Below are 225,839 nucleotides of genomic sequence, written 5' to 3'. Positions count from 1 at the left end.
GCCCGCCGCGATCTCGCCGTCAGCGGCTACCTGGAGCTGCGGGAGCGGGTTCGCGCCGAGGGCCCTGGCGCGCTGGAACCACTGCACGACGCGGCGGCCCGCCTCGTGGCGCCCAGGATCGACGAGTGGCGGTCGAGGTGGGAGCGGGGCGCGGCCGCCCAGGCGGATCACACCGGGCGCGCGTTGGCGGACCTGGCCAGCGGGCGCGGCCCCCACCTCAGGGACGCGCGGGTGCGTTCGGTGCTCCCGAGGACCGGGCCCCTCGGATACGGGATGTGCGGCCGGCTGCGGGTCTGGGACCTGGATGGAGCCGTGGTAGCGGGCGGCGGCGACTGAGACCGGCGGCCGGGGCGCGGGCGACGGCCCCGTTCCGGCCGCTCCCCGCGACCGGGCCGGGAGGGCGTGCTCCGCCGCGCGCTGGTCCCGAGGTCAGTCGGTGGCGGCGGCGCGCGCCGCGCGGACGAACTCCTCGATCAGGAGGTGGTCCTTCACACCCCGTTCGCGCTCCACGCCGCTGGAGACGTCCACACCCCAGGGGCGGAGCACCCGGACGGCGGTTCCGACGTTGCCGGGGCGAAGTCCACCCGCGAGCAGCCACCGCCGGCCCGCGAGGAGTTCCGCGTCGGTCGGGGACCAGTCCCAGCTCTCGCCGGAGCCCGCGACCGGGGAGTCGACCAGCAGCAGGTCCGCCCGGGGTTCCTCGCCGTCGGCGGGACCACCGCGAACCGAGTCGATCGGCACGGCCCGCACCAGCCGAACGGGGAGGTCGCGCACCTCGTCGAAGGCCGACGCCGGGTAGTCGCCGTGGAGCTGGAGCGCGCCGACCCCGGACTCCACCGCCAGTTCGCGCGCACCGGCTGCGGACACACCCCGGACCACTCCGACGGTGAGCACCTCGGGGGGAACCAGTTCGGCGAGCTCACGCACCCGTCCGGGCGCGAGCTGGCGCGGGCTCTCGGTCAACACGAAACCGATCGCGTCCGCTCCCGAGGACACCGCCACCTCGACCGCGGCCTCGGTCGTGAGCCCACAGATCTTGACGAACACCCCCCAAGCCTAGTGCCACCGGGCGGAACCCGGTGGCGCCCGGTCCGGCTCCCGAATCCCGGGGACCCGTCCTCTCGGGGGCGCCCGGTCGCGGGGCCCGCACCCCAGCGGACGGGAATGGGAATGCCAACCCCATTCGTGGTCGGACCCGTTCCTCGGAAAACACCTCCGCCGACGGGATGCGGAAACGGGTCGGGCAGGTCCCCGCGCCGGCTGGGAACAATCCGTCGAGGAGTCGTGCGGGTTCTCGTGGCGGGCGAGCGGTCGCGGGTTTTCCGCCGCCGCCGGAACCGGATCACGTTTCGCGCTCCGCCCTTTCTCGATAACGGGACGCCGTTTCTCCGGAAATGGGCGGCGCGCGCTCCTCGGCTCGTGCCGCCCGTGGCCGGGATGGGCGCGCCCGTGCTCGGCGCGGTGCCGGGCCGGGACGCCGTCACCCTGCGTGGGGGAGGGGCGCCGTCGACGCGCCCGTCGCCTTCGAACACCTGATCGACCGCGACATCCCGTGGAGTGTCCCCCATTCCGGGGGCGGGCCGCCCGGGAACCGGGTGAGTCGATCGCTCGAGCCCCGGGTGGTGGCCGTCGTCGGCCGAGCGGTCCCCCGGCCGGGTTATGGATCATTCGTCAGGACCGCACCCGATGTGGCCGATGTCCGCTCTGCCGTGATCGCGACGTGATCTCGCCTGGTCGTCGCGTCGTGACTCCTCCGGGACGGACCGCCCCCGGCCGCTCCGGTCGCTCCGCTCGGTGGAGGCACAACGGGAATCGTCGACGGTGTTAGAATCGTGCGATGGCGCGCGAAGAGGATGGAGAACTGATCCCTCTCAACCCGCCCTTCGACGTCGTCTATCGCGGTTTCCACAGAACCCAGGTCCTGGATTACGTTCGGTCGCTGGAGGGCGACCTGCGCATAATCGCGGCCGACCGGGACGCCGCGTTATCGCAGTGCGCCGATTTACGGAACAGCCTGGAACTCACCCGGCGGGACCTGGACCAGGCGCGGGAGGCCGCCGACCGCATGGTCCAGGAGCCGGTCAGCGCCGCGACGCTGAGTGAACGCCTCCAGCGGATGCTCGCCCTGGCCGAGTCCGAGGCGGACGCGCTGCGGGCCCAGGCCGACGAGTACGTCGTCAACCGCAGGGCGGAGGCGGAGCGCGAACGCGACGACCTCTGCCGCGAGTACGAAGGACTCGTCGCCGGCCAGGAGGAGCACCGCCGCCAGGTCGAGCGGGACTACGAGCGCCGTGTCGCCGACATGGCCAGGGAGTACGAACGCCGGTACGCCGGCATGTTGGCCGAGGCGGAGGCGGTCCTCGCGGACGCGAAGGCCAAGGCCGAACAGCGGGTCTCCGACGCGACGGCCGCCGCGGAGCAGACGGTGGCCGAGGCCACCACCACCGCGGAGCGGATGGTCGCGGAGGCGACCGCGACCGCGGAGGGGATGGTCGCCGAGGCCACCCGCAGGTGCACCCACATCGAGTCCTCCTCCGCCGCCAGGCGACGCCAGGTGGAGAAGGACTTCGAGATCGCGATGGCCAAGCGGCGCAGCGACGCGGCGCGGAGACTGCGCGAGCACGAGGCCGAGGTCGAACGACGCCTCCACGCCAGGACCAGGCAGGTCGACGACCACGTCGAGAACCGACTGCGCCACGCCCAGGACAGGGAGGACGAGGTCCGGGACGCCCAGCGTTCCGCGCTCGCCCAGTTCGAGGTGGCCCGGCGACTGCTCGACCAGGCGGCGGACAGCGTCCACGTCCTGCCGGAGCGCCGGGACGCCGCCCGGCCGTCGCGGCAGCCCTCGGATGCTCGCCCAACACCCCCGGCCGAGCGGGGAACGGTGGGTGCCTCCCCGCCGGCGGACCTCCCCGCCCGGGCCACGACGGGACCCGCCAGCCGGGACCAGGCCCCCGGCGCGGTGACGGACGAGGCCGCCGAGGAGGGGGACGACGACGCCCCGCCCGCGCGGCAACAACCCGGGAAGTCGCTCGCCGCGCAGTCGGCGAAGAAGAACCGCAACGCACGCGCCCGGTCTCGGCGTCCGGCGAAGTCGCGCCGCTGAAGGGGGTCGCCGGACCCGCCACCCGTGGCGGGGCGTCCGGCGACCGTTCCTCGCCTCAGGCGCGACCGACGCCGACCCGTGCCCGCAGACAGGTGGAGAGCGCGTCGGCGGCGGTGAGCGCGTCGACGAACCGCGTGTACAGCGGCGCGAAGCCGAACCGGCAGACGTTCGGCGGGCGGTGGTCCCCGATGACCCCCTGGCGTTCCAGCGTCGCCATCACCGCCCGCGCGTCGTCGCACTCCAACGCCACCTGGCTCCCGCGTCGTCCGTCCTCACGGGGCGTCAGGAGGTGGAACGAGCCCGGTGGCGCCAGGGCGTCGAGGCAGGACACGAAGAAGTCGGTGAGGGCCAGGCTCTTCCGCCGGACCTCGGCGAGGTCCACGTCCGCCCACACGTCCAGCGCCGCGTCGAGCGAGAGCAGGGAGAGGATCTCGGGCGTACCGGTGCGGAGGCGGGTCGCCCCCTTGGCCGCCCGGTACTCCGGCTCCATGCCGAAGGGGTCGGCGTGCGAGCACCAGCCGGCCAGCGGTTGGTCGAGCCGGTCCTGGAGGTCGGAGCTGGCATAGCAGAAGGCCGGCGCGCCCGGGCCGCCGTTCAGGTACTTGTAGCCGCAGCCCACGGCGAGGTCGACCTCGGCCCGGTCCAGTCCGACCGGCAGGGCTCCCGCGCTGTGCGAGAGGTCCCAGAGGGTCAGGGCGCCCGCTCCCCGGGCGGCGGCGGTGAGCGCGGGGAGGTCCCACAACTCGCCGGTGCGGTAGTCGACGTGGTTGAGCAGCACCAGCCCGGTGCGGTCGTCGAGGCGGTCCACGAGCTCCGAGGGGTGGCACGGCACCAGTGTTGCCCCGGTGAGCCGGGCCGCGGACTCCGCGAGGTAGCCGTCCGTGGGGAACGTGGTCCCGTCGACGAGGAGTTCGGTTCGACGCGGGTCCCGCCCGACCGCCGCCCGCAGCCCCGCGACGGTCAGGCGGAACACGTTGACGCTCGTGGAGTCGCCCACCACGATCTGGCCGGGAGCCGCGCCGACGAGCGGTGCGATCCGGTCCCCCACCCGTTCCGGGGCGTCCCACCACCCGGCGTCGCGCCACGACCGGATCAGGCCCCGGCCCCACTCCTGCTCGACGACCTCGCGCAGGCGGCTCGGGACCGAGGTGGGAAGCGCCCCGAGCGAGTTGCCGTCGAGGTACACGAGCTCCTCGTCCAGGTCGAACTGGTCGCGGAGGTGGGCCAGCGGGTCGGCCGTGTCCGCGGCGGCCGCCCGTGCGGCCAGCCCCGCGACCGACGTGTCCCGGCCGTCAGCCACTCGCTGTGGCACCACGTGCCTCACACCCTTCCTCGCGCGGACCAGAGTTCGGGGAACACCGGCCGAGCCGCTCGCTTCGTCAACCAGGCGACCCCCGAGGAGCCACCGGTACCAGTCTTGTCACCCATCGCCCGCCGGGTCGCCATCAGGTGGTCCTGCCGCCACCGCCACACCCCCTCCGCCACGTCGGTGAGCACCTCGCCGAGCGAGAGGAGATCTCGCTCCTCGTCGGCCGTGCCCTCCGCGCGGTAGATGTCGGCCCAGGCGCGTTCGACGGCCTCCGTGTGCTCGTGGCGCAGCGAGGGCTCGCGGTCGAGCACCGACGCGGGGAGGCGGTGGCCGCGACGGTGCAGCAGCCGGAGGGCCTCGTCGTACAGGCTCGGGGTCGCCAGCTCCCGTTCCAGGCTGGCGTGGGCCACCGGATCGGCCCGGTGCGGGGTGAGGAAGTTCGTCGAGCGGTCTCCCAGCACGAACTCCAGGTGCCGGTACTGCGCGGACTGGAAACCCGACCCCTCGCCCAACGCCGACCGGTAGGAGTTGAACTGGGTCGGGGTGAGCCAGGCGATCGGCTGCCAGGAGGCGACCAGCGCCGCGAGGGTCGGAAGGCTCCTCCGCAACGAGGTCACGCCCGTGGCCACGTCGTCATCCCGGAGCGCCCGTCTCGCGTGGTCCCACTCGTGCGTCAGCAGGCGGAACCAGAGCTCCATCACCTGGGTGGTGACCAGGAACGCCATCTCGGCCGGGTCGCCGGAGCGGGGTTGCTGGAGGCTGGTCAGCACGGATGCGCGCACGTAGTCCTCGTACGGGGTGGCTCCGCCGAAGTCGAGCCTCGGTTCGGATTCGTCGTCGACCGGCATGGGGTCCTCCTGTCGGTGTCGGCGTCGGTGTCGGACCGCCGCGGGGTCGCCGCGGGGCCCGCCCAATTCCACCCGCTGGACGGAGAAAGCGGAAGGACCGCGCCGCGACTCACCCGCCGTTCGCGGCGCGGCCGCGTCCACCGGTGCCGGGTGGGGCGCGCGCCCACTGCCCCCGGGAGCCCACGGGCCGGGCCTCGACCGGTCGAGGCCGGCTGTACGGCACCTGAGCTGGGCCGGAACGCGCATCCGATGGTGCTTGATGTGCCACCTCGACGGGGAGCACCGCCTGGTTGGTGCCGCCGGCGGCGCAACCTCCCGCGTCAAGGCGCGTCTACTCTCCGTGGGGGCCGACCGGCCCGAATTCCGAGATGTAGCGGGTGCGAGGCGTATGAGTGGTAGGTGGGACGGTCCGCGGCAGCCCCCGAGACGACCCCCGCGACAGCCGCCGCCGGACCGGACGGCGATGATGCCCCAACCTCCGCACGGTCGACGTCCTCCGCCGCGCCCGGGGGGTGGACGGCCCCGCCCCGGCGACGCGGACCGACCTCGGGCCACCAGCACCGCCCATCCGCCGCCGAGGGGCCGGGCGCGCCGGCGGCCGCGCTGGGGCCGGCGGCTGATGGTCCTCCTGCTGGTCCTCGTGGTCGGCCTCGGTGCCCTGGTCTTCTGGTTGGACACCCGGTTGAACCGTGAGGAGATCCTCGCCGACTACCCCGGCCGTCCCGCCGGCACGGCGGGCACCAACTGGCTGATCGTGGGCTCGGACAGCCGGGAGGGCCTGGACGACGACCAGCGTTCCGACCTCGCCGCCGGGGACGCGGCGGGGCGGCGGACCGACACCATCATGCTGGTCCACGTCCCCGACAACGACACCCCGCCCACGATGGTCTCGCTGCCCCGTGACTCCTATGTGCCGATCGAGGGGTACGACGACAACCGGATCAACGCGGCCTTCGCCTTCGGCGGCCCCCAACTGCTGGTCCGGACCGTCGAAGGCGCCACGGGCCTGCGCATCGACCACTACACGGAGGTGGGGTTCGCCGGGTTCGCCGGGATCGTCGACGCGGTCGGCGGTGTCGAGATGTGCCCGGACGAGCCGATGCGGGACCCGTTGGCCGGACTGGACATCGAGGCGGGGTGCCAGGAACTGGACGGCGCCCAGGCCCTGGGCTACGTGCGGACCCGTGCGAGTGCGCGGGCGGACCTCGACCGGGTCGAGCGGCAGCAGGAGTTCTTCTCCGCGTTGATGGACCGGGCCACCAGCGCGGGCGTGCTCGCCAACCCCTTCCGGGTCTTCCCCCTCGCCTCCAACGGTGCCGAGATGCTGACCGTGTCCGAGGGGGACCACCTCTGGCACCTGGGTGGGCTCGCCCTGGCGATGCGGAGTTTCTCCTCCGGCGAGGGGGTGAGCACCACGGTGCCCATCGGGTCGATGGAGCGCCGGCGGGGCATGGCTGTGGTGCTGTGGGACCAGGCGGCGAGCCAGCAGCTGTTCGGCGCACTCGCCGAGGACCGCCCCGTGCCGCCGGAACTGGTGGGCGGCTGATGACGAGGGCGTCCGGGCGGGATCGCTGACGAGTCCCCGCCCGGACGCCCTTCGCGTGGAGCCTCGGTCAGATCTGGCCGCTCAGCTGGCTCTCCGGTTCGGTCCACTGCTGTTGGCGTTGGCGCACCTCCCAAGCCAACCGCTGCTCAAGCCATTCCTGGGCCAGGGTCGTCGGAGCGGTGTCCAGCTCCTCGGCGAGCTGGCGCAGCTGCTCGCTGGACTCCGGTCGCAGCCGGAGCTGGAGCACCTGGGCCTTGCCGAAGCGGAGCCCGGTCGCGGTCGTCTCCTCCTCGCTCTCCGGCGCCAGCGCGGCCAGGTAGGAGTCGAGTTCGTTGTCCGGACCCGCCTCCGTCCCCTGCTTCACCGCGGGGCGCCGCCGTCCTGAAGGTTTCGCTCGTCCGAAAGCCACCCGTCAACGATAACGACTTGGTTGCGGTCGCCCAAGGGGGCGGCGGCAAGCACATCGTCCTCAGTGGACTCGACGTGCCCGGGGCCGAGGGTGGCGCGAGGCCCAGGAATGCGGAGGCCCCCGCGCCAGGGGGAGGAACGCGGGGGCTGGAGGGGAATCTCCACAGTGCTGGCTGGGGGTTTGCCAGCGGGGAAATTGTCGCACGTCGGGCCGTGATACCGCATCGGATTCGTCAACTTTCCTTCGTGATCTTTCCGTGAGGTGACCAGCTGCCGCCGTTGGGCGGCAGCTGATGACCACCCAACGGTCGTGTGGGGAGGGCCGAGCGGAGCACTCGGTCCCGGACCGCCCTGAGCCAGGGCCCCGGCTGGTGCGGTCGGTCACCTCCGCCCGCCATGCGGCGACGATGGGGCCACGCGTTCCCCCGTTGTACCGGGAGCCCACCGCGCCTGTCGCCGACGACGCGTCACTCTTCGTGTTCGAAGCGGGTGGTGGGGACCAGGGGTCGGGAAGGCGGGGTCGGGAGGGTGTCTCCGGGGCCCGCGCGGGGTAAGCCCGGGAAAGCCACGCCCAACCGGGGTGGGCGACTCCGGGGAGCGGAGCCATTTGTCCCCGGAAGAGTGGTTTGAACTGACGTCAGCGCGGCACTCTACAGCGAAGACAGAGGTGCGTTAGCACACTACACACGGTAGTAATCGAATCACCCCTGCGGGGGGCTGCTGATGGGGTCGGCGGGCAGATACTCTGCGCCGAAACCAGATCGGGGAGGTGTCATGGCCGGCTCACTGGACATGCGGAAGTTCCTGTGGCAGAGCGATGAGCCGTTGTCGTCGACGCCGCAGGTGCCGGCGCCGCGGAACGGCGAACTGCCCAGGGTCTCCGAGGAACAGGTGCACCGGGCGCGGGTGGCGGTGGCGGCCGGCGCGACCGGAGCGGAGGACTGCCGGTTGCTGCTGGACATGCTCGGCCTGACACCCGGCGAGGACGGGGTGCCGCCCGTGCGGCGGTGACCACGACGTTGGTAGCGGCGGGGGTGGGCGCGTTGGCGCCCACCCCCGCCGCGTGTTCGGCGCCGGGGCGCCGAACCAGGCGCGCACCCCCCGGAGCGCGACTGATCTCGGGTTGGCGGCCGCGAAGGCATCGGTGATCTCGAAACGCGGCGACCGTCCCGGGGGAAACATACCGACCGGTCCCTTTCCCGGCAACGGGTCGCGTATCGGCAGTAATGGTTCCGGCGTGCGGCTTACTCGTTCGGGCCACCAATGTGGGTGACACGGTAACTTTGTTGATCACCGACCGATGTCGTCGGTGTGGGCCTCGGCCGGGGTCCACCTGTCCGTGTTTCCCCATGTTGGAGCCGCAATGCCGCAGCAACATCGGGCCAGGGTCACCCGCGAGGCCATAGTGCTGGCCGCCGCCAGGGAGTTCGCCCGTCTCGGGTTCGGGGCCACCTCGCTGAACATCATTCTGGAACGGAGCCGGGTTACCAAGGGCGCCTTCTATTTCCACTTCCCGTCGAAAGAGGCGCTCGCCCAGCACTTAATTGACCATTCAAGGAGGGGGTGGATGGAAATCGAGCGGCACCGGCTGCGTGCCGCGTCCGACCCGCTGCGCACCGTGGTCCTCATGGTCGACGACTACGCCCGCCTGTTGACCGAGGACGAGCTCGCCTGGGCGGGGATCCGCCTCCTGGGGGAGGACGGCGGACCCGGTGAGCTGTTCGGGGCCTGGTACGTCAGTTGGGAGGGGTTGCTGCGCCGGTTGTTGACCGACGCCGGGCGGAGGGGACTGCTGCGGCCCGGCGTCGACCCGGGGGATGTGGCCGGTGTGATCGCCGCCGGTGTCGTGGGGGCGAGAGCCGTGTCGCACGGCACCGCCGGGAGCGGCGATCTCGCGGATCGGGTCTCCCGCCTCTGGCGCGTGGTGCTGCCCGGTGTGGCCACGGCGGGGTGGTGGAGCGAGTTCCAGGGCAGCGACCCGGCTCTCGTCGGTGCCTGACGCCGTCCGCCCTCCCCGGTGGGGCAACGGGGCGCGGCCGGGTGGGGCGGGCGACGGGGCCGGGTGGCCGATCGGGGCCCGCGCCGGCACCGGGTCGCCATCCGGGCGGCCCCACTCGTTCCCTACGCCGAACGGAGTAATCTGGCGAGTGACCAGCGCCACGTTCGCGATGTTGTTCGCCCGTGGCACTTCGGGAGGGGGGCGCGCGCCGGGGCGCCGCGGAGGGCTTGAAGGGTCAAAATGCCCTCTGACCAGCGGAGATGCCCTCGATCGCCGGGACGGGGAAGGGGTTGTCGTTCGCGTGCCCCGAGGGGTCGCGGGCCTCTGACCACCCGTTTTGGCATTCACCTCGAACGTGTCCTAAGCTATGCGTGCTCCCAACGAGAGAAGTTAACAAAATCGTTGAGGGCGAGGCCGGGTCAGGCTAGTCCGGCCACGCTCCCATCGTCTAGCGGCCTAGGACGCCGCCCTTTCAAGGCGGTAGCGCGGGTTCGAATCCCGTTGGGAGCACGGCACAACACAAGGCCATCAAGGCCCCGTGGCGCAGTTGGTTAGCGCGCCGCCCTGTCACGGCGGAGGTCGCGGGTTCGAGTCCCGTCGGGGTCGCCAGAGCTATCGGTCAGCATGACCGGGAGCGAACGGCCAGGTAGCTCAGTTGGTACGAGCGTCCGCCTGAAAAGCGGAAGGTCGCCGGTTCGACCCCGGCCCTGGCCACAGCGGACGAGCAGCAACGAGAGGGCTCCACCCAGCAGGGTGGGGCCCTTCGTCGTGCGTGCCGGACGCGGCCCCGCCTGCGTGCTGGTCCCAGGCGGACGCGCGTTGCTGGCCCGGGGAACCGACTCGCGAAGGGTGCGGCTTCCGCACCCGACCTCCCCGCACCTCCGATCCCGCGCACCGGCCGTGGTGGGCCAGCTGGCGCCGCCGGCCGGTTCTCGCGCCACCCAGGGGCGGCCGCTGCCCGGCGGGACGCGCTCCCCCGCCGTCCGCTCGCGCGTGCGGCCCAGTGCGGGACCGTGCCGACACGCTCGTCCGGTCTCCCGTCCGGGGTGGCGGTGCCTCCCCGGCCCGTCCGAGCACGCCGAGTGGGATGCCACGTGCCCGGCGGTCGAGGAGCCCTCGCCCGCCCCCCGGTGCGAGGCGGTGACCCGCTCCGGCCACCCGCGGTGGCCCACTGGACCAACGCTGGTCGTGGCGCGCCCCCGTGTCCGGCTGGGCTCCGGGGAGGCGAGGAGGGGGAGGGAGCGAGCCGGGCGAGTGGCGGCGGGGCCGGCGAACCCGTCCACGGGAGCGCGTGTCGGCGTGGAGCGCCAGCCTCGACGGAGTAGCAGGTGTGACTCTGCGCTGATCGCGGGTCGCCTCGGTCGATCGCGCGGCCGGTTCGGCACCGCCGATGGCGGAGCGGGCTGAGCCGTTCGTCGCGCCCGCCTACGCTGATCGTTTCGATCCGATAACAGACGGTCACCGGCTTCTGGTTCCGCTGCGTGACGGCCCTCCGCCGAGAGCTCGACACCTGTCAGGACCGCGCGGAGTGCAAGTCCGAAGATCAACTCTGTCGAGGGACATGTTCGCAGCGGTGCGTGACTTGATCCGTCTCTTCGAAGGTTTTTTCTCGCCTCGAACGAACGATTGTCAGCCGTCTGATTCGGAACGCTGCGCCGTGAGCCGGGTGGTTGACTGCGCCCGGTGGTGCCGCGGGTCGCCGCTCGCCGTCGCGGACGTGCGGACACCGGGGCACCGCCGGGATGCCTGGCAAGAATGGGAAAGGCTGGGGGTTCATCAGCGTGCACACGCAGCGCACCGTTCGGTTCTCGCGAAGCTTCCAGGACGGGACGGGTACCACCGCTACCGGCGTACTGTCCGGACCAATCTCCCTCGACACCGCACAGGACACGACGACCCTGCCACTGGCGAGGCCCACGTTCGCCACCGCCGCAGCGGAGGAACCCCGGGCGAGCGCCCCGACGGGGCGACCCCCGACAGCGGTCGACGGTGGGCATCCGCATCCGCATCCGCATCCGACTCCACCGTGTCCGCCCTCGCCCTCCGCTCGACCAACGACGGGTTGGGAACGCCGGCACCGCACCGGTGTGGTGCTGGCCGACCAGCTGATCACCGTGGCGGTCGCGCTCGGGGCCGCCCTCGTCCTCGGTGGCGGTCCCTCCGAGGTGGCCCCGGCGGTCGCGTTCACCCTCGCCGGCGTCACCTGGGTGACGGTGACGCTCGCGATGGTGGGCTGCCGGGTGTGGGAACCGCGCGTACTCGGGCAGGGCGCCGAGGAGTACCGCCGCCTCGGTCGGGTGCTGCTCACCACGATGGTCTTCCTCGCACTGGCCGCGATGGCGCTCGACACGCCAGCCCTGCGGCCCTGGATCTTCGGTGTGGTCCCGGTTCTCGCCGGCGGGCTCATCCCGGCGCGGTACCTGCTGCGGCAGGCGCTGCACCGTCGGCGTCGTCGCGGCGAGTGCCTGTTGCCGGTGCTGGCCGCCGGTGGGGCGGGGGCGTTGGCCGACCTCATCGACCGGACCCGGCGGGAACCGCACTACGGCTGGCGGGTGGAGGCGGTGTGCCTGTCCACCGCACCGACCGCCCCACTCGACGGCTGTGTCGGTGAGGTGGGCGGGGTTCCCGTCGTCGGAACGGTGGAGGACGTGGCCGCCCGCGTCGAACGCGGTGGTTACCGGGTGGTGGCCCTGGCCCCCGACCCCTACTGGACACCGGCTCGGGTGCAACGGCTCGCCTGGCAGTTGGAGGACAGCACCGCGGAGATGGTGGTCGCCCCCATGCTGCTCGAGGTGACGGGCCCCCGGCTGCACGTCGCCCCGGTCTTCGGGCTGCCGCTCCTGCGGGTCAGCGCTCCCTGCCTGACCGGCGCCCGCCGGGTGGTGAAGAACCTGGTGGACTGCCTGCTCGCCGCGGTGCTGCTCGTGCTCACCCTGCCCCTCCTGCTGGTGATAGCCCTGCTCGTCGTCGTGGACTCCGGTGGCCCCGTGCTCTACCGGCAGCGACGGGTCGGGCGGCACGGCCGCATGTTCACCATGCTCAAGTTCCGCAGCATGGTCGTCAGGGCCGATGACCAGCGGGCCGCGCTGGTGGCGGCGAACCGGGGCGCCGGCCCGCTGTTCAAGATGCGTTCCGATCCGAGGGTGACGCGCCTCGGAGCGGTCCTGCGCCGGTACTCCCTGGACGAACTCCCCCAGCTGGTCAACGTGCTGACCGGGTCGATGTCGCTGGTGGGGCCCCGCCCGCCCCTCCCGGAGGAGGTGGCCTGCTACGACGCGGCGGCGCACCGGCGCCTGATGGTGAAGCCGGGGCTCACCGGGCTGTGGCAGATCAGCGGCCGGAGCGACCTGTCGTGGGAGGAGTCGGTGCGGCTCGACCTGCGGTACGTCGAGAACTGGTCACTCGCCCTCGACTTCGTGATCCTCTGGAAGACGGGCTGGGCCGTGGTGCGCGGCCAGGGGGCGTACTGATGGACACCTGCCGACTGTGCGAGCGCCCCGACCTGCGCGGCGTGCTCGACCTGGGAGCGACGCCCCCCTGCGAACGCTTCCTCGGACCGAGCGAACTCGACCTGCCCGAACCCACCTACCCGCTGCATCTCAGGGTCTGCTCCTCCTGCCTGCTCGCCCAGCTCCCCGCCTTGGTCACCCCGGAGGAGACCTTCACCGAGTACGCCTACTTCTCCTCCTTCTCGGTGTCCTGGGTGCGGCACGCCGCGCGGTACGTCGCCGACGCGGTGGCGCGGCTGGGCCTGGGGCGCGACTCCTTCGTCGTCGAGGCCGCGAGCAATGACGGTTACCTGCTCAGGCACCTGGTCGAGCGGGGCGTCCGCTGCCTCGGGGTAGAACCGGCGCGCAATGTCGGCGCCGTGGCCAGGGAGAACGGTGTGCCGACCCTCACCGAGTTCCTCGGACCGGAGACCGCCGCCCGGATCCGGGACGAGCACGGCCCGGCCGACCTGGTCGTGGCCAACAACGTCTACGCGCACGTCCCCGACATCCGGGGCTTCACCGCCGGCCTGCGCGGTCTCGTCGCGGACGACGGCTGGGTGAGCATCGAGGTCCAACACCTGCTGAGCCTCGTCAGGCACTGCCAGTTCGACACCATCTACCACGAGCACTTCCAGTACTACACGGTGCGATCGGCGCAACAGGCGCTGGCGACCGGCGGGCTCGTGGTGGTCGACGTGGAGCTGTTGCCCACGCACGGTGGGTCGATCCGGCTGTGGGCACGCCCGGCCGACGCCGCCGGACCGCCCTCGGCGGCGGTGCTGGAGGTGCTCGCGGCGGAGGCGGACGCGGGCCTGCACACGGCGGACGGTCACCTGGGGCTCGCCGAGGACGTGCACCGCATCCGGGCCGACCTCCTGACGTTCCTCCTGGAAGCGCGTCGGTCCGGGCGGACGGTCGTCGGGTACGGCGCTCCTGGCAAGGGGAACACCCTGCTGAACCACTGCGGGATCCGACCCGACCTGCTGCCGTACACGGTGGACCGCAACCCCTACAAGCACGGCCGTTACACGCCGGGCGCCCGCATCCCGGTGCACCCGCCGGAGCGGCTCGCGCTGGACCGCCCGGACTACGTGCTGGTGCTGCCGTGGAACCTGCGGGACGAACTGGTGGACCAGCTCGCCCACGTGGCCGACTGGGGCGGCCGGTTGGTGTTCCCCATCCCCAGGCTCGAGGTCGTCGATCCCCGGTCCGCGCAGGGCCAGCCCGTGGTGAGGAGCCAACGATGAAGGTCGTGTTGTTCTGCGGCGGCCACGGCATGCGGATGCGTGTCGGGACCACCGACGAGCTGCCCAAACCCATGCACCCGGTGGGCCCACGGCCGTTGCTGTGGCACGTGATGCGCTACTACGCCCACTTCGGGCACACCGAGTTCGTGCTGTGCCTGGGGTACGGGGCCGAGCACATCAAGAACTTCTTCCTCACCTATTCCGAGACCGCGTCCAACGACTTCGTGCTGCGCGGCGGACGGGTGCAGCTGCGCTCGTCCGACATCCGCGACTGGACCATCGAGTTCGTCCACACCGGACTGGACTCCCCCATCGGGGAGCGGTTGCGCCGGGTCAGGCACCTCGTGGAGGACGAGGAGCTGTTCCTCGCCAACTACGCGGACGTGTTGACCGACGCCCCGCTGGACCGGGTCGTGGAACGGGTCCGCCGCGGCGATGTCGCGGCCGGGATGATGGTCGTCCCCCCGCAGTCCTCGTTCCACTGCGTCGAGCTCGGCGAGGACAGCAGGGTGGGCGCGATCACGCCCGTCAGTCGGCTGCCGATCTGGGAGAACGGCGGCTACTTCGTGTTGCGCCCCGAGGTGTTCGATCACCTGCCCCCCGGCGGCGACCTCGTCGAGGACGCCTGCGGTGAGCTGGCGAAGCGGGGACGGTTGCTGGCCTACCCGCACCGGGGGTTCTGGGCCCCGGCGGACACCGTCAAGGAAAGGGTCGCCCTCGACCGCGCCTACGCGGCCGGAGAACGGCCCTGGATGCTGTGGGACGTCGACGGGGCGTCCGAGGCGCGGCGTCCGGTGGCGGCCCCGTGATCGGCCTGCGCCCGGAGCGGGTCGACCGGGTCCTGGTGCTGGGGGCGCACTGCGACGACATCGGCATCGGGGCGGGCGGGACGTTGCTGTCGCTGTGCTCGTCCCGTCCAGGGCTCGCGGTGGACGCCCTGGTCTGCACCGGCGGCGGCGGTGACCGGGAGGCCGAGGAGCGGAAGGCGCTGGCCGCCCTCTGCGGTGGGGCCGACCTCTCGTGCCGGGTCCTGGACCTGCCCGACGGCCGCCTCCCGGCCCACTGGTCCGAGGTCAAGGACGCGTTGGAGCGCCTCGCCTCGACCCTGGCCCCCGACCTCGTGTTCGCCCCGGCCGCCCACGACGCGCACCAGGACCACCGCACCCTCGCCGCCCTGGTGCCCACCGTCTTCCGGGACCACCTCGTGCTCGGTTACGAGATCCCCAAGTGGGACGGCGACCTCCTCCAACCGGCGGTGTTCGTGCCGCTGAGCGAGGAGTGCGCCCGGGCCAAGAGCCGGATCCTGGGCGAGTGCTACCCGTCGCAGGCGGACAGGCACTGGTTCGACCCCGAGACGTTCCTGGGCCTCGCGAGGGTCCGAGGGGTACAGAGCAGGGCCAGATACGCCGAAGGCTTCTTTGCGGACAAGTTCGTGCTGAACGGAGGCACCCCATGCGCGTGCTGGTGACCGGGCACCAGGGATATCTGGGCAGCGTCGTGGCGCCGATCCTGGCGGGGGCGGGGCACGAGGTGGTGGGTCTGGACTCCGGGCTGTTCGCCGACTGCGTGCTCGGCCCGGCGGTGCCCGACCCGGTGGGCTACACCACCGACATCCGCGACGTCACCCCCGGCCAGCTGGCGGGGGTCGACGCGGTGGTGCACATGGCGGCGCTGTCGAACGACCCGTTGGGCGCGCTGACCCCGGAGGTGACCTACGAGGTCAACCACAAGGCCTCGGTGCGACTGGCCAGGCTGGCACGGGAGGCGGGCGTCCGCCGCTTCCTCTACGCCTCCACGTGTTCGGTGTACGGGGCCGCGGGTGACGCACTGGTCGACGAGGACGCCCCGCTGCGCCCGGTCACGCCGTACGCGACGAGCAAGGTGATGGTCGAGGACGACGTTCGCGACCTCGCCGACGACGACTTCACCCCGGTGTTCCTGCGCAACGCCACCGCCTTCGGCGCCTCGCCCCGGATGCGCGCCGACATCGTGTTGAACAACCTGGTGGGTCACGCCGTGCTGACCGGTGAGGTGCGGGTCCTCTCCGACGGCACCCCGTGGCGGCCGTTGGTGCACGTCCGGGACATCGCCGCGGCGTTCCTTGCGACGTTGGAGGCACCGAGGGCCGCGGTGCACGGCGAGGCCTTCAACGTCGGTACCTCCGCGAACAACCTGACCGTCGCGGACATCGCCCGCCGGGTGGTGGACGCGGTGCCGGGTTCCCGGCTCGTCATCACCGGGGAGACCGGCGGTGACCCCCGGTCGTACGTGGTCGACTTCTCCCGCATCATGTCGCGGCTGCCCGCGTTCGAGCCGAGGTGGGGGGTGAGCGCCGGCGCCGAGGAGCTGTCCGCCAGCTACATGGCCTACGGCCTGACCCAGGACGGGTTCCGCCGGCGTTTCACGCGGCTCGCCAGGCTGTCCGAGCTGCGTGCCGACGGCGTGGTCACCGAGGACCTGCGGCCGGCTCCGGCGGGGGCCCCGCTGTGAGCGCCCCCGTCGACCGCTCGACGTCAGCCTCCCGCCACCAGCCTGTCGCGCAGTTCCTCCCACCCGCCGGCAGTCGCGTCACGTGCGCTGACGACGCTCACGGGCAGCGGCCACACCACCCCCAGGCCGGGGTCGTCGTAGCGCACGGCGACATCGGCCGAGGGGTCGTGGGTGGCGTCGATCCGGTAGCAGACGTCGGCGACGTCGGTGAGCGCCTGGAAGCCGTGCAGGAAACCGGCCGGCACGTAGAGCTGGGAGAAGGAGTCGTCGTCGAGCCGGAACGCCTCGTACTCCCCGAAGGTCGGCGAGTCGGGCCGGGCGTCGACCACCACGTCGTACACCGCTCCTCGGGCGCAGCGCACCAGTTTGGACTCGCCCCGGCCGATCCTGCCGTGCAGTCCGCGCAGCACACCTCGGCGGGACCGCGACTGGGAGTCCTGGCGGAACGCGGTTCCGTCGACACCGTGTTCGGCCGCGACGTCCACGTCGAAGGTGCGGGTGAACAGGCCCCGGTCGTCGTGGTGGGGAGTGGGCACGAAGAGCAGCACCCCTGGAAGCCGACCCGGCCGGACACGCATGGCCGCCATTGTCCACAGTGGTCCACCCGGGTCGGCGGCAGGGGTGGGCGGAACCGCCGTGGCCAGGGAAGGCGGCTCGCGCGATGACCCGGTTCGACTGCCGCTGGTGCGGCACCAGCGCGCCCCAGCCCGTCCTGGACCTCGGGGAGCAGCCGCCCTGCGACCTCTTCCCCTCGGTCGTCGACGGCGGCCCTGATCCCCGTTGGCCGCTGCGGATGGGCTGGTGCCGGGAGTGCGGGCTGGCGCAGCTCCTGGAGGACCCGGGCATTCCCGAGCGGGCCAGGGGGGTGGAGCCGGCGGCGCTCGCCCGCCAGGCCGAGGAGGCGGTGTCCCGGGTGGCCGCCGAGGGCTGGCTACCGGACCGTGGGGGTTTCCTGGAGTTCGGCAGCCCGCACGGAGGTTCCTGGTCGCTCCTGCTCACCCATCGGGGGCTCACGCCGACGGCTCCTGGCGCGGCCTCCGACCTGGTCCTGGACTGCTTCGGGATGATGCACCACCCCGACCAGGCCGCCGCCCTGCGACGCCGGGTGCGAGCCCTCGCGGAGGACGGGGTGCTCCTCGTGCAGTTCCACAGCCTGGCCGCGATCCTGCGCGGCGACCAGTGGAACGCGCTGCGGCACGGCCACTTCGCCTACTACTCCACGGCGGCGCTCGTGACGATGCTCGGCCAGCTCGGTGTCGTCGTCCGGAGGGCCTGGCGGTTCGACCTCTACGGGGGGACCGTCCTGCTCGCCTGCGCCCGACGTGGCACCCAGGACGACAGCGTGCGGGCGCTCCTCGCGGAGGAGGCGGCGCTGGGGGTCGGTGACCCACGACACCTGCGGGCGCTCCAGCACGCGGTGACCCGGGACGTCGAGAGCCTCCGGTCCTGGCTCGCCGAGGGCAGGGCGTTGGGCCGGCGCGTGGTCGGTTACGGGGCGGGCTCCCGCGCGGTGCCGCTGCTGTGCGCGGCCGGCGTCGGCCCCGACCTGCTGCCGTTCGTCGCTGACGCGTCGGTGTCGAAGGACGGTCGGCGGTTCCCCGGCAGCCGGGTTCCCATCGTCGCACCGAACCGGCTGCGTTCCCGGCGTCCCGACGTCGTCCTGGTGTTCCTGCCCGAACTGCTGCCCGAGGCCCGGGCCGCCCTGCCCTGGGTCGAGGAGTCCGGGGGCCGTTGGGGCGCTGTCGACCGGCTGCCGCCCTGGCTGCCGCGACAGCGGGCGGACACCGCGGCGGCCGAGGTGACCAGGGTGGGGAGGAACGGATGAGCGACCCGGTCGCGGCTCCTCCGATCAGCGTCGGCCTGCCCGTGCGCAACGGTGAGCCCTACCTGGAGGCGGCGCTCAGGTCGCTGCTCGACCAGCGGGACGTCGACTACGAGCTGATCGTGGCCGACAACTGCTCGACCGATGCCACCGCCGACATCGTCGGGGACCTCGCCCGAGGCGACGCCCGCGTCCGCTACCTGCGGCGGGCCCGGGACATCGGCGTGATGGGCAACCACAACCGGCTGGTGGGGGAGGCCCGGGGCGGGCTCTTCGCCTGGGCGGCGGCGGACGACGTGTGGCGCCCCGACCGCCTCGCCCGGCTCGCCGCCGCGCTCGCCGACCGACCCGAGGTCGTGCTGGCGTCGTCCTCGGCGACCGAGATCGGCCCGGACGACGGGGTCCTCGGCTCCTGGCACAACGAGTGCCGGGTCGACCACCCCGACCCGGCCGTGCGGGTGCGGGACCTGTTGGAGGTGCCGCATCACAACTACTACTGCTACGGCCTGGTCCGCCGGCACGTGCTGGCGAGCACGATGCTGAACCCGCCGATCAAGGCGGGGGACCGCGTGCTGGTGGCCGAGCTGGCTCTGCGGGGCCCGTTCGTCCACCTGGACGAGGAGCTGCTGCTGCACCGGATCCACCCCGACCGGATCAGCGAACGGGTCGACCCCCGCGAGTTCTACCGGAGCCAGCGTCCCGGTCGGCGGTCGCTCGTGCTCCCCAACGTGGAGGAGGGCGGCTGGTTCCTCCGGGCCGTCCTCCGATCGCCGCTGTCCCCGGGCCAACGGCTGGCGGCGTTGGCCGCGTTGCGGCCGTGGCTCCGGGACAACGCGGTGCCCATGGCCCGCAACGTCGCCAGGGCGGCGGTGGACGCGGGTCGACGGCTCGCCGGGGCGGCCGACCGGTCATCCAGGCCCCGGGGCTGAGAGAGCGGGCTCGGCACGGGACGACTTCCTGGTCCCGGCCGGGAGCCCGCCGACCTCGCGCCCGGGACGACACGAGAGGTACGGGAAGCGGAGATGGACGCGGTGCAGGTACTCCGGGTGCTCGCCCGCCGGTGGCGGCTCACCCTGGCGCTGGGTGCCCTGCTCGGCGGGGTGCTGGCCGCGGTGGCGGTCGCGGTTCCACCGCAGCAGCGGGTCACCGCCGTGCTGCTGGCCATCACGGAGCCGGGACCGGAGGGGGGCAACCCCTTCGCGCGAGTGGACCGAGCCCAGGAGCAGGCCGCGACGCTGGTCAGGACGGTGCTGACGGCACCGGGTGCCGATGAACGCCTCGCGGCCGCCGGGGTCGTGGGTGACGTGGAGGTCAGCAACGACGACGTCCAACTGGGTGGGGCGAGCGCGTTCCTCACCGTCACGGTGACGGCGGAGACCGGCCCCCGTGCGAACGCCTCGGTGGCCCGGGTGATCGATCTCGCCGGCGCCGAGCTCCGGGAACGCCAGGAACGGGCCGGTGTCACCGCCGGTGAGCTGGTCGTGCTCAGCGAGGTGGTCGCACCCGGGAACGCGGTCACGACCCGGGGCGCGCAGCTGCGCGCCCTCGGCCTGCTCGGTGCGCTGGGGGCGGCGGCGCTCACCGCCGTGGTCCTGCTCGTGGACCGCCGGAAGCCCGGACCCGGGGAGCGCGGGGCGGGGGACCCGCCCGAGCCGACCCCCCGGCGGGGCGGTGGCGAACGGACCGCCGCCTCGGCACCGGGGGACGGGGCCGTGGCGGACCGCGTCGGCGTGACCCCGGAGCGGGTGGCCGGCGGGTGACCTGGGGGCTGGCGGAGCGGCCGGTCAGCCACCCGCTCCCGCGCGGGGAAACGGGCACCGGCCGGTGGCGCGCACCGGTCGGTGCCGTCCTCGCGGTGTTCGCGCTGCTGCTGGCACTGCCCCAGAACCTCGTCGTGGTGGGGGGAGCGGGCGGGGTCACCCCGGCTCGGCTGCTCGCCCTCGCCTGCCTGCTGTGGTGGCTGGTCGCGGTGGTGGGCGGGCTCCGGAGGTCCACGGGCGCGAACCCGGTGACCCGCGCGCTGCTGGGGTTCCTGGTGCTGGTGCTCACGGCGCACGCCCTCGCCACCCTCGATGGTGGCGGAGTCGGCGCGGACCGGATCGTGGAGACCGACCGGGCGCTGTTGGCCCTCGTCCCGGCGATCGGGGTCGCGTTGCTCGCCTCGGACGGGGTTCGCGGTCGCCGTGAGGTGAGGTGGGTGCTGGGGGCACTCGTGCTCGGCACCACCGCGTCGGCCGGGGCGGCGGTGGTCCTCTTCACGGTCGGCGTCGACCCGCGACCGCTGCTGGAGGTACCGGGCCTGGAGCTCGCCCCGCTGTGGGACGCGGATCTCGCCAGGGGCGGCCTGGTCCGGGCGATGGGGTTCGCGCACCACCCCATCGAGCTGGCCGCGCTCGCCGCGATGGCACTGCCGCTCGCCATCCACCTGGCCGGTCACGGCCGGCGGCCCTGGCTGTGGTGGGGGTGCGCCGCCCTGCTGGCCCTCGGAGTCCTCACCACGATCTCCCGCACCGGGCTGCTCGGGGTGGCCGTGGTCCTCGTCGCCCTGCTCCCCCGGATAGGGCTGCGGCGGTGGGTGTCGTTGGGGTTCGGCCTGGTTGGGGCGTTGGTGGTGGTGGTCACCGCCTGGCCCCGGCTGGCGGAGGTCCTCGCCGCCACGGTCCTCGGGTCCCGAACGGACAACAGCGTGCGCGGCCGGTTGGAGGACTACACCTACGTCGCCGGTCGCCTCGCCGAGCACCCGTGGTGGGGGCAGGGCTTCGGGACCTACCTGGCGCCTCCACAGCCCTACCTCGACAACCAGTACCTGCTGACGCTCGTCGAATCCGGGCCGCTCGGGCTGCTCGGGCTGCTCGTCCTGCTGGCCACGCCCCTGCTGCTGGCCCGCCGGGTCGCGGGGGGCGCCGTGGGGAGTGGTGACGGGGACGCGACGGGCGAGGCGACGCGGGATCGGGACACCGGTTGGGCACTGGCCGTCGCGCTGCTGGTCGGCGTCTGCTGCCTCGGCACCTTCGACGCGCTGGCCTTCCCCCAGTTCCAGGGTTACCTGTTCCTCCTCATCGGCCTGGTCGGTGCCGTGTCCTCCCCGGCCGTGTCGGCCCGTGCCAGGTCTCCGCGCTCGACCGACCACCCCACCAGGAAGGGATGAGCACGTGCACGTTGGTCCAGACGTCCTCGTCGCCGTCGTGACCCACCAGTCGGCGGAGGACCTGCCCGGGTTGCTGGAGTCACTCCCGGCGGCCATGCGCGGTGTCGGGCGGTGGCGACTGGTGATCGCCGACAACCACTCGACGGACGGGACGCTCGACGTCGCCCGCCGCCTCGCGCCCTACGCCCACCTGTTGCCGTTGGGGGCGAACCTGGGTTACGCGAGCGGGGTGAACGCCTGCGCCGCGCTCGCCACCCCGGCGGAGGGCCTGCTGGTGCTCAACGCGGACGTGCGTCTCGATCCAGGCTCCGTCCTGCCCCTCGCGGCCGCGTGCCAGCCCGACAGCGGCGCCGTGATCCCGACGTCGTCCGGCCCGGGAGGCCGAGGTCGGAGCGGTGACCGAGCCCGCGATGAGGCGTGGGGCGGTGTCGGGGTGGCGGCACCCGCGGTCCGCGACGGTGCCGGACGGCCAGAACCGACGATGCGCCGCCGCCCCAGCCCGGGACGGGCCTGGGGTGAAGCCCTCCTCGGCGGGTGGGCGGGCCGCTTCCCCGCCCTCGGGGAACGCATCGACCCCACCGGCCAGGAGGAACCGGGCTGGGCGAACGGAGCGGTGCTCTTCGTACCGGCCCACGTGCGGCGGCGTATCGGACCCTGGCGGGCGGACCTCTTCCTCTACTCGGAGGAGGTGGACTACTGCCGGCGGGTGACCGACGCGGGTTGGCGGATCGCGCGGGTGCCGGAGGCGACCGCGGTCCACCTCGGCGGGCAGGTGTCCTCCACCCCGGCGCTGTGGGCGCAACTGGTCACGAACCGGGTGGTGCACGTGGCGCGGTGGGACGGCCGTCGGGCGGCGCGGTTGGTCTGGAGCGCCCTGCTCGTGGGGCAGTTGGTCCGGATTCCCCTCCGGCGGCGGGTCCACCGCCGGGCGTTGCGGGAACTCTGGGCGGGCCGTGGCCGGCTCCTCGCCGGGCACCCCACCCACCCGGCCGCCGGCCCGGACTTCGGGACCCACCGGCGGACCACCCCCTGGCCGTTGGAGGTGTCCCGGTGAGCGATCCCAACCGGCGGGCACCGGTGGAGTTCCCCCGCCTGGCGAAGGACCTGCTGCGACGGCTGGTCGGACGCCACGTCGTCGCGGAGCGCTGGTACCGGCTGCGCTACGCGGCCACCAGACGGGCGGCGCGGGCCGAGGAGGACGCCGAGGTGGAGCGGCTGTCGACGGTGGTGGCCCCCGTCCCGGAAGCCACCGTCGTGGTGGTCATCCCCACGTACCGCCGACCGGGTCGCCTGCTCGCCGCGGTGCGGAGCGCCCTCGGCCAGACGGTCCGGGACGTCGCGGTCCTCGTGGTGGACGACGGCGGCGGTGAGGTCGGAACGCTGCCACCGGACCCCCGGCTGCGCCTGATCAGGCTCGGGCGGAACCACGGGAGCTGTGGTCTCGCCCGCAACGTGGGGATCAGGCTGTCCCGGTCGCCCTTCGTGGCCTTCCTGGACGACGACAACACGTGGCGGCCGGACCACCTGGAGCGCGCGCTCCGCGCCCTGCGGGAGGAGCCCGGCCCGGGGCTGGCCTACACGGCGGTGCGCCGCCTCCGTGCGGACGGTTCCCAGCTGGACATCATCGGCCGCGAGTTCGACCGGCGCGCCCACACCGACGACTCGTGGGCGGACTCGAACTCCATCGTCGTGACCAGGAGCCCCCTCGTGCGCTTCGACCCGTGGGCCCGGCCCCGGTCGGTCAACCCGAAGGAGGACTGGGAGCTGGTGCACCGGCTCTCCCGGCGGATGCGGGTCACTTACGTACCGGTGGTGACGGTGGACTACGCCGTGCACCGGGGGAGCTACTTCACGGACTGGGGTGAGCGGTCGGGCGCCGGGGCGTGGAACGGGACCGGCCCGGGCGCGCGGCCGCCTGCCGCGGCACCCCTCGCGTTGCCGGCGGGACGGGAGGGGGCGGGCCCGCCTCGGCCGGCGCGAGCGCCCGAGGCGGGACCCGGGCGCGCCGGGTCCCCGGAGGCCAGGACGGGGCCGGTCGACGACGGGCGCGAGGACCCGAGGGTGGTACCCCGCCCGGGAGGGGTGCCCTGGTCACCGCCGTCCGGTCCGATGCGTCGGCCGGTGGCGCCACCCGTCCGCGTCGAGGAGGGGACGGCACCACCCGAGCTGACCGGGCGGTGCGGGGTCCCCGAGGGCGGGTGGCCGGAGGAGTGGTTCGCGGGCCCGGGCCAGGGTGGCCGATCGCCCGCCGGTGGAGCGCCGCCGGCACCCGGTGCCCCGGTTCCCGGGGCACCGGGGGACGGGCGCCGGCCACCGTTACCGGGGGAACCGGGATGAGGGGCCTGGAACGGGGCGAGGTGTCCGCCGAGTCGGGTCGGGACGGCTCCCCCGACCCTCCGACGTCCTCCCACCCGTCCGACGCGGCTCGTCACCTCGGCCAGGAGGACGGCGGTGCTGGCCTGGGGGCGCGAGTGCGCCGCGGCCTGGGCCTGAGCCTGGCCAACACCCTGCTGTCCAGGGTGGGCACCTTCGCGATGGGGATCGTGCTGGCCAGGCTGTTGGCGCCGGACGAGTTCGGCGTGTACGCGGCGGCCCTGGTCGTCCAGCACCTGCTGCTCGCGGTCAACGACCTCGGTGCGGCGGCCGCGCTGGTGCGGCAACCGGGCAGCGGCAGGAGCGCCGTCAGGCCGCTGCTGCCGACCGCCTGGACCCTGTCCGTCCTGTGGGGCCTCGTGGGTTTCCTGCTGTGCCTGCTCTCGGCGCCGCTGCTCGCCGAGGCGCTCGGTAGTCCGGAGGCCACCGGGGTGATCCGCCTGATGTCGGTCAACGTGGTGCTCGACGGGTTCGCCGCCGTGCCGGGAGCCCTGCTGACCAGGGAACTGGCCCAGGCCCGCCGGCTGGTGGCCGACGTGTCCGGGATGGCGTTGAACCTGGCGGTGACCGGGGCGCTCGCCGTCCTCGGCGCGGGGGCCTGGTCCCTGGCTGGGGGGAACATCGCGGGGACGGCGCTGGTGGTGGTGCTGTTGGTGGTGCTCGCCGGTACCCGGCCGCGTTTCGGCCTCCACCGCGCGCACGCGGCGACGATCACCCGGTGCGGCGCGGCGATGCTGGGTTCCTCGACGGTCCTGGTACTGGCGCAGGCCACCCCGCAGCTGGTCACGGGGACGCTGCTCGGGGCGAGCGCCCTCGGTCTGCTCTACCTCGCCTCCAACGTCGCCAACTGGCCGGCCGCCATCGTCACCGGCACGGTGGAGCGGGTGGCGCTCGCGACGTTCTCCCGGGTCAGGGAACGCGGTGGGGACCTCTCCCGCGCGGTCTCCGGTGTCTTCGGGTTGGTCGGGGTCGTCGTCCTGCCCGGGGGGATCGGTCTCGCGGTGCTCGCCGAACCGCTCGTCCTGGTCCTCTACGGCCCGGACTGGTCCCCGGCCGCGATGGCGCTGTCCGGTCTCGCGGTCGCCGCCGTCGCCCGCGTCGTCTCGGAGCTGGTGTTCAACCTCATGGTGGCCGCGGGTGCCCTGGCGTCCTCCGTCGGCCTGCAACTGGCCTGGCTCCTCGCGCTCGTGCCGTTCAGCTGCGTCGGCGCGTGGTGGTGGGGGTTGACCGGCGTCGCGTGGGCGCAGGCGTTCGTCGCCGCGACCGTCGCGTTGCCGTTGCAGGTGTGGGGAGCCCACCGGGCGGGGGTCCGGGTCCGGGAACTGGCGCGCGGTGTGTGGCCGGCCTCGGTTCTCGGCCTGGTGCTGCTGCTCGCGCTGCTCGCCCTGCGCCTCACCGGTCTCACCGCCGTGGTCGAGCTCGTGGTGGGGGTGGTGCTCGTCGGGGTGATCGTCGTCCTCGGGGGCCTGCGGCAGTACCGGCGCTGCCGCGGGCTGCTGGACGAACCGGCGCGGTGACCCCGCTGAGGAGTGACACCCGGTCAGGTTGTCAACCACGGTCGGACGCCCGACCGGGTCCGCCGTTCGGGGTGGGCCCGCGCTCCAACGGGTGTCACCTACTGCGGTTCCGCCCCGGCGCTGCCATCGTGTGGGCAGGGCGTGTGGAACGGGAGGCGGGTGGGACGAACGTGACCAGGTACGCGGGATGGACGGCGACGTTGTCCACGGCACTGCTCGGCGTGGCCCTCGCGGTCCCGGCGCCGCCCGCGGCGGCGGCGGAGGTCTCCGGGACGGCGGCCGTCGGCACCCCGGAACCGGCGGCGTCCAGCGAGCAGTCCCAGCCAGAGGACGCCGTGCACTGGTCCGAACTCCGCGCCCCCTGGTCCGGGTGGTTCCCGGCGGGGTGGCCGCTGTGGTTCTGGGACTGGGGCGACTGGTACCAGGACGACCGAGGGCCGGTGCCCTCCGGCGAGGTCGAGCCACCCGAGCCGACCCAGGCACCCGGCGGGGCGGGGAGCGATTCGGGCGGTCCCTCCGACGACGACCAGCACGTCGTCCCGGGCAGCGAGAACCCCTTCGAGGCCACCACCGGGATCTACGGAGATCCGGCGACCGAGGCGTGGAAGTGGATCAGCGACAACGCCGGCGACGAACGGGCGACCCTCTTCCTCCGGGACATCGCCTCCCAGCCGGTGGCCAAGTGGATCGGGGGCGGCGGCATCCGCGACGAGGTGAGCCGGTACGTCTCCCAGGCCGGCGCCCGGGGTGAACTGCCGGTTGTCGTCGGGTACAACGTGCCCCACCGGGACTGCGGGGGCCATTCCTCCGGCGGAGCGGCCAACGCGCGGGAGTACCGGCAGTGGCTGCGCGACGAACTCGTCCCGTCCTTCGGCGACACCCCCGCCGTGCTGGTCCTCGAACCCGACTCGTTGATCCACCTGACCTGCCTCTCCGAGGAGCGCCGCCAGGAGCGGCTCGACCTGCTGGGCGAGGTGGTGGCGGAGATGTCGGAGCGGGCTCCCCGGACGTGGGTCTACCTCGACGGTGGGGACGGGCGGCACAACCGCCCCTCCGAGATGGCGCCCCGTCTGGCGGCGGCCGGAGTGGCGGACGCGCGGGGCTTCGCCGTCAACGTGTCGAACTACAACAGCACCGAGGAGGCGGTGGCCTTCGGCGAGGAGGTTCGCGCCCTGTTGTCCTCGGACCACGGCATCGACGCGCACTACGTGATCGACACGAGCCGCAACGGCGCCGGCGCGACCGGGGACTGGTGCAACCCCCCGAACCGGCGGCTCGGGGAACCGCCTCGTCCCGCCACCGGCGACGAGCCGATGGACGCGCTGCTCTGGATCAAGCACCCGGGCACCTCCGACGGTGACTGCGGCTCGGGGGAGGGGACGGTGAGCGGCCTGTTCTACCCCCATCTCGCCCTCGACCTGATGGGCCTCCGCTAGGAGGGCGGTCCGAGGTCGTCGGCGGTCGTCGGCGAGGGCCACCGCCGGTGGCGCCGCGGGTGCTCGACAGCGTGGCCCCGGCGGATGGCACCCACTTCCACGCGGGTGCCGTGCCACCCCGCCGAGCGGAATCGGGGCGGCGCACGCTCATTCGAACCGTTCCGCGTGGACGCCCCGCGAGCCCCGGTGGACTTCCGAGCGCATTTCCACGATGTCGAATTCGTCGGTGACCGAGTCGAACTCCGGTTCTTACCGTGAATAACGGAACAATCACGGCTGTTTTCGGTGGTACGCCCCGTCGGTATGGTGCTGAGGGGTTTCCGAACCGCGGAGGACGGCGATGGTGGCGGAAGGCGAGTACGTCCCTGTTCCCGGTCGAGGTGCCACGTCTCGCCCTCGACGTCCCGGGACGGCGCGAACGTCGGTTCGTCCGAGCGGGGAACCCCGTTCCCGCCGGCGGTCCTCGGCGAAGCACCCGCGAGGTGGGCTGCGGTGAACGCGCCGATCTCCACCGGCACCGCGCACCTCACCCTGTCCCTGGTCGAGTTCGACGTCTGCTGGGAGGTGCTCGGCCTCAACGCGACACCTACGCACCTCGAGGTGCCGAGTCCCGGGAAGACCTGGGAGGAACGTCGGCAGATCGTCCGGGCGGTGCTGTCCGGTCTCACCGCCCGGGGGCTGGCTCGGGGTGGTGCGCCGCACCCCGACCTGGAGTCCTCACTCGGCTTGCTCGCCCACCCTGACTGGGGCCTGCACGGGGGGATCCGGGGGACACGCCAGGTGCGCGCCATCGGTGCCGCGAGGGAACGGCAGGGCGTGGTGGCCGCGCGGCGCGGGGACGAGGTGCGGCTGTGGCCGGCCCCGGTCTGGGAACTCGCGGACCAGCTCGTGGGCCTCGCCGGTGACCGGCCCGCCGGGCCCGGCGAATCGGTCAGCCTGCGCTCAGAGGTCCTCGAGGTGGCGAACAGGCGGGCCACCGACGCCCGGGCGCTGGCCCGCCACCTGGTCGCGGAGGGTGAGCCGCCGGGGCAGGCGCGAGCGCTGGCCGCGATGGTCGACGGGGCGTTCGGTGGCGGGCACTTCGGCGCGGTGGTCCCGGACGGCGGAACCGGGCGCCGGCGGGGCGCCGGCCGGCTCGTGGCGTTCCACGACACCCCCGGTGGTCGGTACCTCCAGCTGCGGCGCCGCACCCCGTCCGGGGCGGAGTGGGTGACGGTGACGCCGGCCGGCAACGCCAGGGTGGCCACCGCCCTGCGGGAGTTGGTCGACGAGGCGCGGGCCGACTGACCGGGGTTCCGCCAGCCGGCCCGCCCGAGCTCAGGCGCTGGTGACCGGGAGGACACCGTCCAACGCGGCGAGCGTCTGGCCGGCGTCCTGCGCGCGCACCCAGGAGCCGACGTCCGGGGACTGCCTGAGCCGCCACCAGCGGGCGATCGCCGCCGCCATCGAGTCCGTGTCGTCCGCCACCAGCCACGGGCCGGCGGGGTCGATCGCGGCCGCCAGCGGGCTCGGCACGAGGGCGGGCACGCCGTTCTCCGCGGCTTCGAGCACCTTCACGCTGACACCGGTGCTGGCCCCGAACCGGGGAACGACCACGAGGCCGACCCGGCGGTAGAAGTCCGAGATGTCGGCCACCCGGCCCGTCGCCACGACCCTCGGGTGGTCCGAGACGGCTTCGGTGCCCCGCCCGGCGAGCACGTAGTCCACGGGAACGCCCAACTGGGTCAGCCGGTGGTGGACGGGGCCGAGCAGCGCGCGGATCGCCCTGGTGTTCGGTGGCCACCCCGCCTTGCCGATGAACCCCACCACTGCCGGGGTTCTCGGTTGTTCCGGCAGCGGCGGCACCGGGGCCCGCCCCCAGCGCGGTTCGGGGGTCCTGGCGGCGGGAACCGAGGGCTCGGCCGGGGCGGGCGCGGCCGTCAGGGGGACGGGAAGCGCGGTGGCGGGAATCCCCCACTCCCGGAGGATGCCCGCATCCGTCCGGGAGAGGGCCAGCACCCGGCCGGCCCGTCCCAGCAGCCACCGTTCCGCGCGGCGGAGGCGCGGGACCTCCCCGAGCGCCCTGAGCGGGAGGGGGGCGTGCTCGGCGGCGACGGCTGACTCCACGTTGTGCGCGACGTGCCCTGCGACGGGGACCCGGGCCGCGTCGGCGAGCAGCAGCGCGGGCCAACCGCTGGTCAGCACCGTTCGTCCCGTCGACCGCTCGGCGAGCAGCCCCGCCGCCTGCGGCCAGCCCTCGAAGGAGGTGAACTTGTGGCACAGGTAGGGCTGCGTCGAGGTCATCATGGCGACGGCGACTCCCCACAGCCGCCGCCGGTCGTGCCGGATCTCCAGGGGGACGGAGCCGGCGGAGCGTTGGACCACGCCCTCGCTCGTCCACTGCCCGGGCGGGCCGGTGACGCACACCACCTCGACCTCGTGCCCCGCCGCCTGGAGGGTCCGCACGAGGCGCCGGTCCACCCAGCTGCCACCGCCCAGGTCCTGCCGTTCCAGCGGGTAGCTCGTGACGAAACAGATCTGGTTCGCGCTCATTGCTCGACTCTCCTGTGCGACGGACGGGCTGGCGGTTCGGAGATCTCGGGTGCGGGGAGCTGGCTGGTCCGCCGGGGGAAGCACCGTTCGCGCACCACCCGGGCCAGGAAGAGGGGGTTCCCGACGACGTACCGGTGGAAGAGGCGGCCGGGTTCCTGGCCGAGCCGGAAGACCCATTCGACCCCCGCCTCACGCATCCACCGGGGGGCGCGAGGAACCCGCCCCGCCGCGAAGTCGAGGAAGGCTCCCCCTGCGATGCCCAGCCGGACCCCGGTCCTGCGCAGGTGGGCGGCGAGGAACAGTTCCTGGGCTGGGCTGCCGAGTCCGAGGACGAGGAGGTCCGCCCCGCTCGCTCGCACCGCGTCGGCCACCGACCGCGCCGCCCCGGGCGGGAAGTAGCCGTGGGCGTGGCCGACGACGCGGAGGCCGAGGTGCCGCCCGGCCAGCGCGCTGGCCGCGCTCCGCGCGACCCCCGGGCGCCCGCCGAGCAGGAAGACCCGGTGCGACTGGCACGCGGCCAGGTCGAGCACGAGGGGGATGAGGTCGGTTCCGTTCAGGTTCGCTCGGAACCGCGTTCCCTGGAGGCGCGCGGCGAGCTCCACGCCGGACCCGTCGTTGAGCACCAGGTCGGCCGCGAGCAGCGTCCGGCGGTAGGCGGGGTCGCGGTGCGCCAGGTTGGCGGAGTGCGCGTTGACGAAGCACAGCACCGCGGGCTCCGGGTGGTTCAGGAGCCGGTTGGTCTCGGCGATCGCGTCGGGAACGGAAAGGTTCGCGACGGGAACACCGAGAACGGAGGTCGTCGGGATGGACGCGCGCATGCGAACATCGTGCCGCTTTCCCATGCGAAATCAGGCGTGCCACTCCTTCAACTATCGAGTGAGAGTGGAGAACCCAATGGGGGATGAGGCGATGAGAAAAGCAACTCACTGCTACCGAATTGAGAAGAAAAACCGACTGGATCGGCGATTCGGATGAAAAAGGGAGTGAACTTCGAGCCGTGGGTCCGGTCGGCAGGAGGGGCCGTCGTCACCGACCTCGCCCGGTCGAGGCGGCTACAGGCCCGGCTGCACGAGCTGGTGCCCGGCGGTGCCCACACCTACGCGCGGGGATCCGACCAGTACCCGGAGGACATGGCCCCCGTCCTGGTCCGAGGTCGAGGTGCCAGGGTCTGGGACGCGGACGGGAACTCCTACGTGGAGTACGGGAGCGGGCTGCGGTCGGTGACCCTCGGCCACGCCCACCCGCCCGTGGTCGAGGCGGTCCGGGCGTGCCTGGCCGACGGCGTCAACTTCAGCAGGCCCACCGCCCTGGAACTCGCGGCGGCCGAGGACTTCCTGGCCCTGGTGCCCGGGGCGGACATGGTGAAGTTCGCCAAGAACGGCTCGGACACGACGACGGCCGCCGTCCGACTCGCCAGGGCGGCCACCGGGCGTGACCTGGTCGCCGTCTGCCGGGACCAACCCTTCTTCTCCACCGACGACTGGTTCGTGGGGACGGTGCCCATGAACGCCGGCGTACCCTCCGTGACCCGCCAGCTCACCGTCGGCTTCGGGTACAACGACCTCCCCTCGCTGGCCGAGGTGCTCGATCGGCACCACGGGAAGGTCGCGGCGGTCGTGCTCGAACCGGCGACCGCCCTGCGCGAGCCGGAACCGGGTTTCCTGGCCGGCGTGCGCTCCCTGTGCGACCAGCACGGCGCGGTACTCGTGTTCGACGAGATGATCACCGGGTTCCGGTGGGCGGCGGGAGGCGGCCAGGCGCTCTACGGGGTGACCCCCGACCTGTCCTGCTGGGGCAAGGGAATGGGGAACGGGTTCCCGATCGCCGCGCTGGCCGGGAGACGCGAGCTGATGGAGCTGGGTGGACTGGCCACGGCCCGGCCGAGGGCCTTCCTGCTGTCCACGACGCACGGCGCCGAGTCCGTCGGGCTCACCGCGTTCCGCGCGGTGGCCCGCGTGTACCGCGAGACCGATCCGGTCGCCGTGATGGAACGGCGGGGCGCCCGGCTCGCGGACCTGGTCAACGGGGTGGCCCACGAGTTGGGGGTGGCCGACCACGTGGCGGCGGTCGGCCGACCGTCCTGCCTGGTCTTCACCACCTCGGACGCCAGGGGCGTGCCCTCGCAGGCCTTCCGCACCCTCTTCCTCGCGGGCCTGCTGCGGGGTGGGGTCCTCGGCCAGTCCTTCGTGGTCTCCGCCGCGCACACCGACGACCAACTGGACCAGACCGCCTCCGCGGTTCACTCCGCCCTCGTCACGTACCGGCGCGCCCTGGAGGCGGGGTCGACGGAGGGCCTGGTGGCCGGTCCTCCGGTGGCACCGGCGCTGCGGTCCCACGCCAGCCCGCGACAACGACCCGCCGCTCCGCCCTGACCGGGTTGAGGCGGTCGGTGCGCGGGTGGTGGTGCGGCGGGAGCCGGCGTTCCCGATGACCGGCGTGGGCGCCGCCTTCCAGGCGACCCCGGGTCACCCGAAGCGCAGAACGACGAGGCTCTGGTCGTCGTGCCGCTTGGCCCGGGGCCACCGCCGTCCGTCCGGGTCACCCTCCTCGGCGGCCCGGACCCGGTCGAGCACCGCTCGGGGCCCGTCCGTGGTCGCCTCGGCGAGGAGCTCCGGCCAGTCCCGGTAGAGGCCGTAGTCGTCGACGCCGCAGGACACGCCGTCGCTGGCCAGCAAGGCCGCTCGCACCTCGTCGCGGGGCCACCGGGCGACCACGGCGCGGTCGGCGGCATCCGGATCGGCTTCGGCCACCCAGAACCCGCCATCGACGTTGCGCGACCGCGCGGTCCCCCGCATGGCCGCGCGCAGCCGGGTCCAGTGCTCCTCGTCGTAGCCCGAACCGGAACGGAGCCGGTCCCGGAACCCACCGCGCCGCCCCGGTGAGCGCAGCCGCGCGAGTCGGTCGTCCGTCACGGGGTGGTAGCCGGTCCCGGTGAAGACCACGACCGGGCTGTCGGCCAGGACCAGCGCCTCCACGGCCGTCGACGTCCACCTGAGCAGCGCGGCGGTGCTGGATGGTGAGTCGCCGGGCACCAGGCCGTGCCGGGAGGCGGTCGAGGCGATGCCCGCGCGCAGGATGTCCCGGAGCCCCAACTCCTCGCGGGGGAGCAGCTCGGCGAGTTCGGCCGCGAGACGCTCCGCGTACCAGCCCCCGGTACGCGCCCCCGGTTCCAGTGAGGTGGCGCCGTCGAGCAGGGCGACGGAGTTCGGCAGCACCACCACCCGGTCCTCGGAGTGGTCCCGGCCCGGCCGCTCGGCCACCTCGACGTGGGGCATGGGATCAGCCTAGCCAGGGTCCGCTGGTGGAACGCGCGCTTCGGCGCACCAGGCAGGGAACGGGAGCCGGTGTCCCGGTCGGCACGGGTACCCGTGGAGCTCCCTGGAGGGCGGGCGAGGCCAACGGCCCGGTGGGTCGGGTGGGGCGGCCAGGCGGGCGTCGCTCCGGGCACCGGGTCCGCGTAGGAGCGGGGAGCGGGGGGAGCGGGGGGAGCGGGGCTGGCGCGGGTGCCCGCTCAGGACGCGGTCGCTCGGCAGCACCGCGTGCCTCGCGGTGTCGTGCGGGCGACGACGGCGCCCAGTGGCGGGACGGATTCGGTGTCCTGGCTGGTGGCGGGGTGGGGAGCGCGTGCTCCCCACCCCGCGTGGGCCCGGCCGGCACGGCCCCTCGACGTGCCGGTCGGCGAACCAGCCCTCGCCGGTTCGCTCCAGTCCCGACCAGGGTGGGTCTCGCGCGCGGGCGGGCTCTGGAGCAGCTCCGAGACACCCGCCCGTGGCGGAGGCTCGGAGGTTGGGATGTCTCGAGTGGAGTGGTGGCTCCCCGCTCGCCGAGCCGCGTTCTGGTGTGCCGAACGCCAGCCGACCGTACCCGCTGTCGACTGTCGACGGTGCCTCGTCAGCGGAGTGGGGGGTCTGGGCATCGGGCGGGGGAGCGGGAGCGGAACACCCGAGGTCTCAGTCGGGGGACGGCGCGGGGCGTCTCGCCAGGTGCGTCGACGGCGACATGTCCTCCAGTCGGGAAACCCGTACCAGGGTGGGCTCGTCGAGGTCCGGCGTGAAGGTGAGCATGGCGGTGATGGTGCGGTAGCCACCGTCGTGGCCAACGGCGGAGCTCGCCGGGCTGATGGCGTGCGCCGGTCGGCTGGCGGGTTCCCCCGGCGGCCCTGGGGTGTCGGGGTGGGCGTCCTCGCCGGCCGTCGAGCCGTCCGCTGAGGACGGGACACCCGGCGACGGGGAGTGCCGTGCCCTGCCGGCCGGCTGCGCTTCCCGGCGGACGGGGTCGGCCGGGAAGCCGGCGTGCGCCGGTGACGGGGCCGAACCGCCGTCCGCGTGACCGGACACCGCCTCCTCCTCGGTGGCGGTGCGCTCCTGTTCGGGATCCGTCGACGGGTCGCCGCTCGGGCTCGCGGTGCCGTCCTCGGCCGCGCCGCACTGGCTCGCCGCCGGTGGGGTGCCGTGTTCGCCCTGGTCCACCAGCTCGTCGGGCGATGGGTCGTCCGGGACGCCGGGGCGGGCGGTGAGGAACACCTCGGGCACGGTCGGAGCGGCGGGCGGGGCCTCCTCGGCGGAACCCCCCTCCCAGGGCAGCGCCGGTCCGGGCTCCCGGGCGGGTGGTGCGGTGACGAAGTCCACCGGGACAGGTTCGAGCGGGGGGAGGTCCGGCTGGAGGCCCTGGATTCGGTCGGGAAGACCCCGGAGGCGTTCCTCGAACGCCCGCGTCGCCGCCACGATCCGGTCCTCGACGGTGTGGCTCGCCGCGGGCACCGGCGGGGGATGGGAGGGCAGTGGCGCGGCGCCGGGCGCCGGCGGGGTGAACTCCTCGGCCGACGCGGTCACGCTCGTGCCGAGCCAGGCTCCGACGACGAGCCCCCCGGCGGCGAGGACCCGCAGCCCGATGGCCCGCAGCAGCCGCCCGCGACGGGCCGCGGTCGCGGTGCTGGCCACCCTCACCATTACCACCTGTTGGTTGCCTTCACCTGAGTTCGTTCCGCACGTGCCCTGGAAGGTCCGGCGGTGTCGTGTCGCCGGCGGGGTGGGGCACGTCGCGGAGGACATTCACATCGTCCGCTCCCGCCGTCCGCAACGCGAGCATCCCCTGTCCCAACCACTCGTACAGGCGGACGATCCGCACCGGTTGAGGGATAGGCGACATAGGGGTCACTGTGGGTTATCCACGCCCGGAAGCAGGCTTGATCGGTTGAGTGCGCCGGTCCGCCGCCCGGATGCCCACGCATCCCCACTCACCACCTCGGGTGAAGAGATCACCGGCCGGGCGCGTCCGGCCGATGACCGAAGATGATCTTGGCAAGCTGGCTGCCATGACGATCTCGAACCTGCCGGTGGGACCGGCCGCCGAGTCCCAGCGGCCGCTGCCCGACCTGGTGGAACAGCTTCGTCCCTACGACCCGGACCTCGTCGTGCACGACCCGGGCGGCCCGGCGGAGTGCGTGGTCCGGGGCGGTGAGCTGCTCGTCGCCGCCGACAAGGCCGAGCTGGTGCGGGACGGGCTCCGGCGTTGGGTGGACGGGGAACAGACGCACGACCAACTCGGCGTGACCCGCCTGCGGCTCCGCCCCGCGGAACGCGGTCACTGCGTCGAGCTCGCGGCGGAGGCCGCGACGGCGGCCGGCACGACCGGACCGTCGTCAGTGCAACCCAACCACGTGCACTTCGGCAGCCCGGTCCTCCACGGAACCCCCCTGCTCCAGGACACCCCCGCGCCGGTCGGCCCCGAGCTGGACCGACCAGGGGAACCGGTTCCCCCCGCGCCCGCCGACGAGGTCTGGGAGCCGGCGGTCACGGTGGCCGTGCTCGACACGGGCCTCGACCCCCACCCGTGGTTCGCCGGCCGCACCTGGTTCTCCGAGTGGGGTCTCTCCCCGGAGGTCCTCGACGCCGACGACGACGCCGGCCAGGACCGGCACGCGGGCCACGGCACCTTCATCGCCGGCATCCTCCTCCAGCACGCGCCAGGGGTGACCCTGCGCCACCAGCGGGTGCTGTCGTCCCTGGGGATCACCGACGACGTCACGGTCATGGGTGGGCTGCGCCGGGTCCGCCGCCGTGCCGCCGGCAGCGGGGAGCACGTGCACGCCGTCGTGCTCAGCTCCGGATGCCTGACCGCCGACAACGCCTGCCCGCCGCTCCTGCGCCGGGAGGTGCTCGCGTACCGGGACGCCACCGTGGTGGCCGCCGCCGGGAACCTCGGCTCCGACCGGCCGTTCTGGCCGGCGGCCCTCCCCGAGGTGCTGGCCGTCTCCGCGATCGACGCGGCGGGCCGGCGCCCGGGCTTCGCCAACCACGGGCCCTGGGTGGACGCCGCCGCTCCTGGCGTCGACGTCGCCTCCAGCTTCGTGCAGCTGCGGCCGGGGGCCGGGTACCACGCACCGGGGACCGAACACCGGAGGTACGGCTTCGCCCGGTGGAGCGGCACTTCCTTCGCCGCGCCGAGGATCGCGGCCGAGTTGGCCCTGCTGCGGCGGAACGGGGTGACGGCGGAGGCCGCCCGGGCCGAGGTGTTGCGGCACTTCCCGGCACGCTGAGGGACCGCCGACGGCCGTCCCCGCTCACCCCTTCGGGCGGTCCTGGGCCCCGCTCGGAGCCGAGACGGGTGCTGACGCCTCCAACCCGCGTCGTGATCGGGAACGGGGGCGGAGGTGCGGGGTGCGGGGACGGCCGAGGCAGGACGGGGCACCAGGACTGGTCGAACGAGCGCTCGCGGGTGACGAGGTGGCCTGGCGCGAACTGGTCGACGAGTACGCCGAACTCGTCTGGGCCGTGGCGAGGTCGTTCCGGCTCGACCCCGCCGACGCCGCTGACGTGGCGCAGACGACATGGCTGACCCTGGCCGAACGCCTCGCCAGTGTGCGGGACCCGTCCCGCCTGCCTGGCTGGTTGGTGGCCACCACCAGGAACGCCGCCCGTCGGCTGTTGCGCGACCGGCACGGCGAGATCCTCGCCGGCGCGGGCGCGGACATCGCCACCTGGCACGGCCAGGCCCGTTCGGCGGAGGTCGAGGCGATGCTCGGCGCCGAGCGCGCCGGGGTCTGGCGGGCACTGCGGTCCCTGCCCGACCGCTGCCAGCGGCTGCTCACGGCGCTCGCCTTCGCCCCCGAGTGGAGTTACCGGCAGATCAGCCTCGCGTTGGACGTCCCGCTCGCCAGCATCGGCCCCGCCCGGGGCCGCTGCCTCCGGCGGTTGCGCGAACGGTTGGGCGGCGCGACGCCAGCCGACCACCGGTCCCGGGGCGAGGACGTCGGAGGCCGAGGTGAGCTCTGAGCGTCCCGGCGCCCCCGACGAACTCCTCGACGTCCTCGCGGCCGCGCTGCGCACCACCGACCCGATGCCGGAGCGGGCGCGTCGGGACGCGCTGGCCGCCTACTCCCTGGGGCGACGGCGCGCCGCGACCAGCGCCGGTCAGCTGCGTCGACTCGGTGACCAGCTCCTCGCCGGCGGCGGTCCCGTCCTCCGGCGGCGCGGATCGGGGGTGGGGGCCCGCGTGCTGGCCTTCGCCGGGGAGGGAGTGACCCTCACCCTCGACCTGGACTGGGGTGAGCGCGACCAGCTCCGGGTGGTCGGGTTCGTCACCCCGTTCCCCCGCCCGGGCGGCGGAGTCCGGGTCCTGCACCCCGCCGGTTCGGTGTTCGTCGAGCTGGACGGGGGCGGCCGGTTCACGGCGGAAGTCCCCGCCGGCCCGCTCCAGCTGATGCTGGTGCGGCAGGACCAACGGCCGCTGTCCACCGGGTGGTTGGTGCGATGACGGCGCTCGCGCGGGAACACCCGGCGGCCGGGCACGGGCGGGGCGGGCCGGATCCGAGGTGGTTGCTCCGCCGGGCGACCGCCGAGCCCCGGCGGGTCCTCGACGAGTCCGCCCGCGTGCTCGCCCCGGGCACGCGGGGCACCGCCGACCGTTCCCTCGTCGAACACGCCAGGGCGCTGGCCTTCCTGGAACTCGGCGAGCCGGCGCGAGCCCAGCACAGCCTCGACTCGGCGCGCGCGGCCGCGGTCCGCGCCAGGGGAGGCCCGGGGACGGCCTCGGGGTCCTCGCTGAGGCTCACCTCGGCCTGGGTCCGGCTCCGGCTCGGGGACACCGAGGGCTGCCTCGCGCACCTCGACCACCTCGCCCGCCGCCCGGACCCGGGAGTTCGGGCCAGGGCGCACTGCGTGCGGGCGGTGGTGGCCTGCTCCCTGGGTGAGTGGGCCGAGGCCGTCGGACGGCTGGACCGCGCACTGCGGGCGCTGGCGGCCAGGGGGGACCGGCGGTGGCTCGCCGTCGGGTGCAACGCCCGGGCGGTCGCCTGCGGGTACCTCGGGCGGGAACGGGAGGGTGAGCGAGGACTCCGGCGGGCGGAGCGCATCTGGGAGGCGTTGGGCGAGACCCCGCGTCTCGCCGCCTGCCGGGACAACCGCGGGTTCCTGGCGCTCCGGCGAGGGGACGTGGCGGCCGCGCTGCGCGCGTTCGACGGACCCACCGAACGGGCGGGCGGCCACCGAGGGGACCCGGGGGCGCTGGTCGACCGGGCGGAGGCGCTGATCGCGGCCGGCCTCCTCCGGGAGGCTGGCGACGTGCTGGACGAGGTGGTGTCGCGGGCCGAGGAGTCACGGGATGACGTGGCACGGGCCGAGGCGCTCGTCACGCGGGCGTCCTGCGAACTGGCGCGGGGGCGGCCCGACCTCGCGGTCGGCTCCGCGCGGTCCGCGGCCAGGCTGAGCCGCGCCCGCCGGGGCGCGGCGTGGGTGGTGCTGGCCGACGCGCTGGTGTGCCGGGCGTCCCTGTCCCTCGGCGGACCCGCCGCCCCGGACCTGGCGGCCGCCGAGCGGGTGGCGATGGCGTGCCGTCGGCGCGGCTGGCACTCGGTCGCCGTGGGACTGCTGCTGGCGGTCGGGCGGTTGGCGGCGGAGCGTGGGGTGGCGCACGAGGCCGACCGGGCGCTGCGCGCGGCCAGCGACACCGCGGAGGACTACCCCGGGGGCGATCGTCTGGTGACCGCGAACGGTCTGCTCGCCAGGGGCCTGCGAGCCCTGGGACGGGGCGACGCCGCCGCGGCCGGGCGCGCCGCGACCAGGGGGATGGCCGTCGTCGACACCGATCCGACGCTCCGGGCAGCGGTGGAGCTTCGGGGGCGGGCACTCGAGGTGAGCTCGGAACTCGCCACCGTGGGGCTGGTGTCGGCGGTGCGGGCCGGGGAGCCGGCCGCCGCCCTGCGGTTCGTCGAGCGGCACCGGGCGCGCACCGAGTCGGTCGGGCCGGGTGGGGATCGGAAGCCCCCGTGCCGGGGAGGCGGGCGCGGGGCCTCGCCGGGGCAGCCGGCGGTGGGGTCGCCGCCCTCAGCGGGAACCGAGTCCGGGCGGTGGTCGCGGGACGCGTTCCTGCTGCGCCGTCGCCTCACCGAGCTGCGGGCGGTCCGGCGGACACGCGGCGAGGAGTTCCCCGCGTCAGCGGAGCGGGCGGTGGCGGAACAGGCGCTGCGGCGGGCGAGTGGTCAGCTGTGCGCGCCCCGCGCGCCGGTGCCACCGGAGGTGCTCCCCGACCTGTTGCTCGACCGGTGCCTGGTGAGTTTCTCGCAGGTGGGGGGCCGTCTGGTCGCGGCGACGGTGGTCGCCGGTTCCGAGCCTCGCTGGTGTGACCTCGGGACGACGCGCGAGATCGCGGCGGAGGTCGGTTACCTGCGTGCCGGCCTCGTCCAGCTGGTCGCCACCCCGAGGGGCCGGCTCCGAGGGGCCGCCGCCGGCGCCGTGGCGCGGTCCTCGGCCGCGCTGGACCGCGTCCTGCTCGGGCCGCTGCGAGGCGCCCTGGCCGACCGAGGCGTGGTGGTGGTCCCGACGGGGCCGTTGCACTCGATGCCGTGGGCGGCGCTGCCAGGTCTGGCCGACCGGCCGGTGGTCGTGACCTCCTCCGTGAGCGCCTGGGCGGAAGGCGAGCGCGCTGGGCCTCGCGGTGCCGTGCGGATGGACGGCCCCGCGCTGTGGGTCGCCGGCCCCGGGCTGCCCGCCGCCGAACGGGAGGTCCGCGTCCTCGCCAGGAGGTTCGGTGGCCGCACGCTGGTGGGCGGCGCGGCGACCGCGTCCGCCGTGCTGACCGCCGCCCGGCACGCCTCGCTGGTGCACGTGGCCGGCCACGGGGCCCTGCGGCGGGATCGCCCGCTGCTCTCCGGGCTGGTGCTCGCCGACGGCACCGTCTGTTGCCACGACCTCGCGCCCGCCGGCGGTCGTGGCGGCCCCGACCTGGTGGTCCTGGCGGCCTGCGACCTCGGTCTGGCGTCGGTGGGGCCGGGCGGAGCGGCCACCGGGGTGCCCGCTGCCGTCCTGGCCGGTGGGGCCCGCACCCTGATCGCCAGCGTGCTGCCGGTCCCCGACGGCAGGACGGCGGCCGTGATGGGCGCCCTGTACCGGAACCTCGCGCGGGGCCAGTCGCCGGCGGCCGCCCTCGCCGGGGCGGGGTCAGCCACCGGCGAGCGCGGCTTCGTGTGCCTCGGTGTCGGCTGAGGACCCCGGAGTGGCGGGTCGGGGGGCGCGTCGGAGCCGGGGCGCGCTGAAGCGGGGTGCCCCGCCGTCCCGCCGGCGGTGGGACGCCGGCGTGCTCAGAGCCTCCGCAACCGGCGCAGTGCCTCGTCCAGCACCGCCGTCTTCTTGCAGAAGGCGAAGCGCACCAGGTGCCGCATCGGATCCGGGTTGTCGCAGAAGACCTGGACGGGGATGGCCGCCACGCCGATCCGCTCCGGCAGCGCCCGGCAGAGCTCGGCGCCGTCCTCGTAGCCGAGCGGACGCGCGTCGGCGCAGACGAAGTAGGTCCCCGCCGTGCCCAGCACGTCGAACCCGGCATCGGTCAGCCCCTCCGACAGGCGGTCCCGCTTCGCCTGGAGGTCCTTCCGGAGGCGTTCGACCCAGTCCATCTCCTGGCGCAGGGCGTGCGCGATCGCCGGTTGGAACGGCGCGCCGCCGACGAAGGTCAGGAACTGCTTCGCCGCCCGCACCGCCGAGACCAGTTCGGCCGGCCCGCAGACCCAGCCGATCTTCCACCCGGTGGTGTTGAAGGTCTTGCCCCCGCTGGAGATCGCCAGGGTGCGGTCGACCATGCCCGGCAGGGTCGCCAGCGGCCGGTGGACGGCCCCCTCGGGGGCGTCGTCGTAGACGAGGTGCTCGTACACCTCGTCGGTGATGGCGATCAGGTCGTGCTCCCGGCAGAGCTCCGCGACGGCGGTGAGCTCGTCCTCGGTGAGCACCGTGCCCGTCGGGTTGTGCGGGGAGTTGAGCAGCAGCGCCCTGGTGCGGGGGCCGACGGCCGCCCGCAGCGCGTCGATGTCGAGGCGGAAGCGCTTGGTCGCCGGGTCCAGGACGAGGGGGGCCACCCTGCGGGTGGCGCCGGCCAACGCGACCGCCGCGGCGTAGGAGTCGTAGTAGGGCTCGACCAGCACGACCTCGTCGCCCGGTTCGACCAGGGCCAGCAGGCTGGCCGCGATGGCCTCGGTGGCCCCGACGGTGACCAGCACCTCGGTGTCCGGGTCGTACTCGGTGCCGTACCTGGTGCTGCGGTGCGCCGCGATGGCCTCCCGCAGCTCCGGGCGGCCCGGTCCGGGCGGGTACTGGTTGACTCCCTCGGCGATCGCGCGCCGCGCCACCTGCAACATGCCCATCGGGCCGTCGCTGTCCGGGAAACCCTGCCCGAGGTTCACCGCGCCGGTGCGGGTGGCCAGGGCCGTCATCTCGGCGAAGATGGTGGACGTGAAGGGTCGCAGCCTGTTGACGAGAGCTGGAGTACTCACACGTCGCATCCTGTCAGCCCGCTCCGTCGGGAAGAATCGGCGTCGTGTCCCAGCCTCTGCCCGATGAACTGACCAGGCGGCGCGCCCTGCGCCGGATGAAGGCCGTCGCCACCGGCCTGCTGCTGCTCGCCTCGGTGGTGTACGTGGTGGCCAGGTGGCAGGAACACGCCGGGGCACCGGTCTGGGTGGGGTACGTGCGGGCGGCGGCCGAGGCGGGCATGGTCGGTGCCCTGGCCGACTGGTTCGCGGTGACGGCGTTGTTCCGCCGGCCGCTGGGGCTGCCGATCCCCCACACCGCCATCATCCCCACCAGGAAGAACGAGATCGGCGACAGCCTCGGTGACTTCGTGGGGGCCAACTTCCTCGCCGAGACGGTGGTCCGGGACCGGCTCCGCCAGGCCGAGGTCGGGGCGCGGGTGGGTAGGTGGCTCGCGCGTCCGGACAACGCGGAACGGCTCACCTCCGAACTGTCCACTGCCCTGCGCGGGGCGGTCGCGGTGCTGCGGGACGACGACGTGCGGGTGGTCCTGGAGCAGGCCGTGGTGCGGCGGTTGGAGGAACAACCGTGGGGGCCGCCGCTGGGGCGCCTCCTCGGCCAGGTGGTGGCCGAGGGCAGCCACCACCGGCTCGTGGACCTGCTCTGCGACCGCGCGTACGAGTGGGTGCGGGACAACGAGGACACCCTCCGGCGGGTCGTGTCGGAGCGGGCGCCGTCCTGGTCGCCCCGTTTCGTGGACTCCATGGTCGGCGACCGGGTCTACGGGGAGGTGCTCACCTTCGCCCGGGCTGTCCGGGACGACCCGAACCACCGGGTCCGCCTGATGCTCGACGACTTCCTCACCCAGTTCGCCAGGGATCTGCGGGAGGACCCGGAGGCGATGGCCAGGGCCGAGCGGTTCAAGCGCGAGGTGCTGGCGCATCCCGCCGTGCAGGGTCTCGCGGCCTCGCTCTGGAGCAGGGCCAAGGAGATGCTGTTGTCCGCGGCGGAGGACCCGTCGAGTGAGCTCCGGACCCGGGTTCGCGGCGGGATCGAGTCGTTGGGCGAGCGGCTGGCCACGGACCCCGAGATGCGGGACAAGGCCGAGCGGTGGCTGGAGACCGCGGTGGTCCACGTGGTGGAGAACTACCGCCACGAGCTCACCTCCCTCATCAGCGACACCGTGCGGCGCTGGGACGGGGTGGAGACGGCGAGGAAGGTCGAACTCCAGGTGGGCCGCGACCTCCAGTTCATCCGGATCAACGGCACCGTGGTGGGCGCCTTGGCCGGGTTGGCCATCCACACCTTCTCCCACCTGGTGCTCTGAGCTCGGGACCGCCCCCCTCGGCCGGCCCGGCCCGGCCTCGGGCGGCTGGGCGGGGGCGGCCACCCTCACTCCCTGGCGCGGTGCCGCCAGTTCCTCGACTTGGCCCGGTTGCCGCACACCCGCATCGAGCACCAGGAGCGGGACCGGTTGCGGGACCGGTCGTAGAAGGCCCACAGGCAGGTGTCGGCTGGGCAGATCTTGACGCGGTCCCAGGTGCCGAGGACGGCGAGCCTGGTCGCGGTGATGAGCAGGGTCCCGATGGCGTCCTCACTGGTCAGGGCGGGTACGCCGTCGAGGAGCGTCACGGCGACCGGCCAGGGGCGTGGCGGTTCCACCCGCTCCGTTCCCGGTGCGCCGGCCGCCGCCCGGAGCGCGTCCCGCACCCGCCTGGCCGCCTGGGCGTCGCCGGGCTCGCCGAGCCCGCGCTCCGCGACCCAGCGTTCCCACGCGCTGCCCGAGTCGAGCAGGTCGGTGCCCCGCTCGGCGTCCGCCGTGTTCATGAAGACGATCAGGAGCTCGATCTCCGCGTCGTGGGGGCTCGTCACCGAGGGTCCCTCCGTCATCGGTCAACCCTAGAACGTCCGGTCGTGTGATCCACCCGTTGCGCCCTCTCTGGCATAACCCCCATAATCCTCACGGTGGTTGCTAACCACTGTGACGAGAACAGTGGTGTCGGCGCGAGGGTGGGAAGAACGGCGGTCGAGGTGGACCTGCTCATGTCCGAGCACCGACGTCGAGTGGCGGGAGCCGTCGAACGCGCCCCGGTGGGCTCGGTGGCCTTGTCACCGGCCCGGACCGCGTGGGGGTGGCCGCGGTGGCTGGGCGCACGTGCCTTCCGGTCTCGGTCGCCGGCCGTCCGACTGGCCGCCCGACCGTGCGGAACCGACGATGCGACCGGAACGTGACCGAGGAGAAGGGTGATGACCGATGAGTGAGACGGCCGCCTCCGACAGGCCCGCGACGCCGTTGGCCCTGGAGGGCTACGTGCTGGACTGTCCGGACCCGAAGGCGTTGGCCTCCTTCTACCAGGACCTCCTGGGGTGGACCGAAGTGGTCGCGGACGACCCGGACTGGGTGTCGCTGCGCAACCCGAGCGGGGGGACGCTGTCGTTCCAGCGGGACCCGGAGGTGCTCCCCTCCACCTGGCCCGATCGGGAACGGCACCAGATGGCCCATCTGGACGTCACGGTGGGGGACCTCGAGGCCGAGAGCGAGCGGGCGATCCGGATCGGGGCGACGCGGTTGTCCGAAGGACAGGGGAACTGGGTGGTCTTCGCCGATCCGGCCGGCCACCCCTTCTGCCTCTGCCGGTCCTGAGGTGGATTGAATCGGGGCGGTGACGCGGAATCCCCGGAACTGATCCGGGTCGCCGTTTCCGATTCCTCCGCCGTACGGCTGAGCTGGATTCGACCGTCCGGTGGTGGCCTGCGGTCCGGCCAGGTCAAACGGCTCTCGGCTGTTCGCCGCGCTGGTGACGACGATTCCCGTTTCGCGGTCTCCCTGGTGGCGGAAACCGTTTCGACAGCGCCGAAAAATCCGTCGTCCCCCTTTTTTTCTCCAATCCGTTGAGTCGGGAATATTCGCGGTGCTAGTTTCGCGGAACCGGTTCGGCGGCGAACGGGGAAGAGATGGCGACGATCGCCGATGTGGCCAGAGCCGCGGGGGTTTCCCGCAGCACCGTCTCCTACGCCCTGTCGGGGAAGCGGGCCGTCGCACCGGAGACCCTGTCCAGGGTGCGGCGCGCCGTCCGGGACCTCGGCTACACGCCCCACGCGGGAGCCCAGGCCCTGGCGCTGGCCAGGACCGAGGTCATCGGCCTCGTGCTCCACGTCGACCACACCGGGGCGGCGCCGGCGGTGACGCGGTATGTGGCACCGATCTCCTCAGCCGCGCGCCGACTCGGGTACGACCTGCTGCTGGTGACCGACATCGACGGTCCCTCGGCGCTGCGCCGCATCACCGCGTCCGGCCGGGTGGACGGGCTCGTGCTCCTCGACGTCACCCAGGACGACCTCCGACTGCCGGTGCTGCGCGCCGCGGAGCGGCCCGCTGTCCTCATCGGACTACCCCGCGACGTCGGAGGGCTCGACGTCCTCGATCTCGACTTCCCGGCCGCCGCCGAGGTGGTGGTCGACCACCTCGCCGCCCTCGGCCACCGGCGGGTCACGCTGGTCACCCCGCCACGGGAGGTCTTCGCGCGGGGCGTCGGCCACGCCTGGCGCTTCCGGAGCGCCTGCCTTTCCCGGGCCAGGGAGTGGGGGCTGCGGGTCTACCCGCACTTCGCGGCCGCCCGGCAGGTGGACACCGGGCCCGTCCTCGACGCCGTGTTCCGCGCCCACCCCGACGCCACCGCCCTGGTCGTCCACGACGACCGGTCCGTCGCCGCGCTCCCCTCGGTCCTGCACCGCCGTGCGATGCGCGTTCCCGCCGACCTGTCCGTCGTCGCTCTCCACTTCTGGGGCGCCGGTGGCACGCCACCGCCCTACACCGCCGTCGACGCCGCACCGGCCGAGCTGGGCCGGCTGGCGGTGCGGCGGCTGGTCAGCCGGATGACCGGCGCGTCGGGCGACGAGCCCGCCGGCGTCACCTTGGTCAGACCACAGCTCACCGACCGGGCCAGCACCGCCTGACGGTGTCGTGGTCGGGGCCAGCCAGGACGAGGGGAACGGCGATGACAGGAGCCAGGGCCAGGCGGGTGCTGACGGCGACGGCGCTGGTGCTCGGCCTGGCGGCGGCCTGTGCCGGCCCTGGCGCCGACGGCCGGGGCGGAGAGCGCGACTACCGCTTCTGGGACCCCTACACGCAGTTCGGGGACGACTCGGAGTGGGCCGCCCTGGTCGCCGACTGCGGACGCCGGGCCGGTGTCTCCCTGCACCGGACCGGGTACGACGGTTCGGACCTGACGACCAGGGCGATCCTCGCCGGGCAGCAGGGCAGCTCCCCCGACGTCCTCGTGCTCGACAACCCGGTGGTCACGACCCTCGCGGAGGGCGAACTGCTCCTGCCGGTCGACGAGCTGCCCGTGGACCTCGGCGACTTCGAGGAGAACCTGCTCGAGTCGGGGGAGCTCGACGGGACCAGGTACGGGGTGCCGATCGGAGCGAACACCCTCGCCCTGTACTACAACGCGGACGTGCTCGCCGACGCGGAGGTCGATCCGGCGGCCATCCACGACTGGGCCGACCTCAGCGCCGCCCTGACGGAGATCTCGGCGAAGGGCCACCGGGGCATCACCTTCGCGGCGATCGGCAACGAGGAGGGCACCTACCAGTTCCTGCCCTGGTTCTGGGGCTCGGGCGCCGACCTGGAGGAGCTGGACTCACCGGCGGCCGTCGCGGCGCTGCGGCTGTGGAAGGGGTGGCTGGACGCCGACCTCGCCCCCAACTCCGTCATCAACAACAACCAGACCACGAGCTGGCAGGAGTTCGAGACGGGGACGTACGGGTTCGCCCTCAACGGGACCTGGCAACTGGCCAACGCCCGCGCGTCCGGCATCGACTTCGGGGTCATCCCGATCCCCTCCCGGCACGGCGGTCCGGCTCCTGGCGCCGCGGGCGGGGAGATGGTCACCGTCCCCGTCCAGGAGGACCCCAGGAGGTACGAGCGCAGCCGCGCCATCGTCGAGTGCCTCGTCAGCGACGACAACCTGCTGACCACGGACACGGTGCTCTCCTACGTGGCCCCCGTCGAGGCGCTCACCGCCCGCCAGCGGGCCGAGGACCCCGAACTGTCGCCCTGGATCAGCGCGGTGCGGGAGGCCAGGGGGCGCACCGCCAACGACCTGGGGACGAGGTACCCGTTGATCTCCGAGAACCTCTGGACCGCCGTGGGGAACGCGTTGTCCGGCGCCGAGACGCCCCAGGACGCCCTCGCCTTCGCCCAGGAGGCGGTGACCAGCGACTTCGGGCGCTGAACTGGACCGTCCCGCGCCCGCGAGGGCGGGACGGACGCGCGTGGGCGGCGAGGGGCGGAGCCAGCCGGGGAGGCGGGGGCCGACAGTGAGGAACCAGATGACGACCGCACCGAACAGGAGTGGGCCGCGCCGGCGTTGGCCGTCCCCGAGAACGACCGCCTGGGGGTTCCTCGCGCCGCTGGTCGTGTACCTGGTGGCGTTCTACCTCTACCCGCTGCTGCGGAACCTCGACCTGAGCCTGCGCGACCACACCGTCCGTTCCTTCGTGCGGAACGACGCGCCCTTCGTGTGGCTGGACAACTACGTGCGGGTGGTCACGAGCGCGGCCTTCGCCCCCGCGTTGTGGAACACCCTCGTCTTCACCGCGCTGTCCCTGGTCTTCCAGTACGGGATCGGTCTCGCGCTCGCCGTCTTCTTCCACCAGCACTTCAGGTTGTCGGTGCCCCTCAGGGCGCTGTTCCTCGTGCCGTGGTTGCTGCCGCTCATCGTGTCGGCCTCGACCTGGTCCTGGATGCTCAACAGTGAGTCGGGGGTGGTGAACTCGGTCCTCACCGCGTTCGGCGCCGACCCCGTCAACTGGCTCACCTCTCCCCAGTACTCCCTGCTCGCCGTCCTCGTCGCCAACATCTGGATCGGGATCCCGTTCAACCTCGTGCTGCTGTACAGCGGTCTCCGGAACATCCCACCGCGACTCCACGAGGCCGCCGCCCTCGACGGTGCCGGCGGCTGGCAGCGGTTCTGGCGGATCACGATGCCCCTGCTGCGACCGGTGTCGGCGATCACGCTCCTGCTCGGCCTCGTCTACACGCTCAAGGTGTTCGACATCATCTGGATCATGACGCAGGGAGGGCCGGGGAACTCGTCGACGACCCTCGCCACCTGGTCCTACGAGCTCGGCTTCGGTTCGCTGCTGCCCCGCTTCGGCCCGGGGGCGGCGGTCGGGAACCTGCTCATCCTCATCGCCCTGTTCTTCGGCGTCATCCACATCCGGGTCCAGCGGCGGCAGGAGGCGGCGTGAGCACACGGCGGCAGTGGTGGAAGACCGCGCTCGGGGTCGTGCTGACAGCCCTCATGCTCTTCCCCGTCTACTGGATGATCAACGTCTCGCTGACACCCGGCGAGCGGATGCGCCAGACCCCACCCGACTGGTTCCCGACCTCGCCGACCTTCGAGGGGTACGCGGCCGTCCTCCGTGACCAGCTGCCCGCGTTGGGCACCAGCCTGCTGGTCGGGGTGTGCACTGCGGCCCTGACCGTGGCCGTGGCCGCCCCGGCGGGCTTCGCCCTGGCCAAGCTCTCCCCCCTCGGGGGTGGACCACTGCACTTCGTGCTGGTCATCGCCCAGATGATTCCCGGCATCATCATGGCGATGGGGTTCTACTCCCTCTACCTCAGCGTCGGGGGTCTGGACACCTGGTGGGGGCTGGTCATCGCCGACTCCACCCTGGCGGTGCCCTTCGGCGCGCTGGTGTTCACCGCCTTCATGTCCGCCGTCCCCGACGAGATCATCCAGGCCGCGCGCATCGACGGCGCCGGTCTCTGGCGCACCTTCCGGTCGGTCGTCCTGCCCGCCAGCCGGAACGCGGTGGTCACCGTCTCGCTGTTCGCCTTCCTGTGGGCGTGGTCGGACTTCGTCTTCGCCAACACGCTGAACGGGAGCGGGGACGTCCGGCCGATCACCCTGGGCATCTACCGGTACATCGGGAACAACGACCAGGACTGGAACTCGATCATGGCCACCGCCGTCGTCGCCTCGGTGCCGGCGGCGGTGTTGCTGGTGGTCGCCCAGCGCTACGTGGCCGCCGGTGTCACCGCGGGCGCGGTCAAGGACTGACCCCAGGAGTTGCGCACCCGGTGCGTACACCCGGTGTAGGGTGCGCCCCATGTCGACGAGCCAGGCCCTGCTCGGGCTGCTCGACCAGGGGGCTCGGCACGGTGACGACCTCGAACGTGCCTATGACGAGCGCTTCGGCCGCGAGCGGGAACTGAAGTTCGGCCAGGTCCACTCGACCCTGTCCCGCTCGCTGCGGGACGGGGTGGTCGAGGTGGAGCGGACGGAACCCGGCTCGGGACCGGAGCGCGAGCGCCACACGATCACCGAGGCCGGTCGCCGCCACGTCGCCGAGTGGCTCTCCACCCCGGAGAGACCCACCGCCCACCTGCGGAACGTGTCGTACACGGAACTGAGCCTCGCCCTGCTCACGGGACGCGATCCCGTCCGGTGATCGACCTGCAACGGGGAGAGCACCTGACGCTGATGCGCGAGTTCACCCGCGGGAAACGGGATGGCGACGTGGCCGACCAGCTCGTGCGCGACTACGCGCTGCCGCACCTCGAGGCGGACCTGAGATGGTTGGACACCGCCGAGGCGAGGATGGGACAGCTCGTGAACAACGGGGGACAGGAATGACGGCGGGCGTGAGGGGTGCGGCGGACGGTGGATCCGGGCCGCTGCTCACCGCGGTGGGACTCGAACTCACCTTCGGGCGGAACCCGGCGCTCAGAGGCGCGAACTTCACGATCGAGCCCGGTGAGATGGTCGCGGTCCTCGGCCCCTCTGGTTCGGGCAAGTCGACCCTGTTGCACTGCCTCGCCGGAATCCTGGTGCCCACGGCCGGCTCGGTGGTGTTCGACGGCCAGGAGGTCTCGGCGATGAACGATGTGCGGCGCAGCGAGCTGCGCCGCACCTCCTTCGGGTTCGTCTTCCAGTTCGGCCAGCTCATCCCCGAGCTGACGGCCCTCGAGAACGTGGCGATGCCGTTGCGGTTGTCGGGGAAGCGGCGTCGGGTGGCGGAACGGCAGGCCCTCGAGTGGCTGGACCGGCTGGGCGTGGGTTCCGTGGCCGACCAGCGCCCCGGCGAGATCTCCGGCGGGCAGGGACAACGCACGGCCATCGCGCGGGCCTTGGTGGCCGGTCCGAGGGTCGTCTTCGCCGACGAGCCGACCGGCGCCCTCGACTCGGTGCAGGGGGACGAGGTGATGACCCTGCTCGCATCCGTCGCGAGGGAGACGGATGCCGCCGTCGTCCTGGTCACCCACGAACCACGCGTCGCCGCCTACTCCGACCGCGAGGTGATCGTTCGGGACGGGCGGACCGACGACCAGCGGGCGAACGGGGAGCGGAACCTGTGAGTCCGCCGTCCTTCACACCGGTTCGCTGGCTGCGCGACCTCGCGCTGGGGGTCAGGTTGGCGTTGACCGGCCGCACCCCCTGGGGCCGGATGGGCCTGAGCGCGGCCGGGATCGCGCTCGGCGTCACGGCCCTCTTCGCCGTCGCCACGTTGCCCGAGATCATCGGCCTCCGCGAGGAGCGGGACGCGGCGCGGGCCCCCGTCGCCGTCCACGAGCTGTCCGACGCGGAGGGCGTACCGGCCGCGGCGCTGGCGGCGACCTCCGCCAGCACCAGGTTCCAGAACGAACGGATCAGGGGTTTCTACGTCACCGACGTCGGCCCCGAGTCCCCGCTCCCGCCCGGCGTCGACGCGCTGCCAGGCCCAGGGGAGATCGTCATCTCCCCTGCCCTGCGCGAGCTGCTGGCCGCCCCCGAAGGGGAGCTGCTCCGGCCCCGCTTCCCCGAGCGCGTCGTCGGCGAGATCGGCCCGGAGGGGCTGACAGGGCCGTCCGATCTGTACTTCTACGCCGGCGCGGAACGGCCGATGGTCCAGTCGGACGTGGTGGTCGGTTTCGGCGGGTACGACCGGATCGGAACCCTGTCCCCGATCCTCTGGGTCAGCTACGCGGTGGGGACCGGGGCGATCCTCGTGCCCGTCGTCGTCTTCGTAGCCAACGCGACCCGGCTGGCGGAGTTCTCCCGCATCCGTCGACTGGCCGCGCTGCGGCTGCTGGGCGCCGACCGCCACCAGATCCGGCGGCTGGCCGTCGGCGAGGCCCTGCTCGGAACCGCTCTCGGGCTGCTGGTCGGAGCGCTGCTCTTCGCGGTCGCCAGGGCGTGGCTGACGTCCCTCCCGATCGTGGAGGGCGGGCTGTTCCCGGACGACATCCGCCCGAACCCGTGGATCCTGGCCGTCGTGGTCGTGGGACTGCCGCTGCTCGCGGTCGGCAGTGCCCTCTTCGCGACGCGTCGCGTCGCGGTCGAACCACTGGGGGCGGCCAGGGCGGGCGCGGCGGAACCGAGGCAACTGGGGTGGCGGGCCGTCCCGCTGTTGCTCGGCCTGGTCGGGATGGCTCTGGTCAACTGGGGCATGCTCTCGGGGAGCAACGATTTCGCGCCGTTGCTCCTGACCACCTCGGTGGTCCTGATGCTGGCCAGCATCCCCGCCCTGCTGCCGTGGATCGTCGAGCGGCTCGTCGGTGGGGCACGCGGGGGGCCGGTGGCGTGGCAGCTCGCGGTGCGACGTCTCCAGCTGGACAGTTCGACGGCCTCCCGGTCCGTCAGCAGCGTCGCGGTCGTCCTGGCGGGTGTCATCGCGCTCCAGGCCGTGCTCACCTCGACCGCCGCGTCGCTCAGGGAGATCGAGGCGACCGGGGACGGGAGCTCCGGATTCACCATTTCCTCCTCACCCCAGGTGATCCCGGTCCCGAGGGAGGAGGGCGTTGACGCGCTCCGTGGCCTGCTCGACTCCCTGTCCGCCGACTTCCCCGAGGGGCACGTCACCGGGTGGCTGGAGACGTCGGGCGAGGACGGGGACGGGGACCACTTCCCGGTCGTGATCGGCGACTGCCCCAGCCTGGTCACGATGTTCGAGGTGAACGACTGCGTGGACGGCAGTTCCTACCGCGCGGCCCTGGACGGCGAGCCCATTCCGCTCGTCCCTGGGCAGACACTGACCCTCGACCCCAACATCTGGCCGGTGAGGCCTGGGGAGCCGGTGCGGGTGGGCGAGCCCTTCGAGATTCCGGCCGGCGCCAGGGTGATCAAGCCCCTGGACGAGACCGTCGGCTGGTACCACGGTCGCGCCCTGGTCCTCACCCCCGGGGCCGCGGTCGACCTGCCCGAGGCCACCTACTACCAGCACCTGCACCTGCGGTTCGACGAGGTGGATCCGAGGCTGGTCGAGGAGGTGCGCAGCGCGGTCTGGGAGGAGTTGCCCGCGACCTACCTGTACGACGACATCCTCAGCTTCGACGAGGAGGCCAGCTCCCTCGTCCACGCTCGCCAGGGGCTCTGGATCGGAGCGTTGATCACCTTCGCGCTGGTGGCGAGCAGCCTGCTGGTGGTGGCCGTGGAACAGATCCAGGAGCGGCGCCGCCCGCTGGCCGTGGTGGCGGCGGTGGGGGCGCGTCGGCGCACGCTGGCCGGGTCCGTGCTGGTGCAGACGGCGATCCCGATGGTCGCGGGACTGTTCATCGCCGTGGTGGTGGGACTGCTGATCGCCGGGTTGGCCCTCGTCCTCCTCTTCGACCACTTCGAACCGGACTGGGCCGGGATCGCGGCGATGGCGGGCGTGTCGGCGGCAGCCGTTCTCGTGGTGACTTTGTGTACGCTGCCCACACTCCGGCGCGCGTCCCGCCCGGAGGAGCTCCGTTCGGAATAGGTAGGGCCGGGCGAGCTGCGCCGGGGGAGTCCTCGGTGGTGGTGCGGCGTTCGGGGCGCGGCACCAGCCTGGTGGCGACCGGAGTGGACCCGACGAAGCCGCGTCGGTTCACCGTGACGGCCGCCGGCGAGCCTGGGCCGTGGTCGAACGGGGTGGCCACGGCCCAGGCCCTTCCCGGGAGGACGATGCTCCGGCGCGGTACCCGCCGCACGGGTGCCCGGGGCGAGGCCGATCGGTCGGCCCGCGAGGTGCTCCGCCCGTGTTCGCCGCGACCCGTCCGCACGCTCCCACCGGGGGATGGGCGCGGGGTCCCGGGCACGGCGAGCGCGCCTCACCGGCGGCGGTAGGCGAGCGGGCGCGGCCCGCCGTGCGCAGCGGGTCCGGTAGCCGCAGCGGGTTCGGCCGTGCGAGGTGCCGGCCCGGGCGGGCGAGGACGCGCCACCCGGCGGCCGGCGGATCACCCGAAGATGTCGAACACGTTGTCCAGGAAGTCCTTGCGCCGCTTCTTCTTGGAGTCCCGGTACCGTCCGTGGTGGTCCCGGTCGCGGTGGTCGTCGTCCCAGTACTCGCGGTCGCGGTGGTCGTCCCGGTAGCGGTCGCGGTACCGGTCGTCGCTCCGGGGATGGGGCTCGTGACGGCGGTCGTGGACCCGCGAGGGGGGTGGGCCGGGGCGAGGTCCGGGTGGTGGCGCCGGCCGGCCGTAGTGCGCCCGCTCGGCGAGTGCGAGCTGTTCGAGTTCCCCCCGGTCGAGGAAGATCCCCCGGCAGCCCTGGCACTGCTCGATGTGCACTCCGTTGCGCTCGTACGTGCGCATCACGTCGTGACACTTGGGGCATAGCAGATCCATGCCGTCAGAGTAGGAACGACCTCGTTCGTACCCGGTGAGGTCGTCGGTACCGCCGCTGCGCGCGCGTGGCGCGGCCGGAGCCTCGCGCGTTCGGGGGCTGGCTCCCCTCCCGTGGGAGCCACCAGCCCCAGGGTCACCCTTCGCGCCGGCACACGGGACCGCCGGGGTGCCCCGCCCCCTCCCCGCCGGGAGGGGGCGGGTCGGGACGCCCCTCCGCCGAGTCTCGGTGGTCCAGGCCCGGGTGCCCGGCGGAGGCTCCGCGTCGCCCCTGGCCGGGGCTCGGTTCGCGGCGCGGGGTGCGCGAGCGGGCACGATCGGGACGGCGCCGGGCCGGGGTCACCGGGGGTCACCCGAGGAACAGCGAGCCGAGTCCCCAGCCCAGCGCGGCGGCCGCCAGCCCGAGCGCCAGGTTGGCTCCCACGTTCGCCAGCGCCAGCCACCGCCGGCGGTCGTCGAACAGGGCCAGTGTGTCGTGGGCGAAGGTCGAGTAGGTGGTGAACGCCCCGCACAGGCCGGCTCCCAGGAGCGGCTCCGACCAGGTCGGCGCCCACCCCGCGACCAGCCCGGCGGCCAGCAGCCCGAACACCAGGGAGCCGCTCACGTTCACGAGCAGTGTGCCGAGGGGGAAGGGGCCGGGATACCACCTCCGCGCGGCCCGGTCGACGAGGTAGCGCAGCGGCGCGCCGACGCCAGCCCCCACGGCGACCAGGAGCGAGGTCAGCACGCCGTACCCCCGGCGGCACTGGGAGCGAACGCGTTCGCCGGGCTCCGCCCGTCCGGGCCGCGCCGCATCACCACCGCCCCTCCCGGGTCCGCACCACCCACCGCGCGAACGCGTCCCCGCCCGCCACGGCCACCAGCGCCCCGAGGAGGGTGCCGGCGAGCACCAGCACGGCGACCGCCGGCCTGCCGGCGACCAGCAGTGCCGTCACCTCGACGCTGTGGGCGGAGAAGGTGGTGAACCCGCTGATCACCCCGGTGACGAGGAACGGCCGGAGCAGGGGGAGGCGCGGCCAGACGCGCGGGGCGAGCACGGCCACCACGCCGATCAGGAAGGACCCGAGCAGGTTGACCGACCAGGTCGCGAGGGACGGGCCGCCCGTGGGCAACGCCACGCCGACGCCGTGGCGGGCGAGCGAGCCCACCACACCGCCCAGCGCGACCACGCCCACCGTCGCGAGCTGACTCCTCCCGGCCATGACGGCTCGACGGTAGTCCCCGAGGGCGGCCTTCGGTAGCGTCCCTGGCATGAGCTCTCCTCGCCCGAATCCGCCGCAGCTGCTCTGGTACGCCCTCGGAGGACGGCTGCCGGGGCGGTACCGGGAGTGGGTGCTCGCGGACGTCACCACCCCGGGTTGGCTGTGGCGGTACGGGGCACGGGCGTTCGTCCGCCTGGCCCCGGTGGCCGCGCTGGTCGCATGGGCGCTGTGGCTCGTGAGCGGTGAGCCGCTGGTCGCGGCGATGTCGGTCTTCCTCGGCCTCATCGTCGGCGTCTACTTCTCCCTGTCCTACGCCATCGAGAAGGCGGACGCCCGTCTCGTCAGGTACGGGTACCCGCCCAACCACGCCTCGGCGGTCCGCCGGGCGGACCGGGAACGGCTGCGGCAGGAGGAGAGCGCCCGCTACGCGGCCCGATGGCGTTCCTCCCCCTGAGCAGGGGCACCGCTCGCCACCCGTTCCCCGTCCTCGCTCGCCCGGCTTCCCGCCGGCGCCGTCCCCCGCCCGGCCTCGGCCTCGGGGTCCCCCGGTGCTCTCGGGCGTCGGAGGCGTCGACGGCGCACCCGCTCGTCCCTGATCGGATCCCGGCCTCGAGGGGCCAGCGGACGCGCGGGCATGGGGCCGTGCAAGCAGGGTGCTTGCGGTAGCTAGCACGCGCGCGTACCGTCGAAAGCGCGGAGAACGTCCGCGCGAGCGAGTCCGCCGCTGATCGAGGACAGGGAGACGTGCCGATGCCACGGGTCGACAGGGTGGTCAACCGGGCTGTCGCCGACATCGGTGAGTACATCCGCACCCAGCGGAACAACGCCCAGATCTCCCTGCGGCAGCTCGCGAGGGCGGCGGGGGTGTCCAACCCCTACCTCAGCCAGATCGAGCGGGGGCTCCGACGCCCCAGCGCCGAGATCCTCTCGCAGATCGCCAAGGGGCTGCGCATCTCCGCCGAGACCCTCTACGTCCAGGCCGGGATCCTCGACCGGCCGCGAGGGGGGCCGGTGGTGGACGCCATCCACGCCGACCCGGACCTCACAGAGCAGCAGAAGCAGGCCCTGCTGGCCGTCTACGAGTCGTTCCGCGTCGGAGCCGAGCAGGCCGCCGAAGATCCCGACGACTCCGCGGTCGGCCGGTCCGTCGACCTGAGCGGAGCCGGAGCGGGAGAGGTCCCGCCCGTCTCCTCCGAGATCCGACCCCACGACAAGGAGTGATGACCATGCCCGCACTGCCCACCGCTGAGGACATCGACAAGGCGCGCGAGCAGGCGTCCGCCGTCGTGAACGAGGTGCTGTCCCAGGCCCGCACCCCGCTCCTGGCCGTGCTGGGAGCCGGCGACGTCGCGGCGAGGACGGTTCGTGACGCGCTGGAACGCGCCCGGAAGGAGCTCGCCGAGCGCGCCGAGGCCGCCAAGGACGGCATCGGCGAACTGCAGCTCGACACCGGCCAGTGGCGGGAGAAGTTCGACCCGGCCGAGCTCCGCAAACTGGTCGACGCCTACAGCGAAGCCGCCGTCCGGATCTACGGCACCCTCGCCGAACGCGGCGAGGAGACCTTGGGCAGGCTGCGCGCCCAGCCTCGGGTCCAGCAGGCGTTCGACCAGGTCGGAGCCGGCGTGGACACCGCCCAGGAACGGGTGGAGACGGTCGTCGAGGACGTCCGCGAGCTCGCGGACGACGTGCTCGGCAAGGTGAGCCGGAGCACCCGGTCCACCGGCGAGAAGGTGGCGGTGGCCACGAGGAAGGCCGCCGACGAGACCGCCCGCGCGGTGCGGGACACCGCCGAGGAAGCGGCTGACGCCGTCACCGAGGCCGGCGCGTCCGCCGCCTCGGCGACGCGGAGCACGAGCAGGAAGGCGGCCAACCGCACGCCGAGGAAGGCGCCGACCGGCGGTGCTCGGCGCGGCCAGAAGAAGGACTGAACGCGGCCGAAGACCAAAAGGGCAGGGTCGCCCCGAGTGGGGCGGCCCTGCCCCTTCGCCTGCCGGCGGGCCGACCACGTCTCCGGGTCGTGCCGTGGCCGGGGGGCCGGCGCCGGCCGGGGGGTGCGCCCCGCAGAGCCCGCGCCGGATGGCTGGCGGCCGGGCGGGGCGCGCCGTCCACTCGTGACCGAGGTCACCCGTCGGCCCCTGTCGGACGTGGACCTCGGCCGACACTCGGGGACACCCCTTCCACTCGGCCCGTAGGCTGGGGGCATGTACCAGGGACACCCAGCTCTCGAGCCCATCGCCTGGATCCTGTTGGCCATCAAGCTCGCTGGGATTCCAGTGGGAGCGTTCGCCTTCCTGCACGCGGTGACCCAGCGGGCGGATGCCTTCGTGGCGGCGGACAAGCTGAGCAAGAACGCCTGGATGGGCATCACCGGTGGCGCGACCCTGGTGCTGCTGCTGTTCCACCCGATCGGGCTGGGCACGATGTTCTGGATCGCCGGCCTCGTGGCGGCTCTGGTGTACATCGTCGACGTTCGACCGAGGATCACCGACGTGCAACGCGGGCCGAGGTGGTAGGCGGCTAGCCTCCACCAGATGGGCACCTTCAGCATCGGAGCACTGGGTACCGAGCCCGCGACGGATCACACCGACCTGCTGGCCGAGCCGGTCGCGGCGGCCCTGGCCGCCCTTCCACCCGATGTCGCCCGCCAGTTCGGGGTCGCCGAGATCGACCCCGACGACTCCGACACCGCGAGGTTCACCGAACGGTACGAGGTTCCGCTCGACGCCTCGGCCAACTGCGTGGTCGTCTCGGGCCGGCGGTCCGGCGAGACCCGCACGGCCGGCTGCCTGGTGCTCGCCACGACCAGGGTGGACGTGAACGGGGCCGCCAGGCGGCGGCTCGACGTGCGGAAGGCGTCGTTCGCGGCGCAGCGGGACGCGGTGGAGCTGACCGGGATGGAGTACGGGGGCATCACCCCGCTCGGGCTGCCCCCGGGGTGGCCGCTGCTGGTGGACGAGGCCGTCCTCACGGCTCCGCTCGTGGTCCTGGGCAGCGGGGTTCGGCACGGCAAGCTCGTCGCGCCCGGTGCCGCCCTGCTCGCGCTCCCCGGCGCCGAATCCCTCCCGGGGCTGGGCGTTCTCCCGGTCTCCTGACCTCGACCGGGCGCCGACGTCGTCGTGTCCGCCCGCCCGGCTCCGGGGGCCGTTGGGGTGCGCGCGGCGCTGGTCAGAACACGACGGTGCGGTTGCCGTGGGTCAGGACCCGGTCCTCCAGGTGCCACCGCAGGCCCCTGGCGAGGACGACCTTCTCGATGTCCCGGCCCTTGCGCACCATGTCCGCCACCGAGTCGCCGTGGTCCACCCGGATCACGTCCTGTTCGATGATCGGCCCCTCGTCCAGGTCGGCCGTCACGTAGTGGCAGGTCGCGCCGATGAGCTTCACGCCCCGGGTGTGCGCCTGGTGGTAGGGGCGGGCTCCGATGAAGGACGGCAGGAAGCTGTGGTGGATGTTCAGCACCCGCCCGGCCCACCGCTGGCACAGCTCGGTCGGCAGGATCTGCATGAAGCGGGCCAGCACCACGGCGTCGGGGTCGTGCTCGTCGACGATCTCGGCCACCCGGGCGAAGGCCTCCGCGCGGCGTTCAGGCTCCCGCCCGGAGGCGGGGAAGGGCACGTGGTGGAAGGGGATGCCGTGCGCCTCGGTGATCCCGGCGAGGTCGGTGTGGTTCCCGATCACCGCGCGGACGTCGACGTCGAGTTCCCCGGAGGCGACCCGGCCGAGCAGGTCGTAGAGGCAGTGCCCGGCCCGGGAGACCAGCAGGACCACGCGGCGACGGGTTCCGCTGTCGCTCACCCGCCACTCCGTGCGATCCCCCAGCTCGGCGGCGACCTCGGCGAACCGGGCGCGCAACTCCTCGAGGTCGAGGTCGAGGGAGTCGGCCCGCACCTCCTGCCGGGTGAAGAACCAGTTGGTCTCCGGGTCGGTGTGGTAGCCAGCGCCGACGATCGAGCCCCCCAGGCGGTACAGGAACCCGGAGATCGCGGCGACGATCCCGGTGCGGTCCGGGCAGCCGAGGGTGATGACGTAACGGCGGTCTGGCGTGGACATGGTTGCTGAGTCTGTCATTCCGCCTGGTCGGCTCCCGCACTGCCCGGTACCGATGACGCCCACCAGCGCGGTGCTCGACCGCAGGTCAGGCGGTGGGCGGGCCGGCGGGGACGGCGCCGGCCGCGTCCGGTGACCGGGGCGCGACGGTGGGTTCACGCCGACGAGGGACCCGCGCCGGGGGCATGGCGGGAGCCGACCCGGTGGAGCATCCACGTGAGGCCGCCGGGTCGACGTCGTGGCGCCCCCGCGCGTCCGGGGGAGGGCCCTGGGGGCGTGGGGTGCGGCAACCCCGTGGTCCGCTCAGCCCGGGGCGACGGCCGACCAGTCCACGGTGAGTTCCCCGGCCCGCCACCGGCGGTGGTTGTCCCGGACCGGCCACCCCCTGGCCGTGAGGAGGCGCACGGCCTCCGCCCACCGCGCGCGGGGCCCGAACGGGCGCAAGGGCGCCGCGGTGGCCCAGCACGAGTCCAGTTCCGCCAGCAGCGCGTGGACCCGTTCCCCGGGCACGTTGCGGTGGATGAGCGCCTTGGGCAGGCGTTCGGCCAGGTCGGACGGTGTGTCGATGTGCGCGGGCGAGCAGGCCATGGTGAAGCTCAGGGGACCGTTCCGGGAGAGGGTGACCCAGCAGCACCGCCGGCCGATCTCGTCACAGGTCCCCTCCACGAGGAGACCGCCCGGCGCCAGACCGGACGTGATGGTGGTCCACGCCGCCAGTGCCTCGGGTTCCGCGTACTGGCGGAGCACGTTGAACGCCCGCACCAGCACCGGGCGCTGACCGGCGAGTTCGAAACCACCGCGGGTGAAGCGGAGCCGGGGTGGGTCGGCCAGGCGGACGGCGTTGCCGACCCGCTCCCCATCGATCTCCAGGCCCAGCACGCGCACGTCGCTCCGCACATCGGTGAGGCGCGCGGCGAGCTCGACGGTGGTCACCGGTGAGCTCCCGTAGCCGAGGTCGACCACGAGCGGATCGGCGGCCGACCGCAACACCTGGGACACCCACGGCGTGCCGCGCACCCAGCGGTCCACCCGCCGCAACCGGTTCGGCCCGGTGGTGCCCCTGGTCGGCATGCCCAGCGCGCGGGCGCGGCCGGCCGCCAGTCGGGGCGCTCGCTTGGCCATCCGATGTCCTCCCACACCTCTCCACCGTCGCCCGGGTCCGCCGTCCAGCGCGGTGGGAGGTGGTCGATCTCCGGGGCGCGCCCGCTCGTTCCGTGACGGGATCAGCCGCTGCGCCGGCGGGCGACGTACTCCAGCGTGAAGCGGGACTCCGCGTCGAGCAGCGCGGTGACCTGCTCGGACACCGCCTTCTCCACCATCCCGCCGACGAGTGGGAGCCGGACCGTGACCTGGCCGGCACCCCGGAGTTCCGCGCCCCCGCCCACCGGGCGGATCGACGTGGTGGCGTCGATGGTGGCGGGGGTGTCGGTGACCCTGGCCGCCATCGTTCCCACGTAGCCCGCGCCCTCGCGCCGCCACGTCTCGGTGCGTTCGACCGAGATCCCGTTCGGGGCGATCGAACGCATCGCGGCCGGCAGCCCGCCGGAGGAGATGCCGTGTCGGAAGACCGCGCGGGACCCGTTGTCGTCGCTGGTCAACGCGACCAGTTCCGCCGAGGAACCGCCGAGCTCGGCCAGTCTGTCCCGCAGGTACGTCTCGTCGACCAGCACCGCGTGGAGCTCGTCGGGGGAGAGGGAGTCGGCGTGGAGGGTGAACTGGATGGGGCGTGCCATGGCAGCACAGATTACCGTTGGCGTCCGTGACTACTCGTTCGTCCGGCGAGGCCGTCGGCGTCGCCGTTCCCCTCGCCGAGCACACCACCCTCCACCTGGGCGGGCCCGCGGCCCGCCTCGTGGAGGCGACCACGGCGGAGGACCTCGTCGAAGCGCTGCGGCGGGCCGACACCGGCGGTGACGACGTCCTCGTCCTCGGTGGTGGATCCAACCTGGTCGTCGGCGACGAGGGGTTCGCCGGGACCGTGGTGCGGGTGGCGACGACGGGGAGACGAGCGGACCGCGTCGCGGACGGCACCGTCCAGCTCACGGTCGAGGCGGGTGAGGACTGGGACGCGGTCGTGGCCGCCGCCGTCGCCGACGGGCTCTCGGGCGTGGAGTGCCTGTCCGGCATCCCGGGCCGGGTGGGCGCGGTCCCCGTGCAGAACGTGGGCGCCTACGGCGTGGAGGTCGCGGAGCTGCTCGACTCGGTGGACGTCTACGACCGCCTCGACGGGTGCGTCCGCACCGTGCCCGCAGCCGACCTGGGGCTGGCCTACCGGACGAGCCGGCTCAAGGGCAGCGCCACGTCGGTCGTCCTCCGCGCGCGCTTCGCACTGGCGGACAGCGGCTCCTCCGTGCCCATCCGGTACCCCGAACTGGCCAGGGCGCTCGGGGTCGAACTGGGCGACCGGGTGCCGCTCGCCGCCGCGCGGGAGGCGGTGCTCGCGCTGCGTGCCGGCAAGGGCATGGTGCTGGACCCGGCGGACCACGACACCTGGAGCGCCGGATCGTTCTTCACCAACCCGTTGGTGCCCGACGAGGCCGTTCCCGAGGTCCTCGCCCGGATCGCCGAGCGGCTCGGCGGGGAGGCACCGGTGCCGAGGTACCCGGGAGGGCCGGGGCGCACCAAGTTCTCCGCGGCCTGGCTCATCGAGCGAGCGGGCTTCCGGCGCGGCCACCAGGGCCCCGGCGGCCGGGTGGCGTTGTCGAGCAAGCACACGTTGGCCCTCACCAACCGGGGGACGGGGAGCACCGCGGACCTGCTGGCGCTGGCCTCGGAGGTCCGTGACGGTGTCCGAGCGGCGTTCGGTGTCGTGCTGGAGCCGGAACCCGTGTTGGTGAACTGCGCGCTCTGAGACCGGCGGGCGGTGGGGGTGAGACGGGCCCCGGCCCCCGCCGGACCGCTCACCGGAACTGGTTACCAGTGGTGGCCGGTGGGGCCGTTCGCGACCCCGCCTGGTCGGTTCAGGACCGCCGGTGGGCTCGGGTGGCGGAGTGCTGGTCCCGGGGTTTCAGCACGATCTGGTCGATGTTGACGTGCGACGGCCTGGTGACGGCGAAGACGATGGCCTCCGCCACGTCCTGCGCGGTGAGCGGTGTGAGGCCCTGGTAGACGGCGTCGGCCCGAGCGGCGTCACCCTCGAACCTCACCAGGGAGAACTCCGTCTCCACCATGCCCGGGCAGATCTCGGTGAACCTCACCGGATCTCCCAGGTGTTCCCCGCGCAGCGTCCGGTGCAGCACGGCCTGCGCGTGTTTCGCGGAGGTGTAGCCGGAGCCGTTGTCGTAGGCCTCCAGGGCCGCGATCGAGGTGACGGTCACCACGTGCCCGTCACCGGAGTCGATCAGCCTGGGCAGGAGCGACCTGGTCATCCGGAGGGTGCCGAGGACGTTCGTCTCCCACATCCACCGCCAGTTGTCCTCGTCCGACTCGGCGACGCGCTCCAGCCCGCGTGCCCCGCCGGCGTTGTTCACCAGCACCCGGCACGTCGGGACCTCGGCGAGGAAGGCGTCGACGGATTCGGCGTCGGTGACGTCGAGCCGGTGGGCGGAGCCGCCGATCTCGGCGGCCAGCTCGGCGCACCGGTCGAGGCGGCGGGCGCCCAGGACGACGTGGAACCCGGCTTCCGCCAGGCCGCGCGCGGTGGCCTCGCCGATGCCGGCGCTGGCTCCCGTCACGACCGCGACCGGCTTTCCGGCGGCCGGGGACGTGGTCGGTGGGGTGTGGTGCTGGGGCTGCTGGTCGTGGGTCATGACGCCGATCGTGCCTGACCCGCCGTTGGTCTGTCAGCGGCGGGCGAGCGGGGAGCCCCGGCCCTCGCGAGGCCGGGGCCGCTGTTCTCAGTCCAGCAGGTTGAGGTCGCCGAGGATCATGTCGAGGTCGACGGCGTTCGCCAGTTCGACGGCGCCGGCGCTGTTCGGGTGGATGCCGTCGTGGACATCCCACTCCGGGAGGATCCGGCTCGGGTGGTCGGGGTCGCGGACGGCGGCGTCGAAGTCGACGACCCCGTCGAACTTGTCGGAGGCGCGGATGCGCCGGTTGATCTCCTGCCGGTTCTCCTCCAGGTGCGGTTCCCAACTGAACCAGCCCTCGAACGGCGTGATCGTCGCCATGTAGAAGAGCATCCCGCGCTCGTGCGTGCGGTCGGCGAACTCCTCGAAGGTCGCCATCAGCAGGTCGAGGTCGGTGGTCTGCGGGGGGTGTTGCATGTCGTTGATGCCCGCGGCGAAGAGGACGGCGTCGGCCCCGGGGAGGTCGAGCACGTCGCGGTCGTACCGTTCCAGCACCCGCTGGCCTCCGTAACCCGAGGAGGTCAGCATCCTGTTGCCCGACATGCCCGCGTTGGCCACCGAGAGCCGGCGCGGCCCGTACTCGTCCACGATCCGGCGGGACAGCACGTCGGACCAGCGGTCCGAGCCCTTCGAGAAGTCGACGCCGACACCGTCGGTCATCGACCCGCCGATGGTCACCAGGGTTCCCGTGGCCGTCTCGGGCACCACCGTGATGGCGCCGACGAGCGGCCGGGTGCTCATCGTCTTCTCCTCGACCTGGAAGGGGCGGCCGTTGACGTTCTCGGTGTGGTCACCGGTCGCGATGCGGCTGTGCTCCCCGGCGAACGAGTGGGTGGTGACCCGGCCGGTGGGCCCCGGGAAGTAGAAGGACACCGCGACGTCCGCCCCGTCGGGGACCTCCATCCGAGCCAGGTCGGTGTACACGCTCTCCCCCGGCGCGAGGGTGAAGGAGGTTTCCCGCTCCACCCGGAGCTCGGTCAGGCTGGACGGGTTGATGCCGCCCTCGCGGTCGGTGGCCAGCGCGATGGTCACCCGGCCGACGTGCAGCTCGTCGGGGCTGAAGGTGTTGTCGAGCCGCACACGGACCGCCGAACCACCGGAGCTGACGCGCATCCGGGTGCGGACGGTGTTGTCGGTGAACCCCTCGAACTCCCGTTCCCTTTCCTGGGCTGCCTTGGGTGAGGCGGTGAAGGTCGTGATCTCCCGCTCTTCCGCGAGCTCCGCACCGGCGGGTAGTGCCCGTTCCAGCGTCGTCTCCGGGACCATCGCGCATCCGGCCACCAACAGGCTCATGCCCGTGACCGCCGCGAACCACCGTCGGCGCACCATCATCTCCGTCCTCATGCCGCTGACTGCTCGCCGACTCACGGACGACGTGGACGCCGGGGATCTGGGAGACCGGACAGCAGAACGGCTCCGGATTCGCCTCGGGCGCCACGCGACCGGCTCGGCGAGTTTCTGCGGAGAAGAATAGACAACCCCGAGATCAACACGGGTCGCCACGGTGCCGGAACGGTCGGCGACCACGTCCTGGCCGGGGGTTCAGCGGGGGAGGAGCGCCTCCACCGGCACCGACTCGCCGACGAGGGTGTACCCGCGCTGGTTCAGGTGCAGGCCGTCCCCGAGGTCGAGATCCGGCCGGACGAGATCCGGGTCGTCCGGGTCCCGGAGCAACGTGTCGAGGTCGAAGACGGCGTCGTACTCGTCGGCGTGGGTCCGGATGAGGGCGTTCACCCGGGTCCTCGTGGTCTCCAGTTCGGGCTTCCAGGTCTCCCAGCTCCCGAAGGGGGGGATGGTGGCCACGACGACCCGCAGGCCCGCGTCCCGGCTCCGCCGGGCGAGGTCGTCGATGGCGGCGAAGAGCGTCCGCGCGTCCGTCTCGTGCGGTGTCTGCTGGATGTCGTTGGTGCCCACGGCGAGGATGACGGCCGCCGCGCCGGGCAGCGACAACACGTCGGTGTCGTAGCGGTCGAGGAGGCGCGGGCCGCCGCCGACCGATCCGAGGAGGATGCGGTTGCCGGACAGGCCGGAGTTCGCGACCGCCAGCCGACGTCCCGGTGGTAGGGAGAGCAGGCGGTCCGCGAGGACGTCGGGCCAGCGACCGGATTCGGGGAAGTCGACTCCGAGGCCGTCGGTCAGCGAACCGCCGACGGCCACCACCGTGCCGCTGGCCTCGGAGCCCAACACCAGGACCGCGTCCACCACCGCCCGGTGCTCCACCGGGCGGAACCTGTCCGAGGTGGGGTTCTCGGTGTGGTCTCCCCTGGCGAGCAGGGTGGGTTCCCCGCTGATCGGGTGGTTGCCCAGCGGACCGGTCGGACCGGGCAGGAAGAGGCTGACGTGGAGCCGAGCGCGGTCGGGCACGTCCAGGCCGGCGGGGTCGGTGTAGCGGTGGTGGCCGGGCGGGACGGTGAAGTCCGACCGCCCGTCGAGCAGCAGCGGCCGGACCGTCCCCGGGAGCGAGGACCCGTCGAATCCGTCGGCCAGGGCGACCGAGGCCGCCCCGATCCGCAGCGGACGGTCGCCGTAGGTGTTGTCCAGGCGGACCCGGACCCCGGATCCACCGGCGCTGATCCGGACCATCGTGCGCAAGGTCACGTTGGCGAAGCCCAGTTCCTCCCGCTGGTTCGGTTGGGCCGGCATCTGCGGTGCGGCCCAGGTGGTCACCCCGGTGGTGGGTACCGGCTCGGCCGTTCCCGGGGACAGCGGGGTCGGGGGCACCACGGGTTCGGCCGACACGAGGAGGCCCAGGCAGCACACGACGATCAGCAGGAGTCGGACCACGGCGCGACCCCCCTCGGTGCTTCCTCGCCGTCAACGCGCGCCGACCGGGCGTGCGCTGGCGTTGCCCCGACGGCGTGGCCAGGGTAGACACCGGTCGTCCTCACCCAGGTGAGCGACTGATCACGGCCCCGCGAGGGGCTGGAAGCTCTACCGCCTCGTTTGTGTTGCATTCCCATGACAGGCAGCGAGCATCGGGGCGCGGGCAGGCCCGGAAAGGTTGACTACACGTGGCTAAGCGTGGGTTCGTGTGCGCGACAACCGCGCAGGTTCGACTCGCTGGTAGCAGCGGATCCTCCGATCGAGGAGGGTCTCCTCGTGAGTGACTCGTTACGAGTGGTAACTGGCGGCGGGGGGCGATCGGCGACTTCCGCCGGCAGTGGTTCCCCCCGCCGGGTGGCGCTGTTGTCGCTGCACACGTCGCCGTTGGAACAACCGGGCACCGGGGACGCGGGCGGGATGAACGTCTACGTGCTCCAGACGGCCCGTCGTCTCGCCCGGCGCGGGGTCGAGGTGGAGGTCTTCACCCGGGCCACGTCCTCCGAGCACCCACCGCTGGTGCGGGTGGAGCCGGGGCTGCTGGTCCGCAACATCATCGCCGGGCCCTTCGAGGGCCTGGGCAAGAACGACCTCCCCGCCCAGCTGTGCGCGTTCGCCGCCGGGGTGCTGCGGGTCGAGGCCAGGCACGAGCCCGGCTACTACGACCTGGTCCACTCCCACTACTGGCTGTCGGGCCAGGTGGGGTGGCTCGCCCGGGAGCGGATGGGGGCGCCGCTGGTCCACACGGCGCACACCCTCGCGCGGGTGAAGAACGCCGCGCTCGCCGAGGGGGAACCCGCCGAGCCCCGGGTCCGGGTGATCGGGGAGCAGCAGGTCGTCGACGAGGCGGACCGCCTGGTGGCGAACACGAGCGTGGAGGCCGAGCAGCTGGTGCGGCTCTACGGTGCCGACCCCGCCGCCGTGGTGACCGTCGAGCCCGGGGTCGACCTCGACTGCTTCACCCCCGGGGAGCGGTCGGAGGCGCGACGGACCCTCAGAGCGGCCGGCGTGGTGCTCCCGCCGGACCCGGTCGTCCTGACCTTCGTCGGGCGGATCCAGCCGCTGAAGGCGCCGGACGTCCTCCTGAGGGCGGCGGCGCGCCTGCTCGCCGAGGAGCCACGCCTGCGGGGCCGGCTGGCCGTGCTCGTCGTCGGCGGTCCCTCCGGCTCCGGGCTCCAGGAACCGGAGGCCCTCCAGAAGCTCGCGGGGGAGCTGGGGATCACCGACGTGGTGACCTTCCTGCCGCCCCGGTCCGGTGCCGAGCTCGCGGACGTCTACCGCGCCTCCGACGTCGTGGCCGTCCCCAGCCACAACGAGTCGTTCGGCCTGGTGGCGCTGGAGGCCCAGGCCTGCGGGACGCCGGTGGTCGCCGCGGACGTGGGCGGCCTGTCGGTCGCCGTGGTGGACGGGTCCACGGGACTGCTGGTGCCCAGCCACGCACCGGAGGACTGGGCGGCGGCCCTGCGCGCCGTGGCGCTACCCGCGACCGGCTCACCGGACGCGGTCCCGGAGTCGGTGCGTTCCCGGGCGGCCGGGGTTCGGCCGGAGAACGCGGTGCGGCACGCCAACGACTTCTCCTGGGACCGCACCACCGACGGGCTGCTGCGCGCCTACCGGCAGGCTGCCCTGGCCTTCGGCCGGGGCGTGCGCGACGCTGGTGGGGGCAGGAACCGGCACGGACGGCGAGGGGGCGAGGCGTGAGCTCGGACGCGGACGGGAGCTCTCCCGAGGAGGCGGTGCGGACGGTGGAGCGCACGCTGCGCGACCGCGACCTGGACTTCGACCACGCCTCCCCGGGTCGCTTCCTCGTGCGGCTGCCGGGGGAACGGAAGCAACGGACGAGTTGCTGGCTCGTGGTCGGGCGCCACGGGCTGCTCGTCGAGGCGTTCGTGTGCCGCCGCCCCGACGAGAACCAGGCCGGGGTCCACCACTTCCTGCTCCGGCGCAACGCCAGGCTGTACGGGGTGCACTACACGGTCGACGAGGACGGTGACATCCACCTGGTGGGGAGGTTGGGGGCGCACGCCGTGACCGAGGACGAGCTGGACCGGGTGCTGGGCCAGGTGCTGGAGGCGGCTGACGGCGACTTCAACAAGCTCCTGGAGCTGGGCTTCGCCGGGGCGATCCGCCGGGAGTGGGCCTGGCGGAGGTCTCGTGGTGAATCCCTGGCCAACCTCGCCGCCTTCGAGCACCTCGCCCGGGACCAACGCTGACGCCCTCGACGCGCCGGCGCGACCGCCAGGTGCGCCGGCCGGGGGAGTGGCAGGGCGGGGCGGCTTGGGAGAGAGGGGGAGTCACGAACTCAAGCCGCCCCGCCGTGAGGTCCCGCCACTGCGGGTTCCCCTGGCGGGGGGCACCCGGGAACCCGGACGGGCCGCGGCCTGACGGGGGAGGCAGACCACGGTGCACCCTCTCAAGATCGGGGAGTGCGTGGGAGCCGATCGAAGAGAGTGTTGCCAACTTGGCAGAATCGACGACCTGGGCACAAGCCCATCGCGCTACTCCATTCGAGTGTATCTGCGACGTGATCGTAACGTCGCGGAGTCAAAGCCTCGTAACGTAACCGCCCGGGTCGCCCCATCTCACACCGCTGGGCCAGGTCAGTGAGCGTTTCTTCCTTCCGGTGACTGTAAGTGTTGGTGGGCGTGGGTGTGGGCCGGTGCCCCGCGAGCGCCGTCACCCCAACGCCACCGCCTTGCCGCTCCGGCAACCCGCGCGGCCCCACCGGGGTGGACCGGACCGGAGCGGTGGGAGCGCGGCCAGGAGACGACGTCGTCCGCCGTCCCCCGACCGGACCTGGCAGGCTGGGCGCATGACCAAGGCAGTAGGCACCCTGGTGCTCCTCCGCCACGGAGAGAGCACGTGGAACGCGGAGAACCTGTTCACGGGATGGGTCGACGTCCCCCTGTCGGAGAAGGGGCAGGCGGAGGCCCGGCGCGGCGGCGAACTGCTGGCCGAGGCTGGCCTGCTCCCCGACGTGCTCCACACCTCCCTCCTGCGCAGGGCGATCTCCACCGCCAACATCGCGCTCGACGTGGCGGACCGGCACTGGATCCCGGTGCGCCGCGACTGGCGGCTCAACGAGCGCCACTACGGCGCCCTCCAGGGGAAGAACAAGAAGCAGACGTTGGAGGCCTACGGCGAGGAGCGGTTCATGCTCTGGCGCCGTTCCTACGACACCCCGCCTCCCGAGATCGAGCCGGGAGCCGAGTACGGGCAGGACGGCGACCCGAGGTACGCCGAGCTCGGGGACGAGCTGCCCCGCACGGAGTGCCTCAAGGACGTCGTGGCCAGGCTGCTCCCCTACTGGGAGAGCAGCATCGTCCCCGACCTGCGCGCCGGCCGGACGGTGCTGGTCGCGGCCCACGGGAACTCGCTGCGCGCCCTCGTCAAACACCTCGACGGCGTGTCCGACGAGGTCATCGCCAAGCTGAACATCCCCACCGGGATCCCCCTGCGCTACGACCTGGACGAGCAGCTCATGCCGGTCGTCCCCGGCGGGACCTACCTCGACCCCGACGCGGCGGCCGAGGCGATCGACGCTGTCGCCAACCAGGGGCGTTGACCAGCGGGTGAACACCGGGTGACAGGATGCGCAACCCCGCCGCCCAGGGTGTAGTTACTGTCACGTCCTGGGCGGCAGGGCTGGGCTAACCGGGTGGTTTCGTGCTTACGATTCGGAACGTGACCGGGATGGGTTACCTCGCCCTGTCGATCAGCCTCGTGCTCGTCGGCGGGCTCCTCGGTTTTGTCGCCGGACGGCTCTCGGAGCGCCGGCCACGCCGAGGACACGGCGGCGTCACCGTCGCGGAGCTCCTCCGCAGGCTGGTGAACTCCTCGCACAGCGGGGTGGCCGTCCTGAACCGCTTCGGCGATGTCCTCTTCCACAACCAGCGGGCCGTGGAGCTGGGGGTCGTCACCGCCAACGTCATCGACCCCAGAGCCGGCCAGGCGGCCGACCTGGCACTGGCGGAGAACCGGGTCGTCGCGGTCGACCTCCCGCCGACCGGGGCCGTCCGCAAGCGCCGGCCCGAGGCGGTCGCCGCCGAGGTGCGTCCCCTCGGGGAGGGGTTCACGGTCGTCGACGCGGCGGACGAGTCCGAGGCCGTGCGGCTGGAGGCCACCCGCCGTGACTTCGTCGCCAACGTGAGCCACGAGCTGAAGACCCCCGTCGGCGCGCTGGCCCTGCTCGCCGAGGCGATGCTGGACGCGGCCGACGAGCCGGACGAGGTCCGTCGCTTTAGCGAGAAGATCCGCCACGAGGCCACCAGGCTCGGGGCGCTGACCAGCGAACTCATCGTGCTCTCCCGTCTCCAGGGCGCGGAGCCGCTTCCCGACCCCGACCCGGTGTCAGTCGACGCGGTCGTCGACGAGGCGCTCGGTCGGTGCCGGCTGACGGCCGAGGCGGCGGGCATCACCGTGACCACCGACCCGAGGAGCGGGCTGGTGTGCGCGGGCGACCGAGTGCTGCTCACCACCGCGCTGTCCAACCTGCTGACCAACGCGATCGCCTACTCCCCGGAGGGCAGCGCCGTGTCGGTGTCCCGCCGCCTCCGGGACGGGATGGTGGAGGTCGCGGTCACCGACCGGGGGCTGGGCATCGCCCCCGAACACCAGGAACGGGTCTTCGAACGGTTCTTCCGGGTCGACCCGGCCAGGTCGAGGGCCACCGGCGGGACGGGCCTCGGGCTGGCCATCGTCAAGCACGTCGCCAACAACCACGGCGGCTCGGTGCGCCTCTGGAGCCTGCCGGGCACCGGGTCCACCTTCACGCTCAGCCTGCCGGCCCTCGACGCGGAGGAACCGCGTGCGGGAACGGAGCGGCCACTCGCCGCCGCGTCCGCCGGTGGACCGGGCACCACGATCTCCTCGCAACCCAGGAATCCGGGAGGAAAGCCATGACGAGGGTGCTCATCGTCGAGGACGAGGAGTCCTTCGCCGATCCGTTGGCGTTCATGCTGCGCCGGGAGGGCTTCACTCCTGCGGTGGCCACCGACGGTCAACAGGCGCTGGCCGAGTTCGACCGCAACGGCGCCGACATCGTGCTGCTCGACCTGATGCTGCCCGGGATGAGCGGGACGGACGTCTGCCGGCAGCTGCGCGCCAGATCATCGGTGCCGGTCATCATGGTGACGGCGAGGGACAGTGAGATCGACAAGGTCGTGGGACTCGAACTCGGGGCCGACGACTACGTCACCAAGCCGTATTCCGCCCGGGAGCTGATCGCGCGGATCCGGGCCGTCCTCCGCCGAGGCGGTGAGTCCGAGGAGACCGCGCCCCAGGTGTTGGCCGCCGGGCCGGTGCGGATGGATGTCGAACGTCACGTGGTGACGGTGGGTGGTGGCGACGTCACGCTGCCGTTGAAGGAGTTCGACCTGCTGGAGTACCTGTTGCGGAACTCCGGTCGGGTCCTCACCCGCGCCCAGCTCATCGACCGGGTCTGGGGGGCGGACTACGTCGGGGACACCAAGACGCTGGACGTGCACGTCAAACGCCTGCGGTCCAAGATCGAGCCCGACCCGGGGAACCCGAGGCACCTGGTGACCGTGCGCGGGCTCGGCTACAAGTTCGAGGCCTGACCCCTCGCCGACGCGGCCAGCGGGACGTGGTGCCCCGGAACGAGGTAACGTAGCGTGTCACGTCCCGCGGGGTTCGACCACCGTCGAGCGCTCGCGGCAGGTGGGGACGCGGCCCTGTCACGACCCGACGTCGTCGTGGCTCCCGAGGGAGCCGGTCGCCGGGGTGCCAGCGGCCACGGCCGACGCCGGTGCCGGGGCACCGTTCACGAACGCCGAGGGCGGGGGCCCGGCGGGAGTGCGGAGAACCACCGCTGGTCCGGGAGGACTCGGCTGCCGGCCCCTCTCCGGAGAGCGGCGAGGGGTGACGCGGGCCACGACCCGTGCTCGGTCACTCGTCCGGCCCCTGCCTGTTTGCTGCCAGTATGGAGCGAGGGCATCGCACCTGCTCTGTCGGATAGATGGTTCAAACAGGAGAGAACGAGCTGCTGTGACTGTTCCAGCGCCCCGGCGAACCGAGCGAGTGACGGAACCAGTCACTGGACGAACGACGCCTTACTGGGCACGGTGGAAGCGATGAGTCGGGATAACCGGTCGGAGAGCGAGGGCCAGCGCAGCGTCGCGGAGCTGCTGGCCGCCTACGGCGGCAAGGGGGGCGGCGGCCGCCGCCGTCGCCGCAGAGCCGAGGACCCCACCGACACCGCTCCGCAGGCCATCATCGACCGGGTCCTGTCCGAGAGCGGGAACCTCCGCCGGGTCGAGGAAACCGACGAGGCCCCCGGACCCGAGGGACAGCAGTACCAGCCGCCGCCCAGGCCGGCTCCCGTCGGCCAGGACCGACCGACGCCCCCACCGCACCCCGAGCCACCGCACCACCCGGCCGAGCCGGACTACCCGCGAAACGACTACCCGCAGGGTGACTACCCGGAGGACGACTACCCGACCGCGAGCGACTACCCGCGGGGCGACTACCCGGTGGACCGGGGGCAGCGTGGCCAGGTCGATGGGCCAGGTCGGCAACCCGAGGCCGGTGCCCGCCCGGCGTTCCCCGCTGCCGGTCAGCTCCCAGCCGACCAGACCGTGCTCTACCCCGTCGACCCCGACATGACCGCCCAGTACCCGCCACTCACCGGGGAGGCACCGGCCGTGGCGTCCGACGTCGGGGGGCGGCTGGACGCACCCCCCGACGACCCGCACACGGAGCAGTTCCCCCGGGTCGCCGGCGACAACTTCGGCGGCTCCATCCTCGACGACCCCGCCGGCACCTTAGACGCCGGCTCCGACGCGGAACGCACCGTCGTGGGGACCGGCTGGTTCGAGACCGGTGAGGTCGCCGCCTACCGGGAGGACGGTCCGGACCCCTCGGCGGGGCCCGCCGAGACGCGGCAGCAGGCGCCGGTGGCACCCGGGGTGGACGTCGACCCGGACGCGGGGGAGCGCCCGGCGGACCGGCGCGACGACGCGGACGACCACGACTACGAGCCCGGCGACTACGGGGCCGATGACTACGGGTCCGGCGACTACGAGCCCGATGACTACGGGTCAGACGACTACGACGAGGACTACGACGAGGACGACTCGGCCGAGGAGGGCGTCGAGGAACCGGCGGAGAAGCCGGTGTCCCCCGTCAAGGAGTGGCTGCTCATGATCGGGCAGCTGGTGGTCGGAGTGGTGGGAGGAGCCGGGCTGTGGCTCGTCTTCCAGTGGCTCTGGCTGAACATCCCCGCCGTCGCCCTGGTGGTGGCGCTCCTCGTCATCACCGGCATGGTCTTCCTCGTGCGGAAGATCCGTCGCAGCGACGACCTCCAGACCACCCTGTTCACCGTGCTCGTCGGACTCATCGTGACGGTGTCGCCGGCCGCCCTGCTCCTGTTGGGAACGTGATCCCGGTGGGAGATGGCGTCAGGATTCCCGTGGGCCTGTCCACCGCCTCCGTCTGGCCGGAGCCGGCTGAGGGAGCCTTCCGGCTCGCCGCCGAGCTCGGTTACGACGGGGTCGAGGTGATGGTGTGGGCCGACCCGGTCAGCCAGGACCCGGAGGCCGTCCGGCGGCTGGCTGGCCAGTACCGAGTTCCCGTGCTGGCCGTGCACGCCCCGTGCCTGTTGATCACGCAGCGGGTGTGGTCCTCCGACCCGGTCGAGCGACTCCGCCAAGCGGTGCGCGCGGCCCAGACGCTGGACGCCGCGACGGTCGTGGTGCACCCCCCGTTCCGCTGGCAGCGGCGCTACGCGGACATGTTCGCCGACCTCGTCGCCGAACTGGAGGACGACACCGGCATCACCGTCGCCGTGGAGAACATGTTCCCGGTGCGGCCGTTGGGCAACCGGCAGCTCGGCACCCGGCCACCTGGCTCTGGCCCCTTGTCGTCCCGGCTGATGAACTCGCAGCTCATGGGCGCCTACCTCAAGGGCGAACAGCTGATCGGAAGTCAGCTGCGGGACTCCTGGCCCCCGAGGGTGTCCGCCTTCCACCCCTCGCCGGACCCCACCGAGGCCGGCTACCGCAGCTACACCCTCGACCTGTCCCACGCGGCCGTCGCCCACGCCGATGCCATGCTGCTGGCAGCCCGGATGGGAAGCGGCCTGCGTCACGTGCACCTCGGGGATGGCACGGGTGCGCCCCGCGACGAGCACCTGCTCCCGGGGCGGGGGAACCAGCCCTGCGCCGAACTGCTCCGCAGCCTCCGGCCGTCCGGCTTCGACGGGTCCGTGGTGCTCGAGGTGAACACCCGGAAGGCCCGAGCACCGGGGGAACGGGCGGCGGAGCTCACCGAGGCACTGCTGTTCGCCAGGAAGCACCTCGGTCCGGAGTGACCGGGCCCGGGGCGGAGTGAGCCGGCCTCGGGGCGGTGGTGCTCGCACTCGCCTCGCCCGTGGTCGCGGGGAGGTCCACCCGGGCGGAGTCTCGCGCGAGGCAGCTGACGGTGTTTCCATCGAAGCGTGCCGTCGAGGGCCCGGGTTCTCCTGACGAGCGCCGCGCTGGCCGCGGCGAGGAACGACGCCGTGCGCGGCCGGTCCGTCGTGACCCGGCAGAACGCGGGGAAGGACGCGGTCGGGGCGGTGCTGGCGGCCCGTCGCCTCGTCGCCAGGTTCGGTCGAGTCCGCCTCGACCACCTCGTGGAGGGCGCCACCGACCGAGGCGCGGCGGTCCGGGCCACCCAGGAGTTGCTGGACCTGCTTGGCGAGATCGACCTCTCCGGACTGGCCCCGTTCGTCGACGTCGGGCTCCGGCCCTCGGGCTGCGGGCTCGCGCTGGACGTCGGCCTGGCGGAGGAGAACCTCGACCGGATCTGCGGGCTCGCCCACCGCGTCGGGTGCACCGTCACCCTGGACACCGAGGACCACTCCTCGGTGGACCAGGTCCTGGCCGTCGCCGGCTCGCTGCGCGACCGGTGGCGCGGCCTCGGGGTGGTGCTGCACGCGAACCTCCACCGGACCGTCGAGGACTGCGTGGCGCACTCGCGCGCCGGTTCCCGGGTCGTGCTGAGCCCGGCGTCCCACCCCGAGTCGGCGTCGGTCGCGGTGTTCGACCCCCACGAGGTGGACCTCCAGTACGTGCGCTGCGCCCGCGTCCTCCTCGCCGGTGCCTGCCGACCGGTGTTCGCCGCCCGACGTCCCCGGCTGCTCGGCGCCGTGGTCGGCGCGGCCAGGTGGCACCGACGGGATGTGCGCTCGTTCGAGTGCCAGGTGCCCCCCTGGATGCCGCCGTCGGACCGCCGCCGGCTGGCCGGAGCGGGGGTGGCGCTGCGGGCGGTGGTGAGGTTCGGGGCGGACGCCGGGCCGCCGGTGGTGCCTCGGCCTGGGCACTGAACTCGAGCGTGGTGCTCCGCCTGCGGGCCGGCGCGGTGGTGCGAGTGGTGGACGGGGACGTCGGTGGGTGTGCCCTGACGGTCGGTCACTGGGGCGGGCGTTGGAGCACGTGGCCGGTGGTGGCGGCGGTACGGTGGGCGGCGTGACGAGGTCGGCGGTGGGAGTCGCGGCGGTCGAGGGCGAGGTCGCGAGTCCAACGGGGACCGACCGCGCCGGGAAGGGGCAGCCATCGCGGGCCGGCGCCCGGCGCCAACGGTGGCGCCGAACCGCACAAGGTCAAGAAACGGTAACGGTCCTCCATTGGTGCAGGTCGCGAAGGGAAAGCCCCGCGCAAGCGGGGGTGAGCCGAACGTCACGATCCAGGTCTTACCGTTCGCCGCGAAAGCCCCGCGCAAGCGGGGGTGAGCCGCCACGCGGGCAGCCGCGCTCCTCGCTGACGCCGAAAGCCCCGCGCAAGCGGGGGTGAGCCGACGTGACAACGGCGATCAGGACCGCCCCGGTCGAAAGCCCCGCGCAAGCGGGGGTGAGCCGCCCCAACCGCGCCCTCATGGCGGCGCACCGCGGAAAGCCCCGCGCAAGCGGGGGTGAGCCGCCGCCGATGACGACGTCATCCAGGTAGCGGGCGAAAGCCCCGCGCAAGCGGGGGTGAGCCGGTCGCCGGCGGACTCCTCCAGGCGGTGGATGAGAAAGCCCCGCGCAAGCGGGGGTGAGCCGACGGCACCTGCCGGCCGCATCCGCACCCCCCGGAAAGCCTTGCGCAAGTGGGTGAGCCGCGCCTCGCGACCGGGTACCCGGTCACCCCTCGGCGGCGGGCAGGGGCGTGTCCGGAGTGATGTTCCGGTCCCGGCACGGGGTGCCGGTGGTGTGGTCCGCCCGGCTCCCGCTGGCCGGGCGGCACGGAACAGCCCCCGGCTCCGCGCGGAGCCGGGGGCTGGGGTGGTTGTCAGTGCAGTCGGTCGGCCTTGACGGCGTCGACCAATGCCGCGAACGCGGCCCGGTGCACGAGGAGTGTTCCGCCGTCCCGGTTCTTGGTGTCGCGGATGCCGACGACCTCGCTCGCTCCCGTACCGATCTCGACGCAGTTGGACGACGAGACGGATCGTCGAGGTTTGCGCCACCGTGTCACAGCTCGCCCTCCAGTGCGCGCAGCCGCGTCCGCGACTCCTCCTCCGACAGGGCCACGCCGAGCAGGTGGTCTCTCGTCGCGACCACGGGTGCGACGTCCCGTTCGCTGTACAGCCAGGTGGATGACCGGTAGTGCTCCAGGTGCACGACCGCCGGCGCGTCATCGAACTCGATGATCTCGAACCCGGCGACCAGGCCCCGGTAGAAGCCCCGCTCGGCGGGGATGACGCGGACCGACACGGCGGGCAGCCGTGACCACTCGCGCAGGGCCGCCAGCTGGCCGCGACGGACGTCGACCCCGCCGGGCGGTGTGGTCCTCCGAAGGGCCAGCTCGTCGATGATCGCCAGGTAACGCACGTCGCCGCCGAGGACGTGAGCCCGCCGACGTTCCCTCATCGCGAGTGCCTGGTCCATGTCGATCGCCGGCGTCTCCCCGTGCGCCAGCAGCGCCGCCGCGTACTCGCGCGTCTGGAGCGGGCCGGGGACGAGGACCGGGTGGACCTCCGTGATGGAACTGGCGTCGCGTTCGTAGCGCTCCAGATCGGTCAACGATTCGGCGATCTCGTCCGATCCGACCGGCGACCACTGCTGGACGGTGACGGTGTCGACCAGTTCCCCCAACTCGGCGCGGAGCGCACCGGGCGGGTCGTAGAGCTCGATCATCAGGGCGACCGCGCTGGCGTCCGGTGTCCGTGAACCCCGTTCAGATCGGGATATCAGCGACTGGCTGACTCCCAGCTGTCGGGCTGCCTGCTGCTGGCTCAGGCCCGCCGCGGTGCGGGCTTGTGCCAGGGCGCGGCCCAAGGCCAGGACTGCCGGCGAGCGCGCCATACTGCCTTCCTTTCATGCTTACGGGTTATTCGCTGACTGTCGATTCGCACTAGTCGACTGAATCGCGACTGGTTATGACGGAATGAAAAGTCGCGCTTACGGATTGAGGTTAGCGCACGAGTGGATCGCTTCTTGCCGGTGTGATCGTCGTTGTACCGGCTGTCCTCGTGGTCGTCGTCGCGGTCCTGGTCGGATACCACGTGGACCGTTCTGAGCAGCACCGCGACCCGGGCCCGAAATTGGTGGTCTCCGCCTCGTCCGCTCGTCGGGTTCCCGCTCGTTCGATCCCTGTGGCGGTGTTGCTCGCGATGTGTGCCCAGGACAGGCCGGACGCGCTCCCCGCCCCGACGCGGCGCGCCCGGCCGGGGACAGCGGCCCCCGACGCTGTCCCCCTCCCACGACCGGCCCCACCTCCCCGATCGGACCGGTCCGTGTGGCGACGGGGCCGACGTGACCGAGTTCCTGAACCGCTTGTACAGCTCCGGCCTGCTCAAGCGAGTTCTGGGGCCGACACCGCTTGATCACGTTGGGTGAGGAGTAGGTGTTTTCGCAGGATGGATACACTGCCGGCCGTGAGCGACACCGCCGACGACCTCGCGGACCTGACGACTCTCCCTGAGCAGATCCGGGTCCGCCGCGAGAAGCTCGACCGGCTGCGGGCAGCTGGGGCCGACCCCTTCATACAGCGCTCGCCCCGGACGATCTCGATCGGCGACGTTAGGGAGAAACACGGTCATCTCGAACCCGACCATTCCACCGGAGAGCAGGTTGGCGTCGCCGGTCGCGTCATGCTCTACCGCACCGGCGGCAAGCTGTGCTTCGCCACGATCCGCGATGCCACGGGTGACCTCCAGATCATGTTGTCCCTCGACCGGCTCGGCGAAGAGGCACTCGCCGCCTGGAAGTCCGACGTCGACCTCGGCGACCACGTGGGCATCGAGGGCGAGATCATCACGTCCCGCCGGGGCGAGCTGTCGGTCATGGCCGATCGGTGGGTGTTGACAGCGAAAGCGCTCCGCCCATTGCCGGAGAAGCACAAGGGGCTCACCGACCCCGAGGCGCGAGTTCGTCGTCGCTACGTCGACCTGATCGTCAATCCCGAAGCGCGTGAGATGGCGCTACGACGCTCGGCGGCCGTGCGGGCGCTGCGTGACGGCCTGCACGAGCAGGGCTTCGTCGAGGTCGAGACCCCGATGCTGCAGCAGGTGCACGGCGGCGCGACGGCACGGCCGTTCACCACGCACATCAACGCCTACGACCTCGACCTGTACCTGCGGATCGCACCTGAGCTGTACCTCAAGCGCCTGGTCGTCGGAGGCATGGACAAGGTGTTCGAGATCAACCGCAACTTCAGGAACGAGGGCGCGGACTCGACCCACAACCCCGAGTTCACGATGCTGGAGTTCTACCAGGCGCACGCCGACTACGACGAGGTCGCGCGGGTCACGCGGGAACTCGTTCAGGGGGTCGCGCGTGCCGTCCTCGGGGGCACCGTGATCGAACGCGACGGCACCGAAATCGACATCGGCGGCGACTGGCCTTCGATCACGCTGTACGGCTCGGTGTCCGACGCGCTTGGTGAGGAGATCACCCCGCACACCTCGGTCGAGACCCTGGCCACGCTCGCCGATGCTCACGGCCTGGGGCGGGACGTCCGCTGGGGCAACGGCAAGTTCACCGAGTACCTGTTCGAGGAGCTCGTCGAGCCCACGATCGTGCAGCCGACGTTCGTGCGGGACTTCCCGCTCGAGACCTCCCCGTTGACCCGGCAGCACCCCGACGAGCCGCTGCTCACCGAGAAGTGGGATCTCATCGGCTGGGGTATGGAGCTTGGTACCGGGTTCACCGAGCTGACCGACCCGCTCGAACAGCGACGCCGCCTCACCGAGCAATCCCTGCTCGCCGCCGGTGGCGATGCCGAGGCCATGCAGCTCGACGAGGACTTCCTCGAAGCTCTGGAGTACGGCATGCCCCCCACCGGCGGGGTTGGGGTCGGGGTTGACCGACTGCTCATGGCCTTCACGGGCAGGGGCATCCGCGACACGATCCTGTTCCCCATCGTCAAGCCCAACGTCCAGTAGCGGAGACCACCCATGTGGACGGCGTGTCGCTCGTGATGACTCGAGGTGGATGGGTTCGTCGAACGATCGCACGTTCCCAGGGGGCGTGGCTGCCCCACACCCGGGCCGTGGACGGTGATGTCCTCAGCCGAGGCCGCCCCGCTGAATTGTGGTCACGGCAGGGCGGCGGAGGGGGTGGCGGTCACGACCTGAGGAAGCTCACGTGTTGCTCGGCATGGTCCAGCCACAGCGAGTGCCGGCCGGTGTCGGTGACGGTGAGCCCGTTCCGTTCGGACGGTGAACCCGTCGAGTTCGACCAGTCCGTTCCGCTGTTCTCCCCGTCGTTGGCGTCGCTACCGATCGAGCAGGTGCGCCGGGCCGTCGCGGAGTACTTCCGGACGGGCCGCCGGCCGGACTGCGTTCAGTGGCAGCCGGGGGACTGGTACTGAGAACGCCCGCGCCCGCCTGGTGGGCGAGTCCGGCGGCGATGACGAACCAGGTGCCGTCCCGGTCGCGGCGCCGGCCGTGTGGTGCGGGAAAGCCCCGCGCGAGCGGGGGGTTGAGCCCGACGCCGTCGGCCTGATCGCTGTCGTGGCCGAGAAGGCCCCGCGCGAGCGGGGGTGAGCCGGTTCGGGCGACCGGGTTTCGCGCACCGGCGGGAATCCCACCGATCGGGCGGGCTCCGCTGGAGTGCGTGCGGCGGCGGAGCGCGAGCTGGCAGGCTCACCCTCCATGAGTTCTATCGCAGTACTCGGTGCGGGCAAGATCGGCGAGGCGTTGCTCTCCGGCCTGATCCGAGCCGGACACCAGCCCGACACGCTCTCCTTCACCGAGCGCCACCCGGGCCGGGCGAAGGAGCTGGCGGGGCGGCACGGGGTTGACGCGGTGGCGGTCGCCGAGGCAGCCGTGAATGCCGACGTCCTGGTGGTGGCGGTGAAACCGCAGGACATCGAGCCGCTGCTCGACGACCTGAGCGGCTCGGTGGCCGAACGCCCGGCGGACAGGGGCCTCCCGCTGGTGGTCTCGCTCTGCGCGGGCCTGCCCACCGCCCTCTACGAGAGCAGGTTGCCGCCGGGCACGCCGGTGGTGCGGGCGATGCCGAACACGCCGATGCTGGTGGGTGAGGCGATGAGCGTCATCTCGGCCGGTAGCCACGCGTCCGAGGACGACCTCTCGCTGGTGGAGGAACTGCTGGCGAGCGTGGGCCGGGTCCTGCGGGTCCCCGAGGAACAGCAGGACGCCGTGACCGCGCTGTCCGGTTCCGGCCCGGCCTACTTCTTCTACCTCGTCGAGGCGATGATCGACGCGGGCATCCTGCTCGGACTGCCCAGGGCGGCGGCGGCCGAGCTGATCATCCAGTCGGCGGTGGGCGCGGCCACCATGCTCCGTGGATCGGAGAGCCATCCCGTCATCCTCCGGGAGGCCGTCACGTCTCCGGCCGGCACGACGATCACCGGGATCAGGGAACTGGAGAAGCACGGCGTGCGGGCGGCGATGATCGACGCGATCGAGGCGGCCAGGGACCGGTCGGTGGAACTGGGCAGAGCCCACGAGGGAACCGGGAGCTGACCCGGGTCCGGCCTGGTCAGCGCGGCTCCCGCCGGTCGTGCGCCCCTCGGCCGCCTCGCTCGTGCGTCGCAGGAACACCAGGGGCACCGTTACCCTCGACAGCAGCACGTGCGTGTCGGTACCGCTGGGAGGGGAAGCCCGGCGGCGCGGCAGGTGCCGAAGGAAACGGTGGCTATGTTGACGCAAAGGGAGCATGACAACGGATTCGGCCAGGTTCGATTCCTGACTGTCGCCGAAGTGGCGGCGATGATGCGAGTGTCCAAGATGACGGTCTACCGACTGGTCCATTCGGGTGAACTGCCCGCGGTGCGGGTCGGCAGGTCGTTCCGCGTCCCGGAGAAGACCGTGCACGCCTATCTCCAGAAGTCGTACTACGACGTGGGATGAGCGAGCGTCCGGCTGCCGGCCGTCCGGTCGGCAGCCGGGTCACTCCACCAGGCGCCGCGTCCACCACCGCCCGCGTCGCTCCCGAACGCGTCCACCGATCGTTCCCGGAACCGTGCTCGTCCCCCGGCCCACCGGCGCGGGAGGGCGCGATCCGTCTCGGCGCCCGCGCGGCGCCGGAAACCCGGCCCGGCGCGTCCCGTGCCCCCGCCCCGCCCCGGTGGCCGACGCCGGCGCCCGGACAGGGCTGCGAGGACCGGCTACCGACCCGGGTACGCTGGTAGGCCGTTCGCACCCGACGTGTTCCCGCGGTCCTCGACTCGCGGTTCGCGTGGTGCGAGGAACGCACCAAGAGACGATGAGAACTGCGAGGGACCCGTATGGGCTCGGTCATCAAGAAGCGTCGCAAGCGGATGTCCAAGAAGAAGCACCGCAAGCTGCTCCGCAGGACCCGCGTGCAGCGGCGCAAGCTCGGCAAGTGAGTCCGAGCCGGCCGGTCCGCCCCGCAGGTGGCCCACCGCGACGCCCAGCGGCGTCGCGGTGGCGGCTCCGCGCGTCATGGGCGACCGGCCGGCCGGCGCCGTCCACCCGGCTCGTCCGTTCCCCGCGGGGCGGTGGGCGTCCGGGTGAACCGATCGGCCGCCCGTGACCCGGCTCAGCCCGCCGGATTGCGCCGATCGAGTGGAACGGTCACCCGTCGGTTGTCGCGGCCCTCGTGACGTCTCGTAGCCTGGCACCAGCGGTCTCGTCGGCGATCCAGCGAGGTGTCGGCCGCGACCCGGTCCGTCTGGCCGGGTGCCGCCGTGGTCCCGACACCACGTGATGGGAGCCAGACCATGACACCTCGCGTCGTCCTGGTGACCGGTGTGAACGGGTTCCTGGGAGCCCAGCTCGCGATGCGGCTGGCGTCCGACCCGGACATCGAGCGCGTGCTGTGCGTGGACATCGTTCCCCCCTCCCCCGAGGTCCGGCGGAGGCTGGGCAGGGCGGAGTTCATCCGCGCCGACATCAGGAACAGGCTGATCGCCAAGGTGATCGCCGCCGCCCGGGTGGACACGGTCGTGCACACCTCGGTCAGCCCGGAACCCGTCGGTGGCGGTCGCGCGCTCAACAAGGAACTCAACGTCATCGGCACGATGCAGCTCCTCGCCGCCTGCCAGACCTCGCCGCTGGTCCGCAGGGTGGTCCTGAAGTCGACGAGCGCCGTCTACGGCAGCAGCCCCCGGGATCCGGCGGTCTTCACCGAGCGGACGGAACCGCGCGAACTGCCCAGCGGCGGCTACGCCAAGGACGCCGCCGAGATCGAGGGCTACCTGCGGGGCTTCGCGCGACGGCGGCCCGACGTCGTCACCACCACACTCCGTTTCAGCAACTTCCTCGGCCCCCGGGCCGACACCGTCCTGTCCCGGTACTTCGCGCTGCCGGCGGTACCCGTTCCCCTCGGTCACGATCCCCGCCTCCAACTCGTGCACACCGAGGACGCCGTCGCGGTCACCCGACTCGCCACCCTCACCGACCTGCCGGGCGTGTACAACGTGGCGGGTGAGGGCGTGCTGACGCTCACCCAGGCGGTGCGCAGGGCTGGCAGGCTGCCAGTGGTCCTGCCCAGGCCGGCGTTGCGCCCCGTCGGCGCCGTGCTGCGCCGGGTGGTCCCGCTCGGGTGGCCACCGGAGTCCGGTACGCCTGACTTCGGACAGGTGATGGACACCACCTCTCTGCGGGAGAACGCCGGCTTCGTGCCGCGGTGGTCGACGGCTCAGGTGTTTGATGACTTCGTCCAGGGCAGGGGACTGCGCCCGCTGGTCGACGCGGACCGGTTGGGCGGCGGGTGGGATCGGATCCGGTCCGCGACCGTGCCCGGACGACGCTGATCTCGCGGGCGAGGTCCACGTCCCGTGGCCCGGGAGGACGAGGACGTGCGCCCGGGGGGTGACCCGTGTCGCGGTGCCGCGGCCGTCAGGACGATCACGGAGGAGGAACGAGTGGCCGAGGCACGAGTGATACCGCTGCGTCCGGGACGGGTGTCCGGGGGCGGCGCCCAACCCGTGGCGGAGGACACGACCGCCTCCGAGGACCTGCCCGGCACCGTGCGGGCAGCGCGGAGCGGCGACGGCCCCGCGCAGGCGGGCGGCGGGCGGGACGGGGAGGCCCCGGAACCAGACCCCGCCGTGGACGCGCGCCTCGAGGACCGGCTGGCGGGGCTGGCGCGGTTCGTCCGCCGCCGCCTCGCCGGTGAGTACGAGGTCGACGAGTTCGGGTTCGACGCGGAGCTCAACGACGCGGTGTTCCTGCCCGCGCTGCGCCTGCTCTACGAGCGGTGGTTCCGGGTCGAGGCGGTGGGGTTGCACAACGTGCCGGGCGACAGCGGGGCGCTCATCGTCGCGAACCACGCGGGCACGCTGCCGGTGGACGCGCTGATGACGGCCGTGGCCGTCCACGACCACCACCCCGAGCGGCGGCACCTGCGGTTGCTCGGGGCCGACCTGGTCTTCCGCCTTCCCGTGCTCGGTGCGACGGCGCGCAGGGCCGGTCACACCCTCGCCTGCGGTCCCGACGCGGAGCGGCTGCTCCGGGGTGGCGAGGTGGTCGGTGTCTGGCCGGAGGGGTTCAAGGGGGTGGGCAAGCCCTTCCGGGACCGCTACAAGCTCCAGCGGTTCGGCCGGGGTGGTTTCGTCTCCGCGGCGTTGCGCACGGGGACGCCGATCGTGCCCTGTTCCATCGTGGGTGCCGAGGAGATCTACCCGAAGATCGGGGACATCCGACCGCTCGCTCGGCTGCTCGGGTTGCCCTACTTCCCGATCACACCGTTCTTCCCCCTGCTGGGACCGCTGGGTGCCGTTCCGCTGCCGTCGAAGTGGTACATCGAGTTCGGCGAGCCGATCAGCACCGCGGAGTACGGTCCCGACGCGGCGGAGGACCCGATGCTGGTCTTCGACCTCACCGACCAGGTGCGCGAGACGATCCAGCAGACCCTCTACCGGATGCTGTCCCAGCGGCAGAGCGTGTTCCTCGGCTGAGGCGGACGGGCCACTCGCGGCTCGGGCGCCCCGGCGGCGTCCGCCGGGTCGTCAGATCCTCGGGCGGCGGTGGTAGCGCAGGCCGGCGGCGACCGCTCCCACGAGAGCGCCCGCTCCGAGCATCGAGTTCACCCCGATCTTCGCGGCCCGCCTGCCGGTGCGGAAGTCCCTGATCTGCCAGCCCCTGGCCCTGGCGGCCTCCCGCAGCGGGGGGTCCGGGTTCACCGCGACGGCGGTGCCCACCGCCGACAGCATCGGGATGTCGTTCACCGAGTCGGAGTAGGCGGTGCACCGGCGCAGGTGCAGGCCCTCGCGAACCGCGAGCGCGCGCACCGCCTGGGCCTTGGCCTTGCCGTGCAGCAGGTCCCCGACGAGCCGCCCGGTGTAGACGCCGTCCTCGCTCTCGGCCACCGTCCCCAGCGCACCGGTGAGCCCGAGGCGACGGGCGATGATGTCGGCGAGTTCGCGTGGTGTCGCGGTCACCAGCCACACCCGCTGGCCGGAGTCAAGGTGCTTCTGCGCGAGCGCGCGGGTGCCCTCCCAGATCCGGTCCGCCATCACCTCGTCGTAGATCTCCTCGCTCAGGCGGACCAGTTCCTCCACCGAGCGCCCCGCGACGAAGGAGAGGGCCTGTTCCCGACTGGACTGGATCTCCTCGGGGTTCTCCCGCCCACCGATGCGGAACTTGATCTGCTGCCAGGCGAAGCCCGCCATGTCGGAGGTGGTGAAGTACTTCCGCGCCGCCAGTCCTCGGGCGAAGTGGTAGATCGACGCCCCCATCATCATGGTGTTGTCGACGTCGAAGAACGCCGCGGCCGTGAGGTCGGGCGCCACGGCGGGTACCTCGGCTGGCGCGGTCACCGCCGCCTCCGCCGAGATCTGCCCCGCCCGGGTCGCATGGTCTTCCAGTGCCTGGCCGGTCTCGCGCTTCCGCCACAACGGCACCGCGGCGCCTCCCTGGATCGGTGGGTGTCGCTCCCAGCGGATCGGTTCCGGAGGGGATTCGGTATCCAGGGTAACGATCGGGCGAGGCCGCGAGATCATCACTCGCCGTGACCCGAGCCTCAACGCGGGTCCGCGCCGGTGCCGGAGCGGCGCCGAGGACCCGGATGGCGCGGCGCGCGCCGGGCGCGGGTGGTGACGGGAACCCCCGGCGCCGCCGCGGCCGGACCGCTCACCGCAGGCCCTCCGGCAGCATCCGCGCCAAGCGGCGCACGGCCCGTTGTTGCAGGGCCTTCACCGCGCCCTCGTTGCGGCCCATCCTGGCCGCGGTCTCGGCCACCGACAGGCCGCCGAGGAACCGGAGGACCACGCACTCCCGTTGGTCGGTGCCGAGTCGGCCGAGGTGGCGCAGCAGCTCGGAGTGCACCGCCTCGGTGAGGACCTTCTGCTCGGGGCCGGCCTGCACCGGCAGCGATGCCGACAGCGGCCCGTCCTCCGGCCGGGCGACCGGGACCTCCATGCGGTACTGGCCGGAGCGCACGTGGTCGAGGACCAGGTTGCGCGCGATCGTCACGAACCAGGCGCCCACGTCCCGGCCGCGTTCACGGAGTGAACTGATCCTGCGCAGCGCCCGCAGGAAGGTCTCGCTGGTGACGTCCTCCGCCAGCTCCCGGTCGCCGGTCCTCAGCAGCGCGTACCGGAACACGACGTCCACGTGGGTCCGGTACAGCTCGGCGAAGGCGGTCGGGTCGCCCCGCTGCGCGGCGCGTACGAGCGACCACCCTTCCGCCCGTGTCGTCGACATCCCACCCCCTGTCGCACCGAACCCGACTCGTGACGGAGTGGTCACCCAGGGTTGGTGGTCGGGGGGATTCTGGCGAACCCCGGGCGCCAACTTCCAGTTCAGCCCGGTTTTTCACTCCAGCAGGGTCCTTCTCCTGGCAGGTGATCGGAGACACCCGCCAACTCGGGGGAACATTGGACGACCGAGTATCGGATGACCCAGAATTCGAGCGGAATGTGCTCGCCAGCAGTACGGAGGTCATCGAGTGACGAACGCGCGAGAGGTGGAGCGGCAGTTACCGAGCCAGGAGGCGCGGGACCTGCTCGCGCTCACGAGTGACATCGCCAGTCGGGAACTCGCCCCGCGCGCGGCGGCGGCCGAGGAGCGCCGTGAGTTTCCCCGGGACCTCTTCGGCCTGCTCGGGCAGGCGGGTCTCCTCGGCCTGCCTTACCCGGAGGAGTACGGCGGGGGTGGGCAACCCTACGAGGTCTACCTCCAGGTGGTGGAGGAGCTGTCGAGGGCCTGGCTGACGGTGGGCCTCGGCACCAGCGTGCACTGCCTCTCGTGCCACGGGCTGGCCACCTTCGGCAGCGACGAACAGCGCGAACGCTGGCTGCCCGACCTGGTCGGCGGTGACCTGCTCGGGGCGTACTGCCTCTCCGAGCCGCACTCCGGGTCCGACGCGGCCGCGTTGCGGACCAGGGCGGAGCGGACCGCCGACGGATACCGGCTGTCGGGCACGAAGGCGTGGGTGACGCACGGAGGGGTCGCCGACTTCTACCTGGTCCTGGCCAGGACGGGCGAGGACGGGCCCAAGGGGATCAGCGCCTTCCTCGTGGACGGCGGCACCCCGGGCCTGAGCGGGGCCAGTCCGGAACGGAAGATGGGCCTCCGGTCCTCCGTGACGTCCCAGGTCGTGCTCGACGGAGTCGAGGTGCCCGTGGAACGGCGCCTCGGCGCCGAGGGCGACGGCTTCCGAGTGGCGATGGCGGCGCTCGACGCCGGACGTCTCGGCATCGCCGCCGGCGCGGTGGGCGTCGCCCAGGCCGCGCTGGACGTGGCGGTGGAGTACGCGGGGCAGCGCACGGCGTTCGGCCGGCCGATCGGGGAGTTCCAGGGGGTGTCGTTCCTGATCGCCGACGCGGCGGCGGGCATCGAGGCCGCGCGGCAGCTCTACCTCGCCGCCGCCCGTCGCAAGGACGGTGGTCTGCCGTACGGCCGGCAGGCGGCGATGGCGAAGTTGGTGGCCACCGACACCTGCATGCGGGTGACGACCGACATGGTCCAGGTCCTCGGGGGCGCCGGGTACGTGGAGGACTACCCGGTCGAGCGCTACATGCGGGAGGCGAAGGTGTTGCAGATCGTGGAGGGCACCAACCAGATCCAGCGCATGGTGATCGCCCGCTCCCTGATACAACGGTGAGCGTGCCAGACCACCACACCGTCACGCTGTTGGTCCGCCAGGGCTGCCACGGCTGCGTCGAGGCGGAGCGGGACATCGACCGGATCTGCGGTGAACTCGGGGTCCCCTGGACCTCGGAGGACGTCGACGACGACCGTGAGCTGCGCGCCGAGTACGGGGACCGGGTGCCGGTGATCCTGGTCGACGGGCGGGAACACGGGTACTGGCGCGTCGAGGAGGAGCGGCTTCGCGCCGCTCTGCGCTGAGCGCTTCACCTCCTGGGAACCGACCGGGAGCGGGGAGGACCCGGGTGGTCCCTCCCACCCGTCGCGGAACGTCGCTGCGTCCGCCCTGTGGAGCCAGCTGGCGGGGCGGCCCCCTCGGTGGCCGGCGGGGCCGGCCCTCCCGCCAGCCCCGCCAGTCGGGCCGCTTCCGCCGTGGCCGGTTCCGGTCTTCCAGCGGGCTCGTCCGCGTGGCGCTCCGCTCCGCCGGGCGGGCCGCCTCGTCCTCGGCCACGCTCGTCTCGCCGGGTGGAGCGATCCCGCCCGCGCCCAGTGCCCGTGCGGCGCCCTCCGCTCGAGGTGGTCGCCGGGGTGTTCGCCCCGCCTCGGGGCTCCCCGTTCGCGACGCGCCGGTATCCGGCTGAAATGCCCGTCGGTGCGCCCACCGCTACCTATCGTGCTGAACCAGGTTTGACGCGAAACCTCACCCGCGACCAGCGCGCGGCCGGCCGGTTCGACACGGTCGCCGCTGGTCGGGCCTGGTCGACGATCGAGAAGGAGTGATCTGCGTGCGGAAGGCGCAACGCCACGCTGTGGTCGGGACTCTCGCGGCGGTTGCCCTGGTGGCGCCCGCCTGCTCGAACAACGAGCAGCCCGCCGACGACACCGCTACCACCACCACCGCCGAGCAGGAGACCTCCGCGGAGCAGTCCCCGTCCCCCACCCGCGATCCGAACAGCGGCGTGACGACCGTCGACGACGCCTTCGGCCCGGGCTGTCCGGACCTGCCGCAGGACGACGAGCCCGGATCGCTCAACGCGATGTCCGAGCAGCCGGTGGCGACGGCGGTGGAGAGCAACCCGCTGCTCACCCAGTTGACCGCCGCGATCAACGCCGTGCCCAACCTCGCGGACACCCTGAACAACTCGCAGGCCCTGACGGTGTTCGCCCCGGCGGACTCCGGGTTCGAGCAGCTGGGCGAGGACCAGCTCAACCAGCTCCTGGCCAATCCGACCGAGCTCGAACCCCTCCTCTCCTACCACGTCGTCGGGGAGAGGTTCGACGCCGAGGAGCTGTCCGAGGCGGGGTCGGTGGCGACCCTGCAGGGCAGCCACGTCAGCGTCGAGGGCAGTGGTGAGGACATGACGGTGGGCGGGGCGCAGGTCCTGTGCGGCAACTTCCCCACCGCCAACGCGACCGTGTTCGTCGTCGACCAGGTGCTCCAGCCGGAGGAGGGAGCGGCGCCCAGCGGTGAGAGCAGCGCACCGGCCGAGTCCGAGGCTCCTGGCGCGGAGGAGCCGGGCGGGGGCGAGCCGGTCGAGGAGGACGGTGAGATGCCGGTACCCACGAACTGAGCCTCGTCGCCGAGGGGGTCCGGCTCGACCGGGCGCCCCTCGGCCCGTACGAGGCGCCGCTTCCCCGCATTCGAGGGCGGCCACCGCGGAACCCGTGGTGGCCGCCCTCGTTTTTCACCCTTTCAGGGAGTTGCCTCGCAGGGGAGCTGACCTCGTCTTACGGGTCGATTCACGTATGCAACTTTGTGCACCTCTTCACAAGCGCTACCGTGTAGCCGTCACCCCGCCGGGGCCGCGTGCGGACCAACCGCGGTCGGCCGGCGGTTCGTCGACGCAGGTCATGGCGAAAGTCATCACGGCGAGGAGAGTCAGCGTGGCAACACAGCGGGATGCGGGCGAGAGTGTCGTGACCGGTACCGCAGCCGCCGCGTCGGACCGTGCCGGAGAGGGCGCTGCCGAGGGCGACCCCGGCGCGTCCCCGGACGCCCGGCCGGCGGGGACGGCGGCGCCGGACGCCGACGTCGCCGTCGTTCGCGCCCGAGCGCGCGCCATCCCGGAGGCCGCCGTCGCCAGGCTCGCCGTCTACCTGCGCGTGCTCTCGGACCTCTCCGACGACGGCGTCGTGACCATCTCCAGCGAGGAGCTGTCGGTGGCCGCCGGGGTCAACTCGGCGAAGCTCCGCAAGGACCTCTCCTACATCGGCTCCTACGGAACGCGCGGCGTCGGCTACGACGTCAACGTGCTCGTCGGGCAGATCGAGCGGACCCTCGGCCTCACCCGCAAGCACAAGGTCGCGGTCGTCGGTATCGGTAACCTTGGTCACGCCCTGGCCAACTACGGAGGGTTCCCGAGTCGAGGCTTCCCGGTCGCCGCGCTCTTCGACGTCGACCCTGACCTCGAAGGAATCCCGGTCGGCGGGGTCCCGGTGCACCACACCGACGAGATCGTCCGGGTCTGCGGTGAGCTGGAGATCACCATCGGCGTCATCGCCACCCCAGCCCAGGGCGCCCAGGCGGTCTGCGACGGTTTGGTCCAGGGCGGTGTGCGGTGCATCCTGAACTTCGCACCCGTCGTTCTCCAGGTCCCGGACAACGTCGAGGTGCGCAAGGTCGACTTGGCGGTGGAGATGCAGATCCTGTCCTTCCACGTCGCCCGGCGGGACGACGCAGCGTCCGGCCCGGAGGCGGCACGCGTCGGTGACGGCGCCAACCCGGACCGCGACGAGGTCAACGGGGTGGTGGTCTCGAAGTGACGGTCCTCGCCGTCGGCCTCTCGCACCGCACCGCGCCCATCCAGCTCCTCGAGCGGGTGGCCGTCTCCGGCGACCGGTCGGAGAAGCTGCTGCTCGAACTGCTGGAGTGCGGCTCGCTCTCCGAGGTCGTGCTGCTGTCCACCTGCAACCGGGTCGAGATCTACGCCGTCGCCGACTCGTTCCACAGCGGTTTCGACGATGTGGCCGGTGTGCTCGCCCGACGCGCGGGCGTCGAGGTGCCGGACCTGGGCGGCAGCCTCTACGTGCACTACGCCCAGGCCGCCGTCGAGCACCTCTTCACCGTCGCGGCCGGCATGGACTCCATGGTCGTCGGCGAGTCCCAGATCCTCGGTCAGCTCCGCTCCGCCTACGCCCAGGCCGAGCGGCTGGGCACCGTGGGCAGCGTCCTCCACGAGCTGAGCCAGCAGGCGCTGCGGGTCGGCAAGCGCGTCCACGCGGAGACCGGGATCGGGGCCGAGGGCGCGTCGGTGGTCTCCGAGGCGCTCTCCGACGCAAGCGAGCTGCTCGGCGGGCTGGCCGGGCGACGGGCGCTGCTCGTCGGGGCGGGCTCGATGGGCGGGCTCGCCGCCGCCCACCTGCGTCGCGCCGGGGCCGGTGAGATCGTCGTGGCCAACCGCGGCCTGGACAACGCCCGTCGGCTCTCCGAGCTGAGCAGGCAGAACGGCACCCCGGCCCGCGCCGTGGGCCTCGACTCCCTTGCCGAGGAACTGGCCGTGGCCGACGTCGTCGTCGCCTGCACCGGAGCGGTCGACGCCGTCGTGGAGGTCGGAGCCGTCGTGCGCGCCAACCAGCTGCGCGCCGAGGCGGGGAGGGCGCACCACCCGCTGGTGCTCTGCGACCTCGGCCTGCCCAAGGACGTCGCGCCCGGCGTCGCCGAACTCCCCCAGGTGCGGGTCGTCGACCTGGAGTCGCTGCGCGCGCGGCTGCGCGGCGACCAGGACGGCAACGCCTTCGCGCGTGCCTCGGAGGTCCTGGCCGAGGAGGTCGCCAACTACCTCGCTGCCCAGCGCTCCGCCCAGGTCACCCCGACCGTGACCGCGCTGCGCAAGCGCGCCGCCGACGTGGTCGACGCGGAACTGCTCCGGCTGGACTCCCGGTTGCCCGACCTCGACGTGACCGTGCGGGAGGAACTCGCCAGGACGGTCCGCCGCGTGGTCGACAAGCTCCTGCACACGCCGACGGTCCGGGTGAAGGAACTGGCCGCCGGCCCGGGCGGCGGTGACTACGCCGACGCGCTCCGCGAGCTCTTCGCCCTCGACCCGAGGGCCCCTGGCGCCGTCAGGTCCCGACGCGGTGGGGCCGGCAGCGCGCTGCCAGCACACGGTGGTCCCGGCCGGCAGGACGTCCCCCCGGAGCGCGACCAGGAGGGTGAGGCCAGGTGACCCGCACTCTCCGGCTCGGGACCCGGGGCAGCGCACTGGCGATGACGCAGGCCGGATGGGTCGCCGACCGGCTCAGGGCCGAGGGCGTCGCCGTGGAGCTGGTGACGATCAGCACCGAGGGCGACCGGTCCAGCGCCCCCGTCGCCGAGATCGGCGTCGGCGTCTTCACCTCGGCACTGCGGGACGCGCTGGCCGAGGGGGAGGTGGACCTCGCGGTCCACTCCTACAAGGACCTGCCGACGGCACCCGACCCCCGGCTCCGCCTGGCCGCCGTCCCCACCAGGGAGGACCCGAGGGACGCCCTCGTCGCCAGGGACGACCTGCTCTTGGCCGAGCTGCCGGCGGGCTCGACCGTCGGTACCGGCTCGCCCCGGCGCGCCACCCAGCTCCGAGCACTCGGACTCGGACTGGAGGTACGCGCGTTGCGGGGCAACGTGGAGACCCGGCTGCGCAGGGTCGCCGATGGCGACCTTGACGCTGTGGTGGTGGCGCGTGCCGGCCTCGCCCGACTGGGCAGGCTGGACGCGATCACCGAAACGCTCGACCCCCTCCAGATGCTTCCCGCGCCCGCGCAGGGAGCCTTGGCGGTGGAGTGCCGCGTCGACGACGCGGACGTCGAGCACCTGACGCAGTCCATTGTGGACGACCCGGCCAGCCGCGACGCGGTGACGGCCGAGCGCGCCTTGTTGGCCGCGCTCGACGCCGGTTGCAGCGCTCCCGTCGGCGCGCTGGCCGAAATGGTGGAGGACCTCGACGACGAGGGACGAGCGGTGACCCGCCTGTTCCTCCGGGGTGTCGCGGGAACCGCGCGGGACGCGGTGACGCGTGCCTCCGCCATCGCAGAGACGACAGCAGCAGAGCAGCTCGGCCGCGATGTCGCCGCCGAGCTGCTCGACCTCGGGGCAGCGGTGCTCAGCGGCCCCGAGCGGCAATGAGTGGGGAGTGCCCTGATGACCCGAGCACGTAAGACCCCCGGACGTATCGCCTTCGTGGGTACCGGCCCCGGAGACGCGGGACTCCTCACCGTCCGGGCGAAGAAACTGTTGGCCGCGGCCTCGCTGGTGGTCACCGATCCCGACGTCGCCTCGGAGGCGAGTTCGCTCGTCGCCGACGGGGCGGAGGTCCGCCCCGCGGTGGGGAACCCGGGCGAGGTGGCGACCGACCTGGCGAACGAGGCCCGGGCCGGCCGCTCCGTCGTCCGGCTGGTCAGCGGCGACCCGCTGACCTCGGACGCGGTGGTCGCCGAGGCCCGGGCGGTCGCCGGCACCGACGTGCCCTTCGACGTCGTGCCCGGCGTCGCCGCGGGCAGCGCGGTGCCCGCCTACGCCGGGGTCGCCCTCGGCGCGGTGCACACCGAGGCCGACGTCCGAGGCGACGTGGACTGGGCGGCGCTGGCCGCCGCCCCCGGCACCCTGGTGCTGCACGCCGCCGGCAGCCACCTCGCCGAGGCGGCGTCCTCCCTGGTGGAGCACGGGCTGTCCGCCCAGACGCCCGTCGCGGTGACGGCGGAGGGCACGGCGTTCACCCAGCGCACCCTGGACACCACCCTGGCCTCCCTGGCGGCGGACGCGGGCGAACTGCCCGGCCCGCTGGTCGTCACCATCGGTGACGCGGTCGCCAACCGCCAGGAACTGTCCTGGTGGGAGTCGAGGGCGCTGTACGGCTGGAAGGTGCTGGTCCCCAGGACCAAGGACCAGGCCGGGGCGATGAGCGACCGGCTGCGGGCGCACGGCGCCATCCCGGTGGAGGTGCCGACGATCTCGGTCGAGCCCCCGCGCAGCCCCGCGCAGATGGAGCGCGCGGTCAAGGGCCTGGTCGACGGTCGCTACCAGTGGGTGGTGTTCACCTCGACCAACGCGGTCCGTGCCGTGTGGGAGAAGTTCCGCGAGTTCGGCCTCGACGCCAGGGCCTTCTCCGGCGTGAAGATCGCCTGCGTGGGCGAGGCCACCGCGGAGCGCGTGCGCGGCTTCGGCATCGTGCCGGAACTCCTGCCCTCCGGGGAGCAGTCCAGCGAGGGGCTGCTCGCCGACTTCCCGCCCTACGACGACATCCTCGACCCGGTGGACCGGGTCCTGCTGCCCCGGGCCGACATCGCCACCGAGACCCTGGCCGCCGGCCTGCGGGACCGCGGGTGGGAGATCGACGACGTCACCGCGTACCGGACCGTGCGGGCCGCTCCGCCGCCCGCCGACACCAGGGAGATGATCAAGACCGGCGGCTTCGACGCCGTCTGCTTCACCTCCTCGTCGACGGTCCGGAACCTGGTCGGCATCGCCGGCAAGCCGCACACCAGGACGATCGTGTCCTGCATCGGGCCGGCCACCGCCGAGACCGCGACCGAGTTCGGGCTCCGGGTCGACGTCCAGCCGGAGACGGCGCAGGTCGCGGCGCTCGTGGACGCGCTCGCCGAGCACGCCTCACGGCTCCGGGCGGAGGGCGCCCTGCCCCCGCCGAGGAAGGCGAAGCGGGCCCGCCGCTGAGCACAGGGGGACTGGCCGGTGGTCGGGTGGGCGCGAGGCGCCACCCGACCACCCCGCCCCGACGCGCGACGAAGGGAGACGACGGATGTTCCCCCTGGAACGCCCGAGGCGGTTGCGGCGCACCCCGGCGATGCGCCGCCTCGTCGCGGAGACCAGCCTCGAACCGAGGCACCTGGTGCTGCCCCTGTTCGTCCGGGAGGGGGCGTCGGAACCGGTTCCCATCGCGTCGATGCCCGGTGTCGTGCAGCACGACCTCGACTCGCTGCGGCGGGCCGCGGTGGCCGCCGTCGACGCCGGTGTCGGCGGTCTCATGCTGTTCGGGGTCCCGGAACGCCGGGACGCGAGGGGCAGTGGCGGCGCGGCCCCCAAGGGCATCCTCAACGTGGCGCTCCGCGCGCTGTCCGAGGAGGTGGGTGACGGCACCGTGCTGATGGCGGACACCTGCCTCGACGAGTTCACCGACCACGGTCACTGCGGCCTGCTCACCGACGACGGCGTGGTGGACAACGACCTCACCCTGGAGGCGTACGCGGAGATGGCCGTCGCGCAGGCCGATGCCGGCGCGCACGTGGTGGGCCCCAGCGGCATGATGGACGGGCAGGTGGAGGTGATCCGCCAGGCCCTCGACGAGGCGGGGCATGACGAGACCGCCGTGCTCGCCTACTCGGCCAAGTACACCTCGGCCTTCTACGGCCCGTTCCGCGACGCCGTCGAGTCCCAGCTCACCGGTGACCGCCACACCTACCAGCAGGATCCGGCCAACGGCCGGGAGGCGCTGCGGGAGGTTCGGCTCGATCTGGCCGAGGGCGCCGACGCCGTCATGGTGAAACCGGCGATGTCCTACCTGGACGTGGTGCGCCAGGTCGCCGAGATCTCCGAGGTCCCCGTCGCGGCCTACCAGGTGTCCGGTGAGTACGCGATGGTGGAGGCCGCCGTGGCGAACGGGTGGCTCGACCGCCGGCGCACGGTCCTGGAGACGCTGACCTCGATCCGCCGGGCCGGGGCCGACATCGTCCTCACCTACTGGGCGGCCGAGGCCGCCGGGTGGCTGCGCTCGGCCCGCTGAGCCCTGGGACTCCGCACGACTGGTGGGACGCCGTGCTGACCTCGGTGGACGCTCCCGGGGGTGGCGGAACGGGTTCCGGGCCGAGCCGATCGGATCGCCGCGCGCCCGGTCGGCGTTCCCCGCTCCCGTCGTCGGGGCGGACCGCGCGGGAGCCGGCGTCCCCGGCTCGTCGGAGGCCTTGGCGGGACGAGCGGCGGTCGCTCGCGACCCCCTCGTCGTCATCCTCCGAGGGATCGACCGGAGCCATTACCGCACGCCACGGTGTCTGGTTCGTCCCGGAACGGCGGAATGGCCCTCGGTGGACGTTCCCGCCGAAGGCTCGTAGCGTTGACGCGTGTCCACTCCCCAGGATCCCCGTGAGCCCGACGAGCCCGACCGTCAGCCGGGAGGCGGGATGCCCCCGCCTCCGCCGTTGAGCCCGGACGAGGACGGTCGGAGCCAGCCGGCGATGCCCACCGAGGTCAGGGTGTCGTTCTGGATCTGGATCGGTAGCGCCGTCCTGAACATCGTCTTCAACCTCCTCGCGCTGACCGGTCTGGACGAGTTGCGGGAGGAGTTCCGCCGGGAGGGTCAGGCGAACGGTCTGAGCCCGGACGAGGTGGACAGCGTCTTCAACACGGCCATCGGCGTGACACTGGTCGTCGCGCTGGCCATCCAGGCCCTGTACGTCCTGTTCGCGTTCAAGATGCGCGACGGCCGGAACTGGGCCCGGGCCGCGCTCACGGTGCTCGCCGTGCTGAACCTGCTGCTCTTCGCCTCCGCGGGAGGCGGCAACGGCATGAACACCCTGTTCAACATGTTGCCCGTCGTCGCCACCGTGTTGCTGTTCCTCCCCAACTCCAACGCCTACTTCCAGGCGCACCGGAGACACTGACCCGAGGCCGAGGGCGCGACTTCAGGTGCGCCCTCGGCCAGGTCCCCCGCCGGTTCCCGCGCCGCCGAGGTGCCGTTCCTCGGGTCTTCGACAACGAATATCTCCAGTTCGGTGGACACCCGGGTGGCCGGCTTCTACCGTCGCCGGGTGACCAACCCTCAGGGCCCCTACCAGCAGGGCTCACCGCATCCCGCCAACACTCCGCCACCCGGCTGGGGGCCGCCGCCCGGCGCGTCCGGCGGCGGTACTCCGCCGCCCGGGTACGGGCAGCCCCAGTTCCCCGCCGCTCCCGGCTACGGCCAGGCACCAGGCCAGTTCGGTGGCGGCATGCCGCCGGCGGGGTTCGGCATGGCTCCGCCCCCGCTGTCCGACCCCGAGCAGCGCGCCGGGCAACGGCCAGCCTCCGTGAACACCGCGTTCTTCCTGTGGATGGGCAACGCGGTGCTCGGCATCCTCGCCACGGTCGCCATGATCGTGCTGCTGGACACCGTCGTCGCGCGTGAGGTGGCGGCCTCGGGCGTCAGCGCGGAGCTCGGCGAGAGCGTCACCAGCCTCGCGCGGTCCGCCGCGATGGTGGCGGCGACGATCAGCGCGATCCTGGCCGGCCTCATGATCCTCTTCGTCTTCAAGATGCGGGCCGGGCGCAACTGGGCCAGGATCCTGCTGACCGTGCTGGGAGCCCTCTCGATCCTGGGCACCCTGAGCGACCTCGGCAGCCTCGCCGCGAACTTCGAGGTCGGTGGCCCCGGGATCCTGCTGGGCCTCCTCGCGATCGCGCAGCCCCTGCTGGTCATCGGAGGTCTCGTGATGATGTACCTCGCCGACTCCAACCGGTACTTCCGGCAGTCCTGACCGCCTCGGGGACCCCGAACAGGCGGCCCGGCTGCGGTCGGTGCCGGTGAACCCGACGGCTCTCGCGTGGAAGACTCACGTTCCGTGAAGGCAACCGAGACTGGCGAGCTCCCCGACCGGCGGGACGGGGCCTCGGCCGACGGTGGCGTCCCCGTCACACCGGAGGAGGCCGTGCCACGGCTCCACAGCCCGCTCCGCGCCGTCATCGGCGGCCTTGAGCTGCTGCTGGCACTGGGCGCCGGGGCGCTGACCGCGTGGATGTGGCAGCGCGGGGTGGTCGTCCTCGACTACGTCGCGACCGACGGCCAGGTCGAACACGTCTCCCACCGGCACCTGGGGAACTGGTTGGCCGGGGCCGTCGGTTGCGGCACCCTCGGTGCCCTGCTGCTGCTCGACGCCGCCCGCCAGTTGGTGCTGGCCAGCCGGGCCGGGAAGGGGCCGGCCCCGGATGTCGAGGCCGGCCCAGAGCCGCCGCCGCGGTGAGGTGCGCGACTCCACCCCCACCTCGGACCCCGGCCGCCGAGAGGTCCTTGCGAGACTGGTCCCGTGAGCGAGCAGCGGGAACCAACGGGTGCGGAAGGACACGGCATCGGATCGGCTGGCCGATCCGTCGAGCGGTCGAGGGAGTGGTTCGAACGGGCCAGCGCGCTCACCCCGGGCGGGGTGAACAGCCCGGTGCGGGCGTTCCACTCCGTCGGGGGCACCCCGAGGGTGATGGTGCGCGGCGCCGGCCCGCACCTGTGGGATGTCGACGGGAACCGGTACGTGGACCTCGTGTCCTCGTGGGGGCCGATGATCCTCGGGCACGCCCATCCCGCCGTCGTGGAGGCGGTTCGGTCGGCGGCCACGAACGGGCTGTCCTTCGGCACGCCCACCACCGGTGAGGTGGAGCTCGCCCAGGAGATCATCGACCGCGTGCCCCCGGTCGCCCAGCTGCGACTGGTCAACTCCGGCACCGAGGCCACCATGAGCGCCGTGCGGCTCGCCAGGGGCCACACCGGGCGGCGCAAGGTCGTGAAGTTCGCCGGCTGCTACCACGGGCACGTCGACGCCCTGCTGGCCAGCGCCGGCTCCGGGGTCGCGACGCTGGGACTGCCCACCACTCCGGGCGTCACCGGCGCCCAGGCCGAGGACACCCTCGTCCTGCCCTACAACGACCTCGCCGCCGTGCGGGAGGCCTTCGACCGCCACGGCGCCGACATCGCCTGCGTGATCACCGAGGCCGCGGCCGGCAACATGGGTGCCGTCGCGCCCGTGCCCGGCTTCAACGCCGGTCTCCGGGAACTGTGCGACCGGCACGGCGCCCTGCTCGTGATGGACGAGGTCATGACCGGGTTCCGGGTGTCCCGGTCCGGGTGGTACGGCCTCGACGGGGTCGCCGGCGACCTCTACACCTTCGGCAAGGTGATGTCCGGTGGGCTCCCGGCGGCCGCGTTCGGCGGCCGGGCCGAGGTGATGGCCCGGCTCGCTCCGGCCGGCCCCGTCTACCAGGCCGGCACGCTCTCCGGGAACCCCGTGGCCGTGGCGGCGGGTCTGGCGACGTTGCGCGCCGCCGACGACACCGTGTACGCCCGGCTCGACGAGAACGCCCGTCGGCTCGGTGGCCTGCTCGGTGACGCCCTGACCTCGGCCGGCGTGCCACACCACGTCGCCTACGCCGGTAACCTGCTCAGCGTCTTCTTCAGCGAGGACGAGGTCCACGACTACGCCGCGGCCCAACGGGCCGACACCTGGCGCTTCCCCGCGTTCTTCCACGCGCTGCTGGAGCGTGGCGTGTACGCGCCGCCCAGCGCCTTCGAGGCCTGGTTCGTGTCGGCCGCGCTGGACGACGACGCGTTCGAGGCGATCGCGGCGGCGCTGCCGCCGGCCGCCGAGGCCGCCGCGGCGGCGAGCCGAGAGGGGACGAGATGACGACCCGGACGACCGTGCACCTGCTCCGCCACGGCGAAGTGCACAACCCGAGCGGCGTGCTGTACGGCCGCCTGCCGAACTTCCACCTCTCCGCGACCGGGGAACAGCAGGCCAAGGAGGTCGCGGCGTTCCTGGCCGACCGGGACCTCGTGCACGTGGTGGCCTCGCCGCTGGAGCGGGCCCAGCAGACCGCGCAGCCGCTGGTGGCCACCCACGGCGTGGAACTGGCCACCGACGAGCGCCTCATCGAGGCCGGCAACCTCTTCGAGGGGCTCCGGGTGTCGGTGGGGGACGGCGCGCTGCGGTCCCCCAAACACTGGTCCAAGCTGCGGAACCCGTTCCGCCCCTCCTGGGGCGAGCCCTACCTGCGGATCGCGCACCGCATGCTCGGAGCCGTCCATCGGGCGCGGGCCGCCGCGGAGGGCCACGAGGCGGTGTGCGTCTCGCACCAGCTGCCGATCTGGACCATCAGGCTGTTCCTCGAAGGACGGCGGATGTGGCACGACCCCCGGCGGCGGCAGTGCTCACTCGCCTCCCTGACCAGCCTGGTCTTCGACGACGAGCAGCTGGTTCGGATCTCCTACTTCGAGCCCGTCGGCAGCACCGACGCACGGGTGACGGGAGCCTGAGCGGCGGCCGCCGGCCCGGTTCCGAGGTGCCGCCTCGGCGGTGGCAGGCTGGCGCCGGGGCACCGCCACCCCGGCGGACGGGCGATGTCCGGTGACGGCGACGGACCCCAGCGGGAAGGTGTGTGATGAGCGGTACCGAAGAGGCCGACCGCGGCGTCGGCGGGACACGGAGTCGACGGCGACGCCGTCCCCTCGCGGCCCTGGTGGTGGCCACCGGCCTGCTGGTCGGCGCCTGCGCCGGCACCGACCAGGTGGAGGGGGACTTCCAGTTCATCGCGCCCGGCGGCCAGACCCGCCTCCACTACGAGGCGGCGGAACGGCAGCCCGTACCGGACATCTCGGGTGAGGACCTGTTCGACGAGGACAGCCGCATCAGCGTCGCCGACTACGCCGGTGACGTCGTCGTCGTCAACATCTGGGGTTCCTGGTGCACGCCGTGCCGGGAGGAGGCCCCCGAGCTCCAGCGCATGTCCGAGGCGACCGCGGACGCGGACGTCCAGTTCCTGGGGATCAGCGTGCGGGACAACCCTCGCAGCGCGCCGATCGACTTCATGGAGAACCTCGGGCTGACCTACCCGAGCATCTACGACCCCTCCGGCCGGTCGCTGCTCGGGCTGCGCGGCTACCCGCGCAACGCCGTGCCCTCCACCCTGTTGATCGACAGGGAGCAGCGGGTGGCGGCCGTGTTCCTCGCTCAGGTCCACGAGGAGGAGCTGATGCCCGCCGTCGAGGACCTGCTCGCCGAGGGCGCTGGCGACGCGGCGGCCCCGGGGGCCGACGACCGGGGCGAGGAGACCGACGGCACCTCCGCCGGGGACGGCGGGGAGGTGGGTGGCCGGTGAGCGGAGGAGTGGGCCGCGCCACGCGTGGACGACCCCCGGCGCCGTATCCGTTTCGTACTACTTACTCTCGTTGAGCGTGGACCCCACCGAGTTCGTGATCAGCGGCCCGCTGCTGTTGGCGATGGGCCTCTCGGCGCTGGCCGGCGTCGTGAGCTTCGCGTCGCCGTGCGTGATCCCGCTGGTTCCCGGCTACCTCGCCTACCTCGCGGGGTTGGTCGGCGCGTCCGCACCCGACGAGGTCCCCGACCGGGCGGGGAAACCGGTTCCCGCCGGCGCGTCGCCCTCGGCGTCCCAGACCTCGACGTCCTCGATCGAGCCGGTCGAGGGGCCGGCGACGGCGCGGGACGCGCGCCAGCAAGCGGGTGCGGGTCGGTGGCGGGTCGCCGGCGCGGCGCTGCTCTTCGTCCTGGGTTTCACGGTCGTGTTCATGCTCGCGACGGTGAGCCTCCTCGGCCTCTCCGAGACGATCACGGCCAACGAGGTCGTGCTCCAGCGGGTGGGCGGCGTGATCACCATCGCGATGGGACTGGTCTTCCTCGGGTTGGTGCCCGCCCTGCAACGTGATCTCCGGTTCCACCGGGTCCGCCGGGACGGTCTCCTCGGCGCCCCACTCCTCGGTGGGGTGTTCGCGCTGGGCTGGACACCCTGCCTCGGCCCGACCCTGACCGGGGTGCTGTCCTTCGCCATCGCCACCCAGGGCGACGGCGGGGTCCTGACCAGGGGGGTCACCCTCGTCGCCGCGTACTGCCTCGGTCTGGGTCTGCCGTTCGTGCTCCTCGCGGTCGGCGCGGGCTGGGCGGTGCGCAGCGCCGGTTGGCTGCGGCGGAACACGAGGAGGATCCAGCTGGCGGGTGGCGTGATGATGATCGTGGTGGGGGTTCTGCTCGTGACCGGTACCTGGAACTGGCTCATCGGCGTGCTGCGTGGTCCGATCAGCGGCTTCGAGTTGCCGCTCTGATGGCCGAGGAGTCGAAGGCCCGGGAGGAGACCAGGCCGGGACGCGCGCCGCACCGGGTGGTGCTGGCGACCCTCCGGAACTACTGGCGTGGTCTGACGACCATGCGGACCGCGCTGGTGCTGCTGTTCCTGCTGGCGCTGGCGTCGGTGCCCGGCGCGCTGCTCCCCCAGCGGTCGGTGGCCCCGGAACTCGTCGTCGACTACTACAACGACAACCCGCGTCTGGCCCCCCTCCTCGACCGGCTGTCGATGTTCGACGTCTTCGGCAGCGTGTGGTTCGCCGCGATCTACGTCCTGCTGTTCACCTCCCTCGTCGGGTGCGTGGTGCCGAGGTGCGCGGAGTTCGTCCGGCAGCTGCGCGCCAGGCCGGTGTTGACGCCGAGGAACCTCGACCGGCTGCCGCACCACCACCGCGTGGAGACCGACGTGTCGCCCGAGGAGGCGGTCGCGCACGCCCGGACCGTGCTCAGGGGGTGGCGGGTCGCCGAACGCGAGGAGGACCAGGGCGTCCGAACCCTCAGCGCCGAACGCGGTTACCTCCGCGAGGCGGGGAACCTGGTCTTCCACACCGCGATGCTGGGCCTGTTGGTCGCCTTCGCCCTGGGCGAGCTGTTCGGGTACGAGGGCCAGACCATCGTCCGAGCCGACGGCCAGGAGTTCTGCAACTCGGGCATCTACAACTACGACTCCTTCAACGCCGGGATCAGCGTCGACGGCACCAACCTGAACCCGTTCTGCGTCCGCGTCGACGGGTTCCGCGCCGAGCACCTGCCCACCGGGCAGGCCCTCCAGTACCACGCCGACCTGTCCTACCAGGTGGGCGACGCCCTGGAGACCGGCGAGTGGAGTGAGCACGAGCTCCAGGTGAACCACCCGCTGCGCACCGGCACGGACCGCGTGTACCTGCTGGGGCACGGTTACGCGCCCCGCTTCACCGTCACCTTCCCCAACGGGGAGGAACGGGTGAAGAACACGCAGTGGCGGCCGGTGGAACTCCAGACCATGCTCTCCGAGGGGGCGACCAAGTTCGATCCGCCGGGGACACCGGACGAGGAGGAACGCCACCGCGGCCAGCTGGCCATCACCGGCCTGCTCGCGCCCACCCCCGCCTACGACGGAACCCTGCTGACCTCCCGGTTCCCCGCGCTCAACGAGCCGGCCGTCGCCGTGGACGTGCTGCGCGGGAACCTGGGCAACGACTCCGGCCGAGGGCAGTCGATCTTCGAGATCGACCAGGAGATGGTGGACGCCGGCCTCCTCGAACGGGTCGCCAGGGAGAACCTGTCGGTCGGTGAGGAACTGGAGCTGGACGACGGCACCGTGATCCGCTTCGACGGGGTCGACGACTGGGTCTCGCTCCAGGTCTCCCACGACCCGGCGCAGATCTGGGTCCTGGTCGCCAGCATCGCGGTACTGCTGGGGCTGAGCCTGTCGTTGGGGATCAAACGGCGCCGGGTCTGGGTGCGCGCCACCCCTGCCGATCCGGATGACCCCGGTGGTCGTACCGTGGTGCGCATCGGTGGTCTGGCACGGACTGACCAGGCCGGTTACGGCGAGGAGTTCACCCGGCTCGCCGCCGAGCTGGAGCCCGCCGGCCGTTCGGAACCGCCGGCTGACCCGGAGCCCGCCTCGGCCCGGGCGCACGGGAAGGACACCTGATGCCTGTCAACGAGACGCTGTCGGTCTACAGCGATCTCTGCTACGCCGCCGCGTTGGCCGTGTTCATGCTCGGACTGCTGCTGCACGCCGCGGAGTACGGATTCACCCGCAAGCCGAAGCAGCGCGCGGCGACACCGGCCGCCGGGGTCGCCGCGGGCGGGGTGGCCACGCTGGACCGGCCGGAGGAGGACTCGCCGGGCGGGGCGTTCGGTCCCGGGGTCCGCGACCGACGTCCGCTGGCGGCTCGGCTTGGCCGGATGGGCGTGGCCCTGACCGTGCTGGCCGCCGTCCTCCAACTGGCGTCCCTGGTGCTGCGGGGTCTGGCGACCAGCCGCATTCCGTGGGGCAACATGTACGAGTACATCGCGGCCCTGTGCCTGGCCGCGGTCGTCGCCTGGCTGGTGGTGCTGCGGCGTCACCCGGTCCGGGAGATCGCGGTCTTCGTGCTGCTCCCGGTGGTCATCCTCTACTTCGTCGCTGGAACCTTCCTGTACGCCGAGGCCGCGCCGCTCGTGCCCTCGCTGCGTTCCTACTGGATCATCATCCACGTCTCCGCGGCCATCGTCGGCAGTGGAATCCTGCTGGTCTCCGGCATGGGTGCCGTGGCGTACCTGATCAAGTCCGCGCACGAGCGGCGGCCGGAGCGGTTCCGCAACCTCGGCGCGAAACTGCCGGACCTCGTGGCGCTGGACCGGCTCGCGTACCGCACCGCCGTCTTCGCGTTCCCGATCCTGACCTTCGGCATCATCTGCGGGGCCATCTGGGCCGAGGCGGCCTGGGGCCGGTTCTGGGGGTGGGACCCCAAGGAGACGGTGGCCTTCATCTCCTGGGTGGTCTACGCGGGTTACCTGCACGCGCGGGCCACCACCGGCTGGCGCGGGGTGCCCGCCGCCTGGATCAACGTGATCGGTTTCGCCACCGTCGTCTTCAACCTCTTCTTCGTGAACCTGGTTGTGGCGGGCCTGCATTCCTATGCTGGAGTCGGTTGATCGGCGGTGGCGCTGGTCTGGCGGACGGAACGCGAACCCCCCACAAGCACGGGAAACGACTGGCGTTACCGTCGGAGGCGGGTCGGGGAAGGCTCGATCCGTTCGCTCGTGTGGAAGGACGAACGGTGACCGGACAGTACGAGCCGGAATCGCGCTCGGAGCCGAACTGGCAGGCGGCCGGTGGACACCCCGGCGGGGACGGTTCCGCCAGCGGGCCCTACTACGTGGAACAGACCCCGTCAGGTCCGCAGCCGGCCGGTTACCCCGATCCGTCGCGTTCGGGTCCGTACCAGGTTGACCCGTCGCGTTCGGGTCCGTACCAGGTCGACCCGTCGCGTTCGGGTCCGTACCAGGTTGACCCGTCGCGTTCGGGTCCGTACCAGGTTGACCCGTCGCGTTCGGGTCCGTACCAGGTCGATCCGTCGCGTTCGGGTCCGTACCAGGTCGATCCGTCGCGTTCGGGCCCCTACCAGGTTGACCCCGCGGTGTCCGGACCGCACCAGGCGCAGGACGGGGGAGCGGCGGGGCAGCCGCCCTACGGTTACTCCAACCCCCAGCACGGTCAGCAGCCGGCCGGGGGCCAGCAGCGGGACCTCGCCTCCTCACGGCTGCTGCGGCAGGCCAAGCGCCCGCCCCAGTCCGGGTGGCGGCGAGCCGTCTACCGGCTCAGCGGGCAGACCATCAACCTCGGCGAGAGCACGGACGACCGACGGCGGCGGGAACTGATCGCCCGGATCAACCAGCCACTCCAGGGTTGCTACAAGATCGCCATGCTCAGCCTGAAGGGTGGCGTCGGGAAGACGACCACGACCGCGACGCTCGGGTCCACCTTCTCCTCTCTCCGGGGGGACCGCGTGATCGCGGTGGACGCCAACCCCGACCGGGGCACCCTGAGCCAGAAGATCCCGCTGGAGACGACGGCCACCGTGCGCCACCTCCTCCGGGACGCCGAACGGATCCGGAAGTACAGCGACGTCCGCGCGTACACCTCGCAGGGGCCGAGCCGGTTGGAGGTGCTGGCGAGCGAACAGGACCCGGCCGTGTCGGAGGCGTTCAGCGAGGACGACTACCGACGCACCGTGGACCTGCTGGAGCTCTTCTACAACGTGGTCCTGACCGACTGCGGGACGGGGCTGATGCACTCGGCGATGCGGGGCGTGCTCGACGTCGCCGACTCCCTGGTCATCGTGTCGTCCGGTTCCATCGACGGGGCCAGGAGCGCGTCAGCGACCCTCGACTGGCTGGACGCGCACGGCTACCGCAACCTGGTCTCCCGCTCCATCGCCGTCATCAACTCGGTCCGGCCGAGCTCGGGCAAGGTGGACCTGGACAAGTTGACGCAACACTTCGAATCCCGCTGCCGGGCCGTCTGCCGGATCCCGTTCGACGGTCACCTGGAGGAGGGGGCGGAGATCGAACTGGACCGGCTCGGGCCGGACACCCGGCTGGGGCTGCTCGAACTCGCGGCGACCGTGGCGGACGGTTTCCCGCAGGCGGTCAGCCGGACGAGCTGAGGCCTCCGGGGCCGGGTGGCTCCGCCACGCCGGCTCGGGGTCGCCCAGCTCGGTGACGGGTGGGGTCGCTGGCCGGCGGAACGGCCCGTGTGGTCGCTCCACCCGGCGTCCGGACGCCGCCGCCGGGCGCCCGCGCCGACGGGACGTCGGCGGCGGACCCCTCCGGCGTGGCCGGGCCGGTGTGTCAGGAACCCGAGGGGTTCTCGTTGTCGGGGTCGGAACGCTCCGACCGGCGTTGTTGCCGCCGGCGTTCCTCCCACTGCCGCTCGGCCAGTCGGCGCAGGAACTCCGGGTCGTCGTCAGGGGCCTTGGCCGTCTCCGGCCGTGGGGCGGCCCCTACCCGCTCCGGAGCGAACGCGCGCCACAGCAGCACCGCGACACTGATCACGCCGATAGCCGCGAGCAGGTACAGCACAGTCGCCACCTCCTTGTCCCTATGCGAGGTTAACCCGTTTCGAACTGTTCATGTTGAGCAGGGCTGGGGTGGCGGGTGCCCTGGGGCCGGGACCGGAGCCGGCCGAACGGCTGGCGGCGGCCCCTGGCCTGGGGCGGACGTGGTCAGCTCGCCGTCACCGGCGTGCTCGCCTCCCGGGTGAGCGTGGCGAGCAGGCTCTTCACCTCCGACTCCCGGAAGCGGCGGTGGCCTCCCGGCGTGCGGATGGAGCCGATCCGGCCCGCGGTGGCCCACCGGGTCACCGTCTTGGGGTCGACCCGGAACATGGTCGCCACCTCGCCGGGGGTGAGCAGTCGTTCCGGTGAGCGTTCCTCGGCCTGCTGGATGGACCCGGACACAAGCAGCCTCCTCGACTGTCGGGAAAACCGACGTACCGGTCGCATCGTGACACCTCACCCACCAGGTACTCGAACGCTTGTGAGTAGGTAAAGGGACAGTAAGGCACGAATCGCTCGCTTCGGACTCACGCCGACCTCCCGGGCCTGGTCACGCGGGGAAAACCGCTGGCGAGCGCCCCGCGCCGACGGTTCGTTGGGGGCCGAGCGCCTGTCCGGGACAATCGACGGTCATGGACGCTGTCGACCGGAGGATCATCGCCGCGCTGCGGATCAGCGGGCGTGCCACCTACGCGGATCTGGGACGTCAGGTGGGACTGTCCGCCTCCGCCGTGCACGAGCGGGTGGGCAAGCTGGAGGCGGCCGGGGTGATCACCGGGTACCACGCCGTCGTCGACCCGAGCACCGTCGGGCTCGGCGTGACCGCTCTCGTCGGGATCCACCCCACCAACGAGGGGGACGACGACCGGATCGCCGAGGCGCTGGCCGAGCTGCCCGAGGTGGAGTCGTGCTACGCCGTCGCGGGCGAGGAGGCCTTCGTCGTCAAGGTGCGGGTGGCGGCGATGGACGAGTTGGAGAAGAGCCTGGGGCGGCTTCGGCGCATCGAGGGGGTGGCCCGCACCCGGACGACGATCGTCCTCTCCACCCGCTTCGAGGGGCGGCCCAACACCCCCTCGGAGCTGGGTCCGGTGGAGGCCTGAGGCCGGGTTCGGCGTGCGGGGTCGTCCCGTCCGTGACGTGGCCGCGTAGGGTGCGTGGGTGGGTGGTGACGGCTCCGGCCGTCAGGCCCGTACCGCAGGACCCGGGTGAGGAGGATGCCGTGAGCACCGGTGGTCGACCCGTCGAGACTCCGTCGGTGTCCGAGGAGACCCCGCGGGGGGCGGAAGCCGCCCCGAGCGCGACCGACGAGCCGGTGGCCTGGATGGGACCCGTGCTGCTCTACACGGCCGCCCGAGTCGGCATCGTCCTGCTCTTCGCGCTGCTGCTCGGGCTGCTGGGGGTCCCCCTGCTCGTGGCGTTGCTCATCGCCCTGGTCTTCGGGATGGCGGTGTCAATGATCGCCTTCCGGGGACTGCGGTCCCGGATGGCGGACGCGTTGGCCGCGCGGTCCGGCCAGCGCAGGGCCAAGCGGGAACGCCTCCGGGCCGAGCTGCGCGGCGAACGCGCCGGTAGCTGACCGCGCCGTGCGCCGGAGCGCGGGATCCGCCGAGGCCCGCTGGCGTCAGCCCAGCGCGAGCGCCACTCCGGTGGCCACCGACCACACCAGCAACGCCAGCCCGGTGTCCCGGAGCACCCCGACCAGGGCTCGTCCGGTGCCGCCGCGCAGCACGATCCTGATCGGCAGGATCACCAGCAGGATCGCGACGAACCCGGCCAGCGCCGCCGAGTTGCGCAGACCGATCAGCGTAGTGATGAAGAACGGGATCGTCACCAGCGCCGCGTAGAGGAACCGGGTGTCCCGCGCGCCGAGCAGCACCGCCAGGGTTCGTTTCCCGACGTTGGCGTCGGTCTCGATGTCCCGCAGGTTGTTCGCGACCAGTACCGCGCTGGAGAAGCAACCGACGGCGACCGCGCAGCCGATGTCGATGCCGCTGATGCGTTCGGCCTGGAGGTAGACGGTCCCGAGCGTGGCGATGAGCCCGAAGAAGACGAAGACCGCCAGTTCGCCGAAGCCGGCGTAGCCGTACGGTCGCTTGCTGCCCGTGTAGAACCACGCTCCGGCGATGCAGAACAGGCCGAAGGGGATGAGCCACCACTGCTGGGTGAGCAGCGTGACCACCGCGCCCCCCAGCCCGCCCAGCGCGAGGCAGCCGACGGCGGCGAAGAGGACCTGCCGGGGTTTCGCCGCGCCCGAGCCGACCAGCCGCAGCGGGCCGGTCCGCACCGTGTCGGTGCCCCGGATCCCGTCGGAGTAGTCGTTCGCGTAGTTGACGCCCAGGATCAGCAGCAGGGCGATCCCCAGCGCGGCCAGCGCTCGCCACAGCACGAAACCGTCGACACCGTAGGCGGCGCCGCTCCCGACGATGATCGGGGCGACCGCGTTGGGCAGCGTGCGCGGACGCGCGCCCTCGATCCACTGCGCGAGTGTGGCCATGTGCCCATCCTCTGCTATCGCCGTTCCCGGTGAACCGCCGGCCAGGTCGTTCCCCGGCCGTGGACGCCGCGCCCGGCGCGGTGCCCGGTCGCCGAGGGCGGTCAGCCCTGCGGGGACGAGTAGGACCAGGCCTGCCCGCTGCTCCGGTACTGCTCGACGGGGATGGGTTGGGCGCGCTCCCCGAGGTAGTCCCGGCAGAGGACACCGTCGAGGTGGTCGATCTCGTGGGCCACGAGACGGGCGACGCCGCGCTCGAACACCGTGATCCGGCGCTCGCCGTTGAGGTCCTGGTGCGCCACGTGGATCATGAGCGGTCGGGGGACGAGGGAGCGGACGTCGAAGAAGCTGAGGCAGCCCTCGTACTGCTCGTCGGTGTCGTCACTCGCCTCGATCACGCGCGGGTTCAGCAGGGTGATGGGTTCGGAGCTGCCCGGCGGGCGGATGATCGCGGCCGCGCGTTCGATGCCCAGTTGCGGGGCGGCGACCCCCATGCCCTTGCCGAAGGTGTGGGCCCGGACCACCCGGTCCCCGGCGAGCCGCAGCTCGCTGATGACCCGTTGCGCGTCGGCCGCCTCCGAGGGCAGGTCGAACTCCCGCGCGGGCCGGCGGAGGACCGGATCACCTTCCTGCACGACCCCGAGCGAGGCCATGATCTGGCTCGGCTTCGGCGGGACGGGCTGTCGGCGCTCGTCGTTGCGGAAGTGCCATTCGAGCCGGTAGCGGGCGTGGAGGGGCGGATCGTCGGTTGACCACGAGTGGATACGGCGTCCGTCGCGTTCGTGGGTGTCGATCGCGGTCTGGAACGGCATCGACTCGGCGGTCATCGAGGTGTGCAGCCCCCACACCGAGGGGTCGAGCGCGGCGGGGAAGTCCAGGCTGATCGACAACCGGTGGGTGGGCAGCCGGACCGCGCGCCGGAACCAGTGCCCCCACTTGTCGTCGGGCACGCGGTAGGTGTACTCGATCCAGGTGCTCTGCCCCGGGTACAGCGGGAACCGGCCGGACTCGTTGGCGAACTGGAGCCAGACCTCCTTGAAGGCGTCCCGGTCGTGCTGCACGCTCCAGCGCATGGGCTCGTGGCGGCCCTCCCCGTGCCAGGCGCGCAGGCCCAGTTCCTCCCAGTCGAGGGGGTTGTCCCGGTAGAGGTCGTTGGACCGGCGCGGGTCGTCCGGGAACCGGTCGACCGAGATCCTGATCAGGTACCGCGTGATGGGGGCGTCACCGGTGTTGACGATCTTCCGGCGCATCGTCGCCGTGTAGAAGCCCTGCTCGTAGCGGAGTTCGGCGTGGTCGTGCTCGACCAGCAGCCCGGTGGCGGGTTCGATGACGGGGACGGGCGGGGGGCTCGGGGTGCGGGTCGCCCCGCCGCGTAACGCCTGCTGTTCGCGCCAGGCCCTGCGCAGGGCCCCGCCCGCGTTGAGCGCGCTGTCGGCCGCCCTGGCGAACTCGCGGGAGGCCTGTTCCCCACCGCTCTCGACCTTGGACACGTAGGACCTGCTGTAGTCCATCGCCTTGGCCAGCGCGGCCCGTGACAGGCCCCGGACGTCTCGCCAGCGGCGGAACTCGGCGATGAAGGCAGCCTGTTCCGGCCTGGTGTCGGTTCCGGGTTGAGCCTGGTCTGGCATGGATTCCACCAACCGTGAGTGTGCGTGAGTTCACCGTGAGGAGGCTCCCAGGCTACGGGAACACCCCGAGGCGCCGGTCTTCTTGTCTGGCACCTTCTACCGGCCGGACTAGGGGGTTTGACATGGACGAACGGTCGTCTCCCGCAAGCGGCGCAGCGGGTTGCGCCGATCGGAGTGCCGAGGACTGCCGAGTGCCGGACGGGATGGTGCCGGCCCCTCGGTTGGGGGACAGCGTCGTGAGTGGTGGGCTGCCGGTTCCGGCGAACGAGCTGGTTCCGGAGGACGGCCCGGACCGCTACCGCTGGTTCCACCGCGTGTACGGCTGGGATCTGGAGCGGGATGGCCGCGTCACCAACCAGGTGGAGATCAGCCCCCGGCGGCTGTTGGTCGTCCTCCGGCTCGGCTCGACGATGGTCGGCAGCTTCGGGCTCGACCGCCGGGGGGCCGAGCAGACCGCGCGGTGCCTGCGCTCCGGTACCCGGCTGGTGGTCCCCGTTCTGCACCGGGAGGCCAGCGGCTGCCAGCTCGTGGTCGAGCCCGACCCGCTGGGAGTGGTGCTGTTCCTCCTCGGCCGGGGCGCCCCGGGCTGGCGCATCCGCTTCACCGACACGGTCGGGCAGCTCGCCGACCTGTTGGAGGAGGGCGCCAGCCTGGTGTACCTGCGTCCGCCACCCGTCTAGCGGGCGTCCGCACCGACCGCGGTCCGACCGGGTCGCGGTGTCCCTGACCACGCCGACCTCATCGCCGTGAGGCGACTCCCTTCGCGCCGTCGCGGCCGGGAGGCGGCCACTCGGATGAAGAGGTCGTTTCGATGGGCAACACCAGCATCGGTGTTCGCATTCGTGAACTGCGGGGAAGGGTCATCACCCAGCAGCAGCTCGCCGACCGGGCCGGAGTCTCGGTCGACCTCGTGCGCAAGCTCGAACAGGGCATCAGGCAGACCGCGTCCATCGGCAGTCTCCAGCGGATCGCGCGCGCGCTCGACGTCGACATCTCCGAACTGCTCGGGCGTCCGGCCGGCATCCCCTCCACCGATCCCGACGCCGGCATCGTCGCTGTCCGGCGCGTGCTCACCTCGGTGGACGACCTGCTCGACGACGGCGATCCCACACCCGGCGAGGCCAGCACGCTGGTGGACGCCAGGCGCATCGTCGAGTACGCGTGGGGCGCGTACTGGAGTGGCCGGTACGCGTTGTTGAGCGCGGTGCTGGCGCCGACCCTGCACCAGCTGCGGGCCACGGCACGGGCGGCGAACGAGGGCGAGCGGGCCGCCGCCGCCGAGCTGCTGGCCAGGGGGCTGTGGGTCACGGGCTGCTCCCTGGTGCACCTCGGCCAGCACGACGCGGCCTTCCTCGCCGTCCGGCAGGCGCTCGCCGCCGCCCAGGGCGGCTCCGACGAACTGCTGTCCGCGACGCTGCGCGGGTCGGTGGCCTGGCAGCTGCTCGGGCGCGGCCGGTACGAGGAGGCGCGGCGGCTCGCGGTGCGCACCGCGGAGGCCATCGAACCGCTCGGCGACGCGCCACCCACCCACCTGTCCGCCTTCGGCAGCCTCGTCCTCACCGCGGCCACCGCCGCCGCCCGGGACCAGCGGTCGGCGGAGGCGGCCCACCTGGTGGGGCAGGCCGACGCGGTCGCCCGCAGGATCGGCCACGACCGGCGGGACTACGAGACGTACTTCGGTCCCTCCCAGGTGGCCATGCAGCGGGTCGACGTCGCCGTGGTGACCGAGGACTACACGACGGCGCTCACGGTGGCCAGGAGGATGCCGAGGACCCCGTCGTTGCCATTGGCGTCCCGGGCGCGGCACCTGGCCGACCGCGCCCTCGCCCACGCCCGCCTCGGCCACCAGCAACAGGCCCTGGACATCCTGCTCAGCGCCGAGCGGATGGCCCCGGACTGGATGAGCCACCAGACGATGCCCCGCCGCATCGTCTCGGAGCTCCTCGCCAGGGAACGGCCCAGTCGGCTGCGGGGACTGGCGGAGCGGCTGGGGATCTTCGGCTAGTCCGGATCCGCCGAACGGGCAGTAGGACAGCGCGTCCCAGGTGGTGCCGGCGCGGACACGTACCGTCCTCGGCAGGGGGACGTCGCCGCACAGCTGACGCCTCCCCGGCAGTCCACAGCGTGGAGAGAACGGAACCTGACCGGCGCGCGCCCGGCCCCTGCTCCGCAGCGGACCCGGAGCCGCACCCCTGGCGTGACGGAGTGCACCGTGATGAGTCCTCAGCTGCCCGACCACCCCGCCGAGGCCCCTGTCTGGACCCGCCGAATCGTCGGCTGGGACGAACACGACCGGGGGCCGGTCCCCGTCACCCTGGAACTCGGCCCCAACCAGCTCCTGCTGTTGCTCAGACTGGGGGACGCCACCGGCGGAACGGTCGGGTTCGAGGTCGGGCAGGCCCGCAGGGCGACCTCGGCCATCCAGCGGCGCGCGCCCGTCGTGGTGACCGTCCTCCACCCCGAGGCCGTGGTGGCGAGCCTGCTGGTGGAGCCCGCCACGAACGGGGTCATCCTCACCCTCGTGGGCGAGGGCACGGCTCGACGCCGCGTCCGTTTCCACGGGAGGTCGGCCGACAGGCTGGCCTCGCTGCTGGCCGCCGGGGTCGGCCTGCTGGCCATGCCCGTATCGTCACCCTCCGTGTCCGACTGCTGAGCGGGTCCCCGGCCCCGGCTCCCCTGCGCGGAGCCGGGGCCGGGGCTACCGTCGACCTCATGGTGTCGTGACGGGCGCCTCCGTACCGTTTTCCTGGTGACTACCAGGAGTAGTGGATGAACCTCGCGCAGGACACGGCCGGCGCCGAACTCGACGGGCTCGCCGGTTGGGCCGTCAACCTCATGGAGACCCTGGGCGGCCCCGGGGCGGCGCTGATCGTCGGCCTCGACAACCTCTTCCCCCCGATCCCCAGCGAGCTGGTGCTGCCCCTGGCCGGGTTCACCGCCAGCCAGGGCACGATGAGCCTGCCTGGCGCGTTGTTCTGGACGACGCTCGGCTCCGTCGTGGGAGCGGTCATCACCTACCTCGTCGGGGCGGCCCTCGGGCCGGAGCGCACCAGAGCGCTGGTGACCCGGATCCCCCTGTTCAAGGTCTCGGACTTCGACAGGACCGAGGCCTGGTTCGTCCGCCACGGAGCGAAGGCCGTCTTCTTCGGCCGGATGATCCCGATCTTCCGCAGCCTCATCTCCGTGCCGGCCGGTATCCAACGCATGCCGATGGTGTCGTTCATCGCCCTCACCACGGCGGGCAGCCTGATCTGGAACACCATCTTCGTGCTCGCCGGCTACCAGCTGGGCGAGAACTGGCACCTGGTGGAGGACTACGCGGGGATCTTCCAGCGCGTCGTCATCGTGGCCGTGGCCGCCGCGGTCATCTTCTTCGTCGTCACCCGGGTACGGGCCGCGCGACGAGCGGGGGAGCCCGAGGGGGAGCGGCCGGGCGAGGAGCGCGACGCGCCCACCGGGCGGTTCGCCGAGGTCGAGGCCCCCACGGACCAACTACCGAGGATCGTCGGGCCCCCCGTCCGTCCCCGGCCCGCCCCGCCGTCACCGGACCCGGGGGCGGGTGACACCCGACCCAGGCGGTTCTCCCCGGCCCCGGGCCAGCGGGGGCACGGCGGGACGGGACCCGTCGCGGGTCGGGCGCCCGGACCGCTGCCCCGTCCGCCGCGCCGGACCCACCCGCCGAGGAACCAGCCAGGACCGCCGCCCCCGCCGGGCGCGGGGTGAGCGGCGGGGGCCGACCCGCGGTGGCGGGCCGGGGCTCGGCCGAGGGCGGTGGAGGTCCGGGGGGTCAGCGCCCGCCGAACAGCGCGACCACCGCCGCCCGGTCCACCTTGCCGGGGCCCCGCGACGGGAGTTCCGCGACCACCCGCACCACCTTGGGTGTCGCCGCGGCTCCCAACTGGTCCCGAACGGCGGCTCGGAGTTCGGCCGGGTCGGGTGGCGCGGCCGTCGGCTCCCCCACCACCACGGCGACGACGGCCTGACCCCACTCCGCGTCCGGGAGCCCGACGACGCACGCCTCCCGAACCGACTCGACGGCCGTCAGGGCGCGCTCGACCAGCACCGGGGCGATCTTGAGGCCGCCGCTGTTGATGAGGTCGTCGTGCCGCCCGATGATCTCCAGCGTTCCCTCCCCGTCGTGGCGACCGAGATCCCCCGTGCGGAACCACCCGTCCCGGAACGCGGCCGAGGTGGCGTCGGGGTCCAGGCGGTAACCGGCGGCCAGCACCGGGCCAGCCAGCTCGACGACACCAACCCCGTCCCCGGTCACCAGGTCGGCGGGGGACGTCCGGGGATCGTCGGCGAGGCGGAACCGCACGCCGGGTAGGGGCCGGCCGTCGTAGACGCAGCCGCCGGCCGTCTCACTCATCCCGTAGGTCGTGACCACCGGGACTCCCGCCGCCCTCGCCCGGGCCAACAAGGCGGGTGGGCAGGCCGCGCCGCCGAGCAGCACGGCGTCGAACCGGGCGAGGGCGCGGACCGCGTCCCCGCCCTCGGACAGCACGCGGCTGAGCTGGGTGGGCACCAGCGCGGTGTAGTGGCGGCCCTCCCTGGCGAGCGCCCGTCCGGCGGCCTCGGCGAACTCCACCGGGCGGAAGCCGCCCCGGCCGGCCATCACCACCGGCTCGGCGGAGGCGAGCAGGGAACGCACCAGCACCTGGACCCCGGCGATGTGCGTGGCGGGCAGGGCGAGCAACCAGGTCCCCCCACCACCCAGCCGCGCGTGCGTGGCCTCGGCCGAACTCCGCAACGCGGACGCGGTCAGGCGAACCCCCTTGGGGAGGCCGGTCGACCCCGAGGTGGGGACGACCAAGGCCGTGTCGTCCTCCACGGGCTCCGCCGGCAGCAACGCCGCCGCCAGCCGCGTCACCTCCGGGGCCGGCCCGCTCGGAAGCGGCAACACCGCGCTCCGGCCGGCCAGCGCCCGATCCAGCTCGGCGAGCAGCGCCGGCACCGCGTCGACGCGGTCAGCGCCCCGCACCACGACCAGCCGCCGGCGGTCGGTCCCCTCGTTCGTGTCCATCTGCCCGATCCTCGCCCATCCGGTGCCCGACGCGGCGACGGTAGCCCCGGGCGGCGGGGCCGGTGCCCCCGGACCGGTGAGACACCGTTCACGCGACCGGCCGTCTCCGACCCGGACGCGGCGGGAACGGCCCCCCGTGAGCGATGGCGGCTCCACGTCGGTCGCTGCCCGTGACCGATTCACGGCAACGCCGTGGTGTGGGGCCGCTTCGGGAATAGTTAGCCTGAGCGGGTGACGTCCACCGATCCCGCACACTCCTCGATCGAGCTGGCCTGCGAGTGGCAGCAGCTCGGCGACTACCAGGACATCCGTTATGAGATCGCCGAGGGCATAGCGAAGATCACCATCAACCGCCCCCGGGTCCGCAACGCGTTCCGACCCCAGACGCTCTTCGAGCTGTCGGACGCGTTCAACCGGGCCAGGGACGACGACGAGGTGGGGGTCATCATCCTCACCGGTCAGGGCGATCTGGCGTTCTGCTCCGGCGGAGACCAGCGCATCCGCGGCGACGACGGCTACCTCGGCGACGACGAGGTGGCCCGCAGGGGGATCGGGCGGCTCAACGTCCTGGACCTCCAGGTCCAGATCCGCCGCCTCCCCAAACCCGTGATCGCGATGGTGGCCGGTTACGCCATCGGCGGGGGCCACGTGCTGCACATCGTCTGCGACCTCACCATCGCCGCCGACAACGCCCGTTTCGGCCAGACGGGACCCCAGGTCGGCTCCTTCGACGGCGGTTACGGCTCCGGCTTGCTGGCCAGGATCGTCGGCCAGAAGAAGTCCCGCGAGATCTGGTACCTGTGCCGCCAGTACGGAGCCCAGGAGGCCCTCGACATGGGGCTGGTCAACACGGTGGTGCCGCTGGTCGACCTCGAGCGCGAGACCGTCGACTGGGCCAGGCGGATGCTCCAGCACTCCCCACTGGCGTTGCGGATGCTCAAGGCCTCCCACAACGCGGCCGACGACGGACTGGCCGGCGTCCAGCAGCTCGCCGGTGACTCCACGCTGCTCTTCTACATGACGGAGGAGGCCCAGGAGGGTCGCGACGCCTACCGCGAGAAGCGCAAGCCCGACTTCGGCCGGTTCCCCAAACGTCCATGAATCCCTCGACGGCGCAAGCCACGGTCATCGTCGACGAGCTGATCCGCAACGGGATGCGGCACGTCGTCCTGTGCCCCGGCTCCAGGAACGCCCCGCTGGCCTACGCGCTGCACGACGCGGCCGAGGCGGGGCGGGTCGCGTTGCACGTGCGGGTGGACGAACGTTCCGCGGCCTTCCTCGCGCTGGGCATCAGCAAGGGGTTGGGCGCCCGCCACAGCCGCACGGGCTTCGCGGCCGTGGTGTGCACCTCCGGAACCGCCGCCGGGAACATGCAGCCGGCGATGATGGAGGCGTACCACGCGGGCGAGCCGCTGCTCGTCGTCACCGCGGACCGGCCACCGGAGCTGTTGGGCACCGGGGCGAACCAGACGACCCTGCAACACGGCCTGTTCGGGCCGCTGGTCAGCACCACGGCCTTCCCCCTGGCCGAACGGCGCGCCGGGCGGAACGCGGTGTGGCGCAGCCTGCTGTGCCGCGCCGCCGTGCCCCTGCACGCCGGGCGCCCGGCGCACCTCAACATCCCGTTCCGGGAACCTCTGGTCCCGCACCGCCCGGAGCGGGACCAGCCGGACTGGCCGGACTCGCTGGCCGGGCGCCCGGACGGCGGCGCCTGGACGGTCACCCTGGCTCCCCAAGGCGCGCAGGGAGCCGACGGGGGCGCGGCGTTGGCAGGTCTCTCCCCCCGGACCCTGGTCGTCGCGGGGGAGGGGCCGGTCGGCGCCCTCGACGGCGTCGCAGCCCTGGCGAAACGGGTGAACTGGCCCCTGCTGGCGGAACCGTCCGCCAACGCGGGGCTGGCCCCCACGCTGGTCAGGCACGGCATGCTGCTGCTGAACTCCGGAGCGCTCCCGGAGCGGCTCATGCCGGATGCCGTGCTCGTCGTTGGACGACCAACCCTCAGCCGGGGCGTCCAACGGTTGCTGCGCGGCGCCGGCACGGTCCACATGGTCGCCGACCCGGAGAACTGGCCGGACCCGCAGTACGTGGCGCGGCGGGTCCACCCGGGGCTGGACGACACCGACCTGGACAGCCCCGCCGGCCACGAACTCGTCTCGCACGCCGACCCCGACTGGTTCGCCGCCTGGCGGGAGGCCGACGCGGCGACCGCCGCCGCCGTCGACGGATTCCTGGCCGCCGAGGAGTGGCCGACCGGCCTGCACGTGGCCAGGGAGCTCATGGACACGGCTGGACCCGAGGCGGTCGTCTTCCTCGGCTCCTCGAACCCGATCCGCGACGTGGACCTCGTCGCGGGGGGCGGGCAGCGGACACGCACCCTGGCCAACCGGGGGCTCGCCGGTATCGACGGCGCCGTCTCCACCGCCGCCGGCGCGGTGCTCGGAGCGGCCAGCCGGGACGACGGCGCGACGAGCGGCTACGCGTTGCTGGGGGACCTGACCTTCCTCCACGACGTCAACGGTCTGCTGATCGGGCCGGCGGAACGACGACCCGACCTGACCCTGGTGGTCGTCAACGACGACGGTGGCGGGATCTTCGAACTGCTCGAACAGGGCGAGCCCGACTCCCGGCACGGTTTCGAGCGGGTGTTCGGAACACCGCACGGCGCTGACCTCGGCGCACTCTGCGCCGGGTACGGCGTCCCCCACACGAGGGCGCGCGACCGCGAGGAGTTCGCGGCCGCCCTGGCGACGGTGCGCGGACTCCGCGTGGTGGAGGTGCGGGTCGACCGGGGCCGGCTCCGCGACCTCCACGACCGGCTGCGGGCGGCCGTGCGCCGAGCGCTCCCCGAGAGGTGAGGATCCGGCCGGTCCGCGCCCCGAGACGTGGTCCGTCCGGGGGCCGACGTGTCCGGCCGGGCGGCGGCACCGCCGACTAGACTTCGCTGCCGTGCCCGAGAAGCGTGACGCACCCCGCGGAGCGAGGTGGGGCGGGTTGTCCCGACCCCGCAGGTGGTCGGTGGTCGGTCTGGCGGTGACCGGGCTGCTCGGCACCCTGCTGGGTTCGCTGCTGGTCCTCGGAGCGTGGAGCAACGACCGGAACATCGACCAGAACCTGGGGGAGACCACGGCCGAGGTGCTCTCCGTGTCCGGTTTCCGCACGCTCGTGCGCTACCACGCCAGCGACGGCGCGGTCCACAGCCCGGCCACCGGAGTGCTCTACCCGGACGGCCTCGAACGCGGGAACCTCGTCCGGGTCGAGTACGACCAGGAGAACCCGGACCTCGTCCGGGTGGCCGGGCGGGGGTTCGGGCTCGGGGTGGTGCCCGTGGTGGGAGTGGTCACCGGGCTGTGGATCGTCCTGTGCCTGCTGATCTGGTGGCTGCGCCGCCCGATGCGGGCGGCGGCCGCCCCTGCCTGACCCCGTGTTCCTCAGCCCGTCGCCGCGAGCGGGGTCCGCTCGACCGGCTGGGGCCGGTGCGGGAGCAGGCGGTCGGCTGCCAGCCGCAGGGCCTCCCCCAACTCGTCCACCCGGGAGTCCGCCAGGACGACGGTCACCGGACTCCCGGTGACCACCACGTCGAGCACCGTCACCGGGGCGTGGCGCCACCGGTTCGTGCTGATCGACAGCGCCGCGGTCACCGCGCCGTGGTGGGAGGCCACCGCGCACCCGTCCGTCCGACTGCGCAGCCGCCCGGCGGCGAACCGGGCCTGCCCGTGGTCCAACGCGAGCTCGACCTGGCGGTCCCCGGACTCCGGCCACGCCGCCACGGTCACGATCACGAGGCTCCGCGCCGCGTCGGTCGCCACCCGGCACCGCACCGGGTAGCCGCGCAGCACGTCACGTGACTCCAGTACGAAGGGCAGCCCCACGTGGTGGTCCTGACGCGGACGGTGTGGACGGGTGGTGGCGTTCTCGCTCATGACAAGTCCCCCGACTGGTGAGCGTGGCTGATGAGGACCGGCGCCGCCGGTCGCCGCACTGTACGGGACGTTGTCACAGCCGGTGTTACATCGGTCACGCTCGGTGCGAGGGGTGGAACCTCACCCGGAGGCAGGTCAGCTCCGCGCTGGCGCGGGGAGCCCGGGCCAGGAGGTCGTCGAGCAGTTCGCACGCCCTCGCGTCGTGCCTGGTGCGGGTGGGGGCCGCGCGTTCGGCGAGTCGGAGGCAGCGGATGGCGTCGGCGTCCCGGCAACCGCCGGCCTGCCCCCAGGCCAACGCCTGGTCCAGGTGGTGCGCACCGAGGCGTTCCGGCGAGCCGAGGGCACCGGGGTCGACCCCCGACCGCCGGAACCGTTCGGCCGCGGCCGGCCCGTCGCCAGCCTCCGCCTCGGTGGCCAGCCGCCAGAGGGCGACGTTCGTCGGCCCCCAGTGCAGGCGGAGGAAGCCGCCCTCGCCCGTGCGCGCGGCCAGTGCCGCCGCCTCCTCGAGGTGCTCGGCCCCGGTGCCGCCGGTCCTGGCCTCGTGCAGGCCGGCCGCCAGGTGCACCATCCCGTACGCCTGGGCGACGCTGGTGTCCTCGGCCGTCGGGTCGGCCCTGGCCGCCACCTCGTCCACGGTCCGCTCCAGCAGCGCCCGTACCCGCCGGTGCGCGCCGAGCCGTTCGAGCGCGGTGCCGTACTGCCAGGCAGCGAAGGCGAGGTAGGCCGGCTCCTCCAGCCGCCGCGCGGCCCGGTAGCAGCGTCGGGCCGCCTCGCCGGCGAGTTCGGGGTGACCGAGGTTCCTGGTCAGGCTGAAGGCGACGTAGCAGGCCAATGCCAGGCCGCGCAGCGCCTGCCGCCGTTCCTCGTCCCGCCCGTGGGCGGCGACGACGTGCAGTTCGGTGAGCAACGGCGCCAGGCCGGCAGCCGAGGCCCCGTAGCGGGCGGCGTCCCGGTGCCTGTTGGCGCGGTGCGCCGAGGCGAGCAGTTCGGCGACCGGTCGGGTCTCCTGGTCGGGCGCGTCGTCGAGGTCGCAGCCGTAGAGGGCCGCGGTGATGGCCGGTAGGAGCGACAGCGCCGCCGTGCCGGAGGGATCGGCGGACGGGTGGGGTTCGCCGGTGAGGTCGACGGTGGAGCAGGACAGCGCCGAGGCGAGGGCGGTGAGGAGACCGCTCCTGTCGAACCGGCGTTGACCCGACTCCAACAGCGCCAGGTACGGCCTGCTGATCCCGGCCCGCCTGGCGACGGCTTCCTGGGTGAGCCCCCGGCGGCGCCGGGTCACGCGCACGCGGTGTCCGATCTGGACCGGGTCGGCGCTCTCGTCCATCTGGCCACCCCCGGGTCGTCCGCCGTGGACGGCGCCCAGTCTAGGGCGGGCCACCCCCCGCGAGCGGGTGAAAGAGCTGCTCGCGAGGGTGGTCCGGCCAGTCCGACGGCGTCAGCCAAGCCAGAGGTGCCGGAGGGAGAACACCGAGAGCTCGGCGCGCAGCCGGCGGGAGAACGGGAGCGGATCCCCGTACTCGCTGCCGTCCGAGCCGTTGGAGCCGACCTCCTTGAGGACGTGGTTGACCTGGGGGAGCCGGGTGTACCGGAGGGTCCCGGCGGGACGGTCGTCCAGCGCCGAGCGGACCTCGTCGACCATGGAGCAGGGGACCTGGATGTCGGAACCGGCGCAGGCCAGCAGCACGGGCACCTTGGCGGGGACCTCCCCGGCCAGCTCCCTGGGGTCGTGGTGGTCGGCGGTGACGAGGAAGCGGAGGCTGCTCGGGTGGAAGATGCCGAGGTAGTAGAACTCGGCGGGCATCCAGGGCGGTATCTCGCCCGTCTCGCGGATGGCCTCGACGGTGTCGTCGAGGGCGTCGAGCAGCGGCTCCACCCGGGACTCGGGGATCAGGCCCCGCCCGGGCCACTCCGGGATCTGCTCACGCAACTGGAGCTGGATGGTGGTGAGGTAGGGCAGGCTGGCGGGGGCGAGCAGCGCGAGCGAGGAGACCGAGGGCGCGGTCTCCTCCTGACCGTTCGCCAGCACCAGCGCGATCATGCCCCCCTCGCTGTGCCCGACCACCATGAGCCGGTCGGGATCGACACCGGGCTGGTCGGCGAGGAACCCGAGGGCGTCGGCGGCGTGTTCGACGAACAGGTCGAACTCGAGCGAGGCCGGGTCGAGGTCGGGGTCGGCACCTGTCTCACCACTGCCGAACTTGTCGTACCGGAGGGTGGCGACCCCGCTGCCGGACAGCGTGTCCGCGACGGACAGCAGTGTGTTGGCCTCCAGGCCCGGCTGGTTCCCGTCGCGGTCGGTGGGACCGCTGCCGGGGATCAACAGCGCCGCCGGTCCCGGCCGGTCGGGGTTCTCGGGAAGCCGGAGGCTCCCGTGCAGGGTGGTGCCGTCCCTGGCGTCGACGGTGACGGACTGGTCGGGACCGATGGTGCCGGTCCGGCCGATCGCGGTGCTCTCGGTGGCGTGGGCCGTCACCGCGGGTGCCAGGCCGATCGCGGTGGCGAGGAGCGGCACGAGCGCTCGACGGCTCGCCACGCTCCTCGATGACCCGAAGTGGGGACGCCACTGGCGGCCCTCGGGCCGGGTCCGCCGCGCCGCGGAAGATCCAAGCACGCTCTTTCCCCCTGTCGTCGTGTCGCGGCTGGTCCGCCGACGAATAAAGAGATATCACATTTTTCTGGGGTTGGCGAGGGCCGCGGAGGAGGGGTGGTCGCCCGGCGCGGGGTGGGACCCGCGTTCCCGTCGGAGATCCGAGAAGGGGGTAGGTTGCCTCCGATCAAAGGTGATATCGGTCATGTCATTGGAGTCACACTGCGCCGTGTGACGCTTTCGTGAAGCTTTGTGGTCGGGGTCTCGAAAACGGCTGATGGCCAAGGCTCCCTGTGGTGCCTCCCACACCGTGGTCGCCGTCTCCGGCGGTCGGGGACGTTTCGGGGGTCGAATGGTTGCCTCGGTTCGGAGCCCGGTTTTCGGCAGTGGTGCCGGAGTCGCGGATTCGTCGGTACCGGGTCACTCGCTCCCGTTGGTGAGGTGGTCGACGTCCGGTTCGCGGCGCGGGCCAGGGCCAGCGGTGGTGGGAGTCGGGGCAGGTCGGGAGGCCTCCCGGGTGGGCATCTCGCGGGTCTGGAGGCGTCCTCCCACTGCCGGCGGCCACATCCGATCCGGACGTCCCGAATGCCGCGCCAAGGGGGGAGCGGAGATGACCGAGTCTTCTCCTCCGCGACCGGTCCCCGAGTTCCGAGGCGGTGTTCGGGAATTCCTCAGGAGTTCCTGGAATTCGGCACGTGTCCGATTGGTGGGACGTTCCGGAAACCGTTCCTTCGCCAAGGTGGACGAGGAGATGAATTGTCGGGGGTGGTCGTGGGGAAAGGTGACCGTTCTTCGGCGGCCGTGCCCACCGAAGAACGGCGGGCGGGAAATGGGGGACTTCGGAGGAATGGTTCTCCCGTATCCCGCCCGACTTCGAGCCGTGTGAACCGGCGGGGTCGGGCGGGCCGGCTGTCACCGACCGTGTCCGGTGGGCGCGGGGTGGCACGTACCCTGTCCTCGTGCCGAGGGCTGGACTGGACAAGCAACCGCGAGACGTCGCCGAGATGTTCGACGGCGTCGCTCAGCACTACGACCGGACCAACACGGTCCTGGCGTTCGGCATGGACCGGCGCTGGCGGAACCTGATGGTCCGCGCCCTGGACCCGCGCCCTGGCGAGCGCATCCTGGACCTCGCCGCCGGCACCGGCGTCTCGACGGCCCAACTGGCCAGGTCAGGTGCTTTCACGGTCGCCGCTGACTTCTCCATCGGGATGCTGCGCCGTGGTCAGTTCCGCCGGCTCCCGATGGTCGCGGCCGACGCCCTGCGCCTCCCCTTCGCCGACGCGGCGTTCGACGGTGCCACCATCTCGTTCGGCCTGCGCAACGTGGCCGACACCGACCAGGCGTTGCGGGAGCTGGCCAGGGTCGTGCGTCCGGGAGGGCGGCTGGTGATCTGCGAGTTCTCCACGCCCACCTGGCGCCCCTTCCGGGTGGTGTACCAGAACTACCTGATCCGGGCGTTGCCCAGGATCGCCCGCCTCGTGTCCTCCAACCCCGACGCCTACGTCTACCTCTCGGAGTCCATCCGGGACTGGCCTGACCAGCGGGCGCTCGCGGAGCGGGTGGCGGAGGCCGGCTGGGACGACGTGGCCTGGCGCAACAGCGTCGGTGGCGCGGTGGCCCTGCACCGGGCGGTCCGCCCCTCCTGACGCCGAGGAGGCGCTCCGGCGCGCCTGGGTGGGCACCGGTCGGCGCGGGCTCGGTACGTAGCCGTGCGAGGCATTGACCTAGACTCGGGTTCCAGTTAGTGAATTGATTCACAAGGAGCGAGTCGTGACCCAGCAGCCCCACAGCCGCGAGACCACCGGGCCCACAGCCGAGGCCGCAGCGGGGGCGGTCCCGCTCCGACGCCGACCGGAGGAGGACGCCGACGTCATCGTCGTCGGGGCCGGTCCGGCCGGTTCCGCCGTCGCGACCCACCTGGCCAGGGCGGGCCTCGACGTGCTGATGCTGGAGAAGAGCACCTTCCCCCGGGAGAAGGTGTGCGGCGACGGCCTGACGCCGCGCGGTGTCAAGGAGCTCATCGACCTCGGGGTGGACACCCGCGAGGAGGCTGGCTGGTTGCACAACCGGGGCCTCCGGGTCGTGGGCGGCGGCGTGCGGATGGAACTCGCCTGGCCGGAGCTGGCCAGCTACCCGCCCTACGGGGTCGTGCGCCCGAGGCAGGACTTCGACGACATGTTGGCCAGGCACGCCCAGGCGGCCGGAGCTCGGCTCAACCAGGCCACCACGGTGGTGTCGGCGATCACCGACGACCGCACCGGCCGAGTGGTCGGTGTCCGCGCCAAGGTGGGGCGGGAACGCACCGAGGTCAGCTACCGCGCACCCCTGACCATCGCCTGCGATGGCGTGTCGGCGCGGCTCGCGCTCTCGGTGGGGTTGGAGAAGCGCGACGACCGCCCGATGGGCGTCGCCGTGCGGCGCTACTACACCAGCCCCCGCACCACCGACGACTACCTGGAGTCCCACCTGGAGCTGTGGGACCGGAGCGACCCGGCGAACCCTCGGCTGCTGCCGGGCTACGGGTGGCTGTTCGGGATGGGTGACGGCACGGTCAACGCCGGCCTGGGCATCCTGTCCACGTCGAAGGCCTACGGGCGCACCGACTACCGGGCCCTGATGCGGTCCTGGCTCGACGGGACCCCGGAGGAGTGGGGATTCCGGGAGGACAACGCGGTCGGCAAGGTGGGTGGCGCCGCCCTCCCGATGGGCTTCAACCGGGTGCCCCACTACCGCGACGGCCTGCTGCTCGTCGGGGACGCCGGGGGCATGGTCAACCCGTTCAACGGTGAGGGCATCGCCTACGCGATGCAGTCCGCGAAGCTCGCCGCCGACTGCGTCGTCCACGCGCTCTCCCGCCCCACGCCGGCCTCCCGCGAGCACGCCCTCTCCCGCTACCCCGTCGCCCTGCGGCAGCAGCTGGGCGGCTACTACCGCCTCGGCAACATCTTCAGCAAGTTGATCGGCAACCCCGTGATCATGCGCACGGCCACCAAGTACGGCCTGCCGATCGAGACGCTGATGCGCCTGGTCCTCAAGCTGCTCGCCGGCCTGTACGACCCCAAGGACGGCGACGCCTTCGACCGGATGATCAGCGCGGCGGTCCGGATGAGCCCGAGCGCCTGACCGCCGGGGGAGGTCCGTGCCTCCCGCCTGCTCCGTTCGGCCCAGTGCGAACCCGAGGAGCGCGGCGTCGGCCGGGGAGTGTCGCGGAGAACACAGTCCCGGCTGCCGCCAGGGCTCCGACCTCGACCGACGCTGGTGGTGGTCACGCATCGTGCTGGCCGGAACCGGTCCGGGTCCTCCCGCCCCGTGGGTGTCGGGACGTGCTGGTCCGTCGCGCTGACGGGCCCGGACCGTCGAGGCGTTTCTCCTGATCACGGAGCTGGCAGGTCGTGGGCGCCCCGTCGGGCGCCCGCCACGTGGCGGGTGGCTCCGACGAGGCGGGCGGGCCGTTTCCGGCCCGCCCGCGCGGGGTGACCCCCGCCGGCGGGGGGAGGTACCGAACACGCTCTGTTGGTTGAAAGGGGCAGTAATTGCGTCTTTACTGCCTTCCGCGGGTGGTTACGGTCCTGGCGGAAGTCCGGCGGGCGCCGGTCTCACTCGGGAGAGTGATGCCGGGAGGGACTACTTAGGCTCGCCTAAGAAGTTTTTGTGAAATAGCCACCCTTAGGGTTCGTTCGGGCGGCGGCTCTGCCGCCGGGAGTGGCGAGGATGAAAGGACGGCGACGTGTTGGAGTCCTACCTCCCCCTCGTGTTGCTGTTCGTACTGGCAACCGGGTTCGCGGTGTTCTCGGTCTCGGTCGCGCCGCTTGTTGGTCCCCGCCGGTACAACAGGGCCAAGCTCGACGCCTACGAGTGCGGGATCGAACCCTCGCCGGTGCCGGTCGCCGGCGGCGGTCGAATTCCGGTCAAGTTCTACCTGACCGGAATGCTGTTCATCCTGTTCGACGTCGAGGTCGTCTTCATGTACCCCTACGCCGTCGCCGCCGGCGGGCTGGGGGTCTTCGGGCTGGTGGCCGTCGGGGTCTTCCTGCTCGCCGTGACCATCGCCTTCGTCTACGAATGGCGCCTCGGCGGCTTGGACTGGGACTAGGTCGGCGAGCGGGGAGGACACGCGAGAGTCATGGGACTGGAAGAGAAGCTGCCGAGCGGGGTCCTGCTGACCACCGTCGAGAAGCTGGTCAACTGGAGCCGGAAGACGTCGATGTGGCCGGCCACCTTCGGGCTGGCCTGCTGCGCCATCGAGATGATGACCTCCGGTGGGGCGCGCTACGACATCGCCAGGTTCGGGATGGAGCGGTTCAGCGCCACACCGAGGCAGGCCGACCTGATGATCGTCGCGGGGCGGGTGAGCCAGAAGATGGCGCCGGTGCTGCGCCAGATCTACGACCAGATGCCCGAGCCGCGCTGGGTGCTGGCGATGGGCGTGTGCTCCTCCTCGGGCGGCATGTTCAACAACTACGCGATCGTGCAGGGCGTCGACCACGTCGTGCCGGTGGACATGTACCTGCCTGGCTGTCCGCCCCGGCCCGAGGCGCTGCTCGACGCCATCCTGAAGCTGCACGCCAAGGTCATGGACGAGCCGCTCGGTCCGAAGCGCGCCGCCGCGCTCGCCGAGAGCGGGCACCGCACCGAGCTGATCCCGTCGTCCGTCCGCTACGCGAAGAAGAAGTGAGCGGTGGTTTGCCGTGAGCGATGACGAGACCGACCGCAAGATCCCGGTCAGGGGACCGCTCGCCGGGGAGTCCCCGCCGAGCGCCGCCGAACTGTCACCCCAGGAGGAGGCCGAGCACGAGGCCCGGGGTGGCGTCGTGGCCGGCAGGTCGCGGCAGGGCATGTTCGGTGTCCGGGGCTCGGGTGACACCAGCGGGTACGGCGGGCTCCGACTTCCCGCCCACGTCCCGCAGCCGGCCCAACGCCCCTACGGCGACTGGTTCGACGACTTCACCGACGACCTCCTCGCGGCGATGGAGGACAACGGGATCCCGGCGGAGGCCATCCAACAGGTCACCGTCGACCGGGGTGAGATCACCTACTACGTCCGGCGCGAGGACCTGCTCCCGCTGTGCCGGGTGCTGCGCGACGACGCCTCGCTCCGGTTCGAACTGTGCAGCTCGGTGTCCGGAGTGGACTACGGGCCCGAGGTCCCGCAGCGGCTGCACTCCGTCTACCACCTGACCTCGATGACCTTCCGGCGCCGCATCCGGCTGGAGGTCACGCTCGAGGTCGACGACCCGCACGTGCCGAGCGTGGTGGAGGTGTACCCCACCGCCGACTGGCAGGAGCGCGAGACCTGGGACATGTTCGGCATCGTCTACGACGGACACCCGGCCCTGACGCGGATCCTGATGCCCGACGACTGGGACGGTCACCCGCAGCGCAAGGACTACCCGCTCGGCGGGATTCCGGTGGAGTACAAGGGCGCCGAGATACCGCCGCCTGATCAGCGGAGGGCGTACTCATGAGTCACGAACGGCTTGCCGACGTCACGACCGGCACCGACACCGCCGTGGGCGAGGGGCGGGACCCCTACGCCGCCGAGCGACGCACCACCGAGGGACCGGTCTACACGGTCACGGGCGGCGACTGGGACGAGCTGCCCAGCGCCCCGGGGCACGACGAGCGCATCGTCATCAACATGGGCCCGCAGCACCCCTCGACCCACGGTGTCCTGCGGCTCGTCCTCGAACTGGAGGGCGAGACCGTCACCCAGTCCCGGTTGGTGATCGGGTACCTGCACACCGGGATCGAGAAGAACACCGAGTACCGGACCTGGACCCAGGCCGTCACGTTCATCACGCGGATGGACTACCTGGCGCCGCTGCACAACGAGACCGCCTACTGCATGGCGGTCGAGAAGCTGCTGGGCACCGAGGCACCGCGCCGGGCGCAGATCATCAGGGTGCTGCTCATGGAGCTGAACCGCATCAGCTCCCACCTGGTCTTCCTCGCGACCGGCGGCATGGAGCTCGGCTCCACGACCGGCATGGTCTTCGGGTTCCGGGAGCGTGAGGAGGTCCTGCACCTGCTCGAGTTCCTGACCGGGCTGCGGATGAACCACGCCTTCGTCCGGCCCGGTGGTGTCGCGCAGGACCTGCCCATCGGCTACGGCGAGAAGATCCGCGACTTCCTCAAGGTCATGCGCGGGCGTGTCCCGGACTACCACCGCATGTTCACCGGCCAGCCCATCTGGCAGCGCCGCCTCAAGGGGGTCGGCCACCTGCCGCTGGACGGCGCGATCGCGCTCGGTGCGACCGGCCCGATCCTGCGGTCCGCCGGACTGGCCTGGGACCTGCGGAAGATCCAGCCGTACTGCGGCTACGAGGAGTACGACTTCGAGGTCCCCACCTCCTACGACGCCGACTGCTTCGCCCGCTACCTGCTGCGGGTCGAGGAGATCGACCAGTCGTTGGGGATCGTCGAGCAGACCCTGGCCAAGCTCGCCGAGACCGAGGGTGACCCGGTCATGGTCGAGGACGGCAAGATCGCCTGGCCGGCCAAGCTCAGCATCGGCCCCGACGGGCTCGGGAACTCCCTCGAACACGTGCGCAAGATCATGGGCCAGTCGATGGAGTCCCTCATCCACCACTTCAAACTGGTCACCGAGGGCTTCGACGTGCCTCCCGGCCAGGTCTACGTCCCCGTCGAATCGCCTCGTGGCGAACTCGGCTACCACGTCGTGTCCGACGGCGGTACCCGACCGCTGCGGGTGCACGTGCGCGAACCCAGCTTCGTGAACCTCCAGTCAATGCCAGCGATGACCGAGGGCGGCCTGGTGGCCGACGTGATCGCCTCGGTCGCCTCCATCGACCCGGTCATGGGTGGTGTGGACCGATGACGATCCAGCACGACAAGCCCGGAACGCCCCAGGGCCCGTCCGGACCCGAGCCGACGGGCTCCCCGTTCGACGAGCTGACCGACGAGCGGGCCCGCCAGCTCGTCGCCCGGTACCCGGTCGCCCGGTCCGCCCTGCTCCCGCTGCTGCACCTGGTGCAGTCGGTGGAAGGGCACGTCAGCCAGGCGGGCATCGAGTTCTGCGCCCGCCACCTCGACCTCAGCGCGGCCGAGGTGAGCGCCGTCGCCACCTTCTACACGATGTACAAGCGGAAGCCGTGCGGCGAGCACCTCGTCAGCGTCTGCACCAACACGCTGTGCGCGGCCCTTGGCGGCGACGACATCTACGCCCGCCTGCGCGGCGAACTGGGCGTCGGCCACGAGGAGACCGCAGGGGAACCCGGCACCCCGGGTTCGGTGACCCTCGAACACGCGGAGTGCCTCGCGGCCTGCGACCTCGGCCCGGTCCTCCAGGTCAACTACGAGTACTTCGACAACCAGACGCCCGACTCGGCCAGCGAGCTGGTGTCCAGGCTCCGCGCCGGGGAGCGACCGGAGCCGACCCGGGGAGCGCCCCTCACGGACTTCCGCCAGGCGGAGCTCCAACTGGCCGGCTTCTTCGAGGGCCGGGACAGCGACGTGGAGGCACCGTCCACCGCCCCCGAGACGGTGCGCGGCGCCCGGATCGCGGCCGAGAAGGGCTGGACCGCCCCGGCGATGCCGGACGAGGCGGAGCTGCCCCCGGTTCCGGAGAAGAAGTAGGGGAGTGGACGGACGATGAGCGAACCGACACCGGGCACGGGCGTGGCACCACTGACCCCGGTCCTGACGCGGCGCTGGCTCTCCCCCAGGTCCTGGAGCCTGCGCACCTACGAGCAGCTGGAGGGGTACTCGGCGCTGCGCCGCGCGCTCGGCGCGCACCCCGACCAGCTCATCCAGCTGATCAAGGACTCCGGTCTGCGGGGTCGGGGTGGTGCCGGCTTCCCGACCGGGATGAAGTGGGGCTTCATCCCCCAGGGGGACGGCAAGCCCCACTACCTGGTGATCAACGCGGACGAGGGCGAGCCGGGGACCTGCAAGGACATCCCCCTGATGATGGCCGACCCGCACTCGCTCATCGAGGGCGTCATCATCACCGCCTACGCCATCAGGGCCAACTTCGCGGCGATCTACGTACGCGGTGAGGTGCTGCACTGCATCCGGCGGCTGAACGCCGCCGTGCGCGACGCACGCGAGGCGGGCTACCTCGGCAAGGACATCCTGGGCAGCGGATTCGACCTCGACGTCGTCGTGCACGCCGGCGCCGGCGCCTACATCTGCGGCGAGGAGACCGCCCTGCTGGACTCCCTGGAGGGGCGACGCGGGCAGCCCAGGCTCAAGCCGCCGTTCCCGGCGACCGCCGGCCTGTACGCCTCGCCCACCGTGGTGAACAACGTCGAGACCATCGCCAGCGTTCCCTACATCGTCAACGGCGGTTCGGACTGGTTCCGGACGATGGGACGTGACCGCTCACCGGGTCCGAAGATCTACTCCATCTCCGGCCACGTCGAGCGCCCCGGCCAGTACGAGGCCCCGATGGGCACCACGCTGCGCCAGCTGCTGGAGCTCGCCGGTGGCATGAAGGACGGGGTACCGCTCAAGTTCTGGACTCCGGGCGGCTCCTCCACCCCGCTGTTCACCAGCGAGCACCTCGACGTCCCGCTCGACTTCGAGGGCGCGTCCGAGGCGGGTTCCATGCTGGGCACCACGGCGGTGCAGGTCTTCAACGAGACCGTCTCCGTGCCCTGGGCCGTGATGAAGTGGACCGAGTTCTACAAGCACGAGTCCTGCGGCAAGTGCACCCCGTGCCGGGAGGGCACCTACTGGCTGGCCCAGACGCTGCAACGGATGGTGCGCGGCGAGGGGACCGAGTCCGACATCGACACGCTGCTCGACGTCTGCGACAACATCCTCGGCCGGTCGTTCTGCGCGCTCGGTGACGGTGCGGTCAGCCCGATCACGAGCGGCATCAAGTACTTCAAGCACGAGTTCCTCGAGCTGTGCGAGAAGAACAGGACAGGCAAGGCGGACCGCTCCGCCGACGCCGCGTTGGCAGGAGCGCACTGATGACGGTTGCCCCTGAGAAGAAGCCCAGCTCGGAGAACCCGGTGCCCGAGGGCCACGTCCGGCTGACGATCGACGACATCGAGGTCGACGCCCCCAAGGGTGAACTGCTGATCCGCACGGCGGAGCGGCTGGGCATCGTGGTGCCCCGGTTCTGCGACCACCCGCTCCTCGAACCGGCTGGCGCCTGCCGCCAGTGCCTGGTCGACGTGGAGATGGGTGGGCGGAAGATGCCCAAACCCCAGGCCTCCTGCACCATGACGGTGGCCGACGGGATGGTCGTCAACACCCAGCGGACCTCGCCCGTGGCCGACAAGGCGCAGCAGGGTGTGATGGAGCTCCTGCTCATCAACCACCCGCTGGACTGCCCGATCTGCGACAAGGGCGGGGAGTGCCCCCTTCAGAACCAGGCGCTCAAGCACGGTCGCACCGACTCCCGGTTCGAGGAGCGCAAGCGGACGTTCCCCAAGCCGATCAAGGTCACCGAACAGGTCCTGCTGGACCGGGAGCGCTGCGTGCTGTGCCAGCGCTGCACCCGGTTCTCCAAGGAGATCGCCGGCGACCGCTTCCTCGACCTGCTGGAACGGGGTGCCGAGCAGCAGGTCGGGACGGCCGTGACGGCCGACATCGACGGGACCGCGCCGAGGGAGCAGAGCTACTTCTCCGGCAACACCATCCAGATCTGCCCGGTCGGCGCGCTCACCAGCGCCGCCTACCGGTTCCGCGCCCGGCCGTTCGACCTGGTCTCCACCCCGGGTGTCTGCGAGCACTGCTCCTCCGGCTGCGCCGAGCGCACCGACTGGCGCCGGGGCAAGGTCACCAGGAAGCTCGCCGGCGACGACCCCGAGGTCAACGAGGAGTGGCTCTGCGACAAGGGCCGCTTCGCCTTCCGTTACACCACCGCCGCCGACCGGATCCAGCGGCCGATGGTGCGGGACGCCGAGACCGGTGAGCTCCGCGCCACCTCCTGGACCGAGGCGCTGCGGGTCGCGGCGGACGGTCTGCTCCGAGCCAGGGAACGCGGGGTGGGCGTGCTCACCGGCGGCCGGCTCACCGTGGAGGACGCCTACGCCTACTCGAAGTTCGCCAGGGTGGCGCTGGGGACCAACGACATCGACTTCCGGGCCAGGGCCCACTCCGCCGAGGAACTCGACTTCCTCGCCTCCTCCGTGGTCGGTACCTCCCCGGAGACCGGCGGGGTGACCTTCGCCGGCATCGAGAAGGCACCGACCGTGCTGTGCGTCGCCTTCGAACCGGAGGAGGAGGCGCCCATCGTCTTCCTGCGGTTGCGGAAGGCGGCGAGGCGCGGTGGGACGAAGGTCTTCCACCTGGGGCAGTGGACCTCCCCGGCGGTGACCAAGACCACCACCCAGCTCGCCACCTCGCGGGCGCTGCCGGGCGGTGGCCTGCTGGCCTGCGCCCCCGGCGGGGAGGCCGCGTCCCTGGAGGCGCTGCCCCGCCACGCGGCCGACGTCGAGGAGGCCCTGAGCGCTCCGGGTGCCGTGATCCTGGTCGGGGAACGCGCCGCCGAGGTGCCGGGCCTGCCCTCCGCGGTGCTGCGTGCCGCGCAACGCACCGGAGCGCGGGTCGCCTGGGTTCCCCGCCGAGCCGGGGAGCGCGGCGCACTCGCCGCCGGTGCCGTCCCCACGCTGCTCCCAGGCGGCCGCCCGGTGACCGACGCCGAGGCCAGGGCCGAGGTCGAGCAGGCCTGGGGCCTGGACGCCGGCACCCTCCCCTCGACCCCGGGCCGCGACACCGACGGGATCCTGCGGGCGGCGGCGGCCGGGGAGCTCGACGCCCTGGTCGTCGGCGGTGTCGATCCCCACGACCTGCCCGATCCCGCCCTCGCCGAACGGGCGCTGGCCGAGGTGGGCTTCGTCGTCAGCCTCGAACTGCGCGAGAGCGCGGTGACCAGGGTCGCGGACGTGGTCCTCCCGGTGGCGCCCACCGTGGAGAAGGCGGGGACCTTCCTGAACTGGGAGGGACGCCGACGCACCTTCGGGACCACCATCGACGGCACCGGAGCCCTGCCCGACTGCCGGGTCCTGGACACCTTGGCGGTCGAGATGGACGCCGACCTGTTCACCCAGACCCCGAGCGCCGCGGCCGGTGACCTGGATCGCCTTGGCACCCACACGGGTAGCTCGCTCCCGGCGCCGACCGTGACCGCCGGCGCTCCGCCGGCCCCCCGGCCCGAGGGGCCGGGGCGGCGGCAGGCGGTCCTGGCCACCTGGCGGCAGCTGCTGGACCGCGGTTCGCTCCAGGAGGGCGAGCCGCAGCTGGCGGACACCGCCCGTCCCACCGTCGCCCGGCTCTCGCCCGCCACCGGTGAGCGACTCGGCCTGGCGGTCGGGGATCCGGTCACGGTCAGCACGGACCGGGGCTCGGTCACCCTGCCCGCCGAGCTCGCGGACCTCCCCGACGACGTGGTGTGGCTGCCGGCGAACTCCGGTCCGTCCAGGGTTCGAGGAACTCTCGGAGCCGGCCACGGCTCACTGGTCACCGTCAGCGGCGCCGAGAACCGCACCGCGGGCGTCGAGAACGGAGGAGGCCGATGAGCCCCACGGCCGAGCTCATCGCGAACGACCCGATCTGGCTGACCATCGTGAAGATGGTCGCGATCTTCGCCATGCTGATGGTCATCACCATCCTCATGATCTGGGCGGAACGCCGGATCATCGGGCGGATGCAGAACAGGCCGGGCCCCAACCGGGCCGGCCCGTTCGGCATCCTCCAGTCGGTCGGTGACGCGCTGAAGCTGGCGTTCAAGGAGGACATCCGGCCCGCCCTGGCGGACAAGTGGGTGTACTTCCTCGCCCCGATCGTCGCCGCGATCCCCGCCTTCCTCGCCTTCGCCGTGATCCCGATCGGCGGCGAGGTCTCCATCTTCGGCCACACCACGGCCCTCCAACTGGCCGACGTGCCAGCCGGGGTCCTGGTGGTCCTGGCCTGCGCCTCCGTCGGTGTCTACGGCATCCTGCTCGGCGGCTGGGCCTCGGGCTCGCCGTACCCGCTGCTCGGCGCGCTGCGGTCCGCGGCCCAGGTGATCTCCTACGAGATCGCGATGGGACTGGCGATCGTGACGGTGGTCCTCTACTCGGGCTCGCTGTACACCTCGCAGATCGTCGCGGCCCAGGCGGAGCAGGGGTGGTTCGTCTTCCTGCTGCCGGTGCCGTTCCTCATCTACGTCATCTCGATGGTCGGTGAGACGAACCGGGCGCCCTTCGACCTCCCCGAGGCCGAGTCCGAGCTGGTCGGTGGCTTCCACACCGAGTACTCGTCGCTGAAGTTCGCCATGTTCTTCCTCGCCGAGTACGTGAACATGACGACGGTCTCCGCGCTCGCGACCACGATGTTCCTCGGTGGCTGGCACGCGCCCTTCGGGTTGGGGTCGGTCGCCGACGGCATGTTCAACACCGGCTGGTGGCCGTTGTTGTGGTTCCTCCTGAAGACCTTCGCCTTCCTGTTCCTGTTCATCTGGCTCCGGGCGGCGCTCCCCCGGTTCCGCTACGACCAGTTCATGCACCTGGGCTGGAAGGTCCTCGTGCCGGTCGCGTTGCTGTGGTTCGTGCTGGTCGCCGCGATCCGCGCGTTGAGCAGCGAGGGCGTCACCACCACCCAGTTCATGATCGCCTTCGCGATCACCCTGGTCGTGCTGGTCGCCGCGACCTTCCTCATCCCCGACCGGCGGGTCGAGGAGGAGACCGGGCCGAGGTTGTCCGGCGGGAACTTCCCCGTTCCGCCGCTGGACCTGGAGGTACCCGAGCGGCCGAAGCGGCGGCCGGCGGCCACCCAGACCCGTGAGCGCGCCGCGATCGGCGCGGGCACCTCAGCACTCGGGGCCGGCGCCGCGCTCGCCGACGACGAGCCCACGGGCGGCGACGACACCGAGGGCACAGCAGCCGACCGGCCCGGCGCCGGTCAGTCCGGAGTTGACACGCGGGACCGTGCCAGCTCCGCGAAGGAGGACGGCAATGGGACTGTTTGACCCCCTCAAGGGTTTCGGGGTCACCTTCTCGACGATGTTCAAGAAGGTCGCCACCGAGGAGTACCCGGAGGTCCCGAAGATCCCGGCGGCCCGCTTCCACGGCAGGCACCAGCTCAACCGGCACCCGGACGGGCTGGAGAAGTGCGTGGGCTGCGAGCTGTGCGCGTGGGCCTGCCCGGCGGACGCCATCTTCGTCGAGGGCGGGGACAACACGGAGGAGGCCCGGTTCTCGCCCGGCGAGCGGTACGGAGCCGACTACCAGATCAACTACCTGCGTTGCATCGGCTGCGGCCTGTGCGTGGAGGCCTGCCCGACCCGGTCGCTGACGATGATCACCGACTTCGAGTTGGCCAACGACAACCGCCAGGACCTGATCTACACGAAGGAACAGCTCCTCGCTCCGCTGCTGCCCGGCATGGAGCAGCCGCCGCACCCGATGCGGCTCGGCGAGGACGAGCAGGACTACTACGTCCACGGCCCCGAGCTGGCCAGGCGGGCGGGTGTCCCGGAGGGAAGCACTGTGGAGACCGGCTCTGAGGAGGCCCGGCGGTGAGCCTGGCAACACTCGCGAGTCAGCTCGGCGCGGCCGCGTCCGCGTCGGGCCCGCTGCTGGCCCAGGCCGGTACGCCGGTGTCCGGACCCGAGGTCATCGGAATCGGCGAGACCATCGCGTTCTGGATCCTCGGCCCGCTGGCCCTGGCTGGCGCGCTGGGCATGGTGTTCGCGCGGAACGCGGTGCACTCCGCGCTCTGGCTGGTGCTGACCATGCTCTCGCTCGGTGTCGTGTACATGGTGCAGCAGGCCCCGTTCCTCGGGATCGTGCAGATCATCGTGTACACCGGCGCGATCATGATGCTGTTCCTGTTCGTGCTGATGCTGGTCGGCCGGGACAGCGCGGACTCCGTGGTCGAGGTGATCCGGGGCCAACGGCTGCTCGCGACGCTGTTCGGCGTGGGTTTCGCCGTGCTGGTGGTCGGAGCGGTCGCCAGGTCCCTCGGCACCGTGGAGTCGGCGGGGTTGGGCGCGGTGAACGCCGTGCAGGACGGGAACGTGACCGGGCTGGGCAACCTGCTCTTCACCGACTACGTGTTCCCCTTCGAGCTCACCGGCGCGCTGCTGGTGGTCGCGACGGTGGGCGCGCTGATGTTCGTCCTGGCCGACAAGCGGTCGGCGCCGCCGCGCAAGTCCCAGCGCGAGCAGGCCGACGAACGGTTCCGGGGTGACAAGCCCCGGGTCTCGCCACTGCCCGGGCCCGGCGTGTTCGCCACCGCCAACTCGGTCGCGGTGCCGGCGCTGCTGCCCGACGGTTCGGTCGCGCCGGAGTCGCTCTCCGAGATCATCGAGTCCACCGCGGTGCGCACGCTCGACGCGGACCGGGCGAGTGTCGCCGGCGGTGCCGGCGAACCCGGCGCCCGCGCGTTGACGACGGGCTCCCCGGAGGACGCGGACGCCGAGGACGCGGAGCCGACGGGGGCTGACGCGGCGGGGCCGGAGGCCCCGGCGGCGGAGGACACGGACCGGAAGACCGGCTCCGACACGGGGGAAGAGGAGGGTAGGGCGTGACACCGACGTACTACCTGCTGCTGTCGGCTCTGCTCTTCACCATCGGAGCCGTCGGCGTGCTGGTCCGGCGCAACGCGATCGTGGTGTTCATGTGCGTGGAGCTGATGCTCAACGCGGTCAACCTGTCGCTGGTGACCTTCGCGAGGATCAACGGGGAGCTCGACGGCCAGATCATGGCCTTCTTCGTCATGGTCGTCGCGGCTGCCGAGGTGGTGGTCGGACTGGCGATCATCATGTCGATCTTCAAGACGCGCCGGTCGGCCTCGGTCGACGACGCCAACCTGTTGAAGTACTGAGGGGTCGACGTTGGAGACGTTCCTGGCTGTCCAAGAGCCGCTCGCCGCGTCGGGCGTGGCCGAGTACGGCTGGCTGCTGATCGCGCTGCCGCTGTTCGGGGCGGCGGTGCTGCTGCTGGGTGGCAGGCGGACCAACGCCTGGGGCCACCTGCTCGGTTGCGCCACCGTCATCGCCGCCTTCGTCTACGGGCTGGCGTTGTTCCTGTCGATGACCGGCATGCCGGCCGACGAACGCGTGCGGGAACTGCACCTGTTCGACTGGATCCCGGTGAACGCGCTGAACGTCGAGTTCGGCCTGCGCATCGACCCGCTGTCCATGGTGTTCGTCCTGCTCATCACCGGTGTGGGTGCGCTCATCCACATCTACTCCGTCGGCTACATGAGCCACGACCAGGCGGGCCGGACCGGAGCGGACAACACCGAGCGCCGGCGCTTCTTCGCGTACCTGAACCTCTTCGTCGGCGCCATGCTCATCCTGGTGCTCGGCAACAGCTTCGTGACGCTGTACCTGGGCTGGGAGGGTGTCGGCCTCGCCTCCTACCTGCTGATCGCGTTCTGGCAGCACCGGCCAGCAGCGGCGACCGCCGCGAAGAAGGCCTTCCTGATGAACCGGGTCGGCGACGTCGGCCTGGCGCTGGCGATCTTCCTGATGTTCGCCGAGCTGGGGACCACCCAGTACACGGAGGTCTTCGCCAGGGCCGGCGAGATGCCGACCGGTGTCCTGCTGGCGATCGCCCTGCTGCTCCTCCTGGGTGCCTGCGGCAAGTCCGGTCAGTTCCCGCTCCAGGCGTGGCTCCCCGACGCGATGGAGGGCCCGACCCCGGTGTCGGCGCTCATCCACGCGGCGACGATGGTCACCGCCGGTGTCTACCTGATCGCCCGGTCCAACCCGATCTACAACCTCACCGAGGACGGCCGCCTGGTCGTCACCATCATCGGCGCGCTCACCCTGCTGATCGGCGCGATCATCGGGTGCGCCTACGACGACATCAAGAAGGTGCTCGCCTACTCCACGGTGAGCCAGATCGGCTACATGATCCTCGCCGTCGGCCTGGGGCCGGCCGGGTACGCGCTCGGTATCTTCCACCTGCTCACCCACGGCTTCTTCAAGGCGGGGCTGTTCCTCGGGGCCGGTTCGGTCATGCACGGCATGAACGACGAGGTGAACATGCGCCGCTTCGGCGGGCTGGCGAAGCACATGCCGATCACCTTCGTCACCTTCGGGCTCGGCTACCTGGCCCTGATCGGGTTCCCGTTCCTCTCCGGCTACTTCTCCAAGGACGAGATCGTCGCGGCCGCCTTCGCCCAGGAGGGCTGGCGGGGCTGGGTCTTCGGCGGGGCCGCCGCGCTGGGCGCCGCGCTGACCGCCTTCTACATGACCCGCCTGATGCTGATGACCTTCTTCGGCGAGAAGCGCTGGAAGGGGCAGAAGTCGGCGGACGGCCGCGAGTACCACCCGCACGAGTCGCCGGCGAGCATGACCGTGCCGATGATCGTGCTGGCCTTCGGCTCGGTGTTCGGCGGGGTGCTGCTGTACTCGGGTGACCGCCTGCTCGGCTGGCTGGAACCCTCGCTCGGCGCCGTGGCCCACGCCGAGGGCGGCGCGTTGCCGCACTCGGTGATCCCGTTCCTGGTGGTCGGTCTCTCGGCCGTCGGCGTGCTGCTGGCCTGGTTGCTGGTGGGACGCCGCCCGGTTCCCGCCACCGCACCGGCCCAGGTGTCGTTCCCGGTCCGCGCGGCGCGGGCCGACCTCTACGGCAACGCGCTCAACGAGACGTTGTTCGCCCGCCCGGGCACCTGGCTCACCAGGGCGCTCGTCTACGTGGACAACAGGGGTGTCGACGGGCTGGTGAACGGGATCGCCGCCCTGCTCGGCGGCAGCTCCGGCCGGTTGCGACGCGCCCAGACCGGTTTCGTCCGGTCCTACGCGCTGAGCATCCTGGGTGGAGCGGTCCTGCTCACCGCGGCGCTGCTGATGGTGAGGTTCACGTGACCGGACAAGTCAGGAGCGTCCAGCGACGCATGCGTGGTGACAACCGGCCCGGCGCACGGGCCCACGATCGGTATCCAGTGAGGACGACGCGTCCGGTGGCCGGCTTGCCGGCCGGGACCGGCCCCGTCGGTGGGGAGGACCAGTGAGCGGTTCGGTATTGCTCCTCGCGCTACTCTTCCTGCCCCTGCTCGGCGCGCTGGTCGTGGCGTTCCTGCGCTCCGACGACCGGGTGGCCAAGGGTGTCGCGCTCGGTTTCTCGATCGCCGAGCTCGCCCTGGTCATCGCCGCCTGGGCGGCGTACGACCCGGCCGGTGACCGGATCCAGCTGAGCAGCTCGGCGGAGTGGATCCCGCAGTTCGGTGTGCACTTCGCGGTCGGGGTGGACGGCATCGCGCTCGTCATGATCGCGTTGATCGGAATCCTGGTCCCGATCGTCATCGGCGGGTCGTGGAACGACCGGCTGCCCGAGGAACGCACCGCGGCGGGTTTCTACTCGCTGATCCTGCTGATGCAGGCGCTGATGGTGGGTGTGTTCGCCGCCACGGACGTGCTGCTCTTCTACGTGCTCTTCGAAGCGGTGCTGGTGCCGATGTACTTCCTCATCGGCCGGTTCGGTGGGGCTCGGCGGCAGTACGCGGCGGTCAAGTTCTTCCTGTACTCGCTGCTCGGCGGCCTGATCATGCTGGCCTCCGTGATCGGCGTGTACGTGGTGAGCGGCAACCAGCTCGGCAGCGGCACCTTCGACTGGGAGACGCTGGTCGCCACGGTGTCCACGGCGGACACGAGCACCCAGATCTGGTTGTTCCTCGGCTTCTTCATCGCCTTCGCGATCAAGGCTCCCCTGGTGCCGTTGCACACGTGGCTGCCGGACGCCGGTGCCGAGGCGCCGATCGGCGTCGGGGTGCTGTTGGTCGGTGTGCTGGACAAGATCGGCACCTACGGTTTCCTGCGCTACTGCCTGCCGATGTTCCCCGACGCCAGTCGGGAGCTCGCACCGCTGGTGCTGGTGCTCGCGGTGGCGGGTGTCATCTACGGCGCCCTGCTCGCGGTGGGCCAGGACGACATGAAGCGGTTCGTGTCCTACACGTCGGTGGCGCACTTCGGGTTCATCGCCCTCGGTGTGTTCGCCTTCACCAGCCAGGCCCAGGCGGGCGCCGTGCTGTACATGGTCAACCACGGCATCGCCACCGGCATGCTCTTCCTGGTGGTCGGCATGGTCATCGCCAGGGGTGGCTCTCGCAACATCAGCGACTACGGCGGGTTGGCGAAGCTGACGCCGGTGCTCGCCGGCATGTTCGTCGTCGCTGGTCTCGCCTCGCTGGCCCTGCCGGGCACGAACTCCTTCGTCAGCGAGTTCCTGGTGCTCATCGGCGCGTTCCCGACGCAGCCGGTGTTCACCGTGATCGCGGCGGTCGGCATGGTCCTGGCGGCGTTGTACGTGCTGTGGGTGTACCAGCGGGTCATGCAGGGACCGCTGCGCGGCAACGCGGTCCTGGGGCTGGCCGGCGGCCCGGGCGCGGCCGGGGACCCGTCCTCGGAGGGGCTGGCCGCCAGGCTCGCGAGCAAGGTTCCGGACCTGAGTCGTCGGGAGCTGGCGGTGCTGGCGCCGTTGGTGGCGCTGGTGCTGTTCCTCGGTGTGTACCCCCAGCCGGTGCTGGACGTGATCACACCTTCTGTTGACGCGACGCTGACGGAGCTCGGCGTCACGGACCCGGTGCAGGAAGGCAACTGACGTGGGGATGAGCCTGTCACCAATGTTCCAGGCCACGCTCGGCTCCCAGGATGTCGCGCAGTCGGCGGTGAACATCCCGGAGATCGACTGGCAGGCGATCTCGCCGGTCGTGGTGGTGTTCGTCGCCGCCTGCCTCAGCGTGCTCGTCGAGGCGTTCCTTCCGAGGGAGCGCCGGTGGTCGGTGCAGGTCACGCTGTCGCTGCTCACCGTCGTGGTCGCGGGTCTCGCGCTCGGCCTCTACGTGAACTCGGACGCCGTCGTCGGCACCGGGGGCATCACGGTCGCGGGGCAGGCCGTTCCGTTGTTCTCCGCCGACTACCCGGCGTTGTTCCTGTGGGGCACCCTGCTGGCGCTGTCCTTCGGGGCGCTGTTGCTGATCGCCGACCGTTCGGTGGACGGCGGGGCCTTCGCCAGCCCCGTCCCGCCGGCCCCGGGGGGTGACCCCGTCCAGTACCAGGCGCCCGGTCGGCAGACCGAGGTGTTCCCGCTCGCGCTGTTCGCGCTCGGTGGCATGATGGTCTTCCTCGCGGCGAACGACCTGCTCACCATGTTCGTCGCCCTGGAGGTGCTCAGCCTCCCGCTCTACCTGATGTGCGGTCTGGCCCGGCGCCGGCGGCTCATCTCCCAGGAGTCGGCGGTCAAGTACTTCCTGCTGGGCGCGTTCTCCTCGGCGTTCTTCCTCTACGGTCTCGCGCTGCTCTACGGCTACGCGGGTTCCGTCCGCCTGGTCGACATCGCGGCAGCCACCGCCGGCACCGACCGCCCGGAGACCCTGCTCTACGCCGGCTTCGGCCTGCTGGTGGTCGGCCTGCTCTTCAAGGCCTCCATCGGCCCGTTCCACGCCTGGACGCCGGACGTGTACCAGGGCGCGCCGACCCCGGTGACCGCCTTCATGGCCGCGTGCACGAAGGTCGCCGCCTTCGGCGCCATCCTGCGGGTGCTGACCCTGGCGTTCGAGGCGAGCAGCTGGGAGTGGCGTGGCGTGCTGTGGGCGGTGGCCATCGTCTCGATGCTCATCGGCGCGGTGCTGGGCCTCACCCAGACCGACATGAAGCGGATGATCGCCTACTCCTCGATCGCGCACGCCGGGTTCCTGCTCGTGGGAGCCATCGCGATGACCGAGGACGGCCTGTCCGGCACGATGTTCTACCTGCTGGCCTACGGCTTCACCACGCTGGCGGCGTTCGGGATCATCACGCTGGTCCGGGACGGCAACGGCGAGGCCACGCACCTGTCCCAGTGGGCCGGGCTCGCGAAGCGGTCTCCGCTGGTCGCCGTGACCTTCGCGTTCCTGCTGCTGGCCCTGGCCGGGATTCCCATGACGAGTGGCTTCATGGGCAAGCTGGCGGTCTTCTCCGCCGCGATCGCCGACGGGATGGCCCCGTTGGTGGTCGTCGCCCTGCTGGCGAGCGCCATCGCGGCCTTCTTCTACCTGCGCGTCATCGTCCTGATGTACTTCAGCGAGCCGGCCCAGGACGGTCCGACGGTCAGTGTGCCCGGTGCCTTCACCACGGCGGCCATTACCCTCGGGGTCGTGGTCACGCTCCTGCTGGGCGTGCTCCCGGCGTTCGCCCTGGACTGGGCAAGTGTGGGCGGGTTCGTGTCGTAGGCGCGCGGGCCCCTGGTGAGAAGGCGGCGTTGACGTGTCGAGTAGTGCGCGGACCGGTTCGGGCGGCGAGAGATTCTCCTCCCTGAACATCGAGGACCCAGGGCTTTCCTCGGCCCTGGGTTCCGGGCTGCGGGAAGTGGAAGCGCTCCTCCGGGAGTTGTTGCGCAGCGAGGTCGCCCTGATCTCGGAGACCTCGCACCACCTCTTCGAGGCGGGGGGCAAGCGGTTCCGGCCGCTGTTCACCCTGCTGGCGTCCCAGTTCGGTCGGGGCATCAACGAGGACGTGGTCAAGGCCGCCGCGGCCGTGGAACTCGTGCACCTCGCGAGCCTGTACCACGACGACGTGATGGACGAGGCCAGCATGCGGCGCGGGGCGCCGAGCGCCAACGCCCGCTGGGACAACTCGATCGCGATCCTCACCGGGGACTTCCTGTTCGCCAGGGCCTCCTACCTGGTCGCCGACCTCGGGGTCGAGGCGGCGAGGATCATCGCCTCGACTTTCGGGGAGCTGGTCACCGGGCAGATGCGGGAGAGCACGGGGCCCGCCGCCGGGGCGGACCGGGTCTCGCACTACCTCACGGTCATCGCCGAGAAGACGGGGTCGCTGATCGCGACTTCGGGGCAGTACGGCGGGATGCTCTCCGGTGCCGCCGAGGCCGAGGTCCGGGCGCTGCGCCGGTTGGGCGAGCTCGTCGGCAGCATGTTCCAGATCTCCGATGACGTGATCGACATCGACTCTCCGGCGACCGAGTCGGGGAAGACGCCCGGAACGGACCTGCGGGAGGGCGTGCTCACCCTGCCGATGCTCTACGCCCTGGGCGACGAGAACGGCCAGGGTCGGTTGACGGAGCTGTTGCGGGGCCCGCTGACCGACGACCGCCAGGTGGCCGAGGCGTTGGAGCTGCTCCGCGCCTCGGACGGCCTGCGCAAGGCCCGGGAAACCCTCGCCGACTACGCGCGCCAGGCCCGTGCCCAGCTGGACACGCTGCCGAAGGGGGCGGCGAACGACGCGCTGGGCGACCTCATCGACTACATGCAGGCGCGAACGACCTGACCCGGCAGGGCGGCACGTGACATGGCCGGGCCCCGGACGGCGTTGGAGCCGCCTCCTCCGTCCCCGGGGCGGGAGTTCCGGACGGGCCGTCGACGTCCCGTTCCTCGGGGCTGGCGCCCGCTGCTGGTAGTTGGTCCGGAGCCGCGCGCCGACTCGGGCCGCGCGGCCGGGTAGGGCGAGGATTCGCCGCCGGGGTAGGGACGTCCCCGCGCCGCCCGTGCGAGCGGGGACGAGCGCGCCAGGGTGGGAGCCACGCGGGGGCGTGCCCCGATCGACGTCCCTGCCGGGGCCGCCGCGGGTGCCCGCTCGGCGTTGCCCGTTGGCGGGCCGGCGTCCGCCACTCGGGAACGGCGTGCGACCTCCGGTGGTCTGGGCGGGCCGTCGACACCGCGACGTCTCCCGCGCGGTGGGACGGAGGGTCGGCTCAGCTCGATCTGGGGCGCACGCGCCCGACGCACCAGACCGGGGAGCGGCCGCCGAGCACGAGGTCCCGGGCCCTGACCACCGTTCCCAGGACGTCGTCGGCCGACGTGGTCGCCCCGCGGTGCCGGCACACCGGACGCCGCCGGGCGGGGCCCGCGAGCGACGGACCAGCGGGCATCCGCCGGCGGGTCCGAGGATTCCCCTGCAGCGCCCGGCCTCCCGACACGTCGTCGTGGCCGCCGGCTCGGATCCCCGCGCCCGTCGAGGTGACCGTTCCCACACACGGGACCGGGTCGGGAGGGTCGGGCGCAGTCCGGGGCCGACCGCTCACACCGGTGGGAGCGCAGCCGTTGCCGCCCGGTTCCTCCTCCTGGTCCGACGCGAGGACAGCAGGCTGTCCACCGTGAACACCAGGAGCGCCAGCCACACGATGCCGAAGCCCGACCAGCGCGCCGCGGACATCGGTTCGCCGTCGACGACGAGACCGTAGACGAGCATCAGGGTCGGCGCCAGGTACTGGAGCATCCCCAGCAGGGTGAGCGGGATGCGGCGGGCCGCCCCGTTGAACAGCAACAGCGGCACGGCGGTGGCCGGGCCCGCGAGCACCAGCAGCAGGGCGTGGCCCACCCCCTCGCCGACGAACGTCGCCACGCCGGCGAGTTGGGCCCACACCAGGAATCCGAGCGCCAGCGGCGCCATCAGCGCGCTCTCCGTCATCACGCTCGTCGCGGCCCCGAGCGTGACGGTCTTCTTCAGCAGCCCGTAGAGGCCGAAGGTGATCGCCAGGCTGACGGCCAGCACCGGGGGCTGGCCGTAGTCGACTGTCAGCACGAGGACCGCGCAGAACCCGATGGCCAACGCCACCCACTGGCCGGGCCGCAGGCGTTCCCGGAGCACGGCCATCCCCAACAGCACGCTCACCAACGGGTTGATGAAGTAGCCGAGGGAGACGTCGACCGTCTGCCCGGACTGGACACCGATGACGTACAGCCCCCAGTTCACGGTGATGAGGGCGCTCGCTCCCAGGACCATCGCCCACTGTCGCGGGGGGAGCGTCCGCAGCGGCCGCCACCACCCGAAGACGAGGCCGGCCCCGCCGAGCATCACGAAGGTCCACAGGAGGCGGTGGGCGAGCACCTCGAGGGAGCCCGCGGCGGCGAGGAGTGCCCAGAAGGCGGGGAGGACCCCCCAGACCAGGTATGCGGCGACCCCGAAGAGCGTGCCGCTGCGGACCGTTCCGTCGCCACCGCCGCGACCGCCGCTGTCCTCGGCCCGCGTTCCACCCTCCACGATGCTCGCTGACACCGCGCCAACATACGCCTGGAGGAAGGGGCAGCGCTCGTTCCGGTGGGAGAACACGACGACGTGAGTGCGCCTGAGGTGGAGTTTCCGGTGAATTGCCTACTCACTGGTGCACAACTCACACCTTCGAGTGAGATCAACTGCGCGTTGGGTAGCGTATGCGGGGCCTTGCGGGTTCGGGTCCCGCCAACGTGGCCGTCGCTGTCCGACCGCCGGGTGTCCGGTTCGAGGGGCCGTCGGACGCGCGGAGCCGCCGTCGACGTGGGCCGAACACGTGGAGCCGTGTTGGCGCGGTGCGGTGCCGGCGCGGTTGGGGGCGCCAGCGTTGCCGTGCGCTAGGAGGAACTTCCTGTGACGTCGATTTTCGGGCAGGTCTGGCTGTGGAGCCTGCTCGCCTTCCTGCTGGGAGCACTGGCCACCTGGCTGTTGCTCGTGCGTCCCGTGCAGCGGAGGCTCAACCGGATCACGAGCGGCGGGGGCGCCACCGAGGACGGGCAGTCCTCGGCCGACCCACCGTCGGAGGTGGAGATCAGCTCGGACGACGTCTTCGCGGGACTGCGGGAGGGTCCGTCCCAGGCGGCGTCGCCGGACGAACCGTTCGAGGACCCCTGGGAGAACGAACGTCAGCCCGCACCCGCCGGTGACGCGGCGGACCAGCGGTCCCCGGGTTCGGGGACCCTGGTGTCCCCACCCGTGTCGACCGAGCCGGAGCCCCCGGCCTCCGGTGCGGGTCCCACCGAGCGCGGGGCGGACGAGGGAGCGTCGGCGTGGTCCCCCGCCTCGGCGCGAGGTGGGCCCCCGCCCGCCGCCGCCGCCGAGCAGACCGCCGTCATCCCGCCCGTTCCCGCCGACGACCGCCCCGTGGGCGCTCCGGAGCGGACCGGTCGTGCCGCCCAGGACGACGCCGAGCGGACCGGCAAGTTCCTCCCCGTCACCGGAGGAGGGGACCGACCGGTCGAGGCGAGCGGGCGCACCGGTCGGCTGGACGCTCGACCCCGCCCGACCCGCAGGGGCCCGGTGGACGATCCCGCGGACATCGAACTGTCGGACCCGACCCCCGGGGGCGCGGCGGAACCGGGGTTCCCGACGACGGAGCCGGCCCCGGCTCCGGGAGGCGGTTCGGCCGCCACGGCTCCGGCCGACGGGGATGACCTGGACGCCGCCTGGCCCGCGCACGACTACGAGCCGACCGGTACTCCGGACCCACCGGCGGTCGACCCCGCCGAGGGGCGCACCGACTTCTTCCGCCGACCTGACTTCTCCGAGGACGGCACGGGGGGTCGGAAGCCGGCGGTGCCGGCGGGCAGCCAGAACGACGAGGTCGAGGAGATGGCCTGGCCGGCCGAGGACGACGACGCGCCCGCCTTCCCGGAGGAGGAGACGCCGGAGCCGGCAGCCGGGGCGGTGCCGCCGGCCCCCGCGCCGAGCCAGCCCACCGACGGCGACCAGGGCGAGACCAGCGTCATCCCGGCGATCCGGGAGGACGTCGCACCCGACACACCACGACGGAACCCGACGTCGCGCGAGGAGCGCGGCGGGAGCACGCCCCAGCCACCCCGCCCGGCGACCACCGGGCCGAACCGAACGGACGACGTGGAAACCCAGCACAGCACCGCGCCCGCAGCCGACCCGGCCCCGAGGGAGGCGACGCGCGACGGGGAACGGGCGCGCAGTCTCTTCGAGCCGGTGCTCGACCCTGAGGAGTTCGCCGACTCGGGGCTGCCCCGCCGCGCCGGCGACGGCAACCCCAACCCCTCGGCCGGTGGCGACTTCATCTGGTTCGACGAGAAGAACCAGGCCTGAGGCCTGGTGGGAGCCAGCGGCTCGGCGGGGCCGGGTACCGACCACCGAGCCGGGCTCCCCGCCGCCCGCGACGCCCAACGGGAGGCGGCTCGACCTGCCCCCGGGCGGCCGACCCCGCACCGGGAGGAACGGGCGCGCCGGCACCCGACGTCCCCGGGCCGCGGTCTCTCCGGCACCCGGCCGGGTGGTTCAGCCGAGCACCTGCCAGGTGTCGTTCCCACGCAGCAGCGCGGCCAGGTCGCCCGGCTTCGACTCCTGGGCCAGCCGCACCTGCTCCCTGGCCAGGTCGTCGTAGGTCGGACGACTCACGGACCGGAAGATCCCGGTCGGGGTGTGCTCCAGGTCCTGCCCGCCGAGCCGGGACAACGCGAACGCGTAACCCGGGTCGGTGCGGCTGGCGTCGTGCACGACCACGGCGTCCTCACCCACCTCGGAGACCTTGCGGACGCGCAGTTCGAAGCCGTCCTGGACGACACCGAACTCGCCATCCGGCCCGAACCGGATCGGCTCGCCGTCCCGCAGCGGGACGATGCGCCGCTCCCGCTCACCCGGATCCTTGAGCACGTCGAACGCGCCATCGTTGAAGATCGGGCAGTTCTGGTAGATCTCGACGAGGGCGCTGCCCCGGTGCTCCGCCGCCGCCCGCAGGACCTCGGTCAGTTGCTTGCGGTCGGAGTCCATCGCCCGGGCGACGAAGGTCGCCTCCGCGCCCAACGCCAACGAGACCGGGTTGAACGGGTGGTCCAGCGAGCCGGCCGGGGTGGACTTGGTGACCTTCCCCTGCTCCGAGGTCGGCGAGTACTGGCCCTTGGTGAGCCCGTAGATCCTGTTGTTGAACAACAGGATCTTCAGGTTGACGTTCCGGCGGAGCGTGTGGATCAGGTGGTTCCCGCCGATCGACAGCGCGTCACCGTCACCGGTGACCACCCACACCGACAGGTCGGGACGCGAGGTGGCCAACCCGGTGGCGATCGCGGGGGCGCGGCCGTGGATCGAGTGCACCCCGTAGGTGTTCAGGTAGTACGGGAAGCGGGAGGAGCAGCCGATGCCGGAGACGAAGACGGTGTTCTCCCGCTTCAGCCGCAGCTCGGGCAGGAAGGACCGCACCGCGGCGAGCACGGCGTAGTCCCCGCAACCCGGGCACCAGCGGACCTCCTGGTCCGAGGTGTAGCTCTTCGCGGTCTGCTTCTCGTCCGTGGTGGGGACTCCGGCGGTGCCACCGATCGAGGGCAGGCCGAGATCAACCGTGGTCACGCGTCCTCCTGACGTGATCCTGCGCGCCCGGTCCGGTGGACCGGGCGGCCCGAGGCGGGCTGGTCCGGTGTGTGGTGCGGTGCGCGGGACCCGTTCACGCGTGGGCCCCCTGGAGCACCTGGTCGAAGACCAACTGGAGCTCCTCGGCCTTGAACGGGAGACCCGCCACCTTGGTGTGGCTGACCACGTCGACGAGGTACCTGGCGCGCAGCAACGTCGCCAGCTGCCCGAGGTTCATCTCCGGCACGATCACCCGCCGGTAGCGCCCCAGCACGTCACCGAGGTTGGATGGCATCGGGTTGAGGTGGCGCAGGTGCGCCTGCGCGATCGGGGTCCCCGTCGCCCGGACCCGCCGACAGGCCGCTCCGATGGGCCCGTAGGTGGAGCCCCAGCCCAGGACCAGCACGTCAGCCACCCCGGAGGGGTCGTCGACCTCGATGTCCGGCACGGTGATGCCGTCGATCTTGGCCTGGCGGAGGCGCACCATCCGGTCGTGGTTGTCGGGGTCGTAGGAGATGTCCCCGCGCCCGTCGGACTTCTCCAGACCGCCGATGCGGTGTTCGAGGCCCGGCGTCCCCGGAACGGCCCACGGTCGCGCCAGCGTCTCCGGGTCCCGCAGGTAGGGCCAGAACTCGCCGGACCCGTCCGGGGCGTTGGGTTCGGTCGCGAACGGCACGCGGAGGTCGGGGAGCGCCGTGAGGTCCGGCAGCAACCACGGCTCGGAGCCGTTGGCGATGTACCCGTCGGAGAGCAGCAGCACCGGCGTGCGGTAGGTGAGCGCGATCCGGGTGGCCTCCAGCGCGACGTCGAAGCAGTCGGCGGGCGAGGACGGGGCCAGCACCGGCACGGGAGCCTCGCCGTTGCGCCCGTACATCGCCTGGAGCAGGTCGGCCTGCTCGGTCTTGGTCGGCAGTCCCGTGGACGGGCCGCCACGCTGGATGTCGCAGATCAGCAGCGGGAGCTCCGTCATCACGGCCAGCCCGATCGTCTCGGACTTGAGGGCGATGCCGGGCCCGGAGGTCGTGGTCACACCGAGGGCACCCCCGTAGGAGGCCCCCAACGCCGCCCCGATCCCGGCGATCTCGTCCTCGGCCTGGAACGTCGTCACCCCGAAGTTCTTGTGCTTGCTCAGCTCGTGCAGCACGTCGGAGGCGGGGGTGATCGGGTAGGTGCCGAGGAAGACGTCCAGCCCGGACCGTTGGCCGGCGGCCACGATCCCGTAGGCCAACGCCAGGTTCCCCGTGATCTGGCGGTAGGTGCCGGGCGGTAGCTTCGCCGGCGCGACCTCGTAGGTCACCCCGAAGGCCTCGGTGGTCTCGCCGTAGTTCCAGCCGGTGCGGAACGCGAGGATGTTGGCTTCGGCGATCTCGGGGCGCCGCCGGAACTTCTCCCGGAGGAACCGTTCGGTGCCCTCCGTGGGGCGGTTGTACATCCAGGACAACAGGCCGAGCGCGAACATGTTCTTCGCCCGCTCGGCATCCTTCTTCGACAGCCCAGTCTCCTCCAGGGCGCCCCTGGTCAGGGACGCCATGGCGACCTCGTGCACCTGGAACCCGCCGAGCGAGCCGTCCTCCAACGGGTTCGACGAGTAACCGACCTTGGTCAGGTTCCGCTTGGTGAACTCGTCGGTGTTGAGGATCAGGATGCCGCCCTGCGGCAGGTCCCGGATGTTGGCCTTCAACGCGGCCGGGTTCATCGCGACCAGGACGTCGGGGCGGTCTCCCGGGGTGAGGATGTCGTAGTCCGCGAAGTGCAGCTGGAAGCTGGACACCCCCGGGAGCGTGCCGGCGGGGGCGCGGATCTCGGCGGGGAAGTTGGGCAGGGTGGCGAGGTCGTTGCCGAAGGCGGCGGCCTCGGAGGTGAAACGGTCGCCGGTGAGCTGCATCCCGTCGCCGGAGTCACCAGCGAACCGGATCACCACCCGGTCGAGTTTGTGAGCCTCTTTCGAGCGGGCCGGTAGGCCCTGGACGCCGTCCGGGAGCGCGGCTGCGCCGTTCCCGGCGGGACCGTCGCCGCCGTGGCCGGTCACGGTCATGTCTTCGCAGTCCTTAGCGTTGTTGGGGTGGCGGCCGTCGCCGCTCTCGACGCGTTTCCTCCAGTCGAGAGTAGCCGCTGATCGGTTGGCCACCGGAGGCCGAGCAACGGTTCGTTCACCATCCGGACACCGGTGTCCGGAACGCCACGGCCCGCCGCCGTGGCCAGCCGGACCCCCGGCTTCGTCCATTGGCACGATAAGGACAACCTTACTAGCCAGCCGGGTTAGTGAATCCGGTCACTTGCTCGACTGACGTCGTGACCCTCGGCGTTCACCGGACCCCGGGGAGTGGTCGCGCGGTCGTCGCGTCGTGGAGGGGGCCGGCGGGCACGCCGGCGCCCCCTCAGGAGGACGGTGCGGTTCGCCCGTCTGGTTGCGGGGGGCGCTCCAGGAGGGTCGACAGCACCACGGTCGAGACGGTGCGGTCGACGATGTCCACCGCCCGCAGGCGTTCCAGCGCCGTCTCGAGGTGGTGGATGCTCGCGGCCCGCAGGTGCACGATGGCGTCGGCCGCTCCCGACACGGTGTAGGCGGCCACGATCTCCGGGAGCGGTTCGAGGCTGCTCCTGATCCGTCCCGGCGTCACGTTGCCGTTGCAGTGCACCTCGACGAAGGCCTCCGTGCCCCAGCCGAGGGCCTCCGGGTCGACCACGGCGGTGAAGCCCCGAAGGATGCCCAGGTCGAGCAGTTTGTCCACCCGCCGCTTCACCGCGGGCGCCGAGAGCCCCACCACCGCGCCGATGTCCGCGTAACTCGATCGGGCATCGGCGACCATGCGTGAAACGATTCGTTGGTCAATCTCATCCATGCGAAACATTCTGCCGGTAAAAACGCAACGCAGCGGCGTTGTTCGTAGTATCTGGCGGGATTTACATTTCGTTCATGTCGTCCATCACCTCGGGTGCTCCCGTTTCCGCCGCCGCTCCGGTCGCCAGTGGCGCCACGCCCAGCCAGGTGCTGCCCCAACCGGCCGAACGGCGGAGCACGACGACCGACCGCCAGGAGACCCCCCGCCGGTACCTGATGTGCCCTCCCGCGCATTTCGAGGTGAGCTACGCCATCAACCCGTGGATGGACCCCGCCGCCCCGGTCAGCCGGGAGCGGGCCCTCGACCAGTGGCACGCGCTGCGCCGCGTCTACGAGGGACTCGGGCACCGGGTCGAGGTGATCGACCCCGTCGAGGGGCTGCCGGACATGGTGTTCGCCGCGAACTCCGGGACGGTGGTCGGCGGCCGGGTGCTGGGCGCGCGGTTCCGGTCGGCCGAGCGGGCCGACGAGGCGGCGCACTACCGGCGCTGGTTCGAGGCCAACGGCTACGCCGACGTGACGATGCCGGTGCACGTCAACGAGGCGGAAGGGGACCTCACCTGGACCGGACGCCTGCTGCTGGCCGGAACGGGATTCCGCACCGAACTCGCCGCGCACGCGGAGGCACAGGAGGCCCTGGGCGTCCCGGTGGTGTCCCTGCGCCTGGTCGACCCCCGGCTGTACCACCTGGACACCGCGCTCTTCGTGCTCGACGACCAGGGGCCCGACCCCCTGATCGCCTACTACCCGCCGGCCTTCTCCCCCGGATCACGCCAGGTCCTCGAACGCCTCTTCCCGGACGCGGTGATCGCGGACGACACCGACGCCCGGTGCCTCGGGCTCAACGGGGTGTCCGACGGCCGCCACGTCGTGCTGCCCCGCGAGGCGACCAACCTGGCCGCACGGGTCGCGCTGCGCGGGTTCGACCCCGTCCTCGTCGACGTCAGCGAACTCCGCAAGGCGGGCGGGGGGCCCAAGTGCTGCACGATGGAGCTGCGGGACTGAGGCGGACCGGCGTCGGACCGGAGTCGACGTCGCGCCCCGGGAGGCGCGCCTGGCCGACACGGGCCGGCCGGCCCGCGCGCCGGCCGGCCCCACCCGTCAGAGCATGCCCGCCTCGGCCAGCTTGTCGGCCAGGCAGGTGTCGTACACGGGGTCGTACAGCTTGCCGCCGGTGACCGCGCCGACCACGACGGTGGTCGCGCAGACGTGGTTCTCCACCTCGGTCCCCAGCCGGTCGAGCGCCGGGTCCAGCCGGTTCCCCGCCTCGGCGGCGAAGGCGGCCGGGGCGCCGGCGGCGAGCAGACCGGCAACCGCGGCGGAGACCGTTCCAAACTGCTTCAACACTGTGATGACCTCTTCGTCCGGGACATGGCCACGCCGCCATCCGGCGGGAAGCCCTGGATGATCAAGAGGTCAAACGTAGTGGCGGCCGCTCGCCCCTCGGCCTGTCCTGACCGCATCGAGTGGATCTCTTCGCCCGTCCAGGTGAGGGGCGGGCAGCGAGTTCCCTCGGCTCGCCGAACCCCGGACTTCGTGCTCCGCTCCCCGGCGGCCGGCCGTGAGAGGCTGACCGTCATGGTCACCGCCCGCCGCATCGCCCCGATCCTCCCCGTCCGCGACCTGCTCGCCGCGATGGAGCACTACCGGACGCTCGGCTTCGAGGTGGCGGCCCACGACGACGCCAGCTACGCCTTCGCCCAGCGGGACGAGGTCGAGATCCACCTCACCCCCGTGGTGGCGCACGACCCGGCGACCAGCGCCGGCGCCGCCTACCTCTACGTCGACGACGCCGCCGCGCTCGCCGCCGCCTGGGAGGCGAGCTCCTCCCTCGGCACCACCCGGCCGCCGGTCGCCACCGACCACGGGCTCCTGGAGGGCGCGCACGTCGACCCCGACGGCAACCTGATCCGGTTCGGCTCCCCGCTGCCCCCACCGGGCTGACCACCCCCCACCCCTCCGGCCGGTCACCTCCGCCGTGCGAGTCGGACGGCTCACCGCCGGGTCCCCGGCCGCCCACCCCGCCTACGCTGTCGCCTCGTGACCACCACCCCACTCCGACTCGGCCCACCCGCACCTCGGCGGACATCGCTGTCGTGGGAGGGGCGGTTCCGGGTCACCGTGCTCGACCTGGGGCTCGCCTGCTGCGGTGTCGAGGTGATGGCGGCACTCCACGAGGAGGGCGCCCCCACCGAACCAGACGCCACCGAACCCCCGGACCTCCCCATCGGGTGGGTGCTGGTGGTGTCCGGGACAGTCACCGACGTGATGCTCCCCGCCGTGCTGGCCACCTACGCCGAACTACCGGAGCCCCGCTACGTCCTCTCGGTCGGAGCCTGCAGCAACACCGGCGGCCCCTACTGGGACTCCTACAGCGTCACCAAGGGCATCGACCAGTTGCTCCCGGTCCACGTCGCGGTCCCCGGCTGCCCGCCCCGCCCCGACGCCGTGCTGGGCGGACTGCGCGCCCTCCACCGGATGCTCACCGAGGGCGCGACACCCGGCACGGCCAGCGCGCCGGGCACATCCGAGGGGGACACCGCATGAGGGCCGGATCCGCGGAGCTCGCCGAGGAGCTGTCGCGACACCTGACGGACGCCGAGATCTCCTCGGAGTTCGGCCAGCACGCGGTGTCCGTGCCGCTCACCAGCTGGCCCCGCGCGGCCATCGCCGCCCGCGACCTCCTCGGATGCGCCCTCTTCGACTGGCTCGGCGCGGAGGACGACGGTGCCCCCACCGAGGAACCAGGGCGGGCACACCGCGTCACCCTGCACGTCGTGGACCCCGCGCGCCGCCTCGGGCTGCTGCTCCGCACCCAGGTGGTGTCCGGCGGAACCCTGCCCAGCCTGCACCAGGTGTGGGACGGCGCCGCCTGGCACGAACGGGAGCTCGCGGAGATGTTCGGGCTCGACGTGACCGGGCTGGCGACACCACCGCTGTTGCTGCCCCCCTCCTTCGTCGGCCACCCCCTGCGGAAGGACTTCGTGCTGGCCTCCCGGGCCACCCGCCCCTGGCCCGGAGCTCCGGAGCCGGGGGAGTCCACCGCCGACGCCGCGACGGGCGGCCGGCGGCGCGGCACGCCGCCGGGCGTGCCGGACCCGTCGTGGGGACCCAGGAGGGAAGGACCGTGAGCGGCGTGCGGCCGACGACCGACAGCGGAACCGGTCCGGGGGACACCACCGGCACCCACGGCGGGCGCTCGGGGGTCCCGGCGCGATCCCGGGGCGCCATCGCCCTCGTGGAGGCGAACTGCACCGTCTGCATGCTGTGCGCCCGCGAGTGCCCGGACTGGTGCATCCACATCGAGTCCCACACGGAGACGCTCCCGCAGCCGGGACGGGCGCGGGACCGCAGGCAACCGGTGCTCGACCGGTTCGCCATCGACTACGGACAGTGCCTGTACTGCGGGATCTGCGTCGAGGTCTGCCCCTTCGACGCCCTCCACTGGGCCGAGACCCACGACTACCCGGGGACCGGGGGCGCTGGCGGACTGGGAGCGACGTCGGAGCTGGTGGCGGAGCGGGACGACCTGACGGCCTCGGTCGCCGCCGTCCCTCCTCCCCCGCCGCTGGACGACGGAGCGGAACCACCTCCCGAGCGAACGGGACCTCGGTCACAGAAAGTGAGTGGGGGAACGTCCGGTCGGCCCAGCACGTTGTTCGGACGGACGTAACCGCACCGGCAGTCGAGTGATCCGGCGGAGGCGATACGACGTGCACAAGCATTGGAACGGGCTGAAGACCGCGCTGCTCCTCGGCGGCCTCAGCGCGCTCATCATCGTCGTCGCGGGTGTGATCGGAGCGCGGACCGGCCTGCTGATCGGTCTGGTGTTGGCGCTGGCCGTGAACGGCTACGCCTACTTCAACTCCGACAAGCTCGCTCTGCGCGCCATGCGCGCCAGGCCCGTCTCCGAGGCGGAACAACCGGCGATGTACCGGATCGTCCGGGAGCTGGCCACCAGCGCCCGGCAGCCGATGCCGCGGCTCTACGTGAGCCCCACCGAGGCACCCAACGCCTTCGCCACCGGCCGCAACCCGCGCAACGCCGCGGTCTGCTGCACCACCGGCATCCTGCGCCTGCTGGACGAACGGGAACTGCGCGGCGTGCTGGGCCACGAGCTCTCCCACGTCTACAACCGGGACATCCTCATCTCCTCGGTCGCCGGCGCGCTCGCCAGCGTGGTGACCTTCCTGGCGAACTTCGCCATGTTCTTCGGCGCCTTCGGCGGCAACGGCAACCGCTCGAACCCCTTCGCGTTGCTGCTCATCGCGCTGCTCGGCCCGATCGCCGCCGCCGTCGTCCAGATGGCGGTGAGCCGGTCGCGCGAGTACCAGGCGGACGCCTCCGGCGCGGAGCTGACCGGTGACCCGCTCGCCCTCGCCTCCGCGCTGCGGAAGCTGGAACGGGGTACCCGGGAGGCGCCACTCGCTCCGGAACCCCGGCTCGTGTCCGAGTCGCACCTGATGATCGCCAACCCGTTCCGCCCGGGGGAGGGGATGGCCAGGATGTTCTCCACCCACCCCCCCATCGACGACCGGGTTCGCCGACTCGAGCAACTCGCCGGCCGGCAACTGCCCTGGTGAGGCGGGCTGGCTCCGAGGCCGGCGCGCCTCGGGCCGCCAGCTCGGGGGACGGGAGCCCTCAGCCGTCGAGGATGCCCCGCGCGACGTCCATCACGTAGCGGCCGTACCCGGACTTGGCGAGCGTGACCCCCAGCGCGTGGCACGCCTCGGCGTCGATGTACCCCATGCGCAGCGCGATCTCCTCGAGGCAGGCGATCCGGACGCCCTGTCGGGCCTCCAGCACCTGGACGAACTGCCCCGCCGCCAACATCGCGTCGTGCGTCCCGGTGTCCAGCCAGGCGAAGCCGCGCCCCAGGTCCACCAGCTGGGCGCGGCCCTCCCGCAGGTAGGCGAGGTTCACGTCGGTGATCTCCAGCTCGCCCCTCGGTGACGGCGTGAGCTGCTTGGCGATCTCGATCACGTCGTTGTCGTAGAAGTACAACCCGGTGATCGCCTTGTTCGACTTCGGCGTGAGCGGTTTCTCCTCGATCGAGAGCAACCGGCCGTGCGCGTCGACCTCGCCGACGCCGTACCGTTCCGGGTCCTGCACCGGGTAACCGAACAACACGCACCCGTCCACCGAGGCGGAGTGCCTGCTCAGCAGTCGGGGCAGCCCGTGCCCGTAGAAGATGTTGTCGCCCAGCACCAGGGCGACGTCGTCCTCACCGATGAAGTCGGCCCCGATCAGGAACGCCTCGGCGAGCCCGTTGGGCTCCGGCTGCACCGCGTACTCGAAGCGCAGGCCCAGCTGCTGGCCGTCGCCCAGCAGCCGGCGGAACAGCGGGAGGTCCTGGGGAGTCGAGATGATCAGGATCTCCCTGACTCCGGCGAGCATCAACACCGAGATCGGGTAGTAGATCATCGGCTTGTCGTAGACCGGCAACAACTGCTTGGACACCGCCTGGGTGATCGGGTGCAGTCGGGTACCGCTGCCGCCGGCAAGCACAATCCCCTTCACGGTGCCAGGACGTTACCCGCTCGCGCCGCGTCGCGGCACCGCACGATTGCCGAAGTCACCGCACAGCCGTCCTCCGGCGAGACCGGGTTCCCCGCGCCACCCACCGGAGGACGAGCGGCGCGTGGCGCCTGCCCGGGCCGCCTCGGACGCTCCTCGGCGGCAGGAGACCAGGCGCGCACCCGACGAGGGCGGGCGACGAGCACCGCCACCGCACCCTGGTCGCCTGGACCGCCCGACCAGGACGACCGGGGGCGGCGCTGGCCTACCGGTAGTTGGTGAACTGGAGCGCGATGTCGAAGTCGGCTTCCTTGAGCAGGGTGATGGTCTTCTGGAGGTCGTCCTTCTTCTTGGCCGACACCCGGAGCTGCTCACCCTGGATCTGCGCCTGCACGCCCTTCGGGCCCTCGTCCCGGATCTTCTTGGCGATCTGCTTGGCCTTGTCGCTGGCGATGCCCTGGATGATCTTGCCAGTGACCTTGTGGACCTGCCCGGACAGGGCGGGGTCACCCACCTCGAACGCCTTCATCGAGATGCCCCGCTTGATGAGCTTCTCCTTGAAGACCTCGATCGCGGCCCGGCAGCGCTCCTCGGTCTCGGACTCGATCGTCACCGCCTCCTCGCCGGCCCAGGAGATCCTGGTCCCGGTCCCCCGGAAGTCGAAACGGCTCGACAGCTCCTTGGCCGCCTGGTTGAGCGCGTTGTCCACCTCCTGGCGGTCGACCTTGCTCACGACGTCGAATGACGCGTCCGCCACCTGGCCCCACCTCCGCGGTCGTGTGCCGACACGGCAGGGCGCCGCATCGCCTGTGGTGGCGCAAACCTACTAGGCGCGGTCGCTCCACCGCGTCGCACCCGCCCCTCCCGCCAGGGCCGATACCACCCGCGCGACGCCTCCTCCCCGCGCGGGAGGAATGGTGCGCGGCGGGCTTCCGCGAGCCGTGGCCGAGCGGGCGACACGCCGACCACAACCCCCGTGCGGGTACCACCGGTGGTGTGTGTATGCTCTGTGGCGTCGGATCGGGTGACGGTTCGGCAAGGCGGGTTGCCCGAGCGGCCAAAGGGAGCGGACTGTAAATCCGTCGCGCAAGCTACGAAGGTTCGAATCCTTCACCCGCCACACCAGCCAGAACGCCCCGGTGAGCTGCGAGAACAGCTGACCGGGGCGTTCGTGCGTCGTCCGCCGTGTCCGGCTCGCAGCGGCCGCTTGTGCCCAATGCGTGCCCAAATCAGGGCGGCTGTGCCGAATACGTGCCGAAGTCCTCGGCCGCTGGGCGCCCCGGGCCGCCGCGATCCAGGCGGGCTCCACGCCGCCGTGCTGGGTCGGCAGGGCGCGACCTGGCTCCCGGGGAGTCACCATGTCCGGGCGGTCGCCGCAACGGCTGCTGGTGGTCGCGGCGCACTCGCGGGACGTGCGGGGAGCTCGGCGCCTGGTCGTGGGCCTCGCGGGCCTGGTCGACGGTGGCGGGGCGCGCCGCGACGAGACCAGTGCCCTCGGGGTGTTCCCGGGCGTGCCCGTGCTCGCACCTGCCCTCAGGGGACCATGATGACGCGACCGAGCCGCCCCCGTTCCTCGGCGCGGGCGTGGGCGGCGGCGGCCTCGCTGAGCGGGTAGACCCGGTCCACCGGAGCGGACAGCGCACCGGTGGCGACGTCACGGAGCATCGTGTCGAGCAGGGCGCGGGTCGCCGGTTCCGCCATGACACCCCCGAGGAAGCAGCCGATCAGCGTCAGCCGCCTGGCGAGGATCTGGAGGGTGTCGATGGCCGCCGATCCGCCGGACCTGCCGCCGACGAGCACGACACGACCACCGTCCTCGACGGCTCCGAGCCCGGCCAGCAGGGCGTCGCCGCCGACGGTGTCGATGAGGACGTGCGCGCCGTGGTCGAGCACGGCCCTCACCTGGTCGGCGATGGCGTGGGGACGCGGGACGACCGCGTCGGTGAGGCCGTGGGGGCGCAGCGCGTCGAGTGCGGCCGGGTCGCTGCCCGTGCCGAGCACCCTGGCTCCGGCCCGGTGGGCGAGTTGGACGAGGCCGACGCCGACGCCGCCCGTGGCGCCCTGCACCAGGACGGCCTCGCCGGGCTGGATCGCGGCCTGGGACACGGCCAACGCGGCGGTGCCGAGTCCGATGAACGCGGCGGCGGCCGTCGTGCTCGACACTCCGTCCGGCACGGCCCAGGTCGTCGCGGCGGGCGCGGCGCGGAGTGACGCGTGGGAGCCCTCGAAGCCGAAGGTCACGACCCGTTGGCCCACCGAGAAGCTCGTGACCGCCGTCCCCAGGGCCACGATCTCGCCGGCGGCCGCGTACCCCACGACCCGCGGCGGAGAACCCGGGTCGACGGCACGCCGTGCCTGGAGGTCGCCGCCCTCGATGCTGATCGCCTCGACGCGCACGAGGACCTCGTCCTCTGCGGGTTCGGGGTCGGGGACGGTCTCGACGCGCAGCACCTCGGGTCCGCCGGGAGCCCGGTAGATCGCAGCCCTCATCGTCCCGCCCCCCGCTCCGTCCGGTCGATCGACCGGCCACATCCTAGGCGTGGCGGGGGACGCGGTGGCGACCACCGGCCACGTGGACCGGTCGACCGGGCGGCCCGGGTCGCGTGCCAGGTGGGAACGGGCGCCCGCGCGAGGAGAATCCGCGAATGGAATTCGACGACGAGGCGATCGATGCGGGTCCTGGCGGCAACGGCGTGGAACCCGGGCGCGTGGCCGGCGATTAACGGCTCCGATATTACCCCTTGTGAGCTGGGGTATCGATGATCGTGACCCGGTGTCGACCTCGCGGGGACCCGCTTCAACGGCCTGCGCCCGGACAGGGCGCTGAGCTGTGGTTACGCATGGCTTCGTCGGTCTCACCCAGCGTAGGAATAGCTGGAGGAAATGGGTTCCGGCCCATTTTGGGGAGTTGGGGGCAATCGCTTTCCTGTTGACTTCGTCGCAGGGTTGTTCACTTTTCGGCCTCGATGGCGAAAAGATCGGCGAGGAGCGTGGTAGAACTGGATCAGCCCGTCGGTCGCCCCTCCTGGACGCCGATCGCGACCACGGTTCCCGCCGGCCGGCGTGCTCCACGGTGACACGAGGTGCACGGCCCCGAGGTGTCACCGCGGGGGCAGGGAAGGGGAAGTCGCATGTCCGACGAGACGGGTGTCGCGCGGAGTCAGGACACGGACCCGAGGACGGACCCGAGGAGCGCGCACCAGCGCGCCTTCCGGTTCTTCGCGTTCCTGGTGTTCGCCGCCGGCGTGCTTGCCTCCCTGGTGGTCGGGTTGTCCGGGACCGGCTTCGCCCCCTACGGGGAGTCGATCTGGTGGATCGGACCGCTCCTGGGCGCGGGTTTCCTGCTCGCCGAACGGTTCACCATCCACGTCGACGTGAACCGGGTGGGCTGGACGGTCTCCTTCACCGAGATCCCCCTGGTGGTCGGTCTGCTGGTCGCGCCCTTCGAGGTCGTGCTCCTGGCCCACCTCCTCGCGGGGATGGGCATGCTGATGGGCACGCTGCTCAGCCGCCGGGCCCTCAGCCACGGCGTCTACAACGCCGGCGTCATGTGCCTCGAGGTGGCCATCCCCTTCGGCATGGTGGCGCTGCTGAGCGGCGCGCTCCAGGGCATGGGGCCGGCGTGGCTGCCCGTGTTGCTGGGCGCGCTGTCCTCCCCGCTGGTCAGCGCGGTGCTCGCGCTCGGTGCGATGCGTGTCCTCGGCGGTGAGATCCGTCTGTCCGGCGCGGTGCGGATGGCGCTGTACATCCTGGTGATCGGCCTGCTGAACACCTCGGTCGCCCTGGTCGGCTACGAGGTCGCCGTCGCCCAGCCCTGGGGTTGGGCGCTGGTGGTGTTCCTCTGCGCCACCGTCGTCGGGCTCTACCACGCCTATTCCGGCCTGCTGCGCGAGCGCCGTGACCTGGAGGCGCTCAGCGAGGTCAGCCTGGCCGTGGCCCGTTCCGGGCAGGACGCGATCAGCCGGCCGGCCTCCGTGGTCTCCCACTCCCAGACCGACCCGGTCGACTGGCGGCGCGTCACCGACCGGATCCGCGACCAGTTGAACGCCAACCGCGTCGTCCTCCACCTGTTCCGCGACGGCCCGTCCGAGGTCGTGACCACGGTGTCGGGGGAGGACCAGGGCGAGGCGTCGGCCCAGGAGCGGCCGTGGGCGACCAGGGTCGACCCGCTGTTGCGGTTGCCCGGTTCCCAGGTGCGGTACTTCAGGGCGGCGGACGCGCCGGAGGACGTGCGCGACGCCCTGCGGGCCCGTGGCGCGACGGAGGCGCTCGTCGTCCCGCTCCACGGAGCCCAGCAGGTCCTCGGAACCGTGGAGGCCCATGACCGGATCAGCCGGTGGCGGGGGTTCGGCCTCGCCGACGTGCGGTTGCTGCGGACCCTCGCCAGCCACCTCGCCACCGCCCTGGACAACCGCCAACTGCTCGGGAGGCTGCGCCACGACGCCTATCACGATCCGCTCACCGGGTTGCTGAACCGGCAGGGCTTCCGGGAGCTGACCGCCGACCGGTTGCGCTCGGAGCGGCGGCTGGTGCTGCTCCGACTCGACCTGGAGGTGCTGTCGACGGTGAGCGAGGCCCTCGGGCACGCCTGGGGGGACCGGATGGTCGTGGCGGCCGGACGTCGGATGCGGGACGTGTTGGGGCCGGTGGCGGTGCTCGCCCGGTTGGAGGGCGGCTCCTTCGCGGTCCTCCTCGCCGGTCACACCGACGAGGAGGTCGCCGGCCTCGCGGAACGGCTGCGGGCCGAGGTGGCGGCGCCCTACCCCGTCGACCGGTTGACGGTCGAGGCGGGTGCCGTCGTCGGGTACGCGGTCGCCGGGGTGGACCCCGAGGTGCGGGACGATGCCGACAGCATGCTCCAGCACGCCGACGTGGCCTTGCGCGCGGCGAGGAACGGGGACGTGGCGGTGCGCGGGTACGCCCCGAGCATGGGGCAGATCTTCCTCCGCCGGTTCCAGCTCGTGACCCATTTCCGGCAGGCCCTGGACACCGGCCAGGTCGAGGTGCACTTCCAGCCGAAGATCGCGTTGCGCGATCGCGAGGTCATCGGGGTCGAGGCCCTCGTGCGCTGGTCCCACCCCGAGTTCGGTCGGCTGGACCCGGACGAGTTCGTGCCGGCCGTGGAGGCGACCGGCCTGGTCGACGCGCTGACGTGTTTCGTGATGGAACGGGCGCTCGAGCAGGTCCGGGGGTGGTTGGACCGGGGGCTGCGCCTGTCCGCGGCGGTGAACCTCTCCGTGCGCAACCTCGCGGACGAGGACTTCCCGGACGTGGTGGCCGAGGCACTGGGGCGGACCGGGGTGCCACCGGAGCTGCTGACCTTCGAGCTGACGGAGTCGGGGGTCATGGCCGACCCGGAACGGGCGCTTCCCGTGCTGCGCCGGCTGCACGCGCTGGGGGTCGTCCTCGCCGTGGACGATTTCGGGACCGGCTACTCCTCGCTGGCGTACCTGCGCCAGCTGCCGGTGGACGAGGTCAAGATCGACAAGAGCTTCGTCTTCGGGATGGGATCCGACCTCAGCGACATGGCGGTGGTCCGGTCGATCATCGAGCTCGGCCACTCGCTCGGCCTGGCCGTCGTCGCCGAGGGCGTCGAGGAGGACGCCGTGCGGGACCAGCTGGTGGGGATGGGCTGCGACACGGCGCAGGGCTACCTCATCTCGCGTCCGCTGCCGCCGGACCGCTTCGAGGCGTGGCTGCGGGCTCGGACGGTGCGGGCGAGGGGGAGCCGGGACCGGCTGGTGTTGACGCTGCTCAGCTGACCCGATCCGCCGGCGGCACCCCCCCGGTTTCACCTTCGGGACGGGGTTGTGTAGAGTCATCATCGCTCAAGGCGGAGCAGGCCCCAATAGCTCAGTCGGCAGAGCGTCTCCATGGTAAGGAGAAGGTCTACGGTTCGATTCCGTATTGGGGCTCCACGAACTGCCGCAGTGCCCGACAGTGGCACTGCGGTTGTATCGTGTGTGTGGTTTGCCCGCGTGGCGGTGTAGCTCAGTTGGTAGAGCAAACGGCTCATAATCGTTGCGTCGCGGGTTCGAGTCCCGCCACCGCTACCAATCGGTCCCGTCGACCCGGGCGCGACCGGGATCACAGACCGACTCAGGACCCTAGCTTGAGAGGGAGGCACCGTGGCCGCCACGGACGTTCGCCCCAAGATCACGTTGGCGTGCGAGGAGTGCAAGCACCGCAACTACATCACCAAGAAGAACCGTCGGAACGATCCCGACCGGCTCGCGGTGAAGAAGTACTGCCGGAACTGCAACGTGCACCGCGTGCACAAGGAGACCCGCTGAGCCTCGGCCTCGCCGAGGAGCCGCGGCTCACGAAGGACCTGACCCCACGGGGTCGGGTCCTTTCGTCATTCCGGTACCAGGGACGGCCCGGTGGGCGTCGAGGACCAGGACCGCCGGACCGGCCGTGCTGCGGTCTCGGCTACGGTGGCCGCCGTGGGGCTTGACCAGAGGTTTGTTGGACGTGCTTACCCGCCGACCGATCCGTACGAGGTCGGCAGGGAGAAGATCCGGGAGTTCGCGGACGCGGTGGGGGATCCGAGCCCGGTGTACCGGGACCCGGCCGCGGCCAGGGCCGCCGGCCACCCTGACGTGATCGCGCCGCCGACGTTCGCGTTCCTGCTCTCGGTCCGGGCGAACGAGGTCATCGTGACCGATCCGGAGCTGGGGCTGGACTACGGCACCGTGGTCCACGGCGACCAGAGCTTCGAACACCACCGCCCCATCAGGGCGGGAGACAGGCTCGTGGTGACGGCACACGTCGACGCCGTGTCCAGCCGGGCCGGCAACGAGTTCCTGACCCTCAGGTCGGAGGTCACCACCGAGGGCGGTGAGGCCGTCGTCACGGCTCGCACCATGCTCGTCGCACGGGGAACGGCCGGCCGCGCGACGGCGGCCGAGGCGGAAGGGGTGTCGGCGTGAACCGCCCGAGTGTGTCGGAGGTCTCCAGCGGGACCGTGCTCCCCGAACTGCGGGTGCGGGTGACGAGGGAGCGGCTGGTCCGCTACGCGGGCGCCTCCGGGGACTTCAACCCCATCCACTGGAACGAGCGGTTCGCCCGCGACGTGGGGCTGCCGAACGTGATCGCCCACGGCATGTTCACGATGGCGCAGGGCGCGCGACTCGTCGGTGAGTGGGCGGGCGACCCCGGAGCCGTGATCGAGTACGGCGTCCGGTTCACCAGGCCGGTGGTGGTGCCCGACACCGAGGAGGGCGCGCTCGTGGAGTTGACGGGCAAGGTGACCGGCGTCGACGAGGCCGGCGTGGCCAGGGTCACCATCACGGCCCGCAGCGAGGGTCAGAGCGTCCTCGGCAAGGCGGTCGCCCGGGTTCGCCTGGCCGACTGATGCGGAACGCGCCAGGGGCCCCGGGAGCGGGTCCCCCGGCGCGGGTAGGTGGTGCCGCGCCGTGACGGCTCAGCGCATCTCGCCGAGCAGCGCGGCGACGCGGCCCACGCCCTCCTCCAGGTCGGCGTCACCGAGCGCGTAGGAGAACCGGAAGTACCCGGGGGTCCCGAAGGCCTCACCCGGCACCACCGCGACCTCGGCGTGTTCCAGGACCAGTTCCGCCAGTTCGACGCTGGAGCGGGGGGTGCTGCCCCGCAGTTCGCGACCGAGCAGTTCCTTCACCGACGGGTAGACGTAGAACGCTCCCTGGGGAACGGGGCAGCGCACGCCCTCGATGGCGGACAGCATCGAGACGATCGTCCGACGGCGGCGGTCGAAGGCGGCACGCATCTCGTGCACGGCGTCCAGCGGTCCGCTCACCGCCGCGAGGGCGGCGCGCTGCGAGACGTTCGACACGTTCGACGTCAGGTGCGACTGGAGGTTCGACGTGGCCTTGATCACGTCCTGCGGCCCGATCATCCAACCGACCCGCCAGCCGGTCATCGCGTAGGTCTTGGCGACGCCGTTGAGGATCACGCACTGGTCGGCCAGCTCAGGGACGGCGACCGGCATCGACACCGCGCTGGCCCCGTCGTAGGTCAGGTGTTCGTAGATCTCGTCGGCGACCACCCAGATGCCGTGTTCGACGGCCCACCGGCCGATCGCCTCCACCTGCTCCCTCGGGTAGACGGCGCCCGTCGGGTTCGACGGCGAGCAGAAGAGCAGCACCTTCGTGTTCGGGGTGCGGGCCGCCTCGAGCTGCTCGACGCTGGCCAGGTAGCCCGTCGTCTCGTCGGTGGGGACGACGACGGGAGCGCCGCCGGCGAGGGTGATGGCCTCCGGGTAGGTGGTCCAGTACGGGGCGGGCAGCAACACCTCGTCACCCGGGTCGAGCAGCGCGGCGAAGGCCTGGTAGACGGCCTGCTTGCCGCCGTTCGTCACGAGGATCCGCGAGGGCTCGACCGCCAGCCCGGAGTCCCGCAGCGTCTTGGCCGCGAGCGCCTCGCGAAGTTCCGGGAGTCCCGCGGCGGGCGTGTAGCGGTGGTTCCTCGGATCGGCGCAGGCCTCCTGGGCCGCGGTGACCACATGCCCGGGGGTGGGGAAGTCGGGCTCGCCCGCGCCGAACCCGATCACCGGACGTCCTGCCGCGCGCAGCGCTTTCGCCTTGGCGTCCACCGCCAGCGTGGCGGACTCGCTGATGCCCCCGACTCTCGCCGAGACGCGGGGGCGGGAGGACGGGGCGGGTACGGTGCTGGGTTCGGGTACGGCCATACCCCAGATGGTGTCAGACCAGGTCGAGGGACGTTTCGCCCGCCCGAGGGGTGGACCCCTGCCCGGCGTCGGAGCCGGCCGGCGGGGTGTCGCGGACAGCTAGGGGCCGGTGAGGGTGGTTCTGCGGCGGAAAACCGTGTTTCGCGCTGCGAAAACCCCTCCTGACCTCGGGAGTTGGAGAAATCCACCCTCAGTGCAATAGACTGCGCGCACTGAGATTCCTGCTTGCCCTCCCGCAAGTCGCGTGGGAGGCTGTCCGGCGTCTTGGAACTGTGGTGGTCATACCGGGTGACCGGTGGGGTCCACCGCAAAGGGGTGTAGCTCAATTGGCAGAGCAGCGGTCTCCAAAACCGCAGGTTGCAGGTTCAAGTCCTGTCACCCCTGCGTCGAGAATCGACGGCGAGCGGAGGAACCAGGCGTGAGCGAGGACCGCGAGCAGCAGCGGGGCGAGGGTGGCGACGCCGAGCGCCCCTCCAGTGCCGCTGAGCGTCGTGCGCGCCGGGCAGCCGCACGCCCGTCCGGTCGGAAGGACCGCGCCGAGGGTGTTGGTGGCTCGGCCGGGTCCTCGGACGCCGGGAAGGGCCGTCCCACGCGAGCGAGGGACGAGAGCGGCAAGCGCCCGTCCTTCCCGCGCCGGATCGGTAGGTTCCTCCGTGAGGTCGTGGCCGAGCTCCGCAAGGTCATCTGGCCAACGCGCCGTCAGATGGTGACCTACACGCTGGTGGTGCTGGTCTTCGTATCCTTCGTCGTGACGCTGGTGGCGGGACTGGACATCGCCTTCAGCCAGGGTGTGCTCTGGCTGTTCGGCTGACAGCGGTCCCGTGGGTGGGCCGTGCGGTCCGCCGGGTCAGGCGCACGAGCACGAGAGGAAGCGAGACCGACTGTGACCTCCCATGAGGACGGCCAGAACCAGACCGGCTCGTCCGACGAGCAGGTGACCGCCGCGGCGGCGTCCGAGGGCTCCGAACAGGAGACGTCGGGGGCCGAGGCCGTCGAGAACACCGCCGCGGAGGGCACCGAGCTTCCGACTGAGGCGGAGGCCGTCGACGAGGAGGCTGAGTACGATCCCGTCGCCGAGATGCGCGCGGCACTGGCCAGCGCCCCCGGCGAGTGGTACGTCGTGCACTCCTACGCCGGCTACGAGAACAAGGTGAAGGCGAACCTGGAGACCCGGGTGCAGACCCTGGACGTCGAGGACTTCATCTTCCAGGTCGAGGTGCCGGTCGAAGAGGTCACCGAGATCAAGAACGGCCAGCGCAAGCAGGTGCAGCGCAAGGTGCTGCCCGGGTACATCCTGGTCCGGATGGAGCTCAACGACGCCTCGTGGAGCGCGGTGCGCAACACCCCCGGGGTGACCGGCTTCGTCGGTGCCACCTCGCGCCCGTCCCCGCTGACGCTGGACGAGGTGCTCAAGTTCCTCGCACCGCAGGTGGAGGAGACCAAGCCCGGCAAGGCTGGTGCGGCGACGGGTGCCCAGCCGTCGAAGTCGACGATCGAGGTCGACTTCGAGGTCGGCGAGTCCGTCACCGTGATGGACGGGCCGTTCGCGACGCTGCCCGCCACCATCAGCGAGGTCAACCCCGACGCGCAGAAGCTCAAGGTCCTCGTCTCGATCTTCGGGCGCGAGACGCCGGTTGAACTGTCGTTCAGCCAGGTCGCCAAGATCTGAGCGCACGACGGGGAGTACGCTCGGTCGTTCTGACCGCGTGGGAGGGCGAGCGCTCGCCCGACACCACTACTGATCCAGCAGACAAGGAACAGACATGGCAAAGCGCAGCAAGGCCTACCAGCGGGCCGCGGAGCTCATCGACCGCGACCGCCTCTACAGCCCGTTGGAGGCCGCCAAGCTGGCCAAGGAGACCTCCAAGGTTCGCCTGGACGGCACCGTCGAGGTCGCGATCCGGCTCGGTGTCGACCCTCGCAAGGCCGACCAGATGGTCCGTGGCACGGTGAACCTCCCGCACGGTACGGGCAAGACCGCCAGGGTGATCGTGTTCGCGACGGGCGACAAGGCCGCCGAGGCCGAGGCCGCCGGCGCGGATGTCGTGGGGGCCGAGGACCTGATCGAGCGCATCCAGGGCGGTTGGCTGGAGTTCGACGCCGCGATCGCGACGCCCGACCAGATGGCGAAGGTCGGCCGCATCGCCCGCATCCTGGGCCCGCGCGGCCTGATGCCGAACCCGAAGACCGGCACCGTGACGCCGGACGTCACCAAGGCCGTCAACGAGATCAAGGGCGGGAAGATCAACTTCCGCGTCGACAAGCAGGCGAACCTGCACCTGATCATCGGCAAGGTGTCCTTCGAGGCCGAGAAGCTGGTGGAGAACTACTCCGCCGCCCTCGACGAGATCCTGCGGGCCAAGCCGTCCGCCGCGAAGGGCCGCTACCTGAAGAAGATCACCGTCTCCACGACGATGGGCCCCGGTATCCCGGTCGACCCGAACCGGACCCGCAACCTGCTGACCGACGAGGCCGCCGCCTGATCCAGGCGCCCGCGTCACCGGCATCGAACGCCGCTCCAGCCACCGGCCGGGGCGGCGTTCGTCGTGCCGGCGGGTGGGCCTGGGTGGGACGGGTCAGTTCCCGCTTCCCGCGTTCCCCCGGCGCTTCGCGGTCTTCAGCGGCGTGACCGGCCTGGCGTGGTCCCCCAGCGAGCAGTCCGTCGGGCTCACGGCCTCCACGGCGAACGTGGTGTCCAGCCGGATCCCGGTGTAGATGGACTCCCCGCGTGAGGCGAGGGACTCGTGGACCCGGAACGAGTCGCCGAAGTCGCGGTCGTCCTTGGCGCGCTTGCCCGTCTCCTTGTTCGCCGGCGCGGTGGCGCGCTTGAGCTGGGTGTCCAGCCAGGTGGCGACGTCCTTGGGGGTGAGGAGTACCTGGTCGGGCTCTCCTTCGAGCCGCTCGCGCCGCGACCGCGCGGCGGCCATCGACTGTTCCTCCACGTAGGCGTGCCAGTGCAGTTCCCTCGTCGCCCACTCGTTCTCCACCGGCCACTGTTCCGACGCGCTCATGTAGCTAGCCTCCCCCGAATCGCCTGGGTACCGATCAATGATGCACTCCGGACCCCCGGCGATCGGCAGGCACCGGGGTGGCCCGGAGGGGCCTCGGTCAGCAGGTCTCCGCGTGGTGGTCGACGACGAGCCACCGACCGTCCGACCGTTGCTCCAGGTCGAGGGCGCCGAGTCGGGGGCCGCCCACCACCTCCAGTCGGCAGGAGCTGATGGTGGTCCCGCCGCCGGCGGGCGGCTCCCGGTACTCGTCGGGGAACCCCGGGTCGGAGTAGGCGTCGGGGTCGGTCACCTGGCCCGCGAGCTCCTCAACGGCGAGGTGGCAGTACATGGTGCGGTGGTTGGCGCGGAAGGCGTCGTTCGCGCGGCCGACGAGCAACTGGCAGGCCTCCCTGGACCGGTTCTCCGCGACCAGCGCGTACAGCTCCCGGACCGTGGCCTCCGGGCCCTGGCCGTCGACCGTGGCGGGCGGGGCGCCGTCGGCCGACGGCGCGGGCGAGCCGGAGGGCGGCGCCGCCGGCGGGGAGCACGAGTCCTCATCGCGGTGCCCCGCGATGACCCAGCCGCCGTCGTCGCGCAGCTCGAGTTCGAACACCCCCAACGGGGGCCCACCGCGCACGTCGAGGTCGTCGCACGAACTCACCTCCGTGCTGGAGCCGTCCACGCCGTTGATGTCGGCGGCGACGGCGGGACTGGCCTGGGTGGGGTCGGCGTAGGCGATCGGGGTGGCCACCGTTGCGGCGAGGGCGACGGCGGCGTGCTGGCAGTCCTCCGCGTCGTTGTTCCGAGCGAACTGGGCCGCCGCCTCCTCGGTGAACAGGGTGCAGGCGCTGCGCTGTTGTTCCGCCTCGGGCGCGGCGATCCTGCTGTACACCCCGATCACGCTCTCCGAGGGGTTGGAGGAGAAGACCGGTCGGCGGGCACCGAGACCGGGGCTCTCCCCGCCGTACTGGTCCCCGCCGGTCCCGAAGAAGTGGTCCCTCGCCAGCGACAGCAGGAACAGGACGAGGAGCAGGAGGGCGATCCTGCGGACCCAGCGCCGCCGGAGGAAGCGCTTCAGCCACGGGGGCCAGGGGCCGCCCGGGTCGGCGTCCCGCTGGGCCCGCTGGTGTTCCTGGAACCGTTGGAAGTCCTGGAACTGCTGGAACTGCTCGTACCGCTGGCGCTCGTCGTGGCTCAGCTCCGCGCCAGGGGTGGGGTTCGCCGGCGCGGCTTCCGGCAGCGGCCGTGTGCGTTCCGGCGGGCCGGGCTCAGCGCCCTGGCCCGGTGCCCTCGGCGCCGGGGAGGGCGGCGGCGTGCGGGGGACGAGCTCGCCGGACGGTTCGTCCGGCCGGTGCTGATCAGCCACTCCGTCATCATGCCGTGTCCGAGCGACCGCGTGGAGTGCCCTGGGGATCCCCTCCGCGGCCGTGCCGACGGCTCTCGGGGGCCGCGTCGGCGTGCCGGGGTGGGCGGCGCGGCCGGGGGGCGGCCCGTTCGTCGGGGGTGGGCGCGAGGCAGGTCCCGGCTTGGGTAGACTCGTGCGAGTTCCACCCAAGACCGCTGGTCTTCAGCCCCTGCCCGCAGGTGCTGGACGAAGGCCCCGCAGCACGCGGGCGGCCCGCGCAGGAGGACGAGGCAAGTTTCCCGTGTGCGTCGCACACGTACGTTCGCGCCCCGTGCCCTGCGCCGGGGCGTTCGTCGTCTCCGGGGTCTGGCTGTCAACCAGCAGACCCGAGCTGTCCGTTCAGCTAGAGAGAGGAGGCGACACATGGCAAGGACCGACAAGGTCGACGCGGTTACCGAGATCTCCGACCGGTTCCGCAACTCGTCCGCCGCGGTGATCACCGAGTACCGCGGTCTGTCCATGGAGCGGCTCACCGAGCTGCGTCGCGCTCTTGGCGAGGGCGCCACGTACCGGGTCGCGAAGAACACGCTGGTGAAGCGCGCCGCCGAGGACGCGGGGATCGAGGGTCTCAGCGACCTGTTCATCGGCCCGACCGCGATCGCCTTCGTCGAGGGCGAGCCCGTCGACGCCGCGAAGGCACTGCGTAACTTCGCGAAGGACAACAAGGCGCTCGTCATCAAGGGCGGGTACATGGACGGCCGTGCGCTGTCCGTGGACGAGGTCAACCAGATCGCGGACCTCGAGTCCCGCGAGGTCGTGCTGGCCAAGCTGGCCGGCGCCCTCAAGGCGAACCTGGCCCAGGCCGCCGCGGTGTTCGCCGCGCCCGCCTCGAAGATGGTCCGCCTCGCGGCCGCCCTCGAGGAGAAGAAGGCCGGCGACAGCCCGGCCGAGGGCTGACCGCCCTCACCCCAACCCCCAGCGCCCTGGAGGACCAGGTCGCCCCGAGCTAGGAAGGAAGACGTCACCATGGCGCAGCTGACCAACGAGGAGCTGTTGGAGCACTTCGGCGGGATGACCCTGCTGGAGCTGTCCGCCTTCGTGAAGGCGTTCGAGGAGAAGTTCGAGGTCACCGCCGCCGTCGCCGCCGCCGCGCCGGCCGGTGCCGCGGCCGCCCCCGCCGAGGCCGTCGAGGAGAAGACCGAGTTCGACGTGGTCCTCGAGGCCCCCGGCGACAAGAAGATCCAGGTCATCAAGGTCGTCCGCGAGGTCGTCACCGGCCTGGGCCTCAAGGAGGCCAAGGAGCTGGTCGAGGGCGCGCCGAAGCCGATCCTGGAGAGCGTCAAGAAGGACGTGGCCGACCAGGCCAAGGAGAAGCTGGAGGCCGCTGGCGCGACCGTCAGCGTGAAGTGATGCCGGCGGCCGAGGGCCGCCGCTCACCCGCCCAGGGGTGGTTCCGTCACGTGACGGGGCCACCCCTTCGGCGTGTCTGGGCTGGTGCTTCGTCCGGGTGACGGCGTGACGGTCCGGCCGGCGTCGCCCCCGTCGGCGGGGCCTACCCGCCGTCGCGGGACGCGCGCGGGGAGCGACAGCCCCCCCGAGTCGGCCCACCCGATGTGAGCAATGTCTCACTCTCGGCCAGTCGTCTTCGGGCGCGTCCCGATCCGGGGCGAACCGGGGGCGGCGCTGGCCAGTGGTTCTCCTCGGACCCGGTGGCTGGGTGCGGGTCCCGGAGCGGGCGGCCCCGGGTGTCGCGGCGGAGCGAGGGGTGGCATCCTGTCGGCGCTGCCAAATAAGATCGGAAGCACCAGATGGGCGGGCCAGTCGCGCGGACCGTCCGTGGTCACGAGTCGTAACACCACGTTCCACCACAGGGGTGATCGAGGCGAAGCGTCTTGACTGAGCGCCCTCCCGCGGTCAGTCTGTTAGCAACGCGAGTGGCGGGCTGGCGGCCCCCACTCGACAGTCGCCCTCTTCGCGGCTAGACTGCTTCTTTGCGCTGCCCTCGTTCCTGCTTGCCCTGGTTTCGGGCGTAGGATGCGGGCACCACTGCACCCTTGACAGCTGTGTTAGCCGGCTGCTAGCGCCGCTGCTTAGCCAGCTACCAGTCCCTGGAAGGACGCATCTTGGCAGTCTCCCGCGCGACCAAGGCCACTGCTGCGACCAACTCCACGTCGGGGATACCCGGGGCACCCAAGCGGGTCTCGTTCGCGAAGATCCGTGAGCCGCTCGAGGTGCCCGACCTGCTGGACCTCCAGGTCCAGTCGTTCGAATGGCTCACCGGGGCCGACGAATGGTTCCAGCGCCGCATCGACGCCGGAGAGGACGCCCCCGTCGGCGGCCTCGAGGAGATCCTCAACGAGATCTCCCCGATCGAGGACTTCTCCGGTTCGATGTCCCTCTCCTTCTCCGACCCGCGCTTCGACGAGGTCAAGGCCTCCGTCGAGGAGTGCAAGGACAAGGACATGACGTACGCGGCCCCGCTGTTCGTCACCGCGGAGTTCACCAACAACACCACCGGCGAGATCAAGAGCCAGACGGTGTTCATGGGTGACTTCCCGATGATGACGAACAAGGGCACGTTCATCATCAATGGCACCGAGCGGGTCGTTGTATCCCAGTTGGTTCGTTCCCCCGGCGTCTACTTCGACCACGCGGTCGACAAGACGACGGACAAGGACGTCTACAACGTCAAAATCATTCCCAGCCGAGGCGCCTGGCTGGAGTTCGACGTGGACAAGCGCGACACCGTCGGTGTCCGCATCGATCGCAAGCGCCGCCAGCCGGTCACCGTCCTGCTGAAGGCCCTCGGCTGGACGACCGAGCAGATCCGCGAGCGGTTCGGTTTCAGCGAGACCCTGGTCGCCACGCTCGACAAGGACCACACCGCGGGGCAGGACGAGGCCCTGCTGGACATCTACCGGAAGCTGCGGCCCGGCGAGCCGCCGACCCGGGAGAGCGCGCAGACGCTGCTGGAGAACCTGTTCTTCAAGGACAAGCGGTACGACCTCGCGAAGGTGGGCCGCTACAAGGTCAACAAGAAGCTCGGCCTCAGCCTGCCCGTCGAGTCCGGCACGCTGACCGAGGACGACATCGTCACCACCATCGAGTACCTGGTCCGGCTGCACGCCGGCGACACCAGGATGACCAGTGGTGAGGGCGAGGAGGCGACCGAGGTCCCCGTCGAGGTCGACGACATCGACCACTTCGGCAACCGGCGGCTCCGCACCGTGGGCGAGCTGATCCAGAACCAGATCCGGGTCGGGCTCTCCCGCATGGAGCGCGTCGTCCGCGAGCGGATGACGACCCAGGACGTCGAGGCCATCACCCCGCAGACCCTGATCAATATCAGGCCGGTGGTCGCCGCGATCAAGGAGTTCTTCGGAACCTCCCAGCTCTCGCAGTTCATGGACCAGACCAACCCGCTCGCGGGGCTGACGCACAAGCGCCGGCTCTCCGCGCTGGGCCCCGGCGGTCTGTCCCGGGAGCGCGCGGGCATGGAGGTCCGCGACGTGCACCCGAGCCACTACGGCCGGATGTGCCCGATCGAGACGCCGGAAGGCCCGAACATCGGCCTGATCGGCTCCCTCTCCTCCTACGCGCGGGTCAACCCGTTCGGGTTTATCGAGACCCCCTACGCGAAGGTCGAGGGTGGTCGGGTCACCGACCAGCTGGACTACCTGACGGCCGACGAGGAGGACCGCTTCGTCATCGCGCAGGCCAACGCGCCGGTGGGTGAGGACGGTAACTTCCTCGAGGAGCGCGTCCTGGTCCGCCGCAAGGGCGGCGAGGTCGAGTTCATCAGCCCGGAGGGCGTCGACTACATCGACGTGTCGCCGAGGCAGATGGTGTCGGTCGCCACGGCGATGATCCCGTTCCTGGAGCACGACGACGCCAACCGCGCGCTGATGGGCGCGAACATGCAGCGGCAGGCGGTGCCGCTGCTGCGCAGCGAGTCCCCGCTGGTCGGCACCGGCATGGAGCTGCGCGCCGCGGTCGACGCCGGTGACGTGCTGGTGGCCGAGAAGGCCGGTGTCATCGAGGAGCTGTGCGCCGACTACGTCACCGTCATGGCCGACGACGGCACCCGGCAGACCTACAAGCTGCACAAGTTCCGCCGCTCCAACCAGGGCACCTGCATCAACCAGAAGCCGATCGTCTCCGAGGGCGACCGGGTCGAGGTCGGTCAGGTCATCGCGGACGGCCCGTGCACCGAGAACGGCGAGATGGCGCTGGGCAAGAACCTGCTCGTGGCCATCATGCCGTGGGAGGGGCACAACTACGAGGACGCGATCATCCTGTCCCAGCGCCTGGTGCAGGACGACGTGCTCACCTCGATCCACATCGAGGAGCACGAGATCGACGCCCGGGACACGAAGCTGGGTGCCGAGGAGATCACCAGGGACATCCCGAACGTCTCCGAGGACGTGCTGGCCGACCTGGACGAGCGGGGCATCATCCGCATCGGCGCCGAGGTGCGGGACGGCGACATCCTGGTGGGCAAGGTCACCCCGAAGGGCGAGACCGAGCTGACGCCGGAGGAGCGCCTGCTGCGCGCCATCTTCGGTGAGAAGGCCAGGGAGGTCCGCGACACCTCGCTGAAGGTGCCGCACGGCCAGAACGGCAAGGTCATCGGGATCCGGGTGTTCAGCCGGGAGGACGAGGACGAGCTGCCACCCGGGGTCAACGAGCTGGTCCGCGTGTACGTGGCCCAGAAGCGGAAGATCCAGGACGGCGACAAGCTCGCCGGCCGGCACGGCAACAAGGGCGTCATCGGCAAGATCCTCCCCGCCGAGGACATGCCCTTCCTGCCCGACGGCACGCCGGTGGACATCATCCTGAACACCCACGGTGTTCCGCGACGGATGAACATCGGCCAGGTCCTCGAGACCCACCTCGGGTGGATCGCCAAACGGGGCTGGAGCGTCGAGGGCGACCCGGAGTGGGCTGCGAAGCTGCCGGAGGACCTGCGGCAGGCGGACCCCGGCACCAACACCGCGACGCCGGTCTTCGACGGCGCCAAGGAGCACGAGATCACCGGTCTGCTCGGCTCGACGCTGCCCAACCGGGACGGCGAGCGGATGGTGAAGGCGGACGGCAAGGCGCAGCTGTTCGACGGCCGGAGTGGCGAGCCCTACCCGTACCCGGTCGCGGTCGGCTACATGTACATCCTGAAGCTGTCGCACCTGGTGGACGACAAGATCCACGCCCGGTCCACCGGCCCGTACTCCATGATCACCCAGCAGCCGCTCGGTGGTAAGGCGCAGTTCGGTGGTCAGCGCTTCGGTGAGATGGAGTGCTGGGCCATGCAGGCCTACGGCGCCGCGTACACGCTCCAGGAACTGCTCACCATCAAGTCCGACGACGTCCTGGGCCGGGTCAAGGTCTACGAGGCGGTCGTCAAGGGCGAGAACATCCCGGAGCCCGGTATTCCGGAGTCGTTCAAGGTGCTGCTCAAGGAGCTGCAGTCGCTGTGCCTCAACGTGGAGGTGCTGTCGAGTGACGGCGCTGCGATCGAGATGCGCGACGGTGACGACGAGGACCTCGAACGTGCCGCCGCCAACCTCGGAATCAACCTGTCACGGTCCGAGTCGCCCTCCGTCGACGACGTCGTGAACTGACCCGCGCTGCTCACCTCCGACAGCCGCCCCCACCAGGCCGTCACGGCCTGAACCAACGATCAGGGGAGAAGAACCGACGTGCTGGACGTCAACTTCTTCGACGAGCTTCGTATTGGCCTGGCCACCGCTGACGACATCCGCCAGTGGTCCTTCGGCGAGGTCAAGAAGCCGGAGACCATCAACTACCGCACGCTCAAGCCCGAGAAGGACGGCCTCTTCTGCGAGAAGATCTTCGGCCCGACCCGGGACTGGGAGTGCTACTGCGGCAAGTACAAGCGGGTCCGGTTCAAGGGCATCATCTGCGAGCGCTGTGGCGTGGAGGTCACCCGCGCCAAGGTCCGGCGTGAGCGGATGGGCCACATCGAGCTCGCGGCCCCGGTGACGCACATCTGGTACTTCAAGGGTGTGCCCAGCCGGCTCGGGTACCTGCTCGACCTGGCGCCGAAGGATCTCGAGAAGATCATCTACTTCGCCGCCTACGTCATCACCTCGGTGAACACCGAGCTGCGCCACAACGACCTGTCCACGCTGGAGAACGAGTTCAGCGTGGAGCGCAAGCGGGTCGAGGAGAAGCGTGACTCCGACATCGAGGCTCGGGCCCAGAAGCTCGAGACCGACCTGGCCGAGCTCGAGGCGGAGGGAGCCAAGAGCGACGTCCGGCGCAAGGTCAAGGAGGGCGGCGAGCGCGAGATGCGCCAGCTCCGGGACCGCGCGCAGCGTGAGCTGGACCGCCTGGACGAGATCTGGGAGACCTTCACCAAGCTGGAGCCCAAGCAGCTCATCGCCGACGAGCTGCTGTACCGGGAGCTCTACGACCGGTACGGCGACTACTTCACCGGCGGCATGGGCGCGGAGGCCATCCAGACCCTGCTCGGCAACTTCGACATCAAGGGCGAGGCCGAGAACCTGCGCGAGACCATCCGCAGCGGCAAGGGGCAGAAGAAGCTGCGTGCCCTCAAGCGGCTGAAGGTCGTCGCCGCCTTCCAGGCGACGGGCAACAGCCCGCAGGGCATGGTGCTGGACTGCACCCCGGTGATCCCGCCGGACCTGCGCCCGATGGTCCAGCTCGACGGTGGTCGGTTCGCCACCTCCGACCTGAACGACCTCTACCGCCGGGTCATCAACCGGAACAACCGCCTCAAGAGGTTGATCGACCTCGGTGCGCCCGAGATCATCGTCAACAACGAGAAGCGGATGTTGCAGGAGGCCGTCGACGCGCTGTTCGACAACGGCCGTCGCGGGCGTCCGGTGACAGGGCCGGGCAACCGGCCGCTGAAGTCGCTGTCCGACCTGCTGAAGGGCAAGCAGGGCCGGTTCCGGCAGAACCTCCTCGGGAAGCGCGTCGACTACTCCGGCCGGTCGGTCATCGTGGTCGGCCCGCAGCTCAAGCTGCACCAGTGCGGGCTCCCCAAGAAGATGGCGCTGGAGCTGTTCAAGCCGTTCGTGATGAAGCGGCTGGTGGACCTCAACCACGCGCAGAACATCAAGTCCGCGAAGCGGATGGTGGAGCGTTCCCGCAGCCAGGTGTGGGACGTCCTGGAAGAGGTCATCACCGAGCACCCGGTCCTGCTGAACCGGGCGCCGACCCTGCACCGGTTGGGCATCCAGGCCTTCGAGCCGCAGCTGGTCGAGGGCAAGGCGATCCAGCTGCACCCGCTCGTGTGTGAGGCGTTCAACGCCGACTTCGACGGTGACCAGATGGCGGTGCACCTGCCGCTGTCGGCCGAGGCGCAGGCCGAGGCCCGGATCCTCATGCTGTCCAGCAACAACATCCTGTCGCCGGCCTCGGGCCGGCCGCTGGCGATGCCCCGGCTGGACATGGTGACCGGTCTGTTCCACCTGACGAAGCTGCAGGAGGGCGCCGTGGGAGAGGGCCAGGCCTTCTCCTCGCCGGCCGAGGCCATCATGGCCTTCGACCGCAAGGCGCTGTCCCTGCACGCGAAGGTCAGGATCCGGTTGCTCGACCAGGTCCCGGCGCGGGGCGCCGAGCCGGAGGGCTGGGAGCCCGGCCAGCCGTGGCTGGCCCACACCACCCTGGGTCGGGTCCTGTTCAACGACCTGCTCCCGGCCGACTACCCGTTCATCGACGAGGTGCTGCCCAAGAAGCGGCAGGCCACGATCGTGAACGACCTGGCCGAGCGGTACCCGATGGTCACCGTGGCGCAGACACTGGACAAGCTGAAGGACGCCGGCTTCTACTGGGCCACCCGTTCCGGTGTGACGCTGGCGATCTCCGACGTGGTCGTTCCCGCCAACAAGCAGGAGATCCTCGACAAGTACGAGCGCGAGGCCGACCGGATCGAGAAGCGCTACCAGCGTGGCGCGCTCTCGCACGCCGAGCGGAACAGCGAGCTCGTGAAGGTCTGGCAGCAGGCCAAGGACGAGGTCGCCGAGGAGATGGAGCGGAACTTCCCCGAGAACAACCCGATCCCGACGATCGTGAAGTCCGGCGCCGCCGGGAACATGACGCAGGTCGTGCAGCTCGCCGGCATGCGTGGGGTCGTGTCCAACACCAAGGGTGAGTACATCCCTCGGCCGATCAAGTCCAACTTCCGTGAGGGCCTGTCGGTGCTGGAGTACTTCATCTCCACGCACGGTGCCAGGAAGGGTCTGGCGGACACCGCGCTGCGGACCGCCGACTCCGGGTACCTGACCCGGCGTCTCGTCGACGTCTCGCAGGACGTCATCGTGCGGGAGATCGACTGCGGCACGGAGCGCGGCATCTTCATGCCGATCGCGGCCCGGAGCCAGGACGGGACCCTGCTACGGGACAACTACGTCGAGACGAGCGTGTACTCGCGCAGTTCGGCGGAGGACGTCACCGACGCCGACGGCGGGCTGCTGCTGGCCAGGGGCGCGGATCTCGGTGACACCGCGATCGACGCCCTCACCAGCGCGGGCGTGACCCGGGTGAAGGTCCGCAGCGTGCTCACCTGTGAGTCCGCGATCGGGGTCTGCGCCACGTGTTACGGCCGTTCGATGGCGACGGGCAAGCTCGTCGACGTCGGTGAGGCGGTCGGCATCGTCGCGGCCCAGTCGATCGGTGAGCCGGGCACGCAGCTGACGATGCGTACCTTCCACCAGGGTGGTGTGGCCGGTGATGACATCACCACCGGTCTGCCGCGTGTGACCGAGCTGTTCGAAGCCCGCATCCCGAAGGGCAAGGCCCCGATCTCCGAGGTCGACGGCCGGGTCCAGATCGAGGAGGGCGAGCGGTTCCGGAAGATCACGATCATCCCGGACGACGGCAGCGAGGAGATCGTCCACGACAAGCTGTCGCGGCGGCAGTGGCTGGCGACGATCTCGCGGGACGGCAGCGAGCGGCCGTTGCAGGACGGCGACCACGTCACCGTCGGTCAGCAGCTGCTGGAGGGTGCCGTCGACCCGCACGAGGTGCTCCGCATCATGGGGCCGCGTGAGGCGCAGCTCCACCTGGTGCGCGAGGTGCAGCGGGTGTACCGGACGCAGAGCGTGGCCATCCACGACAAGCACATCGAGGTGATCGTCCGCCAGATGCTGCGCCGGGTGACCATCATCGACTCGGGGTCGACGGAGTTCCTGCCGGCGTCCTGGGCCGAGCGGAGCGAGTTCGAGGCCGCCAACCGGCGGGTCGTGGCCGAGGGCGGCGAGCCAGCGTCCGGCCGGCCGGTCCTGATGGGGATCACCAAGGCGTCGCTGGCCACCGAGTCGTGGCTGTCGGCGGCGTCCTTCCAGGAGACGACCAGGGTGCTCACCGACGCCGCGATCAACGGCAAGAGCGACAAGCTGGTCGGCCTGAAGGAGAACGTGATCATCGGGAAGCTGATCCCGGCCGGTACGGGCATCAACCGCTACCGGAACATCCAGGTGCAGCCGACGGAGGAGGCGCGGGCGGCGGCGTACGCCATCCCGTCCTACGACGACGGCTACTACACGCCGGACGTGTTCGGGACCGGCACCGGTGCCGCGGTGCCGCTGGACGACTACGACTTCGGTCGCGACTACCGCTGAGCGGTTCGTCCACCGGAATCGGCAAGGCAGGGACCCACGGGGGCGCGCCACACGGCGCGCCCCCGTGGCGCGTTCCGGGGCGGGTGGTGACACCTGTCATCCCGCGCTGGCGAATCGGCACGCCAGCGCTCCCCGGCAGCTACGGTGCCGGGGTGACCGCAGGCCAGCCGCTCGACTTGCTGCGCCGTCGTTCCCGGAACGCGGTGTTGAGCTCCGCCATGGGGTGGGGCAGCGTCCTGGTCGTCCTGGTCGTCCTCCAGCCGGTACCGGCTGGCGTCCAACAGGTCCTGCTGTTCGGAGCCGCGTCCTTCGCGGCCCTCCACGCGGCCTGCGTGCGCCGCGCGCTCCGCTCCCCGACCGCTCGGGTGCCGGTCGGGTTGTCCGGTCCGTCGCTCGCGGTCGCGGTGGGGCTCGGCGTCGTCGGGGGCGCGTTCACCATGTCGGTCGGGCAGGACTCCGCGCAGGGTGCCTGGGGAGCCAGCGCCGGGCTGCTCTGGCTCGCGGTGCCGGGCATCGCCGTGGCCGACCTCGGCGTGGGACGTTCGCGGCGCCACCTGACGGTCATCACCGCCGCGGTGACGGGGCTCGTGTGCCTCGGCGTCGTCGCGGTCACGCTGGTGGTCGTCGACCCCACGACGTCCTGGAGGTCGCTCACGGTCCCCGTGGTGTTCGCGCTCCTGGTGGTGCCGCTGGTCGTCTACTCGGACTTCCGCGTGTTGGAGTCGTGGCGGTCGGCCACGGAGCTCGACAACGCCCAGCGAGCCGCCGTCGAGATGGCGGGGCACCGGGAACGGATGCGGCTGGCGGAGGACCTGCACGACATCCTGGGCCACAGCCTGGAGGTGGTCGCGCTAAAGAGCGAGTTGGCGTTGCGACTCCGGGAAGTGGATCCGGAGCGGGCCGACGCCGAGGTAGCGGAGACGCACCGGCTGGCGAGGGCCACGCTGCGGGAGGTTCGGGAGGTGGCGAGGGAGCGGCGCCGGACGGAGTTGGGTGCCGAGATCGTGGCCGTGACGCACCTGGTCGAATCGGCCGGGATCCGGGGAACGACCGTCGGCTTCCCGGCGGTTCCCGAGCCCGGGACCCCGGCCTCGGTGATCCTCGGCCGGGTGCTGCGGGAGGCGACGACGAACCTGCTCCGGCACTCCGACGCGACCTGGTGCGGGATCACCGTGCGGGAGCGGGGCGGACGGGTCGAGCTGGTCGTCCGCAACGACGGTGTCCGGGCCACGGTGGGGGACACCTCGTCCGGGGGCGGCCTGGAGGGCCTGGGGCGGCGGCTCGGTGAACTCGGTGGGCGGCTGAGCGCCGGAGTGCGGGAGGACGGCGTGTTCGAGCTGGCCGCGAGCGTCCCGTCCTCGGCGTCGGCCCGGGAGATGACGGCGTGATCCGCGTCCTGCTCGCCGACGACGAGGCGTTGACCAGGGGAGCGGTGGCGGCCCTGCTCGACCTGGAGGATGACCTCGTCGTGGTGGGGCAGACGGCCGACGGGACGTCCGCGCTGGCGGCGGTTCGCCGTCTCCGCCCCGATGTCGCGCTCGTGGACGTGGAGATGCCCGGGCTCGACGGGCCACGGCTGGTGCTGGAGGTGGCCCGGTCGGCCCCCGGGACGCGGTGCGTGGTGCTCACGCGGCATGCCAGGGCGGGAGTGCTGCGCAGGGCGCTGGCCAACGGAGCGCGCGGCTTCGTGCCGAAGACGTCGCCGGCGGCGCTGTTGGCCGATGTGGTCCGCCGGGTTCACGCCGGTGGGCGGTACGTCGATCCGGACGTGGCCGCCGACGCGTTGGCCGTGCGGGAGAACCCGCTCACGGATCGCGAACGCCAGGTCCTCGCGGAGGTGGGGGACGGGGTCACCGCGCGGGCGATCGCCCGCGTCGTGCACCTCTCGCCGGGGACCGTGCGCAACTACCTCTCGTCGGCGATGGCGAAGCTGGGGGTGGGGACGCGGTGGCAGGCCGCCGAGCGGGCCCGGGACCACGGCTGGATCTGAACGGTCCCCACCGGGGCGGTGAACGGGTCTCGGCCTGGCCGTGCCGTTCCGGGGTGGTCGGCGGGTCGGGACGCGGGGGTGGTGGAACTCACGTGGCGTACGACAGGGTTCCGGCAGGATCCGGGGGTTACGGGCCCGCTCCCCGCCGGTACGCTGGTCGGCAGAGTCCCGACCCGGTGCGAACCAGGTGGTATGTGGTACCCGTTTTGACCCCGCGTTCGGGCAACAGGTATCTTTGCTACTCGGGCCCAATGCGCATTGGGTCGGTCCGTGTGCCTGTGAGCGGCGGTTTTGACACCGTGGTCGTCACTGCGCAGCGGAACTCCTCCCGACATCCCGCAGGGGAAGCTTCACGCCACGGGACCGAGAAGAGGGCGACACGCCCGACCTCGGGTTACGGGGGAGGGCGAACTACACAGAGCCATACATACCGCCTGACGTGCTCAAACACGCAACAGTGAGCACCTAGGGCCGCGAACGGAAGAAGTAGCCGGTCCATGCCCACGATCCAGCAGCTGGTCCGCAAGGGCCGTGAGGACAAGGTCGCGAAGACCAAGACCGCGGCGCTCAAGGGGAGCCCGCAGCGGCGCGGCGTATGCACCCGCGTCTACACCACCACCCCCAAGAAGCCGAACTCGGCGCTGCGCAAGGTGGCCCGTGTGAGGCTCACGAGCGGCATCGAGGTCACGGCCTACATCCCCGGTGAGGGCCACAACCTCCAGGAGCACTCGATGGTGCTCGTTCGCGGTGGCCGTGTGAAGGACCTCCCCGGCGTGCGCTACAAGATCATCCGCGGTTCCCTCGACACCCAGGGCGTCAAGAACCGCAAGCAGGCCCGCAGCCGGTACGGCGCGAAGAAGGAGAAGAGCTAAAGATGCCCCGCAAGGGTCCGGCCCCGAAGCGGCCGCTGATCTCCGATCCCGTCTACGCCTCACCTCTGGTGACGCAGCTCATCAACAAGGTGCTCAGGGACGGCAAGCGCTCGCTGGCTGAGAAGATCGTCTACGAGGCCCTGGAGGGCACCCGGGAGAAGACCGGCACCGACCCGGTCGTCACGCTCAAGCGTGCCCTGGACAACGTGAAGCCCACCCTGGAGGTGCGCAGCCGCCGGGTCGGTGGCGCCACCTACCAGGTGCCGGTGGAGGTGCGCGCTGGTCGTTCCACCACGCTGGCGCTGCGTTGGCTGGTGTCCTTCGCCCGGCAGCGCCGGGAGAAGACGATGGTCGAGCGGCTGATGAACGAGCTGCTGGACGCCAGCAACGGCCTGGGTGCGAGCGTCAAGCGGCGCGAGGACACCCACAAGATGGCGGAGTCCAACAAGGCGTTCGCGCATTACCGCTGGTGATTGGAGTAGCTCGACGCGTACCCGCGTCGGGTCTTCGACCACCCCACAGACAGCTAGGACCAGCTGATCAAGAACGGGGAAGAGTCTCGTGGCACGCGAAGTGCTGACTGACCTGGCCAAGGTCCGGAACATCGGCATCATGGCCCACATCGACGCCGGCAAGACCACCACGACCGAGCGGATCCTGTACTACACCGGGATCAACTACAAGATCGGCGAGGTGCACGACGGCGCGGCGACGATGGACTGGATGGAGGAGGAGCAGAAGCGCGGCATCACCATCACCTCCGCCGCGACCACCTGCTTCTGGGACGACAACCAGATCAACATCATCGACACGCCTGGCCACGTGGACTTCACCGTCGAGGTCGAGCGGTCCCTGCGGGTGCTCGACGGCGCCGTCGCCGTCTTCGACGGCAAGGAAGGTGTCGAGCCCCAGTCCGAGCAGGTCTGGCGGCAGGCGGACAAGTACGAGGTTCCGCGCGTCTGCTTCGTCAACAAGATGGACAAGCTCGGCGCGGACTTCTACTTCACCGTCCGCACCATCGAGGACCGCCTCGGGGCCAAGCCGCTGGTGATCCAGCTGCCGATCGGCGCGGAGAGCGACTTCGCCGGTGTCATCGACCTGGTGGAGATGCGCGCCCTGACCTGGCGCGGCGACGTCCAGAAGGGCGAGGACTACACCGTCGAGGAGATCCCGGCGGAGCTCGCCGACACGGTGGCCGAGTACCGGGAGAAGCTGCTCGACGCGGTCGCCGAGACCGACGACGACCTGATGGACGCCTACCTCGGTGGCGAGGAGCTGACGGTCGAGCAGATCAAGGCCGGTATCCGGAAGATCACCTGCGCCCGTGAGGCGTACCCGGTGCTGTGCGGGTCCGCGTTCAAGAACAAGGGCGTCCAGCCCATGCTCGACGCGGTCATCGACTACCTGCCCTCGCCGCTGGACGTCCCCGCGGTGCACGGGACGCTCCAGGACGGCGAGACGCACGTCGAGCGCAAGGCGAGCGTGGACGAGCCCTTCTCCGCGCTGGCGTTCAAGATCGCCGTGCACCCGTTCTTCGGCAAGCTGACCTACGTCCGGGTCTACTCCGGCAAGTTGGCCAGCGGCACCCAGGTGGTCAACGCCACCAAGGAGCGCAAGGAGCGCATCGGGAAGCTCTTCCAGATGCACTCCAACAAGGAGAACCCGGTCGACGAGGCCAGGGCGGGCCACATCTACGCGGTGATCGGTCTCAAGGAGACCACCACCGGTGACACGCTGGCCGACCCGCAGGCCCCGGTGGTCCTGGAGTCGATGACGTTCCCGGCTCCGGTCATCGAGGTCGCGATCGAGCCGAAGACCAAGAGCGACCAGGAGAAGCTCTCCACGGCGATCCAGAAGCTCGCCGAGGAGGACCCGACCTTCCAGGTCAAGCTCGACGAGGACACCGGCCAGACGATCATCAAGGGGATGGGCGAGCTCCACCTCGAGGTGCTGGTCAACCGGATGAAGAGCGACTTCAAGGTCGAGGCCAACATCGGCAAGCCGCAGGTGGCCTACCGGGAGACCATCCGGAAGACCATCGAGAAGTACGAGTACACCCACAAGAAGCAGACCGGTGGCTCCGGTCAGTTCGCGCGGGTCATCATCAAGCTCGAGCCGCTGCAGAGCACCGAGGGTGCCCTCTACGAGTTCGAGAACAAGGTGACCGGTGGCCGGGTCCCGAAGGAGTACATCCCCTCGGTCGACCAGGGCGCGCAGGACGCGATGCAGTACGGCGTCCTGGCCGGGTACCCGCTGGTGGGTGTGAAGCTCACGCTGCTCGACGGCGCCTACCACGAGGTCGACTCGTCGGAGATGGCGTTCAAGGTGGCCGGCTCGATGGCGTTGAAGGAGGCGGCCCGCTCCGCGAGCCCCGCCCTCCTCGAGCCGATGATGGCGGTGGAGGTGACGACGCCCGAGGACTACATGGGTGACGTCATCGGTGACCTGAACTCCCGCCGTGGGCAGATCCAGTCCATGGAAGAGCGCAGTGGCACTCGCGTCGTCAAGGCGCTCGTCCCGCTGTCGGAGATGTTCGGGTACGTGGGTGACCTGCGGTCGAAGACCCAGGGTCGCGCCAACTACTCGATGCAGTTCGACTCCTACGCCGAGGTTCCGCAGAACGTCGCGAAGGAGATCATCGCGAAGGCGACGGGCGAGTGATCCAGCCCACCTGAGCGGAGGTTCGCCACCGTCGCACGGCGGTGGCGGGCCATCGCACCACGGGCCGCTCAACCCGGGCGGCGACCGATCGAAACCGCCTGGCACTGACCACAGGTCGAACGGCGGGAAGCAAGAAGAAGTCCAGGAGGACAAACCAGTGGCGAAGGCCAAGTTCGAGCGGGACAAGCCGCACGTCAACATCGGAACCATTGGTCACGTCGACCACGGCAAGACCACCCTGACCGCGGCGATCACCAAGGTTCTGCACGACAAGTACCCGGAGCTGAACCCCTTCACGCCGTTCGACGAGATCGACAAGGCGCCGGAGGAGAAGCAGCGCGGTATCACGATCAACATCGCGCACGTCGAGTACCAGACCGAGAAGCGTCACTACGCGCACGTCGACGCCCCCGGTCACGCCGACTACATCAAGAACATGATCACCGGTGCCGCCCAGATGGACGGCGCGATCCTGGTGGTCGCGGCGACCGACGGCCCGATGCCGCAGACCCGTGAGCACGTGCTGCTGGCCCGTCAGGTGGGTGTGCCCTACATCCTCGTCGCGCTGAACAAGTCCGACATGGTGGACGACGAGGAGATCCTGGAGCTCGTCGAGCTCGAGGTCCGCGAGCTGCTCTCCTCGCAGGAGTTCCCCGGCGACGACGTCCCGGTCGTGCGCGTCTCCGCGCTGAAGGCGCTGGAGGGCGACGCCGAGTGGGGCGCCAAGCTCCTGGAGCTGATGGAGGCCGTCGACGAGAACGTGCCGGACCCGGTGCGTGAGGTCGAGAAGCCGTTCCTGATGCCCATCGAGGACGTCTTCACCATCACCGGTCGTGGAACGGTTGTCACCGGTCGTATCGAGCGCGGCCAGATCAACCTGAACGAGGAGGTGGAGGTGGTCGGCATCAAGGAGAAGTCCTTCAAGACCACCGTCACCAGCATCGAGATGTTCAAGAAGTTCCTCGACCAGGGCCAGGCCGGCGACAACGCCGCCCTGCTGCTCCGCGGTGTGAAGCGCGAGGAGGTCGAGCGGGGCCAGGTCGTGGTCAAGCCCGGCACGACCACGCCGCACAAGAAGTTCGAGGCGCAGGTCTACATCCTGTCCAAGGACGAGGGTGGCCGCCACACGCCGTTCTTCAACAACTACCGCCCGCAGTTCTACTTCCGGACCACGGACGTGACCGGCGTGGTGACCCTCCCCGAGGGCACCGAGATGGTGATGCCCGGTGACAGCACCAGCATCTCCGTCGAGCTGATCCAGCCCGTGGCCATGGACGAGGGTCTGCGGCTGGCGATCCGTGAGGGTGGCCGCACCGTCGGTGCCGGCCAGGTCACCAAGATCGTCGAGTGAGTCGTTGAGGAGGCGCGCTCCGTCAGGAGCGCGCCTCCCCCCGATTTGGGTGGCCACACCGTGGTGTGGCATCCTGTATGGGTTGCTCGCCCTGAGGGCGAGAGCCGGCGTCCCGAGCCAGATGGGAGCTTGGGTCGATTACGGATCGCCGCCGGGAGTTCTTCGCTGTGCGGAGGATGGCGGTGGCGATGGATCCCAACGACCAGAGCCGACGGGCAGGTCTGTGAGCATCGGGCGCGACACGCCCGACCGCGTGGACCGGTGACCGTGATGACTGGCCGTGTTTCCTCCGAGGTGGGGGCGCTGTCATGAGTCGGGACCAGGTCGGGGAGCAACGCGGCACACTCGCAGCGTTAGTCACATAGCGGCACGAGACTAGAGGAACGGCAAGCCATCATGGCGGGACAGAAGATCCGCATCCGGCTCAAGGCCTACGACCACGAGGCGATCGACGCGTCCGCGCGCAAGATCGTCGAGACTGTGACGCGCACCGGCGCTCGGGTCGTCGGACCGGTGCCGCTGCCCACCGAGAAGAACGTGTACTGCGTCATTCGCTCGCCGCACAAGTACAAGGACTCTCGCGAGCACTTCGAGATGCGTACGCACAAGCGTCTGATCGACATCCTCGACCCGTCGCCGAAGACGGTGGATGCGCTCATGCGTATCGACCTGCCGGCCAGCGTCGACGTCAACATTCAGTGATTTCGGGCGCGACGGATTCCAAGCGGCGGAGATGAACGAGACCCATGTCTGACAGGCAGATCAAGGGGATCCTGGGTACCAAGCTCGGTATGACCCAGGTCTTCGATGAGAACAACCGGATCGTGCCGGTGACGGTCGTGAAGGCCGACCCGAACGTGGTCACGCAGATCCGGACCCCGGAGAAGGACGGCTACTCGGCCGTGCAGCTCGGCTTCGGCGCGGTGGACCCGCGCAGGGTGACCAAGCCGCGCGCCGGTCAGTTCACCGCGGCCGGGGTGACCCCGCGCCGCCACCTGGTGGAGCTGCGGACGGCCGACGCCGGTGGCTACGAGGTCGGCCAGGAGGTGACGGCCGAGGTGTTCGACTCCGGCGTCCTGGTGGACGTCGTCGGCACCAGCAAGGGCAAGGGCACCGCGGGTGTGATGAAGCGGCACGGCTTCGCTGGCCTCGGCGCGAGCCACGGTACCCAGCGCAAGCACCGCTCGCCCGGCTCGATCGGTGGCTGTGCCACCCCGGGCCGCGTGTTCAAGGGTGTGCGGATGGCCGGCCGGATGGGCAACGTCCGGGTGACCACCCAGAACCTCAAGGTGCACCGCACCGACGTGGACGCCGGCCTGATTCTGATCAAGGGCGCCATTCCCGGCCCGAAGGGCGGACTGGTGCTGGTCAAGACCGCCGCGAAGGGTGGTGCCGTCTGATGAGCGCGAGCTCTGTTGAGATCAAGACCCCGGCCGGCGGGACCGACGGCTCGGTCGAGCTGCCCGCCGAGGTGTTCGACGCCCAGGCGAACGTGGCGTTGATGCACCAGGTCGTGGTGGCCCAGCAGGCCGCCGCGCGCCAGGGCACCCACTCCACCAGGACGCGTGGCGAGGTCGCCGGTGGTGGCCGCAAGCCCTACCGCCAGAAGGGCACCGGTCGGGCCCGCCAGGGTTCGGTGCGGGCTCCGCAGTTCGTCGGCGGTGGCACGGTGCACGGCCCGGTTCCGAGGGACTACTCCCAGCGGACCCCCAAGAAGATGAAGGCCGCCGCCCTGCGCGGCGCGCTGTCGGACCGCGCGCGGGCCGGCCAGGTCCACGTCGTGTCGGCCGTGGTGGCGGGCGACGCCCCGTCCACCAAGAGCGCCCGCAAGGTGCTGGAGGGCGTCACCTCCGCTCGCCGGGTGCTGGTCGTCCTCACCCGTGAGGACGTCCTCGGCTGGCAGAGCCTGCGCAACCTGACGAACGTGCACCTGATCGCACCGGACCAGCTGAACACGTACGACGTGCTGGTCAACGACGACGTGGTGTTCACCAAGGACGCGCTGTCGTCCTTCCTCGCCGGCCCCATCAGTGGCAAGGCGGTCAAGGCGACCGCCAGGTCCTCCGAGGTGGCCGAGTCCGGCGTCGGTGAGGCTGAAGAGGAGGCTGGGAAGTGATTTCCGACCCCCGCGACATTCTGGTCGCGCCGGTGATCTCCGAGAAGAGCTACGGGCTCCTCGAGGAGAAGAAGTACACCTTCGTGGTGTCGCCGAGCGCGAACAAGACCGAGATCAAGATCGCGGTCGAGAAGGTCTTCGGTGTGAAGGTCACCACGGTGAACACGCTCAACCGCAACGGCAAGCGCAAGCGCACCCGCACCGGGTTCGGCAAGCGCAAGGACACCAAGCGGGCGATCGTGACCCTGCACCCGGACAGCAAGCCGATCGAGATCTTCGGCGGCCCGGCCGCGTGAGGCGGCCGGATAGTCGAACCGGACTCTAGTGACTGAGGACTGCTGAGACATGGGCATCCGCAAGTACAAGCCGACGACGCCGGGCCGTCGTGGCGCCAGCGTGTCCGACTTCGCCGAGATCACTCGGTCGGAGCCGGAGAAGTCGCTGGTGCGCCCGCTGCACGGCCGCGGCGGCCGCAACGCGCACGGCAAGATCACCACCCGGCACAAGGGTGGCGGTCACAAGCGCGCCTACCGCCTGATCGACTTCCGCAGGGCGGACAAGGACGGCGTGCCGGCCAAGGTCGCGCACATCGAGTACGACCCCAACCGGACCGCGCGGATCGCGCTGCTGCACTACGCCGACGGCGAGAAGCGCTACATCATCGCCCCGGACAAGATCAAGCAGGGTGACCCGATCGAGAGCGGCGCTCGCGCCGACATCAAGCCGGGCAACAACCTGCCGCTGCGCAACATCCCGACGGGCACCGTGGTGCACGCGATCGAGCTCCGCCCCGGCGGTGGCGCGAAGATCGCCCGCTCCGCCGGTTCGCGGGTGCAGCTCGTGGCGAAGGACGGCCCCTACGCCCAGCTGCGGATGCCCTCCGGGGAGATCCGCAACGTGGACGTGCGCTGCCGCGCCACGGTGGGTGAGGTCGGGAACTCCGAGCACAGCAACATCAACTGGGGCAAGGCGGGCCGCAACCGCTGGCGGGGCAAGCGCCCCACCGTGCGTGGTGTCGTCATGAACCCGGTGGACCACCCGCACGGTGGTGGTGAGGGCAAGACCTCCGGTGGTCGCCACCCGGTCAACCCGAACGGCAAGCCCGAGGGCCGGACCCGCCGCCGCAAGCCGAGTGACAAGCTCATCGTCCGCCGCCGGCGCACCGGCAAGAAGCGCTGAGCAGGGAGGGAGTGAAGGATGCCACGCAGCCTGAAGAAGGGCCCGTTCGTTGACGACCACCTGCTCAAGAAGGTGGACGCGCTGAACGAGACCGGCAAGAAGACCGTCATCAAGACCTGGTCCCGCCGCTCGACGATCATCCCGGACATGTTGGGCCACACCTTCGCGGTGCACGACGGCCGCAAGCACGTCCCGGTGTTCGTCACCGAGTCGATGGTCGGGCACAAGTTGGGCGAGTTCGCCCCGACCCGGACCTTCAAGGGACACGTCAAGGAAGACCGCCGTTCGCGCCGCCGCTGAGGCGCCAACCGTGACACGGATGAACCAAGAGCAAGGGGTAACAGCGATGAACGCCCGAAAGGACGCCGCGGCGCCGGAAGACGCGGAGACGCCGTCGCGCGCCGTGGCGCGGGCCCGCTACGTCCGCGCGACGCCGATGAAGGTGCGCCGCGTGGTCGATCTCGTGAGGGGCCGCAACGCCCAGGAAGCTCTGGCCGTGCTGCAGTTCGCGCCGCAGGCGGCGAGTGAGCCGGTAGCGAAGGTGGTCGCGAGCGCGGTCGCCAACGCACAGAACAACCTGGATCTTGACCCGGACACGCTGTGGATCTCGACGATCTACGTGGATGAGGGGCCGACGCTGAAGCGGATTCGGCCGCGCGCCCAGGGGCGGGCGTACCGAGTCCGGAAGCGGACCAGCCACATCACCGTCGAGCTCGAGTCGCGGCCGAAGGCCGCGGCGGGTGCTCGCAAGTCCAGCGCGAAGGGAAGTGCCCGGTAGTGGGTCAGAAGATCAACCCGCACGGCTTCCGGCTGGGGATCACCACTGACTGGAAGTCCCGCTGGTACGCCGACAAGCAGTACTCCGAATACGTCGCCGAGGACGTGAAGATCCGCCGGATGCTCTCCAAGGGCATGGAGCGGGCCGGTATCGCCAAGGTGGACATCGAGCGGACCCGGGACCGGGTGCGCGTCGACATCCACACCGCGCGGCCGGGCATCGTCATCGGTCGTCGTGGCGCGGAGGCGGACCGCATCAGGACCGAGCTGGAGAAGCTCACCAAGAAGCAGATCCAGCTCAACGTCCTCGAGGTCAAGGGACCCGAGTCGGACGCCCAGCTGGTGGCCCAGGGGGTCGCCGAGCAGCTGTCCAACCGTGTCGCCTTCCGGCGTGCCATGCGCAAGGCGATCCAGTCGGCGATGCGCTCGCCGCAGGTCAAGGGCATCCGCGTCAAGGTGAGCGGCCGGCTCGGCGGTGCCGAGATGTCCCGTTCCGAGTTCTACCTCGAGGGTCGGGTGCCGCTGCACACGCTGCGCGCGGACATCGACTACGGCTTCTTCGAGGCGAAGACGACCTTCGGCCGCATCGGCGTCAAGGTGTGGATCTACCGAGGTGAGCTGGTCGGCGGGCTGAAGGCCCGCGAGGCCAACACCGAGTCCCGCCCGCCGCGCCGTGACCGCTCCGACCGCCCGAACCGCCGTCGTGGCGAGGGTGGGCAGCGGGGTGGCCGGGCCAAGGAGGCCGTGGCGGCTGGTGCCGGCGCGGCCGAGTCCACCCCGGCGGCGGCTGAGGCGCCCGCCGAGAAGACGGAGGGCTGAGAGATGCTCATCCCGCGCAAGGTCAAGTACCGCAAGCAGCATCGCCCGGTCCGCCGTGGCATGTCCAAGGGCGGGAACCAGGTCACCTTCGGTGAGTTCGGCATCCAGGCGCTGGAGCCGGCCTACGTGACCAACCGGCAGATCGAGTCCGCTCGTATCGCCATTACCCGGCACATCCGCCGTGGCGGCAAGGTCTGGATCAACATCTTCCCGGACCGTCCGCTGACGAAGAAGCCCGCCGAGACCCGGATGGGTTCCGGTAAGGGTTCCCCGGAGTACTGGGTGGCCAACGTGAAGCCCGGTCGGGTTCTGTTCGAGATGAACTACCCGAACGAGCCGGTGGCTCGTGAGGCCCTGCGCCGCGCGATCCACAAGCTCCCGATGAAGTGCCGGATCGTGACCCGTGAGGGTGGTGAGTTCTGATGGCAGCGGCTACCACGAGCGCGGCCGAGCTGCGTGAGCTCAGCCACACCGATCTGGTGCAGCGTCTGCGGGAGGCCAAGGAGGAGCTGTTCAACCTCCGTTTCCAGATGGCCACCGGCCAGCTCGAGAACAACCGTCGGCTGCGCGTCGTGCGGCACGACATCGCCAGGATCTACACGGTGATGCGTGAGCGTGAGCTGGGCCTCTCGGTGTCGCCGGAGCAGGACGAGGCCACGGATGAGGGTGCCGCATGAGTGAGAAGGACGTGAACGGCGCGGTGACTGACACCACTGGTGGCGACGCGCGCAACAGCCGCAAGGTGCGCGAGGGATACGTCGTGTCCGACAAGATGGACAAGACGATCGTGGTCCAGCTCGAGGACCGCAAGAAGCACGCGCTCTACGGCAAGGTCATGCGGCGCACCACCAAGGTGAAGGCGCACGACGAGCAGAACTCCGCGGGCGTGGGCGACCGCGTGCTGCTGATGGAGACCCGGCCGCTGTCGGCCACCAAGCGGTGGCGGCTGGCCGAGGTCCTGGAGAAGGCCAAGTAAGAGGCTCGAGGGCACCTGTGGTGTCCTTGGTCTGGACGGGTGGCGGCCCGACGGTGGTCGGGCCGCCCTCCGCATGAGGAGACCGCGTGCGTCGGGTCGGAAATCCGGCGCACAAGAAGCAGGTCAGGAGTAGACGTGATCCAGCAGGAGTCGCGGCTTCGGGTCGCCGACAACACGGGCGCCAGGGAGATCCTGTGCATCCGGGTTCTCGGCGGGTCCGGGCGGCGGTACGCGAGCATCGGCGACATCATCGTGGGCACGGTGAAGGAGGCCATCCCGGGCGCCAACGTCAAGCGTGGCGACGTGGTGAAGGCCGTCGTGGTGCGCACCGCCAAGGAGAAGCGCCGTCCGGACGGTTCCTACATCCGGTTCGACGAGAACGCGGCGGTCATCATCCGGAACGACAACGAGCCGCGTGGGACCCGCATCTTCGGCCCGGTCGGCCGGGAGCTCCGGGACAAGAAGTTCATGAAGATCATTTCGCTGGCGCCGGAGGTGCTCTGATGAAGGTGCACAAGGGCGACACCGTGGTGGTCATCGCCGGCAAGGACAAGGGCGCGAAGGGCAAGGTCATCCAGGCCTACCCGCACACCCAGCGCGTCCTGGTCGAAGGCGTGAACCGGATCAAGAAGCACACCAAGATCTCCCGTACCCAGCGTGGCGCGCAGTCCGGCGGCATCGTGACGCAGGAGGCCGCCATCCACGTGAGCAACGTGCAGGTGGTCGACTCCGACGGCAAGCCGGCGCGCGTGGGTTACCGCGAGGACGAGGACGGTCGGCGGGTGCGGATCTCCCGCAGGAACGGTAAGGACATCTGAGCATGACGACCGCAGAGAAGATCGTCCCCCGGCTGAAGGTCCGCTACCGCGAGGAGATCGTCCCCGGCCTGCGCGAGCAGTTCGACTACGGCAACCCGCACCAGATCCCCGGTGTGGTCAAGGTCGTCGTCAACATGGGCATCGGCGAGGCGGCCAGGGACGGCAAGCTGATCGAGGGCGCCGTGCGCGACCTCGCCAGCATCACCGGCCAGCGGCCCGAGGTCCGCCGGGCCCGCAAGTCCATCGCACAGTTCAAGCTCCGTGAGGGCATGCCGATCGGCGCCAGGGTCACCCTGCGCGGCGACCGGATGTGGGAGTTCCTTGACCGACTGCTGACGATCGCGCTGCCGCGTATCCGCGACTTCCGCGGTCTGTCGGACCGGCAGTTCGACGGCAAGGGCAACTACACGTTCGGCCTGAGCGAGCAGTCGATGTTCCACGAGATCGATCTCGACTCGATCGATCGTCCGCGGGGCATGGACATCACGGTCGTCACCTCGGCGATCAACGACGAGGAAGGCCGGGCGTTGCTGCGCCGGCTGGGCTTCCCGTTCAAGGAACGCTGAACCGACCGTCCGTCATCGCGACGTGAGCATCGAAGTTGAGGAGAACCGATGGCCAAGAAGGCGCTGATCGCGAAGGCGTCGCGCAAGCCGAAGTTCGCGGTGCGGGCCTACACCCGTTGCCAGCGCTGCGGGCGTCCGCACGCTGTGTACCGCAAGTTCGGCCTGTGCAGGGTGTGCCTTCGTGAGATGGCCCACCGCGGCGAACTGCCCGGTGTGCACAAGTCGAGCTGGTGAGGTCGCGGGCGCCGGAGTCGGCGCCCCGCCGCCAGTTCGCTGACCACTAGTTCGCTCAAGGCCCCGACGGGGAACCAGGGCGAGAAAGGTTGACCAGGTCACCATGACGATGACCGACCCGATCGCAGACTTCCTGACACGTCTGCGTAACGCCAGCTCGGCATACCACGACGAGGTCGTGCTGCCGCACTCCAAGCTGAAGGCCAACATCGCCGAGATCCTCAAGCGTGAGGGTTACGTCTCCGGCCACCGTGTCGAGGACGGCGAGAAGAGCCAGAACCTGGTCGTCGAGCTCAAGTACGGGCCGAACCGCGAGCGGAGCATCGCGGGCCTGCGGCGTGTATCGAAGCCCGGCCTTCGGGTGTACGCCAAGTCCACCACGCTGCCGCGCGTGCTCGGTGGTCTTGGTATCGCGATCATCTCGACCTCCGGCGGTCTGATGACCGACCGGCAGGCGGCCAAGCAGGGCGTGGGCGGGGAAGTCCTCGCCTACGTCTGGTGAGGAAGGGGGTAACGGCATGTCGCGCATTGGGAAGCTGCCGATCACCGTTCCCTCGGGTGTCGATGTCGCCATCGACGGCCGCACGGTGACGGTGAAGGGCCCGAAGGGTTCGCTCAGCCACACGCTGGTGGAACCCATCACGATCGATCGTGACGAGGATGGCTCCCTGCTGGTGAGCCGCCCCGACGACGAGCGGAAGAGCAGGTCGCTGCACGGGTTGTCGCGGACTCTCGTCAACAACCTGATCGTCGGCGTGAACCAGGGCTACGAGAAGAAGCTGGAGATCCACGGCGTCGGTTACCGCGTGACGCTCAAGGGCTCCGAACTGGAGTTCGCGCTCGGCTTCAGCCACCCGGTGAAGGTCGCGCCCCCGGAGGGTGTGACGTTCCAGGTGGAGAGCCCGACCAAGTTCTCCGTCCACGGCATCGACAAGCAGCGCGTGGGCGAGGTCGCGGCCAAGATCCGCAAGCTGCGGCGGCCGGACCCGTACAAGGGCAAGGGCGTGCGGTACGCGGGCGAGGTCATCCGCCGCAAGGTCGGAAAGACGGGTAAGTGATCATGAGCGAAAGCACTGCAACCACCGCCGCCAAGCGCAAGCCCGTCGGCAAGGACGTGTCGACCACGCGTCGGGTGGCCAGGGCCCGCCGGCACTTCCGTCTTCGGAAGAAGATCAGCGGTACGGCGGAGCGGCCGCGTCTTGTCGTGCACCGTTCCTCGCGGCACATCGTGGCCCAGGTGATCGACGACCTGGCTGGCCACACGCTGGCGTCCGCGTCGAGCCTCGAGGGCGACGTCCGCGCGCTGGACGGCGACAAGAAGGCCAGGGCGGCCAAGGTCGGCGAGCTGGTGGCGGCCCGCGCGAAGACCGCGGGCATCGGCACCGTCGTGTTCGACCGGGGCGGCTACGAGTACCACGGCCGGATCGCGGCCCTGGCCGACGCCGCGCGCGAGGCGGGGTTGGAGTTCTGAGAACCATGGACAGGATCGAGTTGAACGAGAGGGTCGTCTGATGCCAGGACGCACGCGTCGTGACGGCGGGTCGGAGCGCGGAGAGCGCCGCGACCGCCGGGACGGTGGCCGCGGCGGGGCGGCCCAGGAGAAGACCCCGCATCTTGAGCGCGTGGTCGCGATCAACCGCGTGGCCAAGGTCGTCAAGGGCGGTCGGCGTTTCAGCTTCACCGCGTTGGTGATCGTCGGTGACGGCGACGGCATGGTCGGTGTCGGTTACGGCAAGGCCAAGGAGGTGCCGGCAGCGATCGCCAAGGGCGTCGAGGAGGCCAAGAAGAGCTTCTTCCGCGTCCCGAGGATCGCCGGCACCATCACGCACCCCATCCAGGGCGAGGCGGCGGCCGGTGTCGTGCTGCTGCGCCCGGCGGCCCCCGGTACCGGTGTCATCGCCGGTGGTCCGGTGCGTGCCGTGCTGGAGTGCGCCGGTGTCCACGACGTGCTGAGCAAGTCGCTCGGCAGCGACAACGCGATCAACATCGTGCACGCGACGGTGGCCGCGCTGAAGGGCCTGCAGCGGCCGGAAGAGGTCGCGGCTCGCCGTGGCCTGCCGCTCGAGGACGTCGCGCCGGCCGGAATGCTGCGGGCCAGGGCCGGGCAGGGAGTGTGACATGGCGCAGCTCAAGGTGACCCAGGTGCGCAGCACCATCGGTAACAAGCAGAACCAGCGGGACTCGCTGCGGACGCTCGGGCTGCGGAAGATCCGCCAGTCCGTGGTCCGCGACGACAACCCCGAGGTTCGCGGTCTGATCAACACCGTCCGCCACCTGGTGACGGTGGAGGAGGTGAACTGAAGGTCATGACCATCAAGATTCACCACCTGCGGCCCGCGCCCGGTTCCAAGACCGCCAAGACCCGCGTCGGTCGTGGTGAGGGTTCCAAGGGCAAGACCGCGGGTCGTGGGACCAAGGGCACGAAGGCACGGAAGAACGTGCCCGCGGCCTTCGAGGGTGGGCAGATGCCGCTGCACATGCGGCTGCCCAAGCTCAAGGGCTTCAAGAACCGTTTCCGGGTGGAGTACCAGGTCGTCAACGTCTCGGACCTGGGGCGCCTCTTCCCGGAGGGTGGCACGGTGGGCATCGACGAACTCGTCGCCGCCGGCGCCGTCCGGAAGAACCAGTTGGTGAAGGTGCTGGGCACCGGCGACCTCGGCGGAGTCAAGCTGGACGTCACCGCCAACGCCTTCTCCAGCAGCGCGATCGAGAAGATCACCGCCGTCGGTGGGACGACCACCACGGTCTGATCGCGTCAGAGCACCGCGCGCGGCCCGCAGGGGAGTCCTCCCCTGCGGGCCGCGCGCGTTCTCGCCGTTCCGGGGGGTCCACGCCGGGGCCGAGCGGTGGGTGGGAGGGGTGGTGCAGGAGATCATCGGATCCGGTGACCGCCTCGCTGGGGCCGTCACCCGGTGTGGACCTCCTCGGGACGCGAACCCTGGTTCGAGGCCGCTTGTGACACGGAAGTGGGAGTCGGTGGGCGGGCCACTGGTACGAGTGGACGAAGGAGCACGCGACACCCCGCCGCTCGCCGTCCGCCCGGTGCGCGGAAACCGGCCGTAGATCGACAAGTTTCCCCGCAGCACTGGTGGTCAACCCCGGGCAGGCTGTTAGAGTCGTGCACGCTTCGTGTCAGCAGGCACGAGGCCGGTTGCCTGCGCGGCAGGCCGCAATGCTGCCGGCATCCGCCGGCCACGAAGATCGTCGGTCGGAGAGGCCGACGACGCCGAGGAGGTCACGCGTGCTCAGCGCCTTCCGCGCGGCTCTCACGACGCCGGACCTGCGCAAGAAGATCCTGTTCACCCTCGGGATCGTCGCGGTGTACCGGCTCGGGGCCAACGTTCCGTCGCCTGGTGTCTCCTCGCCCAACATCCGGCAGTGCCTCGAACTCATCGAGAACAGCGGCAGCGCGAACATCTACTCGCTGCTGAACCTGTTCAGCGGTGGCGCCCTGCTCCAGCTCTCGCTGTTCGCGCTGGGCATCATGCCCTACATCACCGCGAGCATCATCGTGAACCTGCTCGGGGTGGTCATCCCCAGGTTCGAGCAGCTGCGCAAGGAGGGCCAGTCCGGCCAGGCGAAGCTGACGCAGTACACGCGGTACCTCGCGATGGCCTTCGCCGTCCTGCAGGCCACCACGTTCGTGGCGCTCGCCCGGTCGGGCCAGCTGTTCGGCAACTGCCCGCACCAGGTCATCCCGGACGGGTCGGTCTTCAACCTCGTCGTCATCGTCATCGTGATGACGGCCGGCACCGCCCTGGTCATGTGGTTCGGCGAGATGGTCACCGAGCGCGGCGTCGGCAACGGCATGTCGCTGCTGATCTTCTGCTCCATCGCGGCCCGGATCCCGGCCGAGGGCAGCAGCATCCTCCAGACCCAGGGCGGCGTGGTCTTCACCGTCGTCTGCATCTTCGCGCTGGCCATCATCGTGGCGGTCTGCTTCGTCGAGCAGGCCCAGCGCCGGATCCCGGTGCAGTACGCGAAGCGGATGGTCGGGCGGCGGATGTACGGCGGCACCTCGACCTACCTGCCGTTGAAGGTGAACCAGGCCGGCGTCATCCCGGTGATCTTCGGTTCCTCCCTGCTCTACCTGCCGCAGTTGATGTCGCAGCTCGTCGGTGACGGCACCGGGTGGCTGAACAGGTTCATCGACGACTACATCGTTCCCCAGTCGAGCTGGGTGCACATCCTCCTGTTCTTCGCGCTGATCATCTTCTTCACCTACTTCTACGTGTCCATCACGTTTAACCCGGACGAGCGGGCCGACGAGATGAAGAAGTTCGGTGGCTTCGTCCCGGGGATCCGCCCGGGCCGCCCGACGGCGGAGTACCTGAGCTTCGTGTTGAGCAGGATCACGCTGCCCGGCTCCATCTACCTGGGTATCGTCGCGGTGCTGCCGAACTTCTTCTTGAGCATCACCGAGGAAGGCGCGAACCAGAACTTCCCGTTCGGCGGTACCGCGGTGCTGATCATGGTGAGCGTCGGTCTTGACACCATGAAGCAGGTGGAGAGCCAGCTCATGCAGCGAAACTACGAAGGGTTCCTCCGGTAGTGCGACTCGTCTTGGTAGGCCCGCCCGGAGCGGGCAAGGGCACGCAGGCAGCCGTCCTCAGCGCGAAGCTGGGCGTCCCCCACGTCTCCACGGGGGACCTGTTCCGCGCGAACATCAGCCAGCGGACGCCGCTGGGGGAGGAGGCCAAGCGCTACCTGGACGAGGGCCAGCTCGTCCCGGACGAGGTCACCAACGGCATGGTCCGGGACCGGCTGCGCCAGGAGGACGCGGTGGGCGGCTTCCTGCTGGACGGGTTCCCCCGCACGGTGGGCCAGGCCGAGGTGCTCACCGAGTTCCTCGGCGGGCAGGGCCACCAGCTGGACGCGGTCCTGGAGTTCCAGGTGCCGGAGGACGAGGTCGTCACCAGGATGTTGGCCCGGGGCCGTGCGGACGACACCGAGGACGTGATCCGGACCCGCCTCGCGGCCTACCGGGGGAGCACGGCCCCGGTGCTGGACTACTACCGGCCGAAGGTCGTGGGGATCGACGCGTTGGGATCCATCGAGGAGATCACCGGGCGGGCGCTGCGGGCGCTCGGGGTGACGGGCTCCTGACGGCGGGGCCGGTCCCGACCGCGGGACCGGCCGCTTCCATGACCGAGTGGTGCCGCCCGACGAGGTCGGGCGGCACGAGTGCGAAGAGTGCGGGGGCCGAGACGTGCTGAAGCGAAGCCGGGGAATCCAGCTCAAGTCGCGTGGCGAGCTGGAGGCGATGCGAGCGGCGGGACTGGTGGTCGCCGGCGCGTTGGCCGCGGTGCGGGCGGCGGTCCGCCCCGGTGCCAGCACCGCCGAACTCGACGAGATCGCCGAGACCCACATCCGGGAGGCTGGCGCCGTCCCGTCCTTCAAGGGCTACCACGGCTTCACCGGCTCGATCTGCGCCTCGGTGAACGAGCAGGTCGTGCACGGCATCCCCACCACCACGCGGGTGCTGGCGGAGGGTGACCTCATCTCCGTCGACTGCGGGGCGATCCTCGAGGGCTGGCACGGCGACTCGGCGGTGACGGTGCCGGTGGGCCAGGCGTCCGAGGCCGACCTCCGGTTGTCCGAGGCGACCCGGTTGTCCATGCTCGCGGGCATCGCCGCCTGCCGCCCGGGGAAGCGGTTGACCGACATCTCGCACGCGATCGAGCTGGAGACCCTGCGGGTGCAGGAGGAGCACGGCGTCGAGTACGGGATCGTCGCGAACTTCGGTGGGCACGGCATCGGCACCGAGATGCACATGGAGCCCTACATCCCCAACTACGGGAAGCCCGGTCGGGGACCCAAGCTCCGGGAGGGGATGGCGCTGGCCATCGAACCGATGTTGACCCTCGGCACGGACGACACCCGTGAACTGTCGGACGGGTGGACGGTGGTCACAGCCGACGGGACCCGGGCGGCGCACTGGGAGCACACGGTCGCGCTGACCTCCGACGGGCCGTGGGTGTTGACGGCGCCGGCCGAGGACTGATCGGCCCACGACGACCGGTTGCGATTCGAGCACCGAGTTCCGCGAACCGCTCCCGGTCGACTCGCGGATGCGGAAGGATGTCAGCGTGAGCGAGCCTATTCGTGCCGACGCCATGCGCGCGTCCGACGCTGACCGCAAGCGGATCCAGGACCAGTTGCACTGGGCGCACGCCGAGGGCCTGCTCGATCTGTCCGAGTTCGACAGCCGGGTGCGCTCCGCGTGGGACGCGAAGACCACCGGCGAGTTGGACCGGGTCGTCGCGGATCTGCCGTTGCCCCGCCCCAAGGGCCGGCGCCGGGTGTTCGCCCCCGGCGCGGGTGGCACCGCGATGCGGGTGCTGACGACGATCTGGCTGAGCGCCTCGGTGGCGAACATCGTCATCTGGGGCCTGCTCTACATGACGGGCACCGCGGTCTACCCGTGGTGGGTGTGGGTGGCGGTGCCTCCCGGCGCGGTGCTCGGTGCCCTCTACGCCAGCGGGATCGGCCGCCCCCGCAGTTCCTGAGGCCGAGACGCGCCCCGCCCAACCCCGCCGTGGCCTCCTCGGCCGGAGGTGCCGCTTGGCCGGGGCGTCACGACCGGGTGCGGCGCCCGCGCCGAGGGCCGCCGCCAGGTGCGCACCAGCGGGTGCCGGCCCGGGTGGCCGGCCGGAACAGTGCCACCGCGGTCGCCTCCCACGTACGATGGGCGCACGCGTCTGGTCGCCCCGGGAGGTTGGTGACCCGGTAGTGGCACGGCGGGCGCGTTCCCTGGGGAGGGTGGAGTGGGCGAGCCGGTTTCCTGGAGCGAGATGCGGGCCTCGGACGGCGACCGCCAGCGGGTCGCGGAGCGCCTGGGCGCGGCGCAGGCGGACGGCCGGCTGAGCATGTCGGAGTACGACACCCGCCTGCGGGACGCGCTGGCGGCCAGGACGTACGGGGAGCTGGACCGGCTCACGAAGGACCTGCCGGACCCGACTGGTGGCGCCGCGACCCCGGAGGAGCCGGGTCAGGGCCTGGCGGATCAGCGCGGCGGGGATGTCGCCGAGCGGACCAGCGGGTGCCCGGCCACCCCGCCGAAGTCCGACCTGAGGCGCGCCGCCGAGGCGTGGGCCTCCGTCAGCGCCATCACCTTCACCATCTGGCTCATCGGTTTCGTGACCGGCGGGGGCGCCTCGAACCCGTGGTGGTTGTGGGTGGCGGGCCCGTGGGGAGCGGTGATCCTCGTCATGGCGCTGAGCGGGGCGGGAAAGCGGTACTCGAACTGACGCCGGCACCCCCGTGGCCGGGCCGTGCCGTGCCCCAGGTGGAGCTGACCTGCGCGAAGGGCTACACTGGCTCAACGGCGCACTCCTCGCGCTGACTCCATCGTGCCGTGTGTCGTGCGGCAGGCCGGTTCTCGACGGGCCTGGGGCGGCACTCCCCTTTCGGTGTGATCGACGGTTCCGTCGGTGCGCGTCCGAGTGGCGCGGGAAGCAGTGCGAGTGGTCCGCCGGCATCGGGAGACCGCGTTCGTCCTGGTCATCCCGGTGTGACCGCCAAATGACACCGTCACGAAACGCGGAGGACATGGGCAAGAAAGACGGGGCCATCGAGGTCGAAGGTCGCGTAGTCGAGCCGCTCCCCAACGCGATGTTCCGAGTCGAGCTGGAGAACGGCCACAAAGTCCTGGCCCACATCAGCGGCAAGATGCGGCAGCACTACATCCGCATCCTGCCCGAGGACAGGGTAGTCGTGGAGCTGTCGCCCTACGACCTGTCCCGTGGGCGCATCGTCTACCGCTACAAGTGACCTCCACGGTGCCCGGGCTGGTCCCGGGCACGCGTCCGAGCAGGAGAGCACGACCGTGAAGGTCCAGCCAAGCGTCAAGAAGATCTGCGACAAGTGCCAGGTGATTCGCCGTCACGGGCGGGTCCTGGTGATCTGCGACAACCAGCGTCACAAGCAGCGTCAGGGCTGAGCACCGCCTGACGTGGTGACCGTCGCGTTGTGACGCTTGTCGCGGAGCAGACGACGAGAGAAGAACACATCTCCTCCGACCTGTCGTGCGTGGAGCACGGCTGACCCCCGGACTCCGGGCCGGGGCCCGGGCCGCACTCGCGGCCGCGGGGCGGCGGAGGAGCAGACCTGGAGCGAAGAGACAAAGGAGAACGCGCCGGATGGCACGTGTCGCTGGCGTCGATCTTCCCCGCGACAAGCGGATGGAGATCGCGTTGACCTACATCTACGGCATCGGCCGTACCCGCTCGAAGGAGTTGCTGGCAGCCACCGGGATCAGCCCGGACATGCGGACCGGCGACCTGACCGACGACGACGTGGTGCGTCTGCGGGACCAGATCGAGAACAACTACAAGGTTGAGGGTGACCTCCGCCGCGAGGTGGCCGCCGACATCCGCCGCAAGGTCGAGATCGGCTGCTACGAGGGGCTTCGGCACCGTCGCAGGCTGCCGGTGCGTGGTCAGCGGACCAAGACCAACGCCCGGACCCGCAAGGGCCCGAAGAAGACCGTGGCCGGCAAGAAGAAGGCCGGGCGCAAGTAACCCCTCGCGCGCACTGAGGAGAAGACGAGAGACATGCCACCCAAGACCCGTGGCGCCGGGGTCAAGAAGGTCCGGCGCAAGGAAAAGAAGAATGTCGCGCACGGTCACGCGCACATCAAGAGCACCTTCAACAACACGATCGTGTCGATCACCGATCCGTCCGGCGCGGTGATCGCCTGGGCCTCGGCCGGTCACGTCGGTTTCAAGGGCTCCCGCAAGTCCACCCCGTTCGCCGCGCAGATGGCGGCGGAGAACGCCGCCCGCAAGGCGTCGGAGCACGGCATGCGCAAGGTTGACGTGTTCGTCAAGGGCCCCGGTTCCGGCCGGGAGACCGCGATCCGGTCGCTGCAGGCCGCCGGGCTCGAAGTTGGCAACATCCAGGACGTGACCCCGCAGCCACACAACGGTTGCCGGCCGCCCAAGCGGCGCCGGGTCTGAGGCGCGGGGAGGAGTAAGAACAGATGGCACGCTACACCGGACCCGCGACTCGCAAGTCCCGTCGTCTCAAGGTTGACCTGGTCGGCGGCGACCAGGCCTTCGAGCGCCGCCCCTACCCGCCCGGCCAGCACGGCCGCGCGCGGATCAAGGAGAGCGAGTACCTGCTCCAGCTCCAGGAGAAGCAGAAGGCTCGCTTCACCTACGGGGTCCTGGAGCGCCAGTTCCGCCGTTACTACGAGGAGGCCTCGCGCCGCCAGGGCAAGACGGGTGAGAACCTGCTCCAGCTCCTGGAGGCCCGGCTCGACAACGTGATCTACCGCTCGGGTCTGGCCAGGACCCGGCGTCAGGCGCGTCAGCTCGTCAGCCACGGTCACTTCCTGGTGAACGGCGAGAAGGTGAACATCCCCAGCTTCCAGGTGTCGCGGTTCGACATCATCGACGTGAAGCCGAAGTCGCTGGGCACCACGCCGTTCATCATCGCCAAGGAGACCCTCGGCGACCGGCCCACCCCGGCCTGGCTCCAGGTCGTGCCGTCCACGCTGCGGGTGCTGGTGCACCAGCTGCCGGAGCGGGCACAGATCAACACGCCGGTCCAGGAACAGCTGATCGTCGAGTTCTACTCGAAGAACTGAGGCCTCCACTGGCGAACGGTGGCCGTGCTGGACGCACGGTCACCGTGGTGGATCGACCAGACCGTGGCGATCCACATCCACTCGGCGTCAAATAGCGGGCGCCGCTGGGAAAGGACAAGACGAAGTGCTCATCTCGCAACGACCGACACTGACCGAGGAGACGGTCTCCGAGACCCGTTCCCGGTTCGTCATCGAGCCGCTTGAGCCCGGCTTCGGCTACACGCTCGGTAACTCGCTGCGGCGGACGCTGCTGTCCTCGATTCCGGGGGCCGCGGTCACCAGCATCCGCATCGACGGTGTCCTGCACGAGTTCACCACGATTCCCGGGGTGAAGGAGGACGTCACCGACGTCATCCTGAACCTCAAGGAGCTCGTGGTGAGTTCGGAGGAGGACGAGCCGGTGACCATGTACCTGCGCAAGCAGGGACCTGGTCCGGTCACCGCCGGGGACATCGTTCCCCCGGCCGGTGTCACCGTGCACACCCCCGACCTGCACATCGCCACTCTCAACGGCAAGGGCAAGCTCGAGATCGAGCTGGTCGTGGAGCGCGGTCGCGGTTACGTCCCCGCCGTGCAGAACAAGCAGGCCGGCGCGGAGATCGGCCGGATCCCGGTCGACTCCATCTACTCGCCGGTGCTGAAGGTGACCTACAAGGTCGAGGCGACCCGTGTCGAGCAGCGGACCGACTTCGACAAGCTGACTCTCGACATCGAGACGAAGCCGTCGATCACGCCGCGTGACGCGGTGGCGTCCGCCGGCAAGACGCTGGTGGAGCTGTTCGGGCTGGCCCGGGAGCTGAACTCGGACGCCGAGGGCATCGAGATCGGCCCGTCTCCTTCCGAGGCGGACACCATCGCGGCCTTCGCGATGCCGATCGAGGACCTCGACCTCACGGTGCGTTCCTACAACTGCCTCAAGCGGGAAGGGATTCACACCGTCGGCGAGCTGGTCTCGCGCAGCGAGGCCGACCTGCTCGACATTCGCAACTTCGGGGCGAAGTCGATCGACGAGGTCAAGATGAAGCTGGCCGGCCTTGGCCTGGCGCTCAAGGACAGCCCGCCCGGGTTCGACCCCTCCGCCGCCGCCGCCGACTACCCCAGCGAGGGGTGGTCCAGCAACGGCGACGGTGGTGACGGTCACGACGACGGTCAGGACTACGCAGAGACTGAGCAGCTCTGATCCACCGCCCGCTCTCCCGAGCGCGGTGGATGCGAGGACGCAACCGAGGAGCAACCGATGCCCACCCCAACCAAGGGTCGCCGTCTCGGCGGGTCCCCGGCCCATGAGCGGCTGATGATGGCCAACCTGGCCACGTCGCTGTTCACGCACGGCCGGATCAAGACCACCCAGGCGAAGGCGAAACGGCTCCGGCCGTTCGCCGAGCGGCTGATCAGCAAGGCCAAGCGCGGTGACCTGCACAACCGCCGTGAGGTGCTGCGGGTCATCCGGGACAAGGATGTGCTGCACAAGCTGTTCGCCGAGATCGGCCCCTTCTTCGGCGACCGCGACGGCGGTTACACCCGGATCATCAAGGCGATGCCCCGCAAGGGTGACAACGCCCCGATGGCCGTCATCGAGCTGGTGAACGAGAAGACGGTCACCGCGGAGGCCGAGGCCGCCCGGAAGACCACCTTCGCCGACAGCACGGCGTCCGAGGCCGAGGAGACCAAGGCCGAGGACACCACGACGGAGGCTCCCGCCGAGGAGACCAAGGCGGAGGCCCCCGCCGAGGACACCGCGGCCGAGGCCGACGAGGCCAAGGCCTCCGAGGCGGAGGACAAGTCCGACGAGAAGAAGGACTGAGTCCTGAGCCACCCGACACCACCGAGCGAGCCCGCCACTCCCGCACAGGGTGGCGGGCTCGCTCGCGTGCGCCTCGACATCAGCTACGACGGCGGGGAGTTCTCCGGCTGGGCTCGGCAGCCCGGCCGCCGCACCGTGTGCGGGGTGCTGGAGGACTCGCTGTCGATGATCCTTCGGCTCGACGTGCGATTGACCGTGGCGGGCCGGACCGACGCCGGCGTTCACGCCACCGGCCAGGTCGCCCACTGCGACCTGCCGGCGGAGGTCGATCCCGGCCAGCTGGCGCGGCGGGTCAACCGGCTGTTGCCGCCGGACGTGCGCGTGCTGGGCGCCCGTGCCGTCTCGCCCGACTTCGACGCGCGGTTCTCCGCGCTGTGCCGGCACTACGTGTACCGCCTGACCGACTCGCCCGTCGGCGGTGACCCCCTGACCCGCCGGCACGTGCTCGCCTGGACCCGCCCGTTGGACGTGGCCGCGATGAACGAGGCGTCGGCGCGGCTGCTCGGGGAACACGACTTCGCCGCCTACTGCCGGCGGCGGGAGGGCGCTACCACCGTCCGCGCCCTGCAACGTCTCCGGTGGGACCGGTTGGGAGGACCGGGGACCGCCGCGCACCACCTGATCGAGGTCAGGGTGAGTGCGGACGCCTTCTGTCACTCGATGGTGCGAAGCCTGGTCGGCGCGTTGCTGGCGGTTGGTGACGGTCGCAGGGCGGTGGAGTGGCCCGGCGCGCTGTTGTCCCGGTCCAGCCGTGTCGACGACGTCGTGGTGGCGCCCGCGCACGGGTTGGCGTTGACCGGGGTCGACTACCCGGACGACGCCGAACTGGCGGCGCGCGCGGAACGGACCCGTCGGCTGCGGGTGCCGGGACAGGCCACCTCCCCGGGCTGAGCGCCGCCCTCCGCGTCCCTCCTGGTCGCCGTCCACCCGGTGCGGGGCGGTCCTCCCGGAACGGTTCGGCGGGCGCCCGGCCCGGTCGCCCGGCCCGGTCGCCCGTTCGCCGAGGCGCCACGCGCTCCTCCGCGGCGATGTCCGATTTCTTTGACCGCTCCCGTGCTGTGCTCGGCGCAGGCGGTGATGCGTCCTTCAGAGGTACTTCGCCGGTGGAATCCGAATAGTGTCAGATCCAGGTTGACCCGCCGTTCGTCCTGCTCAGGGCGGGTGTGGTCGTGCCGGTCGTCCGGCGCTCCCACCAACCGGCGGTTCTCCCCGGCCCGTTGGCCGGCGGCGCCGTCGCCGTTTCAGTCCCTCTCTCCCGCCGGTCGGCCGTTCCGGTCGACCGTCCCGCACGTACGAAGGAGATGACTGATGAGACCTGTTCGCCTGACCGGCCTGGTCGCCACCGCTGCCGTGGTGACCGCGACCCTCACCGGAGTGGGGGCCGCCTCCGCCGGAGAACGCCCCGCCGATGGCCCCGACCGCCAGGACTACTCGCCCGGCCTGCTGACGAGCATGGCCGAGGAGTTCGGCATCACCCCGCTCGAGGCGGAGACGCGGCTGGGTCAGGAGTTCGCCGCGATGGACGCGGTGGACCCGGCGGAGGAGGCCGCCGGCTCCGCCTACGCGGGGGCCTGGTTCGACGCCGAGCGAGGGGCGCTGGTCGTGGGCGTGACCGATGCCGGGGCCGCCGACGCCGTCCGAGCGGCGGCCGAGGTGGACGTCGAGGTCGTCGAGCACAGCGCCGCCGTCCTCGACGGGGTGGTGGCCGAGTTGAACGCCGTCGCGGAGGAGGAGGCTCCGCCGGCGGACGTGACCAGTTGGTACGTCGACCCGGCCGCGAACGAGGTCGTCGTCACCGTCCTCGCCGGCGCCGACGACTCGACAACCGCCGCCTTCCTCGCCGAGGCGCGGGCCCTGGGGCCGGTCACGGTGACCGAGGTGAGCGAGCGGCCCGAGACCTTCGCGGCGGGCACGGTGGGCGGTGACCCCTACTACATCAACAGCAACACCCGTTGTTCGATCGGGTTCTCCGTGCACGGTGGTTTCGTGACGGCCGGGCACTGCGGTGGCGCGGGCAGCACCGTGCACGGGTGGGACTGGTCGCTGATGGGCAACGTCGCGGCCGCGAGCTTCCCCGGCAACGACCACGGTTGGGTTCGCATCGGTCACGGCTGGTGGACCGAGCCGGTGGTCCTCGGCTGGGGAACCGTGCACGACGTCCTCGTGCGGGGTTCCTCGGTGGCGCCCGTCGGGTCCTCGATCTGCCGCTCGGGATCGACGACCGGCTGGCGGTGCGGCACCGTGGAGGCGTTGAACGTGACGGTGAACTACCAGCAGGGGCCGGTCTACGGAACGACGCAGACCAGTGCCTGCGCGCAGGGTGGTGACTCCGGTGGCTCCTTCATCACCGGAGACCAGGCGCAGGGCGTCACCTCCGGCGGTTCTGGCAACTGCGCGACCGGCGGTCGGACCTTCTTCGCGCCGGTGAACCCGATCCTGTCCGCCTATGGCCTCTCCCTCGTGCTGGCCTGATCGTCGGGGCGACCGGCGACCTCGGTCTCCGGCGTGACCGGGTCGGTCGCGGCGTCGACCCCGGCTACCGGGGTGGTTGGCGGGTCCTCGCGACCCGCCAACCGCGCGTCTGGGACCAGCAACGCGACCAGGAACGCCAGGACCGCGGCCACCGCGCCCACCAGGAAGGCGGTGGCGGCGGCCGAGGCGAAGGCCGCCAGCACGGGGGCGGCCAGCACCGGGTCCACGGTGGCCAGGAACTCCGTGTTGTCCAGGTCGAGCAGCAGCCGGCCGTCCTCGGTCACCGCGTCGAGCACTGGGCGGTTGTCCGGGTCCCCGGTGACGGCTGGCTCGGTGAGGTGCCGGGCGAAGTCCGGGTCGGCGCGCGCTGCCGCGAACGAGTCCTCCAGCCTTCCGCCGACCAGCCCGAAGAGGACCGAGAGCAGGACGGCCGTTCCGGCGGAACCCCCGATCTGGCGGAAGAAGTGGCTGGAGGAGGTGGCGGACCCGAGATCCGCCCGTGGCGCGCCGATCTGCACGATGAGCGTGAGCGTCTGCATGGCGACACCGACGCCGACGCCGAGGAGCAGCGCGTGGAGGCCGACCAGGGCGAGGGGGGTGTCGGTGCGCACCGTGCTCAGCAGCGCCAGCGCGAGGGCGCTGGTCGCGGAGCCGAACACGGCGAAGCGGCGTACCCGGCCCGTCGCGGTGATCAGGTGTCCCACGATGATCGTGGCCACCACGTTCCCGAGTGTCTGGGGGAGGAGCAGCAGCCCGGCGACCATCGCCGAGTGACCCCGCACGATCTGGAGGTAGAGGGGAAGCACGGCGAGGCTCCCGAACATCGCCATGCCCACCAGGACGTTGAGCACGTTGCCCAGGACGAAGGTGCGGATGCGGAAGAGGTGCGGTGGCAGGAGCGCGACGTCGCGGGAGCGTCGTTCCACCAGGACGAAGGCGAGGAGGCCGAACCCGGCCACCAGGTACAGCAGGACGGACGTGGGGGAGCCCCACCCCCACTCCCGTCCGTGGGAGGCGACGGTGAGCAGGGGGACGACGGCCACCACCAGGGCCACCGCGCCGAGGTAGTCCACCCGTCCGCCACCGCCGGGAACGGGTAGGTCGAGCACCCGGTGGACGACGAGGACGGCGACGATCCCGATGGGCACGTTGATGAGGAAGATCCATCGCCATCCCGCGAGGCCGAGGAAGTCCGGGGCACCCGCGAAGAGGCCGCCGACCACGGGGCCGAGCAGGCTGGCCGACCCGAAGACCGCCATGAAGTAGGCCTGGTACCGGCCCCGTTCCCTGGGGGGCACCAGGTCGGAGACGATGACGAACGCCAGGGAGAACAGCCCGCCTCCGCCGAGCCCCTGCACGGCGCGGAAGGCGGCCAGCTGGGGCATGGAGGCGGCCAGGCCGCAGAGCAGCGAACCGAGCAGGAAGATGCCGATGGCCGCGAGGTAGACCGGTCGGCGTCCGTAGAGGTCCGACAGCTTGCCGTACAGCGGGGTGGCGACGGTGGCGGTGACGAGGTAGGCGGTGGTCGCCCACGCCTGGATCGTCTGACCGTGCAGCTCGTCGGCGATGGTGCGCATCGCGGTCGCCACCACGGTCTGGTCCAGCGCGGACAGGAACATCCCGATCAGCAGGCCGGAGAGCACCCGCAACACCTGGCGGTGGTCGTACTGGTGCCCTGGTCGCGGGCTGGTGGCGGGTCGCGCCGTGTCGGCCACGCGCTCACACCTCCTTCCGGTCCGGTTCGGGCTGACGGAGTGGGTGGCGCTCGTCACGTCTCCCGAGCGGCACCCCTCACCGTCGGGCTGCCCGCCCCGCCGTGGTGCCCGGTTCCGATGGCGCGGCGGTGCTGGAGGGACCCGGGCGCCGGGCTGCCCGGATGGCGGGGACGCCCGAGGGAACGCACCGACCAACCAGCCCTGGTCCAGTGATCCCGGTCGAGGGTGTTCCTGGCGTCGAGCAGCGTCGGCCGGCGCACGAGGCGCCGCAGCCGGTCCGGGTCGAGCGCCGCGTACTCGGGCCACTCGGTGAGGTGCAGGACGATGTCGGCCCCGGTCGCCGCCTCGTACGCGGAGTCCGCGTAGTCGACCGTGGGCAGCTCCCGTCGCGCGTTGGTCAACGCGTGCGGGTCGTGCACCGCGACCCGGGCTCCGTGCAGGTGCAGATCGGCGGCGACGGTGAGCGCGGGCGAGTCGCGGACGTCGTCCGAGTGGGGTTTGAAGGCCGCTCCCAGCACGGCGACCCTGGCGTCGGTGACCTCCCCACCCAGCTCCTCGCGCACGAGGGCGACGGTCCGGCTCCGGCGCTCCACGTTGATCTGGTCGACCGCCTGGAGCAGTTCCACCCCCCGGCCCGCTCCGAGCTGCTCGGCGCGGGCCGTGAACGCCCGGAGGTCCTTCGGCAGGCACCCGCCCCCGTAACCCAGTCCCGCCCCGAGGAAGCGGTCGCCGATGCGGGGGTCGAGCCCGAGGGCGCGGGTGAGGGGGACGACGTCGGCTCCGCTGGCCTCGCAGACGTCGGCGACGAGGTTGACGAAGGACAGCCGGGTGGCGAGGTACGCGTTGGCCGCGACCTTCACCAACTCCGCGGTCGGGAGGTCGCAGACCACGACGGGAGTCGCCGGGCGTTCGGGGGTGTCGGCCAGCAGCGGCGCGTACACGCGACGCAGCGCCCGTTCCGCCACGTCGTCGGTGACGCCGAAGACGAGGCGGTCGGGTCGAAGGGTGTCCTGGATCCCGTGGCCCTCGCGCAGGAACTCCGGGTTCCAGGCGAGCCTGGCGTGCTCACCGACGGGGGACAGCTCGGCGAGGCGGCGGGCGAGCGGTTCGGCGGTCCCGACGGGGACCGTCGACTTGCCGACCACGAGGCACGGACGCGTGAGCAGGGGACCCAGCATCTCGATCACGGTGACGACCTGGGACAGGTCCGCCCCGTACCCGCGGGGGAGTTCCGGGGTGCCCACGCACACGAAGTGCGTGTCACCGAACTCGGCCGCCAGTGCGAGGGAGGTGGTGAACCGGAGTCGTCCCTCCGCGACCTGCGTGGAGAGCAACTCGGGCAGCCCCGGTTCGTGGAAGGGCACCTCGCCGCGGCCGAGCCGGTCGACCCGCTCGGAGTCGACGTCGACGCCGAGGACCTGGAAGCCGAGTGCCGCCATGCAGGCGGCGTGGGTGGCGCCGAGGTAACCGGCGCCGATCACGGTGATCCGGGGTGGCTGGCCCTGGTCGTCGGGCGGTGTGCTGGTGCGCGTCACGCCCTCACCCCCTGCCGGCGCCGACGGCGGTGTCGGCCTGGTCGGCGGCGTGGACCTGACCGGCCCCGGCTGCGATCTCCTCGAGGCGGCGGACGACCTGGTCGACGTGGGGTAGCGCCAGCATCTCCCGCTGCGCGGCTCGCACCGTGCCGGTGGTGGTGCGGTCGGTGAGGAGGTCGGAACAGGCGGAGGCGACGCCGTCGGCGGTCTGCTCGACCACGTGGCGACCGAGACCGAGTTCCGCGACGCGGTCGGCGTTCACCGGCTGGTCGCCGAACTGCGGGACGACGGCCATGGGCACGCCGGCCCGCAACGACTCCCGGATGCTGTTGTAACCGCCGTGGGTCACGAAGAGGTCCGCGCACTGGAGGAGCAGCGGCTGCGCGATCCCGGTGACGACGTGGACGTTGGACGGGTGGGGGATGTCCGGGAGCGGCACACCTCCGGTGGACACGATCGCGGCGCAGTCGAGCCGTCCCAGCCCCTCGATGATGGCGCGCAGCCCCTCGGCGGGATCGCGCATGGGGGGCGTGTCCTCGAGGCCGGGTTGGGGCGGAGCGTCGAGGACCATCGAGAGCGCCGTGCCGACCGCTCCGAACACCAGTGGGCGGGTGGGGTCGAGTTCGGACACCCAGCTGGGCAGCGCCTCCCGGTCGGCGACGGTGTCGGGCTGCCGGTAGGCGATCGCGGGCGGCACGTCATGGGTGTTGAAGGTGTAGCGGTGGGGGACGCAGTCCAGCCGGCCGTGCCGGTAGAGCGCGTCCGGGCCCTGCTCGGGCAGGTGGATCTCCCGGCGCCGCCGGTTGAGGTGGTCGACGAGGCCGACCGGGTCGACCAGGTTGCCCCCTCCGCTGGGGACGGACACCTGGGGCACGCCCAGCGCCTCGGCCACCAGCATCCCGGCGCACTCGGTGCCGTCCCGGAGCACCAGGTCCGGGCGGAACTCCCGCGCGATCGGCAGGATGGTGCCGACGTTGCGGGTGACCTGGGGTCCGCCGACGAACTCCCGGATCATGACCGTGGCGTCCGTCAGCTGGTCAAGGGTCAGTTCACCGCTGGCGAGCTGATCCCGCAGGATGTCCTCGATCGGCCCCAGGACCGCCCTGACCGGGAAGTTCTCGCCCGCGAACACGTGGGTGAGCGCGGCGGGAACCACCGCCAGCACCTGGTGGCCGGCTCTGGCCACCGCGCTGGCCACCGGGAGCATGGCTCGGGCGTGGGAGGGGGAACCGGTGACGCTGCACAGCACTCGCACGGAACGGTCCTTTCCTGAGGCGGTCGGCGGCGGTCGGTACGCGGGCAGGGGAGGTCCCCGGGCCGAGATCACGGCCCGGCGGCCGGTTGTTGTGGCGTCGAGCTGGCTCGGTCCGTCCCGGCTCGGCAGGATCGGTGCGGGGAACGCGTCGGTTGGGTGTCCAAGGCGTCGAGGACCGGTCAGCGATCGGTCAGCCAGAAGTCAGCAACGGATTACTTCACTGAACGTATCCAGTCGGATGCTGACGGTCAATACGCTGAACCCGCGCCGGGGGAGATGTGGATCACATGCCGACATCGTGACGGGAGGGCTCGCGGGTGGCGCAGGAGGAACCGGGTGCCGAGGTGGGACGAGGTGTCCCACCTCGCCGGAAGGACGCCGACGCCACCAGGTCGGCCTTGTTGATGGCGGCGGTCCTCCGGTTCGCGCGGGACGGCTACGACCGGACGAGCGTCCGGGAGGTCGCCGCCGACGTGGGAGTGAACCAGGCGCTCGTCTACCGCTACTTCGGGTCGAAGGATGCCCTGTTCGAGGAGGTCTCCGCGCACACCTCGGCGATCGGTGAGCTGCTCGCCGGCCCACTCGACGCCATCGGCCCCGGTCTGGGTGACCTGTTGTCGCGTGAGGGGGACCAGGGCGCCCCCGGGTTGGTGGCGCTGCTGCGCTCGCCGGGGAGCGCGGCGGCGATGGAACGGTTGCGCCAGCTGGTCACCGACGACTTCACCCTCGGTCTCGCGCGCCGGCTGCCAGGCGAGGACGGGAGGTTGCGCGCGGAGCTGGTCGCCGCGCTGCTGGTCGGGGTCGGCCTGCTCCAGGCGGTCGTCCGGACACCGCAGCTCGGTGGTGGGAACCCCGAACGGGTGCGTGGGTTGGCGGCGGCGCTCGTGCGCCCGCTGGTGGCTCCCGTTGACCGGGCCGCCGGGGGAGGAGCGGAACGACCGGCTCCGGGAGCGGGGGGAGCGGGCTCCCCAGGCAGCGCGGCGGATGCCGGTCCGTCGCGCTGAGGTGCTGGCCGGGCGAGTGGGGGGCGTGTCCAGGGCGTGGCGGGCCACCTCCGGCCACCCGCTCGTCTCCGCGCGGGTCGGGGCATCACCCGCCGCTGGCCGGCCGCCCACCCGCCACGAGCCAGGAGGGCGCGGCGTCGAGGCATGAGCTCCCGCTGCCCGCCGCCGGACCGGAACGGCGTCCCGTCGCCGGGTGGGAGGCGGGTCCCCGGCGGGGAGGGCCTCAGTCGCCCCGGCGGACCGGGCCGAGGATCTCCTGCTCCTTCTTGGTGGTGATCAGGCGGAAGGGGCGCCACAGGTTGCGCCCGAGGGCGATCACCCCGTCGTCCTTGAGGTTCGCCAGCTGGTTGATCATGGGGGGAGGGAGGCGCCACATCCGGGCGGCCAGCTGCGCCTGGCCCACCGGCAGCCGTTGCATCAGCACGAGGTCCGCCGCGTTCGCCGTACCGGCGGCCTGGGGGTGCAGGTACGGCAGCACGTACATGGTCGTCTGCCAGGGAGACCTGGGTGGGAAGAGCTCCTGGGGGACGTGCCCGCCGTCGTGGACCACCAGGAGCGGGCCGTCGTCGGTGGGGCGGGGCAGCTCGACCGGCGACAGCCGTCGCACCTGGACCAGTGGTACGGGACGACCGTCCGGGCCCTGCCCGGCGGCGCGCGCCACCGACTGCCAGGCCGCGGGACGCCCGGTCGCGATCACCACCCATGCTCCGGTCGCCATCGCGCGGAGCGCGACCTGTCGTGCCAGGTACAACCCTCCGACCAGCACGATCCGAGTCGGTGCCGGCCGTAGGACGGAGATGGTCAGCGGCTCGTTCTTCATGCCGGAACCGAGCACCATGCCGCCCCGGTCGCCGGCCGGGCTGACCGCGTCGAGCAGTTCGGGTGACACCACGAACTCCGGTGCGACCCCCCGGCCGGAGGGGCCGTAGGCCAGGCGGCTGCTAGTCATGCCGATCCTCCCAGTGGCAGGGTCGCGGCGAGCCCGGCCACCTGGAGGCCTCGCAGCGGGGTGAGCGTGATGTCCAGCTTCTCGCCGAGGGTGTTCAGCTTCCCGTCGGCCGCCTCCAGTTCGGACGGTGTCCTGGCGCTGACGCGGACCAGTCCCCGCAGACCCACCTTGCCGTCCTCCTCGCTGGGCGAGATGGACAGGGTCACCGTGGAGGACAGGGCCCGGACACCGGTGAGGGCGTTGATGTTCCTCATCCCGCCCTTGCCGGGCCACCGCGTGATGGCGTAGCTCGCGTGCCCCACCCCGCCGGCCGTCACCCCGGTCCAGCGTTCGCGCAGCCCGACCTTCTTGTTGGCACCCGCCACCGACTGGAGGTTGGCCGCGGAGATCCCGGAACGCAGCACCTCGTCCACATCGAGCGGCCGGGTGGACACCCCGTGCCGTTCCAGGGCGGAACGGATGCGGGAGAGCGCGCCGATCAATGCCCGGTGCGCGCCGACCACACCTCCTCCTCGCTCGGTGATGGCCTGCTGGCAGCGCCTCGGGTCGAGCCGGACGGCGACCCAGGTGGTGCGGCGGGCGGCGGCCGGCAACGGGCCGAGCACCTCCAGGTACGAGTTCAGGGCCGGCGAGTTGGGCGGCAGGGCGGCGCTGCCCGGGTAGCAGTGCCAGATCACCTTGATGGAGTCGAGGATGACGCCTCGGTCCTCCAGGCAGGGGGTCAGGGCGCCCAGCGGCAGGTTCGGTGCCGCGCCGACGTGGGTGACCAGCGCGGGGGGCGGCTCGACGAGCAGCACCGCCGTCCACGTTCCGTCGTGCATCGCCAACCCGACCTGACCGCGTTCGTGGTCGGTGCCCTGCGCCACCACCAGGTCGGGCAGGGCGAGGCGGAGCAACGACACCCGGGCGTCCTCGGGGCCCGTCACGGGCTTGTCGTCGAGTTGGACCTCCTCGTCGTCCGCCCGGGCCGGTGGGTGGGCCACCCTGGTGTGCGAGCGGGCGGCGTAGCCGAGGGTCAGCTTCGTCCACTGGGTCAGCCAGCGTCCCTTCCAGCGGGTGAAGGCCACCACCAACGCGACGAGCAGCACCGCGGCGGAAGCCGGCCAGAGACTGGTGCTGACGGCCAGCAACAGCAGTCCCACGGCCAGCCCGACCTCCAGGACCACGACGTTGGTCACCGGCAGCGGGCCGAGGCTGGCGCCCGTCGCCCGCCGTCGCGCGCTGCCGACCCGTGCCGTCGGCGGTGCCGCTGGCGGCGACGGTTGGGGCCGCCGGGGCTGGGCAGGGCTGGGTGTGGTCACGCTCATCCGTTCGGTCTCTCCCCCTCGCTGATGCAAGACGGCGGATCGTCGGCGGGGGCACGCACCCGCCTGGCGCCCTTATCGGGAAACGGCGCCACAGTCGTGCTGCTGCCCGCTATCCTGCCGAACGGTACCGTGGACTAGGGAGCTATAGGCCGCAAATGCCCTCAACACCTACCACCAAGTCCCAGGTTCAGGCTTACCGCTTCGTCCTCAGGCGAATGCAGTCGGCGCTGGTCCGCAAGGACGCGGTGATGCTGCACGATCCGATGCGCACCCACCAGCGCTCCGTGGTGGCGGGGATGGCGCTCGCCGCCGTGGCGCTGTTGGGTTTTCTGATCTTCGGTGTCATCTCGCCCAAGGCGAGTCCGCCGAGCGCGGGCGAGATCGTGATGGCGCAGCCTTCTGGCGGCATCTACGTCGCCGTGGAGCAGAACAACGCGCTCCAGCTGATCCCCATGATGAACATGGCCTCGGCGCAGCTGCTCCAGATGCGGATGCAGGGCGGCGCGTCCGCCGGGCTGCCCGAACCCTCGTTCGTCAGTGACGACGTGCTGGCCGACATCACCATCGGCAGCCAGCTGACCGGGATCCCCGGGGCGCCGGAGAAGATGCCCAGTTCCGAACGGCGAATCGATCCGGTGTGGACGGTGTGCGACTGGGCGTCCTTCGACGACAGCCTGGCGAACCCGGCGGCCTCGGCGTCGGCGGAGACCTCGGTGCTCGCCGGCGTCCACGACCTGCCGGGCCGCGCGCTCGCCGAGGACGAGGTGGTCGTCGCCCGTTCCGAGGCCGACGGCGAGATGTGGGCGATCTACCGCCCGGATGACACCCGCGCCGGGTCGCGTGCCGTGGTCCGCGCCTGGGTCGACCCCAACCACCAGGTCAACCAGGCGACGCTGGCCTCGGGGCTGCGTGAGCCGCACCTGATGACCGAGGCGTTGCTGAACAGCATCCCCACCGTCGACGACTACGCGGCCCCGGACATCCCGGACCAGGGGCTCCCCGCCGACCGGGAACTCGTGCTGCCCGACGGCAACGCGGCGGGGATCGGCACCGTCGTGGCCGCGTTGGACGCGTCTGGGCAGGGCCGGGACTACTACGTCGTGCTCAACAGCGGGTACCAGGACATCCCCGAGGGCGTCGCGGAGCTCATCCGCTGGTCGCAGGGACAGGCCCAGGCGGAGGTGCCGCTGGTCGAACGGGTGGACATCACCCGGCTCGGCGCGGCCGCGGATGCCGACCTCGTCGAGATCCGCGACCTGCCGAGCCGTCCGCTGCGACCGGTCCCCTACATGGAGAACCCGGTGACCTGCTTCGCGTGGAACGGTTCGGACGACCGGGAGCGCACCGAGCTGCGGGTCGGCGAGGACATCGAGTTGCGGGGCGCGGACGCGTCGGACGACGACCCGCTGTTGGAGCGGGTGCGGCTGGGTGCCGACAACGCGGCCGACTACTTCTTCATGCCGCCGGGGAACGCCGCCGTCGTCCGCAGCACGACGTCCGAGGGCAGCTTCCAGAGCGGCCCGATCCACTTCGTGTCCGACCGGGGTGTCCGGTACGCCATCCCGGACATGCGGCACGTCACGGCGCTGGGGCTGTTGCCGGAGAACAGCACGCTGCCGCCAGCCCCGGAACCGATCCTGCGCCTGCTGCCGGCGGGCCCTCGGCTGGACCAGAACAATGCCGACCTGGTGTTCGACTACGTCCCCTTCGACGAGAGCGGTGACCGTCGACTCGACGTCGAGGAGGGCGCCGGCGAGTACGTCCCCGACCCGGACGGCGTCGGGGACGGGTGGTTCGAGGGCTTCCCCCAGGACGGCTGACGGCGAGTGGGATGACGGATGGCGGCGGCCCGGGAACCCCCGGGCCGCCGCCGGCGTCTCATCGGCCGAACGGCCTCGTCCGGAGGTGCGCGCCGCGCCACGGCCGGACACCACCCACGGCCGTCGTGCTGACGACGAGCATCCAGGGAGCCCGACGTGGCGGACATCAGCATCGACCCGGAGTGGGTCACCGACTACGCGCGTCGGCTGGAACGCGCCTCCGAGGACCTCGGCGAGGTAGGCCAGTCCGTCCACGTCGACGGGGTGGGCGCGGAGACCTTCGGCGAGCTGGGCGTCGAGGTCGGCACCGACACGGCGTACGCCGAGGTGCGTGACCACCTCGACACCCAGCTGGCCCGGGGCCGCGAGGTGCTGCTGGCCGCCTCGGTGGCGCTGCGGAACGTGGCCCGTGTCCACCTGGCCCACGACGAGGACAGCGCGGCGGAACTGAACCGCTCCGGCGCCGATCCGGCCTGAACCGCACAGGGAGTCGCCCGTGTTCCCCGACCGCTACCCAGCCGACCCCACCGTCGTACCAGGTGGCGTGGCCTTCGACCGCTCCCCGGGGTTCGGGGGCACCAGCCGGCCCGCGTCGACGGCGAGCGAGGCCGCCCCCGCCGCCCCGGCGGGGGCGGTGACCGCGTCCGAGCCGGCTGCCCGTCCACCGTGGCTGCCCCAGGAGGGGGCCGTCGGCGGCCCGGACGGTGACCGGCTGGCCGGGGACGCCGCCGGCCATCTGGGCTTTCTGTCCTGGATCTCCGACCAGCTCGGGGTTCCGGACCCGGTGCACGAGTACTTCGGCCCGGTGGTGGGGCGCTGGAGCGACATGCACGAACAGGCCGAGCACTGGCGGGCCGCCGCCAGGCGGGTCGAGGAGCTGTCGGAGGAGGTCGCCGGTCCGCTCGGTGGCCTGGACGAGGCCTGGACCGGGGACGACGCCGACTCGTTCGTCGAACACGTCCAGGAGGTGACCCGCGCCGCGAACGCGATGGCGGACACCATGACCGCCGTCGCCGACGCGTTGGACGTCACGGCGGACGCCATCCGGCAGCTCGTGCGGGACATGGTCGAGGTGCTCGCGGGCAGCGCTGACTCGGTGTCGGAGGCGTTGACGCTCCCGGTGGCGGGTGAGGAGCGGGCCCGCGACCACCTGGCCACGATGCGCGAGCCGCTGCTGGAGCTCTTCGAGGCGGTCCGGGAGGTGCTGCGCGCGCTGGTCGGCCTGTGCTCGGGGCTGGGTGGTGACACCGTCTTCTCCGACCTGCGCATGGCGCACGTGTTCCCCGAGGACGACTGGTCCTTCGACGTGCCCTCCGTCCCGGGCGGCGGCGGCCCCGGCGGGGTCGACGTGGCGGGTGCGGGCACCGGCGGGGGTGCGCCCGGCGGCGGAGGCGGTGCCGGCGGCGTCCCCTCGGGTGGTGGTGGCCCCGGCGCCGGCTCGGCGGGGGCGGCGCCCGAGTCCGAGCAGCCGGTCCGGGCCGGGGGCACCAGCGGTGTCGCCGCCGCCCCCGGCGACGCGGTGGCCGGTCAGCAGGGCGCCTCGACCGGGCAGGCCACCCAGGGCGGCCGGGGGATGGGCGGTGGCGCCATGATGGGTGGCGGGATGATGGGCGGCGGGGCCCAGCAGAACCAGGGTGACCAGGAGCGGAAGAACCAGTCCCGCATCATGTCCGACGCCTCGGAGCTGTTCGGTGAGCCGGAGGCCACGGTGGCGCCGGTCATCGGGGAGGACGGCTGACAGCGCTCCTGACCTGGCCGGGCTCAGCCGGCGTCCGGCTCGGTGAAGTCGAGCAGGACCTTTCCTGACCCGGCGGCGTCGGCCGCCGTCGTCAGGGCCGCCGCCAGCTCGTGGACCGGGATGACGTGCGAGACGACGCCCTCCGTCGCCAGCGAGCCGTCGGCGAGGGCGGCGAGCACCGCGGCCATCTCGTCGTGGAACCGGAAGGACCCCGCCACCGTGATCTCCCGGCTGATGAGGCCGGCGACGGGGGCGGGGATGTCGCCGGCGGGCACCAGCCCGAGCAGCGTGAGGTGCCCGCCCCTGCGCAGGCCGGCGGCGGCCGCGGCCAACCCGGCCGGACTTCCCGAGGACTCGACGGCGACGTCGACGCCAAGCGCGGCCACCGAGGCGGCGTCCGTCGCCACGATCGTCCTGGTGGCTCCCAGCCCCTCGGCGACTCGGAGCGGGCGGTCGTGCAGGTCGGTGACGACGATCTCGGCCGCACCGGCCCGGGCCAGGACGGCCACGACCAGCGCGCCGATCGGACCGGCGCCGGTGACGAGCACGCGCCGCCCCCGGACCTCCCCGCTGCGGGCCACCGCGTGCCAGGCGACGGCGGCCGGCTCGGCGAGGGCCGCGGCGCGCGGCGGGAGGCCGGCGGGGAGGGGGAGCAGCCGGGTGGCCGGCAGGACGCGCAGCGCGGCGAAACCGCCGTCGGTGTGGGGGTGGCGGGCGGCGCTGCCGAGGTAGGTCGTCCTGGGGCAGATGTTCTCCCTGCCCTCGGCGCACCGGTCGCAGGTCCCGCAGGGGTTCGCGGGGTGAACGGCCACCGGGGTACCGGCGGCCGGCCCGCTGCCGTCCGCCGCGGCACGCTCGACGTGGCCGACGACCTCGTGACCCAGCACCATGGGGGAGCGCAGCACGGACTCACCGGCCGCGCCGTGCCGCCAGTAGTGCAGGTCCGAGCCGCAGATGCCGCCGTAGGCGATGCGGACGACCGCCTCGGCCGGCGTGGGTTCGGGGAGCGGTACCCGGTCCAGGCGCACGTCACCCGCGGCGTGGGCGACCACGGCGAGCGTGTCCTGGGGGGCGGGGGCGGACGGCGACGGGGCGCGGGACACGGGTGAGTACCTTCCTTCCGGACGGAGGGGAGAGCCTGGTCGGGTGGCGGCGGTCCCGGGCGACCTGGTGGGGCGTTCCGGCCGCTGGTCCGGCCGGGACGGCTCGCCACCGGGAGATCAGACGACGGCGGTCATGCCCCCGTCGACGAAGATCACCTGCCCGTTGACGAAGTCGGACCCGGAACCGGCCAGCCACACGGCAGGGCCCACCAGGTCCTCGATGCGGCCCCACCGGCCGGCCGGGGTGCGCCCGGTGATCCACCCGGTGAACGCCTCGTCCGCCACCAGCGGGGCGGTCAGCTCCGTCTCCACGTAGCCGGGGGCGAGGCCGTTCACCTGGATGTCGTACCCCGCCCACTCCGCGCACATGGCCCGTGTGAGCCCGGCCAGGCCCGCCTTCGCCGCCGCGTAGGGGGCGATCGACGGCCTGGCCAGCGCGGTCTGGACGGAGCAGATGTTGACGATCTTGCCGCGACGGCGGGCCACCATGCGGCTGGCGACGGACCGTCCGACGAGGAAGGCGCTGGTCAGGTCGGTCCGCAGCACCGCGTCCCAGTCCTGGGGGGCGAGTTCGAGCATGGGCTGCCTGTGCTGGAAACCCGCGTTGTTCACGAGGATGTCCAGCGGCCCGATCTCGGATTCCACCGCCCCCACCGCCTCGTCCACCGCCGACGGGTCGGTGACGTCGAAGGCACTCGTCCTGACCCGGTCCGCCCCGACGCGCGACCGCAGTTCCGCCGCGGTCGAGGAGAGGCGCTCGCTGTTCCGCCCGTTGAGCACCACGGTGGCCCCGGCCTCGGCCAGGCCGGTCGCCACGGCTCGTCCGATGCCTCGACTGGACCCCGTGACCAGCGCGATCCGGCCGGTCAGGTCGAACAGGGCGTGGGACATCGACGTCTCCTCGGTCGTGGGTCGTGGGTCGTGGGTCGTGGTGGGCGGTGGGGACGGCCCTCGGAGCACCGTCCCCGCCGTCGGGTGGGTTATGCGATCAGGTAGATCGCGTAGGCGAAGCCGAACCCGATGAAGGCCATCAGGGTCTGGATCACGGTCCACGTCTTCAGGGTCGTCTTGACGTCCATGCCCATGAACTTCCCGACCAGCCAGAAGCCGGAGTCGTTGACGTGGCTGGCGATGACGGAGCCGGCCGCCAACGCCAGCACCAGGGCCGCCAGTTGCACGGAGCTGAGGTCGGTCATCGTGGCCACCACCGGTTGGACGATGCTGGCCGCGGTGGTCAGGGCGACCGTCGCCGAACCCTGCGCGATCCGCAGCGCGCTGGCGATGACGAAGCCGGCGAGGATCACCGGCATCCCGAGCCCCTCCAGGCTCTCCGCCAGGGCGTCGCCCGTTCCACTCGCCCGGAGCACGGCGCCGAACATCCCGCCGGCGCCGGTGATGAGGATGATCGAGCAGATGGGGCCGAAGGCGCTGTCGACGATGCCCTCGGTCTCCCGGCCGGGCCTGCGGCGTCGGACGCGCAGCAGGTAGATGGCCAGGAGCACGGTGATGAGCAGGGCGACCGGGGTCTGCCCGACGGCCCGCGCGGCCAGGACCCAGCCCGCCTCGGGATCGACGAAGCCGGCGACGCCGAGGGCGTCCAGGCCGGTGTTCGCGAAGATGAGGGCCAGTGGGAGCAGCAGCAGGAGCAGGATCGTCCACAGGGCCGGCGGGTCGGCCTCGTCCTCCTCGGAGGCTGTCCCGAGGATGTCCGGGACGGGCAGGACCAGGCGCTGACCCATGATGCGGCCGTAGAGGTATCCCGCCAGGTACCAGGTGGGGATCGCGATGGCGAGCCCGAACAACAGCACCAGGCCGATGTCGGCCTCCAGGAAGCCGGTGGCGGCCACGGGGCCGGGGTGCGGCGGGACGAAGATGTGCATCACCGAGAACGCGGTGGCGGCCGGGAGCCCGTAGAGCAGCACCGACCCGCCCAACCGGCGGGCGACGGTGAAGATCACCGGCAGCATGACGACGAAGCCGGCGTCGAAGAAGATCGGGAAGCCGAAGAGCAGCGAGGCGACGCTCAACGCGAGGGGCGCGCGGTGCTCGCCGAAGAGGCGGAGGAGCCGGTCCGCGAGCACCTTGGCCCCGCCACTGGTCTCCAGGAGCCGGCCGAGCACCGCGCCGAGGCCGACGAGGAGCGCGACGGAACCGAGCGTGGAACCGAAGCCCTCCGTCATGGTCGGCACGACCTCGCCCGCCGGGATACCGGTGGCCACGGCGGTCACGAGGCTGACCAGCACCAGGGCGAGGAAGGCGTGCAGCCGGACCTTCATGATGAGGAACAGCAGCAGCGCCACCGCCGCGAGCGACACCAGCAGCAGGGAGCCGGTGGACAGGGCGGGGGTGAAGTCGGTGTTCACCGGCGGCCTCCTTCCTCGGCGGTGATGGCCTCGGTCGCCCGCTCGACGAGGTCCGCCGGGGGCGCGCCGATGTCCAGCACGACCCCGCCCTCGTCCGCGCCGAGCGGTTCCAGCGCGGCGTACTGCGAGTCGAGGAGGGACGGCGGCATGTACTCGTGGCTGCGGGCGGCGACCCGCTCGGCCACCAGGGACCGCTCGCCGGCCAGGTGGACGAGGAACAGGTCCGGGGCGTAGTCGCGCAACACGTCCCGGTAGTCACGTCGCAGGGCCGAGCACGCGACGACCGGGGGCTCGCCCGCGTTGACACCCTCGGCGACGCGAGCGCCGATCACGCGCAGCCAGGGAAGCCGGTCCTCGTCGGTCAGGGGCTGGCCGGTGGCCATCTTCTCGATGTTCGCTGCCGGGTGCAGCGAGTCGGAGTCGACGAAGGGCCGGTGCAGCCGCTCGGCCAGCAGTGCGCCGACCGTCGACTTGCCCGACCCCGAGACCCCGATGACCAGCACTGGTCGCGGCGCCGTTGCCGTCATTGCCTACTCCTATGCTGAGTGGCCTGGGTGGACCTACATCGGATGAGTAGCGCAGAGACTAGGCATTAAATCTGATGTAAACAACTCCCTGTGTGAAATAAGTCAGACGAAAACCGTGGGTGTTGATCGGGTCACCGGCGGCACCGGGAAAGGGCGACGGCGTGGCCTGGGTGAGCCTGCACGACCGGCTGTTGGAGGAACTGGGGCTGGCGGTGACCGGCGGAACGCTCGCGGCCGGGGACCGGGTGCTGCTCGACGAGCTCGCCGACCGGTTCGACGTCTCGCGATCGGTCATCCGCGAGGTCGTGCGGGTCCTGGAGGCGCTGTCGCTCGTGTCCTCCCGGCGACGGGTCGGGGTCGTGGTCCTCCCGGCGAGCGAGTGGAACCTCTACGACCCGAGGGTCATCCGCTGGCGCCTGGCCGGCGACCAGCGGGCCGACCAGCTCCGCTCCCTCTCACAGCTCCGGGCGGCGGTCGAACCGGCGGCGGCGGCGCTCGCCGCGCACAACGCCAGCATCGAGGTCGCCGCCGAGCTCATGTCGGTGGCCGGGCGGCTGCGCGGGCTCGGGCGGTCCGGCGACCTCGAGGCCTTCCTCGTGGTCGACATCGCCTTCCACCAGATGGTCCTCCTCGGCAGCGGAAACGAGATGTTCGCGCAGCTCTCGGACGTCGTGGCCGAGGTCCTGACCGGCCGGACCCAGTACGGGCTGATGCCCCGCTACCCGGCGGCCGAGGCACTCCAGTTGCACATCGACGTGGCCGACGCCGTCCAGCGCGGTGACGCCGCCGGCGCGCAGTCGGCGATGCTGCGCATCGTCGACCAGGCGGTCGAGGAGCTCGCGCCGATCTGGCGGTAGCACTCGCGGCGCACCGGCTGACGTCCCGAGGGGCCACCGCCCGTCGTTCGCCGGGTGACCGACCAGGCGGTCGTACCGGTGCCCGCCCGGCCAGGAGCGTGAGCCGTGAGCCTGAGGTCGGGACGCGGCACGACGTCCATGCCAGGGGGCGGGCGCCCAGTCGCCGGGTGCGGGACCGGGTGGGCGTCCGTGCCCGGCGTCGATCCCACCGCGGCGCGGTGGACCCGCTCCCTCAGCCGTCCTCGGCGAGCTGGCGGTCCCGTTCCCGGGTGTGGCGCAGCGTCCTGGTGATGAAGACGGTCAGCAGGAGCAGCCCGATCCCGCCGCCGGCGCCGGCCACGGCGACGATGGTCGGGGTCCAGTCCCGTTCCTCCAGGTGGTGGACACCGCCGTGGAACAGGGCGTCCGCCCTCGGCTCCTCCTCCGGGAGAGTGCGCGTCAGCGCGGCCACCGGGTCCACCACCCCGGTCCCCCACCCGAAGGCGACGCCGTTGACCCCGCCGGTCTGTTGCGCGGTCCGCTTGATGCGGTCCACGACCTGCGTCGCCGACAGGTTGGGGAAACGCTCGCGCACCAGCGCGGCGGTGCCGGCGACGTAGGGGGCGGCGAAGCTGGTCCCCTGGATGGGTTCGAGGCCGTTGCCCTGGATGTCGAGCATGTTGGCCAGGCCCTCGCCACCCGGCGCGGGATCCACCGAGGTGACCTCGGTGCCCGGTGCCGCGATGTCGACCCACCAGCCCTGCACCGAGAACTCGGCCAGCGCGCCAGTGCGGTCGGTGGCACCCACGGCCAGCACCTCGGGGAACGCGCCGGGCAGCGTCATGTGGGTGACGTTGTCGGCGGTGTTCGTGGAGCAGCCGTCCGCCCCGTTGCCGGAGGCGGCGACCACCACGACGTCCCGCTCGTGGACCGCGTACTTGACGGCCGCGTGCAGCCGCTGGACGTAGGGGGACTCGACGTCGGTGATGGGCTGGCAGGAGGACTGGGAGAGGTTGATCACGTCCACGCCCTGGTTCGCCGCCTGCACGATGGCCCGCGCCATGATGTCGGTGTTGCCGGCGCCGGCGACCTTCTCCTCCTCGGGGATCTCGTCGTCGGCGGTCTGGTAGTAGTTGGAGACATTGCGGATGCCGACGAGCTCCACCCCCGGGGCGATGCCCCGGAACCGGGAGTCGTTGCCGAAGGGAGCCGCCCCGATCAGTCCGGCGACGATCGTCCCGTGCCCCTCGCAGTCGAAGGTCCCGTCCCGGCCGTCCCGACCGTCGATGTAGTCGCCCGCCCCGCTGAGCCGGTCACCGAAGGACGGGTGCCGGTTCACCCCGGTGTCGACGACGGCGACCCGCTGCCCTGACCCGGTCGCGCCCATCCGGGCCAGCTCGTCGAACCGCAGGTAGTCGTGCGCCCAGGACTGCGGTGGCAGCGACCCGCTCGTGCTCGCGCCCGGGGTGATGCAGGCCGTGCGGTGCTCGAACAACGCCCAGTCACCGCCGGTGGGCGGCACGCCGGGTGGCGCGGCGGGATCGACGTCGGGGAACGTCGGGACGTTGCCGTTGAGCCGCCGGTCGGCCTCGGACCTCGGGCGGTCGGGGTCGTCGGCGGTCTCGTCCCCCGGGGCGTCGCCCTCGGGGGACTCCGGGTCAGCCCCGTCCTCCGGGTCAGCCCCGTCCTCCGGGTCAGCCCCGTCCTCCGCGCCAGCCCCGTCCTCCGCGCCGGGGTCCCCCTGGTCGCCGAGGTCCTCGCCCCCGCCGCCCTGACCGGGGTCCTCGGGACTCCCCTCGTCCTGCTGGTCCTCCTGCGCCACCGCCACGCCCGTCAGCGCCGGAGCGGCGCTCAGGCTCGGGCCGACGAGCGTCACCACCGCGACCGTCGCCCCCGCGGCGAGCCGCCGGACCGCGCCACCCGAACGTCGGCTGGCAGCCATCGTCATGTCCTTTCGCCGCACCCGCGATGCCCTCCCGTCGGAGTCGCGGCCGTCACCACTCGATCTGGATCAACTGGCGGAAGGTCGTGTACAGCTCCATCACGGCCAGCGCCACCGGGATGACCGCCGCGATCATCACGGCCTCGAAGATGTCGACCGACCGGCGGAGCACCGGCGAGAACTTCTGGTCGGGGAACACCACCCCGAGGACGAACGCGGCCACCGCCAACACCATGAGCGTCCCGAAGACGCCCAACAGCATCACCAGCTGGTCGTCGGTCGCGGTCATCCACCCCACCACGAGGCCGGCCGCGGTGAGCATGCCGCACATCAGCAGCGCGATCGCCTGCGTCCCGTTGGCGTAGGTGCGGGAACGCAGCAGCAGGACGATCGAGACGACGACCCCGAGCACCGGGCCCCAGAAGTTGTCCGACCCGGCCGCGATCACCGCACCGATCGCGGCGACCACGCCGCACCCGATGATCATGCCGGTCATGTACTCGTGCGCCAGTCCCGAGCGCTGCTCGATGATCGCGTAGTCCGGGAAGCCGGTGTCCTCCTTGAGGTCCTCGGCGCTACCGGGGACCTGGGGGAGGGGCAGCTTCGCCAGGTAGATCGTGAGCCGGGGCAGGATGGACAGCGCGGCGAGCGAGACGGCGGCCGCCCCGGCCGCGATCCCCGACGGGGGGTGGTCGACGAAGGTGCCCACCAGGAAGGTCAGCGCGCCCAGCGCGCCGGCGGCTCCGGCGGCGACGAAGACGACGACGCCCTGGCCCAACAACATCACGCTCGCCGACGCGAAGACGGTGACGAGCGCGGACCCGAGCAGGAACGACGGTGCGAGCTCACCGCCGGGAACCAGGTACAGCCCGCCGACGAAAGCCATCGGGAGCCCGCCGGCGGCGGCGATCAGCAGGCCGGTCCTCGGTGCCCGGTACGCGCGGGTGACCACCGCGCCGGCCGCGACGGCGACCACCGCGGTGACCGTGGCCGTGATCGCCGACCCGAGGCTCCGACCCGAGACGAACAGCGCGACGGCCGCGACCACCAGCGCCAGCACTCCCGCGATGTGGCCCAGGCGGTGGGCGGTCTCCTTGGTCCACGGCCGGAAACTGAGCGGGTCGGAGTCGGAGATCGCGTCGACCACGTCGTCGTACAGCGGTGGTGGCGGGTTCTCCGAGCGGCGGCGCAGTTGCACGATCTCGCCGTCCAGCACCCCGAGGGAGGCCAGTGTCCTGCTCGGGTCGAGCGGCCCCTCACCCATCTTCGCCAGGCACCAGCCGCCATGCCGGGCGCCGCCGTCCGGAGTGGCCTCCTTGGACATCTCCAGCAGCATCGGAAGCAGGTCGGCCACTGCGACGTCGGCGGGCAGAGCGAGGTCGATGCGTGTCTTCGGCGCAACCACCGTCACTCGGCTGAACACCGTCGTACCGGTCGCCACTGCGCCCCCTAATGTCATGTCGTCGGTTGCTTCTCGGGCCGCCCCCGTGGCGGGCGGGCGTCCCCGTGGACCGGGTTCACCGAATCCGTCCCGCCGTCGCGGTGAGCGCCCTTAGTATGGCCGCACCGAGTTGGGCGAGTCCGTGGGTTTGGCGTAACCGAACCAGAACGTCGGCCGGAATGCCTCGGGAACGGGAAAATCAGCGGACTCCCCCGGACCCGAGCGTGAACCGCCACCGCGTCGCCGACGTCCGCCGACCGTCCCGTGATGTCGAGTGCGAGAGGTGCCTGTTCGGTGAGCACGCTGAAGTTCAAGCGGTCGCCGCGGCTGTCCGCCCCCCGGCCGCCCGGTGGTGAGGTGCATCTCGAACCACCGCCCGAGGTGCCGAGGCCGATACCCGGCAACATCATCCAGAAGCTGCTTCCGGTGATCATGATCGTGGCGTCGATCGGGATGATGGCGCTGATGTTCACCATGCGCCGCAACCCGATGATGCTCATGTTCGGCGGCATGTTCCTCATCTCGACCATCGGGATGATGGTCGGCGGTGGTGGCAAGGGCAACGCCCAGAAGAAGGCCGAGATGGACGAGGACCGCAAGGACTACCTGCGGTACCTCGGCCAGATGCGGGACCGGGCGCGCGAGGCCGTTGCCGAGCAGCGGGCCTCCCGCGAGTGGCACCACCCGGACCCGCAGGCCTTGTGGTCGATGGCCACCAGCCGCCGCATGTGGGAACGGCGGCAGAACGACTCCGACTTCTGCCACCTCCGGGTGGGCCGGGGTTCGCAGCGGCTCGACACCAGGTTGGTCCCGCCGCAGACCGGGCCGGTCGACGAGCTGGAGCCGTTGACCACCCTCGCGCTCCGCCGGTTCGTCCGGGCGCACTCGATCGTGCCCGACCTGCCCATCGTGATCGCGCTGCGGGGCTTCGCCGCGGTGGGGATCGAGGGGGAGGCCAAGCACGGCCGGGCGTTGGCACGGGCGATGATCTCCCAGCTCGCCACCTTCCACACCCCCGAGGACGTGCTCATCGCCGTCGTCACCTCGGGCCGGGCGAAGCAGGAGTGGGAGTGGGCCAAGTGGCTGCCCCACGTCCAGCACCCCACGATCAACGACGGCATCGGTTCGCTGCGGATGATGGCCGGCTCCCTCGGCCAGGTCGAGTCGTTCCTCGCCGACCACCTGCGGGACCGGCAGCGGTTCAGCCGGAACGCGCCGCCGCAGCCGGACCAGCCGCACATCGTCATCGTCATCGACGAGGGCGAGGTCACCCGTGAGGAGTACATCCT

General features: G+C 71.8%; 217 protein-coding genes, 7 tRNA genes, 2 pseudogenes and 1 CRISPR repeat array (2 of these 227 cut by a window edge). Of the genes and pseudogenes, 171 read left to right on the top strand and 55 right to left on the bottom strand.

Features of this window, described 5'->3' with window-relative positions; genetic code table 11:
- A protein-coding gene (locus tag ACOJVX_RS24275; protein ID WP_418154719.1) for a cupin domain-containing protein crosses the window boundary here: on the top strand, window positions 1-336 show its final stretch. Its footprint begins 456 nt before the window's first position; the window shows 336 of its 792 coding nt (coding positions 457-792); its start codon lies off the left edge, out of view; the stop codon is at window positions 334-336.
- A 93-nt stretch (window positions 337-429) separates the two neighbouring features.
- On the opposite strand, the gene ACOJVX_RS24270 is transcribed toward ACOJVX_RS24275, so the two are convergent.
- Complete coding sequence (locus tag ACOJVX_RS24270) at window positions 430-1,047, bottom strand: phosphoribosylanthranilate isomerase (protein ID WP_418154720.1); 618 nt, start codon at window positions 1,045-1,047, stop codon at window positions 430-432.
- A gap of 790 nt (window positions 1,048-1,837) precedes the next feature.
- On the opposite strand from ACOJVX_RS24270, the gene ACOJVX_RS24265 reads away from it, so the two are divergent.
- Window positions 1,838-3,106, top strand: a complete 1,269-nt coding sequence (locus tag ACOJVX_RS24265) for a hypothetical protein (RefSeq protein WP_103055944.1) — start codon at window positions 1,838-1,840, stop codon at window positions 3,104-3,106.
- Between the two features lie 55 nt (window positions 3,107-3,161).
- Here ACOJVX_RS24265 and kynU read toward each other — a convergent pair whose 3' ends face one another.
- Both kynU and ACOJVX_RS24255 read right to left on the bottom strand, forming a co-directional pair.
- Window positions 3,162-4,421, bottom strand: coding sequence for a kynureninase (kynU, locus tag ACOJVX_RS24260; RefSeq protein WP_418154721.1), 1,260 nt, complete (start codon window positions 4,419-4,421; stop codon window positions 3,162-3,164).
- Window positions 4,422-4,426: 5 nt separating this feature from the next.
- The gene (locus ACOJVX_RS24255; protein WP_030104580.1) at window positions 4,427-5,263 is read right to left on the bottom strand and encodes a tryptophan 2,3-dioxygenase; all 837 of its coding nucleotides are present in this window, start codon (window positions 5,261-5,263) and stop codon (window positions 4,427-4,429) included.
- 619 nt (window positions 5,264-5,882) lie between these two features.
- On the opposite strand from ACOJVX_RS24255, the gene ACOJVX_RS24250 reads away from it, so the two are divergent.
- Window positions 5,883-6,809: an LCP family protein gene (locus ACOJVX_RS24250; RefSeq protein WP_418154722.1), complete on the top strand. Its 927-nt coding sequence runs from the start codon at window positions 5,883-5,885 to the stop codon at window positions 6,807-6,809.
- A 67-nt stretch (window positions 6,810-6,876) separates the two neighbouring features.
- On the opposite strand, the gene ACOJVX_RS24245 is transcribed toward ACOJVX_RS24250, so the two are convergent.
- Window positions 6,877-7,173 carry a hypothetical protein gene (locus ACOJVX_RS24245; protein ID WP_051314162.1) on the bottom strand — a complete coding sequence of 99 codons (297 nt, stop codon included), beginning with the start codon at window positions 7,171-7,173 and terminating at the stop codon, window positions 6,877-6,879.
- A gap of 818 nt (window positions 7,174-7,991) precedes the next feature.
- Here ACOJVX_RS24245 and ACOJVX_RS24240 point away from each other — a divergent pair.
- The 10 genes from ACOJVX_RS24240 to ACOJVX_RS24195 all read left to right on the top strand — a co-directional run bounded on the left by ACOJVX_RS24240 (window position 7,992) and on the right by ACOJVX_RS24195 (window position 16,444).
- Window positions 7,992-8,228, top strand: a complete 237-nt coding sequence (locus ACOJVX_RS24240) for a hypothetical protein (protein ID WP_016700499.1) — start codon at window positions 7,992-7,994, stop codon at window positions 8,226-8,228.
- Window positions 8,229-8,580: 352 nt separating this feature from the next.
- Window positions 8,581-9,216, top strand: a complete 636-nt coding sequence (locus tag ACOJVX_RS24235; protein WP_162147322.1) for a ScbR family autoregulator-binding transcription factor — start codon at window positions 8,581-8,583, stop codon at window positions 9,214-9,216.
- Window positions 9,217-9,653: 437 nt separating this feature from the next.
- Window positions 9,654-9,726: transfer RNA gene (locus tag ACOJVX_RS24230), tRNA-Glu, on the top strand.
- A 22-nt stretch (window positions 9,727-9,748) separates the two neighbouring features.
- Window positions 9,749-9,825 (top strand) — tRNA-Asp (locus tag ACOJVX_RS24225).
- 31 nt (window positions 9,826-9,856) lie between these two features.
- A tRNA-Phe gene (locus ACOJVX_RS24220) sits at window positions 9,857-9,930 on the top strand.
- Window positions 9,931-11,306: 1,376 nt separating this feature from the next.
- Window positions 11,307-12,686 (top strand): sugar transferase, encoded by a 1,380-nt coding sequence (locus ACOJVX_RS24215; RefSeq protein ID WP_026419647.1) that lies wholly within the window; start codon window positions 11,307-11,309, stop codon window positions 12,684-12,686.
- Window positions 12,686-13,954 carry a class I SAM-dependent methyltransferase gene (locus ACOJVX_RS24210; RefSeq protein ID WP_030104574.1) on the top strand — a complete coding sequence of 423 codons (1,269 nt, stop codon included), beginning with the start codon at window positions 12,686-12,688 and terminating at the stop codon, window positions 13,952-13,954. Before ACOJVX_RS24215 ends, ACOJVX_RS24210 begins: the two co-directional genes overlap by 1 nt.
- Window positions 13,951-14,763, top strand: a complete 813-nt coding sequence (locus ACOJVX_RS24205) for a glucose-1-phosphate cytidylyltransferase (RefSeq protein WP_026419645.1) — start codon at window positions 13,951-13,953, stop codon at window positions 14,761-14,763. Before ACOJVX_RS24210 ends, ACOJVX_RS24205 begins: the two co-directional genes overlap by 4 nt.
- On the top strand, window positions 14,760-15,422 hold the full coding sequence (locus ACOJVX_RS24200; protein ID WP_418154726.1) for a PIG-L deacetylase family protein: 663 nt from the start codon (window positions 14,760-14,762) through the stop codon (window positions 15,420-15,422). Before ACOJVX_RS24205 ends, ACOJVX_RS24200 begins: the two co-directional genes overlap by 4 nt.
- Complete coding sequence (locus ACOJVX_RS24195) at window positions 15,407-16,444, top strand: NAD-dependent epimerase/dehydratase family protein (RefSeq protein WP_418154727.1); 1,038 nt, start codon at window positions 15,407-15,409, stop codon at window positions 16,442-16,444. Before ACOJVX_RS24200 ends, ACOJVX_RS24195 begins: the two co-directional genes overlap by 16 nt.
- Window positions 16,445-16,467: 23 nt before the next feature.
- Here the strand turns inward: ACOJVX_RS24195 and ACOJVX_RS24190 are convergent, their stop codons facing one another.
- Window positions 16,468-17,022 (bottom strand): dTDP-4-dehydrorhamnose 3,5-epimerase family protein, encoded by a 555-nt coding sequence (locus ACOJVX_RS24190; protein ID WP_418154728.1) that lies wholly within the window; start codon window positions 17,020-17,022, stop codon window positions 16,468-16,470.
- Window positions 17,023-17,105: 83 nt separating this feature from the next.
- Here ACOJVX_RS24190 and ACOJVX_RS24185 point away from each other — a divergent pair, with 83 nt between their 5' ends.
- From ACOJVX_RS24185 to ACOJVX_RS24145, 9 genes are all read left to right on the top strand, one after another.
- On the top strand, window positions 17,106-18,269 hold the full coding sequence (locus ACOJVX_RS24185) for a methyltransferase C-terminal domain-containing protein (RefSeq protein ID WP_418154729.1): 1,164 nt from the start codon (window positions 17,106-17,108) through the stop codon (window positions 18,267-18,269).
- Window positions 18,266-19,195, top strand: a complete 930-nt coding sequence (locus tag ACOJVX_RS24180; RefSeq protein ID WP_051314160.1) for a glycosyltransferase family 2 protein — start codon at window positions 18,266-18,268, stop codon at window positions 19,193-19,195. The genes ACOJVX_RS24185 and ACOJVX_RS24180 overlap by 4 nt, the downstream gene beginning before the upstream one ends.
- A gap of 93 nt (window positions 19,196-19,288) precedes the next feature.
- Window positions 19,289-20,026, top strand: coding sequence for a hypothetical protein (locus tag ACOJVX_RS24175; protein ID WP_103055948.1), 738 nt, complete (start codon window positions 19,289-19,291; stop codon window positions 20,024-20,026).
- Window positions 20,023-21,414: an O-antigen ligase family protein gene (locus ACOJVX_RS24170; RefSeq protein WP_422647106.1), complete on the top strand. Its 1,392-nt coding sequence runs from the start codon at window positions 20,023-20,025 to the stop codon at window positions 21,412-21,414. The genes ACOJVX_RS24175 and ACOJVX_RS24170 overlap by 4 nt, the downstream gene beginning before the upstream one ends.
- A 4-nt stretch (window positions 21,415-21,418) precedes the next feature.
- Window positions 21,419-22,468, top strand: coding sequence for a glycosyltransferase family 2 protein (locus ACOJVX_RS24165; protein ID WP_422647105.1), 1,050 nt, complete (start codon window positions 21,419-21,421; stop codon window positions 22,466-22,468).
- On the top strand, window positions 22,465-23,751 hold the full coding sequence (locus ACOJVX_RS24160; protein ID WP_418154733.1) for a glycosyltransferase family 2 protein: 1,287 nt from the start codon (window positions 22,465-22,467) through the stop codon (window positions 23,749-23,751). The genes ACOJVX_RS24165 and ACOJVX_RS24160 overlap by 4 nt, the downstream gene beginning before the upstream one ends.
- Window positions 23,748-25,304: an oligosaccharide flippase family protein gene (locus ACOJVX_RS24155; protein WP_026419637.1), complete on the top strand. Its 1,557-nt coding sequence runs from the start codon at window positions 23,748-23,750 to the stop codon at window positions 25,302-25,304. The genes ACOJVX_RS24160 and ACOJVX_RS24155 overlap by 4 nt, the downstream gene beginning before the upstream one ends.
- A 170-nt stretch (window positions 25,305-25,474) precedes the next feature.
- Window positions 25,475-26,740 (top strand): glycoside hydrolase family 6 protein, encoded by a 1,266-nt coding sequence (locus tag ACOJVX_RS24150; RefSeq protein ID WP_155886205.1) that lies wholly within the window; start codon window positions 25,475-25,477, stop codon window positions 26,738-26,740.
- Window positions 26,741-27,232: 492 nt separating this feature from the next.
- Window positions 27,233-28,027 carry an ESX secretion-associated protein EspG gene (locus ACOJVX_RS24145; RefSeq protein WP_051314157.1) on the top strand — a complete coding sequence of 265 codons (795 nt, stop codon included), beginning with the start codon at window positions 27,233-27,235 and terminating at the stop codon, window positions 28,025-28,027.
- Window positions 28,028-28,057: 30 nt separating this feature from the next.
- On the opposite strand, the gene ACOJVX_RS24140 is transcribed toward ACOJVX_RS24145, so the two are convergent.
- Complete coding sequence (locus tag ACOJVX_RS24140; protein ID WP_026419635.1) at window positions 28,058-29,272, bottom strand: glycosyltransferase; 1,215 nt, start codon at window positions 29,270-29,272, stop codon at window positions 28,058-28,060.
- Window positions 29,269-30,090 (bottom strand): WecB/TagA/CpsF family glycosyltransferase, encoded by an 822-nt coding sequence (locus ACOJVX_RS24135; RefSeq protein WP_051314156.1) that lies wholly within the window; start codon window positions 30,088-30,090, stop codon window positions 29,269-29,271. The genes ACOJVX_RS24140 and ACOJVX_RS24135 overlap by 4 nt, the downstream gene beginning before the upstream one ends.
- A 153-nt stretch (window positions 30,091-30,243) precedes the next feature.
- Here ACOJVX_RS24135 and ACOJVX_RS24130 point away from each other — a divergent pair, with 153 nt between their 5' ends.
- Entirely contained in the window at window positions 30,244-31,644 is a 1,401-nt protein-coding gene (locus ACOJVX_RS24130; protein WP_051314155.1) for a glutamate-1-semialdehyde 2,1-aminomutase, read from the top strand.
- A 93-nt stretch (window positions 31,645-31,737) separates the two neighbouring features.
- Here ACOJVX_RS24130 and ACOJVX_RS24125 read toward each other — a convergent pair whose 3' ends face one another.
- The 3 genes from ACOJVX_RS24125 to ACOJVX_RS24115 form a co-directional block, all read right to left on the bottom strand.
- Window positions 31,738-32,547: a protein phosphatase 2C domain-containing protein gene (locus ACOJVX_RS24125; protein WP_030104560.1), complete on the bottom strand. Its 810-nt coding sequence runs from the start codon at window positions 32,545-32,547 to the stop codon at window positions 31,738-31,740.
- Window positions 32,548-33,222: 675 nt separating this feature from the next.
- Window positions 33,223-34,218: a hypothetical protein gene (locus ACOJVX_RS24120; RefSeq protein ID WP_422647104.1), complete on the bottom strand. Its 996-nt coding sequence runs from the start codon at window positions 34,216-34,218 to the stop codon at window positions 33,223-33,225.
- 22 nt (window positions 34,219-34,240) lie between these two features.
- The gene (locus ACOJVX_RS24115) at window positions 34,241-34,420 is read right to left on the bottom strand and encodes a hypothetical protein (RefSeq protein WP_030104558.1); all 180 of its coding nucleotides are present in this window, start codon (window positions 34,418-34,420) and stop codon (window positions 34,241-34,243) included.
- A 166-nt stretch (window positions 34,421-34,586) separates the two neighbouring features.
- On the opposite strand from ACOJVX_RS24115, the gene ACOJVX_RS24110 reads away from it, so the two are divergent.
- The 4 genes from ACOJVX_RS24110 to ACOJVX_RS24095 all read left to right on the top strand — a co-directional run bounded on the left by ACOJVX_RS24110 (window position 34,587) and on the right by ACOJVX_RS24095 (window position 39,753).
- Window positions 34,587-35,810, top strand: a complete 1,224-nt coding sequence (locus ACOJVX_RS24110; protein ID WP_026419632.1) for a S8 family peptidase — start codon at window positions 34,587-34,589, stop codon at window positions 35,808-35,810.
- A gap of 121 nt (window positions 35,811-35,931) precedes the next feature.
- Window positions 35,932-36,546, top strand: coding sequence for an RNA polymerase sigma factor (locus ACOJVX_RS24105; RefSeq protein WP_051314154.1), 615 nt, complete (start codon window positions 35,932-35,934; stop codon window positions 36,544-36,546).
- Window positions 36,536-37,027: a hypothetical protein gene (locus tag ACOJVX_RS24100; protein WP_026419631.1), complete on the top strand. Its 492-nt coding sequence runs from the start codon at window positions 36,536-36,538 to the stop codon at window positions 37,025-37,027. Before ACOJVX_RS24105 ends, ACOJVX_RS24100 begins: the two co-directional genes overlap by 11 nt.
- Complete coding sequence (locus tag ACOJVX_RS24095) at window positions 37,024-39,753, top strand: CHAT domain-containing protein (RefSeq protein WP_422647103.1); 2,730 nt, start codon at window positions 37,024-37,026, stop codon at window positions 39,751-39,753. The genes ACOJVX_RS24100 and ACOJVX_RS24095 overlap by 4 nt, the downstream gene beginning before the upstream one ends.
- 95 nt (window positions 39,754-39,848) lie before the next feature.
- On the opposite strand, the gene ACOJVX_RS24090 is transcribed toward ACOJVX_RS24095, so the two are convergent.
- The gene (locus ACOJVX_RS24090; protein WP_103055955.1) at window positions 39,849-41,030 is read right to left on the bottom strand and encodes a pyridoxal phosphate-dependent aminotransferase; all 1,182 of its coding nucleotides are present in this window, start codon (window positions 41,028-41,030) and stop codon (window positions 39,849-39,851) included.
- A 95-nt stretch (window positions 41,031-41,125) separates the two neighbouring features.
- Here ACOJVX_RS24090 and ACOJVX_RS24085 point away from each other — a divergent pair, with 95 nt between their 5' ends.
- Window positions 41,126-42,334, top strand: a complete 1,209-nt coding sequence (locus ACOJVX_RS24085; RefSeq protein ID WP_030226620.1) for a DUF445 family protein — start codon at window positions 41,126-41,128, stop codon at window positions 42,332-42,334.
- A gap of 65 nt (window positions 42,335-42,399) precedes the next feature.
- Here the strand turns inward: ACOJVX_RS24085 and ACOJVX_RS24080 are convergent, their stop codons facing one another.
- Window positions 42,400-42,897, bottom strand: a complete 498-nt coding sequence (locus tag ACOJVX_RS24080) for a CGNR zinc finger domain-containing protein (RefSeq protein WP_026419627.1) — start codon at window positions 42,895-42,897, stop codon at window positions 42,400-42,402.
- Window positions 42,898-43,261: 364 nt separating this feature from the next.
- On the opposite strand from ACOJVX_RS24080, the gene ACOJVX_RS24075 reads away from it, so the two are divergent.
- The 8 genes and pseudogenes from ACOJVX_RS24075 (at window position 43,262) to ACOJVX_RS24040 (ending at window position 51,741) form a co-directional block, all read left to right on the top strand.
- A complete protein-coding gene (locus tag ACOJVX_RS24075) occupies window positions 43,262-43,651 on the top strand; it encodes a VOC family protein (protein WP_030104551.1) in 390 nt (129 codons plus the stop codon).
- A gap of 311 nt (window positions 43,652-43,962) precedes the next feature.
- Window positions 43,963-44,964 (top strand): LacI family DNA-binding transcriptional regulator, encoded by a 1,002-nt coding sequence (locus ACOJVX_RS24070; RefSeq protein ID WP_418154979.1) that lies wholly within the window; start codon window positions 43,963-43,965, stop codon window positions 44,962-44,964.
- Window positions 44,965-45,005: 41 nt separating this feature from the next.
- Window positions 45,006-46,247: a sugar ABC transporter substrate-binding protein gene (locus ACOJVX_RS24065; RefSeq protein ID WP_418154978.1), complete on the top strand. Its 1,242-nt coding sequence runs from the start codon at window positions 45,006-45,008 to the stop codon at window positions 46,245-46,247.
- Window positions 46,248-46,344: 97 nt separating this feature from the next.
- Complete coding sequence (locus ACOJVX_RS24060) at window positions 46,345-47,265, top strand: carbohydrate ABC transporter permease (RefSeq protein ID WP_026419622.1); 921 nt, start codon at window positions 46,345-46,347, stop codon at window positions 47,263-47,265.
- A gap of 53 nt (window positions 47,266-47,318) precedes the next feature.
- Complete coding sequence (locus tag ACOJVX_RS24055; RefSeq protein WP_211256544.1) at window positions 47,319-48,080, top strand: carbohydrate ABC transporter permease; 762 nt, start codon at window positions 47,319-47,321, stop codon at window positions 48,078-48,080.
- 49 nt (window positions 48,081-48,129) lie between these two features.
- Window positions 48,130-48,656, top strand: a pseudogene (locus ACOJVX_RS24050) (PadR family transcriptional regulator).
- Window positions 48,653-49,378, top strand: coding sequence for an ABC transporter ATP-binding protein (locus tag ACOJVX_RS24045; RefSeq protein ID WP_051314153.1), 726 nt, complete (start codon window positions 48,653-48,655; stop codon window positions 49,376-49,378). The pseudogene ACOJVX_RS24050 and the gene ACOJVX_RS24045 overlap by 4 nt, the downstream one beginning before the upstream one ends.
- On the top strand, window positions 49,375-51,741 hold the full coding sequence (locus tag ACOJVX_RS24040) for an ABC transporter permease (RefSeq protein ID WP_026419619.1): 2,367 nt from the start codon (window positions 49,375-49,377) through the stop codon (window positions 51,739-51,741). The genes ACOJVX_RS24045 and ACOJVX_RS24040 overlap by 4 nt, the downstream gene beginning before the upstream one ends.
- Window positions 51,742-52,198: 457 nt before the next feature.
- Here ACOJVX_RS24040 and ACOJVX_RS24035 read toward each other — a convergent pair whose 3' ends face one another.
- From ACOJVX_RS24035 to ACOJVX_RS24025, 3 genes are all read right to left on the bottom strand, one after another.
- Entirely contained in the window at window positions 52,199-52,588 is a 390-nt protein-coding gene (locus ACOJVX_RS24035; protein ID WP_035292516.1) for a zf-TFIIB domain-containing protein, read from the bottom strand.
- 346 nt (window positions 52,589-52,934) lie between these two features.
- On the bottom strand, window positions 52,935-53,312 hold the full coding sequence (gene crcB, locus ACOJVX_RS24030) for a fluoride efflux transporter CrcB (protein ID WP_245588867.1): 378 nt from the start codon (window positions 53,310-53,312) through the stop codon (window positions 52,935-52,937).
- Between the two features lie 67 nt (window positions 53,313-53,379).
- Window positions 53,380-53,838, bottom strand: coding sequence for a fluoride efflux transporter FluC (locus tag ACOJVX_RS24025; RefSeq protein WP_051314152.1), 459 nt, complete (start codon window positions 53,836-53,838; stop codon window positions 53,380-53,382).
- On the opposite strand from ACOJVX_RS24025, the gene ACOJVX_RS24020 reads away from it, so the two are divergent.
- The 5 genes from ACOJVX_RS24020 to ACOJVX_RS24000 all read left to right on the top strand — a co-directional run bounded on the left by ACOJVX_RS24020 (window position 53,837) and on the right by ACOJVX_RS24000 (window position 56,879).
- On the top strand, window positions 53,837-54,241 hold the full coding sequence (locus ACOJVX_RS24020; RefSeq protein WP_026419615.1) for a DUF5313 family protein: 405 nt from the start codon (window positions 53,837-53,839) through the stop codon (window positions 54,239-54,241). The genes ACOJVX_RS24025 and ACOJVX_RS24020 overlap by 2 nt on opposite strands.
- 296 nt (window positions 54,242-54,537) lie before the next feature.
- Window positions 54,538-55,008, top strand: a complete 471-nt coding sequence (locus ACOJVX_RS24015) for a helix-turn-helix domain-containing protein (RefSeq protein WP_026419614.1) — start codon at window positions 54,538-54,540, stop codon at window positions 55,006-55,008.
- Window positions 55,008-55,715 carry a hypothetical protein gene (locus tag ACOJVX_RS24010; protein ID WP_051314151.1) on the top strand — a complete coding sequence of 236 codons (708 nt, stop codon included), beginning with the start codon at window positions 55,008-55,010 and terminating at the stop codon, window positions 55,713-55,715. The genes ACOJVX_RS24015 and ACOJVX_RS24010 overlap by 1 nt, the downstream gene beginning before the upstream one ends.
- Before the next feature lie 273 nt (window positions 55,716-55,988).
- On the top strand, window positions 55,989-56,300 hold the full coding sequence (locus tag ACOJVX_RS24005; protein ID WP_026419613.1) for a DUF2516 family protein: 312 nt from the start codon (window positions 55,989-55,991) through the stop codon (window positions 56,298-56,300).
- Window positions 56,301-56,318: 18 nt separating this feature from the next.
- Window positions 56,319-56,879 carry a YbaK/EbsC family protein gene (locus ACOJVX_RS24000; RefSeq protein WP_418154971.1) on the top strand — a complete coding sequence of 187 codons (561 nt, stop codon included), beginning with the start codon at window positions 56,319-56,321 and terminating at the stop codon, window positions 56,877-56,879.
- Window positions 56,880-56,952: 73 nt separating this feature from the next.
- Here the strand turns inward: ACOJVX_RS24000 and purU are convergent, their stop codons facing one another.
- The 3 genes from purU to ACOJVX_RS23985 all read right to left on the bottom strand — a co-directional run bounded on the left by purU (window position 56,953) and on the right by ACOJVX_RS23985 (window position 59,564).
- Window positions 56,953-57,834, bottom strand: a complete 882-nt coding sequence (purU, locus tag ACOJVX_RS23995; protein WP_026419611.1) for a formyltetrahydrofolate deformylase — start codon at window positions 57,832-57,834, stop codon at window positions 56,953-56,955.
- Between the two features lie 300 nt (window positions 57,835-58,134).
- Window positions 58,135-58,953 (bottom strand): hypothetical protein, encoded by an 819-nt coding sequence (locus ACOJVX_RS23990; protein WP_030104543.1) that lies wholly within the window; start codon window positions 58,951-58,953, stop codon window positions 58,135-58,137.
- A 101-nt stretch (window positions 58,954-59,054) separates the two neighbouring features.
- On the bottom strand, window positions 59,055-59,564 hold the full coding sequence (locus ACOJVX_RS23985) for a DUF2505 domain-containing protein (protein WP_051314150.1): 510 nt from the start codon (window positions 59,562-59,564) through the stop codon (window positions 59,055-59,057).
- Window positions 59,565-59,581: 17 nt separating this feature from the next.
- On the opposite strand from ACOJVX_RS23985, the gene ACOJVX_RS23980 reads away from it, so the two are divergent.
- Entirely contained in the window at window positions 59,582-60,682 is a 1,101-nt protein-coding gene (locus tag ACOJVX_RS23980) for a UDP-N-acetylmuramate dehydrogenase (RefSeq protein ID WP_051314149.1), read from the top strand.
- A 109-nt stretch (window positions 60,683-60,791) separates the two neighbouring features.
- On the opposite strand, the gene ACOJVX_RS23975 is transcribed toward ACOJVX_RS23980, so the two are convergent.
- The 3 genes from ACOJVX_RS23975 to ACOJVX_RS23965 form a co-directional block, all read right to left on the bottom strand.
- Window positions 60,792-61,580, bottom strand: a complete 789-nt coding sequence (locus ACOJVX_RS23975) for an SDR family NAD(P)-dependent oxidoreductase (protein ID WP_051314148.1) — start codon at window positions 61,578-61,580, stop codon at window positions 60,792-60,794.
- An 87-nt stretch (window positions 61,581-61,667) separates the two neighbouring features.
- Window positions 61,668-62,963, bottom strand: a complete 1,296-nt coding sequence (locus ACOJVX_RS23970; protein ID WP_418154967.1) for a GDSL-type esterase/lipase family protein — start codon at window positions 62,961-62,963, stop codon at window positions 61,668-61,670.
- 198 nt (window positions 62,964-63,161) lie between these two features.
- Window positions 63,162-64,403, bottom strand: coding sequence for a GDSL-type esterase/lipase family protein (locus ACOJVX_RS23965; protein WP_418154966.1), 1,242 nt, complete (start codon window positions 64,401-64,403; stop codon window positions 63,162-63,164).
- Window positions 64,404-64,805: 402 nt separating this feature from the next.
- On the opposite strand from ACOJVX_RS23965, the gene mshA reads away from it, so the two are divergent.
- The 8 genes from mshA (at window position 64,806) to ACOJVX_RS23925 (ending at window position 73,764) form a co-directional block, all read left to right on the top strand.
- Window positions 64,806-66,140 (top strand): D-inositol-3-phosphate glycosyltransferase, encoded by a 1,335-nt coding sequence (gene mshA, locus ACOJVX_RS23960; RefSeq protein WP_422647102.1) that lies wholly within the window; start codon window positions 64,806-64,808, stop codon window positions 66,138-66,140.
- Window positions 66,137-66,652: a YbjN domain-containing protein gene (locus tag ACOJVX_RS23955; protein ID WP_030104538.1), complete on the top strand. Its 516-nt coding sequence runs from the start codon at window positions 66,137-66,139 to the stop codon at window positions 66,650-66,652. Before mshA ends, ACOJVX_RS23955 begins: the two co-directional genes overlap by 4 nt.
- 599 nt (window positions 66,653-67,251) lie before the next feature.
- A complete protein-coding gene (locus ACOJVX_RS23950) occupies window positions 67,252-68,004 on the top strand; it encodes a phosphoglyceromutase (RefSeq protein ID WP_026419606.1) in 753 nt (250 codons plus the stop codon).
- Window positions 68,005-68,132: 128 nt separating this feature from the next.
- Entirely contained in the window at window positions 68,133-69,341 is a 1,209-nt protein-coding gene (locus ACOJVX_RS23945) for a sensor histidine kinase (RefSeq protein WP_081715555.1), read from the top strand.
- Window positions 69,338-70,018: a response regulator transcription factor gene (locus ACOJVX_RS23940; RefSeq protein ID WP_026419605.1), complete on the top strand. Its 681-nt coding sequence runs from the start codon at window positions 69,338-69,340 to the stop codon at window positions 70,016-70,018. The genes ACOJVX_RS23945 and ACOJVX_RS23940 overlap by 4 nt, the downstream gene beginning before the upstream one ends.
- A gap of 513 nt (window positions 70,019-70,531) precedes the next feature.
- On the top strand, window positions 70,532-71,839 hold the full coding sequence (locus ACOJVX_RS23935; protein WP_418153267.1) for a hypothetical protein: 1,308 nt from the start codon (window positions 70,532-70,534) through the stop codon (window positions 71,837-71,839).
- Window positions 71,840-71,874: 35 nt separating this feature from the next.
- Entirely contained in the window at window positions 71,875-72,768 is an 894-nt protein-coding gene (locus tag ACOJVX_RS23930) for a sugar phosphate isomerase/epimerase family protein (RefSeq protein ID WP_081893400.1), read from the top strand.
- 126 nt (window positions 72,769-72,894) lie between these two features.
- Window positions 72,895-73,764: a proline dehydrogenase gene (locus ACOJVX_RS23925; RefSeq protein WP_418153268.1), complete on the top strand. Its 870-nt coding sequence runs from the start codon at window positions 72,895-72,897 to the stop codon at window positions 73,762-73,764.
- 319 nt (window positions 73,765-74,083) lie between these two features.
- Window positions 74,084-74,478: direct repeats of the CRISPR family, unit length 29 nt; unit sequence GAAAGCCCCGCGCAAGCGGGGGTGAGCCG.
- Between the two features lie 229 nt (window positions 74,479-74,707).
- Here ACOJVX_RS23925 and ACOJVX_RS23920 read toward each other — a convergent pair.
- On the bottom strand, window positions 74,708-74,890 hold the full coding sequence (locus tag ACOJVX_RS23920) for a DUF397 domain-containing protein (protein WP_103055963.1): 183 nt from the start codon (window positions 74,888-74,890) through the stop codon (window positions 74,708-74,710).
- On the bottom strand, window positions 74,887-75,720 hold the full coding sequence (locus ACOJVX_RS23915; RefSeq protein ID WP_418153269.1) for a helix-turn-helix domain-containing protein: 834 nt from the start codon (window positions 75,718-75,720) through the stop codon (window positions 74,887-74,889). Before ACOJVX_RS23915 ends, ACOJVX_RS23920 begins: the two co-directional genes overlap by 4 nt.
- A gap of 572 nt (window positions 75,721-76,292) precedes the next feature.
- On the opposite strand from ACOJVX_RS23915, the gene lysX reads away from it, so the two are divergent.
- The 7 genes from lysX (at window position 76,293) to ACOJVX_RS23880 (ending at window position 82,750) form a co-directional block, all read left to right on the top strand.
- Window positions 76,293-77,801 carry a bifunctional lysylphosphatidylglycerol synthetase/lysine--tRNA ligase LysX gene (gene lysX / locus ACOJVX_RS23910; protein WP_418153270.1) on the top strand — a complete coding sequence of 503 codons (1,509 nt, stop codon included), beginning with the start codon at window positions 76,293-76,295 and terminating at the stop codon, window positions 77,799-77,801.
- A gap of 242 nt (window positions 77,802-78,043) precedes the next feature.
- Window positions 78,044-78,229 (top strand): Imm1 family immunity protein, encoded by a 186-nt coding sequence (locus tag ACOJVX_RS23905; RefSeq protein WP_418153271.1) that lies wholly within the window; start codon window positions 78,044-78,046, stop codon window positions 78,227-78,229.
- Between the two features lie 283 nt (window positions 78,230-78,512).
- Window positions 78,513-79,349, top strand: coding sequence for a pyrroline-5-carboxylate reductase (gene proC, locus ACOJVX_RS23900; RefSeq protein ID WP_418153272.1), 837 nt, complete (start codon window positions 78,513-78,515; stop codon window positions 79,347-79,349).
- Window positions 79,350-79,523: 174 nt separating this feature from the next.
- Complete coding sequence (locus ACOJVX_RS23895; protein WP_016698403.1) at window positions 79,524-79,736, top strand: helix-turn-helix domain-containing protein; 213 nt, start codon at window positions 79,524-79,526, stop codon at window positions 79,734-79,736.
- 377 nt (window positions 79,737-80,113) lie between these two features.
- A complete protein-coding gene (locus tag ACOJVX_RS23890; protein WP_003402602.1) occupies window positions 80,114-80,215 on the top strand; it encodes a 30S ribosomal protein bS22 in 102 nt (33 codons plus the stop codon).
- Between the two features lie 354 nt (window positions 80,216-80,569).
- Window positions 80,570-81,604, top strand: coding sequence for an NAD-dependent epimerase/dehydratase family protein (locus ACOJVX_RS23885; RefSeq protein ID WP_026419601.1), 1,035 nt, complete (start codon window positions 80,570-80,572; stop codon window positions 81,602-81,604).
- Between the two features lie 111 nt (window positions 81,605-81,715).
- Complete coding sequence (locus ACOJVX_RS23880; RefSeq protein ID WP_026419600.1) at window positions 81,716-82,750, top strand: 1-acyl-sn-glycerol-3-phosphate acyltransferase; 1,035 nt, start codon at window positions 81,716-81,718, stop codon at window positions 82,748-82,750.
- Between the two features lie 51 nt (window positions 82,751-82,801).
- Here ACOJVX_RS23880 and ACOJVX_RS23875 read toward each other — a convergent pair whose 3' ends face one another.
- Together ACOJVX_RS23875 and ACOJVX_RS23870 are read right to left on the bottom strand one after the other, a co-directional pair.
- Window positions 82,802-83,794: an HAD family hydrolase gene (locus ACOJVX_RS23875; protein ID WP_372492988.1), complete on the bottom strand. Its 993-nt coding sequence runs from the start codon at window positions 83,792-83,794 to the stop codon at window positions 82,802-82,804.
- 130 nt (window positions 83,795-83,924) lie between these two features.
- On the bottom strand, window positions 83,925-84,497 hold the full coding sequence (locus tag ACOJVX_RS23870) for a sigma-70 family RNA polymerase sigma factor (RefSeq protein WP_026419598.1): 573 nt from the start codon (window positions 84,495-84,497) through the stop codon (window positions 83,925-83,927).
- Between the two features lie 244 nt (window positions 84,498-84,741).
- Here ACOJVX_RS23870 and ACOJVX_RS23865 point away from each other — a divergent pair, with 244 nt between their 5' ends.
- The 18 genes from ACOJVX_RS23865 to ACOJVX_RS23780 all read left to right on the top strand — a co-directional run bounded on the left by ACOJVX_RS23865 (window position 84,742) and on the right by ACOJVX_RS23780 (window position 103,822).
- On the top strand, window positions 84,742-85,899 hold the full coding sequence (locus ACOJVX_RS23865) for an acyl-CoA dehydrogenase family protein (RefSeq protein ID WP_026419597.1): 1,158 nt from the start codon (window positions 84,742-84,744) through the stop codon (window positions 85,897-85,899).
- The gene (locus tag ACOJVX_RS23860; protein WP_030104529.1) at window positions 85,896-86,144 is read left to right on the top strand and encodes a glutaredoxin family protein; all 249 of its coding nucleotides are present in this window, start codon (window positions 85,896-85,898) and stop codon (window positions 86,142-86,144) included. Before ACOJVX_RS23865 ends, ACOJVX_RS23860 begins: the two co-directional genes overlap by 4 nt.
- Window positions 86,145-86,668: 524 nt before the next feature.
- Window positions 86,669-87,454, top strand: a complete 786-nt coding sequence (locus ACOJVX_RS23855; protein WP_418153276.1) for a fasciclin domain-containing protein — start codon at window positions 86,669-86,671, stop codon at window positions 87,452-87,454.
- A gap of 346 nt (window positions 87,455-87,800) precedes the next feature.
- A complete protein-coding gene (locus ACOJVX_RS23850; RefSeq protein WP_026419595.1) occupies window positions 87,801-88,646 on the top strand; it encodes a redox-sensing transcriptional repressor Rex in 846 nt (281 codons plus the stop codon).
- Window positions 88,643-90,049 carry a glutamyl-tRNA reductase gene (locus tag ACOJVX_RS23845; RefSeq protein ID WP_026419594.1) on the top strand — a complete coding sequence of 469 codons (1,407 nt, stop codon included), beginning with the start codon at window positions 88,643-88,645 and terminating at the stop codon, window positions 90,047-90,049. Before ACOJVX_RS23850 ends, ACOJVX_RS23845 begins: the two co-directional genes overlap by 4 nt.
- On the top strand, window positions 90,046-90,984 hold the full coding sequence (gene hemC, locus ACOJVX_RS23840; protein WP_026419593.1) for a hydroxymethylbilane synthase: 939 nt from the start codon (window positions 90,046-90,048) through the stop codon (window positions 90,982-90,984). Before ACOJVX_RS23845 ends, hemC begins: the two co-directional genes overlap by 4 nt.
- Before the next feature lie 15 nt (window positions 90,985-90,999).
- Window positions 91,000-92,529 (top strand): uroporphyrinogen-III synthase, encoded by a 1,530-nt coding sequence (locus tag ACOJVX_RS23835; protein WP_026419592.1) that lies wholly within the window; start codon window positions 91,000-91,002, stop codon window positions 92,527-92,529.
- 85 nt (window positions 92,530-92,614) lie between these two features.
- The gene (gene hemB, locus ACOJVX_RS23830; RefSeq protein ID WP_030226591.1) at window positions 92,615-93,595 is read left to right on the top strand and encodes a porphobilinogen synthase; all 981 of its coding nucleotides are present in this window, start codon (window positions 92,615-92,617) and stop codon (window positions 93,593-93,595) included.
- Between the two features lie 334 nt (window positions 93,596-93,929).
- Window positions 93,930-94,469: a hypothetical protein gene (locus ACOJVX_RS23825; RefSeq protein WP_155886203.1), complete on the top strand. Its 540-nt coding sequence runs from the start codon at window positions 93,930-93,932 to the stop codon at window positions 94,467-94,469.
- A gap of 147 nt (window positions 94,470-94,616) precedes the next feature.
- Complete coding sequence (locus ACOJVX_RS23820) at window positions 94,617-95,321, top strand: hypothetical protein (RefSeq protein ID WP_155886202.1); 705 nt, start codon at window positions 94,617-94,619, stop codon at window positions 95,319-95,321.
- Window positions 95,322-95,405: 84 nt separating this feature from the next.
- Window positions 95,406-95,804: a hypothetical protein gene (locus tag ACOJVX_RS23815; protein WP_051712999.1), complete on the top strand. Its 399-nt coding sequence runs from the start codon at window positions 95,406-95,408 to the stop codon at window positions 95,802-95,804.
- 105 nt (window positions 95,805-95,909) lie between these two features.
- Window positions 95,910-97,232: a glutamate-1-semialdehyde 2,1-aminomutase gene (hemL, locus tag ACOJVX_RS23810; RefSeq protein WP_030226589.1), complete on the top strand. Its 1,323-nt coding sequence runs from the start codon at window positions 95,910-95,912 to the stop codon at window positions 97,230-97,232.
- Window positions 97,229-97,861 carry a histidine phosphatase family protein gene (locus tag ACOJVX_RS23805; RefSeq protein WP_026419587.1) on the top strand — a complete coding sequence of 211 codons (633 nt, stop codon included), beginning with the start codon at window positions 97,229-97,231 and terminating at the stop codon, window positions 97,859-97,861. Before hemL ends, ACOJVX_RS23805 begins: the two co-directional genes overlap by 4 nt.
- Before the next feature lie 125 nt (window positions 97,862-97,986).
- Window positions 97,987-98,703 carry a TlpA family protein disulfide reductase gene (locus ACOJVX_RS23800; RefSeq protein WP_418153280.1) on the top strand — a complete coding sequence of 239 codons (717 nt, stop codon included), beginning with the start codon at window positions 97,987-97,989 and terminating at the stop codon, window positions 98,701-98,703.
- Between the two features lie 76 nt (window positions 98,704-98,779).
- Window positions 98,780-99,661 carry a cytochrome c biogenesis CcdA family protein gene (locus tag ACOJVX_RS23795; RefSeq protein ID WP_422647101.1) on the top strand — a complete coding sequence of 294 codons (882 nt, stop codon included), beginning with the start codon at window positions 98,780-98,782 and terminating at the stop codon, window positions 99,659-99,661.
- On the top strand, window positions 99,661-101,319 hold the full coding sequence (resB, locus tag ACOJVX_RS23790; RefSeq protein ID WP_026419585.1) for a cytochrome c biogenesis protein ResB: 1,659 nt from the start codon (window positions 99,661-99,663) through the stop codon (window positions 101,317-101,319). Before ACOJVX_RS23795 ends, resB begins: the two co-directional genes overlap by 1 nt.
- A complete protein-coding gene (gene ccsB, locus ACOJVX_RS23785) occupies window positions 101,319-102,308 on the top strand; it encodes a c-type cytochrome biogenesis protein CcsB (protein ID WP_422647100.1) in 990 nt (329 codons plus the stop codon). The genes resB and ccsB overlap by 1 nt, the downstream gene beginning before the upstream one ends.
- 125 nt (window positions 102,309-102,433) lie before the next feature.
- Window positions 102,434-103,822, top strand: a complete 1,389-nt coding sequence (locus ACOJVX_RS23780) for an AAA family ATPase (protein WP_422647099.1) — start codon at window positions 102,434-102,436, stop codon at window positions 103,820-103,822.
- 184 nt (window positions 103,823-104,006) lie between these two features.
- On the opposite strand, the gene ACOJVX_RS23775 is transcribed toward ACOJVX_RS23780, so the two are convergent.
- A complete protein-coding gene (locus tag ACOJVX_RS23775) occupies window positions 104,007-104,246 on the bottom strand; it encodes a hypothetical protein (protein ID WP_372492990.1) in 240 nt (79 codons plus the stop codon).
- Between the two features lie 134 nt (window positions 104,247-104,380).
- Complete coding sequence (locus tag ACOJVX_RS23770; RefSeq protein ID WP_016698350.1) at window positions 104,381-104,614, bottom strand: BldC family transcriptional regulator; 234 nt, start codon at window positions 104,612-104,614, stop codon at window positions 104,381-104,383.
- Between the two features lie 230 nt (window positions 104,615-104,844).
- Here ACOJVX_RS23770 and ACOJVX_RS23765 point away from each other — a divergent pair, with 230 nt between their 5' ends.
- On the top strand, window positions 104,845-105,312 hold the full coding sequence (locus ACOJVX_RS23765; protein ID WP_026419583.1) for an Lrp/AsnC family transcriptional regulator: 468 nt from the start codon (window positions 104,845-104,847) through the stop codon (window positions 105,310-105,312).
- A gap of 119 nt (window positions 105,313-105,431) precedes the next feature.
- Window positions 105,432-105,788 (top strand): DUF4229 domain-containing protein, encoded by a 357-nt coding sequence (locus tag ACOJVX_RS23760; RefSeq protein ID WP_245588864.1) that lies wholly within the window; start codon window positions 105,432-105,434, stop codon window positions 105,786-105,788.
- Window positions 105,789-105,833: 45 nt separating this feature from the next.
- On the opposite strand, the gene ACOJVX_RS23755 is transcribed toward ACOJVX_RS23760, so the two are convergent.
- Both ACOJVX_RS23755 and ACOJVX_RS23750 read right to left on the bottom strand, forming a co-directional pair.
- On the bottom strand, window positions 105,834-106,706 hold the full coding sequence (locus ACOJVX_RS23755) for a 1,4-dihydroxy-2-naphthoate polyprenyltransferase (RefSeq protein WP_026419581.1): 873 nt from the start codon (window positions 106,704-106,706) through the stop codon (window positions 105,834-105,836).
- A gap of 101 nt (window positions 106,707-106,807) precedes the next feature.
- Window positions 106,808-108,331, bottom strand: a complete 1,524-nt coding sequence (locus ACOJVX_RS23750) for a peptide deformylase (RefSeq protein ID WP_026419580.1) — start codon at window positions 108,329-108,331, stop codon at window positions 106,808-106,810.
- A gap of 236 nt (window positions 108,332-108,567) precedes the next feature.
- Here ACOJVX_RS23750 and ACOJVX_RS23745 point away from each other — a divergent pair, with 236 nt between their 5' ends.
- From ACOJVX_RS23745 to ACOJVX_RS23730, 4 genes and pseudogenes are all read left to right on the top strand, one after another.
- On the top strand, window positions 108,568-109,011 hold the full coding sequence (locus ACOJVX_RS23745; RefSeq protein ID WP_155886201.1) for a hypothetical protein: 444 nt from the start codon (window positions 108,568-108,570) through the stop codon (window positions 109,009-109,011).
- Between the two features lie 131 nt (window positions 109,012-109,142).
- Window positions 109,143-110,336 carry a helix-turn-helix domain-containing protein gene (locus ACOJVX_RS23740; protein WP_418153286.1) on the top strand — a complete coding sequence of 398 codons (1,194 nt, stop codon included), beginning with the start codon at window positions 109,143-109,145 and terminating at the stop codon, window positions 110,334-110,336.
- 210 nt (window positions 110,337-110,546) lie between these two features.
- A complete protein-coding gene (locus ACOJVX_RS23735) occupies window positions 110,547-110,984 on the top strand; it encodes a hypothetical protein (RefSeq protein WP_155886200.1) in 438 nt (145 codons plus the stop codon).
- 116 nt (window positions 110,985-111,100) lie between these two features.
- Window positions 111,101-111,739: pseudogene (locus ACOJVX_RS23730) on the top strand (DedA family protein); the annotation flags it as partial.
- Window positions 111,740-112,118: 379 nt separating this feature from the next.
- On the opposite strand, the gene menE reads toward ACOJVX_RS23730, so the two are convergent.
- Entirely contained in the window at window positions 112,119-113,354 is a 1,236-nt protein-coding gene (menE, locus tag ACOJVX_RS23725) for an o-succinylbenzoate--CoA ligase (RefSeq protein WP_035292510.1), read from the bottom strand.
- A 231-nt stretch (window positions 113,355-113,585) separates the two neighbouring features.
- Here menE and menB point away from each other — a divergent pair, with 231 nt between their 5' ends.
- The 3 genes from menB (at window position 113,586) to ACOJVX_RS23710 (ending at window position 116,771) form a co-directional block, all read left to right on the top strand.
- Window positions 113,586-114,455 carry a 1,4-dihydroxy-2-naphthoyl-CoA synthase gene (gene menB, locus ACOJVX_RS23720; RefSeq protein WP_081715548.1) on the top strand — a complete coding sequence of 290 codons (870 nt, stop codon included), beginning with the start codon at window positions 113,586-113,588 and terminating at the stop codon, window positions 114,453-114,455.
- Window positions 114,452-116,209, top strand: a complete 1,758-nt coding sequence (menD, locus tag ACOJVX_RS23715) for a 2-succinyl-5-enolpyruvyl-6-hydroxy-3-cyclohexene-1-carboxylic-acid synthase (protein WP_418153287.1) — start codon at window positions 114,452-114,454, stop codon at window positions 116,207-116,209. Before menB ends, menD begins: the two co-directional genes overlap by 4 nt.
- Before the next feature lie 91 nt (window positions 116,210-116,300).
- Window positions 116,301-116,771, top strand: a complete 471-nt coding sequence (locus ACOJVX_RS23710; RefSeq protein WP_245588863.1) for a DUF3592 domain-containing protein — start codon at window positions 116,301-116,303, stop codon at window positions 116,769-116,771.
- 11 nt (window positions 116,772-116,782) lie between these two features.
- Here the strand turns inward: ACOJVX_RS23710 and ACOJVX_RS23705 are convergent, their stop codons facing one another.
- The 3 genes from ACOJVX_RS23705 to ACOJVX_RS23695 all read right to left on the bottom strand — a co-directional run bounded on the left by ACOJVX_RS23705 (window position 116,783) and on the right by ACOJVX_RS23695 (window position 119,807).
- Window positions 116,783-117,274, bottom strand: a complete 492-nt coding sequence (locus tag ACOJVX_RS23705) for a hypothetical protein (protein ID WP_026419573.1) — start codon at window positions 117,272-117,274, stop codon at window positions 116,783-116,785.
- A gap of 94 nt (window positions 117,275-117,368) precedes the next feature.
- Entirely contained in the window at window positions 117,369-118,598 is a 1,230-nt protein-coding gene (locus ACOJVX_RS23700) for a helix-turn-helix domain-containing protein (RefSeq protein WP_418153288.1), read from the bottom strand.
- A gap of 111 nt (window positions 118,599-118,709) precedes the next feature.
- Window positions 118,710-119,807, bottom strand: a complete 1,098-nt coding sequence (locus ACOJVX_RS23695; protein WP_418153289.1) for an alpha/beta hydrolase family protein — start codon at window positions 119,805-119,807, stop codon at window positions 118,710-118,712.
- Between the two features lie 1,013 nt (window positions 119,808-120,820).
- Between ACOJVX_RS23695 and ACOJVX_RS23690 the strand changes: the two genes are divergently transcribed.
- The 17 genes from ACOJVX_RS23690 (at window position 120,821) to ACOJVX_RS23610 (ending at window position 141,036) form a co-directional block, all read left to right on the top strand.
- Window positions 120,821-121,510: a demethylmenaquinone methyltransferase gene (locus tag ACOJVX_RS23690; RefSeq protein WP_081715546.1), complete on the top strand. Its 690-nt coding sequence runs from the start codon at window positions 120,821-120,823 to the stop codon at window positions 121,508-121,510.
- 226 nt (window positions 121,511-121,736) lie between these two features.
- Window positions 121,737-122,987: a geranylgeranyl reductase family protein gene (locus tag ACOJVX_RS23685; protein WP_026419570.1), complete on the top strand. Its 1,251-nt coding sequence runs from the start codon at window positions 121,737-121,739 to the stop codon at window positions 122,985-122,987.
- Window positions 122,988-123,591: 604 nt separating this feature from the next.
- Window positions 123,592-123,957, top strand: coding sequence for an NADH-quinone oxidoreductase subunit A (locus tag ACOJVX_RS23680; protein ID WP_026419569.1), 366 nt, complete (start codon window positions 123,592-123,594; stop codon window positions 123,955-123,957).
- A gap of 30 nt (window positions 123,958-123,987) precedes the next feature.
- Entirely contained in the window at window positions 123,988-124,539 is a 552-nt protein-coding gene (locus tag ACOJVX_RS23675) for a NuoB/complex I 20 kDa subunit family protein (RefSeq protein ID WP_016698904.1), read from the top strand.
- Window positions 124,540-124,630: 91 nt separating this feature from the next.
- Window positions 124,631-125,329, top strand: coding sequence for an NADH-quinone oxidoreductase subunit C (locus ACOJVX_RS23670; RefSeq protein WP_245588885.1), 699 nt, complete (start codon window positions 124,631-124,633; stop codon window positions 125,327-125,329).
- Window positions 125,326-126,702 carry an NADH-quinone oxidoreductase subunit D gene (locus tag ACOJVX_RS23665; RefSeq protein ID WP_026419567.1) on the top strand — a complete coding sequence of 459 codons (1,377 nt, stop codon included), beginning with the start codon at window positions 125,326-125,328 and terminating at the stop codon, window positions 126,700-126,702. Before ACOJVX_RS23670 ends, ACOJVX_RS23665 begins: the two co-directional genes overlap by 4 nt.
- Window positions 126,699-127,460, top strand: a complete 762-nt coding sequence (nuoE, locus tag ACOJVX_RS23660; RefSeq protein WP_026419566.1) for an NADH-quinone oxidoreductase subunit NuoE — start codon at window positions 126,699-126,701, stop codon at window positions 127,458-127,460. The genes ACOJVX_RS23665 and nuoE overlap by 4 nt, the downstream gene beginning before the upstream one ends.
- A 15-nt stretch (window positions 127,461-127,475) precedes the next feature.
- On the top strand, window positions 127,476-128,804 hold the full coding sequence (gene nuoF, locus ACOJVX_RS23655; RefSeq protein WP_026419565.1) for an NADH-quinone oxidoreductase subunit NuoF: 1,329 nt from the start codon (window positions 127,476-127,478) through the stop codon (window positions 128,802-128,804).
- Entirely contained in the window at window positions 128,804-131,359 is a 2,556-nt protein-coding gene (locus ACOJVX_RS23650; RefSeq protein WP_026419564.1) for an NADH-quinone oxidoreductase subunit G, read from the top strand. Before nuoF ends, ACOJVX_RS23650 begins: the two co-directional genes overlap by 1 nt.
- Window positions 131,356-132,789: an NADH-quinone oxidoreductase subunit NuoH gene (nuoH, locus tag ACOJVX_RS23645; RefSeq protein WP_422647098.1), complete on the top strand. Its 1,434-nt coding sequence runs from the start codon at window positions 131,356-131,358 to the stop codon at window positions 132,787-132,789. Before ACOJVX_RS23650 ends, nuoH begins: the two co-directional genes overlap by 4 nt.
- Window positions 132,776-133,342: an NADH-quinone oxidoreductase subunit NuoI gene (gene nuoI / locus ACOJVX_RS23640; protein ID WP_026419563.1), complete on the top strand. Its 567-nt coding sequence runs from the start codon at window positions 132,776-132,778 to the stop codon at window positions 133,340-133,342. The genes nuoH and nuoI overlap by 14 nt, the downstream gene beginning before the upstream one ends.
- Entirely contained in the window at window positions 133,339-134,352 is a 1,014-nt protein-coding gene (locus ACOJVX_RS23635; protein WP_026419562.1) for an NADH-quinone oxidoreductase subunit J, read from the top strand. Before nuoI ends, ACOJVX_RS23635 begins: the two co-directional genes overlap by 4 nt.
- Window positions 134,349-134,648, top strand: coding sequence for an NADH-quinone oxidoreductase subunit NuoK (gene nuoK, locus ACOJVX_RS23630; RefSeq protein WP_016698086.1), 300 nt, complete (start codon window positions 134,349-134,351; stop codon window positions 134,646-134,648). The genes ACOJVX_RS23635 and nuoK overlap by 4 nt, the downstream gene beginning before the upstream one ends.
- A 10-nt stretch (window positions 134,649-134,658) precedes the next feature.
- Window positions 134,659-136,641: an NADH-quinone oxidoreductase subunit L gene (nuoL, locus tag ACOJVX_RS23625; RefSeq protein WP_026419561.1), complete on the top strand. Its 1,983-nt coding sequence runs from the start codon at window positions 134,659-134,661 to the stop codon at window positions 136,639-136,641.
- A gap of 142 nt (window positions 136,642-136,783) precedes the next feature.
- Window positions 136,784-138,373, top strand: coding sequence for an NADH-quinone oxidoreductase subunit M (locus ACOJVX_RS23620; RefSeq protein WP_248783778.1), 1,590 nt, complete (start codon window positions 136,784-136,786; stop codon window positions 138,371-138,373).
- 7 nt (window positions 138,374-138,380) lie between these two features.
- Window positions 138,381-139,982 (top strand): NADH-quinone oxidoreductase subunit NuoN, encoded by a 1,602-nt coding sequence (nuoN, locus tag ACOJVX_RS23615; protein WP_417853602.1) that lies wholly within the window; start codon window positions 138,381-138,383, stop codon window positions 139,980-139,982.
- Window positions 139,983-140,016: 34 nt separating this feature from the next.
- The gene (locus ACOJVX_RS23610) at window positions 140,017-141,036 is read left to right on the top strand and encodes a polyprenyl synthetase family protein (RefSeq protein WP_422647097.1); all 1,020 of its coding nucleotides are present in this window, start codon (window positions 140,017-140,019) and stop codon (window positions 141,034-141,036) included.
- Window positions 141,037-141,786: 750 nt separating this feature from the next.
- Here the strand turns inward: ACOJVX_RS23610 and rarD are convergent.
- Complete coding sequence (gene rarD / locus ACOJVX_RS23605) at window positions 141,787-142,764, bottom strand: EamA family transporter RarD (protein ID WP_026419556.1); 978 nt, start codon at window positions 142,762-142,764, stop codon at window positions 141,787-141,789.
- Window positions 142,765-143,112: 348 nt separating this feature from the next.
- Between rarD and ACOJVX_RS23600 the strand changes: the two genes are divergently transcribed.
- Window positions 143,113-144,564, top strand: coding sequence for a hypothetical protein (locus tag ACOJVX_RS23600; protein WP_418153297.1), 1,452 nt, complete (start codon window positions 143,113-143,115; stop codon window positions 144,562-144,564).
- A gap of 189 nt (window positions 144,565-144,753) precedes the next feature.
- Here the strand turns inward: ACOJVX_RS23600 and ACOJVX_RS23595 are convergent, their stop codons facing one another.
- The 3 genes from ACOJVX_RS23595 to ACOJVX_RS23585 form a co-directional block, all read right to left on the bottom strand.
- Window positions 144,754-145,818, bottom strand: a complete 1,065-nt coding sequence (locus tag ACOJVX_RS23595) for a 2-oxoacid:ferredoxin oxidoreductase subunit beta (protein ID WP_026419554.1) — start codon at window positions 145,816-145,818, stop codon at window positions 144,754-144,756.
- Between the two features lie 94 nt (window positions 145,819-145,912).
- Complete coding sequence (locus ACOJVX_RS23590; protein ID WP_030104492.1) at window positions 145,913-147,853, bottom strand: 2-oxoacid:acceptor oxidoreductase subunit alpha; 1,941 nt, start codon at window positions 147,851-147,853, stop codon at window positions 145,913-145,915.
- Window positions 147,854-148,196: 343 nt separating this feature from the next.
- On the bottom strand, window positions 148,197-148,661 hold the full coding sequence (locus ACOJVX_RS23585) for an Lrp/AsnC family transcriptional regulator (RefSeq protein WP_026419552.1): 465 nt from the start codon (window positions 148,659-148,661) through the stop codon (window positions 148,197-148,199).
- Window positions 148,662-148,735: 74 nt separating this feature from the next.
- On the opposite strand from ACOJVX_RS23585, the gene ddaH reads away from it, so the two are divergent.
- Complete coding sequence (gene ddaH, locus ACOJVX_RS23580) at window positions 148,736-149,665, top strand: dimethylargininase (RefSeq protein WP_418153298.1); 930 nt, start codon at window positions 148,736-148,738, stop codon at window positions 149,663-149,665.
- Window positions 149,666-149,761: 96 nt separating this feature from the next.
- Here ddaH and ACOJVX_RS23575 read toward each other — a convergent pair whose 3' ends face one another.
- Window positions 149,762-150,007, bottom strand: coding sequence for a hypothetical protein (locus ACOJVX_RS23575; protein WP_026419550.1), 246 nt, complete (start codon window positions 150,005-150,007; stop codon window positions 149,762-149,764).
- A gap of 231 nt (window positions 150,008-150,238) precedes the next feature.
- Here ACOJVX_RS23575 and ACOJVX_RS23570 point away from each other — a divergent pair, with 231 nt between their 5' ends.
- From ACOJVX_RS23570 to htpX, 5 genes are all read left to right on the top strand, one after another.
- Entirely contained in the window at window positions 150,239-150,604 is a 366-nt protein-coding gene (locus ACOJVX_RS23570) for a VOC family protein (RefSeq protein ID WP_422647096.1), read from the top strand.
- 96 nt (window positions 150,605-150,700) lie between these two features.
- Entirely contained in the window at window positions 150,701-151,207 is a 507-nt protein-coding gene (locus ACOJVX_RS23565) for an NADH-quinone oxidoreductase subunit B (RefSeq protein ID WP_026419548.1), read from the top strand.
- Entirely contained in the window at window positions 151,204-151,791 is a 588-nt protein-coding gene (locus ACOJVX_RS23560; protein ID WP_418153301.1) for an NADH-quinone oxidoreductase subunit C, read from the top strand. The genes ACOJVX_RS23565 and ACOJVX_RS23560 overlap by 4 nt, the downstream gene beginning before the upstream one ends.
- Entirely contained in the window at window positions 151,788-152,333 is a 546-nt protein-coding gene (locus ACOJVX_RS23555) for a 4Fe-4S binding protein (RefSeq protein ID WP_245588861.1), read from the top strand. Before ACOJVX_RS23560 ends, ACOJVX_RS23555 begins: the two co-directional genes overlap by 4 nt.
- 40 nt (window positions 152,334-152,373) lie before the next feature.
- The gene (gene htpX, locus ACOJVX_RS23550; RefSeq protein ID WP_026419545.1) at window positions 152,374-153,243 is read left to right on the top strand and encodes a zinc metalloprotease HtpX; all 870 of its coding nucleotides are present in this window, start codon (window positions 152,374-152,376) and stop codon (window positions 153,241-153,243) included.
- A gap of 58 nt (window positions 153,244-153,301) precedes the next feature.
- On the opposite strand, the gene rfbA is transcribed toward htpX, so the two are convergent.
- Window positions 153,302-154,180, bottom strand: coding sequence for a glucose-1-phosphate thymidylyltransferase RfbA (gene rfbA, locus ACOJVX_RS23545; RefSeq protein ID WP_026419544.1), 879 nt, complete (start codon window positions 154,178-154,180; stop codon window positions 153,302-153,304).
- A 262-nt stretch (window positions 154,181-154,442) separates the two neighbouring features.
- On the bottom strand, window positions 154,443-154,934 hold the full coding sequence (locus ACOJVX_RS23540; protein WP_026419543.1) for a YajQ family cyclic di-GMP-binding protein: 492 nt from the start codon (window positions 154,932-154,934) through the stop codon (window positions 154,443-154,445).
- 282 nt (window positions 154,935-155,216) lie between these two features.
- Between ACOJVX_RS23540 and ACOJVX_RS23535 the strand changes: the two genes are divergently transcribed.
- Window positions 155,217-155,297 (top strand) — tRNA-Tyr (locus ACOJVX_RS23535).
- A 238-nt stretch (window positions 155,298-155,535) separates the two neighbouring features.
- Window positions 155,536-155,724 (top strand): hypothetical protein, encoded by a 189-nt coding sequence (locus ACOJVX_RS23530; RefSeq protein WP_026419542.1) that lies wholly within the window; start codon window positions 155,536-155,538, stop codon window positions 155,722-155,724.
- Here ACOJVX_RS23530 and ACOJVX_RS23525 read toward each other — a convergent pair.
- On the bottom strand, window positions 155,711-156,667 hold the full coding sequence (locus ACOJVX_RS23525; RefSeq protein ID WP_030104488.1) for a quinone oxidoreductase family protein: 957 nt from the start codon (window positions 156,665-156,667) through the stop codon (window positions 155,711-155,713). The two genes, ACOJVX_RS23530 and ACOJVX_RS23525, sit on opposite strands and share 14 nt — an antisense overlap.
- Before the next feature lie 641 nt (window positions 156,668-157,308).
- Here ACOJVX_RS23525 and ACOJVX_RS23520 point away from each other — a divergent pair.
- The 6 genes from ACOJVX_RS23520 (at window position 157,309) to ACOJVX_RS23495 (ending at window position 161,534) form a co-directional block, all read left to right on the top strand.
- A complete protein-coding gene (locus ACOJVX_RS23520) occupies window positions 157,309-159,939 on the top strand; it encodes a putative bifunctional diguanylate cyclase/phosphodiesterase (protein ID WP_026419540.1) in 2,631 nt (876 codons plus the stop codon).
- An 80-nt stretch (window positions 159,940-160,019) separates the two neighbouring features.
- Window positions 160,020-160,095, top strand: a tRNA-Thr gene (locus tag ACOJVX_RS23515).
- A gap of 62 nt (window positions 160,096-160,157) precedes the next feature.
- Window positions 160,158-160,233: transfer RNA gene (locus tag ACOJVX_RS23510), tRNA-Met, on the top strand.
- 72 nt (window positions 160,234-160,305) lie between these two features.
- Window positions 160,306-160,470: a 50S ribosomal protein L33 gene (gene rpmG / locus ACOJVX_RS23505; RefSeq protein WP_016698064.1), complete on the top strand. Its 165-nt coding sequence runs from the start codon at window positions 160,306-160,308 to the stop codon at window positions 160,468-160,470.
- A gap of 153 nt (window positions 160,471-160,623) precedes the next feature.
- Window positions 160,624-161,109 carry a MaoC family dehydratase N-terminal domain-containing protein gene (locus ACOJVX_RS23500; RefSeq protein WP_051314184.1) on the top strand — a complete coding sequence of 162 codons (486 nt, stop codon included), beginning with the start codon at window positions 160,624-160,626 and terminating at the stop codon, window positions 161,107-161,109.
- Complete coding sequence (locus tag ACOJVX_RS23495; protein WP_026419539.1) at window positions 161,106-161,534, top strand: MaoC family dehydratase; 429 nt, start codon at window positions 161,106-161,108, stop codon at window positions 161,532-161,534. The genes ACOJVX_RS23500 and ACOJVX_RS23495 overlap by 4 nt, the downstream gene beginning before the upstream one ends.
- Before the next feature lie 69 nt (window positions 161,535-161,603).
- Here ACOJVX_RS23495 and ACOJVX_RS23490 read toward each other — a convergent pair whose 3' ends face one another.
- Complete coding sequence (locus tag ACOJVX_RS23490; RefSeq protein ID WP_030104485.1) at window positions 161,604-162,845, bottom strand: pyridoxal phosphate-dependent aminotransferase; 1,242 nt, start codon at window positions 162,843-162,845, stop codon at window positions 161,604-161,606.
- Between the two features lie 311 nt (window positions 162,846-163,156).
- Here ACOJVX_RS23490 and ACOJVX_RS23485 point away from each other — a divergent pair.
- From ACOJVX_RS23485 to rplA, 4 genes are all read left to right on the top strand, one after another.
- Window positions 163,157-163,229: transfer RNA gene (locus tag ACOJVX_RS23485), tRNA-Trp, on the top strand.
- A gap of 34 nt (window positions 163,230-163,263) precedes the next feature.
- Window positions 163,264-163,656, top strand: coding sequence for a preprotein translocase subunit SecE (gene secE, locus ACOJVX_RS23480; RefSeq protein ID WP_026419537.1), 393 nt, complete (start codon window positions 163,264-163,266; stop codon window positions 163,654-163,656).
- 72 nt (window positions 163,657-163,728) lie between these two features.
- Complete coding sequence (nusG, locus tag ACOJVX_RS23475) at window positions 163,729-164,514, top strand: transcription termination/antitermination protein NusG (protein ID WP_026419536.1); 786 nt, start codon at window positions 163,729-163,731, stop codon at window positions 164,512-164,514.
- Window positions 164,515-164,608: 94 nt separating this feature from the next.
- A complete protein-coding gene (gene rplA, locus ACOJVX_RS23470; protein WP_026419535.1) occupies window positions 164,609-165,328 on the top strand; it encodes a 50S ribosomal protein L1 in 720 nt (239 codons plus the stop codon).
- 93 nt (window positions 165,329-165,421) lie between these two features.
- On the opposite strand, the gene ACOJVX_RS23465 is transcribed toward rplA, so the two are convergent.
- Together ACOJVX_RS23465 and ACOJVX_RS23460 are read right to left on the bottom strand one after the other, a co-directional pair.
- Window positions 165,422-165,856, bottom strand: coding sequence for a hypothetical protein (locus ACOJVX_RS23465; RefSeq protein WP_026419534.1), 435 nt, complete (start codon window positions 165,854-165,856; stop codon window positions 165,422-165,424).
- Window positions 165,857-165,953: 97 nt separating this feature from the next.
- Complete coding sequence (locus tag ACOJVX_RS23460) at window positions 165,954-167,201, bottom strand: hypothetical protein (RefSeq protein ID WP_422647095.1); 1,248 nt, start codon at window positions 167,199-167,201, stop codon at window positions 165,954-165,956.
- Window positions 167,202-167,603: 402 nt separating this feature from the next.
- Between ACOJVX_RS23460 and rplJ the strand changes: the two genes are divergently transcribed.
- From rplJ to ACOJVX_RS23235, 45 genes are all read left to right on the top strand, one after another.
- Window positions 167,604-168,137, top strand: coding sequence for a 50S ribosomal protein L10 (gene rplJ, locus ACOJVX_RS23455; RefSeq protein WP_026419532.1), 534 nt, complete (start codon window positions 167,604-167,606; stop codon window positions 168,135-168,137).
- Window positions 168,138-168,206: 69 nt separating this feature from the next.
- Window positions 168,207-168,590: a 50S ribosomal protein L7/L12 gene (rplL, locus tag ACOJVX_RS23450; RefSeq protein WP_026419531.1), complete on the top strand. Its 384-nt coding sequence runs from the start codon at window positions 168,207-168,209 to the stop codon at window positions 168,588-168,590.
- Window positions 168,591-169,303: 713 nt separating this feature from the next.
- Entirely contained in the window at window positions 169,304-172,798 is a 3,495-nt protein-coding gene (gene rpoB / locus ACOJVX_RS23445) for a DNA-directed RNA polymerase subunit beta (RefSeq protein ID WP_026419530.1), read from the top strand.
- Window positions 172,799-172,876: 78 nt separating this feature from the next.
- Window positions 172,877-176,788 (top strand): DNA-directed RNA polymerase subunit beta', encoded by a 3,912-nt coding sequence (locus tag ACOJVX_RS23440; protein WP_030226547.1) that lies wholly within the window; start codon window positions 172,877-172,879, stop codon window positions 176,786-176,788.
- Between the two features lie 152 nt (window positions 176,789-176,940).
- On the top strand, window positions 176,941-178,176 hold the full coding sequence (locus tag ACOJVX_RS23435; RefSeq protein WP_422647094.1) for a sensor histidine kinase: 1,236 nt from the start codon (window positions 176,941-176,943) through the stop codon (window positions 178,174-178,176).
- Window positions 178,173-178,778 carry a response regulator gene (locus ACOJVX_RS23430; protein WP_422647093.1) on the top strand — a complete coding sequence of 202 codons (606 nt, stop codon included), beginning with the start codon at window positions 178,173-178,175 and terminating at the stop codon, window positions 178,776-178,778. Before ACOJVX_RS23435 ends, ACOJVX_RS23430 begins: the two co-directional genes overlap by 4 nt.
- Before the next feature lie 497 nt (window positions 178,779-179,275).
- Window positions 179,276-179,650, top strand: coding sequence for a 30S ribosomal protein S12 (gene rpsL, locus ACOJVX_RS23425; RefSeq protein WP_016698050.1), 375 nt, complete (start codon window positions 179,276-179,278; stop codon window positions 179,648-179,650).
- A gap of 2 nt (window positions 179,651-179,652) precedes the next feature.
- Window positions 179,653-180,123: a 30S ribosomal protein S7 gene (gene rpsG, locus ACOJVX_RS23420; protein ID WP_016698049.1), complete on the top strand. Its 471-nt coding sequence runs from the start codon at window positions 179,653-179,655 to the stop codon at window positions 180,121-180,123.
- An 88-nt stretch (window positions 180,124-180,211) separates the two neighbouring features.
- Complete coding sequence (gene fusA, locus ACOJVX_RS23415) at window positions 180,212-182,311, top strand: elongation factor G (RefSeq protein ID WP_030226542.1); 2,100 nt, start codon at window positions 180,212-180,214, stop codon at window positions 182,309-182,311.
- Between the two features lie 157 nt (window positions 182,312-182,468).
- Window positions 182,469-183,662 (top strand): elongation factor Tu, encoded by a 1,194-nt coding sequence (gene tuf / locus ACOJVX_RS23410; protein WP_016698485.1) that lies wholly within the window; start codon window positions 182,469-182,471, stop codon window positions 183,660-183,662.
- A gap of 396 nt (window positions 183,663-184,058) precedes the next feature.
- Entirely contained in the window at window positions 184,059-184,364 is a 306-nt protein-coding gene (gene rpsJ, locus ACOJVX_RS23405) for a 30S ribosomal protein S10 (RefSeq protein ID WP_016698486.1), read from the top strand.
- A 44-nt stretch (window positions 184,365-184,408) separates the two neighbouring features.
- Window positions 184,409-185,062: a 50S ribosomal protein L3 gene (gene rplC, locus ACOJVX_RS23400; protein WP_026419526.1), complete on the top strand. Its 654-nt coding sequence runs from the start codon at window positions 184,409-184,411 to the stop codon at window positions 185,060-185,062.
- The gene (gene rplD, locus ACOJVX_RS23395; RefSeq protein WP_026419525.1) at window positions 185,062-185,778 is read left to right on the top strand and encodes a 50S ribosomal protein L4; all 717 of its coding nucleotides are present in this window, start codon (window positions 185,062-185,064) and stop codon (window positions 185,776-185,778) included. The genes rplC and rplD overlap by 1 nt, the downstream gene beginning before the upstream one ends.
- Window positions 185,775-186,074, top strand: coding sequence for a 50S ribosomal protein L23 (gene rplW, locus ACOJVX_RS23390; RefSeq protein ID WP_026419524.1), 300 nt, complete (start codon window positions 185,775-185,777; stop codon window positions 186,072-186,074). The genes rplD and rplW overlap by 4 nt, the downstream gene beginning before the upstream one ends.
- A gap of 49 nt (window positions 186,075-186,123) precedes the next feature.
- Entirely contained in the window at window positions 186,124-186,957 is an 834-nt protein-coding gene (rplB, locus tag ACOJVX_RS23385; protein ID WP_016698490.1) for a 50S ribosomal protein L2, read from the top strand.
- 18 nt (window positions 186,958-186,975) lie between these two features.
- The gene (gene rpsS / locus ACOJVX_RS23380) at window positions 186,976-187,257 is read left to right on the top strand and encodes a 30S ribosomal protein S19 (RefSeq protein WP_016698491.1); all 282 of its coding nucleotides are present in this window, start codon (window positions 186,976-186,978) and stop codon (window positions 187,255-187,257) included.
- A gap of 46 nt (window positions 187,258-187,303) precedes the next feature.
- Complete coding sequence (gene rplV / locus ACOJVX_RS23375; protein ID WP_016698492.1) at window positions 187,304-187,735, top strand: 50S ribosomal protein L22; 432 nt, start codon at window positions 187,304-187,306, stop codon at window positions 187,733-187,735.
- A complete protein-coding gene (gene rpsC, locus ACOJVX_RS23370; protein ID WP_026419522.1) occupies window positions 187,735-188,553 on the top strand; it encodes a 30S ribosomal protein S3 in 819 nt (272 codons plus the stop codon). The genes rplV and rpsC overlap by 1 nt, the downstream gene beginning before the upstream one ends.
- 3 nt (window positions 188,554-188,556) lie before the next feature.
- On the top strand, window positions 188,557-188,976 hold the full coding sequence (gene rplP / locus ACOJVX_RS23365; RefSeq protein WP_016698494.1) for a 50S ribosomal protein L16: 420 nt from the start codon (window positions 188,557-188,559) through the stop codon (window positions 188,974-188,976).
- Window positions 188,976-189,230 (top strand): 50S ribosomal protein L29, encoded by a 255-nt coding sequence (rpmC, locus tag ACOJVX_RS23360; protein ID WP_016698495.1) that lies wholly within the window; start codon window positions 188,976-188,978, stop codon window positions 189,228-189,230. The genes rplP and rpmC overlap by 1 nt, the downstream gene beginning before the upstream one ends.
- Window positions 189,227-189,529, top strand: a complete 303-nt coding sequence (gene rpsQ, locus ACOJVX_RS23355) for a 30S ribosomal protein S17 (RefSeq protein ID WP_026419521.1) — start codon at window positions 189,227-189,229, stop codon at window positions 189,527-189,529. Before rpmC ends, rpsQ begins: the two co-directional genes overlap by 4 nt.
- A gap of 135 nt (window positions 189,530-189,664) precedes the next feature.
- Entirely contained in the window at window positions 189,665-190,033 is a 369-nt protein-coding gene (rplN, locus tag ACOJVX_RS23350; RefSeq protein ID WP_016698497.1) for a 50S ribosomal protein L14, read from the top strand.
- Entirely contained in the window at window positions 190,033-190,347 is a 315-nt protein-coding gene (gene rplX, locus ACOJVX_RS23345) for a 50S ribosomal protein L24 (RefSeq protein WP_026419520.1), read from the top strand. The genes rplN and rplX overlap by 1 nt, the downstream gene beginning before the upstream one ends.
- Before the next feature lie 2 nt (window positions 190,348-190,349).
- Window positions 190,350-190,913, top strand: coding sequence for a 50S ribosomal protein L5 (gene rplE, locus ACOJVX_RS23340; protein ID WP_016698499.1), 564 nt, complete (start codon window positions 190,350-190,352; stop codon window positions 190,911-190,913).
- Window positions 190,914-190,961: 48 nt separating this feature from the next.
- Window positions 190,962-191,147 carry a type Z 30S ribosomal protein S14 gene (locus ACOJVX_RS23335; protein WP_016698500.1) on the top strand — a complete coding sequence of 62 codons (186 nt, stop codon included), beginning with the start codon at window positions 190,962-190,964 and terminating at the stop codon, window positions 191,145-191,147.
- Between the two features lie 103 nt (window positions 191,148-191,250).
- Window positions 191,251-191,649 (top strand): 30S ribosomal protein S8, encoded by a 399-nt coding sequence (gene rpsH / locus ACOJVX_RS23330; RefSeq protein WP_026419519.1) that lies wholly within the window; start codon window positions 191,251-191,253, stop codon window positions 191,647-191,649.
- Window positions 191,650-191,665: 16 nt separating this feature from the next.
- Window positions 191,666-192,205, top strand: coding sequence for a 50S ribosomal protein L6 (gene rplF / locus ACOJVX_RS23325; protein WP_026419518.1), 540 nt, complete (start codon window positions 191,666-191,668; stop codon window positions 192,203-192,205).
- Window positions 192,202-192,618 (top strand): 50S ribosomal protein L18, encoded by a 417-nt coding sequence (rplR, locus tag ACOJVX_RS23320; RefSeq protein WP_016698503.1) that lies wholly within the window; start codon window positions 192,202-192,204, stop codon window positions 192,616-192,618. The genes rplF and rplR overlap by 4 nt, the downstream gene beginning before the upstream one ends.
- A gap of 40 nt (window positions 192,619-192,658) precedes the next feature.
- Window positions 192,659-193,264, top strand: a complete 606-nt coding sequence (gene rpsE, locus ACOJVX_RS23315; RefSeq protein ID WP_016698504.1) for a 30S ribosomal protein S5 — start codon at window positions 192,659-192,661, stop codon at window positions 193,262-193,264.
- Window position 193,265: 1 nt separating this feature from the next.
- Window positions 193,266-193,448, top strand: coding sequence for a 50S ribosomal protein L30 (gene rpmD / locus ACOJVX_RS23310; protein ID WP_016698505.1), 183 nt, complete (start codon window positions 193,266-193,268; stop codon window positions 193,446-193,448).
- Between the two features lie 5 nt (window positions 193,449-193,453).
- Window positions 193,454-193,897, top strand: a complete 444-nt coding sequence (gene rplO, locus ACOJVX_RS23305) for a 50S ribosomal protein L15 (protein WP_026419516.1) — start codon at window positions 193,454-193,456, stop codon at window positions 193,895-193,897.
- Window positions 193,898-194,388: 491 nt separating this feature from the next.
- Window positions 194,389-195,699: a preprotein translocase subunit SecY gene (gene secY, locus ACOJVX_RS23300; protein WP_026419515.1), complete on the top strand. Its 1,311-nt coding sequence runs from the start codon at window positions 194,389-194,391 to the stop codon at window positions 195,697-195,699.
- Entirely contained in the window at window positions 195,699-196,253 is a 555-nt protein-coding gene (locus tag ACOJVX_RS23295; RefSeq protein WP_026419514.1) for an adenylate kinase, read from the top strand. The genes secY and ACOJVX_RS23295 overlap by 1 nt, the downstream gene beginning before the upstream one ends.
- A 103-nt stretch (window positions 196,254-196,356) precedes the next feature.
- Window positions 196,357-197,151, top strand: a complete 795-nt coding sequence (gene map, locus ACOJVX_RS23290; RefSeq protein ID WP_026419513.1) for a type I methionyl aminopeptidase — start codon at window positions 196,357-196,359, stop codon at window positions 197,149-197,151.
- 85 nt (window positions 197,152-197,236) lie between these two features.
- Window positions 197,237-197,656 carry a DUF1707 SHOCT-like domain-containing protein gene (locus tag ACOJVX_RS23285; protein WP_418155093.1) on the top strand — a complete coding sequence of 140 codons (420 nt, stop codon included), beginning with the start codon at window positions 197,237-197,239 and terminating at the stop codon, window positions 197,654-197,656.
- Window positions 197,657-197,914: 258 nt separating this feature from the next.
- Complete coding sequence (locus tag ACOJVX_RS23280; protein ID WP_026419511.1) at window positions 197,915-198,397, top strand: DUF1707 domain-containing protein; 483 nt, start codon at window positions 197,915-197,917, stop codon at window positions 198,395-198,397.
- Between the two features lie 301 nt (window positions 198,398-198,698).
- On the top strand, window positions 198,699-198,920 hold the full coding sequence (infA, locus tag ACOJVX_RS23275; protein ID WP_005166804.1) for a translation initiation factor IF-1: 222 nt from the start codon (window positions 198,699-198,701) through the stop codon (window positions 198,918-198,920).
- A 55-nt stretch (window positions 198,921-198,975) separates the two neighbouring features.
- On the top strand, window positions 198,976-199,089 hold the full coding sequence (gene rpmJ / locus ACOJVX_RS23270; protein WP_016698434.1) for a 50S ribosomal protein L36: 114 nt from the start codon (window positions 198,976-198,978) through the stop codon (window positions 199,087-199,089).
- A gap of 199 nt (window positions 199,090-199,288) precedes the next feature.
- On the top strand, window positions 199,289-199,669 hold the full coding sequence (gene rpsM / locus ACOJVX_RS23265; RefSeq protein ID WP_026419510.1) for a 30S ribosomal protein S13: 381 nt from the start codon (window positions 199,289-199,291) through the stop codon (window positions 199,667-199,669).
- A 33-nt stretch (window positions 199,670-199,702) separates the two neighbouring features.
- Window positions 199,703-200,107, top strand: coding sequence for a 30S ribosomal protein S11 (gene rpsK / locus ACOJVX_RS23260; protein ID WP_016698432.1), 405 nt, complete (start codon window positions 199,703-199,705; stop codon window positions 200,105-200,107).
- A 23-nt stretch (window positions 200,108-200,130) separates the two neighbouring features.
- Window positions 200,131-200,739: a 30S ribosomal protein S4 gene (gene rpsD / locus ACOJVX_RS23255; protein ID WP_026419509.1), complete on the top strand. Its 609-nt coding sequence runs from the start codon at window positions 200,131-200,133 to the stop codon at window positions 200,737-200,739.
- 124 nt (window positions 200,740-200,863) lie between these two features.
- The gene (locus ACOJVX_RS23250; RefSeq protein ID WP_016698430.1) at window positions 200,864-201,919 is read left to right on the top strand and encodes a DNA-directed RNA polymerase subunit alpha; all 1,056 of its coding nucleotides are present in this window, start codon (window positions 200,864-200,866) and stop codon (window positions 201,917-201,919) included.
- A gap of 57 nt (window positions 201,920-201,976) precedes the next feature.
- Complete coding sequence (rplQ, locus tag ACOJVX_RS23245; protein WP_026419508.1) at window positions 201,977-202,543, top strand: 50S ribosomal protein L17; 567 nt, start codon at window positions 201,977-201,979, stop codon at window positions 202,541-202,543.
- A 66-nt stretch (window positions 202,544-202,609) separates the two neighbouring features.
- Window positions 202,610-203,434, top strand: a complete 825-nt coding sequence (gene truA, locus ACOJVX_RS23240) for a tRNA pseudouridine(38-40) synthase TruA (RefSeq protein WP_418155095.1) — start codon at window positions 202,610-202,612, stop codon at window positions 203,432-203,434.
- Window positions 203,435-203,851: 417 nt separating this feature from the next.
- Window positions 203,852-205,015, top strand: coding sequence for a S1 family peptidase (locus tag ACOJVX_RS23235; protein WP_422647092.1), 1,164 nt, complete (start codon window positions 203,852-203,854; stop codon window positions 205,013-205,015).
- On the opposite strand, the gene ACOJVX_RS23230 is transcribed toward ACOJVX_RS23235, so the two are convergent.
- The 3 genes from ACOJVX_RS23230 to ACOJVX_RS23220 are packed head-to-tail and all read right to left on the bottom strand — an operon-like array spanning window position 204,988 to window position 209,520.
- A complete protein-coding gene (locus ACOJVX_RS23230) occupies window positions 204,988-206,730 on the bottom strand; it encodes an MDR family MFS transporter (RefSeq protein WP_422647091.1) in 1,743 nt (580 codons plus the stop codon). The genes ACOJVX_RS23235 and ACOJVX_RS23230 overlap by 28 nt on opposite strands.
- Window positions 206,731-206,783: 53 nt before the next feature.
- Window positions 206,784-208,265, bottom strand: coding sequence for a UDP-glucose/GDP-mannose dehydrogenase family protein (locus ACOJVX_RS23225; RefSeq protein WP_337662260.1), 1,482 nt, complete (start codon window positions 208,263-208,265; stop codon window positions 206,784-206,786).
- A 4-nt stretch (window positions 208,266-208,269) separates the two neighbouring features.
- Entirely contained in the window at window positions 208,270-209,520 is a 1,251-nt protein-coding gene (locus tag ACOJVX_RS23220) for a glycosyltransferase (RefSeq protein WP_081715541.1), read from the bottom strand.
- A 317-nt stretch (window positions 209,521-209,837) separates the two neighbouring features.
- Between ACOJVX_RS23220 and ACOJVX_RS23215 the strand changes: the two genes are divergently transcribed.
- Window positions 209,838-210,524 (top strand): TetR/AcrR family transcriptional regulator, encoded by a 687-nt coding sequence (locus ACOJVX_RS23215; protein ID WP_418155099.1) that lies wholly within the window; start codon window positions 209,838-209,840, stop codon window positions 210,522-210,524.
- Between the two features lie 223 nt (window positions 210,525-210,747).
- Here the strand turns inward: ACOJVX_RS23215 and ACOJVX_RS23210 are convergent, their stop codons facing one another.
- Complete coding sequence (locus tag ACOJVX_RS23210; protein WP_051314131.1) at window positions 210,748-211,473, bottom strand: hypothetical protein; 726 nt, start codon at window positions 211,471-211,473, stop codon at window positions 210,748-210,750.
- On the bottom strand, window positions 211,470-212,651 hold the full coding sequence (gene eccE / locus ACOJVX_RS23205) for a type VII secretion protein EccE (protein WP_026419503.1): 1,182 nt from the start codon (window positions 212,649-212,651) through the stop codon (window positions 211,470-211,472). Before eccE ends, ACOJVX_RS23210 begins: the two co-directional genes overlap by 4 nt.
- 284 nt (window positions 212,652-212,935) lie before the next feature.
- On the opposite strand from eccE, the gene eccB reads away from it, so the two are divergent.
- The 3 genes from eccB (at window position 212,936) to ACOJVX_RS23190 (ending at window position 216,338) form a co-directional block, all read left to right on the top strand.
- Entirely contained in the window at window positions 212,936-214,600 is a 1,665-nt protein-coding gene (gene eccB / locus ACOJVX_RS23200; protein ID WP_081715540.1) for a type VII secretion protein EccB, read from the top strand.
- 156 nt (window positions 214,601-214,756) lie between these two features.
- Window positions 214,757-215,077: a hypothetical protein gene (locus tag ACOJVX_RS23195; RefSeq protein WP_026419502.1), complete on the top strand. Its 321-nt coding sequence runs from the start codon at window positions 214,757-214,759 to the stop codon at window positions 215,075-215,077.
- Between the two features lie 19 nt (window positions 215,078-215,096).
- Complete coding sequence (locus ACOJVX_RS23190) at window positions 215,097-216,338, top strand: WXG100 family type VII secretion target (protein WP_051314128.1); 1,242 nt, start codon at window positions 215,097-215,099, stop codon at window positions 216,336-216,338.
- 23 nt (window positions 216,339-216,361) lie between these two features.
- Here the strand turns inward: ACOJVX_RS23190 and ACOJVX_RS23185 are convergent, their stop codons facing one another.
- The 4 genes from ACOJVX_RS23185 to ACOJVX_RS23170 all read right to left on the bottom strand — a co-directional run bounded on the left by ACOJVX_RS23185 (window position 216,362) and on the right by ACOJVX_RS23170 (window position 220,331).
- Window positions 216,362-217,441 (bottom strand): alcohol dehydrogenase catalytic domain-containing protein, encoded by a 1,080-nt coding sequence (locus ACOJVX_RS23185; protein ID WP_103055977.1) that lies wholly within the window; start codon window positions 217,439-217,441, stop codon window positions 216,362-216,364.
- A gap of 117 nt (window positions 217,442-217,558) precedes the next feature.
- Window positions 217,559-218,332 carry an SDR family NAD(P)-dependent oxidoreductase gene (locus ACOJVX_RS23180; RefSeq protein ID WP_026419499.1) on the bottom strand — a complete coding sequence of 258 codons (774 nt, stop codon included), beginning with the start codon at window positions 218,330-218,332 and terminating at the stop codon, window positions 217,559-217,561.
- Window positions 218,333-218,421: 89 nt separating this feature from the next.
- Window positions 218,422-219,804, bottom strand: coding sequence for a GntP family permease (locus ACOJVX_RS23175; RefSeq protein WP_418155101.1), 1,383 nt, complete (start codon window positions 219,802-219,804; stop codon window positions 218,422-218,424).
- Entirely contained in the window at window positions 219,801-220,331 is a 531-nt protein-coding gene (locus tag ACOJVX_RS23170; RefSeq protein ID WP_026419497.1) for a gluconokinase, read from the bottom strand. Before ACOJVX_RS23170 ends, ACOJVX_RS23175 begins: the two co-directional genes overlap by 4 nt.
- 161 nt (window positions 220,332-220,492) lie before the next feature.
- Here ACOJVX_RS23170 and ACOJVX_RS23165 point away from each other — a divergent pair, with 161 nt between their 5' ends.
- Window positions 220,493-221,188 carry a FadR/GntR family transcriptional regulator gene (locus tag ACOJVX_RS23165; protein WP_026419496.1) on the top strand — a complete coding sequence of 232 codons (696 nt, stop codon included), beginning with the start codon at window positions 220,493-220,495 and terminating at the stop codon, window positions 221,186-221,188.
- A gap of 232 nt (window positions 221,189-221,420) precedes the next feature.
- Here ACOJVX_RS23165 and mycP read toward each other — a convergent pair whose 3' ends face one another.
- Together mycP and eccD are read right to left on the bottom strand one after the other, a co-directional pair.
- Window positions 221,421-223,109, bottom strand: a complete 1,689-nt coding sequence (mycP, locus tag ACOJVX_RS23160) for a type VII secretion-associated serine protease mycosin (RefSeq protein ID WP_418155102.1) — start codon at window positions 223,107-223,109, stop codon at window positions 221,421-221,423.
- A 52-nt stretch (window positions 223,110-223,161) separates the two neighbouring features.
- Window positions 223,162-224,550 (bottom strand): type VII secretion integral membrane protein EccD, encoded by a 1,389-nt coding sequence (eccD, locus tag ACOJVX_RS23155; protein WP_026419495.1) that lies wholly within the window; start codon window positions 224,548-224,550, stop codon window positions 223,162-223,164.
- A 294-nt stretch (window positions 224,551-224,844) separates the two neighbouring features.
- Between eccD and ACOJVX_RS23150 the strand changes: the two genes are divergently transcribed.
- Window positions 224,845-225,839, top strand: the 5' portion of a protein-coding gene (locus ACOJVX_RS23150) for a type VII secretion protein EccC (RefSeq protein ID WP_026419494.1). 2,995 nt of this gene lie beyond the right edge of the window; the window shows 995 of its 3,990 coding nt (coding positions 1-995); the start codon lies at window positions 224,845-224,847; the stop codon falls past the right edge of the window.

This window comes from Actinoalloteichus caeruleus, assembly GCF_049311605.1.
In the GTDB taxonomy this organism is placed as follows: Bacteria; Actinomycetota; Actinomycetes; order Mycobacteriales; family Pseudonocardiaceae; genus Actinoalloteichus_B; species Actinoalloteichus_B caeruleus.
This window is presented reverse-complemented; position numbering and strand designations above follow the sequence as displayed.

What these genes read in the sequence shown, in the direction of transcription:
- ACOJVX_RS24265 (WP_103055944.1), top strand. Translation starts at nt 1,838, where the DNA reads ATGGCGCGCGAAGAGGATGGAGAACTGATCCCTCTCAACCCGCCCTTC.
- ACOJVX_RS24255 (WP_030104580.1), bottom strand. Translation starts at nt 5,263, where the DNA reads ATGCCGGTCGACGACGAATCCGAACCGAGGCTCGACTTCGGCGGAGCC.
- ACOJVX_RS24250 (WP_418154722.1), top strand. Translation starts at nt 5,883, where the DNA reads ATGGTCCTCCTGCTGGTCCTCGTGGTCGGCCTCGGTGCCCTGGTCTTC.
- ACOJVX_RS24240 (WP_016700499.1), top strand. Translation starts at nt 7,992, where the DNA reads ATGGCCGGCTCACTGGACATGCGGAAGTTCCTGTGGCAGAGCGATGAG.
- ACOJVX_RS24235 (WP_162147322.1), top strand. Translation starts at nt 8,581, where the DNA reads ATGCCGCAGCAACATCGGGCCAGGGTCACCCGCGAGGCCATAGTGCTG.
- ACOJVX_RS24210 (WP_030104574.1), top strand. Translation starts at nt 12,686, where the DNA reads ATGGACACCTGCCGACTGTGCGAGCGCCCCGACCTGCGCGGCGTGCTC.
- ACOJVX_RS24205 (WP_026419645.1), top strand. Translation starts at nt 13,951, where the DNA reads ATGAAGGTCGTGTTGTTCTGCGGCGGCCACGGCATGCGGATGCGTGTC.
- ACOJVX_RS24195 (WP_418154727.1), top strand. Translation starts at nt 15,407, where the DNA reads ATGCGCGTGCTGGTGACCGGGCACCAGGGATATCTGGGCAGCGTCGTG.
- ACOJVX_RS24190 (WP_418154728.1), bottom strand. Translation starts at nt 17,022, where the DNA reads ATGCGTGTCCGGCCGGGTCGGCTTCCAGGGGTGCTGCTCTTCGTGCCC.
- ACOJVX_RS24185 (WP_418154729.1), top strand. Translation starts at nt 17,106, where the DNA reads ATGACCCGGTTCGACTGCCGCTGGTGCGGCACCAGCGCGCCCCAGCCC.
- ACOJVX_RS24180 (WP_051314160.1), top strand. Translation starts at nt 18,266, where the DNA reads ATGAGCGACCCGGTCGCGGCTCCTCCGATCAGCGTCGGCCTGCCCGTG.
- ACOJVX_RS24175 (WP_103055948.1), top strand. Translation starts at nt 19,289, where the DNA reads ATGGACGCGGTGCAGGTACTCCGGGTGCTCGCCCGCCGGTGGCGGCTC.
- ACOJVX_RS24155 (WP_026419637.1), top strand. Translation starts at nt 23,748, where the DNA reads ATGAGGGGCCTGGAACGGGGCGAGGTGTCCGCCGAGTCGGGTCGGGAC.
- ACOJVX_RS24140 (WP_026419635.1), bottom strand. Translation starts at nt 29,272, where the DNA reads ATGAGCGCGAACCAGATCTGTTTCGTCACGAGCTACCCGCTGGAACGG.
- ACOJVX_RS24135 (WP_051314156.1), bottom strand. Translation starts at nt 30,090, where the DNA reads ATGCGCGCGTCCATCCCGACGACCTCCGTTCTCGGTGTTCCCGTCGCG.
- ACOJVX_RS24130 (WP_051314155.1), top strand. Translation starts at nt 30,244, where the DNA reads ATGAAAAAGGGAGTGAACTTCGAGCCGTGGGTCCGGTCGGCAGGAGGG.
- ACOJVX_RS24125 (WP_030104560.1), bottom strand. Translation starts at nt 32,547, where the DNA reads ATGCCCCACGTCGAGGTGGCCGAGCGGCCGGGCCGGGACCACTCCGAG.
- ACOJVX_RS24115 (WP_030104558.1), bottom strand. Translation starts at nt 34,420, where the DNA reads ATGTCGCCTATCCCTCAACCGGTGCGGATCGTCCGCCTGTACGAGTGG.
- ACOJVX_RS24110 (WP_026419632.1), top strand. Translation starts at nt 34,587, where the DNA reads ATGACGATCTCGAACCTGCCGGTGGGACCGGCCGCCGAGTCCCAGCGG.
- ACOJVX_RS24095 (WP_422647103.1), top strand. Translation starts at nt 37,024, where the DNA reads ATGACGGCGCTCGCGCGGGAACACCCGGCGGCCGGGCACGGGCGGGGC.
- ACOJVX_RS24085 (WP_030226620.1), top strand. Translation starts at nt 41,126, where the DNA reads ATGAAGGCCGTCGCCACCGGCCTGCTGCTGCTCGCCTCGGTGGTGTAC.
- ACOJVX_RS24080 (WP_026419627.1), bottom strand. Translation starts at nt 42,897, where the DNA reads ATGACGGAGGGACCCTCGGTGACGAGCCCCCACGACGCGGAGATCGAG.
- ACOJVX_RS24075 (WP_030104551.1), top strand. Translation starts at nt 43,262, where the DNA reads ATGAGTGAGACGGCCGCCTCCGACAGGCCCGCGACGCCGTTGGCCCTG.
- ACOJVX_RS24070 (WP_418154979.1), top strand. Translation starts at nt 43,963, where the DNA reads ATGGCGACGATCGCCGATGTGGCCAGAGCCGCGGGGGTTTCCCGCAGC.
- ACOJVX_RS24065 (WP_418154978.1), top strand. Translation starts at nt 45,006, where the DNA reads ATGACAGGAGCCAGGGCCAGGCGGGTGCTGACGGCGACGGCGCTGGTG.
- ACOJVX_RS24060 (WP_026419622.1), top strand. Translation starts at nt 46,345, where the DNA reads ATGACGACCGCACCGAACAGGAGTGGGCCGCGCCGGCGTTGGCCGTCC.
- ACOJVX_RS24055 (WP_211256544.1), top strand. Translation starts at nt 47,319, where the DNA reads ATGCTCTTCCCCGTCTACTGGATGATCAACGTCTCGCTGACACCCGGC.
- ACOJVX_RS24045 (WP_051314153.1), top strand. Translation starts at nt 48,653, where the DNA reads ATGACGGCGGGCGTGAGGGGTGCGGCGGACGGTGGATCCGGGCCGCTG.
- ACOJVX_RS24035 (WP_035292516.1), bottom strand. Translation starts at nt 52,588, where the DNA reads ATGGATCTGCTATGCCCCAAGTGTCACGACGTGATGCGCACGTACGAG.
- ACOJVX_RS24020 (WP_026419615.1), top strand. Translation starts at nt 53,837, where the DNA reads ATGAGCTCTCCTCGCCCGAATCCGCCGCAGCTGCTCTGGTACGCCCTC.
- ACOJVX_RS24025 (WP_051314152.1), bottom strand. Translation starts at nt 53,838, where the DNA reads ATGCCAGGGACGCTACCGAAGGCCGCCCTCGGGGACTACCGTCGAGCC.
- ACOJVX_RS24015 (WP_026419614.1), top strand. Translation starts at nt 54,538, where the DNA reads ATGCCACGGGTCGACAGGGTGGTCAACCGGGCTGTCGCCGACATCGGT.
- ACOJVX_RS24010 (WP_051314151.1), top strand. Translation starts at nt 55,008, where the DNA reads ATGACCATGCCCGCACTGCCCACCGCTGAGGACATCGACAAGGCGCGC.
- ACOJVX_RS24005 (WP_026419613.1), top strand. Translation starts at nt 55,989, where the DNA reads ATGTACCAGGGACACCCAGCTCTCGAGCCCATCGCCTGGATCCTGTTG.
- ACOJVX_RS24000 (WP_418154971.1), top strand. Translation starts at nt 56,319, where the DNA reads ATGGGCACCTTCAGCATCGGAGCACTGGGTACCGAGCCCGCGACGGAT.
- purU (WP_026419611.1), bottom strand. Translation starts at nt 57,834, where the DNA reads ATGTCCACGCCAGACCGCCGTTACGTCATCACCCTCGGCTGCCCGGAC.
- ACOJVX_RS23990 (WP_030104543.1), bottom strand. Translation starts at nt 58,953, where the DNA reads ATGGCCAAGCGAGCGCCCCGACTGGCGGCCGGCCGCGCCCGCGCGCTG.
- ACOJVX_RS23985 (WP_051314150.1), bottom strand. Translation starts at nt 59,564, where the DNA reads ATGGCACGCCCCATCCAGTTCACCCTCCACGCCGACTCCCTCTCCCCC.
- ACOJVX_RS23975 (WP_051314148.1), bottom strand. Translation starts at nt 61,580, where the DNA reads ATGACCCACGACCAGCAGCCCCAGCACCACACCCCACCGACCACGTCC.
- ACOJVX_RS23970 (WP_418154967.1), bottom strand. Translation starts at nt 62,963, where the DNA reads ATGAGGACGGAGATGATGGTGCGCCGACGGTGGTTCGCGGCGGTCACG.
- ACOJVX_RS23950 (WP_026419606.1), top strand. Translation starts at nt 67,252, where the DNA reads ATGACCAAGGCAGTAGGCACCCTGGTGCTCCTCCGCCACGGAGAGAGC.
- ACOJVX_RS23945 (WP_081715555.1), top strand. Translation starts at nt 68,133, where the DNA reads ATGGGTTACCTCGCCCTGTCGATCAGCCTCGTGCTCGTCGGCGGGCTC.
- ACOJVX_RS23940 (WP_026419605.1), top strand. Translation starts at nt 69,338, where the DNA reads ATGACGAGGGTGCTCATCGTCGAGGACGAGGAGTCCTTCGCCGATCCG.
- ACOJVX_RS23935 (WP_418153267.1), top strand. Translation starts at nt 70,532, where the DNA reads ATGAGTCGGGATAACCGGTCGGAGAGCGAGGGCCAGCGCAGCGTCGCG.
- ACOJVX_RS23915 (WP_418153269.1), bottom strand. Translation starts at nt 75,720, where the DNA reads ATGGCGCGCTCGCCGGCAGTCCTGGCCTTGGGCCGCGCCCTGGCACAA.
- proC (WP_418153272.1), top strand. Translation starts at nt 78,513, where the DNA reads ATGAGTTCTATCGCAGTACTCGGTGCGGGCAAGATCGGCGAGGCGTTG.
- ACOJVX_RS23895 (WP_016698403.1), top strand. Translation starts at nt 79,524, where the DNA reads ATGTTGACGCAAAGGGAGCATGACAACGGATTCGGCCAGGTTCGATTC.
- ACOJVX_RS23890 (WP_003402602.1), top strand. Translation starts at nt 80,114, where the DNA reads ATGGGCTCGGTCATCAAGAAGCGTCGCAAGCGGATGTCCAAGAAGAAG.
- ACOJVX_RS23885 (WP_026419601.1), top strand. Translation starts at nt 80,570, where the DNA reads ATGACACCTCGCGTCGTCCTGGTGACCGGTGTGAACGGGTTCCTGGGA.
- ACOJVX_RS23875 (WP_372492988.1), bottom strand. Translation starts at nt 83,794, where the DNA reads ATGATCTCGCGGCCTCGCCCGATCGTTACCCTGGATACCGAATCCCCT.
- ACOJVX_RS23870 (WP_026419598.1), bottom strand. Translation starts at nt 84,497, where the DNA reads ATGTCGACGACACGGGCGGAAGGGTGGTCGCTCGTACGCGCCGCGCAG.
- ACOJVX_RS23835 (WP_026419592.1), top strand. Translation starts at nt 91,000, where the DNA reads ATGACCCGAGCACGTAAGACCCCCGGACGTATCGCCTTCGTGGGTACC.
- hemB (WP_030226591.1), top strand. Translation starts at nt 92,615, where the DNA reads ATGTTCCCCCTGGAACGCCCGAGGCGGTTGCGGCGCACCCCGGCGATG.
- ACOJVX_RS23805 (WP_026419587.1), top strand. Translation starts at nt 97,229, where the DNA reads ATGACGACCCGGACGACCGTGCACCTGCTCCGCCACGGCGAAGTGCAC.
- ACOJVX_RS23800 (WP_418153280.1), top strand. Translation starts at nt 97,987, where the DNA reads ATGAGCGGTACCGAAGAGGCCGACCGCGGCGTCGGCGGGACACGGAGT.
- resB (WP_026419585.1), top strand. Translation starts at nt 99,661, where the DNA reads ATGGCCGAGGAGTCGAAGGCCCGGGAGGAGACCAGGCCGGGACGCGCG.
- ccsB (WP_422647100.1), top strand. Translation starts at nt 101,319, where the DNA reads ATGCCTGTCAACGAGACGCTGTCGGTCTACAGCGATCTCTGCTACGCC.
- ACOJVX_RS23765 (WP_026419583.1), top strand. Translation starts at nt 104,845, where the DNA reads ATGGACGCTGTCGACCGGAGGATCATCGCCGCGCTGCGGATCAGCGGG.
- ACOJVX_RS23755 (WP_026419581.1), bottom strand. Translation starts at nt 106,706, where the DNA reads ATGGCCACACTCGCGCAGTGGATCGAGGGCGCGCGTCCGCGCACGCTG.
- ACOJVX_RS23750 (WP_026419580.1), bottom strand. Translation starts at nt 108,331, where the DNA reads ATGCCAGACCAGGCTCAACCCGGAACCGACACCAGGCCGGAACAGGCT.
- ACOJVX_RS23740 (WP_418153286.1), top strand. Translation starts at nt 109,143, where the DNA reads ATGGGCAACACCAGCATCGGTGTTCGCATTCGTGAACTGCGGGGAAGG.
- ACOJVX_RS23735 (WP_155886200.1), top strand. Translation starts at nt 110,547, where the DNA reads ATGAGTCCTCAGCTGCCCGACCACCCCGCCGAGGCCCCTGTCTGGACC.
- menE (WP_035292510.1), bottom strand. Translation starts at nt 113,354, where the DNA reads ATGGACACGAACGAGGGGACCGACCGCCGGCGGCTGGTCGTGGTGCGG.
- menD (WP_418153287.1), top strand. Translation starts at nt 114,452, where the DNA reads ATGAATCCCTCGACGGCGCAAGCCACGGTCATCGTCGACGAGCTGATC.
- ACOJVX_RS23705 (WP_026419573.1), bottom strand. Translation starts at nt 117,274, where the DNA reads ATGAGCGAGAACGCCACCACCCGTCCACACCGTCCGCGTCAGGACCAC.
- ACOJVX_RS23700 (WP_418153288.1), bottom strand. Translation starts at nt 118,598, where the DNA reads ATGGACGAGAGCGCCGACCCGGTCCAGATCGGACACCGCGTGCGCGTG.
- ACOJVX_RS23675 (WP_016698904.1), top strand. Translation starts at nt 123,988, where the DNA reads ATGGGACTGGAAGAGAAGCTGCCGAGCGGGGTCCTGCTGACCACCGTC.
- ACOJVX_RS23665 (WP_026419567.1), top strand. Translation starts at nt 125,326, where the DNA reads ATGAGTCACGAACGGCTTGCCGACGTCACGACCGGCACCGACACCGCC.
- nuoE (WP_026419566.1), top strand. Translation starts at nt 126,699, where the DNA reads ATGACGATCCAGCACGACAAGCCCGGAACGCCCCAGGGCCCGTCCGGA.
- nuoF (WP_026419565.1), top strand. Translation starts at nt 127,476, where the DNA reads ATGAGCGAACCGACACCGGGCACGGGCGTGGCACCACTGACCCCGGTC.
- ACOJVX_RS23650 (WP_026419564.1), top strand. Translation starts at nt 128,804, where the DNA reads ATGACGGTTGCCCCTGAGAAGAAGCCCAGCTCGGAGAACCCGGTGCCC.
- nuoH (WP_422647098.1), top strand. Translation starts at nt 131,356, where the DNA reads ATGAGCCCCACGGCCGAGCTCATCGCGAACGACCCGATCTGGCTGACC.
- nuoI (WP_026419563.1), top strand. Translation starts at nt 132,776, where the DNA reads ATGGGACTGTTTGACCCCCTCAAGGGTTTCGGGGTCACCTTCTCGACG.
- nuoN (WP_417853602.1), top strand. Translation starts at nt 138,381, where the DNA reads ATGAGCCTGTCACCAATGTTCCAGGCCACGCTCGGCTCCCAGGATGTC.
- ACOJVX_RS23590 (WP_030104492.1), bottom strand. Translation starts at nt 147,853, where the DNA reads ATGACCGTGACCGGCCACGGCGGCGACGGTCCCGCCGGGAACGGCGCA.
- ACOJVX_RS23585 (WP_026419552.1), bottom strand. Translation starts at nt 148,661, where the DNA reads ATGGATGAGATTGACCAACGAATCGTTTCACGCATGGTCGCCGATGCC.
- ddaH (WP_418153298.1), top strand. Translation starts at nt 148,736, where the DNA reads ATGTCGTCCATCACCTCGGGTGCTCCCGTTTCCGCCGCCGCTCCGGTC.
- ACOJVX_RS23570 (WP_422647096.1), top strand. Translation starts at nt 150,239, where the DNA reads ATGGTCACCGCCCGCCGCATCGCCCCGATCCTCCCCGTCCGCGACCTG.
- ACOJVX_RS23560 (WP_418153301.1), top strand. Translation starts at nt 151,204, where the DNA reads ATGAGGGCCGGATCCGCGGAGCTCGCCGAGGAGCTGTCGCGACACCTG.
- ACOJVX_RS23530 (WP_026419542.1), top strand. Translation starts at nt 155,536, where the DNA reads ATGTCCGGGCGGTCGCCGCAACGGCTGCTGGTGGTCGCGGCGCACTCG.
- ACOJVX_RS23525 (WP_030104488.1), bottom strand. Translation starts at nt 156,667, where the DNA reads ATGAGGGCTGCGATCTACCGGGCTCCCGGCGGACCCGAGGTGCTGCGC.
- ACOJVX_RS23520 (WP_026419540.1), top strand. Translation starts at nt 157,309, where the DNA reads ATGTCCGACGAGACGGGTGTCGCGCGGAGTCAGGACACGGACCCGAGG.
- ACOJVX_RS23490 (WP_030104485.1), bottom strand. Translation starts at nt 162,845, where the DNA reads ATGGCCGTACCCGAACCCAGCACCGTACCCGCCCCGTCCTCCCGCCCC.
- rplA (WP_026419535.1), top strand. Translation starts at nt 164,609, where the DNA reads ATGGCAAAGCGCAGCAAGGCCTACCAGCGGGCCGCGGAGCTCATCGAC.
- ACOJVX_RS23465 (WP_026419534.1), bottom strand. Translation starts at nt 165,856, where the DNA reads ATGAGCGCGTCGGAACAGTGGCCGGTGGAGAACGAGTGGGCGACGAGG.
- rplJ (WP_026419532.1), top strand. Translation starts at nt 167,604, where the DNA reads ATGGCAAGGACCGACAAGGTCGACGCGGTTACCGAGATCTCCGACCGG.
- rplL (WP_026419531.1), top strand. Translation starts at nt 168,207, where the DNA reads ATGGCGCAGCTGACCAACGAGGAGCTGTTGGAGCACTTCGGCGGGATG.
- rpsL (WP_016698050.1), top strand. Translation starts at nt 179,276, where the DNA reads ATGCCCACGATCCAGCAGCTGGTCCGCAAGGGCCGTGAGGACAAGGTC.
- rpsG (WP_016698049.1), top strand. Translation starts at nt 179,653, where the DNA reads ATGCCCCGCAAGGGTCCGGCCCCGAAGCGGCCGCTGATCTCCGATCCC.
- rpsJ (WP_016698486.1), top strand. Translation starts at nt 184,059, where the DNA reads ATGGCGGGACAGAAGATCCGCATCCGGCTCAAGGCCTACGACCACGAG.
- rplC (WP_026419526.1), top strand. Translation starts at nt 184,409, where the DNA reads ATGTCTGACAGGCAGATCAAGGGGATCCTGGGTACCAAGCTCGGTATG.
- rplD (WP_026419525.1), top strand. Translation starts at nt 185,062, where the DNA reads ATGAGCGCGAGCTCTGTTGAGATCAAGACCCCGGCCGGCGGGACCGAC.
- rplB (WP_016698490.1), top strand. Translation starts at nt 186,124, where the DNA reads ATGGGCATCCGCAAGTACAAGCCGACGACGCCGGGCCGTCGTGGCGCC.
- rpsS (WP_016698491.1), top strand. Translation starts at nt 186,976, where the DNA reads ATGCCACGCAGCCTGAAGAAGGGCCCGTTCGTTGACGACCACCTGCTC.
- rplV (WP_016698492.1), top strand. Translation starts at nt 187,304, where the DNA reads ATGAACGCCCGAAAGGACGCCGCGGCGCCGGAAGACGCGGAGACGCCG.
- rplP (WP_016698494.1), top strand. Translation starts at nt 188,557, where the DNA reads ATGCTCATCCCGCGCAAGGTCAAGTACCGCAAGCAGCATCGCCCGGTC.
- rpmC (WP_016698495.1), top strand. Translation starts at nt 188,976, where the DNA reads ATGGCAGCGGCTACCACGAGCGCGGCCGAGCTGCGTGAGCTCAGCCAC.
- rpsQ (WP_026419521.1), top strand. Translation starts at nt 189,227, where the DNA reads ATGAGTGAGAAGGACGTGAACGGCGCGGTGACTGACACCACTGGTGGC.
- rplX (WP_026419520.1), top strand. Translation starts at nt 190,033, where the DNA reads ATGAAGGTGCACAAGGGCGACACCGTGGTGGTCATCGCCGGCAAGGAC.
- rplE (WP_016698499.1), top strand. Translation starts at nt 190,350, where the DNA reads ATGACGACCGCAGAGAAGATCGTCCCCCGGCTGAAGGTCCGCTACCGC.
- ACOJVX_RS23335 (WP_016698500.1), top strand. Translation starts at nt 190,962, where the DNA reads ATGGCCAAGAAGGCGCTGATCGCGAAGGCGTCGCGCAAGCCGAAGTTC.
- rpsH (WP_026419519.1), top strand. Translation starts at nt 191,251, where the DNA reads ATGACGATGACCGACCCGATCGCAGACTTCCTGACACGTCTGCGTAAC.
- rplF (WP_026419518.1), top strand. Translation starts at nt 191,666, where the DNA reads ATGTCGCGCATTGGGAAGCTGCCGATCACCGTTCCCTCGGGTGTCGAT.
- rpsE (WP_016698504.1), top strand. Translation starts at nt 192,659, where the DNA reads ATGCCAGGACGCACGCGTCGTGACGGCGGGTCGGAGCGCGGAGAGCGC.
- rpmD (WP_016698505.1), top strand. Translation starts at nt 193,266, where the DNA reads ATGGCGCAGCTCAAGGTGACCCAGGTGCGCAGCACCATCGGTAACAAG.
- rplO (WP_026419516.1), top strand. Translation starts at nt 193,454, where the DNA reads ATGACCATCAAGATTCACCACCTGCGGCCCGCGCCCGGTTCCAAGACC.
- infA (WP_005166804.1), top strand. Translation starts at nt 198,699, where the DNA reads ATGGGCAAGAAAGACGGGGCCATCGAGGTCGAAGGTCGCGTAGTCGAG.
- rpsM (WP_026419510.1), top strand. Translation starts at nt 199,289, where the DNA reads ATGGCACGTGTCGCTGGCGTCGATCTTCCCCGCGACAAGCGGATGGAG.
- rpsK (WP_016698432.1), top strand. Translation starts at nt 199,703, where the DNA reads ATGCCACCCAAGACCCGTGGCGCCGGGGTCAAGAAGGTCCGGCGCAAG.
- rpsD (WP_026419509.1), top strand. Translation starts at nt 200,131, where the DNA reads ATGGCACGCTACACCGGACCCGCGACTCGCAAGTCCCGTCGTCTCAAG.
- rplQ (WP_026419508.1), top strand. Translation starts at nt 201,977, where the DNA reads ATGCCCACCCCAACCAAGGGTCGCCGTCTCGGCGGGTCCCCGGCCCAT.
- ACOJVX_RS23235 (WP_422647092.1), top strand. Translation starts at nt 203,852, where the DNA reads ATGAGACCTGTTCGCCTGACCGGCCTGGTCGCCACCGCTGCCGTGGTG.
- ACOJVX_RS23210 (WP_051314131.1), bottom strand. Translation starts at nt 211,473, where the DNA reads ATGACTAGCAGCCGCCTGGCCTACGGCCCCTCCGGCCGGGGGGTCGCA.
- eccB (WP_081715540.1), top strand. Translation starts at nt 212,936, where the DNA reads ATGCCCTCAACACCTACCACCAAGTCCCAGGTTCAGGCTTACCGCTTC.
- ACOJVX_RS23180 (WP_026419499.1), bottom strand. Translation starts at nt 218,332, where the DNA reads ATGTCCCACGCCCTGTTCGACCTGACCGGCCGGATCGCGCTGGTCACG.
- ACOJVX_RS23170 (WP_026419497.1), bottom strand. Translation starts at nt 220,331, where the DNA reads ATGACGGCAACGGCGCCGCGACCAGTGCTGGTCATCGGGGTCTCGGGG.
- mycP (WP_418155102.1), bottom strand. Translation starts at nt 223,109, where the DNA reads ATGGCTGCCAGCCGACGTTCGGGTGGCGCGGTCCGGCGGCTCGCCGCG.